The organism is Streptomyces sp. NPDC014882 (assembly GCF_043081325.1).
Classification (GTDB): Bacteria; Actinomycetota; Actinomycetes; order Streptomycetales; family Streptomycetaceae; genus Streptomyces.
The window spans coordinates 400,550-631,235 of record NZ_JBIBWL010000003.1; the positions used below are offsets into that span (position 1 = coordinate 400,550).

Here is a 230,686-nt window from a genome sequence, read left to right on the forward strand (position 1 = left end):
TTCGGCGCCCCGTGGAACGGCACCTACGACACCTGACGGCAGCCCCCGCCCGGCACGGCCGCGCAACTGTTCGGCCACCCGGCGGCGTCCTCCCCTGCGACACCGACGACACGGCGGGGGACCTTCATGGCTCTGTTCGGCAACGCCCACACCATCGACTCCGGCACGGCCCAGCAGGACTACGCGCGGCTGCTGGGCCAGGGGGAGCAGGTGCACGCCGCGTACCTGCTGATCCGCGACACCATCCTGTTCACCGACCGGCGGCTGCTGCTGGTCGACAAGCAGGGCATCACCGGGAAGAAGGTGGAGTACCACTCCGTCCCGTACCGCAGCATCACGCACTTCGCGGTGGAGACCGCCGGCACCTTCGACCTCGACGCCGAGCTGAAGATCTGGGTGTCGGGCACGGCGACGCCGATCCAGAAGACGTTCACCAAGGGCGTGGACATCTACGAGGTGCAGGCGATCCTGACGCAGTTCGTGGCGGGGTAGCCGGACCCGCCCGTCAGCGTGCCGAGGCGTACCCCACGAAGTCCGCCCAGGCGCCGGGGGAGAGCGCGAGACGGGGGCCGTCTATGTTCTTGGAGTCGCGGACGCGCACGGTGCCGGGGGCGGTGGCGATCTCGATGCAGTCGTTGCCGTCACCGCTGCTGCTGTAGCTGCTCTTGAACCAGACCAGCGCGGAAGCGTCGTGACCGGTGGAGGTGCTGATCATGTCTCTCCAAGCATCTGCTCGACGAGGGCCCGCGATGCGCGGGGCGTGAGAGCCTGCGCCCGGATCATGCCATAGCGCAGTTCGAGGATCCTGAGCTGCTTCGGCTCGGAGACCGGGCGCCCGCTGAACGCACCCTCGGAGCGCCCCACCGCCGTGCCGTCGGGAAACTTGAGCACCTCGATGAGCCCGCCCGTTCCGAAGTGGTCCTCGCATCCGGTCGGCATCACCTGAATCGAGACGTTCCGCAACTGCCCGAGCTCCAGAAGGCGTTCGAGTTGCCGCCGCCAGACCATTCTGCCCCCGACCGGGCGGCGCAGCGTCACCTCTTCCTGGACGAAACTCAGCGTCGGCGCCGGTGACCGCTCGAAGATCGAACGGCGGGCCAGCCGTGCGGCCACCATGCGCTCCGTCTCCTCGTCCGAGTAGGCGGGAAGCCACGCGTCGAAGAGCGCCCGCATGTGCTCCTCGGTCTGCAACAGGCCGTGGATGTTGTGATTGCTGTACAGCGCCACCTCGACCGCCTGCGCCTCCAGCTTCCCCAGCTCTCGAACCTTCTTCGGATACCGGACCTTCTTCACGTCCTCCCAGGCCGCCGCGAGGAGTCCGCCCGCGCCCAGCACCTCGTCGGCCTTGTCCAGGTACTCCTGCCGGGGGATCCGCTTGCCGCCCTCGACCTTGTAGACGAGGTCCTCCCCGTACCCGACCGCCACCGCGAAGTCGGCGGCACGCATCCCCACCGACTCCCTCCGCAGCCTCAACTGCCTCCCCACCGTGGCGAGTACGGCCACGCCCCACTCGTCGTCGGGGTCCACCTCCCACCCCGGCTCGTCCGCCTCGGTCCGGAGCCGTACCGCCTCGCCGTCCACCGACATACCGCACCCCTCTGTCGTACCGCCGTGCCGTGACGCCCTTACCCGTAGGCCTGTTTCCGACGGTCCGGACAACGGCCGACAACCCCCGGACAGTCACCCTACGTATCAGCGCTGTCACTGTTCACGGTAAGCGCGTGCGGCCACGCTCGGTCACGTGAACAGCGAAAAGTCCACCCAACTCCTCCCGCCCGCCGACCACTTCAGCGTGCTCCTGTCACCCACGCCCCGCGGCGCCCGCCTCGCCCGGCTGCTCGCCGCGGACTGGATGCGCGACCGGGACCTGCCCCACCGCGTCACCGAGGCCGCCGAACACCTCGTCGCCGAACTCGCCGCGAACGCGGCCGTCCACGCCCGGCTCCCCGGACGCGACTTCCGCCTCGTCCTGCTGGCCCGCGGCGCGGTCCTCCGCGTCGAGGTCACGGACACCCGCGGTGACGACCTCCCGCACCGCCGGCGGCCGGACCCCGACGCCGAGTCCGGACGCGGCCTGCTCCTCGTCGAGGCCCTCGCCGACCGCTGGGGCGTGCGGCTCGGACCGGTCCCCCGCAAGACCGTATGGGCAGAACTCGATCTACCGCCACTCTGACCAGCGGAAACGTCACCGGTACCGGAACCCGATCGCGTGGGTTCCGGTACCGTCGGCCGTCTTTTTCAAGGACCACCGGGGAGAAAGAAACCCCACCAAGCCCCACCCCTCCCGCCCACGGCGCAGGCTCACTCTCGCGAGTGAACATCACCAACTGGAGTGGATTTGGCACGGGTTGCCTGCCCTACGCTCAGCGCAGCACGGCACAGCCAGCGCAGCACACCAGCGCATCACCCCAGACACGCAAACGGCCCCCGCCGGGACTGGCATCCCACTGCGAGGGCCTGACCACCAAGGAAGCAAGCACCTTCCCGATGGATACCCAAAACCCTAGCGTGCCCCCGCACGCCCAGTCCCGTAACAGCGGGAAAAACCACCCCTACCGGCGCGCTCACGCCAAGGGGCACCCCGGCGGCGTCACCCACGACAACAGCCACCACAGCACCCGCTTCACGGTGATCGGCAACCACCTCGCCCAGCACCCGGACCTGTCGCTGCTGGCGATCGGACTGGCCTGCCACATCCAGTCCCTCCCGACCGGCGCCCCCATCGGCATCAAGACCCTGGCCGCCCGCTTCCCCGAGGGCCCGACCCGGATCGCCGCCGCCCTGCGCGAACTGGAGACCCACGGCTACCTGCGGCGCACCCGCGAACGCACCCCGGCCGGCCGCATCGTCACCCGCACGGTCTCCTGCAACCAGCCCGGCCGACGCGACGACCCGTCCGGAACGGGCGAGGCGACCGAGCCCGAGCCCAAGCCCCCGGCCCGCCGCGCGGCCGACGCCCCGCAGCGGGAACCCGCACGCCGCCGCGCCCTCCCCGCCGTACCGAAACCCTCGTACAGCTCCCCCGTCCTCCTGCGGACGGCCACCGACGTCCTCGCCGGCCTGCGCCGCGAGGACCCCCGCCTGCTGCTCTCCGCCACCGACGCCGAACACCTCGCCCCCGGCGTCGTCGCCTGGCTGGAACGCGACCTCACCCCCACCGCCGTGCGCAAGGCCCTGGCCCGCGACCTGCCCCTGGAACCCCTGATCCGGCCCGCCGCCTTCCTGGCCCACCGCCTGACGGACAAACTGCCACCCCTCCCGCCGTACCGCGCCCCCGAGCCACCACCGCCCGTCCGGCACCCCCTGCGCTTCTGCGACACCTGCGACCTCGGCTACCGGGGCCCCGACCCGCACCACTGCCGGGGCTGCCTGGCACTCCGGCAACCACCGCCCACGACCGTCTGACGAGTCGCCCGTCCCTCTGTCACCTCACCCCACGGGAATCCCCATGGTCAGCTCGCCCCACGAGGCGATGCACCGCATCTTCCAGCAGTACCCGGGCCTCTTCTCCGGGGTGTCCGAGGTGCTCGGCATCGACCTCCCCCGGCCCACCTCGGTCACCGTCCTGCCCAACGACCTCACCGAGACCAGCCCCGTCGAACGCCGCGTGGACACCCTCCTGCGGCTGGAGGCGGAGGACGCCGAGCCGCTGCTCCTCGCGGTCGAGGCCCAGGGCCGGAAGGACCAGGACAAGCCCGCAAGCTGGGCGTACTACGCCTCGTACCTGCTCACGAAGTACCGGCTGCAACCGATGCTGCTGGTCGTCTGCCAGGACCGCGCCACGGCGGAATGGGCCGCGCGCGAGGTCAGCTTCGGCCCTCGTCAGTGGCCCCTGCTGACACTGCGGCCGCTGGTCGCGGGACCGCACAACATGCCGGTGATCACCGACCCGGCCCAAGTCCGCAAGGACCTCGCCCTCGCCACGCTGGCCGCTATCACTCACGCCGCGCACCCGGATGCCGGGGCCATACTCAAATCGATGACGACCGTTCTGCGGGACACGCCGCAGAACATCGCCGCCCCGATCGTCGAACTCGTCGCACAAGGCCTGGGCAAGCAGCCGGCCGCACAACTGTGGAGGAAACTGGTGGCCGTGGACCTCTCTTTTTACAAGTCACCCCTCTCCGAGGAAATCCGGGACGAGGGACGGGCCGAGGGCGAGACGCGCCGTGCCGCCGAAGACGTCCTGGACATCCTCGACGTGCGCGGCATCGACGTCCCCGAGGCGGTCCGGGAGCGCGTCACCGGCTGCGGCGACCCCGAGATCCTGCGCCGCTGGCACCGGCGTGCGGTCACGGCCCCGACGGCCGAGGACATCTTCACGGAGGAGTAGGCCCAGCCCCCGCTCCCCCTCACCGGCGTCGGCCGCGGCTCGGTGACGCCGCCCGTACCGGACGGGCCGGTCCGTGCGGTGTTCTTCGGCGTTCCGGAGACTCACGCGGCCCACCGCGGGCATACTCCACGGGCAGCCGGCCGGGGGGCCGGTGCGTGGCGGGGACAGCGGGGGCTGACAGGGTGGATCTCACGTCCTGGGGAGACTGGGTACGCGTATGCCTGGGTGCGGCGGTGTCGTACCCGTTGCTCATGGCGGGCTGGTGGGCGGCCGCGCAAGCGGCCGCTTTCAGCGATCCGCACCGGCACACCGGCCGCCGCGTCGCCTTCGTGCCGCGCCGTGCCGTCCGGCCACGGACGGAGGCCCTGCGCCGTCGGCTGCGAACCGCGCTGGCCCTGCGCCGGCATCAGGGCGTGACGGGTTCCGTCCCGGCCGCCGAACTGCTGCGGCGCCTGGTGGAGGCGGACCGCTCGGCGCGCGTGCTGGCGGCCGGCCGCCGGGTGTGGTGCCTGGCCGTCCCGCTCACGCTGCTCGCGGGCGCCGTCCTGCTCGGGACGTGGCTCCTCGTGTTCGAGTACGTCATGGCGGGCCCCTTCGCCGAGATCGACGGCCCCTACGCCTACCTGGGCAAGCTCCTCGGCACGGACGGCTGGTACATCCCGAACGACGAGACCTGCTCCTCGTGGTCCGTGCTGAGCGGATGCGACCCGGACATGAGGCCGTGGTGGTACGGCGCGGAGTCGGGGCTGCTGTTCGGAATCGTGCCCGCGTCCCTCGCCGCCGCATGGCGGATACGCCGGGCGGCCGCGCGGAGCTTCGCCCTCTGGGCACGGCAGGAACCGCCTCTCCTCGCCTGCCTGGACGCGCTGACGGCCTGCCGCGACGCCCTGCGGCCGGCGCCACCGGAGGCGACCGTGCTCGACGAACGCATGTCCGCCCTCACCGACGCCCTGCGTGACTTCGCCCGGGACGGCCTTCCCCTCGCGCGGGAGCGGCGCGCCGAACTGGAGGCGCACACCGCGCGCGTGGCCGGGACACTGGAGGAGGCGACGGGGCGGTACCTGCGCGACGGCGACACGGCGCTGCCCGCCCTCATCGGTCTGCTGGCCACCCTCCAGGACCGGCTGCACGCCTCCCGGTGGTTCCTCCTGCTCGACCCCGCCCAGCTCACCCCCGCCCCCGGCCCGGGACCGGCTCCGGCCGCCGCCCCGGCGTCCGCGCCCTCCTCCGACGCGGGCCGCTGGCAGCGCTACATGTGGGTGGCCACCGCGATGCCCGCGGTACCGGCCCTGCTGGCCCTCGTCTTCACCGCCGTGACGATCGGCCAGGCCGACCAGAACCTCGGTCTCACCGAACGCAACCAGGTGGCGTCCACCTACAACGAGACCGTCGCCAACCTGGGCGACGAGTCCATCAACGTGAGGGTCAGCAGCATCTACGCGCTGCAGCGCATCATGCGGGAGTCGCGCGACGAACAGCCGGCGATCGTCAGCGTATTGAGCACCTACATCAGGGACCACGCGAAGATGCCCGGCACGGCGACGGCGGAACGCCTGCGCAAGAACGACAAGACACGCGCCCCCGACGACGTCCAGGCCGCCCTCGACGTACTGGGGGCACGCACGGAGGACCTGGAGGGCGAACCGAAGATCGACCTGCGCGATACCTTCCTGGTGGGCGCCACCTTCTACGGGACGTTCGACAACGCGGACCTGCGGGGCGCCGACCTCACCCGGGCCGACCTCCAGGGCGCCCGGTTCGAACTCGCCTGGTTCGACAACGCCCGTATGAACGACGCCTACCTGAGCAACGGGAACTTCGAGGACGCCGACTTCCTGGAGACGGACATGACCGGTGCCTGGCTGGACGGCGCGGTACTCCACGACGCGGATCTGACGCAGGCGAAACTCGTCGGCGTCCACGGCAACTACGAGGGCTCGTTCGCCCGGTTCACCGACGCCGACCTGACGGCCGCCGACCTGACGGCCGCGGACCTGAGAGGGGTGAACCTGGTGCACGCCGATCTCGGGCGGGGGATCGACCAGGGCCTCCCCGCCGCGACCGTCGACGGCACCGTCCTCATCGGCGCGGACCTGACCGACGCCCTGCTCGACGGTGTCGACACCGATGCCGCCGTCTGGGAGGAGACGGACCTGGCGGAGAAGGCGCCGGGCCAGGGCGGCTGACGCCACCGGGAGCACGGACGGACGGCAGGCGGCCCGCACGGACCCGTCGCGGGGGCCGCCCATGGGTGCGGCCCGCACGGGTACGCCCGTGCGGGCCGCATGGGTACGCCCGTGCGGGCCGCATGGGTACGCCCGTGCGGGCCGCATGGGTACGCCCGTGCGGGCCGCATGGGTACGCGAGGGCCGGGGGCTCGTGGTCTCCCGGCCCTCGCGTGTCTCGGGTGCCCTACTTGAGCACGCCCGCGCCCGTCGTCGTGGCCAGCGACGTCGGCAGGCCGGACGCGGAGGTCTCCAGGCCCGTCGTGAGGGTCGGGGTCCAGTTGACCGTGGTCTTCAGGTCCTTGGAGGACGCGGCGTTGTAGGCGGCGACGAGGTCGGTCACCGTGCCGTTGACCTGGTTGCCGGAACCCTTGACCGAGCCGGTGCCGTCACCGCTGAGGAGCTTGGCGGCCTTCGCGCCGGACGGGAGCTTCCAGTAGTTGTTCTCGGCGACGACCTGGGCCTTGGCGCGCGAGTTGATGCTGTACTGCGGCGCGTAGCCGTTGAGGGTCGTGACGTCGTAGTAGTTGTTGTAGATGTGGATCTGGCCGATGCGGGCCAGGGGGGCGCGCTGCATGATGCCCTTCCACACGTTGTGGTGGAGGGAGACGCGCAGCTTGCCCACGCTGTCGGTGTCGCTGCTGCCGATCAGCATCGTCTTGTCGTGGTTGGTGAACTGGTTGCGCGAGACGGTCACCAGGTCGGAGCCCTTGGTGATGTCGAGGGCGCCGTCGTGGATCTGGTACTCGCGGCCGAAGTACTTCGGGTTGGCGCTGTCGAAGTGCGGCGCGTCGGTGAACGTGTTGTGGTCCGCCCACACGTGGGTCGCCCCGCGCAGGGTGACCGAGTCGTAGTTGGAGTTCCAGTTGCCGTCGTCGCCGTCGGTCGGGTCCCACTGCGGGAAGCAGTCCTCGGTGGCGGCGAAGGTCAGGTTGCGGACGATGACGTTGTCCACGTTCTGCACCTGGAGCATCGCCCCGGTCAGACCCGCGTCCGTGCCGGGGACGCCCACGATCGTCGTGTTGGCCGGCACCTTGAAGGTGACGTTGAGCGCCTGCTTCTTCTGGGCGGCGGCGCGGGCGCTCTCCTGGGTGCCGGAGGGCAGCTTGGAGCGGCCGTAGGTGGCCGGGTCGTAGGCCTTGAGGTAGGACGACAGCGAGTAGCCGGTGCCGGCCGCGTAGTCGGCGCAGGTCAGCTTCTTGCCGGAGTCGTCGGTGTTGGCGTCGATGGTGCCGCTGACCTTGATGATCCGGGGCGTGGTGTCGCTCGCGGAACCGAGCGCCTTCACGAGCTGGGCGCGGGTGGAGACGGTGAAGGTGTGGGCGGCGTCGGCCTTCGCACCACCGGTGGTGCCCGTACCGGACGACGCCCAGCCGTCCTTGGCGGCCAGCGTCTGGTGGTACAGGTCGACGGTCCCGGCGTTGGCGTTCATCACGAAGGCGCCGGCGCCGACACCCGCGGCCACGACGGCGGCGGAGAGCACGAGGGCACGGCGCGAACGGAGAGACCGGCGGTGGGAGGGAGCGGCCACGGTGGATCCTTACGGGGGAGGAGCGGGGTTACGCCCTGTCAGTGGTCGCCGCCCGATGAAGAGTTGCCGTGCGGCGAGAAGTTTTTTCCCCGCCCCCGCCACGGCCCTGCTCCGCCTCCCCCTCCAGCCCCCTCCGCGCCTTGTGCAGCTGGTCCAGCCCCCGCCGTGCCGTCCGCGTCACCTCCGCGTACTCCGCCGCCGTACGGGCCTGCGCCAGCCGGGCCCGTGCCGCGCGGTGGCACTCCGCCGCCCTGGCCAGCGCCCGCGCCGTGTCCTCACCGGCTCCCGCCCAGGCCCGCGGGTCCGGCGGACCGAGGCCCGCGCCGAGGCGTACGAGCCACTGGTTGGCCTCCACCTCCGCGTCCAGCCCGGACGGGGGGCGCGGCCGCCGCGAGCGGCGCCGGGCGACCGTCCCGGCGACCGCGGCGGCCACGGCGGTCACACCGATGAGCAGCGACACCGACCACACGACCACGCACCCCATGACCGCGTCCCTCCCTCACCGCACCCGTCTGTGCCTCCCATGAGACGCCGCCGCGCTGTGGACGGGCCCCGGGGCTCCTGTGGGGCGCCGGTGAGGTCTTCCGCGAGAGGCAGGCCCCGCCGCCACGGGCCGCAGCCGTCAGTCACCGGGGAAGACGGAAGTGGCCCGGAACCGACGTCGGTTCCGGGCCACTCGTGTCACACCGGCTACTTCGGCTGCGGCTTGCGCACCGTCAGGTGCAGCTCACGCAGCCGGGCCTCCTCCAGCTCCGTCGGCGCGCCCATCATCAGGTCCTGGGCGTTGCCGTTGAGCGGGAAGGCGATCGTCTCGCGGATGTTCGGCTCGTCCGCGAGCAGCATGACGATGCGGTCGACACCGGGGGCGATGCCGCCGTGCGGCGGGGCGCCGAAGCGGAAGGCGCGCAGCATGCCGGCGAACTTCTCCTCGACGGTCTCCCGGTCGTAGCCGGCGATCTCGAAGGCCTTGAGCATGATCTCCGGCTCGTGGTTGCGGATCGCGCCGGAGGACAGCTCGACGCCGTTGCAGACGATGTCGTACTGCCAGCCCAGGATGTCCAGCGGGTCCTGGGTCTCCAGGGCCTCCAGGCCGCCCTGCGGCATCGAGAAGGGGTTGTGCGAGAAGTCGATCGCGCCGGTGTCCTCGTCCTTCTCGTACATCGGGAAGTCGACGATCCAGCAGAAGCGGAAGACGTCCTCCTCGAAGTGCCCGGCCCGCTTGGCGGCCTCGACCCGGACCGCTCCCATGATCTTGGAGACCTCGTCGAACTCGCCCGCCCCGAAGAACACGGCGTGCCCGGCGGCGAGGGAGAGCCGCTTGGTCAGCTCGGCCACGTTCTCCTCGGTGAGGAACTTCGCGATCGGGCCCGTCAGCGAGCCGTCCTCCGTCACGCGCACCCAGGCCAGGCCCTTGGCGCCCAGCGTGACGGCGTAGTCGCCGAGCTGGTCGAAGAACTTGCGGGGCTGCGCGGCGACGTCCGGCACCGGCAGGGCGCGCACGTGCTTGCCGGCGAAGGCCTTGAACTCGGAGCCCTCGAAGATGTCGGTGATGTCCACCAGCTCCAGCTGGGCCCGCAGGTCCGGCTTGTCCGAGCCGTACTTCAGCATCGCCTCGCGGAACGGGATGCGCGGGAACGGGGACGTCACGTGCCGGCCGTTGCCGAACTCCTCGAACAGCTCCGTCATGAGCTTCTCGATCGGCTGGAAGACGTCCTCCTGCTCGACGAAGGACATCTCCACGTCGAGCTGGTAGAACTCGCCCGGCGAACGGTCCGCGCGGGCGTCCTCGTCCCGGAAGCAGGGCGCGATCTGGAAGTACCGGTCGAAGCCGGAGATCATCAGCAGCTGCTTGAACTGCTGCGGCGCCTGCGGCAGCGCGTAGAACCTGCCCGGGTTCAGGCGGGAGGGGACGACGAAGTCACGGGCGCCCTCGGGCGAGGTCGCGGACAGGATCGGCGTCGCCATCTCGTTGAAGCCCAGCGCCGTCATCTTGTGGCGGATGGCCGAGATGACGGCCGTACGCAGCATGATGTTGCGGTGCATGCGCTCGCGGCGCAGGTCGAGGAAGCGGTACTCCAGGCGCCGCTCCTCGTTGACCCCGTCCTCGGCGTTGATCGTGAAGGGCAGCGGCTGGGCCGCGCCGAGCAGCTCGACCTCGCCGACCTCCACCTCGACCTCACCGGTGGGCAGGTCCGCGTTGACGTTCTCGGCGCCGCGGGAGACGACCTTGCCGTCGATGCGGACCGTCGACTCCTTGGTCAGCTTGTCGAGGGCCTCGTACGCGGGCGTGCCCGGTCGGGCGACGAGCTGCGTGATGCCGTAGTGATCGCGCAGATCGATGAAGAGGATGCCGCCCAGGTCGCGCCGATTGTGCAGCCAGCCGCTCAGCCGGACGTCGGTGCCGACGTCAGAGGCGCGGAGCTCGCCGCAGGTGTGGGACCTGTACCGATGCATCGTCGTTCATCCAGTCTTCGCGGATCGGGGGCGTGTTTCACGTGAAACAACCCCCAGGGTACCGGGCGCCCCATGATCGGCTCCCACTCTTACGAACCCGGCGATCAGTGGCATTCCTCGATCGCATGTTCTTAAAGTGGGGCAATGCGCACTGGCGAGCCGCTGCCCGCCGTGGGGGAGGTCCTGGTTTCCCTCGCGACCGGCGTGTGGCACTGGGACACCGCCACCGGGCTGGTCACGGTCGATGCCGAGGCGGCCCGGCTGCTCGGGCTGCCCGCCGAGGGCGCCGTCCTCACGGAGGCCCAGGCCAGGGCCCGGCTGCACCCCGTCGACTGGAACGAGATCACCGGCGTGGTCCAGCTGGCCGTCGCCGAGGGCACCCTCGCCGAGGTCCGCATCCGGATCATGGACGAACGCGGGCGGATCGTCCGCGTCGTCCGCAGCCGCTCCAAGCCCTCCTTCGACCCGGCCAAGAAGGCGTACGAGCTGATCGGCACCCTCCAGGAGGTCACCGAGCCCTCGCCGGGCACCCCGGCGGGCCGCAGCGCGGTCACCGGCGACTGGCGGCGCTCCCGCGAGGCGTTCCTGCTGGACGCGGGCCGGGCGCTGGCGGAGGCCCGGTCCACGGAAGAGGTGCTGCGGGTCGCGGCCGGTCTGTCGATGCCGGGCTTCTCGCCGGACGGGCTCGCCGTGTTCGGCGTGGAGGGCGACCGCCTGACGACCATCGGGTACCACGGGGAGGGGGAGGGCGGCGAGGCCCCCTTCACACAGATGTCCCTCCAGACGGACTACCCGGGGGCGGAGGTCGTCCGCACCGGCAAGGCCGTCTACCTCTCCTCACCCGAGCAGTACAGGGCCCGCTACCCCCTCACCTGGCCCCTCGCCGCGCAGTTCGGCCGCCGTTCCTGGGCGTACCTGCCGCTGACGGTGGCCGGGCGCACCATGGGCACCTGGATGGCCGCCTTCAGCTACCCCGTCGCGTTCACCCCCGACGAGCGGTCCGTGCTCACCACCGTGGCCCGCATGCTCGCCCAGGCCCTCACCCGGGCCGGGGCCGCCGAGACCCAGCGTGAGCTGGCGGAGGGGCTGCAGCGCTCCATGCTGCCCAGTCTCGGCCCCGAGATCCCCGGCATGACCCTCGCCGCCCGCTACATACCGACCGGCGGCGGCCTCCAGGTCGGCGGCGACTGGTACGACCTGATCCCGCTGCCCAGCAAACGGTTCGCGCTGGTCATCGGGGACGTGCAGGGCCACGACGTGCGGGCGGCGAGCCTCATGGGCCAGCTCCGCATCGCCCTGCGGGCCTACGCGGCCGAGGGCCACGGCCCCGACGCCGTCCTCTCCCGCGCCTCCCGCTTCCTCTACGGCCTCACCCGCGCCGGTGCCACCGACGCCGCCGGCGCCCCCTCCGACCTGCGCTTCGCGACCTGCCTCTACGTCGAGGTCGACCCCGTCACCGGCGTGCTGACCACCGCTCGCGCCGGGCACCTGGACCCGGCGATCCGGATGGCCGACGGCACCGTCATGGTCCGCGCCACGGCCGGCGGTCTGCCCCTCGGCATCGACCCGGACTCCGACTACCCCACCAGCCGTCTCGGCCTGGAGCCCGGCGAGGCGCTCATGCTGTGCACCGACGGTCTGCTGGAGACCGGCGGGCACGACCTCGACACCGGCTGGCGGCGCGTCCGGAAGACCCTGGAGACGCACCAGGGGGGCCTGGAGGAACTGGCGGACGCGTTGGTCCAGGCGGTGCACGGGCCGTCGTCGCACCACACCACCGGTCCGCTGGCCGACCGCCGCGAGGACGACATCGCCCTCCTGCTCGCGTGCCGCCGGGGCGGCACGGGCCACGGCGGGCCGAGCACCGCCGCACCGGCCCGCCCGGCCCTGCGGCGCTCCATGCTGACGATCGCCCAGGCCGAACCCGAGCGGATCGCCGAGGCCCGCGGGCAACTGCGCGAGCTGCTGCACGACTGGCCCAGCGACGACCAGGTCGACTCGGCCGTCCTCCTCGTCTCCGAGATGCTGACGAACGTCCTCGTGCACACCGACGACGACGCGCTGCTGGTGGCGGAGGTGGCCGGCGATCCCGGCGAACGCCGGATGCGGATCGAGGTCACCGACACCAGCGACTCCCTCCCCCACAAACGCCGGCCCGGTGAGCTGGCCTCGTCCGGCCGCGGCCTGGTCCTGACCGAGCTGCTCGCCGACGCGTGGGGGGTCTCCCCGCGCGGCGAGGGCAAGACCATCTGGTTCGAGCTCTACGAGCCGGGGGCGGGCGGCGCGGAGGGGGAGCCCGGCGACGACGGCGCAGCGGGATCCCCCGGCGAGGGCCCCGGGGAGCCGGGGGCGGCGTAACGCCGCCGCAGCTCGTACAGCACCCCGAAGGCCGCCGCCGTCAGCGGCACGGCGAGCAGCATACCGAGGATCCCCGCGACCGACGCCCCCGCGGTGATCGCGAGCATCACCACCGCCGGATGCATCTGCACGGTCCGGCTCTGGATCAGCGGCTGCAGCACGTGCCCCTCCAGCAGCTGCACGGCGAGCACCACCCCGAGCGCCCACAGCGCGATGACGAACCCCCGGTCGGCCAGCGCGACCAGCACGGCGACGGTCCCCGAGACGAACGCGCCGAGATAGGGGACGTACGCGCCGACGAAGACGAGCGCCCCCAGCCCGACCGCACCGGGCACGTCGAGGACGAGCAGCCCGACGGTGATGCACACGGCGTCGATGAACGCGATCAGCGAGGTCCCCCGCATGAACCCCTCGACGGCCTGGAAGGCCCGCCGCGCCATCGCCTCCAGGCCGTCCGCGGCACCCTCCGGAGCGGCGGCCCGCAGCGTGGCCACGACCCGGTCGGAGTCCCGCAGGAAGAAGAAGACGAGCAGCAGCGCCAGTACGGCCATGGCGAGGCTCTCGCCCACCACGCTCACCCCGCTGATCACCCCGGAGGCGGCCGTCCCGCCGAACTTCGTCGCCAGCTCCCGGGCGTTGGAGGCCATGTCGTCCAGCGAGGTCCCGGCCGCCCCGAAGTGCTCGGCGACCCCCTGCGCCGCGTCCTTCAGCGAGGCGACGATCTGGTCCCCGCTGTCCACGAGCGCGGCGACGACGATGTACACGGCCCCTCCCACCACCGCCAGGACCGCCAGGCACGTGACCCCCGCGGCCACCGACCGGTTGACCCCCGCCTTGACCAGCCGCCGGTGGAAAGGCCCCAGCAACGCCGTCCCCAGCAGGGCGAGCAGCACCGGCACGACCGCCGTGCGGAACTCCGCACACAGCCGGATCCCGACGTACGCGACCCCCGAGAGCAGCAGGATCACCACGCACCAGGCGGCGAGACGGCGGACGGGGGCGGGAAGCGACGACAGCACGCCTCCAGCGGACCACGCGCTCCGCGGGCTGTCCTGCGCGGACGACCCGAACGGGTGAACATGCCCATTTCGCACATCAGTCACACCTGCGTCTCCCTACCGTCCGAGACGGAGGTGGTGCTCGATGCACGAGCAGAACGACATGCCGTCCGACCGGACGGCGACACGGCGGCAGGACGCCATCGAGATCAACGACTTCGTGTTCGCGGCTACCGGCGCGCGGGTGCGGAGGCTGACGACGCCGGACGGGACACACTGGTTCCCGGCCGTCGACGTGTGCAGAAACCTGGGGTACTCCCATGTGGGTTCCGCTCTGCGAAACATCGCCGACAAGGCCAATTTCGCCAGTGCCGAGAGTGTGCTCCAGAAGCACACTCTCGACGTTCCCGCAGGTCGGGAGTGGCGTCGAGACATGAATCTCGTGAATCTCCCAGGGCTGATCCGGTTGGTCAACGGCTGCACCAAACCCGAGTCCCAGCCCTTCAAGGCCTGGGTCTGCGACGTCATCGCGACCATCCAGCGCGACGGCTCCTACTCCCTGGAACCGGCCGCCGTGCAGCCCGGCACTTCCGCCGGCGGCACGGCGTACGCCATGCCCCGGCAGGTCGCGGACGCGATCGTGCGGCTGGAGACGCGGAACATCCAGGCCGACGAGATGCTGGCGGCCGCCCAGGAGCAGCACACCGAACTCCTGCGGGAGATCAGTCGCAGTCAGCAGGCGATCGCCCGCAGCCAGACCGCGCTCGTGCGCAGTCAGGACCAGATCGCCGAGGCGCTCCAGGAGATCGCGCACGTCCTCAGGGGACGCCAGCCCGACCCGAAGCTGACGCCCCAGCAGCTCCTCGCCTCCTGGAAGGCCAGGAACCTGGTCTTCACCGAGGACATCCACGCGGTGGCGGCCTGCCTGGCGCCCGCGCTCGTCCGGGGCGAGGCCGATTACCGCATGGAGGAGATCGCCGCCCGCACGGGTCTGCCCGTCGCTCGTGTCCACGACTGCCTGCGCACGCTGCTCAAGCGCGGCTGCATGCGGCAGACGGGCTGCACCGCGGACGGGGCGCCCGTCTACGCGCTGCCGTAGAAGCCTCCCGACGACGAAGGGCCCGAAGTCGCAAAACGGAGTTGCGGCTTCGGGCCCTCTCGTACGTTAGCGGGTTCTTCAGGCCCGCGGGCCGCTCCCGGACATCCCGTGGACCGCCGGGACCGTACCCAGCCGTCCCTTCTGGAAGTCCTCGAACGCCTGCTGGAGTTCCTCACGGGTGTTCATGACGAAGGGGCCGTAGTGGGCCATCGGCTCGCGGATCGGCTGCCCGCCGAGGAGGACGACCTCCAGGTCCGGCGTGTTCGCGTCCTGCTTCTCGTCCGCGCGCACGGTCAGGGAGGAGCCGGCGCCGAAGACGGCCGTCTGGCCCAGGTGGACCGGGCGGCGCTCCGCGCCGACCGTGCCCCGGCCCGCCATGACGTAGGCGAGGCCGTTGAAGTCCTCGCGCCACGGCAGGGTGACCTCCGCGCCCGGCGCCAGCGTCGCGTGGACCATGGTGATCGGGGTGTGGGTGATGCCGGGCCCGGCGTGGCCGTCCAGCTCGCCGGCGATGACGCGCAGCAGGGCGCCGCCGTCGGGGGAGGTGAGCAGCTGGACGCTGCCGCCGCGGATGTCCTGGTAGCGCGGGGCCATCATCTTGTCCCTGGCCGGGAGGTTCACCCACAGCTGGAGGCCGTGGAAGAGGCCGCCGGACATCACCAGGGACTCCGGCGGGGCCTCGATGTGGAGGAGGCCGGACCCGGCCGTCATCCACTGGGTGTCGCCGTTGGTGATGGTGCCGCCGCCGCCCTGGCTGTCCTGGTGGTCGAAGATGCCGTCGATGATGTAGGTCACGGTCTCGAAGCCGCGGTGCGGGTGCCACGGGGTGCCCTTCGGCTCTCCCGGCGCGTACTCCACCTCACCCATCTGGTCCATCATGATGAACGGGTCGAGGTGGCGGTAGTTGATCCCCGCGAAGGCCCGGCGCACCGGGAAGCCCTCGCCCTCGAAACCGCCGGGCGCGGTGGTGACGGTGAGCACGGGACGTGCCACGGCGTCGGCCTGCGCGGTCACTCGGGGCAGGGTCAGCGGGTTCTCGACGGTCACTGCGGGCATGTCCGTACCTCCTTGGGCGGCGTACGTCTCACTTTAGTTGAGCGTTGAACTTTCTGCCACCCAGAACGACGAGGGCCCGGAGGACATTCCCTCCGGGCCCGAGCCATCCGGGTGGCCGCCGTCCGCCGCCGGGTCGCGGGCACGTCCGCACCCACGACCGGACGGGCGCGTCAGCCGTACATCCGGCGCATCGCGAAGTCGACCATCTGCTCGACGGCCTTCGCGTCGAAGACCATCCGGTGCTCGCCCTCCATGTCGAGGACGAAGCCGTAGCCGGTGGGCAGCAGGTCGAGCACCTCGGCACCGGTGATCACGAAGTACTTCGACTCCTTGCCCGCGTACCGGCGCAGCTCCTTGAGCGTGGTGAACATCGGGATCACCGGCTGCTGCGTGTTGTGCAGGGCCAGGAACCCGGGGTTGTCGCCGCGCGGGCAGTAGACCTTCGAGGTGGCGAAGACCTGCTGGAAGTCCTCGGCGGCCAACTGCCCGGTGGTGAAGGCCCGCACCGCGTCCGCGAGCGAGGGCGGGGACGGCTCGGGGTACAGAGGCGGCTGCTGACCGTATCCGCCGAGGCCGCCCGACTGCTGCGGCTGGGCGTACTGCTGCTGCGCGGCGCCACCGTCCATGGGCTGGCCGTATCCATACATGGGCGCAAGCGTACCGAGGGGGGACCCCGGCGTCCGTGGGTAGACCCTTCTCACACTTGGCCGAGTGGGGGTTGCGCCTTATTACCGACGGGTAGCATCATCGGAGCTACTTGTCGGTACGTGAACCAGCGCGAGGATCAAGTGCCTCGCCGATCCTTCTCTACGGAGCGCAGTCGCCATGGGGCACTACAAGTCGAATCTCCGCGACATCGAGTTCAACCTCTTCGAAGTACTCGGGCGCGACAAGCTGTACGGCACGGGCCCCTTCGACGAGATGGACACCGAGACCGCGAAAAGCATCCTCGAGGAGCTGACCCGCCTCTCGGAGAACGAGCTGGCCGAGTCCTTCGCGGACGCCGACCGCAACCCGCCGGTCTTCGACCCGGAGACCAACACCGCGCCGGTCCCCGCGTCCTTCAAGAAGAGCTACCAGGCCTTCATGGACTCCGAGTACTGGCGCCTCGGCCTGCCCGAGGAGATCGGCGGCACCACCGCGCCGCCGTCGCTGATCTGGGCGTACGCGGAGCTGATCCTCGGCGCCAACCCGGCCGTGTGGATGTACTCCTCCGGCCCGGCCTTCGCGGGCATCCTCTTCGACGAGGGCAACGAGACGCAGAAGCACATCGCGAAGTTCGCCGCGGAGAAGCAGTGGGGCTCCACCATGGTCCTCACCGAGCCCGACGCCGGCTCGGACGTGGGCGCCGGCCGCACCAAGGCCGTGCGGCAGGAGGACGGCTCCTGGCACATCGAGGGCGTGAAGCGCTTCATCACGTCCGGCGAGCACGACATGTCGGAGAACATCCTCCACTACGTGCTGGCCCGCCCCGAGGGCGCCGGCCCCGGCACCAAGGGCCTGTCCCTGTTCATGGTCCCGAAGTACCTGTTCGACTTCGAGACCGGCGAGCTGGGCGAGCGCAACGGCGTCTACGCCACCAACGTCGAGCACAAGATGGGCCTGAAGGCCTCCAACACCTGCGAGATGACCTTCGGCGACCGGCACCCCGCCAAGGGCTGGCTGATCGGCGACAAGCACGACGGCATCCGCCAGATGTTCCGCATCATCGAGTTCGCCCGCATGATGGTCGGCACGAAGGCCATCTCCACGCTGTCCACGGGCTACCTCAACGCGCTGGAGTACGCCAAGGAGCGCGTCCAGGGTCCCGACCTGGCGAACTTCATGGACAAGGCCGCGCCCAAGGTCACCATCACCCACCACCCCGACGTGCGCCGCTCGCTGATCACGCAGAAGGCGTACGCGGAGGGCATGCGCGCCCTCGTCCTCTACACGGCCTCCGTCCAGGACGCGATCGCCGTGAAGGAGGCGAACGGCGAGGACGCGAAGACCGAGCACGCGCTCAACGACCTGCTCCTGCCGATCGTCAAGGGCTACGGCTCCGAGAAGGGCTACGAGCAGCTCGCCCAGTCGCTCCAGACCTTCGGCGGCTCCGGGTTCCTCCAGGAGTACCCGATCGAGCAGTACATCCGCGACGCCAAGATCGACACCCTCTACGAGGGCACCACCGCGATCCAGGGCCAGGACTTCTTCTTCCGGAAGATCGTCCGCAACCAGGGCGCCGCGCTGAACTCCCTCGCCGAGGACATCAAGAAGTTCCTGGAGCTCGGCACGGGCGGCGAGCAGCTGGCGGGCGCCCGCGAGCACCTGGCCAAGGCCGCCGTCGAGCTGGAGGCCATCGTCGGCCTGATGCTGACCGACCTCGCGGCCACCGAGCAGGACGTCAAGAACATCTACAAGGTGGGCCTGAACACCACCCGCCTGCTGATGGCCTCCGGTGACGTCGTCGTCGGCTACCTGCTGCTCAAGGGCGCCGCGGTCGCCGTCGAGAAGCTGGAGACGGCCTCCGCCAAGGACGTGGCCTTCTACACGGGCAAGATCGCCGCGGCGAAGTTCTTCGCGGCCAACGTCCTGCCGGGCGTCACCCTGGCCCGCAAGATCGCCACCGGCGTCGAGCTGGACCTGATGGAGCTGGACGAGGCCGCCTTCTAGCCTCCGGCAGGCCCCGGCCGGCCCCGGCCGGCCCCGGCACGCGCGTGCCGGCACACGTCGGCGCGCATGGGCACGCGTACCGGTGCGCGTACCGGCACACGTCGGCACACGACCGGCACACGTCGGTACGCCCCCGGCGGCACCGTCCGGACCGGTCCCGCCCGCTTCGGCACGGTTGCCCGAACTCCACACCGTCCACACGAAGGCCCGCTCCCCATCACCGGGAGCGGGCTTTCGTACGTCGTTAAGGTGAACCCCATGAGCGAACCCTCCCGCTTCGACCGCGGCCACACCGACGACCTCATGTCCTTCCTGACGGCGAGCCCCACGCCGTACCACGCCGTGGCGACCGCCGCCGAACGGCTGGAGAAGGCAGGGTTCCGCCAGGTCGCCGAGACGGACGCCTGGGAAGGGACGAGCGGCGGGAAGTACGTGCTCCGCGGGGGCGCGATCGTGGCCTGGTACGTCCCCGAGGGCGCCGCGCCGCACACCCCCTTCCGGATCATCGGCGCGCACACCGACTCGCCCAACCTCCGCGTCAAGCCGCTGCCCGACACCGGTGCGCACGGCTGGCGCCAGGTCGCCGTGGAGATCTACGGCGGGCCGCTGCTCAACTCCTGGCTCGACCGCGACCTGGGCCTGGCCGGACGCCTCACCCTGCGCGACGGCTCGACCCACCTGGTCGACATCGGCCGGCCGCTGCTGCGGGTGCCGCAGCTCGCGATCCACCTCGACCGGGCGGTCAACACCGACGGCCTCAAGCTGGACAAGCAGCGGCACCTCCAGCCCGTCTGGGGCCTGGGCGGCGACGTGCGCGACGGCGACCTGATCGCCTTCCTGGAGGAGGAGTCCGGGCTGGCCGCGGGCGAGGTCACCGGCTGGGACCTGATGGTGCACTCCGTCGAACCGCCCGCCTACCTCGGCCGCGACGAGGAACTGCTGGCCGGCCCCCGGATGGACAACCTGCTGTCGGTGCACGCCGGTACGGCGGCCCTGGCGGCCGTCGCGACGAGCGGCGCGGACCTGCCGTACATCCCGGTGCTCGCCGCCTTCGACCACGAGGAGAACGGCTCGCAGTCGGACACCGGTGCGGACGGGCCGCTGCTGGGCACGGTGCTGGAGCGTTCGGCGTTCGCGCGCGGAGGCTCCTACGAGGACCGGGCGCGGGCCTTCGCGGGCACCGTCTGCCTGTCGTCGGACACCGGGCACGCGGTCCACCCCAACTACGCGGAGCGGCACGACCCGACGCACCACCCCCGCGTCAACGGCGGGCCGATCCTCAAGGTCAACGTCAACAACCGCTACGCCACGGACGGTTCGGGGCGGGCCGTCTTCGCCGCCGCCTGCGAGAAGGCGGGCGTGCCGTTCCAGTCGTTCGTCTCCAACAACTCCATGCCGTGCGGCACCACCATCGGACCCATCACCGCGGCCCGGCACGGCATCCGCACGGTCGACATCGGCGTGGCCATCCTGTCGATGCACAGCGCACGGGAGTTGAGCGGAGCGGACGACCCGTACCTGCTGGCCAACGCCCTGGTGGCGTTCCTGGAGGGCTAGCCCCAGGCCGGCAAGGAAGTGCTCCCGCATGGGAGTTGCCCGCCGGGGTACCCGGTTGCCGTGACCGGAACGACCGGTACACCGAGCAGGGAGGCGACATCATGGGCCTCGGCGGGTGCATCATCCTCATCGCCGTGGGAGCCATTCTCACATTCGCGACCGACTGGGACATGCAGGGCGTCAACGTCGACCTGGTGGGCGTCATCCTGATGATCGTCGGCCTGATCGGCGTGACGACCTTCAGCAGCATCGCCCGGCGTCGCCGCGTGATGGTCCCCCCGGCCTCGACGACCGTGGTCGAGACGGAACGACACCACCACCGCGACGGATACGGCGACGGGTACGGCGTGTGACCGCTCCCTGCGGGAACGGGCGTCCGTGACCGCGAGCACCGACGCAAGCCGGTCGGCGCCGCCCCCGGCGAGCGTCGCCGGAAGGTCCCGGTGCCGCCGGTGGACGCGGCGGGCGGGACGTTCGGCCGACGGGCCGTCGTCGCGGGACGCGGCCGCCGCGACGACGTGCGGGACCCCTTCGCGCACCGCGCGCCTGGTCCTCCACGGGATCTACGGGATCTACGGGATCCACGGGATCCACGGGATCCACGGGATCGACAAGAGGTGACCTGAGAGAGCGGCGCTCCGCCCCGTCCGCCCCGCTGCCCGCAGCGGGGCGTTTGCCGTGGGGCCCGGACGGCGGTACCGGCGAACGCGGTGGATCACGGGTGCCCCGGCTGCGGCACTCGGCCCGTCGGGCTAGTGAGGGCGTTCCGCGCCGCCCCGCGGGGAAGCCGTGAAGCCATGAGATTCCTCGTGCGCGACCGCATCCTCGGCTTCGGCGACGACTACTGGATCGAGGACGACCGGGGTGAAAAGGTCTTCCTCGTCGACGGCAAGGCGATCCGGCTGCGGGACACCTTCGAACTCAAGGACACCCAGGGGCGGGTCCTGATCGACATCCGCCAGAAGATGTTCGCGCTGCGCGACACGATGGTGATCGAGCGGGACGGCGAGCCCCTGGCCACCATCCGCCGCAAACGGCTGTCCCTGCTGGGCAACCACTACCGCGTCTCCCTCGCGGACGGCCGCACCGTGCTGGACGTCAGCGGCAGGATCCTCGACCGCGAGTTCGCCGTCGAGTACGACGGCGAACTGCTCGCCGTCATCTCCCGGCGCCGGCTCCACGTGCGCGAGACGTACGGCGTCGACGTCGTCCGGGACGACGCCGACCCGGCGCTGCTGATCGCGGTCGCGGTGTGCGTGATCCACCTGGCGGAGAAGGAACGCGAGGACTGAGAGCGGCGCGGGGCCGGCGCCTCAGCGGCCCGGAGAGGCAGCGGCGCGGGACCGGCGCGTCAGCGGCCCGGGAGAGGCAGAGGTGCGGGAGCGGCCCGGGAGCGGCAGCGGCCCGCACGCGGCAGCGGCCCGGGCGTGTCAGCCGCGCGGCGGCCGGAGTCCCAGGACCCGGTCCTTCAGGGCCGGGAACTGCTCCCTGGTCGCCGCGACCTTCGACGGGTCGAACTCCACGGTGAGGACCTCCTCGCCGGGCCCGGCCTCGGCCAGCACCTCGCCCCACGGATCGACCACGATCGAGTGACCGGCCTGCGGAACTCCGGCGTGCGTCCCGGCCGTTCCACACGCGAGCACGAACGCCTGGTTCTCCACCGCCCGCGCCTGGGCCAGCAGCGTCCAGTGCGCCCTGCGGCGCTCCGGCCAGCCCGCGGGGACGACCAGGGTCTCGGCGCCGGCGTCGACGAGACCGCGGAAGAGTTCGGGGAAACGGAGGTCGTAGCAGGTCGCCAGGCCCAGGGTCGTCCCGGGCAGGCGCACGGTCACCAGGTCCTGGCCCGCGCCCATCAGCACGGCCTCGCCCTTGTCGAAACCGAAGCGGTGGATCTTGCGGTAGGAGGCGACCGGCTCACCGGCGGGGGAGAGGACGAGCGAGGTGTTGTAGAGGGTGCCCCGCCCCGCGGCGGAGCCGCCGCCGGAGGGGGCCCGCTCGGGGATCGAGCCCGCGTGCAGCCACACGCCCGCGTCACGCGCCGCCTCGGCCATCGCCCCGTACGTCGGCCCGTCCAGCGGCTCGGCCCCGGCGGCGAACTCCTCGTAGGCGAAGGCGCCGGTCGTCCACAGCTCGGGCAGGACCACCAGGTCGGCGACACCGGCCTGATCCCGCACCAGGGCCGCGACCCGACTCCGCCGCGATTCGGCCGATTCACCCTCATCCACGGCAATCTGGATCAGAGAGGCGCGCACACTACCACCGTCCTGGCATTCGAGCCGTCCATACGGGCCTACGATCGTCACACGAAAGCACTGCCGGGGTGCCTCACAGCAGCGTAACTTAGCGTTTCGAGACACCGCCGAGAGCCGCCTCCCGCTGGCAACGCTGCCACAACCCGCCCGTGTACCGACCGCCGAGGGGTCCCGTTCCGTGAGTCTGCATCCCACCCTCCAGCCCTACGCCGACGCCTGGACCCACTCCATCGAAGCGATATCCGAGCTGGTGCAGCCGCTTGTCGAGGGTGAGTGGAACAGGCGGACGCCGTGCCCCGGCTGGTCGGTCCGCGACCTCGTCTCGCACGTCATCGGCCTGGACAGCGAGATGTACGGCGATCCGCGCCCCATCCACACGCTGCCGCGCGACCTGTTCCACGTCACGAACGACTTCCAGCGCTACATGGAGATGCAGGTCGACGTCCGCCGCCACCACACGGCGCCGGAGATGACCTCCGAGCTGGAACTCATGATCATCCGCCGCAACCGGCAGCTGCGGAACGAGACGCGCCAGCCGGACACCATGGTCCGCGGTCACCTCGGCACCGAGCTGACCCTCGAGGACTCGATGCGCAACCACGCGTTCGCCGTATGGGTGCACGAGCAGGACCTGCGGGCCGCCCTCGGCCACCCCGGCAACCTCGACTCCCCCGGCGCGCACATCGCCCGCGACGTGCTGCTCGACGCGCTGCCGGCCGTCGTCGCCGAGAAGGCCGACGCGCCGCGCAGCTCCGCGATCGTCTTCGACGTCCACGGGCCGGTCGAGTTCCTGCGCACGATCCGCGTCGACATCCAGGGCCGCGGCACCCTGGAGACGGCCCCCGCGCTCGGCCCGGCCGCCTCCTTCTCCCTCGACTGGGAGACGTACGTCCGGCTGGCCTGCGGCCGGGTCACCCCGGCGGCGGTGGCGGACCGGGTGAAGGCCGAGGGCGAACCGGAACTGACGGCGGCGATCCTGCGGAACTTCGCGGTGACCAGGTAGCCGCCGGGGCGGCCGCGACGGAACGGGCCCGCCGTGTGGATCACGGCGGGCCCGTCGCACAAAGGATGTACCGGCGTCAGCTGATCCTGGCGTAGCCGTAGTTGATGAGCTTCTTCACGTCGGTCGTGCGGCTCGCCGCGTCGGGAGCCGTGAGGACGGTGCCCACGACCGACTCGCCGTTGAGCGTGGCGGCGAAGATGAGGCAGTACTTGGCCTGGGTGCCGGAGCCGGTCTTGATGCCCAGCGTGCCGTTCCAGCCCAGCAGGGTGTTGGTGTTGGTCCACGGCGCCATGGTGCGGGTGGCGCCGGTCTTGGTGATCGTCTTCGCCGTGTAGGACTTGGTCTTCACGACCGCCTTGAACGTGGAGCTCTTCATCACGCTGCGGCCGAGCTTCGTCAGGTCGCGCGGCGTCGAGTAGTTGGAGCCGTTCGTGAGGCCGTCGAACGAGTCGAAGTGCGTGTTCGTCATGCCCAGGTTCTTCGCCGTGGTGTTCATCTTGGCGATGAAGTTCTTGGTGCGGGCCGCGACGGTCGTGCCGGTGCCGAACTTGTCGGCGAGGACCATCGCCGCGTCGCAGCCGGACGGCAGCATCATCCCGTACAGCAGCTGGCGGACGGTGACCTTGTCGCCGACGATCAGCCTGGCCGACGAGGGGTAGCCCTCGCGGACCATGTAGTCGCTGACCTCCTTCCTGACCGTGACCCGGGTGTCGAGGTTCAGGTTCGACTGCGAGAGCACGACCTTCGCGGTCATGACCTTCGTGGTGGAGGCGGTGAGCCTCTTGTAGTCGGCGGACTTGCTGTAGAGCGTCGCGCCGGTCGCGCTGTTCATCAGGTACGCGCCCTTGGCGGTGACGGTGGGCGTCGTGACGGCCTGCGCGGGCGCCGCGGTGAGGGCGCCGGTCGCGAGCACTGCGCCGGCCGTGACGGCGACGGCTGCGGCTCTGCGGCCACGGAACCCCTTGATGGCGGTTATCAACTGAAATACCCCGATTACGTCGAATGCCCCTGCGATGCGGCCGAGTTGGAGGGGAAAACAGGAGGGGCCGCATGTGTGTGACACGTAAGTAGCACAGATGGTTGTGCGTCCGCCGCGAGGAATTCCCGACCCGCCCCTCGTCCTTCAGCCCCCACCCCTCGCCCTCTCGCCCCGGGAGCCCTCGCCCCCTCACCCCCTCGCCCTCTCGCCCCCTCGCCCCCTCGCCCCCTCGCCCTCTCGCCCCCTCGCCCTCTCGCCCCGGGAGCCCTCACCCCCTCACCCCCTCGCCCCGGGCCGCGCGGACGCCGGACGGACGCCCGTTCCGCATGCTGGAACCGGCTCCCCCTTGCACCCCTGTTGTATCTATGCTGTCCGCATGTCTTCCGCCGCACCCGCGCCCGTCAAGCGGCCCCCCGCCGCCGAACGCGTCTACGCGCACGTCAAACAGAGTGTCCTGGACCGCCGTTACGAGGGCGGCGCCCTCCTCACCGAGGGCGAGCTGGCCGAGGCCGTCGGGGTGTCGCGGACACCGGTGCGCGAGGCACTGCTGCGCCTGGAGGCCGAGGGGCTGATCAAGCTCTACCCGAAGAAGGGCGCCCTGGTCCTGCCGGTCTCCGCCCAGGAGATCAAGGACGTCGTGGAGACCCGGCTGCTGGTCGAGGAGCACGCGGCGCGCAAGGCCGTCCCCGCCCCCGCCGGGCTGATCCGGCGGCTCGAGGAACTCCTGGCGCAGCAGAAGGCGCAGGCCGCCGCCGGCGACCTCGCCGGGGCCGCCGTCACCGACCGCTGTTTCCACGCCGAGATCGTCCGCAGCGGCGACAACGAGATCCTGTCCCGGCTCTACGACCAGCTGCGCGACCGCCAGTTGCGGATGGGCGTCGCCGTGATGCACTCCCACCCCGACCGGATCGCCAAGACCCTCGCCGAGCACGAGGAGATACTCCGGGCCCTGCGCTCCGGCGACGCGGAGGCGGCCGTGGAAATCGTCCACCGGCACGTCGACTGGTTCTCGCACCTGGCGCGGGGTGAGGTCCGATGAGCAACATCACCCTGCCGGGTGACCCTCCCCCGGAGGGGGCACCCCCGGGCGGACGGCGCGCGGCAGCCGTCTGGGGGATCGGCGTCTCCGTCTACTTCGTCGCCGTCATCTTCCGCACGTCCCTGGGGGTGGCCGGCCTCGACGCCGCCGACCGCTTCGACGTGAACGCCTCGGCCCTGTCGACCTTCTCGATCCTCCAGCTGCTGGTCTACGCCGGCATGCAGATACCCGTCGGACTGCTGGTCGACCGGCTCGGCACCAAGAAGGTGCTGGCCATCGGAGTCGTCCTGTTCACCGCCGGACAGCTCGGCTTCGCCTTCTCCCCCACCTACGGCACCGCCCTCGCCTCGCGCGCCCTGCTCGGCTGCGGCGACGCGATGACGTTCATCAGCGTGCTGCGGCTCGGCACCCGCTGGTTCCCGGCCCGGCGCGGCCCCCTCGTCGCGCAGCTCGCGGGCCTGGCCGGCATGGCGGGCAACCTCGTCTCCACCCTGCTCCTGGCCCGGCTGCTGCACGGCATCGGATGGACGGCCGCGTTCGCGGGCAGCGCGCTCGCCGGGGTCGTCGTCCTCGTCCTGCTCCTGCTGTTCCTGAAGGACCACCCCGAAGGCCACGAGCCCCAGCCGTTCCCGCACCGGGGCACCGCCTACGTACGGCGGCAGATCGCCGAGTCCTGGCGGGAGCCGGGGACGCGGCTGGGCCTGTGGGTGCACTTCACCACCCAGTTCCCGGCGATGGTGTTCCTGCTGCTGTGGGGCATGCCGTTCCTCGTCGAGGCGCAGGGCCTCAGCCGCGCCACCGCCGGCGAACTGCTGACCCTGGTCGTCCTGTCCAACATGGCCGTCGGACTCGTCTACGGCCAGGTCGTCGCCCGGCACCACGGGGCGCGGCTCCCCCTGGCGCTCGGCACGGTCGGGGCGACCGCGCTGCTGTGGGCGGCCACGCTGGCCTACCCCGGCGACCACGCGCCGATGTGGCTGCTCGTCGCGCTGTGCACGGTGCTGGGCGCCTGCGGACCGGCGTCGATGCTCGGCTTCGACTTCGCGCGGCCCGCGAACCCGCCGGAGCGGCAGGGCACCGCGTCCGGCATCACCAACATGGGCGGGTTCGTCGCCTCCATGTCGACCCTGCTCGCGATCGGCGTCCTGCTGGACGCGACCGGCGACGACTACCGGATCGCCTTCTCCTCGGTGTTCGCGCTCCAGGCGCTCGGGGTCAGCCAGATCCTGCGGCTGCGCTCCCGTGCGGCCCGCCGGGAACGGGAACGCCTGGTCGCCAGCCGCGTGTCGTCCGTCCACGTGCCCGCGTGACCTGACCCACCACCGGGCCCACCGCCCGCCGCCCGCCGTCCCTCACCCGAAGCCCGAGACCCGCCGCCCGCCGCCCGGGCTCCGCCGTCCGTCGTCCGAGGCCCACCACCCGTCGCCCGCCGCCGTCCTTCGTGAAATCCCCTTGTCCGCACGCCCGTCCGGGTTCTAGCGTCGGTGCCGACGACGTGTAGCTCAGCAGCAGAGCACCGGGCTCGGGACCCGGAGGGCGCGGGGGCGGAACCCGCCACGTCGGCTCCTCGGCGTGTAGCTCAGCAGCAGAGCACCGGGCTTCCCTCCCGGAGGGCACGGGGGCGGAACCCGTCACGCCGGCTTATGAACCACGACGCTGACCAGCAGCATCCCGCAGAGGCGAACCCGGGCCACGCGTACCGCCGACTGGCCGAGGCACTCGCGACCGCCCGGAACCACCAGGACCCCGAGACCCGCCGCCGCGCGCGGGAACGGGGCCGGCGCTGGCGCGACGTCCTGTCGGGCATGGCGGACGGACGGCTGACGATCGGCTCCCGCACCCCCGTCGCCGGGCTGCCCGCCTGGGTGACGCCCGAGGTCGTGCGCGGCGGCTTCGCCACCGGGAAGCCGGCCGCCGGCGGACCCCTGCTGGCCCATGAGGCCGAGGCCGCGCGCCGGGCGGGCGTCCCCGAGAACCGGCGGGACCTGTTCGCGTACTGGCTGTCCGAGGAAGGGCTCGGCCTGCTCCACGAGCTGCTCGACTCCGGACGGTACGAGGTGACCGTGCCCGAGGAGGCCGCCCTGCTCACCGTGGCGTGGCTGGCGCGGGCGGGGGAGACGGAGGCGGCGCTCGACCTCGTCGGGGAACTCGCCCCGTTCGCCGGCCTCCTGCGGTTCACGCCCAAGCCGTCCGGCCTCCCGGCGCCCGACCCCGGCGCAGTGCACCGCCGTACCGTCGGCGACGCCGTCGACGCACTCGCCCGGCGCACGCCCAGCCGGGCCGTGGAGACACAGCGCGAGGCGCTGACCGTCTGGCAGCCGTTCGGGGACGAACTGCTCGCGCTCTGGCTGGAGACGGCCGACGAGGACGGGCGCGTCCTGGCCCGCGCCCCCGGCGCCGACTGGCGCGGGCGCGGCGGCGAACTGCTGCGCCGCTACGCCGGCCTGGCCCTTCGGCACACGTACTGCACCAAGCACCTCGACCCCCGGCAGAACCTGGCGATCCTGCGGAACGCCCTGGAGGAGACCGTCGCCGGGCGGGAGCTGGACGCGCGCGGATCCGGGCTGCTGCGGCACGCCGTCACCTCCATGGTCCGGCGCCGCGGGCTGCCCGGCTCCGCACGGCTGACGGCGCTGCGCCGGGAACAGGCCGCCCAGGCGGCGCTCCCCTCGCACCACGCGCTCGCCCGGCTGGTGCTGCGGCGGCTGGCCGGACTGCCCCGCGAGACGGGAGCCGCGGAGATCGAGCCGCTCCTGCTCCCGGTGGGCGCGCGGGAGGCGCGGGAGACCGGACTGCCCGCGGGCGCCGCGATCCCGGCCGCCCTGCGGCGGCCGGTCGAGGCCGCGCTGAGCGCGCCCGTCGGCACGCTCGTGGAGCGCGGTCTCGTGCCGTCCGCGGAGGTGCTGGCCGAACTGGTCCCGCAGCTCGTCGCCGTCACCACCGCGCGGGCCTACCCGGACGAGTCCCTGCGCACGCTGGCCGCCGCCGGCCACCGGGCCTTCCGCGACCGCCGGTCGCTGCTGCTGCTCAACCTCGAACGGCAGGTGCGGGCGGAGGAACTGCCCTGGGTGAGGGCCGTGGCCGGGCAGCGCTCCGACCCCGGGACGGGCACGGAAACCGCGCTCACGCTGCGGCAGCTGGGCGAACTGGCCGTACAGGCCTTCCCGGCCACCGTCCTGCCCAACCCGCTGGTCCGCGAGCTGGCCGTGCTGGCCCGCCAGGCCGAACTGGGCGCTCCCCTGGTGGAGGAGCTGGCCGCGGACATCTTCATGGGCACCTTCACCCCGAAGTTCCTCGCCGCGGCCCGCGTCGCGGCGGAGCTCCTGGGCGGGGGCTCGCTGTACGAGCGCTACTACGCCGTCGACTACCGCGCGATCCGCGACATGGCGATCACCGAGGCCGCCGAGGCGCAGAACCGGCAGACCCGGCCCCGCACCTCCCCGGGGTTCGCGAAGCTGTGCGCCGAACGGGCCCGGCCGTCCTCGTCCGGCCGCGAGCACGGCTCCGGGCGCGGGTACGGGCACGGGTACGGGCACGGCTCCACGGCGGCGAACGGCACGGTGATCGAGCAGGCGCAGATCCTCACCACGCACAACCTCGCCACCCTGGTCCACCGGGTCGGCATCGCCCCCGCCACCGGCTGGGAGGACCTGGCCCGGCGCAGCTTCGGCACGGTGTGCCGGCTGACCGCCCGGATCCACGGCAACCCGCGCCCCCTGGCCACCATCAAGGACACCGCCTACGCCTGGCGCCAGATGGTGTTCCACCTGTCCCTGTGCACGGCGGCGGAGCGGGACCGCACCCTGTCCTGGCTGGCGGAGGAGGCCGAGCGCCGGCCGGGGCACGTCGCGGGCCGGCTGTACCCGGCGGTCACCGGGCTGTGCCAGGTCGCGGAGGGCGGCTCGGCGGATTCCGGAGCGGGCCGTCGGCTGCTGGGGTGGAGCACCACGGGGCACTGGATGCGGGAGGACCCCGGGGGCGCGGTGCGGAGGTGAGGGGAGGCCGGCCCCGCCGGTGCGGGGGGGACCGGCCCGCTCCCGATCCGCCGCCGCGTCCCCGCCGCCCTCGCCCCGCCTGCGGAGGAGGCCGCGTCCCCGGCACGCGGGTACGCGGCTCCTCCGGACGGGGTGTGCGCGGGTCAGCCCCAGGTGATCAGTCTCTTCGGCTGCTCCAGGACGGCCGCCACGTCGGCGAGCACCTTGGAGCCCAGTTCGCCGTCGACCAGGCGGTGGTCGAAGCTCAGCGCCAGCGTGGTGACCTGGCGCGGCTTCACCTTGCCCTTGTGGACCCACGGCTGGAGCTTGATCGAGCCCACCGCGAGGATCGCGGACTCGCCGGGGTTGAGGATCGGCGTACCGGTGTCGACGCCGAAGACGCCGACGTTGGTGATGGTCACCGTGCCGCCCTGCATGGCCGCGGGGGAGGTCCTGCCCTCGCGCGCCGTCGCCACCAGCTCGCCGAGCGCCTCGGCCAGCTCCGGCAGCGTCTTGTCGTGGGCGTCCTTGATGTTCGGCACGATCAGCCCGCGCGGGGTCGCGGCCGCGATGCCCAGGTTGACGTAGTGCTTGCGCACGATCTCCTGGTTGGCCTCGTCCCAGGACGCGTTGACGTCCGGGTTGCGCCTGATGGCGACCAGCAGGGCCTTGGCGATCAGCAGGAGCGGATTGACCCGCAGACCCCGCATCCCGTACTTGTCGGGGTCCCGCTTGAGTTCCTCGACGAGCTTCATCGTGCGCGTGACGTCGACCGTCACGAACTCGGTGACGTGCGGCGCCGTGAACGCCGAGCCCACCATCGCCGCCGCCGTCGCCTTGCGGACACCCTTGACCGGGACACGGGTCTCGCGTGCCGTGTCGTACGCGGCGACCGGAGCCGGGGCCTGCGCGGGGGCGGCGGCCGGCACCGGGGCGGCCGCCGGCACGGACTGCGGTGCCGTCGGCCCGGCCGGGGCCTGCGCGGGGGCCGCGGCGGCGTGGACGTCCTCGCGGGTGATGATGCCGTCCGGGCCGGACGGGACCACCGAGGCGAGGTCCACGCCCAGGTCCTTGGCCAGCTTGCGCACGGGCGGCTTGGCCAGCGGGCGGGACCGGTCGGCGGCCGGGGCGGCGGCGGGAGCGGGGGCGGCCGGGACGGGGGCGGCCGCGGGGGCCGTGCCGTGTCCGTTCAGTTCCGCCTGGACGGCCGTGGAGGCCGCCGCCGGCTCCTGCGCCGGGATCTCGGCGCTCTTGCGCGGGCGGCGCTTGGTGGAGGACGCGGCCACGCCGTAACCGACGAGGACCGGCTGGCGGCCGGACCCCTCGGTCTTCGGCTCCTCGGGCTGCCGCTCCACGGCGGGCGCGGGGGCGGGAGCGGGGGCGCCGGCCGGGGCCGACCCTCCCGACACGTCCACCGCGATGATCGACACGCCGACGTCGACCGTGGTGCCCTCGGGGAACCGCAGCTCCCGCACCACGCCGTCGTAGGGAATGGGCAGCTCGACGGCCGCCTTGGCCGTCTCGACCTCGCACACCACCTGGCCGTCGGTCACCGTGTCGCCGGGCTGGACGTACCACTTGAGGATCTCGGCCTCGGTGAGGCCCTCGCCCACGTCGGGCATCTTGAACTCGCGCACGGACGCTTCCGTCATCGTCGTCACGACCCTCTCCTCAGTACGCCAGGGCGCGGTCGACGGTGTCGAGTACCCGGTCCAGACCCGGCAGGTACTCCTCCTCCAGGCGCGCCGGCGGGTACGGGGCGTGGTAGCCGCCGACCCGGAGCACCGGGGCCTCCAGGTGGTAGAAACAGCGCTCCGTGATCCGGGCCGCGATCTCCGCGCCCGAGCCGAAGAACACCGGCGCCTCGTGGACGACGACCAGCCGGCGGGTCTTCTCCACCGAGGCCTGGATCGAGTCGAAGTCGAGCGGGGAGACCGACCGCAGGTCCAGGACCTCCAGGTTCTTGCCCTCCTCGGCGGCCGCGGCGGCGGCCTCCTGGCAGAGCTTGACCATCGGGCCGTAGGCGACCAGGGTCAGGTCGGTGCCCTCGCGGACGACCCGCGCCCCGTGCAGGGGGCCGGGGATCGCCTCGGGGTCGACCTCGCCCTTGTCCCAGTAGCGCCGCTTGGGCTCGAAGAAGATCACCGGGTCGTCGCTCTGGATGGCCTGCTGCATCATCCAGTAGGCGTCGCCGGCGTTCGACGGGGAGACCACCTTCAGGCCCGCCACGTGCGCGAAGAGCGACTCGGGGGACTCCGAGTGGTGCTCGACGGCGCCGATGCCGCCGCCGTAGGGGATGCGGATGACGACCGGCATCTTGACCTTGCCGAGCGCACGCGCGTGCATCTTCGCGAGCTGGGTGACGATCTGGTCGTAGGCCGGGAAGACGAAGCCGTCGAACTGGATCTCCACCACCGGGCGGTAGCCGCGCAGGGCCAGGCCGATCGCCGTGCCCACGATGCCCGACTCGGCCAGCGGGGTGTCGATGACGCGGGACTCGCCGAAGTCCTTCTGGAGGCCGTCCGTCACCCGGAACACGCCGCCGAGCTTGCCGACGTCCTCACCCATGACGAGGACCTTGGGGTCCGACTCCAGGGCCTTGCGCAGCGACTCGTTGATCGCCTTGGCCAGAGCCATCTTCTCCGCCATCTCAGTTACCCCCCTCGGGAGCGTCCGCGAACGACGCCTGGTAGGCGGCGAACTGGGCCCGCTCCTCGTCGACGAGCGCATGCCCGTCCGCGTACACGTTCTCGAAGATGGCGAAGTGGTCCGGGTCCGGCATGGAACGGACCGCTTCGCGCACTCGCCTGCCCAACGCCTCGCTCTCGGACTCGAGTTCCGCGAAGAATCCGTCGTCCGTGTGGTTTGAGGCCTCCAGGTACCGGCGCAGGCGCAGGATCGGGTCCTTCGCCTCCCAGGCCGCCCGCTCGTCGTCGTGGCGGTAGCGCGTCGGGTCGTCGGAGGTGGTGTGGGCGCCCATGCGGTACGTGTACGCCTCGACGAGGGTCGGCCCCTCGCCCCTGCGGGCCCGCTCCAGCGCCCACTTGGTGACCGCGAGGCAGCCGAGGACGTCGTTGCCGTCGACGCGGACGCCCGGGAAGCCGTAGCCCTGGGCGCGCTGGTAGAGCGGCACGCGGGTCTGTTTCTCGGTCGGCTCGGAGATCGCCCACTGGTTGTTCTGGCAGAAGAACACGACCGGCGCGTTGTAGACCGCGGAGAAGGTGAACGACTCGGCCACGTCGCCCTGGCTGGAGGCGCCGTCGCCGAAGTAGGCGATGACCGCCGAGTCCGCGCCGTCCTTGGCCACGCCCATCGCGTAGCCCGTGGCGTGCAGCGTCTGCGAGCCGATCACGATCGTGTACAGGTGGAAGTTGTTGCCGTTGGGGTCCCAGCCGCCGTTGTTGACGCCGCGGAACATGCCGAGCAGGTTCGCCGGGTCGACGCCGCGGCACCAGGCGACGCCGTGCTCGCGGTAGGTCGGGAAGACGTAGTCGTCGTCGCGCAGGGCCCGGCCGGAGCCGATCTGGGCGGCCTCCTGGCCGAGCAGCGAGGCCCACAGGCCCAGCTCGCCCTGGCGCTGGAGGGAGGTGGCCTCGGCGTCGAAGCGGCGGGTGAGCACCATGTCGCGGTAGAGACCGCGCAGTTCCTCGGGCGTCACGTCGGCGACGTACGGGTCGTACTCGGCGTTCTTGACGCGCTCGCCCTCGGGCGTCAGCAGCTGCACGAGCTGGGGCTCGGCGGTGCCCTTCCCGGCGGCGGCGCGGCTGGTGCGGGTGGCGCGCTTGGCGCCGGTGGCCTTGGCCGCCGTGCCGGTGGCCTCGGCCGCCGTCCCGGTGCCGGTGCCGGTGGCGCCGGCCTTGCCTCCGGCGCTGCGTCGCGGCTTGCGCGCGGCAGTGCTCTCCACGGTCACGTGTGCTCCTCCGTCGGTCCGGCCCCCGGGGTTGCCGGGTGACCAGTGCGGCTCACCTGTTCCTCGACCCGTGCACGGGGTGGGTGCCCTCGGCCGGAACAGGCGTGACAGGTGCCCCGGCGAGCGCCCTGCAAGCCTCACGTTACCCAGTGCGACACATTTCTGTGAAACCCCACTTGACCTGCGTTTTTGCTTGGATTTCCAAGTAAATCGGCAAAGTCCGGAAGGGGCCTGGTCACAGCCTTGCAGGAGGCCGGAGCAACGGCACGTTATCCCGCGCACCCAGGTCACGGGAAGAGTTTCCGCTCGGGAGTGGCTCCGCACCCACATTCAGATAAAAAGGAACATTTCTCCACCGTTCCCTCCGGATCCGCACTCCGGGAAGCCCGCCGCGCGCCCCCGCCGACCGCCGCCCCCGCCTGCGACGAGTGACCGACCGGCCGGCGGACGGCACCCGCCGGGACCACTTCGCCGCCGAGGCACGCCCCAAGCCGACCACCCGAGATCACTTGTGACGTTCGGTGACTGTCTGTGACAACGCCCAGCTCACAGCCTCGCCACGTGCCCTACCATCGGCGCGTGCCGCGCTCCTGTGTACCACCCCTGATGCCCCACGCGCCCCCTGTGGGCGCCCTGCTCCGGCGCTACGCCGCCGGTTCCGCGCTCGCCTGTGAGCCCGTCGACCAGGGGCTGCTGAACCGCGGCTACCGGCTGCGCACCACCCGCGGCCGCTACTTCCTCAAGCACCACTTCGATCCCGACACCGCGGACCCGGACTCGATCGCCCGCCAGCACCGGGCCACCCAGCGCCTCGCCGCCCTGGGGGTCCCGGTCGCGCCCCCGTTGCCCGGCCGCGACGGACGCACGGTCGCCGTCGTCGGCGGCCACGCCTACGCCCTGCACCCGTGGATCGACGGCCGGCACCGCCACGGCGCCCAGCTCACCCCCGGCGCGTGCGGGCGTCTGGGGGCGCTGCTGGGGACGGTCCACGCCAGCCTGGAACGCGTGATGCCGTCCCGGGCGCGAACCGGCGCCGCTCCCGCCGAGAGCCCCGCGCCCGCCGACACCTTCGCCCTGATCGACGGCCTCCTCGCGCGCGTGCGCCGGCACCGCCCCGCCGGCTCCTTCGACGAACTGGCCCGCCACCGGCTCCTGGAGCGCCGCACCCTGCTGGAACGGCACGCCGACCGGCGCCCCCCGCACGCCGGCCCGGCCGGCTGGGTGCACGGCGACTTCCACCCGTTCAACCTGCTCTACCGCGGGGAGGCCCCCGCCGCCATCGTCGACTGGGACCGGCTCGGCGTGCAGCCCCGTGCCGAGGAGGCCGTACGTGCCGCCGCGATCTTCTTCGTCCGGCCCGACGGCACCCTCGACCTGCCGAAGGCGCGGGCGTACGCGCGCGCGTACCGGCCCGCCGCCGGGGCCACGTCCCGCGAACTGGCGGCGGCCGTGCACCGGGTGTGGTGGGAGCGCCTGAACGACTTCTGGATGCTGCGCTGGCACTACGAGCGCGGCGACACCCGCGCCGACCCGCAGTTCCCGGCCGCCTCCGCCCTCGTGGTGTGGTGGACCCGGGAGTACGACGCGGTGTGCGACGCGTTCACGGACTGAGGGCCGCCGAGGGGAGTGCCCCGCAACGCGCACGCGCGCGTGAGGCCCCGTCAAAAAGGGCTCACGCGCGCGTGCGCGGCGTCGTGCGGCCGGTCAGCCGGCCTCGCCGGCACTGCCGCCGGTGGTGACGCCGGAGAGGGTGCCGCCCTGCGTCGTACCGCCGTCGGTGGTGCCACCGTCGGTGGTACCGCCGCCGGTGGTTCCCGGGTCGGCGGTGCCGCCGCCGGTGGTGCCGGGGTCGGCGGTGCCGCCGGTGGTGGTGCCGCCGGTGGTGCCGGGGTCGCTCGACACCGGATCCGACGGCTTGTCCGACGGCTGACTGCTGTAATCCGGGGACGGCTCGTACGACGGCGTGTACGACGGCGTCCAGTCGGACCCGGAGTTCGAACCGGTGCTGCCGCCTTCGGAGGTGTCCTGCGACGCCTCGTCGGACGGCTCCTCGCTCGGCGACGGGCTCGTCCGGTCGTCCGAGGCGGACGGGGTGGCGCTCGGCGACGTCGAGGTCCCGCTGCCGCCGCCGCTGCCGCCGCCCTTGGTGTTCAGCGCGAGCGCGACGCCCGCGGCGATGGCGATCACCGCGAGGACGGCGAGGATCCACAGCCTGCCGCGGCCGTTGCCCTGGTTGCCGTGTCCCTCGAACCCGCCGTCGTCGCCACTGCCGTAGCCGGCGGGCAGGATCGGCTGCGGGATCTGCGAGGTGTGGGAGCCGCCGGTGCCCTGCGGCAGCACGCTGGTGCTCGCGAAGCCCGCCGCGGCGGCACCCGCGCCGGTGGCCGCCCCGACCGGGCCGGTGTTCCAGGTGCCGGAGTGGGCACCCTGGTCGTACAGCATCTGGAGGCCGTACTGGACGAGGCCGCGCATCTCCTCCGCGGTCTGGAAGCGGTCGTCGGGGTCCTTGGCGAGGGAACGCATGACGAGGCCGTCGAGTTCCGGCGGGCACACGCCGTCCGAGGTCCGCGACGGCGGGACCGGGATGTCCTGCACGTGCTGGTAGACCACCGACAGCGGCGTCTCACCGGTGAAGGGCGGCCGCAGCGCGAGCAGTTCGTACAGCAGGCAGCCGGTGGCGTACAGGTCGGAGCGGTGGTCGACGGCCTTGCCGAGCGCCTGCTCCGGGGAGAGGTACTGCGGGGTGCCCATCACCATGCCGGTCTGCGTCATCGTCGTCGACGCCCCGTGCAGGGCGCGCGCGATACCGAAGTCCATCACCTTCACCGCGCCGTTGTCGGTGATGATCACGTTCGCCGGCTTGATGTCGCGGTGCACGATGCCGTGCTGGTGCGAGTAGGCGAGCGCCTCCAGCACCCCGGAGACGATGATCAGCGCCTGCTCGGGCCCCGGCGCCTCGGCGTTGAGGAGCAGGTCGCGGATCGTCCGCCCCTCGACCAGCTCCATCACGATGTACGGCACGCTCTGGCCGCCGACGACGTCCTCGCCGGAGTCGTACACGGCGACGATCGCGTGGTGGTTGAGACCGGCCACCGACTGGGCCTCGCGCGTGAAGCGAGCCTTGGACACCGGGTCCTCGGCGAGATCCGCGCGCAGCAGCTTGACCGCGACGGTACGGCCGAGACGCACGTCCTCGGCGGCGAACACCTCCGCCATGCCGCCCCGCCCGAGTCTGCCGGTCAGCCGGTAACGGCCGTCCCCGACAAGTCCGCCGTTACCCCACATCTCCGGCGCATCTGACATACCGCCGCCAGTCGCCTCGGGGTCGGACGGGCCCTGAGCGCGCTGCTGCTGTGCCATCAGTCCTCGCCGTCGTTTCTGCCCGCGGTGCGCGCGGTGTTGTCACGGTCTCCGTCGGCCACGCTACAGCCTCCGCGCAAGCCGCCGGTCCGGGATCAGCCCGGGTATCGGCCCCAGACGGATCGGCCATCAAACCCGCACTCCGCATCGGCGTGCAAATCCTGTGCACCGGGAGTACGGCACCTGTAACGCTTCCGCGACTCTTCTTGCGCGTACGGTCACGGAACGGGCACCGAGCTTGACGTGTCGGTGCCCTGGGGCAGACTTGGCCGGGAATAGCACTTTCGATCAATGGGCAAGCCACGGCGAGCGGCAGCGCTGAGGGCCTGACGGGGGACGCAGAGAATGAGCCAGGACGGCGCGCAGGGCCGGTACGCGGGGCGGGCGCTCGCCGGTGGCCGCTATCAGCTGCGCGACTTGCTCGGCGAGGGCGGCATGGCCTCGGTCCACCTCGCCTACGACTCGGTGCTCGACCGGCAGGTCGCGGTCAAGACGCTCCACACCGAACTCGGCCGCGAACAGGCCTTCCGCGAGCGCTTCCGCCGCGAGGCCCAGGCCGTGGCCAAGCTCACCCACACCAACATCGTCTCGGTCTTCGACACCGGCGAGGACGACGTCGACGGCCTGACCACGCCGTACATCGTCATGGAGTACGTCGAGGGCCGCCCGCTCGGCTCGGTGCTCGACGAGGACGTGCGGCGGCAGGGCGCGATGCCCGCCGACAAGGCCCTGAAGATCACCGCGGACGTGCTGGCCGCGCTGGAGATCAGCCACGAGATGGGCCTGGTCCACCGCGACATCAAGCCGGGCAACGTGATGATGACCAAGCGCGGCGTCGTCAAGGTCATGGACTTCGGCATCGCGCGCGCGATGCAGTCCGGCGTCACCTCGATGACGCAGACCGGCATGGTCGTCGGCACTCCGCAGTACCTCTCGCCCGAACAGGCCCTCGGCCGCGGCGTGGACGCCCGCTCCGACCTGTACTCGGTCGGCATCATGCTCTTCCAACTGGTCACCGGACGACTGCCGTTCGACGCCGACTCGCCGCTGGCGATCGCGTACGCGCACGTGCAGGAGGAGCCGGTGGCCCCGTCCGCCATCAACCGCGCGCTGCCGCCGGCCGTCGACGCCCTGGTCGCCCGCGCGCTGAAGAAGAACCCGAACGAACGCTTCCCCACCGCCGTCGCCATGCGCGACGAGTGCCTGCGCGTCGCGGCCTCCTTCCAGCCCGCGCCGCCGAGCATCGTGCCCGGCACCCCCTCGCAGAGCGGCTCGGGCGTCGGCTCCGCGGTGTTCCCGCCGGTCGGCCAGAGCCCCCAGACCCCGGTGGGCAACGTCCAGACGCCGTACCAGCCGGCCCCGACACCCAACCCATACGGAACTCCCCAGACGCCCGCTCCGTCGTACGGCTATCCGCAGCAGGGCTACCGGACGCCCGCTCCGGCCTACGGTCACCAGCAGGGTCCGCAGACCCCGTCCGGGTACCCCACGAACCAGCAGGCCCCGGGCGCGTCCGGAGGCGGCCGCAGGAACAACGCGGGAGCGCTCGTCGGGTCGGCGATCGTGGCCGTCGCGGCCGTCGGCGCCCTGATCGGCACCCTCGCCTCCGGCGGCGGCGGTGGCGACGACAAGGACGGCGAACCCGTCACCATCGCCTCCACCTCGACGACGAAGGACACCGGCTACCGGGGCCCGGACACGTCCAAGACGATCGACACGAGCGAGTGCACGGAGCCGCAGGAGTCGTACAACGACCCCGACAAGATCCGGGTCCCCAGCTTCAAGTTCAAGAACATCGATTCGGTCAAGGCCTGTTTCCAGGCCGCCGGTTGGTCGATCAAGACGAAGGACCAGGACGAGAACACCTACGGCGACGGCACGGTCATGGACCAGTTCCCCTCCGCCGGGACGGACGTCGACCCGGAGAACATGCCGGAGATCGAGCTGAGCGTCTCCACGGGCAACCCGCCGTCCTGACCCCGGACGACCGAGAAGGGCCCGGCGTCGGTCGCCGGGCCCTTCCTCGTCGGTACGGACGCGCATCGGTTCCCCGGGCGGGGCCCTACAGGTACGGGCCGCCCGAACGGCCGCCCGCCCGCGGGTCCTCGGGACCCTCCGGACCACTCACCCCCGGCGGCAGGGCACGGCGCATCTGCTCCAACTGGGCCCGCGCGGCCATCTGCTGGGCGAACAGCGTGGTCTGGATCCCGTGGAACAGACCCTCCAGCCAGCCCACCAACTGAGCCTGCGCGATCCGCAGTTCCGCGTCGCTCGGGGTCGACCCCTCCGTGAACGGCAGGGAGAGCCGCTCCAGTTCCTCGACCAGCTCCGGCGCCAGGCCGTCCTCCAGCTCCTTCACCGAGCTCGAGTGGATCTCCTTGAGACGGACGCGGCTGGCCTCGTCGAGGGGAGCCGCACGCACCTCCTCCAGCAGCTGCTTGATCATGCTGCCGATCCTCATGACCTTCGCCGGCTGCTCGACCTGCTCGGTCACGGGGATCTCACGGGAGTCGTCGTCCGCGTCGATGCCACCGAGAGCCATGCCGTCCTGGCCTACGACCAGGATCTTCTGGGCGTTCTCCGGCGACCGTTCGTTCCTCGGCATCTCCATGCCGTCATTCTCTCGCACCCCTACACCTCATCATCGGGGCGCCCCCCGTGAAGGGCGATCGCCCGCTTTCCCGTCCGGCGCAGTCCGGAATGCGGCCCTCAATCCGTCATGTGAGGCTTGTGCCCTCATTGTGTGACGACTGGACACCGGGAGGGGGTCACGGGTGTGACTCCATGGCGGCGGGGGCTGTGCGGGGTGGGAGTGGGGACGGGGCTGCTGGTGGCCGTGCTGCCGTACGGAGGTGTGCGGGCGGACGCGGCGGTACCGGCGTACGGCTCCGGGGCGGCGTACGCGAGCAGCATCGCGCACGGGAGCGGGCCGACGGCCGGGAGCACGCCGGCGGACGAGGGCCGGCCGGTCTCCGGCCGTGGCCCGACGCACGCTTCTGGGGAGACCCACGGCTCTGGCGAGACGCACGGCTCTGGGGAGACCCGCGGTCCTGGTCCGGCAAGCGGCGACGGTCCGGCGTACGAGACCGGTCCCGCGCACGGCCGTCCCGCCTCGACGCCCTCGCAGGGTGCCGGGCACGAGCGCGTCCCGCCGTCGCCCGGCCCGCCGTCACCCGTTCCCGCGGCGGTGTCCCCGACCGCGTCGCCGTCCGCCCCGGACTCGGCGTCGCCCGACGGCCGCCGGGCCGGAAGCCGGGCCGGGGAGGGCCGGGCGCGCCCCGGCCGCACCCGGGAGACGGCCGGGACGGATCCCGAGGCCGTCGACGAGGACACGGACGCCGCTACGGATGCCGGTATGGACGCCGGTGTGGACGCCGACATGGACGCCGGTGACGAGGAGGGCTTCGCCGAGGAGACGACCGCCCCGGACGGGACTCCGCCCGGGGCCCGGCTCGTCCCCTCCGCGTCGCCGCGGGCCGCGGGGCGGACCGAGGCCGCCGAGGAGCGGCCCGTCGGACGCATGCTGCGGATCCTGCCCCTCGGCAGCGGTCTGGTCCTCATCGGCATGGGCCTCGGCCTCGGCCTCCTCGGCCTGCGGCTGCGCCGCGGCTGAGGCCGGTGGCGCCGGTTCAGCCGGTGACCAGCAGGACCTTGCCGACGTGCCCGCTGTCCTCGACGACCCGGTGCGCCGCGGCCGCGTCGCTCATCGGGAGTTCGCGGTCCACGACGGGACGGACCTGGCCGGCGGCGAGCAGCGGCCAGACGTGCTCGCGCACGGCCGCGACGATCGCCGCCTTCTCGCCGAGGGGGCGGGCCCGCAACGAGGTCGCGCTGATCGCGGCGCGCTTGCCGAGGAGCGCGCCGATGTTCAGCTCGCCCTTGACGCCGCCCTGCATGCCGATGATCGCCAGCCGGCCGTTGACGGCGAGGCTCTGGACGTTGCGGTCCAGGTACTTGGCGCCCATGTTGTCGAGGATGACGTCGGCGCCGGCACCGTCGGTGGCCTTCCCGATCTCGGCGACGAAGTCCTGCTCGCGGTAGTTGATCAGGATGTCCGCGCCCAGCTCGGCGCACCGCTCCAGCTTCTGCGCGCTGCCCGCGGTGACGGCGACCGTGGCACCGACGGCCTTGGCGAGCTGGATCGCCATCGTGCCGATGCCACTGGAGCCGCCATGCACCAGCAGCGTCTCGCCGGGACGCAGGTGGGAGACCATGAAGACGTTCGACCAGACCGTGCAGGCCACCTCGGGCAGCGCCGCGGCCCGCACGAGGTCGACCCCCTCGGGCACCGGCAGCAGTTGCCCGGCCGGTACGGCGACCTTCTCCGCGTATCCGCCGCCCGCGAGCAGAGCGCACACCTCGTCGCCGACGGCCCAGCCCGAGACGCCCGGACCGAGCGCGGCGATCCGGCCGGAGCACTCCAGACCGGGGTAGGGAGAGGCCCCCGGCGGCGGGTTGTAGAAGCCCTGCCGCTGGAGGACGTCGGCACGGTTGACGGCACTGGCCGCCACCTCGACCAGCACCTCGCCCTCGCCGGGCACGGGGTCGGGGACCTCGTCCCACACCAGCGCCTCGGGACCACCAGGTTCAGGAATCGTGATCGCATGCATGAGGGCGACGCTACCCCGCGGTGACCGGTCGCGGCCGTCCCGCCCGCCGGGCCGGCCCGCGGCGAGAATCCGGTGCGCGACCGATGAGTTCGTGCGGCGGTGGAGGTCTCCCCTGCATCATCCCGTGCGCGGAAGGGACACCACCACCATGAGCCAGCACACCGCCGGCCCGGCGATCGAGACCGCGGGCCTGGTGAAGACGTTCGGCGGGACCAGGGCCGTGGACGGCGTGGACCTCGCCGTTCCCGCCGGCACCGTCTACGGCGTCCTCGGTCCCAACGGCGCGGGCAAGACCACCACCGTGAAGATGCTCGCCACCCTGCTGCGGCCCGACGGCGGCCAGGCCCACGTCTTCGGCCACGACGTCGTCCGCGAGGCCGACGCGGTGCGCGGCCTGGTCAGCCTCACCGGCCAGTACGCGTCCGTGGACGAGGACCTCACCGGCGCCGAGAACCTGGTGCTGCTGGCCCGGCTCCTCGGGCACGCCAAGAAGGCCGCGCGCGAGCGGTCCGCACAGCTGCTGGAGGCCTTCGGGCTCACCAACGCCGCCTCGAGGCAGGTCAAGCACTACTCGGGCGGCATGCGCCGCCGTATCGACATCGCCGCGTCCATCCTGAGCACGCCCGACCTGCTCTTCCTCGACGAGCCGACGACCGGGCTCGACCCGCGCAGCCGCAACCAGGTGTGGGACATCGTGCGGGCGGTGGTCGCACAGGGCACCACCGTGCTGCTGACCACGCAGTACCTGGACGAGGCCGACCAGCTGGCGTCCCGCATCGCCGTCATCGACCACGGCAGGGTGATCGCCGAAGGCACCAAGGGCGAGCTGAAGGCGTCCGTGGGCGCCGGGTCCGTCCACCTGAGGCTGCGGGACGCCGAGCAGCGTCAGCGGGCCGCCGAGGTGCTGAGCCGGGTGCTGGACGCGCGGGTGCAGCACGACCCCGACCCGGTGGCCCTGACGGCCCGGCTGGCCGCGACGGCCGGTGACACGGCCGCCGAGCAGGCCGCCCGGGCACTCGCCGAGCTGGCCAGGACCGGCGTCACCGTCGACAACTTCTCGCTGGGACAGCCCAGCCTGGACGAGGTCTTCCTCGCCCTCACCGGACACGACACCCAGGCGGACGACGCCGTCGGGAACGAGGTGGCCGCATGAGCACCGCGACGACCAGGACGACGAACGAGAGCCGGGACCTCGCGCCGGTCCGCGCCGACTCCCTCGCGGCGCTGCTGGTCACCAAGGAGCGCCCACCGCGGCCGAGCGCCTGGTCGGCCTCCCTCACCTTCGGCTGGCGGGCCGTCCTCAAGATCAAACACGTGCCGGAGCAGCTGTTCGACGTCACGGCGTTCCCGATCATGATGGTGCTGATGTACACGTACCTCTTCGGGGGCGCACTGGCCGGCTCGCCCGGGGAGTACATCCAGTTCCTGCTGCCCGGCATCCTCGTGATGTCGGTCGTGATGATCACCATGTACACGGGCGTGTCGGTGAACACGGACATCGAGAAGGGGGTCTTCGACCGGTTCCGCTCGCTGCCGATCTGGCGGCCCTCGACGATGGTCGGCTATCTCCTCGGCGACGCCCTGCGCTACGCCCTCGCGTCCGTGGTGATGCTCACCGTCGGCATGATCCTCGGCTACCGGGCGGACGGCGGGGTCCTCGGGGTCCTCACCGGCATCGCCCTGCTGATCGTCTTCTCCTTCGCCTTCTCGTGGATCTGGACCATGTTCGGGCTGCTGCTGCGCACCGAGAAGTCGGTGATGGGCGTCAGCATGATGGTGATCTTCCCGCTGACCTTCCTGTCCAACGTGTTCGTCGACCCGAGGACCATGCCGGGCTGGCTCCAGGCGTTCGTGAACAACAGCCCGGTCACCCACCTCGCGTCCGCGGTGCGCGGGCTGATGGCCGGCGACCGGCCGACCGCCGAGGTCGCCTGGTCCCTGGGCTGGGCGGGACTGTTCGTGCTGGTCTTCGGGCCCGTCACGATGCGCCTCTACAACCGCAAGTAACGGTTGCGTCTCCACGACCGCGCAGCGCGGTTGCGCGGTGCGGCCGTGCGTAGGGCGTGCAGCCCGGTCAGAAGCGCAGTGCCTTCGGCGCCTCCGGCGGCACCCGCACGATGGTGACGAGTCGGTCCGTCAACTCCAGCACTCCGAGGGCCGGATCGTCGTAGGCCAGCACCCGGTGGCCGCGCACGACGCTCACCACCAGGTCGTCCGTCTCACGCGGGGCGCGTCCCGCCTCGGCCTTGGTGACCGGCCGCTCGACGAGGTCGAGGCCGCTGCCCTGATGGATGAGGTCCTCCATCACCCGGCCCGCCGCGGGGCTGAGCACGGACAGGCCGAGCAGCCGTCCGGCCGCTCCCGCGCTGGTGATGACCTCGTCGGCGCCGGACTGCTTCAGCAGCGGCGCGTTCTCCTCCTCCCGCGCCGCGGCCACGATCTTCGCCCGCGGATTGAGCTGGCGGGCCGTCAGGATCACGAGCACGGCCGTGTCGTCGCGTTCCGTCGCGATGATGATCCGGCCCGCCCGCTGCACCTCCGCCCGCCGCAGGACGTCACTGCGGGTACCGTCACCGACCACACCCTCGTAACCTTCAGCCGTCGCCGCGTCGATCATCCTGGCACCGGGATCGATCACGACGACCTGCTCCTTCCGCAGCCCCGCCGCACAGGCGGTCCGGATCGCGGACCGGCCTTTCGTGCCGAAACCGACGACGACAGTGTGGTCGCGCAAGGGGGACCTCCGGGTTGCTGGGCGAAAGCTCGGTACGCAAACGGGTGTCGCGTCCTGACGGGTGCGACTCCGCCAGGAACCATGGTGCCCACCGATCGGATCACCACCACAGGGGGCCACGCGATGCGAGACCACGAACGACATCCAGCCGGGCCGGGACGGCTCTCTCTCTTCCGGTCCCTGTGGTACCGCTCACGCGCCGAGGCACGGGACGACGCCGAGGCGGGCCGCTCCATCACGATGCCGTTGCAGAGCTCCCTGCCTCCGCTCCAGCAGGTGCTGCGGCGTCTCGCCCTCGCCCTGCTGGTGCTGTTGGTCACCACACTGATCGTCTACCTCGACCGCGGTGGCTACAACGACAACTCCGACAGCTCCGTCGATTTCCTCGACGCCGCCTACTACGCCACCGTCACCCTCTCCACCACCGGCTACGGCGACATCACCCCCGTCAGCGACTCGGCCCGGCTCGTCAACATCCTCGTCATCACGCCGCTGCGTGTGCTGTTCCTGATCATCCTGGTCGGCACGACCCTCGAAGTCCTCACCGAGCGCACCCGTCAGCAGGTCCGCATCCACCGCTGGCGCAGCCGCACCCACCGGCACGTCGTGGTCGTCGGCTACGGCACCAAGGGCCGGCACGCGGTGGAGACGCTCGTCGGGCAGGGCATCCCCAAGGAGCAGATCGTCGTGGTGGACGTCCAGAGCAAGGCCGCGCACGCGGCCGGGGACGACGGGCTGGTGTCGGTGGTGGGGGACGCCACCCGTTCGGAGACGCTGCTCAAGGCCGAGGTCGCCCACGCCTCCCGGGTGATCGTCGCCCCGCAGCGCGACGACACCGCCGCCCTGGTCACGCTCACCGCCCGCCAGCTGAACAGACGCGCCACGATCGTCGTCGCCGCACGGGAGGACGAGAACGTGCCGTTGCTCAAGCAGAGCGGCGCGGACACCGTGGTCACCAGCTCCAGCTCCGCCGGCCGGTTGCTGGGCGTCTCCATGGTCAGCCCGACCGTGGCCAGAACGCTGGAGGACCTCATGACCCTCGGCAGCGGCCTGGATCTCATCGAGCGCCCCGTCACCAGGCAGGAGGCCGGCAAGTCACCACGCGCCTCCACGGACCTGGTGGTGGCGGTCGTCCGCGGCAAGGACCTGCTGGACTTCGCCGACCCCCGCCTCACGCAGCTTCAGGCGGGGGACCGGGTGATCACAGTGAGCCGGGCGAAGGTGGCCGAACAGACGTGAACCAGGCTGCGGGCTTCCGAGGGCACGCCCTTTCCTCGGGATGTTTCACGTGAAACACGCCGTGGGGGACCATCAGGGTGTTTCACGTGAAACAACCGGATGACTCACCCTCTTCGGATGTTTCACGTGAAACAGGCATCGATCCCGGCCACCGCCCACGGAAGATCGAGCAGTTCCGTCTCCTGGCCGGCCCGTGCGCCCCCGGGCGGTACGACGGCGAGCGCGTCGGCCGCCGCGATGCCCCGCAGCATCGCCGGGCCGTTGTAGTGCAGCGGCACGGCGTGATCGCCCCGTAGGACGACCGGGACAAGCCGGGTGTCCCGCGGGTGACCGTGCGCCACCTCCCGCAGGGGCAGCGTGTACGGCTCCGGGGCAGGGCGGCCGGCGAGGGTGCGCAGCAGGGGCTCGGCGAGCGTGAGGAGCCCGGAGACGGCCGCGAGGGGGTTGCCCGGCAGGCCGACGAGGTATCGGTCCTGCGTGATCCCGGCCAGCAGCATCGGATGCCCGGGACGCACCTCGACACCGTCGACCAGCAGTCCGGCGCCGATGCGGCGCAGGGTGGGGTGAACATGATCGACGGGCCCCGCGGCCGTCCCGCCGGTGGTGACGATCAGATCGGCCGTGGACGTGGTGAGGGCCTGATGCAGGGCTTCCGCATCGTCGCCGAGCCTGCGCAGCGCCACCACCTCGGCACCCATCGCCCGCAGCCACGGCGGAAGCATCGGTCCGAGCGCGTCCCGGATGAGCCCGTCGTGCGGGCGCCCCTCGGTGAGCAGTTCGTCACCGAGGACGAGCACCTCGACCCGGGGTCGGGGGACCACGGCGAGCGTGTCGTATCCGGCGGCCGCGGCGAGCCCGAGCACGGCCGGGGTCACCACCGCTCCGGCGGGCAGCAACTGCTCACCGCTGCGGCACTCCTGGCCGCGCGGACGGATGTCCTGCCCGTGCTGGAGATCGCGGTCGGGGTGCAGCCGGCCCTTCTCGTCGGTGCGGCCGTGCTCACTGCGCAGTACCGCGGTCGTGTCCGGGGGGATCCGGGCGCCGGTGGCGATCCGGACGGCCTCGCCGTCGACGAGGCGTGCGGGTCCGGCATCTCCGGCCAGCACACCCTGGTCGCGCACGGCCCAGGGGCCGGGCCCGGCGACCGCCCAGCCGTCCATCGCGGAGGTGTCGAAGGAGGGCAGGTCGGTGAGGGCGGCGAGGGGAGCGGCCAGGACGAGGCCGAGGGCGTCTTCCAGGACCACGGAGACGGGCGTGCGGCGGGCGGCGAGGGAACGGGCGGCACGACCGGCGCGGGCGCGGGCGTCGGCCCAGGAGGTGACGGCGGCCTTCCCGTGGCGTGCTTCGTGGGCGGGGGCGGTGCCGTCGTGCGCGCCGTGCCCCTGGCCGTGCGAGCCGCGCTCCCCGCCGTGCGGGACCGCCGGGTCGGGTGTGGCGCCGGCGGACGGACGGACGGGTCGGTTGCCGTGCTTCACGAGGGCGAGCGCCTCCTCGACGTCGAGATCCTCTTCGGCGTCCTCACCGTTTCGGATGCCGGGGGCGGTCATCCGGCGTCCGGGCGCGTGTCGGGCGTGGCGTCGGGGGCCACGTCGGGCTGTCCCGGGACGGCCCCGGCACCGGAAGCGACGCCGTCCGTCCCACCGGCCCCACCGGCACCGTCGGCCTCCCCTGCTTCGTCCGCCCAGCGGATCGCCAGGGCGGCGGCCTTGCGGGTCGCCTCGGCGACGGCCTCCGGGCCTCCCCCCGCCCGCCCGGCGACGTAGCCCACCAGGAAGGTGGTCAGGGGAGCCGCCGGCCGGGCCACTCCGTGGGCGGCGTCGCGGGCGAGGTCGAGGAGAGCGCCGGTGTCGACCTCGAGATCGATGCCGAGCTCGTTCTTGACTGCGGAAATCCATTCGTCCAACACGTGACCATGCTCCCTGATGCGTGCTCTGGCGGCGGCGATGTCGTCCCAGGTGTCGCAGTCGAAGGACGCGACGGGGTCGGGGACGCGGGTGAGGTCGAGACCGGCGGTCAGCCGGCGCAGGGGCAGCCCCGTGAGGCCGCCGTGCTCCTCGCCGAGCGCCGCGAGTTCACGGCGCAGGGCGGACGTGCGGTAGGCGGCGACGAGCGGCTGGTCACGGCCGTCGGCGTCGGTGAGCAGCGCGCCCTCGGCGCCCTCGGCGTTCAGGGCGGTCAGCAGCCGGCGGACGGTGTCCGCGGCGAGGAACGGCAGGTCTGCGGAGAGGACGACGACGAAGTCCGCGGTGGCGTGGCGCAGCCCGGCGCCGAGTGCCGCCACCGGTCCCGCGCCGGGCGGATCCTCGCGTGCCCAGCGCACGGGCCGGACGGTCGGCCGCCGGTCCGCGACGACGACCGTGGTCCCGGCGTCGGCGCAGGCGCCGAGCACCCGGTCGAGCAGGGCGCGCCCGCCCACCGGCACACCGGGCTTGTCGGCGCCGCCCAGCCGGCGGGCACCGCCGCCGGCGAGCACGACGGCATCGTGACCGACGCCGTCGTGGCCGGGGACGCCGCCGGCACCCTGTTCGAAAGGCGCGGCGGCGTCCTGGTCGGGGCGATCGCCGGAGGTGACCGCCCACGGCTCGTTCGGAGTCACCCCTCGAGTATGCGCGGCACCCCGATCACGCGGAACGGCGGAGTGCCCCCACGGTCACAGGGTGCGCAGCAGCACCGCCGGTTGTTCCACGCAGTCCGCCACGTGGCGGAGGAAGCCGCCCGCCGTGCCGCCGTCGCACACCCGGTGGTCGAAGGTGAGCGAGAGCTGGACGACCTGGCGCACGGCCAGTTCGCCCTCGTGCACCCAGGGCTTGGGGATGATGCGGCCGACGCCGAGCATGGCGGCCTCGGGGTGGTTGATGATCGGCGTGGAGCCGTCGACGCCGAAGACGCCGTAGTTGTTCAGCGTGAACGTGCCACCGGTCAGGTCGGCCGGTGTGAGGGTGCCGGTGCGGGCCGCCTCGGTGAGCCGGGCGAACTCCGCGCCGAGGCCCTCGGTGTCACGGGCGTGCGCGTCGCGCACGACGGGCACCACGAGACCACGGTCCGTCTGGGCGGCGAAGCCGAGGTGGACGTGGTCCAGTCGGACGACCTCGCGGGCTTCCTGGTCGACGGTGGAGTTGAGCTCCGGGAAGCGGGCCAGGGCCGCGGTGCAGATCCGGGCCAGCAGCGCCAGGAGGGAGATCTTCGGCCCCCCGGCCGCGTTCATCGCCGCGCGGGCACGCATCAGCTCGGTCGCGTCCGCGTCGACCCAGCAGGTCGCGTCGGGTATCTCGCGCCGGCTGCGGGAGAGCTTGTCGGCGACGGCCCCGCGGACGCCCTTGAGCGGGATGCGGGTGCCGGCCGTGGCGGGGGCAGGGACGGGGGCGGGGGCGATGACCGCCGTCCCGGGGGCCACGCGCGGGTGCGGATCGGGCGTCGCCGTGGCGGTCCGGCCCTGCGCGGCCGCGGCCCGCAGCGCGTACTCCACGTCGGCCCGCAGGATCAGGCCGTCGGGACCGGAGCCGGTCAGCTCCCTCAGGTCGATGCCGTTCTCACGGGCCAGCCTGCGCACGAGGGGAGAGATCACCGCCACGGGGCCGTCCACCGCCTCCGCGGTCCGCACTCCCCCGTTCGCCGAGGCCACCGCCGGCGCCGCGGGCACGGCGGGGGCGGACACGGGAGCGGGGGCCGGCCGGTCCGGCCGCACCCTGCGGCGACGCGCGGGCGCCTCGGAGGTGCCGTACCCCACGAGGACGTTGCCCGAGCCCTTGCCGTCCGCGGCGGCCGGTGTGTCCCGAGTGCCCTCGGTGACCGGCCCGTCCGGGGCGTCCGTCGAGCCGCCGGAGGCCGGTTCGCCCACGGCGACCGTGATCAGCGGGGCGCCGACGGGCAGTTCCGTCCCCTCCTCGCCGAAGCGGGCGGTGACCACACCGCCGTAGGGACAGGGCACCTCGACCATGGCCTTGGCCGTCTCGACCTCGACGACCGGCTGATCGACGGCGACGACGTCACCGACCTCGACCAGCCAGCGGACGATCTCCGCCTCGGTGAGTCCCTCCCCGAGGTCGGGGAGCTTGAACTCCAGCACCTGTGCCATCAGCTCTCGGCCTCCCACTGCAGACGCGCCACGGCGTCCAGGATGCGGTCGACGCCGGGCAGGTGGTGGCGCTCCAGCATCGGCGGCGGATAGGGGATGTCGAACCCGGCGACGCGCAGCACCGGCGCTTCCAGGTGGTGGAAGCAGCGCTCCGTGACGCGGGCCGCGATCTCCCCGCCCGGGCCTCCGAAGGAGCCCGATTCATGGACGACGACCGCTCGTCCGGTCCGCCGCACCGAGGCGGTGACCGTCTCGTCGTCGAACGGCACCAGGGAGCGCAGGTCGACGACTTCGAGGTCCCAGCCCTCGGCCCGGGCCGCCTCGGCGGCTTCGAGGCACACGGGCACCGACGGCCCGTACGTGATGAGTGTGGCGCTCCGGCCCGAGCGCCGCACCACCGCGCGGCCGATGGGTTCAACGGCCGGCGGCTCCTCCGGGTTCCAGGAGTCCTTCGACCAGTACAGGCGCTTGGGTTCGAGGACGACGACCGGATCGTCCGAGGCGATGGCGGCGCGCAGCAGGCCGTAGGCGTCGGCGACCGTGGCGGGCGTGACGACGTGCAGCCCGGGGGTGGCCATGTAGTAGGCCTCGGAGGAGTCGCTGTGGTGCTCGACTCCGCCGATGCCGCCGCCGTAGGGGACGCGGATCGTGACGGGCAGCGGCATGCGGCCGCGGGTCCGGTTGCGCATGCGGGCGACATGGCTGACGAGCTGCTCGAACGCCGGGTAGGCGAAGGCGTCGAACTGCATCTCCACGACCGGGCGCAGGCCGTACATGGCCATGCCGACCGCGGTGCCGAGGATGCCCGCCTCGGCCAGCGGGGTGTCCGTGCAGCGGTCCTCGCCGAACTCCGCGGCGAGTCCGTCGGTGACCCGGAAGACGCCGCCGAGGGTGCCCACGTCCTCACCGAGGACGTGCACGGACGGGTCGGCTGCCATCGCGTCGCGCAGGGCGCGCGTGAGGGCCTGCGCCATGGTGGCGGGCTTGACGGCGACGGTGGTCATCAGTGCGTTCCTCCCTGCTCCGCCTCGATCTCGGCCTGCAGCAGGGCGCGCTGTTCACGAAGTTGCGTGGTGGGCTCGGCGTACACATGGGCGAAGAGCTCCATGGGGTCGAGCGGGGCGTCCTGGTTCATGCGGGCGCGCAGGTCGGCGGCCATGGTCTCGGCGGCGTCCCGGGCCGCCTGCCTCGTCTCCTCGTCGAGCAGCCCGCGCGCGGTCAGCTCGTGCTCCAGCAGGTCGATCGGGTCGTGCCCGCGCCAGGTCTCGACCTCGGCGTCGCCGCGGTAGCGGGTCGCGTCGTCGGCGTTGGTGTGGGCGTCCACGCGGTAGGTGATCGCCTCGACGAGCGTGGGACCGCCGCCCGCGCGGGCGTGCCGTACGGCGTCGGTGAGCACCTCGTGCACGGCGGCCGCGTCGTTGCCGTCGACCAGCCGGCCGGGCATGCCGTACCCGACGGCCTTGTGGGCCAGCGAGGGCGCGGCGGTCTGCTTGGCGAGCGGGACGGAGATCGCGAATCCGTTGTTCTGGACGAGGAAGACGACCGGCGCCCGCCAGACGGCGGCGAAGTTCAGCGCCTCGTGGAAGTCGCCCTCGCTGGTGCCGCCGTCGCCGACCATGGCGAGCGCCACCACGTCGTCGCCCTTGAGGCGGGCGGCGTGGGCGAGGCCCACGGCGTGCGGGAGCTGGGTGGCGAGCGGGGTGCTCAGGGGGGCCACGCGGTGCTCGTAGGGGTCGTAGCCGGTGTGCCAGTCGCCGCGCAGCAGCGTGAGGGCCTCCACCGGGTCCACGCCGCGGGCGACGACCGCGAGGGTGTCGCGGTAGCTGGGGAAGAGCCAGTCCTGCTCCTGCAGGACGAGGGCGGCGGCGACCTCGCAGGCCTCCTGGCCGGTGCTGGAGGGGTAGACGGCGAGGCGGCCCTGCTTGGTCAGGGCGGTGGCCTGCACGTTGTACCGACGGCCGCGCACCAGCTGGGCGTGGAGCCGGCGCAGCAGCTCCGGGTCGGCCTGCGCGGCCGCCTCGGTGCCGAGGACGCGGTACGGCTCCGCGTCGGGCAGCAGCGGCGCGGGGTCGGTGCGGGGCTGCCAGGCGGGCGGCGGTGTCGGCCGGTATCCGCCCCGCTGCTCCATGACCGTCATGACGGCACCTCCTCGTGGGGGTGGCTACGGGGGACGGATCGGCTGTGACCCGTCTCACCTACCGATTGTTCGGTCGTCGGCACATTTTGGCTACAGGGCCCCTCAGGCTGTGGACAAACGGTTCTCCACAACCTGAGATGAACGCAGGACGTCCACGACGAAGAGGTGGGGGGACATGACAGCTGAACAAATGGCCGAGAGTCCGGACGGCGGCTCACCACCGCGCACGGAGACCACGGCCCCGCCGCGCACGGAGACCACGGCCGCGGCGCGCACGGAGGGCAAGGCCCCGGCCCGCCCGCTCGACGCCATCGATCAGGACATCCTCAAGATGCTCCAGGCGGACGGCCGTGCCTCGATACGCTCGGTCGCCGAGCGGGTCCACGTGTCGCGCGCCAACGCCTACGCCCGCATCAACCGGCTCGTCGAGGACGGCGTGATCCGCGGCTTCGGCGCGCGCGTGGACCATGAGCGCGCGGGCCACGGGACGTCCGCCTACGTCACGCTGAAGATCGTCCAGAACTCCTGGCGCACGGTCCGCGAGCAGCTCAGGCGGCTGCCCGGCGCCTCCCACATCGCCCTGGTGGGCGGCGACTTCGACGTCCTGCTGCTGGTGCACACGCCCGACAACAGGTCGCTGCGCGAACTGGTGCTCACCCGCCTCCAGGCGATCCCGGAGGTGCTCAGCACGCGCACGCTGCTGGTGTTCGAGGAGGAGGACCTGGAGCCGCAGGGATGACCTCAGGCCTGCCGCAGCCCTGAGAACACCAGCCGGGCGACCGCGTCGCCCACCTCGCGCTCACCCATGCCCCGCCCGTCCGGGCGGTACCACTCGACGATCGAGTTGATCATGCCGAAGACGAGCCTGGTGGCGAGCCGCACCTCCACGTCGCCGCGTACGTCCCCGTCGGCGGCGGCCGCCCTCAGCAGCGCGGCCACCCGGTGGTCGAAGTCGCGCCGCCGCTCCAGCGCCCACCGCTCGGTACCGGTGTTGCCGCGCACCCGCAGCAGCAGCGTCACGTACGGCAGTTCGGAGATGAGCACCTCGACCATGCGCCGCACGACGTACTCCAGGCGCTCCACGGCACGTCCCCCGCGCGCGTGCTCCTCGTCGAGGATCGCGAAGAGGCCGTCCAGCGCCCGGCTCACCGCCCGCCGCAGCAGTTCCTCCTTGCCGCTGACGTGGTGGTATATCGACGACTTGGAGATGCCGGCCGCCTTGGAGAGGTGCTCCATGGAGGTGCCGTCGTAGCCGCGCTCGATGAAGACCTGCACGGCGACCGAGAGCAGGGTCTCCGGCGTGTACGTGTCGCGCTTGGCCGTGGTCATGGGGTGCCCTCCCGCTTGTCGGCGGAGTGTCCGTGGCGGTAGAGCGCGAGAGAGGGCGCGTAGCGGCCGGAGGGCTCGCGCAGGTGCAGCTCCTCCAGGAGGTCGTGGGCCCAGACCCGGCCGAGCCTGCGGCTCCACTCGAAGGGGCCGAGCGGGTAGTTGACCCCCAGGCGCATCGCGGTGTCGACGTCCTCCTCGGTGGCGACGCCCTTGGCGACGGCGTCGTGCGCGAGGTCGACGATCCGCGCGACCGTACGGGCGACGATCATGCCGGGGACGTCGCCGATGACGCTGACGTCCTTGCCGAGCGCCTGGAAGAGGCCGATCGCCTCCGACAGCGTCCGCTGGGGGGTGTCCTGGGACGCGGACACGGCGACGCGGGTGGCCTTGCGGTAGTCCAGGGCGAGGTCGAAGTAGACGACGTCCCGGAACTCCACCGAGGTCTGGCCGTCGGCGAGGGCGAGCTGGCCGCCGCTCGGCAGCACCAGGCGGGTGCCGCCGTCCTCGTCCTCCTCGCGGACCTGGATGCCCGCCTCGCGGATCATCGCGAGCAGCTCCGAGGCGGGCCCCAGGTCGCCCTCGGCGACCACGTACGCGGGCGGCCGGCGCTTCTCCGCGGTGTGCGGCTCGGCCCGCTCGGCGCCGTCGCGGTGGTCGAACCAGCCCTGCCCGGTCTTGCGGCCCAGACGGCCGGACTCGACCAGGCGCCGCTGGGACAGCGAGGGGGTGAAGCGCACGTCCTGGAAGAAGGACTGCCACACGGAGTGCGTGACGGACTCGTTGACGTCCTGCCCGATCAGGTCGGTGAGTTCGAACGCCCCCATCCGGAAACCGCCGGACTCGCGCAGGACCGCGTCGATGGTGGCCGGGTCGGCGCCCTGGGCCTCGTGGACCGCGAAGGCCTCGGCGTAGAAGGGCCGGGCGATGCGGTTGACGATGAACCCCGGGGTGTCGGCGCAGGCGACGGGCGTCTTGCCCCAGGCGCGGGCGGTCTCGTACGCGCGCGTGGCCGACGAGACGTCGGTGGCGAACCCGGAGACGACCTCGACCAGCGGCAGCAGCGGCGCCGGGTTGAAGAAGTGCAGACCGACGAGGCGGCCCGGGTTGCGCAGGGCGCCCCCGATGGCCGTCACCGACAGGGAGGAGGTGTTCGTGGCGAGCAGGCAGTCCTCGCCGACCACGTCCTCCAGGGCGCGCATCAGGTCCTGCTTGACGTCCAGCCGCTCCAGGACGGCCTCCACGACCAGCGCGCAGTCCGCGAGTCCGGCGAGGCCGTCCACGGGGGTGAGGCGGGCGCGGGCGGCGTCCCGCTCGGCGGCGGTGAGGCGGTCCTTCTCGACGAGCCGGTCGAGACGGGCACCGATCGTGGCGGCCGCTTCTCCCGCGCGCCCGGCGACGGCGTCGTACAGCCGCACGGGGTGTCCCGCGGTCAGCGCGACCTGGGCGATGCCCTGGCCCATGGTGCCGCTGCCGACGACGGCCACGGGGCTGCTGAGGTCGAGTGCTGTCATGTGCGCGATCCTCCCGCACGGGGTTTTCCACAGATGCGGCGGACCCCCTTGTCCCGACCGATCGTTCGGTTACTCTAACCCTGACTGCCCGTTCCTGTCCCTGTTTCCGTCCAGGTCCAGAGCTCGACGAAGAGTTCTCCAGACGAGGAGTTGGTCCCGCATGGCCGCCGAACTCACCGCTCACGCCTTGATCGCCAAGCACCGGCCCACCCTCGACCAGGCCCTGGAAGCGATCCGCACCCGCGCGTACTGGTCCCCGCACCCCGAGCACCCCAAGGCCTACGGCGCCGACGGCAGCCTGGACGCGGCGGCGGGCAAGGCGGCCTTCGACGGCGTCCTGGGCACCCGCCTCGACCTCGGCCAGCCCGGCACCGACGGCTGGGTGGGCGGCGAGGTCTCGCCGTACGGCGTCGAGCTGGGCGTCGAGTACCCGCACGCGGACGTCGACGAGCTGCTGCCCGCCATGAAGGCCGGTCAGCGCGCCTGGCGCGACGCGGGCGCGGAGATGCGCGCTGTGGTCTGCCTGGAGATCCTCAAGCGCGTCAGCGACCGGACCCACGAGTTCGCGCACGCGGTCATGCACACCTCCGGCCAGGCCTTCATGATGGCGTTCCAGGCGGGCGGCCCGCACGCCCAGGACCGCGGCCTGGAGGCGGTCGCGTACGCGTACGTGGAGCAGGTCCGCACGCCCGACACGGCGGAGTGGACCAAGCCGCAGGGCAAGCGCGACCCCCTGGTGCTGACCAAGCAGTTCACCCCGGTGCCGCGCGGGATCGCCCTGGTCATCGGCTGCAACACCTTCCCGACGTGGAACGGCTATCCGGGCCTGTTCGCCTCCCTCGCCACCGGCAACGCGGTCCTGGTGAAGCCCCACCCGCGCGCGGTGCTGCCGCTCGCGCTGACCGTGGCCGTCGCGCGCGAGGTGCTCGCGGAGGCGGGCTTCGACCCGAACCTGGTGGCGCTCGCCGCCGAGCGGCCCGGCGAGGGCATCGCCAAGACCCTGGCCACCCGCCCCGAGATCAGGATCATCGACTACACCGGATCGACCTCCTTCGGCGACTGGCTGGAGGCCAACGCCCGCCAGGCGCAGGTCTACACCGAGAAGGCCGGCGTCAACACGGTGCTCGTCGAGTCGGCCGCCGACTACAAGGGCATGCTGTCCAACCTGGCGTTCTCGCTGTCCCTGTACAGCGGCCAGATGTGCACGACCCCGCAGAACCTGCTGATCCCCCGCGACGGCATCCGCACCGACGAGGGGCCCAAGACCTACGACGAGGTCGTCGCCGACCTGGCCCGCGCGGTCGACGGCCTCCTCGGCGACGACGCGCGCGCGAACGCCCTGCTCGGCGCGATCGTCAACCCGGACGTGAAGGCCCGCCTGGAGGCCGCGGCCGGTCTCGGCGAGGTCGCCCTGGCCTCCCGCGAGGTGAGCAACCCCGAGTTCCCGGACGCCGTCGTGCGCACGCCCGTGATCGTCAAGCTCGACGCGGCCAAGCCCGACGACGAGGCGGCCTGCATGAGCGAGTGCTTCGGACCGGTCTCCTTCGCCGTCGCGGTCGATTCGGCGGCGGACGCCGTGGAACTGCTGCGGCGCACGGTCCGCGAGAAGGGCGCGATGACGGTCGGCGCGTACACGACCGACGAGGAGGTGGAGCGGGCCGTCCAGGAGGTCTGCCTCGAGGAGGCGGCGCAGCTCTCGCTCAACCTCACCGGCGGGGTGTACGTCAACCAGACGGCCGCCTTCTCCGACTTCCACGGCTCGGGCGGCAACCCGGCGGCCAACGCCGCGCTCACCGACGGCGCGTTCGTGGCGAACCGCTTCCGCGTGGTCGAGGTCCGCCGGGAGGCCTGAGACCCCGCGCCGGGCCTACGCGCGCGCGGCGCCCCCGGCCGGCGCCGGGCCCACGCGCGCGGCGCCCCCGGTCGCACTCCAGTGGTAGAGCGTCATGGCCACACTGGTGGCGAGGTTGTAGCTGGAGACCTGGGGGCGCATCGGCAGGGCCAGCAGGTGGTCGGCCCGCGCGCGCAGCGCCCCGGACAGCCCGCTGCGCTCCGAGCCGAAGGCGAGGACGGCGTCGTCCGGGAGCCTCACGCCCCGGATGTCCTCCCCTTCCGGGTCGAGCGCGAACACCGGCCCGGGCGGCAGCTCGTCGGCGGTCAGCCGCTCCACGGCGGTCGCGAAGTGCAGCCCGGCGCCGCCGCGCACCACGGTCGGGTGCCAGGGGTCGAGCGTGCCGGTGGTGACCACCCCGGTCGCCCCGAACCCGGCGGCCAGCCGGATCACGGCACCCGCGTTGCCGAGGTTGCGCGGGTCGTCGAGGACCACGACGGGCGCGGGGCGGGGCGTGCGGGCCAGCGCCCGCAGATTGGCCTCGCGGGAGGGCCGTACCGCCAGGGCGGCCACGGCGGTGGGATGCGGCCGCGGCACCAGCGAGGCGTAGACCGCCTCCGGCACCTCCGTCAGGAGGGACTCCAGTGCCGCCCCGACGTCGGGGGCGAGGTCGTCGGCGAGGGCGAGCGCCGCCCTCCGGTCCACGGCGACCGCCACCGGCACGTCGGCCCCGAAGCGCACGGCGTGCTTCACGGCGTGGAAGCCGTCGAGCAGCACACAGCCGTCGGCGAGCCGGCGCCACCGGCCGAGCGGATCGGGATCGGTCATGCCGAGAAGCCTACGCGGCTGGGCTCGGCCTCCTCGGACTCGTGTGCCCCCCGCTGCCCGGGCACCGCGGCACGGCGCCGCGGCAGCAACGCCTCCCACACGCGCGCGGCCCAGCCGCCCAGTCTCCGCAGGAACGACGTCGGCAGGAAGACCGCGTCCGCCGCGATCATCGCCAGCGAGAAGAACGGCAGCCCGAGGAGCACCGCGATCGCGGTGTGCTCGGTGATCATGGCGACGAGCAGGACGTTCTTCACCCGCCGGTTGAACAGGGTGAACGGGAAGGCGACCTGCACGACGACCGTCCCGTACGTCACGAGCATCACCATGGTGCCGCTGGACGACAGCAGGTCGCCGAGCACCGGCCAGGGGGAGAAGTAGTCCAGGTGCAACGGGTAGTAGGCGGCGGTGCCGTCCTGCCAGCGCGAGCCCTGGATCTTGTACCAGCCGGCCGTCGCGTAGATCAGACAGGCCTCCGCCATGATCACCAGCAGGGCGCCGTTGTGCAGGACGTCGGTGATCACGTCGAGCAGGACCCGGGGTTCCGCGGACGTCGCGAGGCGTCCGACGGCCCACCGCACGCCCAGCGCGCCCCACACCGTCCACAGGATCACCGGCACGGTCCAGTCGCCGTCGAGCCGGCCGCCCGCGGTCGCCGCGACCAGCACCACGCCGGACACGCTCCACAGGGCGGGCCCGACCCGGTCGGTGACGCGCTCCCCACGCGCGCGTGCCCCGGCCGCGCGCCGCTCCCGCCGCGCGTCCAGCGACCAGACCCGGCCGCAGCGCAGGAAGACCAGGTACATCGACATCAGGTGCAGGACGTTGTCGCCGCCGTCGCCCACGAAGACGCTGCGGTTCTGCAGCGAGAGCACGCCCACCATGAACAGCACCGACATGGCGCGGGTGCGCCAGCCCAGCAGCAGCAACAGGCTCGACAGGACCGACAGCGCGTACACCGTCTCGAACCAGCCCCGGCCGTCCGACCACATCAGGGCCGTGAAGGCTCCGTTGTCGTCGATCAGCCGCCGGGCCAGCTCCCAGCTCCACGGGCCGTCGGGACCGTACAGCTCCGCACGGTGGGGAAACTCGCGCAGCAGGAACAACAGCCAGGTCAGACTGAACCCGATGCGGACCACCGCGCTCTGGTACGGCCCGAGCGCCGACCCGGTGACGCGCGCGATCACGGCGGACAGCGACAGGGAGAACCGGTTCACCGCGCGCCTCCCTCGGTGTCACCGGCGGCCAGTGGCCACCAGGGCAGCACCCGGTAGACCGGCTTCGACGAGACCTCGTCGGTGCTCCAGGAGGGCGCCGGCACGTTGGTGGTGCGGGAGCGGACCTGGACGCGTTCCACGGTGCCGCCCCGGCCGGCTGCCTCGCCGCGTTCCAGCCGCAGCACGACGATGTTGCGCAGGTAGGTCTCGGCGAGGGTGCTGCGCGGGCCCGCCGAGCGGTTGTCGGAGTCGTGCGAGCCGACGTAGAAGTCCCAGGCGCGGCGCAGCTCGTTCTGCTGGGTGTGGCTCGGCACCAGGTTGCCGTCGATGCCCCGGCCGTCCTGGGCGGACAGGTCGAACCAGCCGGTGGTGCGCGCCGTGCCGTCGGCGGTGCGGACGTCGGCACGGACCTGGACGGCGATGTTCTGCTGGAGCGGGTTGGGCGCGAAGAGCTTCCAGTTCTGCTCGAACTCCGGGTAGACGTATTCGTCGATCGCCCTGCCGTGCTTCTTGGTGACCGTGTTGGACGGCGCGACGTGGAGGAACACCATGCCGACGTGGACGCAGACGGCGACCGCGACGACGGCGAGCGCCAGGGCGGCGACGACCTGGTAGCGCGGGGAGAGGGCGGCGACGCCACCCCGCGGCACGGCCCCGGCCGGGGGCCCGTCCGGCACGGCCTTGGCCGGGGGCCCGTCCGGCACGGCCCCGGCCCGGACGCCGGACAGGCCCTCCCGTATGTGCTGCTCCTCCGCCGGCGCCTCCGGCCCCCGCGGCGCCTCGCCCTCCCGCGGGGGGCCGGCGCCTCCGTCGTACGCGTTCATTCCGCCCCGTTCCCCGGTTCCGGTCCGTCTTCCGCCTGCTCGCCGGGCCACGTCGGCCCGTTCGTACCCGCCGGCGCGTCCACGTCGGCCCGCTCTCGCGCACCGCGTGCGCGAGAGCGGCCGGACGGCCTTCGCCCGGCCGCCGCACAGTCGTCGCACGGAACGGTACTCAGCCCGGCCCGTCCCGCGCAGCCCTCCCCCCGAGCGGGGCCGGCCCGGTACGCCGCGAAGCCCCGCCGCCGGCGGGCCCGCCCGGGTTTTCCCGCCGGGAGGCCCGCAGGTCGTCCACAGCGGTTGACACCTTACGACGGCCGTCTCACCATGGAATCGCACGGACCGAACGATCGGTCGGGAGACGGCTCGCAGAGAGCCCGAGGTCGAGGGGGACCGCATGGCGACAGCAGCCGCGCACCAGACGGCCCGCACACAGCAGTACGGCGGCCGGGAAACCGCCGACGGCGAGCAGGACGCCCGGGAGCGCGCCTTCGACGCCATGGTGGCCGCCGACGAACGCGTCGAGCCACGCGACTGGATGCCCGAGGCCTACCGCGCGACACTGGTCCGCCAGATCGCCCAGCACGCCCACTCCGAGATCATCGGCATGCAGCCGGAAGCCAACTGGATCACGCGTGCGCCCTCGTTGCGCCGCAAGGCCATCCTCATGGCGAAGGTCCAGGACGAGGCGGGCCACGGCCTGTACCTCTACAGCGCCGCCGAAACGCTCGGCACGAGCCGCGAGGAGCTGCTGGACAAGCTGCACAGCGGCCGCCAGAAGTACTCCTCGATCTTCAACTACCCCACCCTGACCTGGGCCGACGTCGGCGCGATCGGCTGGCTGGTGGACGGCGCCGCGATCACCAACCAGGTCCCCCTGTGCCGCTGTTCCTACGGCCCGTACGCACGCGCGATGATCCGCGTCTGCAAGGAGGAGTCCTTCCACCAGCGCCAGGGGTACGAACTGCTGCTGGCCCTCAGCCACGGCACCCCCGAGCAGCACGCGATGGCCCAGGACGCGGTGGACCGCTGGTGGTGGCCCTCGCTGATGATGTTCGGTCCGCCCGACGACGAGTCCGCGCACTCCGCGCAGTCGATGGCCTGGAAGATCAAGCGGCACTCCAACGACGAACTGCGCCAGCGCTTCGTCGACATCTGCGTCCCGCAGGCCGAGTCCCTGGGCCTCACCCTCCCCGACCCGGACCTGAAGTGGAACGAGGAGCGCGGCCACCACGACTTCGGCCCGATCGACTGGACGGAGTTCAAGGAGGTCCTCAAGGGCAACGGCCCGTGCAACGAGCAGCGGCTCACCCAGCGCACCCGGGCGCACGAAGAGGGCGCCTGGGTCCGGGAGGCAGCCGCGGCCCACGCGGCCAAGAACCGCCGTGAGGACGACGAGATCCACGACAGCCGCGAGAACCACGACAGCCCTGGGACGGGAGCGAAGCAGGCATGACGAACACCGACTGGCCCCTGTGGGAGGTCTTCGTGCGCTCCCGCCGCGGCCTCTCCCACACCCACGCGGGCAGCCTGCACGCACCCGACGCGGAGTTCGCCCTGCGCAACGCCCGTGACCTGTACACCCGGCGCGGCGAGGGCGTCTCGCTCTGGGTCGTGCCGTCCGCCGCGATCACCGCCTCCTCACCGGACGAGAAGGACCCGTTCTTCGACCCGGCCGCCGACAAGGCGTACCGGCACCCGACGTTCTACGAGATCCCGGAGGGGGTGAAGCACCTGTGACCACGGCCGCGCGCACGAACACCGCCGCTCTCGCCCTCGGCGACGACGCCCTGGTGCTCTCCCACCGCCTGGGGGAGTGGATGGGCCACGCGCCCGTGCTGGAGGAGGAGGTCGCCCTCGCCAACATCGCCCTCGACCTGCTGGGCCAGGCGCGCATCCTGCTGTCGATGGCCGGCGACGAGGACGAACTGGCCTACCTCCGCGAGGAACGCGCCTTCCGCAACCTCCAGTTGGTGGAGCAGCCCAACGGCGACTTCGCCCACACCATCGCCCGGCAGCTGTACTTCTCCACCTACCAGCACCTGCTCCACGACCGGCTTGCCTCCGGAGGCGGGCCGTTCGCGGGGCTCGCGGCCAAGGCCGTCAAGGAGGTCGCCTACCACCGCGACCACGCCGAGCAGTGGACCCTGCGCCTCGGTGACGGCACCGAGGAGAGCCACGAGCGGATGCGCCGGGCCTGCGACGCCCTGTGGCGGTTCACCGGCGAGATGTTCCAGCCGGTGGACGGCGTCGACGTCGACCCGGCCGGCCTGGAGACCGTCTGGCTGGAGTCGGTCGGAGCCGTGCTGCGCCGGGCCGGACTGGAACCGCCCCGGGGACCGCGGACCGGGGCATGGCGCGCGGGCGCGGGCCGCCAGGGCCTGCACACCGAGTCCTTCGGACGGATGCTCGCCGAGATGCAGCACCTGCACCGCAGCCACCCGGGGGCGTCGTGGTGACCCTCACCCCGCTGGAGGCGGAACTCCTCGCGGTCGCCGGTTCGGTGCCCGACCCCGAGCTGCCCGTGCTCACCCTCCAGGAGCTGGGCGTCCTGCGCGCGGTCCACGTGCGCGACACGGACGCCGTCGAGGTCGAACTGACCCCGACCTACACCGGCTGCCCCGCCGTGGAGGCGATGTCCGCGGACATCGAGCGCGCGCTGCGCGACCACGGCGTCCGCGAGGTCACCGTGCGCACGGTGCTCGCCCCCGCCTGGTCGACGGACGACATCTCCGCCGAAGGCCGCCGCAAACTCCGGGAGTTCGGCATCGCGCCGCCACGCGACCGACACGCGGCCGGACCGGTCGGTGTCGCCCTCGGACCGACCCGCACCACCGAGCAGGAGCCGGTCCGCTGCCCCCACTGCGGCTCCGCCGACACCGAACTGCTCAGCCGCTTCTCCTCCACCGCCTGCAAGGCGCTGCGGCGCTGTCTGGCCTGCCGTGAACCCTTCGACCACTTCAAGGAGTTGTGATGGCCCGCTTCCACCCGCTCCCCGTGGCCGCGGTGGACCGGCTCACCGACGACTCCGTGGCCCTGACCTTCACCGTCCCCGCCGCGCTGCGCGAGGAGTACCGGCATGCGCCGGGCCAGCACCTCGCGCTGCGGCGCAGGACCGACGGGACCGAGATCCGGCGGACGTACTCGATCTGCTCGCCCGCACCGGAACCCGGCGGGGAGGGCCCCCGCATCCTGCGGGTGGGCGTGCGGCTGGTCGAGGGTGGTGCCTTCTCGACCTACGCGCTCAAGGAGATCGGCATCGGGGACGAACTGGAGGTGATGACACCGGCGGGCCGGTTCACCCTCGACCCCGCACCCGGTCTGTACGCGGCGATCGTGGGCGGCAGCGGCATCACCCCGGTGCTGTCGATCGTCTCCACCCTGCTGGCGCGCGAACCCGGGGCCCGGTTCTGCCTGATACGCAGCGACCGTACGGCGGCGTCGACGATGTTCCTGGAGGAGGTCGCCGACCTCAAGGACCGGTACCCGCAGCGGCTGCACCTGGTCACCGTGCTCTCCCGGGAGGAACAACAGGCGGGGTTGCCGTCCGGGCGGCTGGACCGGGAGCGGCTGACCGGGCTGCTGCCGGCGCTGCTGCCCGTGGCGAACGTGGCGGGCTGGTTCCTGTGCGGGCCGTTCGGCCTGGTGCAGGGCGCGGAGCAGGCCCTGCGAGAGCTCGGCGTCGCGCGCGCCCGCATCCACGAGGAGATCTTCCACGTGGACGTCACCGCCCCCGCGCCCACCACCCCCGCCCCGGCGCACAGCACGGTCACCGCCCGGCTCGACGGCCGCGGCGGCAGCTGGGCCGTGGCGGACGGCGAGTCGGTCCTGGAGACGGTGCTGCGCAACCGGCCCGACGCGCCCTACGCCTGCAAGGGCGGGGTGTGCGGAACCTGCCGGGCCTTCCTCGTCTCCGGCGAGGTGCGCATGGACCGCAACTTCGCGCTGGAACCGGAGGAGACCGAGGCCGGCTACGTACTGGCGTGCCAGTCGCATCCCCTGACCGAGGCGGTGGAGGTGGACTTCGACCGGTGAGCCGGGAGGGACACGGCGGCCTGCCGGCCGCCCGCGCCCCCGGCTGAACCCCCACCCGCTCACGGGCGGCACACGGGCCCGCGGGTCCGTGTGCCGCGTCCGGGACTACAGGACGAAGCCGGGCTGCCCGTCGTCGGTGACGACCGGGCGGCCCACGGCCGACCAGTACTGCATGCCGCCGTCCACGTTCACCGCGTCGACGCCCTGCTGCGCGAGGTACATGGTGACCTGGGCGGAACGGCTACCGGAGCGGCAGATCACATGGACCCGCCCGTCCTGCGGGGCCGCCTCGGTCAGCTCCCCGTAACGTGCGACGAACTCGCTGACGGGAATGTGCAGCGCCCCTTCTGCGTGGCCCGCCTGCCACTCGTCGTCCTCCCGGACGTCCAGCAGGAAGTCGCCGTCCTTGAGGTCCTCGACCCCGACCGTGGGCACACCAGCTCCGAAACTCATGGCCCCGACGCTACCGGACGCCCCGCACCCGCCGGAGGCCCCGCCGCAAGTCCGGTGGCGCCGCCGCCGGACGACAGGCCGGAACGCCGCGGAAGACGCCCTGGCCCGCCCGCCCCGGCCCGGCAGACCCTCAGCCCCGCCCGGCAGCCCCTCAACCCCTCAGCCCGTCAGCTCCGCCAGTTCGGCCTCCCGCTTCGCCACCTCGGCCAGAAGCTGCTCAGCGATCTCCTCCAGAAGCCGGTCGGGGTCGTCCGGCGCCATCCGCAGCATCGCGCCGATCGCGCCCTCCTCCAGCTCCCGGGCCACCAGCGCCAGCATCTCCTTGCGCTCGGCGAGCCACTCCAGCCGGGCGTACAGCTCCTCGCTGGGGCTGGGCCGCCGCTCCTCGGGGGCCGGGCCGGCCGCCCACTCCTCGGCCAGCTCCCGCAGTACGGCCTCGTCGCCCCGGGCGTAGGCCGCGTTGACCCTCGTGATGAACTCCTCACGCCGCGCCCGCTCCGCGTCCTCCTGCGCCAGGTCGGGATGGGCCTTGCGGGCCAGCTCCCGGTAGAGCTTGCGGGCCTCGTCACTGGGCCGCACCCGCTGCGGGGGCCGCACCGACTGGTCCGTGAGCATGGCCTCGGCCTCCGGGAACAGCCCGTTGCCGTCCATCCAGCCGTGGAACAGCTCCTCGACCCCGGGCATCGGCATGACCCGGGCCCGCGCCTCGTCCGCCTTGCGCCGGTCCTCCGGATCGCCGGTGCGGGCGGCCGTGGCCTCGGCGATCTGCGCCTCCAGCTCGTCGAGCCGGGTGTACATCGGACCGAGTTTCTGGTGGTGGAGCCGCGAGAAGTTCTCCACCTCGACGCGGAAGGTCTCCACCGCGATCTCGAACTCGATGAGCGCCTGCTCAGCGGCCCGCACGGCCTTCTCGAGCCGCTCCTCGGGCCGCGACTGCTCAGCTTCGGGGGTCGTCACCCGACCAGCGTAGGCCACCCCTGAGGAGGAGCCCGTCAGTGCCGGTGCTCGGGGCAGTCCGCCGCCACCCACTCCGCCTCCAGATCCCGGCAGACCACGAGGAGCGTGCCGGGGCGGCAGGCCAGTTCGTGGGCGCAGCCACCGGGATGCGGGAGGATCTCGTCGAGCACCACCGCGCCGAAGACGTCGAGCCCCACCGCGCCGGCATCGTCGAGAGCCCCGGCGTCGAGGACGTCGGCCCGGAAGCGGGAGACGCCCCGGTAACGGACGACGAGGTCCTCGTCGTGCTTCCAGCAGTTGTGCCCGAAGCGGATCTCCAGTTCCGCGTCCCCCGCCCGGCGGGTCTCCACCGGCCGGAGATCCTTCACGCACCGTCTGCCCGAGAAGTCGTAGTGGTCCGGATCGGTGGCGAACGCGCGCGCTCCGGGGGGCAGTTGTCCGCCCGGTGCCGGCAGCCGCTCCAGGTACGGCGTCGGATCGAGGACCCCGGTGAGGTCGCCGACCCGGCCGTCCAGCCCGACGTACTTCACCGGACGCCCCTCATGCCGCCTTCACCGGACGCCCCTCGCACGACCGCTCACACCCCCGTCTCCGCCGCGATCCTCCCCGTCCGCACCGCCGTCACCAGGTCCGCGTGATCCGCCTCCGTGCGGTCGGCGTAGGCCACGGCGAAGGCGGCCACCGCCTCGTCCAGTTCCTCGTTCTTGCCGCAGTAGCCGGCGACGAGCCGCGGGTCGGCGGTGTGCGAGTGGGCACGGGCCAGCAGGGCGCCGGTCATGCGGCCGTAGTCGTCGACCTCGTCGGCGGCGAGGGCGGTGGCGTCCACGCTGCCTTTGCGATTGCGGAACTGCCGGACCTGGTAGGGCCGGCCCTCGACCGTGGTCCAGCCCAGCAGGGAGTCGCTGACCACCTGCATGCGCTTCTGCCCGAGGACCACCCGCCGCCCCTCGTGCTCGACCGCCGGAGGCTCGAAACCCGCGCTCGCCAGATGCGGCACCAGCGCCGAGCGCCGCGCCTCCTTCACCTGGAGCACGAGCGGCTCGCCCCGGTGGTCCAGCAGCAGGACGACGTAGGACCGGGTGCCCACGCTGCCCGTGCCGACGATGCGGAAGGCCACGTCGTGCACCGCGTGCCGGGCCAGCAGGGGCAGCCGGTCCTCCGGCAGCGTGGTCACGTACTGCTCGAGGGACGCGGCCACCGCGGCGGCCTCCGCGTCGGGCACGCGCCGCAGCACCGGCGGCGCGTCGACGAAGCGGCGCCCGCCCTCCGGGGTCGGCTCGGTCGACTTCGCGGCGAACCGTCCGCTGGTGTTGGCCCGCGCCTTCTCCGAGACCCGCTCCAGCGTGCCCAGCAGGTCGTGGGCGTCGGCGTGCGAGACGAGTTCCTCGTCGGCGATGGCGTTCCAGGCGTCCAGCGCCGGAAGTCCGGCCAGCAGACGCATGGTGCGGCGGTAGGCGCCGACCGTGTCGTACGCCGCCCGGCGGCAGGTGTCCTCGTCGGCGCCGGCCTCCCGGCCCGCGAGCACCAGGGACACGGCCAGCCGCTTGAGGTCCCACTCCCAGGGGCCGTCGACCGTCTCGTCGAAGTCGTTCAGGTCGATGACCAGGCCGCCGCGGGCGTCGCCGTACAGCCCGAAGTTGGCCGCGTGCGCGTCACCGCAGATCTGCGCCGTGACGCGGGTCATCGGGGTGCGGGCCAGGTCATGGGCCATGAGGCCCGCCGAGCCTCGCAGGAACGCGAACGGCGTGGCAGCCATCCGCCCCACTCTTATCGGCGTGAGCTCGGGGAGGCGGCCCCGCCCGGACTCCTCGACCGCGGCCACCGCGTCGGGGCGGGAGGGGTCCAGGTCGAGCCCGGCGTGCGCCGCGCGCGGCACCCGGCGACGCAGCGCCTTGCCCTCCTCCTTCGGTGAACCCGGGGCGGGCCACCCGGCGAACCCCCGGGTCCTGGGGAACCGCGGCCCCTCAGCCCGGACCGCCCGCCCGCCCTCGTCCGCACCCGCGGTCCCGTCCGTACCCGCGCTCGCGTCCGCCCCGGCACCGACCTCTGTCACCACGACCGCCTCCCCACGCACCCGGACGAACATCAACTCCTGCAGACCGTACCGCCGCCGGCCGAAACCCGTCGGATCCTGTGGACAACCACCCCGAACCCACCCCGAAACCGCCGGACCCGCCCGGCCCCGTCCCGGACCCACCCGGCCCCGCTCCGGTCCCACCCCGTCCGTACGCGACGCCGCCCCCCTCACCCGCACCACGCGCCCCGCGCCCACCCCGTCCCGCGCCCGCTCGCCGGACCTCGCCCTCGCCCCCGCCCCCGCCCCCGCCCCCGCCCCGTGAGATACCTCACGCACGCACGCTGCGTCCACGCATCCGAACTCCCACGCCCCGAAAACGCGAAAGCCCCGCAGATCCGAAGATCTGCGGGGCTTTCAGCTGTGCGCGAGGGGGGAGTTGAACCCCCACGCCCTTGCGGGCACTGGAACCTGAATCCAGCGCGTCTGCCTATTCCGCCACCCGCGCATTGGGTGTGTCATCAGGGTGTTGGCCTTGCGGCCCGGCGCCTTCCGACATGCAGAACATTAGCACGGGGTCCAGGGTGCGTTCACATCCCTTCTTCCGGGGCAGAGGTCACCGCGGGAGGCCCGCGGCAACCTCCGTACGTCTCGGCGACGACCGGTTCACGTATCAACCTCGTACCTATGGCGCCCGTCTCCCCGGTGGGCGGGTCAGCTCCACAGTCAGGTGCGGGACACTGGTCCTCGGCCCCCTCTACGATCCTGGGCAGAAGAACGAGCGAAGGACGCGTGCAGGGCGTGTGCAGGGCACGCGGAGGAGGCAGCGGAAGAGTCCTGGAGGACGCCGCCGACACCGGTCGGCGGGGCCCGACAGGGGGAACCAGCCGATTCACCGGCGCGTGGATACGATCAGTAAGCAGTACCAGGTAGGCAGCAGGACACGGGACGCAAGTCACGACGGAGGAGGTGCCCCATGGGAGTCCTGAAGAAATTCGAGCAGCGTCTCGAGGGTCTGGTCAACGGCACCTTCGCCAAGGTGTTCAAGTCCGAGGTGCAGCCCGTGGAGATCGCGGGAGCGCTCCAGCGGGAGTGCGACAACAACGCGACCATCTGGAACCGCGACCGGACCGTCGTACCCAACGACTTCATCGTGGAGCTGAGCACGCCGGACCACGAGCGGCTCAGCCCCTACTCCGGCCAGCTCGGCGACGAACTGGCCGGCATGGTCCGCGACTACGCGAAGCAGCAGCGCTACACCTTCATGGGACCGATCAAGGTCAACCTGGAGAAGGCGGACGATCTCGACACCGGCCTGTACCGCGTGCGGAGCCGCACCCTCGCCTCCTCCACCAGCGGCCCGCAGGCGCCCGAGCGCGCGCCCGGCGGCCGCCCCGGCGGGTACGGCTACCCGCCCGCGGCCGGCGGGGCGGCGACCGCGCCCCCCATGCCCTCCGCTCCCCCGCCCGGTGCGCCCGGCGGGTACGGCTACCCGCCCGCGGCCGGCGGCCAGCGCCCGGCGGGCGGCGGACTCGCAGGTGCCCCGGCGCCCGGTTCTCGGACCCGCCACTGGATCGAGATCAACGGCACCCGCCACCAGATCTCCCGCGCGACGCTCGTGCTGGGCCGCAGCACCGAGGCCGACGTGCGGATCGACGACCCCGGCGTCTCCCGCCGGCACTGCGAGATCCGGACCGGAACGCCCTCGACGATCCAGGATCTCGGGTCCACCAACGGCATCGTGGTGGACGGGCAGCACACCACCCGCGCTACGCTCCGCGACGGCTCGCGGATCGTCGTGGGCAGCACCACCATCATTTACCGGCAAGCCGAAGGGTGAAGCGGGGGCAATGTCAGAGCTGACCCTCACGGTCATGCGGCTGGGTTTCCTGGCCGTACTGTGGCTGTTCGTGATCGTGGCCGTGCAGGTCATCCGCAGCGACCTGTTCGGTACGCGTGTCACCCAGCGCGGTGCGCGCCGGGAAGCGGCCCGACCGCAGCAGGCCCAGCGCCAGGCGCCTCCGCAGCAGCGCCAGCAACCCGCCGCCGGGGGCGGGCGCAGGGGGCGCAACGCCCCGTCGAAGCTGGTCGTGTCCGAGGGCACCCTCACCGGCACGACCGTCGCGCTCCAGGGCCAGACCATCACCCTGGGCCGCGCGCACGACAGCACCATCGTGCTGGACGACGACTACGCCTCCAGCCGCCATGCCAGGATCTACCCGGACCGCGACGGCCAGTGGATCGTCGAGGACCTGGGCTCCACCAACGGCACCTACCTCGACCGAACGCGGCTGACGACTCCCACACCGATCCCGCTGGGCGCGCCGATCCGTATCGGCAAGACCGTCATCGAGCTGCGGAAGTAGTGCTACATCATGAGTGAGCGCGAGCGGAGCGAGCACGCCAGGTCGGCCGGCACCCAGGGCCCCGGCGCGCTCCCGACCGGAGGGTGGGCAGTGTGGCTCGACACGACCGGCTGTACCCGGGGCCGACGGGCGAGGTGGGCATGAGTCTGTCGCTGCGCTTCGCCGCCGGATCGCACAAGGGCATGATCCGGGAGGGCAACGAGGACTCCGGTTACGCCGGTCCGCGCCTGCTCGCCATCGCCGACGGCATGGGCGGCGCCGCCGCCGGTGAGGTCGCCTCCTCCGAGGCCATCTCCACCATCGTCGCCCTCGACGACGACGTGCCCGGTTCCGACGTCCTGACCTCGCTCGGCACGGCCGTGCAGCGCGCCAACGACCAGCTGCGCTCGCTGGTCGAGGAGGACCCCCAGCTCGAGGGCATGGGCACCACCCTGACCGCCCTGCTGTGGACCGGCCAGCGCCTCGGGCTCGTGCACGTCGGCGACTCGCGCGCCTACCTGCTGCGGGACGGCGCACTGACCCAGATCACGCAGGACCACACCTGGGTGCAGCGCCTCGTCGACGAGGGCCGGATCACCGAGGAAGAGGCCACCACCCACCCGCAACGCTCCCTGCTGATGCGGGCGTTGGGCAGCGGTGAGCACGTGGAACCCGACCTGTCGATCCGCGAGGTCCGGGCCGGCGACCGCTACCTGATCTGCTCCGACGGCCTGTCCGGCGTCGTCTCGCACCAGACGCTCGAGGACACCCTCGCCAGCTACCAGGGCCCGCAGGAGACCGTGCAGGAGCTGATCCAGCTCGCGCTGCGCGGCGGCGGCCCCGACAACATCACCGTGATCGTCGCCGACGTGCTGGACCTGGACACCGGCGACACCCTCGCCGGGCAGCTGTCCGACACCCCGGTCGTGGTCGGCGCCGTCGCCGAGAACCAGAACCAGGCGAACGTCAACGGCATCATGCAGACCCCGGCCGGCCGCGCCGCCGGCCTCGGCCGACAGGGCCGCGGCCAGGGCGGCGGCGAGTTCGGCCCGCCCGGCTCCGGCGACGTCACCGGCTTCATCCCCACCGACGGCTTCGGCGACTACACCGACGACGACTTCGTCAAGCCCCGCAAGGGCCGCCGGTGGCTGAAGAGATCCCTGTACGGCGGTCTCGCCCTCGCCGTCATCGGCGGCGGGCTGTACGCGGGCTGGCGCTGGACCCAGACCCAGTACTACGTCGGCACCAAGGACGGGCACGTCGCGCTGTACCAGGGCATCAGCCAGGACCTGGCCTGGGTCTCGCTCTCGAAGGTCGAGAAGGACCACCCCGAGATCGAACTCAAGTACCTGCCGCAGTACCAGCAGAAGCTGGTCGAGGCGACGATCGCCGAGGGCAGCCGGTCCACCGCCCAGAAGAAGATCGACGAACTGGCCGTGCAGGCGTCCGCGTGCCGCAAGCAGGCGGAGGCGGCCACCGCGACCGCCGCGGCTCCCGGCAAGGCCGGCTCCACGGCAGACGAGGGAGGGACCGGCGGCACCGCGGGAACCACTCCCGTCTCCCTCACGTCCAAGGCATCGCCGAGCCCGAACCCGTCGGGATCGGCGCCGTCCCCGTCCGCGTCTCCGTCCACATCAGCGACCGCCACTCCCGGCCCCGGCCCCACCCTCTCGGAGGATGAGCAGAAGGTCGTCTCGCTGTGCGGTAAGCAGTAGGCAAGCCGTGAGAGGCCCCGTCACACGATGAGCAGCACAACCAACACGCCGACGCACCACACGTCCACGATCGGCTCGATCGGCACGCCGAGCCGACGCAACACCGAGCTGGCGCTCCTGGTGTTCGCCGTCCTCATCCCGGTGTTCGCCTACGCCAACGTGGGCCTCGCCCTCAACGAGCAGGTGCCGACCGGCCTGCTCAGCTACGGCCTGGGCCTCGGCCTGCTGGCCGGCGTCGCCCACGTGGTCGTCCGCAAGTTCGCGCCGTACGCAGACCCGTTGATGCTGCCGCTGGCGACGCTGCTCAACGGCCTCGGGCTCGTGGCGATCTGGCGGCTGGACCAGTCCAAGCTGCTGCAGTCCATCGATCAGGCCGGCAACGCCGCCCCTCGACAGCTGCTGTACACGGCGATGGGCATCGCCTTCTTCGTCGTGGTGCTGATCTTCCTCAAGGACCACCGCGTCCTCCAGCGCTACACCTACATCTCCATGATGGGCGCGCTGCTCCTGCTGCTGCTGCCGCTGGTGCCGGGCCTCGGCAAGAACATCTACGGCGCCAAGATCTGGATCCAGGTCGGCAGTTTCAGCATCCAGCCCGGCGAGTTCGCCAAGATCGTCCTGGCCGTGTTCTTCGCCGGCTACCTGATGGTCAAGCGCGACGCCCTGGCCCTCGCCAGCCGCCGCTTCATGGGCCTGTACCTGCCGCGCGGACGCGACCTCGGCCCGATCCTGGTGGTCTGGTTCATCTCGATCCTGATCCTGGTCTTCGAGACGGACCTCGGCACCTCGCTGCTGTTCTTCGGAATGTTCATCATCATGCTGTACGTGGCCACCGAGCGGACCAGCTGGATCGTCTTCGGTCTGCTGATGTCGGCGGGCGGCGCGGTCGGCGTGGCCAGCTTCGAGCCGCACGTCCAGCAGCGCGTCCAGGCCTGGCTCGACCCGATGAAGGAGTACACGCTCTCCCGGGCGGGCCAGGCCGGACACTCCGAGCAGGCGATGCAGGCACTGTGGGCGTTCGGCTCCGGCGGCACCCTCGGCACCGGCTGGGGCCAGGGCCACTCCGAGCTGATCCGGTTCGCCGCCAACTCCGACTTCATCCTCGCCACCTTCGGCGAGGAACTGGGCCTGGCCGGCCTCATGGCCCTCCTGCTGCTGTACGGCCTGATCGTGGAGCGCGGCGTGCGCACCGCCCTCGCCGCCCGCGACCCGTTCGGCAAGCTGCTCGCCATCGGCCTCTCCGGAGCCTTCGCCCTCCAGGTGTTCGTCGTCGCGGGCGGTGTGATGGGCCTCATCCCGCTGACCGGTATGACGATGCCGTTCCTGGCCTACGGCGGTTCCTCCGTCATCGCCAACTGGGCGCTGATCGGCATCCTGATCAGGATCAGCGACACCGCGCGCCGCCCGGCCCCGGCCCCCGCCTCCAATCCCGACGCCGAGATGACCCAGGTGGTCCGCCCGTCATGAACAAGCCCCTGCGCCGGATCGCGATCTTCTGCGGACTCCTGATCCTCACCCTGCTGCTGCGCGACAACTACCTCCAGTACGTCAAGGCCGACACCCTGGCCACCGACGACGACAACCGCCGCGTCAACATCGCCCGCTACGCCACCCCGCGCGGCGACATCATCGTCGGCGACAAGGCCATCACGGGCTCCGTCGAGACCACCAGCGGCGACTACAAGTACAAGCGCACCTGGACCAACGGCGCCATGTGGGCGCCGGTCACCGGCTACTCCTCGCAGGCCTTCGGCGCCAACCAGCTGGAGAGGCTCGAGGACGGCATCCTCACCGGCAACGACGACCGGCTCTTCTTCCGCAACACGCTCGACATGCTCACGGGCAAGAAGAAGGAGGGCGGCAGCGTCGTCACCACCCTCAACGCCGCCGCGCAGAAGGCCGCGTACGAGGGCCTGGGCAAGAAGAAGGGCGCCGTCGCCGCGATCGACCCGGCCACCGGCAAGATCCTCGCGCTGGTCTCGACGCCGTCGTACGACCCGTCGAAGTTCGCCGGGGCCTCCGACAAGGACGCCGAGGCGTGGAGCGCGGTCCAGAAGAAGAACAACCCCGACGACCCGATGCTGAACCGGGCGCTGCGCGAGACCTACCCGCCGGGCTCCACCTTCAAGGTCGTCACGGCGGCCGCGGCGCTGGAGAACGGCGTGGTCTCCGGCATCGACGACGCCACCAAGACGCCGGACCCGTACCAGCTGCCGGGCACCAAAACCGACCTCACCAACGAGCACGGTGAGTGCGAGAACGCCAACCTCCGGTACGCGCTCATGGTGTCCTGCAACACCGTCTTCGCGAAGCTGGCCGACACCGTCGGCAACGAGAAGATGATCGAGCAGGCGCAGAAGTTCGGCTACAACAACAAGGAGCTGGACACCCCGGTCCGCGCCTCCGAGAGCGTCTACCCCGAGGACAACGATCCGCAGAACGCCATGGACGGCATCGGCCAGGCCTCCAACCGCGCCACCCCGCTCCAGATGGCCATGGTCGCCTCGGCCGTCGCCAACGACGGCAAGCTGATGAAGCCGTACATGGTCGACCAGCTCAAGGCCGCCAACCTCGACACCATCGAGACGACCGAGCCGGAGGAGCTGTCCCAGGCGGTGTCCTCGGAGACCGCGCAGAAGCTCCAGCAGATGATGGAGACGGTCGTCAACAACCCGCAGGGCACCGGCGGGAAGGCGAAGATCGACGGCGTCACCGTCGGCGGCAAGACCGGTACCGCCCAGCACGGCCTGAACAACAGCGAGAAGCCGTACGCCTGGTTCATCTCCTACGCGAAGCTGAGCGACGGCAGCTCGCCGGTCGCCGTCGCGGTCGTCGTCGAGGACGGCGCCGCCAGCCGTGACGACATCAGCGGTGGCGGTCTCGCCGGCCCGATCGCGCGGGACGTGATGAAGGCCGTCATCGGCAACAAGAAGTGACCCCCATCACGTCGCCCGCGCATCGGTGCACGTGGTGATACCGGTCCGGTATCGGGTGACGGGCTTGGCCAGGTCACACAGCGCCGTCCGGGTACGGTATGCCCGGGCGGCAGCAGCCGACCGCACACGTGTGCCGGTCGGGACCGACGGAGAGGGCTGGTAGGTAGCTATGGAAGAGCCGCGTCGCCTCGGCGGCCGGTACGAGCTGGGCCACGTGCTCGGCCGTGGTGGCATGGCCGAGGTCTACCTCGCGCATGACATCCGCCTCGGCCGCACCGTGGCGGTGAAGACGCTGCGCGTGGACCTCGCGCGCGACCCTTCCTTCCAGGCCCGGTTCCGCCGGGAGGCCCAGTCGGCCGCCTCGCTCAACCACCCTGCGATCGTCGCGGTCTACGACACGGGCGAGGACTACATCGACGGGGTCTCGATCCCGTACATCGTCATGGAGTACGTCGACGGCTCCACGCTCCGCGAACTGCTCCACTCCGGCCGCAAGCTGCTGCCGGAGCGGACGCTGGAGATGACCATCGGCATCCTCCAGGCCCTGGAGTACTCGCACCGCGCCGGCATCGTGCACCGCGACATCAAGCCGGCGAACGTCATGCTGACGCGCAACGGCCAGGTCAAGGTCATGGACTTCGGCATCGCCCGCGCCATGGGCGACTCCGGCATGACGATGACGCAGACCTCGGCCGTGATCGGCACCGCCCAGTACCTCTCCCCGGAGCAGGCCAAGGGCGAGCAGGTCGACGCCCGTTCCGACCTGTACTCCACGGGCTGCCTGCTGTACGAACTGCTCACCGTGCGGCCGCCGTTCGTCGGCGACTCCCCGGTCGCGGTCGCCTACCAGCACGTCCGCGAGGAGCCCCAGCCGCCCAGCGTCTTCGACCCCGAGATCACGCCCGAGATGGACGCGATCGTGTTGAAGGCGCTCGTCAAGGACCCCGACTACCGCTACCAGTCCGCCGACGAGATGCGCGCCGACATCGAGGCCTGCCTCGACGGCCAGCCCGTCGCGGCCACGGCGGCCATGGGTTCGGTCGGCTACGGCGGCTACCCGAACGACCAGCCGACCACCGCGCTGCGCTCCGGGGACGGCGGCGCCACGTCGATGCTGCCCCCGATGAACCCGGACGACGGCGGTTTCGGCTACGACGACCGTCCCGACCGGCGCCGCCAGAAGAAGTCCAACACCTCGACGATCCTGCTGGTCGTCGCCGCCGTGCTGGTCCTCGTGGGCGCGATCCTGATCGGGAAATGGATCTTCAGCGGTGACGGCGCGGGCAACGACACGGTGCCCGTGCCCACCCTCATCGGGAAGACCCAGGCCGAGGCCACCCAGCAACTGACCAACAGCGACCTCAAGGTCGGGACCGTCACGCAGAAGCCCTGCGAGAACCAGGCCAAGGGCAACATCTGCGAGCAGAACCCCGCGCCCAAGACCGAGGTCGACAAGCAGTCCGCCGTCGACCTGGTGGTGTCCACGGGCGCGCCGAAGGTCGCCGTGCCCAGTGTCCTCGGCAAGAGCCTCGAGGACGCCAAGTCGATCCTCGAGGGCGACCAGTACCAGCTGGTCGTCGAGACCAAGAACGAGATCTCCACGGAGGAGCCCGGCACCGTCCTGGACCAGGACCCGAAGCTGGGTTCCGAGGTCGAGAAGGGCTCCAAGGTCACCCTCGTCATCGCCAAGGCGGAGGACAAGGCGACCGTCCCCGACGTCCTCAACCAGAGCTGTGACCAGGCCAAGGCCCAGATGCAGGCCAACAACCTGACCGGCAACTGCACCGAGGTCGAGACCCAGGACCCGAACCTGGTCGGCAAGGTCATCTCGACCACGCCGTCGGCCAATTCGAAGGCCACCAAGGGCTCCCAGGTCCAGATCCAGATCGGCAAGGCCCCCGAGAACCAGCAGACGCAGGTGCCGGGCAACCTCCAGGGCATGAAGCTGAAGGACGCCAAGAAGGCGCTCCAGGACGCGGGCCTGAACGTCGGCAACGTCACCGTCAACGACGACAACGCCACCGTCGTCAACTCCGACCCGGCCCCGGGCAGCACGGTGAACAAGGGCCAGACGGTCAACCTGATCACCATCGGCGGCGGGGGCAACGGAGGCAACGACGGAGGGGGCGGCTTCCTCGGCGGGATCTCCGGATAGCCGCCACGCCCCTCCAGCGCACGAAGGCCTCGGGCCCTGCCGGACGACCATTCGTCCGGCAGGGCCCGAGGCCTTCACCCGTACCCGACCGGACCGGCCGAGGAGGTCAGCGCAGCTCCTTCGGCCGCGTCCGCTGCGCGTCCACCTTCTCCACGCGGTCCAGTTCGCCCCACACCACGTACCGGTAGCGGCTCGTGTAGACGGGGGTGCAGGTGGTCAGGGTGATGTACTTGCCGGCCTTCTTCTTCCCGGACTCCTCCGGGACCGCGCCGAGGACCTCGACGTTGTACTTCGAGGTCTCGGGGAGGACGGCGTACACCTTGTAGACGTACCAGTCGTCCCTGGTCTCGAAGACGATCGGGTCGCCCACGTCGAGCTTGTCGATGTCGTGGAACTTGGCGCCGTGGCCGTCGCGGTGGGCGGCGAGGGTGAAGTTGCCGTCCTTGCCGCTGGTCGGGAGCGTGGCCTTGACGGGGTCGGTGTAGTAGCCGGCGACGCCGTCGTTGAGGATCTTCGACGTGGTGCCCTTCTCGACCAGGACCTCGCCGTCGCCCATGGCGGGCACGTGCAGGAAACCGATGCCCTCCTTGGTGTCGAGCGCGCCCGGACCGGCCTCCTGCGCCCAGGTGTCGCGGACCTTGTCGCCCTGACGGCCGGCCTTGCGGTCGGCGACCACGTTGGTCCACCACAGGGAGTAGACGACGAACAGGCCGAGCACCAGCCCGGCCGTGATGAGGAGTTCACCGAAGACGCCGACCGCCCGCGCGATCCGTCCGCCGCGCCGCGGGGGCGGGGCGGCGGCGCCCCGCGTGCCGCTGTGCTCTTCGTGCTCGGTGTCGCCGGTGGTCGCTGCCACGTTCACTCTGCCCCTACTCGACTGCACGCCTACTCGACGAGCGCATCCGGCTTGCCCTTGCTGCGCGGCCGTTCCTCGACCATCTTGCCCCAGACGATCAGCCGGTACTTGCTGGTGAACTCCGGCGTGCACGTCGTCAGCGTGATGTACCGGCCCGGCCCGGTGAATCCGGATTCCGGCGGTACGGGCTGCAGCACGCTCACGTTGCTCGGCGGGGTCACCGGGAGCAGCGACGCCATCTTGTAGACGTAGTACTCGTCCTGCGTCTCGACCACGATCGGGTCGCCGGGCTGGAGCCTGTTGATGTACCGGAACGGCTCGCCGTGCGTGTTGCGGTGGCCGGCGAGCCCGAAGTTGCCGGTCTTCGCGTCGGGCATGGCCGTCTTCAGCGGGTCCTCGCCGTAGTGCCCGACCATGCCCTTGTCGAGCACCTTCTTGTTGCTGATGCCCTCGGCGATCGGCACCACCACGTCCAGCTTCGGGATGTGCAGGATGGCGAAACCCTGCCCCGGCGAGAAGGCCCCGGGGTTGCGCCTGCCGCTCGCCCAGTCGTCCTGGAGGCTGCTGGCCTCCCGGTCCGCCTGCGCGTGCGCCCGGACGTTCGTCCACCACAGCTGGTAGGTGACGAAGAGGAGCATCAGCACGCCGGTGGTGATGAACACCTCACCCACCGCCCGGCTGGCGACGACGGCCGCGCTCGGCTTGCGCGCCCGCGCCTGCCGCCGGGCCTCCACCCGTGAGAGGGGCCGCGCCGCCGTTCCCGACGGACCCTCGGTGCCTCCAGCGCCACCAGGGCCGCCCTGGCTGTCGTGGTCACCGTGGACCCCGTGGCGCCCGTGGCGGCCCTTGGCTGCCTTCCTGCGGGCCGCACGGCCTCCCGCCGGGGTTCCCGTGACAGGAGGGGCCGTCGAGGCCCCAGGAGCGGACAGGGAAGCGCCGCCGAACACGGACGCGGGCGACTGCGGCATCCGCAGCGCCACCGTCTCCTCGTCGATGGGAGGCTCGTACGGCGTACCGCCGTACAGATCCTCGCGCTCGGGGCGCACTGCGGTCACGCCGTGGCCCTGCCCACCACCGGGGCGAGCCCCGCCGACCTCGCCACGGCACCCTGGTCGCCGCACTCCACCAGCCAGTTGGCCAGCATCAGGTGCCCGTGCTCGGTGAGCACCGACTCCGGGTGGAACTGCACTCCCTCGACGGGCAGTTCACGGTGCCGCAGCCCCATGACGATGCCGTCCCGGGTGCGGGCCGTGACCTCCAGCTCGGCCGGGACCGTCGCCGGCTCGGCCGCGAGCGAGTGGTAGCGGGTCGCCGTGAAGGGCGAGGGCAGACCGGCGAAGACGCCCTTGCCACCGTGTTCCACCAGCGAGGTCTTGCCGTGCAGCAGCTCCGGCGCCCGGCCCACCACCCCGCCGTACGCCACCTGCATCGACTGCATGCCCAGGCAGACGCCGAAGACGGGCACGCCGGTGTCCGCGCAATGGCGGACCATGTCCACGCAGACGCCGGCCCCCTCCGGGGTGCCGGGGCCCGGCGACAGCAGGACGCCGTCGAAGCCGTCCTGGGCGTGTGCCGTCGACACCTCGTCGTTGCGCAGGACCTCGCACTCGGCACCCAGCTGGTACAGGTACTGGACCAGGTTGAAGACGAAGCTGTCGTAGTTGTCGACGACGAGAATGCGCGCGCTCACTGGTTGTCCACCGTCACATCGTTGAAGGGAAGCAGCGGTTCGGCCCACGGGAAGACGTATTGGAAGAGGGCATACACCACGGCCAGAACCAGCACGATCGAGATCAGCGCCTTCACCAACGCGTTTCCCGGCAGATGCCGCCAGATCCAGCCGTACATGCCGTCCCTTCCGTCGCACCACGGCACCAGACTCACGCCGTACGTCACCAGACTAGCGGCGCGGGGCCCGCGCTCCGCCTGCCTCCACAGGCTGTGGGGAGTCCGGGCGCGCCCGGCCGGTCGGCCGGTGGCCGCGACCCGTGCCCGGCCCCCCGCGGGATCGCAGGTCGCCGGCGTCGGGCGGACGGCCGGGACGCGTCCACCCGGACATACGTGTCCCGGGGGCGATCCCCTCGATGTCCGGGGCACTGTTTCGCACGGCTTTTCGCACGGCTCCCCGTACGGGGTCCGTAGGGCGTTCGCACGGCGTTCGCCCGGCCCTCGCGAGCACGCGCACCGGCGGCTCGGAGGAGGCGGCCGGTCCGGCTACTCCACCGGCTCCGCGTGGTGCAGGTCGACCGTGCCCGAGTAGCCGGGCAGGGTCACCGTGCCGTCCTCGGTGACCTTCCAGCCGAGCCCGTAGACGTTGACGTACACCATGTAGTTCTGGATCGCCGGGGAGTCCGCGAGCGCCTGCTGGAGCTTCTCGGGGTCCCCGACCGCCTGGATCCTGTACGGCGGGGAGTAGACGCGGCCCTGGAGGATCAGGGTGTTGCCCACACAGCGCACCGCGCTGGTGGAGATCAGCCGCTGGTCCATGACCTTGATGCCCTCGGCGCCGCCCTGCCACAGGGCGTTCACCACGGCCTGGAGGTCCTGCTGGTGGATGACCAGGTAGTCGGGCTGGGGCTCCGGGTAGCCGGGGAGCTTGGCGGTGGCGTTCGGCGGGGCGTCGTCGAGCGTGACTGTGACCGCCCGGCCCTTGACCTTCCGGGTGCCCGCGGCGTCCTCGAGCCGGGCCAGTTTCTCGTCCTCGGCCAGGGTGCTGCCGTCGTCGGCCTCGGCCAGGGACTCGACCTCGTCGCGCAGGGCCGCGTTGGACTCGTCCAGCTCGCCGTTCTTGTGACTGCGCTCCTGGATGAGGTCGGACAGCTTCAGCAGCGAGGCGTCCGTACGGATGTCGGTGCCCTTGGCGGTGTCGAAGCTGGTGAAGAAGATGAGCCCCGCGAGGGCGAAGACGCCGGCGGTGAGCACACGGACCGGCCGCAGGCGCGGACGGCGGCCGGGAGCGGAGCCCGTTGAACCCGTCCCGGGGAAGTCGGCAGAATTGCTCAACGTACCCTTATCTCCTTCGGCGCCGTAGAAGCACTACGCTAACGGACGCCCGGGGGAGCGGTCAGTGTCCCCTTGTACGCCGCCCCGATCCCGACCCAGTACCCTGCGCGGCCACGCAGCGCATCGACAGGAGAGACCCTCGTGCCGAAGTCACGTATCCGCAAGAAGGCCGACTACACGCCGCCGCCCGCGAAGCAGGCGACCGCCCTCAAGCTCAACAGCCGTGCCTGGGTCGCGCCGGTGATGCTGGCCATGTTCCTCATCGGGCTCGCCTGGATCGTCGTGTTCTACGTGACCGACGGATCGCTGCCCCTCGACGCCCTGGGCAACTGGAACATCGTGGTCGGCTTCGGCTTCATCGCCGCCGGCTTCGGTGTCTCCACCCAGTGGAAGTAGCCCGCGGAGCTGCTCTGCCCAGGGATGTCCACCGAGTTATCCACAGCCCTTTTCCACAGTGGGGAAAAAGAATGACCATCTGTGGATAACTCTGCGGATGTTGACGCCGGTGCGATGAACGGCCAGTAACCGAAAATCTGTTCGCCCCCTGTCTGACCTGTGGAAAAGCCGGTCGACGACAGGGGGCGCAGTGGTTTCCGCACCGTGTGCACAAGATCGGGCACACGCTGTGGACAACGCGGGCCCGGGACGCGCTCAGGTGAGCTGGGCCGTCCTCAGGAGCGTGACGACCACGATCGCGGCCAGCACGAGGGTGCAGGTGCCGTACTGCACGAGGGAACGGCGATCGCGCGGGGCGTGGACCATGGCGAACCCGATGACCACGCCCGCCACCAGGCCGCCGATGTGGGCCTGCCAGGCGATGTTGCTCCACCCGAAGGTGAAGATCAGGTTGATCACCAACAGCGCGATGATCGGCCGCATGTCCTGACGCATGCGGCGCATCAGCACAGCGGTGGCACCGAAAAGCCCGAAGACGGCGCCGGAGGCACCGAGCGAACCGCTGCCCGGTGAGGCCAGCAGATAGGTCAGGGCGCTGCCCGCCAGTCCGGAGAGCAGATAGAGGGCCAGGTAGCGGACACGCCCCAAGGCCTCTTCCAACGGGCCGCCGAGCCACCACAGGCTCAGCATGTTGAAGGCGATGTGCCAGATGGCCTCGTGCGTGAACATCGAGGTGAGGAGCCGGTACCACTCCCCCTCGGAAACCCCCTGGGTGGCGCCGAACGGCGCTGGAGGCCACTGGCCGACGAGTACCAGGTCGCCCAGCAACGACGACCGCACCTGGACGGCGAGGAAGACCGCCAGGTTGATCCCGATCAGGATCTTCGTGAGCAGCCGCGGGTCGGCCGCGACGGTCCCGCCCGCCAGGGTGCGGGGCCGGTTCGCGTCCGGCGCGTGTCCCGTACCGGAGCCGTTGCGCACGCACTCCGGGCACTGGAAGCCGACGGAGGCGCTCACCATGCACTCGGGGCAGATCGGGCGCTCACAGCGGGTGCAGCGCACGCCGGTCTCGCGGCCCGCGTGCCGGTAGCAGACCGGCAGACCGCTCTGCGCGCCGTCCGGCGTGCTGCCTGGCGCCTGATCCATGGGCTCCCCCGATGTCGTCGTGAACAAGGCTGTGCCCCGACCGTCCATACGGACGAGCGGGGCAAATGGTTCCCACGCGGCGCCGGCGCCGACCGGCCCGGGGTCGCACGGCGCCGGACCGTGCCGTGCGGCGCCGGGCGCTCAAGCGTGGATCGGGGCTACCGCTTCTCGACGACGACCGACTCGATGACGACGTCCTTCAGCGGGCGGTCGGTGCGCGGGTTGGTCTGGATGCCCGCGATCGCGTCGACGACCTTCTGGCTCGCCGGGTCGGTGACCTCGCCGAAGATGCTGTGCTTGCGGGTCAGCCAGGCCGTCGGGGAGACGGTGATGAAGAACTGCGAGCCGTTGGTGCCCGGGCCGGCGTTGGCCATCGCCAGCAGATACGGCCGGTCGAAGCGCAGGTCCGGGTGGAACTCGTCCTCGAACTGGTAGCCGGGCCCACCGGTGCCGTTGCCCAGCGGGTCACCGCCCTGGATCATGAATCCGCTGATCACCCGGTGGAAGACCGTGCCGTCGTAGAGCCTGGCCGAGGACTTCTCGCCGGTGGCGGGGTGGGTCCACTCCCGGCCCCCGGTGGCGAGGTCGACGAAGTTCTTGACCGTCTTGGGCGCATGGTCCGGGAACAGCCGGACCACGATGTCGCCGTGGTTGGTCTTCAGGGTGGCGTGGAGCTGCTCGGCCACGGTCTGCCTTCCGTCGTCTTCGTGTGACCCGCCGATCCTCGCACGCCCGCGGCGGTCCGTCGCCCGGTGCCGCCCCGTGCGCGGGAACCGTCCACTTCCCGCACGGAAAAGCGCCGGACCCGCCCGGGTCGGGGGCAAGGCGGGCCGATCCGTGGCATTGTCGACGACATGTCCCCGTTGCCCCGTATTCGTCCGCTCGTGGATCTGACCAGGACAACTCGGGCGTCCGGCACCCGTATGCCCGTCCGCGCATGCCTCGAAGGCCCTCGGCAGGCATGATCCGTAAAAGGGTGGAAAGTCGAAATACCGTACGCCACCGAGGAGGAGGAACCCGTGACCCGCATCGACAGCGTGCGCGCCGCGACCGGTTCGGCGAAGGACAGCGTGCTGCACGCCGCGGAAGTGGTGGCGCCCTACGCCGACACGGCCAAGGAGAGGGCCGCGCTCTACGCGCACGAGGCCCGCGTACGGCTCGCGCCCAAGGTGTCGCAGGCCGCCGAACAGGCCCGCGTCCAGTACGACGCCCTAGTGGCGCCCCGCTTGGAGCAGGCGTTGGCGCATGTCCCGCCGAAGGTCGACCAGGCCGCCCATGAAGCGGCCTGCCGGACGCGCCTGGCCGCACGGCAGGCCGCCGACTACTCCCGGCCGAAGATCGAACAGGCGGTGGCCGCGGCCGGTCCCGTGAAGAGCGAGGCCGCCGCCCGCAGCGCCGCCGCGCTGGCCGCCCTGCGCGGTCAGGTGACTCCGAAGGACATCGAGAAGCTGGTGCGCAAGCATCGCCGCCGGGCCAAGGCGGGCAAGCTCGCCAGGGCACTGGCGGTGGCCGGTGTCGTGGCCGGAGGCGCCTTCGCCGTCTGGAAGTGGTGGGACAAGCAGGCCAACCCCGACTGGCTGGTCGAGCCCCCCGCCGCCACCGAGGTACCCGCCGCGGGCGGCCTGACGTCGGTCGACGGCAGCACCGACGCCTCGGCCCTCGACCCCGAGGTGCAGGCGAAGGAGGACGACGAGACATCGAACCGCGAGGACCGCGGCTGAGATCCGACTCCTCGGCGCCCGCCCCGTCCCCCTCGCGTTTCACGTGAAACGCCCCTCCGGCTCAGCCCGTTGAGGCCGGAGGGGGTCAGGTGGACATCCGCACGCGAAGAGCCCCTCCGACCGGTGGTCACCGGTCGGAGGGGCTCTTCGCGACGTGGGTGCCTCCCTGCTGGGACCGAATCCTTTCGGACAGCCGTTCCCCGCCACGCCCTCGGCACCTATCATCGCGGCGCGGCCCCCGGCGACACGTCGGCCCCGAGAGGAGCGGCCATGTCGGTGAGCGAAGCGCACCCGGGAGGATCCGGCGGCGCGGGTGGCGCCACGGCGGCACCGTGGGCGGAGTTCGGGCAGCAGTTGAAGCACCTCCGCCGGCGGAGGGGACTGACCCAGCGACAGCTCGGCCGGCGGGTCGGCTACCACCACAGTCTGATCAGCAGGTGGGAGAGCGGTACCCGCGAGCCCGCCCCCGGTGCGGTGGACGACCTGGAACGGATCCTCGAGGCGGACGGCGTGCTGTCACCCCTCGTCGCGCCGCCCGCGCCGCACCCGGAACGGGTACGGCAGGAACGCCTGGGCGTCGGCTTCTTCCCGCCCCTGCCGGGCGGCGCGTGGCAGGGGCCGGTCCCGGCGCCCCTGGGAGGCATCTGGCCGGACCTGCTGCCTCCGGGCGCGTGCCCGCTGCACGGGGAGGACAGCTGCGAGGTGCCGGCCTTCGGAGACCTGCCGGTGCTGCTGGGCCTGATGCGAGCGGCGTGCGGGGACGCCGCGCCGGACGCGGCGGAGCCCGGACTGGTCCACGCCCTGGTCGCTCTGCTGGGCGGGTGCGAACGGGTCGCCGTGCACACGACGTCGACCACGCTGCTCGGCATGGCCGAGCACGTGCTGGCCGGCCTCGCCGCCTGGGCCGGGGCGGTCGACGCGGCGGGACGGTCTCCCGCGGTCCAGCTCCGGCTCGCCGCTCGCTTCGCCCAGCTCGCCGGCCGGCTGCGGATGCACCGGGGGCAGGGCGCACTCGCGATGGCGTGGGTCGGTCACGGGCTGCGCTGGGCGGGGGCGGGCGGCGACCTCGGGGTGCGGACGACGCTGATGACCGATCTGTGCACGCTGGCCAGGCTCGACGGCGACGGCGCCTCCTCACTGTCGTACGCGCAGGCCATAGGCGCGCTCGACGGACGGCGCGGCTGGATCACGACGTTGTCGCACATGTACCAGGTCCGCGGTCATGCGGCGCTCGGTGACGGGGCGGAGAGCAGACGGCAGGTGGATCTGAGCCGCAGGGGTCTGGACCGGCTGGACGGGCGGGACCTCGAGGAAGCGCCCTGGCTGGCGGCCGGGCAGGGGCAGTTGCGGATGGAGGCCACGGTGGCCGGCGGGCTGCGGGACCTGGCAGCGGTCACGGGCGACCGGGCGACCGCCCGCAGCGCGGCCCGCTCCGCCGAACGGGCACTGGGGCAGATGCCGGACGGAATGCTGCCGACACGGCTGCTGCTGACCGTGCGACTCGCGGACTGCCGTGTCTGTGCGGGCGACCTGGACGCCGCACTGGAGCCGGCGGGGGCGGTGGTGGAGCAGGCGGCGTCGGCCGGGAGGCGGACGATCTCGCAGGAGCTGGAGGGGCTGCGGTCCCGGCTCTCCGCGACCTGGGGCGGGTTGCGCGAGGTGCGTGAGTTCGAGGAGCGGCTGAGGGCCGCCGCGGAAGTCCCACAGGTCTGAGCCGAGGCGCCGCCGGCCTGGAGCGTCGCGGCCTGAGCATCACGGGCCAGGAACATCGGGGCCTGAGCATCGCGAGCCAGGAACATCGAGGCCTGAAGCATCGCGGACCTGAAGCATCACGGACCTGAAGCATCGCGGACCTGAGTATCGCGGTCCTGGAAAACCGATGCCCGGAACGCCGCCGACCTGAGCATCGCGGGCCTGAGTCCGAGGCGTCGCGCGACCGGCCGTGTTCGTGGTCCGGAGCCCGTCCGGCAGGGCGGACCACGGCTGCCGGAGAACCGCCCCTCGGGGGTGTGCGGTTATCGGTCGCTGTTTGCCGCTCTTTGACAAGGGGCCGTCCGGCGGCCGAACTCCGTTGACCGCGCGGACGGGTGGTGTGAGTGTTCTGCCGCCCAGGCATGAACATGACCACCCACCGCTCCTCCCGAGGGCACGCTCCATGCCCTCCCCCTCTGCGTTCGGTGCCACCAAGTGGTGTTCACGGCCTGGGTGTTTCTCGGCGTCCGCCGCCGGAACCAGCACGCCTCCCCACCACACCCTCTGCAAGGAGCACCGGTGAACCGAAGACTTGCCGTGGCCGGCCTCTCCCTGGCCATGGCCCTGGGAACGGTGGCCCTGCCCACCGCGTCCGCCGCTCACGCGGCACCCCCCTCCCGGGCCGCCGCGAAACCGAAACCCACACCCGTCGACCGTGCGACAGCCGCCGCGGACAAGGCCACCGCCAGCGGGTTCGACGCCCTGGCCAAGGGGCCCGACGAACGCTACGACCGCCGCATGGTGACGCCCTGGCTCAAGGGGCTGTACTCGGTGGCGTACGAGCGGACCTACCGCGGCCTGCCCGTCGTCGGCGGCGACGCCGTCGTCCTCGCGGACGGCGAGGGCAGGGTCCGCGCCGCGCACAGCGCCTCCGACGTCAGGATCTCGGCCGGCACCCGGGCCGAGGTCGGCGCGGCCGCCGCGGCGCGGACCAGCCGGGCGAAGCTGGCGAAGGCCGACCGGACCGAGTCGCAGCGCCTCGTGATCAAGATCCAGGACGACACGGCGCGACTCGCCTGGGAGACCGTCGTCACCGGCTCCGCGGCCTCCGCCGACACCCACGAGAGCCGGCTCCACGTCTTCGTCGACGCCCGCACCGGCAAGGTCCTCGACGCGTACGACGACGTGCGCGAGGGCAACGGCACCAGCGAGTGGAACGGCCCCAGCCCGCTGTCGATCACCACCGGCCAGTCGGGCGGCGGCTACCAGCTCAGCGACCCCACCCGGCCCGGACTGAGCTGCTCCGACTACAGCACCGGCGCGGTGTTCAGCGGCCCGGACGACAACTGGGGCACCGGCAGCGCGAGCAGCAAGGAGACCGGCTGCGTCGACGCCCTGTACGGCGCGCAGAAGCAGTGGGACATGCTCGGTGCCTGGCTCGGCCGCAACGGCCACGACGGCAACGGCGGCAGCTGGCCGACCAGGGTCGGCCTGAACGACGTCAACGCCACCTGGAACGGAACCAGGGTCACCATCGGCCACAACCAGGCGAACAAGTGGATCGCCTCCATGGACGTCGTCGCCCACGAATACGGACACGGCATCGACCAGTACACACCGGGCGGCGCCAACAACGAGAACGGCCTCGGCGAGGCCACCGGCGACATCTTCGGCGCGCTGACCGAGGCCTACGCCAACCAGCCCGCGCCCTACGACACACCGGGCGACTACGAGGTCGGCGAGATGATCGACCTCGTCGGCAGCGGCCCGATCCGCTACATGTACGACCCGTCCAAGATCGGCGACCCCAACTGCTACTCGTCGTCGATCCCGACCACCGAGGTGCACGCCGCCGCCGGCCCGCTGAACCACTGGTTCTACCTGCTGGCCGAGGGCAGCAACCCCGGAGGCGGCAAGCCGGCCAGCCCCACCTGCAACAACACCACGCTCACCGGCGTCGGCGTCCAGAACGCCGGAAAGATCTTCTACGGCGGCATGCTGCTGAAGACCAGCGGCATGACCCACAAGCGGTACCGCACCGCGACCCTCACCGCGGCCAGGAACCTCGACGCGACCTGCGGCCTGTTCAACAGGACCAAGGCCGCCTGGGACGCGGTCAGCGTGCCCGCGCAGTCGGCCGACCCCACGTGCACCGGCACGCCGGTCTCCGACTACTCCCTGGCCGTCGGCCCCGCCTCGGCCACCGTGCAGCCGGGCGGCTCGGCCACGACGACCGTCTCCACGACCGTGACCAGCGGAAGCGGCCAGTCCGTCGCCCTGTCGGCGACCGGAGCGCCGGCCGGCGTCTCCGTCTCCTTCAGCCCCTCGTCGGTGACCTCGGGCGGCAGCGCCACCATGACGGTGTCCACCGCCTCCTCCACGGCACCGGGGACGTACACCCTCACCGTCCAGGGTGACGGCACCCAGGCCGACCACACCGCGCAGTACACCCTGACCGTCGGCGGGAGCACCCCCGGCACCGGGGCCCCCGACATCGACGTCGCCAAGGTCAAGGCGCACCTGACGGAGTTCCAGGCGATCGCGGACCGCAACGGCGGCACCCGCAGGGCCACCGGCGCCGGTTACACCCAGTCGCTCGCCTACGTGAAGGGCAAGCTCCAGGCGGCCGGCTACACCGTCACCGAGCAGGCCTGCACCTCCGGCTGCACGAGCGGCGCGGGCGCGAACCTGATCGCGGAATGGCCCAAGGGCGACGCGACCAAGGTCTACCTGTTCGGCGCCCACCTGGACAGCGTCTCCGCGGGCCCCGGCATCAACGACAACGGCTCCGGATCCGCGGCCCTGCTGGAGACCGCGCTGACGCTCGCGCAGCAGAACCCCACCATGCTCAACCGGGTCAGGTTCGGCTGGTGGACGGACGAGGAGCAGGGTCTCAACGGATCCGACTTCTACGCCAGGACCCTGACCGCCACCCAGAGGTCGCAGATCAAGGCGTACTACAACTTCGACATGATCGCCTCCACCAACGGCGGCTACTTCATCAACCACATCACCTCGGCCGCCGCCGCGCCGATGAAGGCGTACTGGGACTCCCTGAACCTGGCCCCCGAGGAGAACACCGAGGGCGCCGGCCGCAGTGACGACTACTCCTTCGAGCAGTACGGCATCGCGACCTCCGGCTACGCGATGGGCGCGAGCGCCACCAAGACCTCGGCGCAGGCCACCAAGTGGGGCGGCACGGCGGGACGTTCGTACGACCCGTGCTACCACTCGTCCTGCGACACCACCGCCAACGTCAACGACACCGGCCTCGACCGCGCGTCCGACGGCATCGCCTACACCCTGTGGAAGCAGGCGGTCGGCACCGGAACCCCCGTCGACGACTTCTCCCTCTCGGCCGCCCCCTCCTCGGGCACGGTGGACCCGGGCGCCTCCGCCACGGCCACCGTCGCCACCGGCACCACCGGCGGCTCGGCGCAGACGGTCCGGCTGTCCGCGGCGAACGCCCCCGCGGGCGTCACCGTGAGCTTCGCACCGTCGTCCGTCACCTCCGGCGGCAGCTCGACCATGACCGTCGCCACGACGGCGTCCACCGCACCCGGCGTGTACACGCTCACCATCACCGGCACCGGGTCATCGGCCACCCACACGACGACGTACACGCTGACCGTCAACGGTTCCGGCTCCTGCGACACCGGCCAGAAGATCGTCAACGGCGGGTTCGAGAACGGCACGTCGCCGTGGACGGGCGACACCGGCACCATCGGCGCCCAGAGCGGCCAGTCGGCGCGCACCGGCACCCGGTTCGCGTGGCTCGGCGGCTACGGCAGCAGCAGGACCGAGACGATCAACCAGTCGGTGACCGTCCCGAAGGGCTGCACCAAGGCCACGCTCACCTACCACCTGCACATCGACACCGACGAAGCCGGCTCCACGGCCTACGACGTGTTCCGCGTGCAGGTGAACGGCACCACGCTCGCCACCAGGTCCAACGCCGACGCCGCGAGCGGCTACCTCCAGCAGTCCGTCGACCTGAGCTCCTACGCCGGGCAGCAGGTCATGGTGACCTTCACGGCCTCCGAGGACTCGTCCCTGCAGACCAGCTTCGTCGTCGACGACGTGACGCTCCAGGGAAGCTGACCGCCCGGTCCGAGCGCGGGGCCCGATCCGGGGCGGACGACCGCCGTCGATCCGGGCCCGTGCGCGACACCGGCTCCCAGGACCTGCCCGAGGTCCTGGGAGCCGCCGCCGTGCCGGGAAGGGGCGCCGCCCGGCCGGCCGTGGTGCGCGCACAGACCCGCGGCGTACCCGCGAAAATGCCCTCCGTCCCGTGTTTCCACGGGGCGGAGGGCATGTCACGAGTGGAGCCTAGGGGAGTCGAACCCCTGACATCTGCCATGCAAAGACAGCGCTCTACCAACTGAGCTAAGGCCCCTCATGGGGAAGCGTCCGGCCGGAGGAGACGATCCCGGCGGGCGCCGACGACAAGAGTACCGGGTCACCCCCCGTATCTCGCAAAAAGATGGGGGTCCCCGGGGATGACCACTCTCCGTAAGATGCTCGGCGTGGTTCGCGACAGCGAACCGCGGTTTCTTGGGGAAGCGATGGGGAGACGCACATGGACGCCGCACAGCAGGAAGCCACCGCGAGAGCGCGGGAACTGCAGCGGAACTGGTACGGGGAGCCGCTGGGGGCGCTCTTCCGCAAGCTCATAGACGACCTCGGCCTCAACCAGGCTCGTCTCGCGGGGGTGCTGGGGCTGTCGGCGCCGATGCTGTCCCAGCTGATGAGCGGGCAGCGGGCGAAGATCGGCAACCCGGCGGTCGTACAGCGGGTGCAGCTGTTGCAGGAACTGGCCGCCCAGGTCGCGGACGGCAGCGTCAGCGCCGCCGAGGCGACCGAGCGCATGGACGAGATCAAGCGGTCGCAAGGGGGATCGGTGCTCAGCAACACCACGCAGACGACGAGCGGTTCGGGGGCGCCCACCGTCAAGCGGGTCGTCCGCGAGATCCAGTCGCTGCTGCGCTCGGTGGCCGCCGCCGGCGACATCATCGACGCGGCCGACACCCTCGCCCCGACCCACCCGGAACTGGCGGAGTTCCTCAGGGTCTACGGTGCCGGCCGCACCTCGGACGCCGTGGCGCACTACCAGTCCCACCAGAGCTGAGCACCGGGCCCGGTGACCGAAGGGGGTTCGGCGACCGGGCCGACGGCACAGCGGGGGACCGCGAGGGGCGCGGGAACGGCGTTCTTCGCCGGGGGAGGACGCGAGCCGGATCGTGACGGGCCACGGGGGTCGTACCGCTCGTCACCGGGGTAGCGAGGGGACAGCAGGGGAATCCCGACGGGGGAGGAGCGACGCACCACCATGGGTGAGGTCTTCGCCGCACGGTACGAACTCGCCGACCCGATCGGCCGCGGAGGGGTCGGCGCCGTCTGGCGCGCCTGGGACCATCGCCGCCGCCGTTACGTCGCCGCCAAGGTGCTCCAGCAGAGCGACGCCCACGCGCTGCTCCGCTTCGTCCGCGAGCAGGCGCTGCGCATCGACCATCCCCACGTCCTCGCCCCCGCCAGCTGGGCCGCGGACGACGACAAGGTCCTGTTCACCATGGACCTGGTCACCGGCGGTTCCCTGGTCCACCTCGTGGGCGACTACGGTCCGCTGCCTGCGCCCTTCGTCTGCACCCTCCTCGACCAGCTGCTGTCCGGGCTCTCCGCCGTCCACGCCGAGGGCGTCGTCCACCGTGACATCAAGCCCGCCAACATCCTGCTGGAGGCCACCGGGACGGCCCGCCCACGGCTGCGGCTGTCCGACTTCGGCATCGCGATGCGGCTGGGCGAGCCACGCCTGACCGAGACCAACCTCGTGGTGGGCACACCCGGTTACCTCGCCCCCGAGCAGATGATGGGCGCCGACCCCGACTTCCCCGCCGACCTCTTCGCCGTCGGCCTCGTCGCCCTGTACCTCCTCGAAGGCGCCAAGCCGGACGCCAAGGCCCTCCTCCAGTACTTCGCGGAGCACGGAACCCCGGGCGCGCCCAAGGGAGTCCCCGATCCGTTGTGGCAGGTCGTGGCCACGCTGCTGCAACCGGACCCCGAGGCCCGCTTCCGCACCGCGACGGGGGCGCGCAAGGCACTGGCCGCGGCCGCCGAACTGCTTCCCGAGCCCGGTCCGGACGACGAGCAGATCGAGATCTTCGACCAGCTCGGACCACTGCCGGAGGGCTTCGGGCCCCAGGGCCCCTCGAAACCGGCGCCGGGAGTCGCGGGAACCTCCTCGTCCCCCGGGCGGACGCCCGCACGGCGGGACGCCATGGGGTCCGCTCCCGGCGGACCGGGCCCGGATCCCCTGCCGGCGTGGCCGGGCACGGGTTCCGTCCCGTCCGGGACTCCGGCCCCACCCGCCGCACCGCTCCCCGGTCCCCCCGCCGCACCGCCGCCGATGCCGCCGCGGTGGCCGCCCGTGCCGCAGGCCGGACCGGGGCCGGCCGCGGGCGCCGTACCGCACGGGAGAGGCGCCGACGACGCCGTACCACCCCCGTCCGGCCCGTCCGGCCCGCCCGATTCGTCTGGTCTGCCCGGCGGACCGGGAGGGGGAGGCTTCCCGGCAGCGGACGCTCCCCCGCACGTCCTCGACGCCGGCGATCCACGTCAACGGCGTGACGCCTCCTCCACCGGCCCCGTCCACTCCCCGTCGGACACCGGCAGCTTCCCCCTGCCGCCGCCCCCATCCCCACCCCCGCACCCGGGCACGGGCACGGGCACGGGCTCCGGGCACGCCCCCCTGCGCGGCGCCCCGAGCGAGTCCACCTTCGTGCTGCCTCCGCGGCCCCCGTCCGCCCGGCGCGCCGACACCTCCACCGCTTCCTACACCGCTCAGGACCCACGGGTTCCGCCCCCCGCAGGCCCTGCTCCGGGACCGCGGGAGCCCGTCCGCCGCCGTGGTCACCGCCGCGTGAAGGCGACCCGGCGCCCCGGGCCGCCCGCCAGGGTCGCGCTGCCCCTCCTGCTGCTGGCCCTGGCCTGCTACGCCGTCGGGTTCTGGGCGCTGGCCCGGATCTGAGCGGAGGCGCGGCGCCTCGCCGTCACCGTCCACACCCCGAGCACCAGCAGCAGCGCGCTGCCCGTACCGATGCCGCCCACGGCGACCGCCGTCATCGCGCCGCCGGCCCCGGCACCGGCACCGCCTCGGCCGTCGGCCGAGGCGCCCTGCCCGCTCCGCGCGCCGGTCTCGAAGAGACCGCCCGGCACCGACCGGCCCTCGTAGCCCGGTCCGGCCTGTGCGGTCCCGCCGATCCGGACGCGCAGCTCCACGCCGTAGGGCCCCTCACCGAAGCGTTCGGCGACGTGTCCCGAGAGGTACACGGCGAGGTAGTGGAAACCCGCGAACCGCAGGCTCCGTGCCGGGTCCGTGGGGGCGTACCGGTTGACGTGGCGGACCGGCGGCAGCGGGGGCAGGGAAGCCGACTTCCGGGTGCCCCCGTAGCCGATGCTCGCGCCGGCGACCTCGGCGCGCACCGGGTTGTAGGCCGTCAGGTCGAGGGCGGGCACCACGAATCCGGAGCCCGTGCCCGCGCTCCCCAGGTCGACGGCGGCGTACAGCTGCTGCCCCCAGTCGACCGGCACCTTGTAGTAGAGGGTCTGTCCGGGGACGATCTCGTCCCGCCAGACACCCTGCCCCACGGCGGTCGCGCCGGAGAAGCCGCCGCCGCCCGGGCGGTCGACGGGGTCCGCGGCGAGGGGCGCGGGCGTGGCGGAGTCCCACACCTCGGGCACGCTCGTCGCACCGGCGCCGCCGGCCGACGGCGGCTCGGACACGGGCGCCAGTTCCAGCTCCCAGGGCTGCCCGGCCCCGGTGCCGGTCTCGGTGCGCTCGACCACGAGGAAGTAGGTGCCGGCCTCCTGACACAAACCCTTGCCCGCCAGGATCTCGCGCGCCCCCCAGGCGGTGACCGGGTGCGGGTCCCGGGACGCGCCCACGGTCACGGTGTCGAAGGAGCAGCTGCTGCCGTCGGCGTTCCGCACGGAGACCTTGACGCCGTCACCGCTGGCGAGCGCGGCGCCTGCGCGCGGGACGGCCGTGACGGAGACGTACGCGTTCGAGGCGTCGTCGAGCTCCAGCCGGTAGTAGGCCTTCCCGCTCCCCCCGAGGGCACTGCGGTACGTGGTGCCCGGCTCCAGGCGTACGGCGTCGGCGGTGCCGTCGGCGGCGGTGACGCCCCGGGCGTCCCGGTCGAAGGCGTAGGCGGGTACGTCCGCCGCACCCGCGGCCCGGGCCACGGTCCCCGGCAGTCCTGCCGAGGCCACGCAGAACGCCACCGCCACGGCCACGCCCCGCCCGACGGCCGACCGCACCACGGTCTCGCGCAGTGCGCTCGTCCACCCCGTACGCCGGCCCATCACACGCCCCCTCGACCTCGCCGGCAGCGGTCCTGTCCGGACCCGGCCCGGGGCCATCCTGCCCTGCCGGCCCGGCCCCCGCCCCCGCATCCCGCACGATCGTCCGAAACGGCTGCCCGCCGTCCCTAACCGGGACCGGCCTCCCCCGCAACACAAAACCCCGACCGCGCGGAGCGGTCGGGGCCTGATCAGTACTCGGTGTCGGTACTCACGAACCCGTGGGCACGGAGTCAGTCGCCTCCGTCCACAGATCCTGCTCGGCGCGATCCGCCTGGATCTGGCGGTACACGAGGAGCCCGCCGATGGCGGCCAGTGCGACCAGGAGAAGCTTCTTCACCGCGCGACCTCGTCTTTCCTTGACGTAGGGGACCTCTGGCGCCCGACTATACACACCGGCCGATATCGATCGGTGACCTGCGTCGGCCCTCCAACTCCCGCCCTCGACAGCCCTGTAGGCGGGGCCGGGGCGGAGGATCACGGCCCCGGGCCGGAGGGTGATCACCCCCGCACGGACGGTCACTTCGCCCGCCTTCGACGGGTTATCGACCCTCTTGCGCCCATCCGAGTGGTGTTCATCGGAACAACGCCACGCCACGAGCGTCGGTCCACCACTTCGGACCCCGCATACACATCATGAGGAAAGTACGCAAATCGCCCGACCCGAAAGTGAGGGGCCATGACCGACAACCGGGTCATGAAGCTGTGGACCGCCATCATCACCGCCTTCCTCGCGCTGTGCACGGCGCTCGGACTCGTCACCACCACCGCCACGACGGCGGTAGCGCAGAGCGAGCCGACGCGCAACAGCGGCGAAAGCAACAACACCGTACCCGCGAACGTGTCGACGACATCCCCCTGGGCAGCCTGGCCACGGGCACGGTCCCTGCCCCCCACGATGAAGCAGCGCATCCACGCCGAGGCCCACGGAAAGTCCCCCAACTGCCGGCAGCGCCCGCTCCCCGAGACCGAACCGGACGACCTCACGACGCTGACGGAACCGGACCACCTCACGCCCCCGTGCGACACCGGTACCGGCCTCGCCGCCGAGCACGCCGCACCCCTCCAGCGCTGACACCCCGGCACCACGTGCCGCACCCCACCACGCTCACGACGTAACGGCGAACTTGCGTACAGCCGCACGATGCAGGCCCGGCAGCTCCCCAGGAGCAACCGGGCCTTCGCCATGCCCACCCCGGCATGCCCCCACCCCCGGCACCCCACCCCCGGCACCCGGCACCCGGCACCCGGCACCCGGCACCGAACGCCGAGCCTCGACGATCAGTCACCCGGCCTCGTCCCCGCACCCGCAGCCGGCCCGCCCTGCCCTCGCCCGACACCCCGGCGCCTCAGCCCCGCACTTCACCGGCGCCCCGCCGCCTCAGCCCCGCACAGACACGTCGAAGGCCCCCGACCTGGCTGGTCGGGGGCCTTCGCACCGTTGGGGCCGACAGGATCTAGCCGACCTCGTACCGGCCGACCTCCAGGAAGTGGCGCAGCGCTTCCGGGGTGTTGTCGTCGAGGGCGGCGCCGGCCGCTGCGTGCAGGGCGTCGCTGATGCCGGGGTCGGCCAGAAGCCGGAAAACGGCGACCCGGTCGTCCTCGGCCTGGGCCAGGCGGTAGCCCGTCTCCAGCCAGGCGCGCATCTCCTCCACGGTGCCGCTGTCGAGGAGCGCGTTCGCCTCCCGGATCACGCGCCTGCCGCTGTCGGGGTCGGCGAGGGTGCGCGCTATCGCCACTCGCAGGTCGTCCGCACTCATCCCGTCGTAGGGCGAGCCGGCCGTCGCGACGGCGACCGCGGGGGCGACGGGGGCGGCCACGGACGGTGTGGCGAGTAACAGCGCCGGGGCAAGCGCGCCTGCGGCCACAGCGAGGATCACGCGAGTCGATCTCATGGGGTCAACCACCTTCGTCGTCTTCAAGGGGTGTGCGGTGCCGGGATCCTCCCAGGAGGGAATGGGCCGGCGCAGTGCCTTGACCAGGCAGCCTTCGCCGATCCCGCTTGCCGGTGGCTCGCATCACTGCGGCTGACCCGCCGTCCGAAGGACTGCCGTGTCCCGCCGCGTGTTCGCGGCACGAGCAGCCCGCTCCACCGCGACCCACCGCTCTCCCGAGCTCCCGTCCCGTCTGCCGTCGCCCCACGCACACCGGGGAGCGGACGTGGTCCCTGACGTCCAGGTGGAGCGTGCCCCTGTACGAACGCCCTGGACGCCGGGCTCCGCGACTGCTCGGCTCCGCCCGGGCCGATGGCAGACGGGACGGGATTCTCCCCCGCACACCGCGCTCGGACGGCGCCCTCGACGTCTCGGAGCCTGAGCGCCCCCGCCGGAGGCCTGCCTTTGCCCCGTAGCCGCTCTCCGCGGTGATCACCCCGGGGCGGCATGCTCACCGAGCTTCTGGAAGATCCACTGATCGGCTGATGTCAGCCGTGAATGTCGAAGACCCCCAGCCGGTACCGGCTGGGGGTCCTCTCGCTGGTGGGGCTAACAGGATTTGAACCTGTGGCCTCATCCTTATCAGGGATGCGCTCTAACCAACTGAGCTATAGCCCCGCCGCGCTTTGCGGTGTGTGTCCCGCGCGCTGACTCCTGAAGATTAGCGCACGACGCGGGCAGTCCCAAAATCGGTTGTCGCCGAAGGGGCCGCGGAGGTTTGGGGCGGCCGCCGCGGCCACGTCACTCGTCTTCGGCGAGCGTCAGCTCGACGCCGCCCACGAAGCCCGCGGACAGGTTGTAGATGAACGCGCCGAGGGTCGCGAGAGCCGTCGCGAGGACGACGTCGATGACCGCGATGATCGACGTGAACAGCAGCACGTTGGGCAGGGAGAGGAAGGACTGGAGGTCGAAGCCGTTCGACTCGTTGGAGCCGGTCGCCTCGGAGATCGTGCCGCCGACCGTCGAGAAGACGCCCATCGCGTCCATGACCATCCACAGCACGGCGGCCGCGATGATCGTGCAGATGCCCAGCGCGATCGAGAGCAGGAAGCTGACCTTCATCACCGACCACGGGTCGGCCTTCGCCACGCGCAGCCGGGCCTTGCGCACGCGGGGCGTGGTCCGGGCGCCGGTGCGCGGCCGGCGGACCGCGCCAGCCGGGGCCGGGGTCGCATAGGCCTGCGGCGGGTGGTAGGGCCCGGTGGTCTGCTGTCCCCGGCGTTCGCCGGGCAGCGGGGAGGCCTGCTGGGCCTCACCGGCCTGGCCCGCTCCAGCCGCGTGCTGCTGGGTCTGCGGGCCTCGGGTGTCCGTCACAGTTCCCCCCTGGGATCCATGCGTGTCGGGCGAGTGCGGGTCCTTCGCGGGCGACTTGATCGCCTGGAGGTTGGTCGTGTGCGGATCCGTCACCTGCGCGTCGGCCGCGCGCGCGTCCTTGTTCACCGCGGCGGAGCCACGGCCGCCGTCCGTTCCCGTACCGGCACCTCTGCCGGCCGACGTTCCGACCGAACCGGCGCCCGTGGCTCCGCTCACGATGACTCACTCCTCGTGCTACTCGGTCGAGGGCGCCTCACCCTCGTCCGTGCCGCTGGTCGCGGCGTCCTCGGCGGTGTCGTCCACGGCGATGTCGCCGTCGACCTCCTCCGCCTCGCGCCCCGCCTCGGCGTTACGTGCGATGCCGACCACGGCATCGCGCTTGCCCAGGTTGATCAGTTGGACGCCCATGGTGTCACGGCCCGTCTCCCTGACCTCGTTGACTCGCGTACGAATCACACCGCCGGACAGCGAGATGGCGAGGATCTCATCGGTCTCCTCGACGATCAGCGCGCCCACGAGGGAACCGCGGTCCTCGACGATCTTGGCAGCCTTGATGCCGAGGCCGCCGCGACCCTGGACGCGGTACTCGTCGACGTTGGTGCGCTTCGCGTACCCACCGTCTGTGGCAGTGAACACGAACGTACCGGGTCGAACAACATTCATCGAGAGCAGCTCGTCGCTCGCACGGAAACTCATGCCCTTGACGCCCGAGGTGGCGCGGCCCATCGGGCGCAGAGTGTCGTCCGAGGCGGTGAACCTGATCGACTGGGCCTTCTTGCTGATCAACAGCAGATCATCGTCGGCCGAGACGAGTTCGGCTCCGATCAGTTCGTCGTCGGATCCGTCCTCCCGCTCCCGCAGGTTGATCGCGATGACACCGCCGGAACGCGGCGAATCGTAATCCTTCAGAGGCGTCTTCTTGACCAGCCCGCCCTTGGTGGCCAGGACCAGGTACGGCGCCGCCTCGTAGTCGCGGATCGCCAGGATCTCGGCGATCGCCTCGTCCGGCTGGAAGGCCAGCAGGTTCGCCACGTGCTGTCCACGCGCGTCACGCCCGGCGTCGGGCAGCTCGTAGGCCTTCGCCCGGTAGACGCGGCCCTTGTTGGTGAAGAACAGCAGCCAGTGGTGCGTGGTGGAGACGAAGAAGTGGTCGACGATGTCGTCTTCCTTGAGCTTCGCGCCCCGTACGCCCTTGCCGCCGCGCTTCTGCGCCCGGTAGTCGTCGGTCTTGGTCCGCTTGACGTAACCACCGCGCGTGACGGTGACGACGATGTCCTCCTCGGCGATGAGGTCCTCGATGGACATGTCACCGTCGTAGGGGATCAGCTGGGTCTTGCGGTCGTCGCCGTACTTCTCGACGATCGCGGCCAGCTCGGCGCTGACGATGCCGCGCTGGCGGACCGGCGAGGAGAGGATCTCGTTGTACTCCGTGATCTTCGCCTGGAGCTCGTCGTGCTCCTGGACGATCTTCTGGCGCTCCAGGGCGGCCAGGCGGCGCAGCTGCATCTCGAGGATGGCGTTCGCCTGGATGTCGTCGATCTCCAGGAGGTCCCTCAGGCCCGTGCGCGCGATGTCGACGGTGTCGCTGCGCCGGATCAGCGCGATGACCTCGTCGATGGCGTCCAGGGCCTTCAGCAGGCCGCGCAGGATGTGCGCCCGCTCCTCCGCCTTGCGCAGCCGGAACTTCGTACGGCGGACGACGACCTCGATCTGGTGCGTCACCCAGTGGCGGATGAACGCGTCCAGGGAGAGGGTGCGCGGGACACCGTCGACCAGGGCCAGCATGTTGGCGCCGAAGTTGGTCTGCAGGTCCGTGTGCTTGTAGAGGTTGTTCAGGACGACCTTGGCGACCGCGTCCCGCTTGAGGACGATCACCAGGCGCTGGCCGGTGCGCGAGGACGTCTCGTCACGGACGTCCGCGATGCCGCCGATCTTGCCGTCCTTCACCAGGTCGGCGATCTTCTGCGCGAGGTTGTCCGGGTTCACCTGGTAGGGCAGCTCCGTGACCACCAGGCACTGGCGGTTCTGGATCTCCTCGACCTCGACGACCGCGCGCATGGTGATGGAGCCGCGGCCCGTGCGGTACGCCTCCTCGATGCCCTTGCGGCCCACCACGAGGGCGCCGGTCGGGAAGTCGGGACCCTTGATGCGCTCGATCAGCGCGTCCAGGAGCTCCTCGTGCGAGGCCTCCGGGTTCTCCAGGTACCACTGGGCGCCGGCCGCGACCTCGCGCAGGTTGTGCGCGGGGATGTTGGTCGCCATGCCGACCGCGATACCGGCCGAACCGTTGATCAGCAGGTTCGGGAAGCGGGCCGGCAGGACGGTCGGCTCCTGGGAGCGGCCGTCGTAGTTGTCCGTGAAGTCGACGGTCTCCTCGTCGATGTCCCGGACCATCTCCATCGACAGCGGCGCCATCTTGCACTCGGTGTAGCGCATGGCCGCCGCCGGGTCGTTGCCCGGCGAGCCGAAGTTGCCGTTGGAGTCCACGAGCGGCATGCGCATCGACCACGGCTGCGCGAGGCGGACCAGCGCGTCGTAGATCGAGGAGTCGCCGTGCGGGTGGTAGTTGCCCATGACGTCGCCGACGACGCGGGCGCACTTGTAGAAGCCGCGCTCGGGGCGGTAGCCGCCGTCGTACATGGCGTACAGCACGCGGCGGTGGACGGGCTTGAGGCCGTCCCGCACGTCCGGCAGCGCACGCGAGACGATGACGGACATCGCGTAGTCGAGGTAGGAGCGCTGCATCTCCGTCTCGAGCCCGACGGGCTCGACGCGCATGGCGATGTCGCCGCCCTCTTCAGGGGTGACGGGAGTGTTCTCGTCGGTCATTGCTGGTGTTGATCCTTCCTGGTCCGGTCAGCTGAGACCGACTCAGATGTCGAGGAAGCGGACGTCCTTGGCGTTGCGCTGGATGAAGGCGCGGCGCGCCTCGACGTCCTCGCCCATGAGGACCGAGAACAGGTCGTCGGCCTGGGCGGCGTCGTCGAGGGTGACCTGACCGAGGACGCGGTGCTCCTGGTCCATCGTCGTGACGCGCAGTTCCTCGGCGTTCATCTCGCCGAGGCCCTTGAAGCGCTGGATGGAGTCCTCGCGCACCCGCTTGCCGCGCTGGCGGCCCATCTCGATCAGCGCGTCCCGCTCACGGTCGGAGTACGCGTACTCCACGTCGTCCCGGCCCCACTTGATCTTGTAGAGCGGGGGACGGGAGAGGTACACGTGCCCGGCCTCGACCAGCGGCCGCATGAAGCGGAACAGGAAGGTCAGGAGCAGGGTGCTGATGTGCTGGCCGTCGACGTCGGCGTCCGCCATCAGGATGATCTTGTGATAGCGCAGCTTCTCGATGTCGAAGTCCTCGTGCACACCCGTGCCGAAGGCGGAGATCAGCGCCTGGATCTCCTGGTTCTGCAGGATCTTGTCGATCCTGGCCTTCTCGACGTTGAGGATCTTGCCGCGGATCGGGAGGATCGCCTGGTACTGCGGGTTGCGGCCGGACTTGGCCGAACCGCCGGCGGAGTCACCCTCGACGATGAAGATCTCGCACTTGGTGGGGTCGTTCGACTGGCAGTCGGAGAGCTTGCCCGGCAGCGACGCCGACTCCAGCAGGCCCTTGCGGCGGGTGAGGTCACGGGCCTTGCGGGCCGCCACGCGCGCGGTGGCCGCCTGGATGCCCTTGCGGATGATGTCCGCCGCCTCGACCGGGTTGCGGTCCAGCCAGTCGTTGAGGTGCTCGTAGACCGCCTTCTGGACGAAGGTCTTCGCCTCCGTGTTGCCCAGCTTGGTCTTGGTCTGGCCCTCGAACTGGGGCTCGCTGAGCTTCACCGAGATGATCGCGGTCAGACCCTCGCGGATGTCGTCGCCCGTGAGGTTGTCGTCCTTCTCGCGCAGCAGCTTCTTGTCGCGCGCGTACTTGTTGATCAGCGAGGTCAGCGCCGCACGGAAGCCCTCCTCGTGCGTACCGCCCTCGTGGGTGTGGATGATGTTGGCGAAGGAGTACACGCCCTCGCTGTAACCGCTGTTCCACTGCAACGCGACCTCGAGGGACAGGTTCTTGTCCCTGTCCTCCGCCTCGAGGTCGATGATGGTGGGGTGGACAGCCTCGCCCTTGCGGGAGTTGAGGTACTTCACGAAGTCGACGATGCCGCCCTCGTAGTGGTACGTGACGGACTTGACCTCTTCCTTGACGTCGGCACCCGCCTCGTCCGCACCGGTCACGGCCTTCGCCGACTCGCGCTCGTCAGTGAGTTTGATCGTCAAACCCTTGTTGAGGAACGCCATCTCCTGAAAGCGCCGCGACAGCGTCTCGAAGGAGTACTCGGTGGTCTCGAAGATGTCGCCGTCGGCCCAGAAGGTGACCGAGGTGCCGGTCTCCTCCGTGGCCTCGTGCCGGGCGAGCGGGGCCGTCGGGACGCCCATCTTGTAGTCCTGCGTCCAGCGGTGGCCGTCGGTCCGCACCTCGACGGAGACCTTGGACGACAGGGCGTTCACGACGGAGACACCGACACCGTGCAGACCGCCGGAGACCGCGTAGCCGCCGCCGCCGAACTTGCCGCCCGCGTGCAGCACGGTCAGCACGACCTCGACGGCGGGCTTCCCCTCGGAGGGGACGATCCCCACCGGGATGCCGCGGCCGTTGTCGACGACGCGTACGCCGCCGTCGGCCAGGATCGTCACGTCGATGGTGTCCGCGTGCCCGGCCAGCGCCTCGTCGACGGAGTTGTCGACGACCTCCTGCACCAGGTGGTGCAGACCGCGCTCACCGGTCGAGCCGATGTACATACCGGGTCGCTTGCGGACCGCGTCCAGGCCCTCGAGGACGGTGATGGCGCTGGCGTCATAGGAGGCCGTGACCTCGCTGGTCGAGGTCTCGGCCTCGCTGGTGACGCCGGCGTCGGTGGACGGGATGTTCTCGTTGGGGTTGCCGGAATCGGCCACGAAGCGCCCTTTCTGGCACAGCACGAGCCGGGCTCGTCGGCGGGTTGCCGGAGCGGCTGCGGCATGTTGCGTTGGTAAGCCTTGATCAGCGTTGCTCAGCGTCTCCCGGGCGGTCCCCACGTTCGGGGCGGGATTGGCTTCCAGTCTACCGGTAGCGCCGACAGTGATGGGGGTTTGCCGGTACCTGAGTCCGCATGTGCCGCCCTCAACCGGTCTCCACCGGGTCCCCATATACGGAGCGGGCCCCCAAGAGGCTCACAGAGGCACTCAGCGCTTCCGGGTGTCAACCCTTGGCTACCGGCGAGTCAGTTCCGTTCCCGGCGCCTCGTCCGCACCTCGCACGGCCTCTCCAGGAGCGGGTTCCACCCCGGTCCGGACCGCCCGGATCCGGGTCGGACCGGCCCGGACCGCCCGGGATCGGGTCCGGACCGCTCACGGATCTCGGGGAGCCGGAGAGCCCGCACACGAAGACGGCCGGGACGGTGCGACAGCACCGCCCCGGCCGGAGCACGTGACAGATGTCACCCGTAGGTGTCGCCGGGTCCCTTGCTGCCCGGGGCCCGCAGGGGCCCGTACCGACGGACGGGACCCGCCGGACCCTGCACCCTGATCTGCCGCACCCGGCCATGGCCGAGGTCCTCGTTGAGCCGGGCGACCAGCGTCGGGGCGAGCAGCCGCAGGTTCGTCGCCCAGGCCGTGGAGTCGCAGCGCACGAACAGCACCCGCTCGTCCTCGTCGTACCTCTCCGGCTCGCAGTGCTTGGCGACGTCCTCGCCGACGATCCGCGGCCAGCGCCCCATCACCCCGCCCACCGCGGCCGGCGCCTCCCAGCCGCGCTCGGTCAGGAGCCGGTTGATCGCCGCACCGAGCGCCATGGGGTCGCGGCCGTCCGCCCGCGCGCCGGAGCGCAGGCCGCCGCCGCGCCGCGCCTGCTTCTTCTGCTGCACCGCGTCCCCACGCGCGCGTGCCTGCTCGCGCGCCGCCCGCAGCGCCACGCGCGCCAGGTCGACCCCGGAGGGCTCGGGCGTCTTCTTCGGCTCCTGCGGCGTCATACGCGCTCCACGGTCCCCTGCGCCACCGCGTACCGCGCGCCCGCGAGGACATGCGGGACGTCGTCGTCGACGGCAGCCGTGACGAGCACCTGCTCGCCCGGCGCGACCAGCTCCGCCAGCCGCTCCCGCCGCCGGCTGTCCAGCTCGGCGAAGACGTCGTCGAGGATCAGCACCGGCTCGTTGCCCTCGGCCCGGAGCAGGTCGTAGGAGGCCAGCCGCAGGGCCAGCGCGTACGACCAGGACTCACCGTGGGAGGCGTACCCCTTGGCGGGCAGCCGACCGAGCTTGAGCAGGACGTCGTCCCGGTGCGGACCCGCCAGGGTCACGCCCCGTTCGATCTCCTGCTTGCGGACCTCGGCGAGCGCGCCCATCAGCTGCTCGTAGAGGTCCTCCCGCGTGTGCGCCTCACCCGGAGCCGACGCCTTGTACTCCAGCGCGACCGGGCCGCCCCCGGGTGCGAGCTGCTCGTACGCCTTGTCCGCGAGCGGCTGGACCGCGGCCACCAGATCGAGACGGGCGGCCAGCAGCTCGGCGCCCACGCGCGCGAGGTGCTGGTCCCACACGTCGAGCGTGGACAGGTCCATGGTCCGGCCGCCGTGCCGACGGGCCAGCGCGGCGGACTTCAGCAGGGTGTTGCGCTGCCGGAGCACCCGCTCGTAGTCGGAGCGCACCCCGGCCATCCGCGGGGAGCGCGCGGTGATCAGCTCGTCGAGGAACCGGCGCCGCTCACCGGGATCACCCTTCACCAGCGCCAGGTCCTCGGGCGCGAACAGCACGGTCCGTACGATCCCCAGCACGTCACGCGGTTTGACCTGCGAGGACCGGTTGATGCGGGCACGGTTGGCCTTGCCGGGGTTCAGCTCCAGCTCGACGAGCTGCTGCCGCTCACCCTGGCGGACCTGCGCCCGGACGACAGCGCGGTCGGCGCCCATGCGGACCAGGGGCGCGTCGGAGGCGACCCGGTGACTGCCCAGCGTGGCGAGATAGCCCACGGCCTCGACGAGGTTCGTCTTGCCCTGCCCGTTGGGTCCGACGAAAGCGGTGACACCCGGGTCGAGCGGGACTTCGACCCGGGCGTACGAGCGGAAGTCGGCCAGCGACAGATGCGTGACGTGCATGGTCGTTTCGCCGACCTCCCCGGCGTGATGGACCGCCGAAACGGTCCTGCTACGGGCCGTCGGAACGGCCCTGTGGACTACTTCTTCTCTACCGCGTGGCCGCCGAACTGGTTGCGCAGGGCGGCGATCATCTTCATCTGCGGCGAGTCCTCCTGGCGGGAGGCGAACCGCGCGAACAGCGAGGCCGTGATGGCCGGGAGCGGCACCGCGTTGTCGATGGCGGCCTCGACGGTCCAGCGGCCCTCGCCGGAGTCCTGGGCGTAGCCGCGCAGCTTGTCCAGGTGCTCGTCCTCGTCGAGGGCGTTCACCGCGAGGTCGAGCAGCCAGGACCGGATGACCGTGCCCTCCTGCCAGGAGCGGAAGACCTCGCGGACGTCGGTGACCGAGTCGACCTTCTCCAGCAGCTCCCAGCCCTCGGCGTAGGCCTGCATCATGGCGTACTCGATGCCGTTGTGGACCATCTTGGCGAAGTGCCCGGCGCCGACCTTGCCGGCGTGCACCGCGCCGAAGTCGCCCTCGGGCTTGAGCGCGTCGAGGACCGGCTGCACCTTGGCGACGTTCTCCGGGTCGCCGCCGTACATCAGCGCGTAGCCGTTCTCCAGGCCCCACACTCCGCCCGAGACGCCGCAGTCGACGAAGCCGATGCCCTTGGCCGCCAGTTCCGCGGCGTGCTTCTGGTCGTCCGTCCAGCGGGAGTTGCCGCCGTCGACGACGACGTCGCCCGGCTCCAGCAGCTCGCCCAGCTCGTCGACGGTCGACTGGGTGGCGGCACCGGCCGGGACCATCACCCAGACGACCCGCGGGCCCTCGAGCCTGTCCACAAGCTCGGAGAGGCTGTGGACATCGGCGAGGTCCGGGTTGCGGTCGTATCCGACGACGGTGTGGCCCGCGCGGCGGATCCGCTCGCGCATGTTGCCGCCCATCTTGCCGAGGCCGACGAGACCGAGCTCCATCAGTTGTTCCTTAGGTCGCTGTGTGGCGTGTGAGGCACCTTCGTACCCCTGTCCGAGCCTAGTCCCGGCCCGTCACGCACACCTGTGGGCACACGCGCTCAGACGTACCGCCCAGCAACGCGCTCACCTGCGGCTTCATCCACAGGCCGGGAAGACGTCCTCCACGGCCTGTGGACAGGTCCGGACGGCTCAGCCGCTGAGGCGAACCGGCATGATCAGGTACTTGTAGGCCTCGTCCGCCTCGGCGTCGACCGCCGGCCTGCCGCTGAGCAGCGCCGGCTTGGTGGACGTCGTGAAGGACAGCTGGGCCACCGGGGAGTCGATGGCGCTGAGGCCGTCCAGCAGGAAGGTCGGGTTGAAGGCGATCGAGATGTCGTCACCGTCGAGCTGGGCGTCGACCCTCTCCACAGCCTGTGCGTCGTCGCTGGAACCGGCCTCCAGGATGAGCACGCCCTGCTCGAAGCTGAGCCGCACCGGGGTGTTGCGCTCGGCGACCAGGGCCACGCGCTTGACGGCCTCCACGAAGGGGGCGGTCTCGATCACGGCGACGGAGTTGAACTCCGTCGGGAACAGGGTGCGGTACTTCGGGAGGTCGCCCTCCAGGAGCCGGGTCGTCGTACGGCGGCCGGCGCCCTCGAAGCCGATCAGGCCCTCGCCCGCGCCCGAGCCGGACAGGGCGATGGTCACGCTGTCGCCGCTCGTGAGCGCCTTGGCGGTGTCCAGAAGCGTCTTGGCGGGCACCAGGGCCACCGCGGACGCGTCCGGGTTCTCCGGCTTCCACAGGAACTCGCGGACCGCGAAGCGGTAGCGGTCGGTGGAGGCCAGCGTCACGGTGTCGCCCTCGATCTCGATGCGCACACCGGTGAGGACGGGCAGGGTGTCGTCGCGGCCGGCCGCGATGGCGACCTGGGCGGCGGCGGAGGCGAAGACCTCGCCGGGAACCGTGCCCGTGGCGTTCGGCATCTGGGGCAGCGACGGGTACTCCTCCACAGGCAGTGTGTGGAGCGTGAACCGCGAGGAGCCGCAGACCACCGTGGCCCGTACACCGTCTGTGGAAATCTCCACGGGGCGGTTGGGGAGCGCCCGGCAGATGTCCGCGAGCAGGCGGCCGGAGACGAGGACGGTGCCCTCCTCCTCCACCTCGGTCTCCACCGACACGCGCGCCGAGACCTCGTAGTCGAAGCTGGAGAGGCTGAGGGCTCCGTTCTCGGCCTTCAGCAGGAGGCCGGCGAGGACAGGCGCCGGCGGACGGGCCGGGAGGCTGCGCGCCGCCCAGGCAACTGCCTCCGCGAGTACGTCGCGTTCCACCCGGATCTTCACTCTTGCCGCCTCCTGCTGTTGCCGGCGCTTCTCGCTCTGCCTGGCCTTCGTCGTCTGTCTCGGTGTCGTCGGCCCCGATGGGGGGAAGGACCACCGGGGACCAGTCTGACGCACCGCACTGACAGTAGGTGCCCGTCGGGGTCAAGTCGTGACGAGGGGCAGCCGGGACCCGGACGACGAGTTGTGCACAGGACCCCCTTCGAACCGGATTTCTCGCTCTCTCTGGTTGGGAGTAGTAGTAGGGGCTGTGGATACCGTGGATAACCCTGTTTCCGCAGCTCAGAGGCGAGATTTTGTCCACTGGCCCTGGGGACGGAGGCGGTGGACAACCGGGGCCTTCTGTGGAGAACGGAAAGTTCTGCACACCCCGTGCACAGGGTGAGGCGACTTCTCCCCAGGACCGTCCCCAGCTTTACCCGCTTTTCCCACAGCCCGATCCGACGTCCTCGTGTGACGCCTTTCACTCGGACCGGTGAGAAGGTGCGTCGAGTTGCCGAACAGTGGACAGCCATGTGGAGAAACCGGTGATCGCTGGGGACAACCAACCAAACCCTGTGGGTTGCCCGTGGACAACTTCGTACACAGGTTGTGGACCGACTCACCATCCACAACCTGTGGAAAACTTCTGTCCACCAATCCACAGCCAGGTGACCTGCCTCGATTCTCTTTCACCTAGGCTGCCTGTGGACAGGATCTGGACAACTTGGCAGTCCCCAGGATGTGGACGGGAGAAAGTCACCGAATCTGTGGAGAGTGGCCGTAACCCGGCGAGTAATCGAACAGCGGATGACCGGACGCCGGCCCGCGACACGAAGAAGGGCGTCCCGGGAACAGCCCCCGGAACGCCCTCGACAGGTCCGTGCGGCCCCGTCAGCCCGCCTTGATGCGGTTCGTCAGCTCGGTCACCTGGTTGTAGATGGAGCGCCGCTCGGCCATCAGATTGCGGATCTTGCGGTCCGCGTGCATGACCGTCGTGTGGTCGCGGCCGCCGAACAGGGCGCCGATCTTCGGCAGCGAGAGGTCCGTCAGCTCGCGGCACAGGTACATGGCGATCTGCCGGGCCGTCACCAGCGCGCGGCCGCGGGAGGTGCCGCACAGGTCCTCGACTGTGAGCCCGAAGTAGTCGGCGGTCGCGCCCATGATGGCCGTCGAGGTGATCTCGGGCGCCGAGTCGTCGCCGCCGGGCATCAGGTCCTTCAGGACGATCTCGGTCAGGCCCAGGTCCACCGGCTGCCGGTTGAGCGACGCGAACGCCGTCACCCGGATCAGCGCGCCCTCCAGCTCGCGGATGTTGCGCGAGACGCGGGACGCGATGAACTCCAGCACCTCCGGCGGGGCGTTGAGCTGCTCCTGCACCGCCTTCTTGCGCAGGATCGCGATCCGCGTCTCCAGCTCGGGCGGCTGGACGTCCGTGATCAGACCCCACTCGAAACGGTTCCGCAGCCGGTCCTCCAGCGTCACCAGCTGCTTCGGCGGCCGGTCGGAGGACAGCACGATCTGCTTGTTGGCGTTGTGGAGCGTGTTGAAGGTGTGGAAGAACTCCTCCTGCGTCGACTCCTTGTCCGCCAGGAACTGGATGTCGTCGACGAGCAGGATGTCCATCTCGCGGTACCGCTTGCGGAAGCTGTCGCCCTTGCCGTCGCGGATGGAGTTGATGAACTCGTTGGTGAACTCCTCCGAGCTGACGTACCGCACCCGCGTGCCCGGATAGAGGCTGCGCGCGTAGTGCCCGATGGCGTGCAGCAGGTGCGTCTTGCCGAGTCCCGACTCCCCGTAGATGAACAGAGGGTTGTACGCCTTCGCGGGCGCCTCGGCGACGGCGACCGCGGCCGCGTGCGCGAAACGGTTCGAGGCACCGATGACGAACGTGTCGAAGAGGTACTTCGGGTTGAGCCGGGCGGTCGGCTCGCCGGGCCCGCTCGCCGGCGCGGGCTTCGCGCCCAGCGTGCCGGGCGTGCCGGGCTGGGCGTGACCGGCCGGACCGCGGTGCGGATGGCCGCCACCGGCCGGTGACTCCGGCATCTCCCGCCGGGCGGGGTCGCGCTGGTCGTACTCGGGGCGCACCTGCTGGTACTCGGAACGCTTCTGCTCGTAGGGCGAGCGATCGTAGGACGGCCGCTCCATGGCCTGCGGCCGGTAGTCCTGCGACGGCGGGCCGTAGGAGTCCTGGGCCGGGGAGGACGGGCCGTAGGCGTCCTGGGACGGCGGGCCGTACGCGTCCTGCCCTGAGGAGCCGCCGTAGGAGTTCTGGGACGGCGACGCGTAAGGGTCGCGCTCGGGGAAACCGAGGCGCTGCTGCTGCCAGCCGTACTCCTCCTGCCCCGGCCGGGGCCAGGCGCCGGGCTCGGGCCGCTGGTACTCCGAGGGGTAGGCCGGCCGCGCGGTGGGCAGCTGGTCCTGGCGGGCGCCCTGGTCGCCCCCGCCCTGGGACTGATCGGCGCGGTGCCGGCCGTAGCCCTGGTACGGGTTGTCGCGCGGGCCGTCGTACGGGCCCGGCTGCTCCTCGGGTTCGTCGTAGCGCGACGGCGTCGACGGGGCGGAGGGCTCCCCCGCGGAGTCGTCGACGGTGATCGCGATCCGGATCGGCCGGCCGCACTCGCGGCTCAGCGTCTCGCTGACGACCGGGGCGAGACGGCCCTCCAGCACGCCCTTGGCGAATTCGTTCGGTACGGCGAGCAGAGCGGTGTCCGCGACCAGGGCGAGGGGCTGGCAGCGCCTGATCCAGTGCTCGTCCTTCACCTCGACCCCCTGGCCGCGGCCCTCACCGAGGAGCTGATCCAGTACGCGTGGCCACACTGCGGCAAGATCGGCAGGTACGTCAGCCACAGGGCACGCTCTCTCGTGGGTCCCACGTTCGTGTGAGGGTGGGACGGTTGGTGATTCGCATCGGGTGGGAGCAGGGACAAAGGAACGAATCGGAGTTCAGCCACGGTAGTCAGGCCGACGGCTGCGGTTCAAGTTGTTGTCCCCAGCCTGTGGACAGTGTCCCCCGACCGGCGTCGGTTTGACCGGATGGCGTAGCCGCGCGTACCGTGACCAGGTCGAGTTGTCGATGGCTGCTGCCGCCTGCCTCCGATGGGCACAGATCACGTCAGGTGATCGGGAAGCGGTGCACTCGGGCGTTGACCGCGAGCTACCTCGTGGGCGCACGGTGACAGCCAGGACGGCACCCCGCCACCACCGATTGATTTCTGGAGCCCTCGAGTGAGCAAGCGCACCTTCCAGCCGAACAACCGTCGTCGCGCCAAGACCCACGGCTTCCGCCTGCGGATGCGCACCCGTGCCGGCCGCGCGATTCTCGCGAACCGCCGCAGCAAGGGTCGCGCCAACCTGTCCGCCTGAGCCTGATCAGGTCATGACGTCGTGCTGCCTACCGAGCATCGGCTGAGGCGGCGCGAGGACTTCGCGACCGCGGTACGACGGGGTCGTCGGGCAGGACGCCCGACCCTCGTCGTCCACCTTCGAAGCGGTGCAACGGACCCGCACGCGCCTGGGGAGAGCGCTCCCCCGACGCGTGCGGGTTTCGTCGTGAGCAAGGCCGTGGGCGGAGCAGTCGTGCGCAACACGGTGAAGCGCAGACTGCGCCATCTGATGCGCGACCGGGTCACCCTTCTTCCCCCCGGTAGCCTGGTAGTCGTACGGGCGCTGCCCGGTGCGGGTGAAGCCGACCACGCACAGCTGGCCCAAGACCTCGATGCCGCCCTTCAACGGCTACTAGGAGGGGGCGCGCGATGAAGTACCCGCTGCTGGCCTTGATCAAGCTCTACCAGTGGACGATCAGCCCGCTGCTCGGGCCGGTGTGCAAGTACTACCCGTCGTGCTCCCACTACGGCTACACGGCCATTGACCGACACGGTGCGATCAAGGGAACGGCCCTCACCGCCTGGCGCATCCTGCGATGCAATCCGTGGTCGCTCGGCGGCGTGGACCATGTCCCGCCGCGCAAGCGTCCGCGGTGGCACGAGATGCTGCGCAACACATGGCGCGCACGCAAGGGCGGGCCCTCCGCCGCCGAAACGGCCACCGGGGAGAATCCTTCTCCGAGCCCGGCCGCAGAGACCCCGTCCCATGCCCAAGGAGCATGATTAGTGGACACGATTGCCAGCCTCTTCAGTTTCATCACCACACCCGTCTCCTGGGTCATCGTCCAGTTCCACAAGGTGTACGGCGCCCTCTTCGGTGCTGACACCGGGTGGGCCTGGGGCCTGTCCATCGTGTCCCTGGTGATCCTCATCCGGATCTGCCTGATCCCGCTCTTCGTGAAGCAGATCAAGGCGACGCGGGCGATGCAGACTCTGCAGCCCGAGATGAAGAAGATCCAGGAGCGCTACAAGAACGACAAGCAGCGCCAGTCCGAAGAGATGATGAAGCTGTACAAGGAGACGGGCACCAACCCGCTCTCCTCGTGCCTTCCCATCCTGGCGCAGTCCCCGTTCTTCTTCGCGCTCTACCACGTGCTCAACGGCATCGCCAACGGTGACACCATCGGTGTGATCAACGAGAGCCTGCTGCAGAGCGCGCAGAAGGCGCACATCTTCGGCGCCCCGCTCGCCGCGAAGTTCACCGACAGTGCCGCGGACGTCACCGCGCTCGACGCCTCGCTGGCCAGCGTCCGCATCGTCACCGCGATCATGATCGTCATGATGTCGGCCTCACAGTTCTTCACGCAGCGCCAGCTGATGACGAAGAACGTCGACACCACGGTGAAGACGCCGTTCATGCAGCAGCAGAAGATGCTGATGTACGTCTTCCCCGTCATGTTCGCCGTCTTCGGCATCAACTTCCCGGTCGGTGTCCTCGTCTACTGGCTGACCACCAACGTGTGGACCATGGGCCAGCAGATGTACGTCATCCGCAACAACCCGACCCCCGGCTCCAAGGCCCAGGGTGCCTACCTGGAGCGCCTGTACAAGCAGGTCACGCACCACGGCAAGACGCGCAGCCGCGGCCAGAGGGCCATCGTCAAGGCGATCGTGGCCAAGGGCCGTGACCGCAACGACTACGAGCGCAAGTTCATCAACGGCCTGAACAAGGCGGGCTTCGCGGCCCAGCCCGACGGCACCGTCGCGAGGGGTGAGGCCCAGACCGCCACCCTCACCGAGGACGGCGAGGCCACGACGGCCACGGCCCGGCGTCAGCAGCCCAAGCGCCAGACCAAGGCCCAGCGCCAGTCCGGAACCACGAAGCCGGCCGGCGAGCCCACCTCGCTGACGAAGTCCGACGAGCCGCAGGACGCCAAGCCTGCCGGTGCCCCCAAGCCGAAGACCGGCTCCGGTGGCCGCAGCAGGGCCCAGTCCGGGCAGCGCAAGGGTGGCCCGCAGCGCCCCAAGTCCCCGTCCAAGAAGTAAGAAGGAGCTCATCCCGTGACGGAAGGCACCACCTCCGCCGCCGCCGAGGGTGCAGACACCCTGACCCGCCTGGAGCAGGAGGGTGAGATCGCGGCGGACTACCTCGAGGGTCTGCTGGACATCGCCGACCTCGACGGCGACATCGACATGGATGTCGAGGCCGACCGCGCTTCGGTGTCGATCATCAGTGACGCGGGCGGCCGAGACCTGTACAAGCTCGTCGGCCGGGACGGTGAGGTACTGGAGGCACTGCAGGAGCTGACGCGTCTTGCCGTGCACCGGGAGACCGGCGACCGCAGCCGACTGATGCTGGACATCGCCGGCTACCGGGCCAAGAAGCGCACAGAGCTCTCCGAGCTGGGCGCCAAGGCCGCGATCGACGCGAAGAACAGCGGTGAGCCGGTCAAGCTGGACCCGATGACGCCCTTCGAGCGCAAGGTCGTCCACGACGCGGTCAAGGCGGCCGGTCTGCGCAGCGAGTCCGAGGGCGAGGAGCCGCAGCGCTTCGTCGTCGTACTGCCCAACTGATTCAGTACGCACGTATCACCGGCCCCGTCTGTCGCGCAGGCGGGGCCGGTCTTTGTCAGCCTGGTGGTTCTGGTGGTCGGCGCGGAACGCGTCGATGCGGTACGGAAGGACGGTCCCCGTGACGGAGGCAGCGGAACTCCCCCCTGCGCCCGAGCAAGCACGCGAGGTATTCGGTGATCGCTTCGCGGATGCGGTCCGGTACGCCGAGCTCCTGGCAGAGGCAGGTGTACAACGCGGGCTCATCGGCCCGCGAGAAGTGCCCCGACTGTGGGAGAGGCACATCCTGAACTGTGCGGTGCTCTCCGAAGCCGTGCCCGAGGACGTGACGATCTGCGACGTCGGATCCGGTGCCGGCCTGCCCGGCATTCCCCTGGCCCTGGTTCGGGAGGATCTGAAGATCACCCTCCTGGAGCCGCTCCTGCGACGCACCAACTTCCTGACCGAGGTCGTCGAGCTTCTCGGCCTGGACCATGTGACCGTCGTGCGCGGCCGCGCCGAAGAGGTCATGGGCAAGCTGCCGCCGGTCCATGTCGTGACCGCCCGCGCTGTCGCCCCCTTGGATCGCCTGGCCGCCTGGGGCATTCCGCTGCTGCGCCCCTACGGGGAAATGCTCGCGCTGAAGGGAGACACCGCCGAGGAGGAGCTGAAGAGCGCCGCCACCGCGCTGAGCAAGCTCGGCGCGGTGAGCACGTCGATCCTCCACGTCGGCGAGGGAGTGGTCGATCCGCTCTCCACGGTCGTGCGGGTCGAGGTCGGGGAGAGCCCTGGGGGTGTGAGGTTCGCCGCGAAGCGGGCCAAGGCGGCCCGGACAGGCCGCACGCGTCGTCGTCGCTGATCCGGATCTCAGAACGGTCGTACTCCACACAAGCTGCCCAACCTACGCATGACGGAGTGTCGCGGCAGTTCGGTCACGGGCGCTGTGCATCGTGTTTCACGTGAAACCTCGCTCATTGCTGCACGGCATCATCAGTCGCGGACGCGTTGCGGCCGAACCTCGCGATCGGAAGCCTCTCGGCTCACTCGTCAGTGGGGCGGAGATGTCCACAGAGGTGGATTTCTCCACAGAAGACCAGGCCTCACTGGTTCGTGACCCCGAAGGCATGGGAGGCTCTGTGCACTGCGAGCCTGAAGTCGAGGAGAGTGAATCCTTGCGGTCCGACGCCAACATCGCGGGACCGATGACCGATCCGGTCCCCGGTCCCCGTACCGAGTCGTTGGGGGAAGATGTTTCACGTGAAACACCGCCTCCGATGGACGACACTCCGATCGGTCGTGCTGCCCAGCTGGCGGTAGAGGCTCTCGGCCGTGCAGGTGAAGGCCTGCCGCGGCCTGAGCAGACCCGCATCATCGTCGTAGCCAATCAGAAGGGCGGTGTGGGCAAGACGACGACGACCGTCAACCTTGCCGCATCGCTCGCCCTGCACGGTGGTCGTGTTCTGGTGATCGACCTCGACCCGCAGGGCAATGCCTCCACCGCGCTCGGGATCGACCATCACGCCGAAGTTCCGTCCATCTACGACGTGCTGGTCGAGAGCCGCCCCCTGGCGGAAGTGGTCCAGCCGGTCCCCGATGTCGAGGGCCTCTTCTGCGCTCCCGCCACGATCGATCTCGCTGGTGCGGAGATCGAACTTGTGTCGTTGGTGGCGCGCGAAAGCCGGCTCGAGCGAGCCATCCAGGCGTACGAGCAACCGCTGGATTACGTCCTCATCGACTGTCCACCCTCGCTCGGCCTCCTGACGGTCAATGCGCTGGTCGCCGGCCAGGAGGTTCTCATCCCGATCCAGTGCGAGTACTACGCACTGGAGGGACTGGGGCAGCTGCTGCGCAACGTCGATCTGGTGCGAGGCCATCTCAACCCCACCCTCCATGTGTCGACCATCCTGCTCACCATGTACGACGGCCGGACGCGCCTCGCGTCGCAGGTCGCCGAGGAGGTGCGCACCCACTTCGGCGACGAGGTGCTACGGACGAGCATTCCCCGCTCGGTCCGTATCTCCGAAGCGCCGAGCTACGGCCAGACGGTGCTGACCTACGATCCTGGATCGAGCGGTGCCCTGTCCTACCTTGAAGCAGCCCGAGAGATCGCGCTGAGGGGCGTCGGTGTCAGCTACGACGGCACGCACGCCCACATCGGCGCTCAGAACAACCCGACCATGGAGGGGATGCAGTGAGTGATCGACGGAGGGGGCTGGGCCGTGGTCTCGGCGCACTGATTCCTGCTGCCCCAACGGAGAGGACACCGGCGCAGACCGCGATGGGCGGTGGAGCCCCCACGACTTCCGCCGGTATTCCGGCCCTGGCGACCGATCGTGGAGTAGCCGCGGCGAAGGTGGCCACGCTGCCCCTTGTTCCACGTGAAACCGAGGAGTCCTCGGCGAACGGTGCGGAGGATGTTCCGGCACCGCCCCTGGGCGCCCATTTCGCGGAACTCCCGCTCGACTTCATCACCCCGAACCCGCGTCAGCCGCGCGAGGTCTTCGATGAGGATGCGCTTCAGGAACTGATCACCTCCATCAAGGAGGTCGGGCTCCTCCAGCCGGTCGTCGTACGGCAGACCGGGCCCTCACGCTACGAGCTGATCATGGGCGAGCGGCGCTGGCGGGCCTGCCGTGAGGCGGGCCTGGAGGCGATCCCGGCGATCGTCCGAGCAACGGACGACGAAAAGCTCCTTCTGGACGCGCTGCTGGAGAACCTCCACCGGGCTCAGCTGAACCCTCTGGAGGAGGCTGCCGCCTACGACCAGTTGCTGAAGGACTTCAACTGCACCCACGACCAGCTGGCGGACCGGATCGGACGCTCACGGCCTCAGGTCTCCAACACGCTGCGGCTGCTGAAGCTCTCTCCGGCGGTGCAGCGCCGGGTGGCGGCCGGTGTGCTCTCGGCCGGCCACGCGCGGGCTCTGCTCTCCGTCGATGACTCGGAGGAGCAGGACCGGCTGGCTCACCGCATCGTGGCGGAGGGACTGTCCGTGCGGGCGGTCGAAGAGATCGTGACCCTCATGGGATCGCGCTCCCAGACCCCGCAGCGTTCCAAGGGGCCCCGCGCCGGAGGTCGGGTGTCACCGGCGCTGTCCGACCTCGCCACTCGCCTCTCGGACCGCTTCGAGACGCGAGTCAAGGTCGACCTGGGGCAGAAGAAGGGCAAGATCACCGTCGAATTCGCCTCCATGGAGGACCTCGAGCGGATTCTCGACAGTCTGGCTCCCGGCGAAGGCCCCGTTCTTCAGAAGGGCCTCGTGGAGGGTGAGTCCGAGGAAGCGGACGACTGAACCTTTCCCCTGGCAGGGTCGCCCACACCCGCCGACTGCAAAGAGCGAGCCTCCTCCGTTGCGTACGGGAGCACGGCTCGCTCTTTGCTTTCACCCGGTGTCGAGAGAGTCGCCTCGTGGATACGATGCGAGAAGCTAGGGCATGGCCACCTGATGCTCTCTCCGTGCGGCAGATGGGGCCGCACGGAGGACGGACCAGGCCGGACTGATGAGCACGGCCGTGGGTATCGGTGCGGTCGGCGGGTTCGTCGGCGGCCCGCTCAGGCAACGCAGCGCTCTGACAGCCGCTCGCGGTGCCGCGGGCGAAGGAAGCGAGGGATCAGCCTTCATGGGGCGTCGGCTCGTACCGCTCACACTGGACAACCTTCAGGACCTTCCCCAGCGCTGCCGCTCATGTGTCTTCTGGGAGCTGGACCCCGTCAGCGGCGAGGCAGCCTTGAGGACGGGCACGACGGCGATGGAGAAAGAGGCCTGGATCTCCGCCGTACTGCTCGACTGGGGCTCCTGCGGCAGGGTCGTTTACGTCGATGACCTCCCGGTGGGCTACGTGCTCTACGCTCCGCCCGCGTACGTTCCCCGCTCGACGGCGTTTCCCACGAGCCCCGTCTCCCCCGACGCCGTACAGCTGATGACCGCGTTCATCGTGCCGGGCTACCAGGGGCAAGGACTCGGCCGGGTGATGGTGCAGACGGTTGCCAAGGATCTGCTGCGGCGGGGCTTCAAAGCGATCGAGGCGTTCGGTGACGCCCGCTGGAAGGATCCGGCCTGCCTTCTCCCGGCCGACCATCTGCTGGCGGTGGGCTTCAAGACGGTTCGGCCGCATCCTTCTCACCCACGGTTGCGGTTGGAACTGCGCACCACCCTCTCGTGGAAGGAAGACGTGGAGATGGCGCTCGACCGGCTCCTGGGTGCCGTGCAGAAAGAGCCGGCACTGCGACCGCTGTGATCAGCTCTCCGGACAAGCAAGTGGGCCGACCCTTTCGGATCGGCCCACTTGTGTTTCACGTGAAACATTCATCGCTTGCGCGATGTTCAGAACGTCACTCGGCGATGAAGTCCTCGAGGTCGCGGACGAGTGCGGCCTTGGGCTTGGCGCCGACGATGGTCTTGGCGACCTCACCGTTCTGATACACGTTCAGAGTCGGGATGGACATCACGCCGTACTTGGCGGCCGTACCCGGGTTCTCGTCGATGTTGAGCTTGACGACCTCGATCTTGTCGCCGTACTCGGCCGCGATCGCCTCGAGGGACGGGGCGATCTGGCGGCACGGGCCGCACCAGGCAGCCCAGAAGTCCACCAGGACGGGCTTCTCGCTCTTGAGGACGTCCTGCTCGAAGGAGTCGTCGGTTACGTGCTTGAGGTCGGCCACGGCGGGCTCCTTTAAGTGATGTGTGTGGTGGGGCGGGAGGTCAGACGGCGGTCTTCTCGGGCTCGGCCTGCTCCTCGTCCGCGAGGGCGGCGAGATAGCGCTCGGCGTCGAGGGCGGCGGAGCAGCCGGTGCCGGCCGCGGTGATCGCCTGACGGTAGGTGTGGTCGACGACGTCGCCCGCGCCGAAGACGCCCGTCACGTTCGTCCGAGTGGACGGGGCGGCGACCTTCAGGTAGCCCTCCTCGTCCAGGTCGAGCTGGCCCTTGAAGAGTTCGGTGCGCGGATCGTGGCCGATCGCGATGAAGAGGCCCGTCACCGGCAGGTCGGAGAGTTCACCGGTCTTGAGGTTGCGCAGCTTCAGGCCGGCCAGCTTCGGATCGCCCTGGATCTCGGCCACCTCGCTGTCCCAGACGAACGTGATCTTCGGGTCGGCGAAGGCACGCTCCTGCATCGCCTTGGAGGCGCGCAGGGTGTCACGGCGGTGGACGATCGTCACGGACTTGGCGAAGCGCGAGAGGAAGGTGGCCTCCTCCATGGCGGTGTCACCACCGCCGATCACGGCGATGTCCTGGTCCTTGAAGAAGAACCCGTCACACGTGGCGCACCACGAGACGCCGCGGCCGGAGAGGGCGTCCTCGTTGGGCAGGCCGAGCTTGCGGTGCTGAGAGCCGGTGGTGACGATGACGGCCTTGGCCCGGTGGATGGTGCCGGCCGTGTCGGTCACGGTCTTGATCTCACCGGTGAGGTCGACGGAGACGATGTCGTCGGGGATCAGCTCGGCACCGAAGCGCTCGGCTTGGGCGCGCATGTTGTCCATGAGCTCGGGGCCCATGATGCCGTCCTGGAAGCCGGGGAAGTTCTCCACCTCGGTGGTGTTCATCAGGGCGCCGCCCGCGGTGACGGCCCCCTCGAACACCAGCGGCTTCAGCGAAGCGCGGGCGGTGTAGAGCGCCGCCGTGTAGCCGGCGGGCCCGGAGCCGATGATGATCACGTTTCGGACGTCGCTCACGGCTTGATTCCTCGTCTCTGGTCTGTGTCGATCGACCGGGGGAGCTTTTGGGAACTCTCACCCCACCCAACGGATCCTAAGGGGCGTGCATTCCCGGTGTGTCCGGGCACACCAAGGGGTCGACACCGTACGGAATACCACGCTCGGCAGGGACGAGGCCGGGAGGCGTCAACGACGGGTGTAGGAGTCCTTCAGGAGGACCTTCGCCGTGCCGGACGACGGTCGGCCGACGCAGGTCGCGTCCATCAGGTACGCGGTGACCCGCGTGCTGTCGGAGCTGTCGGGGAGGACGACGAGGAGGGCCTCCCTTCCGCGGAACGTGCCCTCCTCGACGGCCAACGCCGCGTCCTTTCGGTCCATGCCCTTCTGGACACAGCCGGGCACCGTGGGCTGTTGGAGGACTCGGGGACCGCTGGTCTCGGGCTCGCCCTGCATGCCCAGCGTCTGTGGACTGGAAGCGGAGGAGACGGCGAGGAGATCGGCGACCTGCTGCTCCAGACCGCTCTCCGAAAAGGTGTCCGACACGGTGGTCCGTGAGTCGGGTGCCGAGGTGCTGGATTCCTCGTCGCCGGTCAGTGATGTCACCAGGGCCGACCCGAGGCCCAGCGTGGCTGCGGCGAAGACGGCTCCCAGGACAGCGATCCTCCGGCGCCCACTCCGACGGCGATTCTTCCGCCCGAGCCCGCCGGCAGAAGGACGAGCCCGCCCTGCGGGCCGCGACTGCGCCGCCGATGTTTCACGTGAAACATGCGGAGCGGTACCGCTCGACCCGGGAACGGTCGCCCCCGCCGGGCCCGGAGGGGACGGGGCCGTGGCGCTGAGCAATGCCTCGGCTGCGAGTGCGGCATCAATGCGTTGGGCGACATCATCCGGCATCCGTGCTGGTCCGGACAGCCTTCCCAGGGAGTCTCTGATCTCCTCCAGTGACGCGTGGACGTCCGCACAGAGCACGCAGGAGTCGAGATGCCGGCGCACCTCCGCGCTACGGGAAGGAGTGAGCAACCCTTCGGTGAGCTTGGAGATCTCCGCGACGTCCGGGTGTCCGGCCGTGTCCGTCGTCGATGTCACGTTCGCCCACCTCCGCCCTTCACAGCAGCTGAATCGCCGGTATCGGCGCCGTTCGGACCCCTCTCCCGGGGGTCCGCTGCCGGTGGGACGGATGTCCCCTCCGCCCGGTTCCGTCCCTGACTGCTTTCCCTCACCTCGTCGGAACGCGCCGGCCGCAGATGGGTGAGCAGCGGCAGCAGTCTCGCTCTGCCACGGGCGCAGCGGCTTTTCACCGTCCCTGTCGGCACGTCGAGGATGCGGGCGGCCTCTGCGACGGGGTAGCCCTGCATGTCGACCAGGACGAGTGCCGCACGCTGGTCGGGCGGCAGGGTGCCCAAGGCTTCGAGGAGCTGACGGTGCAGGTCGTTGCGTTCGACGGGAGCCGAGGCCGATTCGTGCGGCTCCAGCAACTGCTCAAGATGCTCGGTGTCGTCGACCGGGGAGGTCTTGCGGGAGGCCGCCTTGCGGACTCGATCCAGACAGGCGTTCACGGTGATCCGGTGCAGCCAGGTGGTGACGGCGGACTGACCGCGGAAGGTGTGGGCGGCCCGGTAGGCGGACACGAGCGCGTCCTGAACCGCGTCAGCGGCCTCCTCGCGGTCTCCCAGTGTCTTCAGGGCCACGGCCCACAGCCGGTCGCGGTGACGCAGCACGAGCTCACCGAAGGCGTCGGGATCGCCCTCCACGTGGCGGGCGAGGAGGTCCTGATCGCTGATTCCGTCGTAGTCGGCGCCTGCTGCCATCGGACCCCCTCCCTCTGGGCGACCTCACCCCGTGAACTTCACGTCCGTGATGGCCTGTTTGTAGCCGGAGCCGCTGAAGCCGTCGGTGGGGGCATAGGGTACGGCGGTGATCCAGAGCAGCACGTACTGGGTCTTCACCGCCTTCGACGCCTTCACCGTCAGGGAGGTACCGCTGGCGTCGGCGGTGCCGATCTCCTTCATCCCGCTGATGCCCGTGGACGGGGTCAGCGCGTCCGTGGCGTAGAGCTTCACGGTCGTGTGATCACCGGAGTACCGGAGGCCTATCGACGCCGCGGAGATCTCCTGGGCCGATCCGAGGTCGTAGACGATGCCCACACCGGGCTTGTACGGAGCGAGGCTGGGGCCTTCTGTGTAGCGCTTGGTCCGCCAGTAGGTGGAGCTGTCGCCGTCATAGGTGTTGGCGACGTCCTCCGCTGCCTGAGCGGAGCCGCTGGCGACGTACTCCTGTGAGCCCTGGATCCTGAGCTGCTGGACCGGCTTGGGCGCGGCGCTGTTGTTGTCGTCGGCGTCCGTGGTCTGCGTCTGGTTCGTGTCGTCGGTGTCGCCCTGGTCCATCAGGGCGTCTGCGAGCTGCCAGCTGCCGAGGCCGAGGGCCGCGATGAGCAGTGCGGAGACCGCCCACTTGAGTGCCTTGCCGGTACGGCTCTGCAGCGGGGGAGGCGGGGCCTGTACCGGCTGGGTGGTGCCCGGGTGCGCCGAGGGACGTCCGTAACTGCCCTGCTGGTAGGTCGTCTGCTGGTACTCGGGAGGTGCGGTGAAGGCGGGCTCCGGCGGGCGGATGCGGGGCATCTCACCGATGGCCTTGACCAGCTCCTCGGGAGTGGTGCAGGCGGACTCGTGCCGGGACGCGGTCGCCCCGTTGTTGACGAGCGCGCGCATCGTCAGCTCCGACAGGCCGCGGTGGACGCCGGCACGCACCTGGTCGGGAGGGATCAGTCCGATGTCCTTGGGCAGTCCGGACAGCCCGTAGGCGTCGTTCTCGTACGGCCAGCGCTGGGTGAGCGCCGCGTACAGCAGGGCGCCGATCGCCTCGGTGTCGGTGCGCTGGGGGGTGTCGGAGCTGATGCCGCGCAGCGCCGCGTTCACGGCGAGACCTCGGATGCGCCACTGGCCCGTGGAGGTGCGCAGCACGGCGTTGGGGTTCAACCGCAGGTGCGCGAGCCCTTCACGGTGGGCTGCCGCCATGGCAGAGGTGATCTGACTGACCATCTGGTAGGCGTCGTGCGGCTCCAGCGGCCCGGAGGCGAGGAGCGTGGTCAGTTCGGTGGCGTCGGGCAGCCATTCGTGGACGACGTAGACGAGGTCGTTCTCCTCTACGGCGTCCAGAACCTGGACGAAACGAGGGTCGCCGAGCAGGGCGGAGGACCGGGCCGCCGCCAGGACGGAACGGGCCCGTGGATGATCGGAGGGCAGTACATGGACGCCGACGGCACGGCGGAGTTTCTCGTCGACCGCACGCCAACTGCTGAAGCCGTCCAGACGGGTGACGCAGTCTTCGAGCCGGTAGCGTCTGGCGAGCTTGTGGCCGCTGTGCAGTTCTGGCGCCGAGGACTTTCCGGGACCCACTGCCCCGCCACTCCCCTGCGCCTGGTCGCTGTCCGTGTCCCGCTCCCGGTTCTTGGTCACACCGTCGGCCGTGGACTGGTCCGCCTGTGCGGTCAGCGGCTCGTCACCGCTGTTGTCTGCCACGTCGACGGCAGCCGTACTCGGTTCCGCCACCGTCGTTCCTGCCTCCCCATCCATGCGCGCCGTCCGACCCCGTGCGCGCCGTCCGACGCCGAACCCAATTGTGCCCACAGTCCGGCGCTATGCACGACACGCGGCGGCGGACGATGGTTGTGCGCCTACCCCTGGCTCAGCGCCCCAGGCGCCCGCGCACCATGCCGACGAGCGAGTTGAGCTCCTCGATCCGCATGCGGCGGGCGGCCACGAAGAAGACGCCGAGCAGGACGGCTCCACCCGCCAGCAGCGCGGCGAAGGAACCGAGGACGCCCTGGCCGAGAGTCCGGGCGATGCCGTAGCAGGCGGCGCCGCTGAGCAGGGCGGCCGGCACGGCGGCGATGCACAGCCGCGCGTACGTCCGCAGCACGCGAGCACCGTCCAGGTCCCCGCCGAGCCGCTTGCGCAGACGGTTCCAGGCGACGCCGACACCGATGGCGTAGGCCAGGCCGTAGGAGGCGGCCATGCCGACCACGGCCCAGCGGGCGGGGAGCAGGAAGTAGCAGGCGGCGGAGGCGGCTGCGTTGACGGCCGCCACGATCACCGTGTTGTAGAAGGGGGTCCGGGTGTCTTCGTACGCGTAGAAGGCACGCAGGACGACGTACTGGACGGAATAGGGGATCAGGCCGAGGCCGAAGGCCATCAGCATGAACCCCATGTTCGTGGCCTCGGTGATGCCCGAGGAGCCGAAGATCAGGGTGCACATCGGGACGCCGAGTGCGATGAACCCGAAGGCGATGGGCACGATCGCGACGGCCGTGGTGCGCAGGCCCTGGGAGATGTCGTCGCGGACGGCACCCGCGTCCTGCTCGGCCGCGGAGCGCGAGATACGGGGCAGCAGGGCGGCCATCAGGGACACGGTGATGATGGCCTGCGGCAGGCCCCAGATCAGCTGTGCGTTGGCGTAGGCGGCGAAACCAGTGCCCTTGACGCCCGAGTCGATGCCCGCGGCGGTGGACAGCTGGGTGACCACCAGCGCGCCCGCCTGGTTGGCGAGGACGAACAGGATCGTCCACTTGGCGAGCATGGCGGCCTTGCCGAGGCCGTGGCCCTTCCAGTCGAAGCGCAGCCGCATCCGGAAGCCGGTCTCGCGCAGGTAGGGAATCATCGCGAGGGCCTGGACGACCAGGCCGAGCAGGATGCCGATGCCGAGGAGGCGCTGGCCCTCCGGCGGGATGTTCGTGACGCTCATGTCGGAGTCCGCCGCGGTGCCGTACACCCACAGGAACATGCCGAGCGTCACGATGATGACGACGTTGTTCAGGACCGGGGTCCACATCATCGCGCCGAACTTCCCCCGGGCGTTGAGGATCTGTCCCATCACCACGTGGACGCCCATGAAGAAGATCGAGGGCAGGAAGTAGCGCGTGAAGGTGACGGCGACCTCGTTGGCCGCCGGGTTGTTCGCGACGGGGTTCGCCAGCATGCGGACCAGGAGCGGCGCGGCGAACATCGCGAGGGCGGTGAGCGCGGCCAGGGCCACCATCACGAGGGTCAGGAGACGGTTGGCGTACGCCTCGCCGCCGTCGTCGTCCTCCTTCATGGCACGCACGAGCTGCGGCACGAAGACGGAGTTGAGGCCACCGCCGACGGTCAGGATGTAGATCATCGTGGGCAGCTGGTAGGCGACCTGGAACGAGTCACCGAGGAAGCCGAGGCCCAGCGCGGAAACGATCATCGCCGACCGGATGAACCCGGTCAGACGCGAGACCATCGTGCCCGCCGCCATCACGGCACTCGACTTCAGCAGCCCCGTGGCCCGCCCGCTCTTCTTCGCGGGGGGCGCCGGGTCCGCCGCCGGGGTGGCGGTGAGGTTCATGGTCTGGTCGACGCCGGACGCCGGCCCCTCGGGCCCCGGAGCACGGACGGCCGTGGGTACCCGGTACTGCGCGGCGGGACCCGGGTCGCCCGGGGCGTGCGCCGGCCCCGGTACCGCGGGCGAGTCCATCGGGGAGCGGGTGCCGCCCTGCTGCTGGTCGCGGAAGAGGTGGGCGAAGGCGTCGGGTTCGTGGCGCTCCTCACCGGAATGCGTGACGAGGTCGTCCACACCCACGAACTGGGTCGTGCGCGGATCGTCGCCGTACGGCAGGTACTGCGTCGGACCCTCCGGCTCGGGCGCCGGGGTCTGGGCCCAGACACGGGGGTCGGGCGCGTACGGGGACTGCTGCGGCCGCCCGTAGAGCGGCTGCTGGGGGGAGTGGGCACCGGGCGCGGGTGGCGGCGGGGGGTGCGCGGCACGGTCGTAGAGTGCCTCGGCGACCGGGTCCTGCGCGGTGAGGTCCTGGGACCGGTAGGGGTCCTGGTCGTAGGCGTCCTGGAGGTACATGTCCGCGGGGTGCTGCGGCGGCACCTGGCCCTGCTCGGGCGGCGGGCCCTCGGGGTGGCCCGAGCTGCCCGCGGCCTGGCCGCGGTCACCGTCGTACGGCGCGTTCATGGTTACCCCACCTCATCGTTCCGGGCCGTCCGGCCACGACATCCTCAACGGTCCACTCTCTCACCCGTCCCGGAAGGGCCGGTGCTTTCCGCTGCGGTGTCCGGTGTCCCGTCACTCGGCTGCACCGGGCCGCCCGTGGCGGTTCGGGCGCCCGACTCCTCGCCGGGACGGCTCTCGGAATCCTGCGCGGTCTCGACGTCGTCGGCTGCCGGGTCCGTTCCGTCGGCGCCGTGGTCCTCGGCTCCCCGGGCCGCGGCGCGCTTGCGCTGGGTGTACATCCGGAAGCCGGCCAGCACCAGCAGCAGGACGCCGCCGCCGATGACGAGCATCACGGTGGCCGTGATCTCGGTGACCTTCACGTCGAAGGTGACCGGTGCGCCGTACGCCCTGCCGTCCTCGGTGTACAACTGCGCGACGACCGCCGCCTGGCCGTTGGCGTTGGCGGAGGTGGTGAACTTCACCGTCGTGCTGTGCCCGCCGGAGACCGCGATGGGCCGCTCGTCGTAGGCCTTGCCGTCGATCTCGAGACGGGTCGGATTGGTCGAGGTGAGCCGCAGCACCAGGTGGTCGACACCCTGGACGAGGTTGTTCTGCACGGTCACCGGGATGGTGGCGCTGCGCCCGGAGAGCTTCAGCTCCGACTTCTCGATCAGTTTGACCTGGCCGGCGAGCGTGGCGAGGTAGGCCTGGAGACCTTGGCGGAAGCTGCTCGCCGCGGTGGTCCGGCCCCGCCAGGAGGTGGCCATCTCACGGTTGACGGCCCGCCCGAAGGGAGTCACCACCCGGGACTCGTTGGTCAGGATCACCTTGAAGTTGTCGAGCCGGTCCTGTGTGGTCGCGATGTCCACGAAGGCCGACCGCGACAGCTCCCGCTTGGCGAGCGAGGTGGGGTACGCCGATCGCGGCGGCACCTTCGTCGTGGCACCCGGGTCGGGCTTGGCGGTGGCGGCCGCCGTGAGCTGCTGAGCCTGCGACCACGTTCCACCCTGCAGGGCGGTGACCGCTTCGGCCATCGCCTGGGCCTGGGCCGCGGTCGGCATGCGCTGAGGGGCCACGACGATGCTGCGCTGCTTGTCGGACTGGAGATTCAGCGCCAAGCTCTGCGCCAGGAACTCCTGCACGGCGAGCGCGGACGCGGAGGCCGTCGTCAGGTCTCCCTGGAACGCCTGTGACAGCCGGGCGTCCGCCACCACCGCGGTGGTGCCGCCGCCGATGGGACGGGCCGCGGAGGGCGTGTACGACAGGCCGCCGTTCTCCGTCAGGCTGTCACTGCGCGCGATCACCTTGTCGGCGCCCGCGGAGGTGGCGACCTTGACGATCGACGGGTCCACGGCACCCTCGACCGGCCAGGCGAAGTCGGTGCTGGGAGTCACGTGGAGGATGGTCTCCACCGTGCTGGCGGCGACGTCCGTGGCTGCCTTGAGCTGACTCAGGGAGCCGGTGACGCTGGTGCCGCTGTGTGCGAGGGAGGCCAGGTCGGGGTCGGCGTAGGGCAGGGCGACGACCTGCTTGCCCTGCACGGCCTCCTGCAGCTCGGCGAGCCACTGACTGGCGACGGCCTGGTGCTTGCCGGGCGTGGTGGTGTCGCCGGCGAGGACGTCGTACTGCTCGGTCATGGCGCTGACGGAGGCCAGCAGGTCCGGGTCGATCACCCAGGTGACATCGAGGGCCCTGCCCAGGCTCAGGAGCTGGTCGAGGCGGCCGCCGGGCGAGATCTCCGCGGCGAGATCCTCGTTGAGGAAGACCGGCGTCTGCTGTTCGTCGGACCCGGTCTCGGCTGTCATGTGGACGTTGGAGACCAGCGGCCACAGCATCGTCGTACGGGTCCTGCTGTCGGCCTGGTCGGGCTGCCACGGCAGGAACGTCCGCTGGATGCCGAGCATCCGTTCCCACGGCTTCGCGGACGTCTCACCCGAGAGGGAGACACTCAGGGGATACACACCGTCCGCCCCGAGGTCGAGCTCGTCCACGGGTACGGAGATGCTGAACTGCTGGGCGACCCCGGGAGCGAGCTTGGCGAACTCGGCGACGTACTTGTCGCCCACCTCGGATCCGGTGACGCTCGACAGGTCGTCGGGCCGCTTGGCGGTGCTGTCGATCGCCGAGCGGGTCGTCAGAGCGGACCCCAGGCGCAGGTCGACGTAGGCGTCCGTGACGGCCTGCTTGCCTTTGTTGGTCACCGTGCCGGACACGGTCAGTGTGTCGCCCTCGGTGGGAACGCTGGGGGTGAGTGAATCGACGGCGACGGCGACCGTACCGGTGTCGGAGGCCGCCTTGGCGGAGGTCTGTCCGGCGGCCGACGCCGCGGACGCGGGCAGCTGGAGCAGGCCGGCCAGCAGAGGCGCTCCCGCGAGCAGTGCTCCGGTGCGCCGCAGCCACCGGCGGGCAGGTGAGGGAGTCGTCCCCGGGAAGTCTGCCGCCTCGGCCACGCGCTCGTCCGTCCCTCGTCGTCGTCAGTGGTCGTCGGTATGTGCGTCCACGCATGGTAACGATGCCCGCTGAGGGTAAGTGCCGCGGTCCGCTCCACAAGATCAGCTGCGACCGGTCACGTGTCCTCTATCGGTATGTACGAGGAGAGACAGGTTTATGTGACACGGAAGAAGGCGATTGCGACGCTTTTGAGCGAGGTGGCTGTCCTCTTTATAGGGGCGCCCGTGTCGCGCCGGGCCACGTACCCTCTTCTGTTGTGCCGAACGCCAACGAAGACAACCTCAGTGCCCTGAGTCAGGTGCAGCATCGCGCGGTCAGTGAGCTGCTGCGGGTGGCTCCTGTCGCCGACGACCTCGCCCGCCGTTTCCGGGAAGCGGGGTTCTCACTCGCCCTGGTCGGAGGCTCTGTCAGGGACGCGCTGCTCGGCCGACTCGGCAACGATCTCGACTTCACGACGGACGCTCGCCCCGAGGACGTGCTGAAGATCGTCCGTCCCTGGGCGGACGCCGTGTGGGAGGTCGGGATCGCCTTCGGCACGGTGGGCGCGCAGAAGGACGCCCGCGTCGGAGATGTCGATCGAAGCTTCCAGATCGAAGTGACCACCTACCGGTCGGAGGCCTACGACCGCACGTCCCGCAAGCCCGAGGTGTCGTACGGCGACTCCATCGAGCAGGACCTGGTGCGGCGGGACTTCACGGTGAACGCGATGGCCGTGGCACTCCCGGAGAAGGAGTTCATCGACCCGCACGGCGGCCTCCGGGATCTCGCCGCGCGAGTGCTGCGCACCCCGGGCACGCCGGAAGAGTCCTTCTCGGACGATCCGCTGCGGATGATGCGCGCGGCCCGTTTCGCCGCCCAGCTCGACTTCGAGGTGGCCCCGGAGGTCATCACGGCGATGACCGAGATGGCCGGCCGGCTTGAGATCGTCTCGGCCGAGCGGGTGCGGGACGAGTTGAACAAGCTGATCCTTTCCACGTATCCCCGCAAGGGCCTGACTCTGCTGGTCGACACCGGGCTCGCCGAGTACGTGCTGCCGGAGTTGCCCGCCCTGCGGTTGGAGAGCGACGAACACCACCGTCACAAGGACGTCTACGAGCACACGCTGATCGTCCTGGAACAGGCGATCGCGCTGGAGGAGGAGGGCCCCGACCTCACCCTCCGTCTGGCAGCGCTGTTGCACGACATCGGCAAGCCGCGAACCCGCCGGTTCGAGAAGGACGGTCGGGTCTCCTTCCACCACCACGAGGTGGTCGGCGCGAAGATGACCAAGAAGCGCATGACCGCACTGAAGTACTCCAACGAACTGGTGAAGGACGTCTCGCGCCTGGTCGAACTGCACCTGCGCTTCCACGGCTACGGCACCGGTGAATGGACGGACTCCGCCGTCCGCCGGTACGTACGGGACGCCGGGCCGCTTCTCGAGCGTCTCCACAAGCTGACCCGATCCGACTGCACGACGCGCAACAAGCGCAGGGCGGCAGCGCTCTCGCGTGCGTACGACGGATTGGAGGAGCGCATCGACGAGCTGAAGGAACAGGAAGAGCTGGACGCGATCCGTCCGGACCTCGACGGCAACCAGATCATGGAGATCCTTGGTGTCGGCCCCAGCCCTGCCGTGGGCAAGGCCTACAAATACCTGCTCGAACTCCGTCTGGAGAACGGTCCGATGGAGTACGACGCAGCGGTGACGGCGCTCCAGGAGTGGTGGGCCAAGGAAGCCTGAGATGTGCGGCAGGGGCATGTTTCACGTGAAACACGCCCCTGCCCGGATGCACTGAGGGGCGGTGTTTCACGTGAAACACCGCCCCTCCTCCGTGACTGCCTTACTTCGAGTAGTCCTTCAGGCAGAGCAGGAAGTTACTGCCGTCACCGGTCTCGGTGTACGTGTACTGGAAGTCCTTGGCCTCCGTCGCGCACTTGGTCTCGGCGCTGACCTGAGAGAAGTCGCCCTTGACCTTGGCCAGCACCACGTACTGGGCCTTCGACGAGCTGCACTCGACGACCTCGAGATCGGGGTCGTTGTCGTTGGTGCTGCCGCGGTGCATGCAGTCGCCGATCGCCGCGGTGTTGGCATCGTCCCGGCTCGATATGAAGGCGGCGATGCCCGCGCCGATGACGACCAGGACGATCACGATGGTCTTGATCAGCTTGAAGCTGACCTTGCGGCTGGGCGGCGCCGGGGGGACCGCGCCGTAGGGGGCTGCAGGCTGCTGCGGGAAGCCGGGCTGCGGCGGGTACGGAGCCTGCCCCTGCGGCTGGCCGTAGGGCTGCTGGCCCTGCTGCGCGAACGGATTCTGGCCCTGGGGCGGCGGAGTCGTCACTGGGGGTCCCCCTAGAGAACATAGATGTGCGACGCGTGTGAGACGCGAGATAAGACGCACGTAAATTACCGGCCACCACTGACAACGCTGTACCCCAGGGGAGGTCTGTGGCATTGATGTGACACTTACTGGCGTTCAAATCTGGCCATAGCGACAGAAACAGATCCGTAGATAACGGCGACCGTGACCACCAGGACCGCGGAACGCCCGTCCGGCGGCAACATCAGGGCGGCCACTCCGGCAGCGCCCACGAACGCGACGTTGAACAGCACGTCGTAGAGGGAGAAGACGCGGCCGCGGAAGCCGTCTTCCACGGAGAACTGGACGATGGTGTCGGTGGCGATCTTCGCGCCCTGGGTGACGAGCCCCAGGACGAAGGCCGCGACGAACGCGGTGGCTTCGGCGAACGGAAGCATCAGCGCGAGTTCCAGCACGGCGGCCACGGCCGAGCAGACGACGATCCAGCGGCCCGGTCCCAGCTGCCCGGTGGCGGACGGTGTCACCACGGCCGCCACGAAGAAGCCCACGCCCGCGATGCCCACCGCCAGCCCCAGCAGGGCCAGGCCCTCCTCCGGGTCGGAGGACCAGGCGTAGCGGCAGAGCATCAGTGTCATGACGGTCAGGGCGCCGTAGCAGAACCGCATCAGCGTGATCGCGCCGAGCGCCCAGGCGGCCTGGCGGCGGTCCGGCTCGGCGAGGTGCCGCAGACCGGCCGTCAGACCGCGGGCCGTTCCGCGGAGGGTGGCCATGAGGCGGGGCGGGATCCCGTCCCGTTCGGGGCCCAGCAGATCGACCGCCAGGCGCAGGGACACCAGGGCGGCGCACAGGTACAGCGCTGAGCCCAGCAGGACGACGGCGGCGTCGGAGTCGGCGGCCAGCAGCCGGACCATGAAGGCGAGCCCTCCGCCGGCGGTCGCGGCGAGCGTGCCCGCCGTCGGTGAGAGGGAATTGGCGATGACCAGGCGCTCGGTGTCGACCACGCGCGGCAGCGCCGCCGACAGACCGGCGAGGACGAAGCGGTTGACCGCGGTGACGCAGAGAGCGGAGGCGTAGAAGAGCCAGTCGGGAACGCCGCTGACGATCAGGGCGGCCGTGACCGAGGACAGCAGGGCCCGTAGGAGGTTGCCGTAGAGGAACACCTGGCGGCGGCGCCAGCGGTCCAGCAGGACACCGGCGAAGGGGCCGACCAGGGAGTACGGGAGGAGCAACACGGCCATCGCGGAGGCGATCGCGGTGGCCGAGGTCTGTTTCTCCGGGGAGAAGACGACGTAGGCCGCGAGGGCGACCTGGTAGACGCCGTCAGCGCACTGGGAGAGGAGCCGCACTGCGAGCAGACGCCGGAAGTTCCCGAAACGCAGCAGGACGCGCAGATCGCGGACGACGGCCATGGGGGACAGCCTCACATACGGCGAAGCCCCCGGATCACATGACCCGGGGGCCCTCGTCAGCCCTGGCAGGAGCAAATTTCAGCGCTGCCGGACGCAGCGCGGTGTGCCGTACCGAGCCGACGCGCGGCCCCTGGAGGCGTCCGCGCGCCGTGCTCGCTCGAATCAGCGCTCGACTTCGCCGCGGATGAACTTCTCGACGTTCTCGTAGGCCTCGTCGTCGAAGTACTGGACCGGCGGGGACTTCATGAAGTAGCTCGACGCCGACAGGATCGGGCCGCCGATGCCGCGGTCCTTGGCGATCTTCGCGGCGCGCAGGGCGTCGATGATGACACCCGCGGAGTTCGGGGAGTCCCAGACCTCGAGCTTGTACTCCAGGTTCAGCGGGACGTCACCGAAGGCACGGCCCTCGAGACGGACGTACGCCCACTTGCGGTCGTCGAGCCAGGCCACGTAGTCCGAGGGACCGATGTGGACGTTCTTCTCGCCCATGTCGCGGTCGGGGATCTGCGAGGTGACGGCCTGCGTCTTCGAGATCTTCTTGGACTCGAGGCGGTCGCGCTCCAGCATGTTCTTGAAGTCCATGTTGCCGCCGACGTTGAGCTGCATGGTGCGCTCGAGCCGGACGCCGCGGTCCTCGAACAGCTTCGCCATCACACGGTGCGTGATGGTGGCGCCGACCTGGGACTTGATGTCGTCACCGACGATCGGCACGCCGGCCTCGGTGAACTTGTCCGCCCACTCCTTGGTGCCGGCGATGAAGACCGGGAGGGCGTTGACGAAGGCGACCTTGGCGTCGATGGCGCACTGGGCGTAGAACTTCGCCGCGTCCTCGGAACCGACGGGCAGGTAGCAGACGAGGACGTCGACCTGGCGGTCCCTGAGGATCTGGACGACGTCGACCGGCGCCTCGGCGGACTCCTCGATGGTCTCGCGGTAGTACTTACCGAGACCGTCTAGGGTGTGGCCGCGCTGGACCGTGACGCCCTTGTTCGGGACGTCGCAGATCTTGATGGTGTTGTTCTCGCTGGCACCGATGGCGTCCGAGAGGTCGAGGCCGACCTTCTTCGCGTCGACGTCGAAGGCGGCGACGAACTCGACGTCGCCGACGTGGTAGTCCCCGAACTGCACGTGCATCAGGCCCGGGACCTTGGACGCCGGGTCGGCGTCCTTGTAGTACTCGACGCCCTGCACCAGCGACGCCGCGCAGTTGCCCACGCCGACGATGGCTACGCGAACCGAACCCATTCCGGTTGCTCCCTGTGTGTACGAGTGAGGCCCTGAGTGGGCTCTCACGTGGCGGTTTCGCCGGGCGTATCCGTCCCGGGGGTCTCCCCGGGACGGGGCAGGCCGCCCGTCGATCCAGATGTGGTGTTCTGCTGAGCGGATCCCCCGGGACCGGACCCCTTCAGGTCCCGTCCGGCCCGCTCGCTCTCGATGAGCTCGTTCAGCCAGCGCACTTCGCGCTCCACGGACTCCATTCCGTGGCGCTGGAGCTCAAGCGTGTAGTCGTCGAGGCGCTCCCTGGTGCGCGCCAGGGAGGCGCGCATCTTCTCGAGGCGCTCCTCCAGGCGGCTGCGACGGCCCTCCAGGACGCGCATGCGCACATCGCGGGAGGTCTGGCCGAAGAAGGCGAAGCGAGCGGCGAAGGTCTCGTCCTCGTACGCGTCCGGGCCCGTCTGGGAGAGAAGTTCCTCGAAGTGCTCCTTACCTTCTGCCGTCAGCCGGTAGACGATCTTGGCGCGGCGTCCGGTGAGCGGAGCGGCCAGGGCATCCTCCGGGCTGTTTCCCGCTTCTTCGATCAACCAGCCGTTGGCGACGAGCGTCTTGAGGCAGGGGTAGAGGGTTCCGTAGCTGAAGGCACGGAACACGCCCAGTGAGGTGTTGAGACGTTTGCGCAGCTCATAGCCGTGCATCGGGGACTCGCGGAGCAGCCCGAGGACGGCGAACTCGAGGATTCCGGAACGCCGGCTCATCGTCGCCTCCTCTCTCCCGCGCCCCGTGGAGACGGGCCCGCTGACGGTCTTATGCCGTGCTGATGTATCGACTCGATACATCAGCACGATAGAACGGCCCCGCGACCGGGACAAGGGGGGCGAGAGTGAACGGGATCACATCACGGATTCATTGCGGGCAAGTTGCCTGGTTTGAGATGAACTTCGGAGCTGGACGGGTTTTGAGGGTGCGTAGTCTGTGCGCCATGCAAATCACCGGGACTCGCGAGACGTCGGGGGGCGTCGAGTTCCCCGGTGCGGTACGGGTGAATGCGCCAGCGACCCCATCCGTACTTCGGGGGGACAGGAAACCAGCCGCCGTTTCCAGGCGCGCACGGATGCGCCTGCCCGAGGAGTAGTCGTTCGATGAGCGAGCACCGTCGCAAACCGCCGCAGCCGCAGGAAGGCGGACGTGCCGCGACCCGACGCGGCCAGTCCGGCTCGTCCTCCGGCCGCCGTGCGGCACCGCGAGGCGCCACCGGGTCTCCTTCCGACTCGTACGGGTCGGGTTTCCACGGGCCGGGAGGCGAGGACCCGTCGTCCGGCGGCCGCGCCGACGCCCGGCGCGCGGGTGGCCGGCGCAGAGCCGCCGAGCCGACAGGAGGCCGCCGAGGCGGACCGTCCGGCCCTCCGAGCCGGGGTAGAGGGCGTTCGGCACCCGCCAAGAAACGCCTGATCGACTATCCGCGCGCCGACAAGTACGGCTGGCGGCGCTGGGTGCCGTCCTGGAAGCTCGTCACGGGCCTGTTCGTCGGCTTCATGGGCAGCCTGGTCGCCGTGGCGGGCGTCGGGTACGCCATGGTCGGCATCCCGAAGGTCGACGAGACGGCCACCGCGCAGAACAACGTCTACTACTGGAGCGACGGCACCCAGATGGTTGCCACCGGTGGTGAGACGAACCGCCAGATCATCGATCTCTCACAGATCCCCGAGGCGATGCGCTGGGCGGTGATCTCGCAGGAGAACAAGACGTTCTACGACGACAGCGGCATCGACCCCAAGGGCATCGCGCGCGCGGTGTTCAACATGGCGCGGGGCGGGCAGACCCAGGGTGGCTCCACCATCACCCAGCAGTACGTCAAGAACGCCATGCTGAACGACCAGTCCCAGACGATCTCCCGGAAGTTCAAGGAGATCTTCGTGTCGATAAAGGTCGGCGCGGAGCAGGACAAGGACGACATCATCGAGGGCTATCTGAACTCGGCGTACTACGGGCGCAACGCCTACGGCATCCAGGCCGCCGCCCGCGCGTACTTCGACAAGGACGCCATCAAGCTCAACGAGGGCGAGTGCGCCTTCCTCGCCGCCACGCTGAAGGGCGCCACTTACTACGACCCCGCCGGCGCCACCTCCATCGACGCGGCCGCGACGCCGGAGGCCAACCGCAGGCGGGCTCAGGCCCAGATGCAGGACACCCTCGACAAGATGGTCGAGTACGGCCACCTGGACGCCGCGAAGCGGGCCCAGTTCCCCACCCTGCCCAAACTGGAGAACCCGCGGTCCAACACCCAGCTGAGCGGTCAGACCGGCTACCTCGTCGACCTCGCCAACGGCTACGTGATCACCCACAGCAAGGAAACGGGGATCACCCAGGACAAGCTCCAGCAGGGTGGCTACTCGATCTACACGACCTTCGACAGGAAGAAGGTCGAGCAGCTGGAGAAGGCCGTCTCCGCGGTCCAGAAGGACAACATCAAGCCGAAGGAACGCCCCGACACGGACACCCACGTCCAGTTCGGCGGAGCCTCCGTGGACCCGGCCACCGGCGCCATCCGGGCGATCTACGGCGGCGAGGACGCGACCAAGCACTTCACCAACAACGCCGACCAGACCGGTTCCCAGGTGGGCTCCACGTTCAAGCCGTTCGTCCTCGCGGCAGCGATGACCTGGGGCGTCCGCGACAAGGACCTGGGTTCGTCGCAGGCCCAGGACGAGCGCACCATCGTCTCGCCCGAGAGCCTGTTCAGCGGCAAGAACAAGCTCAAGATCAAGAACTACGACGGGACGATCTGGAAGAACGAGAAGGGTGAGGAGTGGCTGCAGACCAACGACGGCCAGGCCTCCCACGGCAGCCCGCCCAACTACAAGATCGACCTGCGGGAGGCGATGCGCGAGTCGGTGAACTCCGCCTTCGTCCAGCTGGGCATGGACGTCGGCCTGGACAAGGTGAAGGAAGCCGCGGAGAGAGCCGGTATCAAGGAGAGCAGCCTCACCGGCGCCGACTTCCCGTCGTTCTCGATCGGAATCTCCGACCCGAGCGCGATCCGGATGGCCGGCTCCTACGCCACCTTCGCGGCCAGCGGCAAGCAGCGCGACCCCTACTCGGTCCAGAAGGTCACGAGCCAGGACGGCGTGATCTACACGCACAAGACCGAGACGAAGGAGGGGTTCACCTCCGAGGTCGCCGACAACGTCACGGACATCCTGAAGACCGTGGTCGAGAAGGGAACGGGTACCGCCGCGCAGTTGCCCGGCCGTGAAGTGGCCGGCAAGACCGGCACCACCGACGGCAACAAGTCGGCCTGGTTCGTCGGCTACACGCCGCAGCTGTCGACCGCGATCACCATGTTCCGGTACGACGACGACGAGACCAAGAAGAACCGCACGTTCCTGGAGATGTTCGGAACCGGTGGCCAGAAGAAGATCCACGGTGCCTCGTTCCCGGCGGAGATCTGGCACGACTACATGGCCGAGGCCATGAAGAACCTGCCGAAGAAGAGCTTCCCGGCACCCCGGCCCATCGGTGAGGTCCTCAACGAGGACCCGATCCCGTCGCCCAGCCCGTCGGTCACGGAGAGCGAAGAGGCGAGCCCCTCGCCGTCTCCGACCCCCTCGAAAACGCAACAGCCTGAGCCATCGCCCTCCCCGAGCGACACCTGCAACAACTTCTTCGGTTGCGACAACAACTCGGGTGGCGCGAACGGCGGGGGCAACACCGACGGCGGCACCGGCACGACGAGCCCCTCACCCTCACCCAGCGACACCGGGGACGTCACCAAAGGCAACAGCAACGGCGGCTTCTTCGGAGGATCGAGCGGATAGCCGGGCAATCGCCCCACCCATGCGTTTCACGTGAAACACGCGGATGTTTCACGTGAAACGAGGGCCGCCTCACCGGACCAGGTGAGGCGGCCCTCGGCGTTTTCCTGGGTCCGTACGGCAGGATGTGGGCCATGCCCAGTGCAGAATCGACGCCAGTGCGCGTGCGCGAGCCTGATCCGGTGCAGCCGACCATGAACGACGAGGTGGCCGCGGCCGGCAGTGAGCTGATCGGCGGCCCCTTGGGGCGGCGAGCCGTGACGGGGACGTCCTGGCTGTCGCCTGTACGGGTGGTCGCGCTCGCGGCCATCGGGATGTTCGTCCTCGGTCTGATCCAGAAGGCACCCTGTTACAACGGCGGCTGGTTTTTCGGCGCTGTCTCCCAGTACACGCACGCGTGCTACTCGGACATCCCGCACCTGTACCAGGGGCGTGGTTTCGCCGACGGACTCGTGCCGTACTTCGACAAGCTCCCCGGCGACATGCAGTACCTCGAATATCCGGTCCTCACCGGAGTGTTCATGGAGGTGGCCGCCTGGCTCACGCCGGGCAGCGGCAGTGCCCAGCACCAGGGCCAGTGGTACTGGATGGTCAACGCCGGGATGCTGATGGCGTGCGCGGCCGTCATCGCCGTCTGTGTGACCCGGACGCATGCCCGGCGTCCCTGGGACGGCCTGCTGGTGGCCCTGGCACCCGCGTTCGCGCTCACCGCCACCATCAACTGGGACCTCCTGGCGGTCGCTCTGACGGCCGCGGCCATGCTGATGTGGTCACGCGGACGAGCGCTGGCGTTCGGCGTCCTGCTGGGGCTCGCCACCGCCGCCAAGCTCTACCCCGTCTTCCTTCTGGGTCCGCTGTTCGTCCTGTGCTGGCGAGCGGGGAAGTGGCGGGACTTCGGCACGGCCCTGGGGGGCGCGGTCGTCGCCTGGCTGGTGGTGAACCTGCCGGTGATGCTCTTCGCCTTCGAAGGCTGGTCGAAGTTCTACACGTTCAGCCAGGAACGAGGAGTCGACTTCGGGTCGTTCTGGCTGATCCTGGCCCAGAACTCCAGCGACCCCCTCACCACCGACAGCGTCAACACGCTCGCCACGATTCTGGTCGTGGCGTGCGGACTGGGGATCGGGGCGCTGACGCTGACGGCTCCGCGGCGCCCCCGCTTCGCCCAGCTGGCCTTCCTGATCGTGGCGGCCTTCATCCTCACCAACAAGGTCTACTCGCCGCAGTACGTCCTGTGGCTCGTGCCGCTGGCCGTGCTGGCCCGCCCCAAGTGGCGGGACTTCCTGATCTGGCAGGCCTGCGAGGTGGCGTACTTCCTCGGCATCTGGCTGTACCTCGCCTACACCACCAGCGGAGACGCCCACAAGGGACTGCCGACCGACGGCTATCACTGGGCCATCGGTGTCCACCTGCTGGGAACGCTCTACCTGTGCGTGATGGTGGTGCGGGACATCCTGATGCCCGAGCGGGACGTGGTCCGCCAGGCCGGGGACGACGATCCCTCGGGCGGTGTGCTCGACGGCGCGGAGGACGTCTTCGTCCTGAGGACGACGGCGCGTCCCGCCCGGCACGCGGACCACTTCGAGGGGCCGCAGGTGGAATGGGGCAAGCGGGACACCGTCGACGGTTCGCCCTGAGCGAACGCACCGGAGGAGCCCGACGGACCACGTGAAAGGCCGTACACGGAAGTCCCGTGTACGGCCTTGCGTCGTTGCTGCGATCCTCAGCGGTCCACGATGCGGTCGAACTGCGTGGTGGTGTGACGCAGATGAGCCACCAGCTCGTCGCCGACCGTCGGCTCCGGCGCGTCCGACGGGACGAACAGGATGGACACCTGCATGTGCGGCGGCTCGGCGAACCATCGCTGCTTGCCGCCCCAGACGAACGGCGAGAGGTTCCGGTTCACCGTGGCCAGGCCGGCGCGTGCGACGCCCTTGGCGCGCGGCATGACGCCGTGCAGGGCCTTGGGGGCCTCCAGGCCCACCCCGTGCGACGTACCGCCCGCCACGACCACCAGGAAGCCGTCGGAGGCCGCCCTCTGCTGCCGGTAGCCGAACCGGTCTCCCTTGGCGACACGCGTGACGTCCAGGACGGCGCCGCGGTACTCGGTGGCCTCGTGGTCACCCAGCCACAGCCGTGTGCCGATGCGGGCACGGAAGCGGGTCTGTGGGAACTGCTGCTGCAGACGGCTGAGTTCGTCGGCCTTCAGGTGGCTCACGAACATCGTGTGCAGCGGCAGCCGGGCCGCGCGCAGCCGGTCCATCCAGCCGATGACCTCCTCGACGGCGTCCGAGCCGTCGGTGCGGTCCAGCGGCAGGTGGATGGCGAAGCCCTCCAGGCGGACGTTCTCTATGGCGGCGTGCAGTTGCGGCAGATCCTGCTCGCTGATGCCGTGCCGCTTCATCGAGGACATCACCTCGATCACCACGCGCGCGCCCACGAGGCCGTAGACACCGTCGATCGACGACACCGACCGCACGACCCGGTCCGGCAGCGGGACGGGCTCCTCACCGCGCCGGTACGGCGTCAACACCAGCAGGTCACCGCCGAAGAAGTCCTTGATGCGCGCGGCTTCGTAGGTCGTACCGACGGCGAGGATGTCCGAACCCAGCCGCGTGGCCTCCTCCGCCAGCCGCTCGTGCCCGAAGCCGTAGCCGTTGCCCTTGCAGACCGGGACGAGTCCCGGGAACTGCTCCTGCACGTGCTTGTGGTGCGCCCGCCAGCGCGCGGTGTCGACGTAGAGCGTGAGCGCCATGGCCGGACCTGGAACCTTTCTCGTGGCTGCGGTGTGTCAGAGGTGGGGAGCTGCCGGGGCGTACGACGCCATCGAAGCAGCTGACGGATGATCAGCGACGCGACATGTAGATGTCGAGCGCCTTGTGGAGCAGTTTGTTCAGCGGGAAGTCCCACTCGCCCAGGTACTCGGCGGCCTGCCCGCCCGTGCCGACCTTGAACTGGATCAGGCCGAACAGGTGGTCCGACTCGTCCAGCGAGTCGGAGATGCCGCGCAGGTCGTACACGGACGCGCCGAGCGCGTAGGCGTCGCGCAGCATCCGCCACTGCATCGCGTTCGAGGGACGGAACTCCCGGCCGATGTTGTCGGAGGCGCCGTAGGAGTACCAGACGTGTCCGCCGACGATCAGCATGGTCGCCGCCGAGAGGTTCACGCCGTTGTGCCGGGCGAAGTACAACCGCATGCGGTTGGGGTCCTCGGTGTTGAGGGCCGTCCACATGCGCTGGAAGTACGACAGCGGGCGTGGCCGGAAGTGGTCGCGCACCGCGGTGATCTCGTAGAGCCGCTGCCACTCCTCGAGGTCGTGGTAACCGCCCTGGACGACCTCGACGCCGGCCTTCTCGGCCTTCTTGATGTTGCGGCGCCAGAGCTGGTTGAAGTTCCTGTGGACCTCTTCGAGGGAACGGTTCGCCAGCGGCACCTGGTAGACGTAGCGCGGCTGGACGTCGCCGAAGCCGGCGCCGCCGTCCTCGCCCTGCTGCCAGCCCATGCGCCGCAGCTTGTCGGCCACCTCGAAGGCCCGCGGTTCGATGAAGTCGGCCTCGACGTCCCGCAGTCGCTTCACGTCGGGGTTCTGGATGCCCGCCTTGATGGAGGCGGCCTCCCAGCGTCGGATGATCACCGGCGGGCCCATCTTCACGGAGAAGGCGCCCTGGTGCTTGAGGTGCGCGAGCATCGGTTCCAGCCACTCGGTCAGATTCGGCGCGTACCAGTTGATGACCGGCCCTTCGGGCAGGTAGGCGAGGTAGCGCTTGATCTTGGGGAGCTGGCGGTAGAGGACGAGACCGGCACCGACGAGTTCACCGGTCCTGTCGTCGAACCAGCCGAGGCTCTCCGACCGCCACTCGGCCTTGACGTCTGCCCAGGCCGGAACCTGCATGTGGCTAGCCGCCGGCAGGCTCTGGATGTATGCCAGATGCTGCTCGCGGCTGATCGTCCTCAGGGTCAGGCTCATTCGGGGCGCTCCTCGGGCTGGTGTGTCCCCATGGGTACAGGGGCTCCGGCTCTCGCGCCGAAGCCTACTGCGCCTCGCGAGCGCCCCGACTGGGCGTACGGCTCCTTTGCCCCGGCCGGTGGACGGCCGGGGCGTTCCGCCGGGACACCGCCGTTGTCGTGCGGGGCCGGCGGCCGACGCCGGCGGGGGCGCCGGGCCGGTGGCGGTCAGGTCACCAGAGGCCACCGAAGAGGCCGCCGTGTGCCATACCGAGGAAGAAGCCGACGCCGGAGGCACCGAGCCCCAGGATCAGGCCGAAGCGCTCACGGGTGGTCTCGGAGACCCACTGCCCGTATGCGCCGGTGAAGATCCCCACCAGGCCGGCCCACGAGCTGAGCAGGTGGAGGCTGTGGAACATCGCCGTGATGAAGGCCACCGCGCCCAGGGCCAGGGTGACGGCCATGAGCGTGTCCTGAAGCGGATGGGGCCTGCCGTCGGTGGCGAGCAGAGAACCGGCGGTGTTGGGTCGCAATGCCTGTGCCATGAGGCACCTCCTGCGGAGAGCGGCGCACTGTAGCGCCATACACACCCGATGCGTACAGATTGACGGGCTCCGGGGCCGGATTTCAACCGGAAGCAGGTGTGCAGGTAGTCTGTACCGTCTGCACCGGTGTCTGCCCAGGCACAGCCAGGGACTCCGCCCAGCTCAGAGCGGGAACGTCGCGACGCGACCCCCGATTGTCAGTGGCGGCCGATACCGTTGCGTACGCATCACAACCCTCCTGCCACGGAACGACCGTGGCCGTTGAGTCCAAAGGAGGTGGGTTCCACATGCGTCACTACGAAGTGATGGTCATCCTCGACCCCGATCTCGAGGAGCGCGCTGTCTCCCCGCTGATCGAGAACTTCCTCTCCGTCGTCCGTGAGGGCAACGGAAAGGTGGAGAAGGTCGACACCTGGGGCCGTCGTCGTCTCTCGTACGAGATCAAGAAGAAGCCCGAGGGCATCTACTCGGTCATCGACCTGCAGGCCGAGCCTGCGGTCGTCAAGGAGCTCGACCGCCAGATGAACCTGAACGAGTCGGTCCTCCGGACCAAGGTCCTCCGCCCCGAGACCCACTGAGCTTCCCCGCTCACCTGGTCTCGGGATTTCGAGTAGCAGCACCAGCAGCCAGCAGCAGCAAACCCGCCGAGAGGTTCCCCCATGGCAGGCGAGACCGTCATCACGGTCATCGGCAATCTTGTCGATGACCCCGAGCTGCGCTTCACCCCCTCCGGTGCGGCGGTCGCGAAGTTCCGTGTCGCGTCCACTCCCCGCACGTTCGACCGTCAGACCAACGAGTGGAAGGACGGCGAGAGCCTGTTCCTGACCTGCTCGGTCTGGCGTCAGGCGGCGGAGAACGTCGCAGAGTCGCTCCAGCGGGGCATGCGCGTCCTCGTGCAGGGCCGGCTGAAGCAGCGGTCCTACGAGGACCGCGAGGGCGTCAAGCGCACGGTCTACGAACTGGACGTCGAGGAAGTCGGCCCCAGCCTGCGCAACGCCACGGCCAAGGTCACCAAGACCACCGGCCGCGGTGGCCAGGGTGGCGGCGGTGGCTTCGGCGGCGGTGGCGGCGGTGGCGGCGGTGGCGCCCAGGGCGGCGGCTGGGGCGGCGGCCCCGGCGGCGGTCAGCAGGGCGGCGGCGCTCCCGCCGACGACCCGTGGGCGACCAGCGCTCCCGCCGGTGGCAACCAGGGCGGCGGCGGTGGCGGCGGCTGGGGTGGAAACTCCGGCGGCGGTGCCGGTGGCGGCTACTCGGACGAGCCCCCCTTCTAGGCCTTCGGGCCCGGTTCTCCGGGCCGGTTCAGGTCGAGGGCGGGTCGTATCCCAACTTCTTGATCACACAGGAGAATCACCATGGCGAAGCCGCCTGTGCGCAAGCCGAAGAAGAAGGTCTGCGCTTTCTGCAAGGACAAGGTCACGTACGTGGACTACAAGGACACGAACATGCTGCGGAAGTTCATTTCCGACCGCGGCAAGATCCGTGCCCGCCGCGTGACCGGCAACTGCACGCAGCACCAGCGTGACGTCGCCACGGCCGTGAAGAACAGCCGTGAGATGGCGCTGCTGCCCTACACCGCCCAGGCGCGATAAGGGAAGGGTGACCGAAAAATGAAGATCATCCTCACCCACGAGGTCTCCGGCCTCGGTGCCGCAGGCGACGTCGTCGACGTCAAGGACGGCTACGCTCGCAACTACCTGATCCCGCGGAACTTCGCGATCCGCTGGACCAAGGGCGGCGAGAAGGACGTCGAGCAGATCCGTCGCGCTCGCAAGATCCACGAGATCCAGACCATCGAGCAGGCCAACGCCGTGAAGGCCCAGCTCGAGGGCGTCAAGGTCCGCCTGGCCGTCCGCTCCGGCGACGCCGGCCGTCTCTTCGGTTCCGTCACCCCGGCTGACATCGCCTCGGCGATCAAGGCTTCCGGTGGTCCCGAGGTCGACAAGCGCCGCATCGAGCTCGGCTCTCCGATCAAGACCCTGGGCGCCCACGAGACGTCCGTGCGTCTGCACCCCGAGGTGGCCGCCAAGGTCAGCCTCGAGGTCGTCGCGGCCTGATCGCTGTGCTCGGCTTGTAGAGCCGAGAAGGGGCCGCACCCTCCAGGGTGCGGCCCCTTCCGCGTACCTCGGTCGATCCGCAGGCATTGTGACGGGGACGTTTCACGTGAAACGCCGTTTTCGTGGGCAGCGGTCAGCGGGTTGCTCCGGTGACCAGCCAGCGCCCTGAGCGGGTGCGCAGCCAGAGGGTCAGCATCCGGACCGCCATCATCAGGGTCATGGCCCCCCACAGCGCGGTGAGGCCGCCCCCCAGGGTGGGAACCAGCAGCGCGACCGGAGCGAAGACCGCCAGGGTGAGAACCATTGCCCAGGCCAGGTAGGTGCCGTCGCCCGCGCCCATCAGTACACCGTCCAGAACGAAGACGACGGCACAGACCGGCTGGGACAGGGCCACCACCAGCAGGGCCGGCAACGCGACGTCCTTGACCTCCGGATCTCCGGTGAACAGGGGCAGGAACAACGGCCGGGCCAGGACCACGAGCAGGGCCAGTACGACACCCACGGCAAGACCCCACTCCACCATGCGGCGGCAGACGGCCCGGGCGCCATGGGGGTCGTCGGCACCGAGATAACGTCCGATGATCGCCTGTCCGGCGATGGCGATGGCGTCGAGGGCGAAAGCCAACAGGCTCCACAGTGACAGGACGATCTGATGGGCGGCGATGTCCGCGTCGCCGAGGCGGGCGGCCACAGCGGTCGCGATCATCAGCACGGCTCGCAAGGACAGGGTACGTACCAGCAGGGGTGCGCCCGCCCGAGCCGACGCCCGGATGCCAACGACGTCGGGGCGCAGGGTGGCGCCATGTCGGCGGGCTCCCCGGATCACCACGACGAGATAGGCCGCTGCCATGCCGCACTGGGCGATGACCGTGCCCCAGGCGGAGCCGGCGATGCCGAGACCCGCGCCGTAGACGAGACCGACGTTCAGAAGGGCGTTGGCCACGAAGCCCGCGACGGCGACGTAGAGAGGCGTCCTCGTGTCCTGGAGGCCGCGCAGAACGCCTGTCGCGGCGAGGACGACCAGCATGGCGGGGATGCCCAGCGCGGAGATGCGCAGATAGGTGATCGCGTACGGAGCGGCCGTCTCCGAGGCGCCGAACAGTTCCACGAGGGAGGGGGCGGAGGGAAGGACGAAGGCGATCACGGTCGCGCCGAGCAGCAGTGCCAGCCAGATCCCGTCCATACCCTGACGGATGGCCGCCGGGAGATCGCCGGCGCCCACGCGGCGGGCGACGGCCGCCGTGGTGGCGTAGGCGAGGAAGACGAAGATGCTGACGGCTGTGGTCAGCAGAGCGGAGGCCACGCCTAGGCCGGCGAGTTGCGCGGTGCCGAGATGGCCCACGATGGCGCTGTCGGCCAGGACGAAGAGGGGCTCGGCGACGAGCGCGCCGAAGGCCGGGACCGCCAGCGCGACGATCTCCCGATCGTGCTGTCGCCGGGTGACCTTGGGGATCGCAGGAGCCGGTGTCATGGCGCCCAATCTAATCGTCCACAGGTAAGAGATGCAATTGACCAATGACCCTTACTTGGTGACTCGCTGTGTGTGCTCACCTGCACCCTTCGCAACGAACGTGATCCGACTGGGGAAGTTTTTCTTCTGCACAGTCGGTGGATGGTAAAGGTGCTGGTCAGAGAGGTCGTATGGGGCGAGAAGAGGGCTTGTTCACAGGGCTGTCCACCGAGTCGTGCACAGGTTTTGAGCAGTTCTCCACAGCATCGGGGTCACTATCCACAAGGCCTGTGGATAACCAGATTGGCTGACGCCGTCGTCGGGCCTACCGTGGTCCGGCGCCCGCTCCGTCCCACGGCTGTGAAAGCCGCGCAAAACCGACACGCTCGAACCGGAGTTGGGCCTCTTAGTTGTCAGTGCCGTGCCGTAGAAATGTGAGGCGCGGCGAGGTCCGCTCCGCGGACGGGAGGAGGTGGCTCGGTTGAGCATTTCCGAGCCCTTGGACGATCCGTGGGCCGACAGCGGTCCCAGTGATCGTCTGCCCTCTTCCCGCCGACGTGACGGAGGCCGCGGACGCGACGAACAGCACGACCGGGGCCGGGACAGTGGCGAATGGGACGGCGGCGGGACCCCTTTCGAGCGGGTACCACCGCAGGACCTCGACGCCGAACAGTCCGTGCTCGGCGGCATGCTCCTGTCGAAGGACGCCATCGCCGACGTGGTCGAGATCCTCAAAGGCCACGACTTCTACAAACCGGCGCACGAGACGATCTACCAGGCCGTCCTCGACGTCTATGCCAAGGGCGAACCGGCCGACCCCATCACGATCGCCGCCGAGCTCACCAAGCGCGGCGAGATCAACAAGGTCGGCGGTGCCTCGTATCTGCACACGCTCGTGCAGACCGTGCCGACGGCGGCGAACGCCGAGTACTACGCGGAGATCGTGCACGAGCGCGCGGTCCTGCGCCGCCTGGTCGAAGCCGGCACCCGCATCACCCAGATGGGGTACGCGGGCGACGACGACGTCGACGAGATCGTCAACCGGGCCCAGGCCGAGATCTACGCCGTCACCGAGCAGCGCACCAGCGAGGACTACCTCCCGCTCGGCGACATCATGGAGGGCGCCCTCGACGAGATCGAGGCGATCGGCTCGCGCAGCGGCGAGATGACCGGTGTACCCACGGGCTTCACCGACCTCGACTCGCTCACCAACGGGCTGCACCCCGGCCAGATGATCGTCATCGCCGCCCGGCCCGCCATGGGCAAGTCCACACTCGCCCTCGACTTCGCCCGCGCGGCCTCGATCAAACACAACCTGCCCAGCGTCATCTTCTCCCTGGAAATGGGACGCAACGAGATCGCGATGCGCCTGCTGTCCGCCGAGGCCCGTGTCGCCCTGCACCACATGCGCTCCGGCACGATGACGGACGAGGACTGGACCCGTCTGGCCCGCCGGATGCCCGAGGTGTCGTCCGCGCCGCTCTACATCGACGACTCGCCGAATCTGTCGATGATGGAGATCCGCGCCAAGTGCCGACGGCTCAAGCAGCGCAACGACATCAAGCTCGTGATCATCGACTACCTCCAGCTGATGCAGGCTGGCGGCTCCAAACGCTCCGAGAGCCGTCAGCAGGAGGTCTCGGACATGTCCCGTAACCTCAAGCTCCTCGCCAAGGAGCTCGAGGTCCCGGTGATCGCGCTCTCCCAGCTCAACCGTGGTCCCGAGCAGCGCACGGACAAGAAGCCGATGGTGTCCGACCTCCGTGAGTCCGGCTCCATCGAGCAGGACGCCGACATGGTCATCCTGCTGCACCGCGAGGACGCGTACGAGAAGGAGTCGCCACGCGCGGGCGAGGCGGACATCATCGTGGGCAAGCACCGTAACGGCCCGACAGCCACGATCACTGTGGCCTTCCAAGGGCACTATTCGCGCTTCGTGGACATGGCGCAGACCTGATCGCGTGCTCTGGGCGAAATGGGCTCGACGCGGGCCGCGACGCCGGATGGACTGGGGTCATGACGACACCTCTGGAAGAGCTGCTTCCCGGCACCCGACGGGCGCTGCTGCACCGGATCGCCGTGGCCCAGTCCGAGGGCCGGGCGCCCTCGCTCGTCGCCGCGGTGATGCGGGACGGGCAGGCCGTGTGGCACGGGGCGCGGACCTCGGTCGACGGGCACGTTCCGGACGAAACGGTGCAGTACCGGATCGGCTCGATCACCAAGATCTTCACCGCCGTTCTCGTGCTGCGGCTGCGCGATGAAGGGGCGCTCGACCTCGAGGACCCGTTGGAGAAACACCTTCCGGGTTCGGGCACCGGGGAGGCAACCGTCGCCCAGCTCCTCGCGCACACGGGAGGCTTGGCGGCCGAGTCGCCCGGCCCGTGGTGGGAGCGGACTCCCGGCTCGTTGCGTCCCCGCCTCTCCGACGTCCTCGGTGATCAGGCCGCACTGCACCCGCCGGGGCGTCGTTTCCACTACTCCAACCCCGGCTACAGCGTCCTCGGCGCTCTCGTCGAAGAACTTCGCGGTGCTCCGTGGAACGAGGTGCTTCAGCGGGAAGTGCTCGAACCTCTGAATCTTGCGCGTACGAGTGTGCGGTCGATTGCTCCTCACGCGGGAGGCTGGGCGGTGCATCCCTGGGCTGACGTGATGCTTCCCGAACCCGCCGAGGATTTCGGCCGGATGGCCGCGGCCGGTCAACTCTGGTCCACGACCGGCGATCTGGCGCGGTTCGCCGCCTTCCTGGTCCGAGGGGACGACAGGGTGCTGGGTGCGGAGACTCTCAAGGAGATGCGGACGCCCGCGGCGCCGGCCGACGTCACCGACCTCGCGAGCGGTGGCACGTACGGGCTCGGTATGCGGATCGAGAACCTGGGCGGCCGGGTGCTCGTGGGGCACTCGGGGTCGGTGCCGGGGTTCCTGGCCGGTCTCACGGTCAGCGTGGCCGACGACGTCGCCGCCGTGGTCCTGGCCAACTGCACGTCGGGACCGATGGTGACTCAGGTGGCCGCCGACCTCGTACGCATCGTGGCCGAGGCCGAGCCGCGGATCCCCGAGCCCTGGCGGCCGTTGCGGGACCTCGATCGGTCCGTCCTGGAACTGGCGGGCCAGTGGTACTGGGGGACCAGCCCGTTCGCCCTACGGGTCACGGCTGACGGCCACGTCTCGCTCGGGCCGCTCTCCGGTGACGGGCGGCGCTCGCGATTCCGGGCGAACGGCGACGGAACGTGGTCGGGCCTGGAGGGCTACTTCGCCGGGGAGACTCTGCGGGCGGTGCGGCGCCCGGACGGCGCCGTGGACCATCTCGATCTCGGATCGTTCGTGTTCACCCGCCGACCGTACGACGATGAGGCCGACGTGCCCGGTGGTGTGGACGCGGAGGGATGGCGGGGGATCGGCTAGCGCTCGGCGGAAGGAGGCAAGGTGCCGCGTTTCACGTGAAACGCGGCACCTTGTCCTGGGGAGGCCCGGCGGCTGATCTCACCGCCCCTCAGAGTTGGAGCTTGAAGCCGAGGTGCGAAGCCTCGAAACCAAGCCGCTCGTAGAAGCGGTGGGCGTCGGTGCGCGTGCTGTCGGAAGTCAGCTGGACCAGTCGACAGTCCTCCCGCCGGGACTCCTCGATCGCCCACTCGATGAACCGGGTGCCGAGGCCGCCGCCGCGCTCGTCGGCGTGAACACGTACGCCCTCGATGATCGACCTGGTCGCCCCGCGCCGGGAGAGACCCGGCACGATCGTCAGTTGGAGGGTGCCCACGACGCGGCCCTCGCGCACGGCCACGACCAAGCGCTGGTTCGCATCGGCACTGATTCGCTCCAGCGCCCTCAGGTAAGGGGCGAGGTCGTCCGGTGCTTCACGCCGCGCTCCCAGAGGATCGTCCGCGAGCAAGCCGACGATCGCGGGAATGTCCTCGGCGACGGCGGCGCGTATTTCAAGATCTCCCATGACCGCACCCTATGCAGCGGCGGGTGCCTTCAGGGATTCCACGACCCGGACCAGTGGAGCCAGCTCCGGGTTCTTCGCCGCCTCGTCCAAGGCCTCGCGAAGGGCGGTGTCGTTGGTCGGGCGGGCCTGCTCCAACAGCTTCAGGCCTGGCTCGGTGACGTTCGTGTAGATGCCGCGGCGGTCGGTGGGACACAGGTATCGCTCGAGCAGGCCACGGTTCTCGAGGCGGGTGACCAGCCGGGTGGTGGCGCTCTGGCTGAGGACGACGGCGTCGGCCACCTGCTTCATCTGCAGGTGCCCCCCGTCGCCGTCGTGCTGGCGGCTGAGCACGTCGAGGAGGGAGTACTCGCGCACGCTCAGGTCGTGCCGGGCCTGGAGAGCGCGCTCGATGTGGGCCTCGATCCTGCCGTGCAGCAGGGAGAGGGCACACCAGCCCTGAGCGAGAGCGGTGAGTGCGGGGTCCGTCGCGGTCATGGGTGTTCTCCTCCGTCCCGGTACGGCTGGATCCCAGGATAGAGCAATGCCGCAATAGACCGCTGTTGCACATAGCCCGCGTCTGCAATTATTGTGAACGCTCGTAAGGCGTTTTTGCAATCTTCTGGAAGGTTCATCCCACCATGCCTCTGGCGCTCCTGGCCCTCGCGATCGGGGCCTTCGGCATCGGCACGACCGAGTTCGTGATCATGGGTCTGCTGCCCGAGGTCGCGGGCGACTTCGACGTCTCCATCCCCACGGCCGGCTTCCTGGTGACCGGTTACGCGCTCGGCGTCGTGCTCGGCGCCCCGCTGATGACCGTCCTCGGCACCAAGGTGTCCCGCAAACGGATGCTGATGCTGCTGATGGGCCTGTTCGTCGTCGGCAACCTCCTGTCGGCCGTCGCCCCGGCTTTCGCCGTCATGCTGATCGGCCGGATCGTCGCCTCCCTCGCCCACGGTGCGTTCTTCGGCATCGGCTCGGTCGTCGCGGCCGACTTGGTCGCCCCGGACAAGAAGGCCGGCGCCATCGCGATGATGTTCACGGGCCTCACCGTCGCCAACGTCGTCGGCGTTCCGTTGGGCACACTCGTCGGGCAGACCGTCGGCTGGCGCGTGACCTTCGGAATCGTTGCCCTTCTCGGCGTCCTCGGACTGGCGGGCATCGCCAAGCTGGTGCCCGAACTGCCCCGCGCGCAGGGGGTCCGCCTGCGACACGAACTGGCCGCGTTCAAGAACACGCAGGTCCTGCTCGCCATGGCGATGACCGTCCTGGGCTTCGGAGGGGTCTTCGCGGCCATCACCTACATCGCACCGATGATGACCCACGTGGCGGGCTTCGCCGAGGGTTCCGTCACCTGGCTGCTCGTCCTCTTCGGGCTCGGCATGGTCGGAGGCAACCTCGTCGGCGGCAGGTACGCCGACCGCGCTCTGATGCCGATGCTGTACGTCTCCCTCGGCAGCCTGGCGGTCGTCCTGGCCCTCTTCACCTTCACCGCGCACGACAAGGTCCTCGCGGCGGTCACGATCGTCCTGATCGGTGCCCTGGGCTTCGCCACGGTCCCACCGCTCCAGAAGCGCGTCCTCGACCAGGCGCACGGTGCTCCGACACTCGCCTCGGCGGTGAACATCGGTGCCTTCAACCTCGGCAACGCCCTCTCCGCCTGGCTCGGTGGCCTCGTCATCGCCGGTGGCCTCGGTTACACCGCGCCGAACTGGGTCGGCGCCGCCCTTGCCGCGACGGCTCTCGCTCTCGCTCTCGTCTCGGCCGCGCTGGAGCGCCGCGACAACACCGCCGGCGTCGTCGTCACCGGACGGACCCCGGCCGAACAGTCGGCAGCCGTCCACCACTGAGCCGTGACGGACGCCTGACCGGGGCTGTGGACGTCGGGCGGCCGGCTGCCGGAGCAGAACGACGGCCTCGCCACCGCGGCCCTGGAAGCGCGGGCCTGGCCTTTCCTCTTGATGACGTGTGGACCTGCGTCCTTCCGGAACGTGCGTGCACGCCGGGGTCCGAGACCTTTCGGACACCGGCCCCCGCGTCGCTGTCCGTCTCAGCCGGCCGCCACCGTGAGTGGAGCGAACCGCCGCCTCCAGTCGCCGGGCAGTTCACTGAAGCCGTAGGTCATGACGGTGTTGAAAGCGACCGACGACAGGCCTCGCTCCTTGACCCAGGCCAGCAGTTCCTCGTGCCGGACGTCGATGTCGATGCGCAGTGGTCGGTCGGAATGCTCGGCCAAGGACGCCAGGAGTGCTTTCGCCGTCCCGGTGTCGCGGGCGATCAGCGGTCCCACGACATGGGTGTCCATATTGGGCCAGGCGGCCGCGTAACCGATGATCCGGCCGCCGTCCTCGGCGACCCGCACCTGGTCGGCGAACGCGGGCAGCCGCGCGATCACGGGAGTGCGGTCGGCCCCGAACACTTCCTCGTCCAGGCGCAGGATCGTCGTGAGATCCTCCGCCGTGGCCGCTCGTGTCATGACGCCGGGCCTCGGACCGCCGGGTGTGAAGCGGCCGACCACCATCTCGGCACGGCCCGTGGCCTTGAATCCCAGCTCCTCGTACAGAGGGCGGCCGTTCGGCGTCGCATGCAGCGTCAGCGGCGTCGTGCCCATCACGGAGGTGATGTGCCGCATGAGTCGACGGCCGACGCCCTGCCGGGTATGCCGTTCCGCGACCAGCACCATGCCGACGGCACCGAAAGCCGGCTGGCCATGGGGGCCGTACTCGGTGACCACGCAGGCGCTGACGAGGCCCCCGTCCGGGTCGTCGATGCCGTAGCCCTTTCCAGCGGTGAGGAGGAAGCCCCACTTGTGTTCTTCACGGGGCCACCCCCTGTCCTCGGACAAGTCGGCACAGGCGATGAGGTCACGGTGCGTCAGACGACGAATGGGGAGAGCTGCGAGAGAAGGAGTCGGCACGCAGGTCAGGCTGTCCGACCGGAACCTCTGACGTCCACCTGTTTCCCCACAGTCGTATGTGCTTTTGGCCAACCAGCGGTCCTCAGCACGGCATGCGGACAGCCAGGCCTCGTTTCACGTGAAACATCTGGATCCTGGGCAGCCTGTCGGCGGTCCGGGAAGCCGACGGAAGCCGACCTGAAATCCAGAGCCTCATCCCAGGTCGGGTGCATGCATGGCACGGACACCCTCGATGTTGCCGTCGAGGTAGTGCCGCAGAGACAGCGGCACGAGGTGGACGGAGGCGATGCCGACCCGAGTGAACGGCACGTGGACGATCTCGTACTCTCCGACGGGTTCGTCGATCTCAGGACCGTGCCGCAGGGCGGGGTCCATGGACTCCAGGCGGCAGACGAAGAAGTGCTGCACCTTCACGCCGGTCGCACTGCCGTTCTCGCCGATGTGCTCGACGGTGTCGACGAAGCAGGGGACGACGTCGGTGATCTTGGCACCGAGTTCCTCGTACACCTCGCGATGCAGGGCGTCGACGACGGTCGTGTCCTCGGGCTCGACTCCGCCGCCGGGCGTGACCCAGTAAGGATCTAGGCCGGGCTTGCTGCGTTTGATCAGGATCAGGTCGTCGCCGTCCAGCAGAACGGCGCGCGCGGTGCGCTTGACCACAGGTCGGACGGTCATGAGGGGAATGTGGCCCCGCTGGTTCCACGTGAAACATCCCGCATCGTCGCCACGCGGACCCGGTCCCCGGTGGCGGGAAGAGTCGCTTCAGCACCAGTGGGCCGCCGCCCTCAGCAGCCTGTCGTGCGCCCGCGCGATGAGCGGCATCGCCAGCGTGCCGGTACGCACCACCAGGACGTAAGTCCGCAGCGGTGGCACCGGCGGACGGTGCAGCTCGACGACGTCTCCGCGGTCCAGGGCCGCCACGCACAGATAGCGGGGCAGCACCGCCAGACCCGCACCGGCGGTCACGCAGGCCAGGACGGCGCGCAGGTCGGGGACGATGACGGCACCGGCAGTCGCGGGCCGGGAGTCGAAGACGGACGCCCAGTAGCGGGAGACGAAGGGCAGCGACTCGTGGACCTCGACCACGGGCAGGCCTTCCAGGGCGGCTGTCTCCGCGCCGTACGGCTTCTCGGCGTGGATCGGGTCCACCCGGCCCGGCGCAGCGATCAGGACGTGCTCCTCGTCGCACAACGGGGTGGCGGTGAGCAGGGCTCCGCGCGGTCGGGCCGTGGTGATGGCGAGGTCGTGGTGACCGGCGGCCAGCCCGTCCAGAACTTCCTCGGCGGTTCCGAAGGAGGCGCGCAGGGCGAGCCCATGCCCACCCTCGCCGGTCAGCTCGGCAAGAGCGGGAAGGGCCCGTTCTGCGGTGAACTCGGGTGGCCCGGCGAGGTGCAGCGTCCGTACGGGGGAATCGTCGTCGAGGCCGCTCTCGGTGATCTCCACGAGGGCGTCGAGGTGCGGGGCGGCCTTGTGGGCGAGCTCGTCCCCGATGGTCGTCGGTGTCACACCGCGGGCCTGGCGCAGGAACAGGGGGCGGCCGAGCTGCCTCTCCAGGGTGCGGATCTGGGAGGTGACGGCCGGCTGTGACAGGCCCAGCAGGGCGGCGGCGCGGGTGAAGGAACCGGCCCGGTGCACGGTCACGAAGGTGCGCAGCAAGGCCAGATCCATAGTGAGCGCTTCCCTCCCCTGCCTTTCTCGCGGGCTGGCGACAGGGCACAACCATAAATAAGTCGATAGGTCTCTGTCGCTCCCGTGATTGGACACTGACACTGAGTCAACTAGCCTGTTTCGCACGGTTCTTAGCGTGTGGAACCGCTGACGGTCCGAGCCACGAGGGGGGAGGCTCGGACCGTCCCCCGTACGGCGCGGGACACCCGGCGGGCATCCGCGAGCCGGTCATCGCGCCGACTCCTCCAGCGCGCGCAGCACGTCTGCCACCAGATCCTCCGGGTCCTCGGCGCCGACCGACAGCCGGATGAAGCCTTCGGGCACCGCGTCCCCGCCCCAGCGCCCACGACGCTCGGCGGTGGAGCGCACCCCACCGAAGCTCGTCGCGTCGTCCACGAGCCGCAGCCTGTCGAGGAACCGCTCGGCACGCGCGCGCGTGGGCAGCGTGAAGGAGACGACGCAGCCGTAGCGCCGCATCTGCCGCGAGGCCACCTGGTGCGACGGATCGTCCGGCAGCCCCGGGTACCGCAGGCCGGTCACCTCGGGCCTTTCCCGTAGGACCTGGGCCACGGCCAGTGCGGTGGAGCTCTGCCGGTCCACCCGCATCTGCAGCGTGGCGATCGACCGGTGCGCGAGCCAGGCCTCCATGGGCCCCGGGATCGCCCCGACGATCTTGCGCCAGCGCCGCACGGCGGTCATCGGCCCGCCGGAGTGTCCGGTGACGTAGCCGAGCAGGACGTCGCCGTGACCGGTGAGCTGCTTGGTGCCGCTCGCCACCGAGAAGTCGGCCCCCAGTTCCAGCGGGCGCTGCCCGAGCGGCGTCGCCAGGGTGTTGTCGACGGCCACCAGGGCGCCACGCGCGTGTGCCGCCTCGGCGAGACGCCGGATGTCGCACACGTCCAGGCCCGGGTTCGACGGGGACTCGATCCACAGCAGCTTCGCCCCGTCGAGGGCGCCGAGCTGGGCGTCGCCACCGGTCGGCGCGGTGCGCACCTCGATGCCGTACGCCTCCAGCTGGGCGCGGACCAGGGAGAGCGCCTGATAGCCGTCGCCGGGCAGGACGACGGCGTCCCCGGCGCGCAACTGGGAGAAGAGCACGGACGAGATCGCCGCCATGCCGGAGGCGAACACGAGCGTTTCGAAGCCGTCCTGCCCCGGCGCCTCCAACTCGCCGACGGCACGCTCCAGGTGCGTCCAGGTCGGGTTCTCGTCACGGCCGTAGGTGTACGGCCCCGTGGGCTCGCCGGGCAGGTGGAAGTGCGCGGCGAACACCGGGCCCGGCAGGGTCGGTTCGTACTTGACCGGCTCCGGAAGACCCGCCCGCACCGCGCGCGTGCCCTCACCTGATCCTGCGGCGGCGCCTCCGGCCGTGAGGGAGTCACTCATGCCACTCGTCCTTCCACGTCCGCGCGAACCGCGGCGAGCAGGCCCGCGCTCGCCTCCTCCACCATCTGCAGACACTCCTCGAAGCCGTCCCGGCCCCCGTAGTAGGGATCGGGGACGTCCAAGTCGGTGGCGGCGGAGTCGTACGCGCGCAGCAGCCGGACCTTCCGGGCGTCCTCGTCGGTCGGGGCGAGGCGGCGCAGGGCCTCGAGGTGTCCGGCGTCCAGGGCGATCACGAGGTCCAGGCGGGCGAACCAGGACTGTTCGAACACGCGGGCCGTGTGCTCGACGGCGTATCCGTTCTCCTCCAGGACGGAGACGGTGCGCGGGTCGGCCGCCTCGCCCACGTGCCAGTCGCCCGTGCCGGCACTGTCGACCTCGACCAGGTCCTGGAGGCCGGCCCCGGCGACGTGCGCGCGGAAGACGGCCTCGGCCATCGGGGAGCGGCAGATGTTGCCGGTGCAGACGAAGCAGACGCGGTACCCCACGGTGCGCTCAGTCCTCGTCGGGCAGGACGACGTTGAGCGCCCAGGAGACGACGGAGATGATCAGACCGCCCAGGACCGCGGTCCAGAAACCCTCTACGTGGAAGCTGACGTCGAGCTGGTCGGCCAGCCACGAGGTAAGCAGCAGCATCAGAGCGTTCACGACCAGGGTGATCAGTCCGAGCGTGAGGATGAACAGGGGGAAGGTCAGCACCTTCACGACGGGCTTGACCAGGAAGTTGACCAGGCCGAACAGCAGCGCCACCACTATCAGGGTGCCGACCTTCTCGCCCGTGCCGGCACCGGTCAGCGTGATCTTGTCGAGCAGCCAGACGGCGACCGCCAGGGCGCCCGCGTTGGCGATCGTCTTGACTACGAAATTCTTCATGTGTCTGATCGTGGCAGAACTGATCGACCAAGAGGGCGGACGAGGGCGATGAAGGCATTCCGGTTGGATGAACTGGAGGCGGAGAGAGCCGCCAACGACGGCGCCTACCTGCAGTTTCTGCGCGAACGGAACATGTCGGTCGGCCTCTACGCACTCGATGCCGGGGCCCACGACCCGCAGGACCCCCACCACCAGGACGAGATCTACTTCGTCGTGAGCGGACGCGCCTCCCTGACGGTCGGTCTGGAGACCACCCAGGTCGCGCGCGGAAGCGTCGTGTACGTGCCGGCCGGAGTCGCCCACAAGTTCCATCACATCAGCGAGGACCTGCGAGTCCTGGTGGTGTTCTCGCCGCCGGAGGGCTGAGCGTCTCCACCCGGCAGCGGAGGTGCCGCCTCGGGGTTCCCTCAGGGATCGGTCAGGGGAGGACCGGGGGTGCGCGGCCCCCGCAGGCGCCCCTCGGGATCTAGCATCGACGGCAGGACATCGAAGGAGCCGGGCCGTCGGTGGTACCGGACACCGGACAGACGAGGACGAGGACGATGCGAGAGATCTTCGCGGGACTGCCGTGGTGGGTGAAGTGGGTGGCGGTGCCCGTCATCGCGTTGGTCGTGTTCGGCGGCCTGATAGCGAGCGTCGTCGGCTTCGTGATCGGCCTGCTCTTCAAGCTGCTGGTCTTCGTGGCGCTGGTCGGGGGACTGATCTACGTGGTCCGGAAGTTCACGGCGGGTTCCTCCTCGCGCGGCGACTGGTGAGCCGTGCGGAGAGAGGGCGCCGGTAACAGCGATCGCCGGTTCCCTCGGCCGGGGGAAGTTTTCCGGACGGCGGGACCGTCGGCGGTGGCGGGCCGTTAAAGTCCGGAACCCTTCGCGGGGCCACACCCCGCGAGCGGCGTTCCTCCCTCCCGTGTTTCCCGCACGGGCCGCCCTCTCGAACTTCGGGAGTGACCCTTGGCCACGGTTGACACCGCAGCATTCGCGGCACCTCACCCACCTCCCCTCCGCACCCGCTCCACCGCCCCCCTGCTCCAGAGGCCCGCGGGCAGAGGCGTCCCCGAACAACCGCAACCCGCGGCGACGCTCATCGGGTCCGTGCAGCGCGCCATGCGACTGCTGGAATCCGTGGCCCTGCATCACGAGGGGGCTCCGGCGAAACAACTCGCCCGCGAGACCGGCCTGGCGCTGCCCACGGCGTACCACCTGCTGCGCACCCTCGTGCACGAGGGCTATCTGCGGCGCGACAGGGGGATGTTCTTCCTCGGGGAGGCGGCCGAGAGACTGGGCGGCAGCGGAGCCGCGCAGAAACGTCGCAGCACCATGGCCACCACCCTCGCGCACTGGCGCGATTCGATCGGTGCTCCGGTGTACTACGCCCGCTACCAGGACGGCGAGATCGAGGTCATGTGCGTCTCCGACACCCCGGGCCATCCGGCGGTCGCGGAATGGGCCGACTTCCGTGAGACAGGACACGCGCACGCCATCGGGCAGTGTCTGCTGGCCCAGTTGGACGAGACGGCCCGCCGCGACCACCTGGACCGTCACCCCGTGCAGTCGATCACGCCGTACACCGTGCGGGACGATCACACCCTGTTGCGGCGGCTGGCCCGCATGCGGCGGATGGAGGCGGTCGTCGAGCGGCAGGAGTACGCGCTGGGCACGGTGTGTGCCGCGATCCCGATCACCGTGGGCACGACCGCCGCCACGGTGGCCATTTCCCTCCCCGCTCATCAGGCCGGCCGGCTGCCGACGGCGGTACAGCGGCTGCAGAGCGAAGCCGGACGGATGCTGGGGTCACTTGCTGTCTCTATCAGTATCTGAAAACTCACTCCTTGTGATCTATTGTGCACTTTCAGCAAGATGCCAGCAGTGTCAGGGGTTGATTCCCGGCCAGTCGACGGCAATGACGGGACAGGGCGATGCGCGAGTCCGTGCAGGCAGTAGAGGCAGAGGTCATGATGAGCTTTCTCGTCTCCGAGGAGCTCTCTTTCCGCATCCCGGTGGAACTGGGCTACGAGACCTGCGATCCGTACGCCGTACGGCTCACTTTTCATCTTCCCGGCGATGCTCCGGTGACCTGGGCGTTCGGGCGTGAGCTGCTCATCGACGGGGTGGGCAGACCGTGCGGTGAGGGAGACGTGAGGGTCTCGCCGGCCGACCGGGACCTTCTGGGCGACGTGCTGATCCGGCTTCAAGTGGGCGGTGACCAGGCGATCTTCCGTTCGTCAGCGGCCCCGCTCGTGGCCTTCCTCGATCGCACCGACAAGCTGGTGCCGTTGGGGCAGGAGGGCGCTTTCGCCGACTTCGACGCCCATCTCGACGAGGCCTTGGGCCGGATCCTGGCGGAGGAACAGAGCGCCGGGTGAGGTCTGGTGGGGATGGGTGGGGGCGCGCCGGTGCAGTAACGCTTCTGCTGGACCGGCTGAGAGGCGCCCTACAGCCGGTCCGCACCGATCGGTCCCGATCGGTCCGCCCCGATCGGCGAAGGGGCGCGCGCGAGGAGGGTGACGGCCCGGGTGTGCGAAGGACATCGCGTCCGGTGGCTCCTTCGCGCACCCCGGAGCGTCAGCGCTTGCGACGCCTGCCTCTGCCGCCCCGGAGGCCCTGCAGGGTCGTGCCCGCCGTACCCGCCGCACCGGCCGGTGGCATCTTCGGTGCGCCCGGCGCTCCCGGAGCTGCCGCGGTGAGCGCGCCCGTGCCCGACCGGTCCGCCGACACCACGAGCGCGGCAAGCGCCGTGGTCACCGGAACCGACGCGACCAGCCCGATCGAACCGACCAGCGTGCGCACGATCTCCTCGGCGACCAGCTCACTGTTGGCGACCGTGCCGACACTGCTCTGTGCGATGGAGAACAGCAGCAGCAGAGGCAGGGCGGCGCCGGCGTAGGCCAGGACGAGCGTGTTGACCACGGACGCGATGTGGTCGCGGCCGATCCGGATGCCCGCCCGGTACAGCCCTCGCCAGCCCATCGTGGGGTTGGCCTCGTGCAGTTCCCAGACCGCCGACGTCTGGGTGACCGTCACGTCGTCCAGGACGCCGAGCGATCCGATGATGATTCCGGCGAGGAGCAGGCCGCTCATGTCGATCGACGGGTACAGGCCGTGGATCAGACCGGTGTTGTCGTCCGTGTTGCCGGTGAGCGCCGCCCAGTCGACGAACCAGGAGCCGAGGACGCCGATCAGCAGCAGGGAGATGAGGGTGCCCAGAACCGCCACGGAAGTGCGGGCCGACAGACCGTGACACAGATAGAGAGCGATCAGCATGATGGCGCTCGCCCCCACGACCGCCACCGCGAGCGGGTTCGACCCTTGCAGGATCGCGGGCAGGACGAAGAAGTTCAGCACCATGAAGCTGATGGCCAGCGAGACCAGCGCCATGACACCCCGCAGCCGCCCGACGACCACGACGGCGACGGCGAAGATGAGGGCGAGCAGGGTCAGTGGAACGCGGCGGTCCACGTCGGTGACCGAGTACTGAAGGTCCTTCGGTGCGGAGGGCTCGTAGGCGACCACGACCTTCTGCCCCTCGTGCAGTTGCCGTGACTGGTCGGGCTGGACGATCTCGGTGAAAGTACGGCCCGCGTCCGCGCCGGTGTCCACGCGGATCGTGGCCTTCTTGCAGGTGCCGTTCTCCTGCTGGACCGCGGAGGAGCCTTCAGCGGTGGAGGTGTCGCCGGTGGGGGTGCCGCCCGAGGCGTTCGCCGACGAGCAGCTGATGTCCTCGACGTCGGAGACCGTCGCCCGCTGCGTCTGCCGGTCGAAGCCGACACCGGTGCGCTCGTGCGCCGGAGCACCGCCGGGCCACAGCACGACCAGGCCGGCGAGCACGGCCACGGCGAAGGGGATGAGGACGGCCGCGATGACCTTGCGCAGATGCTTGGAGACGGGAGCGGCCGGTCCATGACTGTGGCTGTGTCCGTGGCCGCCGCCCGGACCGGGGACATGGCCGCCGTGCCCGCCGCTGTGCCCGTCACCAGGGCCATGACCGTCATGGGAACCGCGCCCGTCACCTGGGGCGGTGCCGTGTCCAGGGCCCCCACCGGAGCCTTGCCCGCCGCCGGAGCCCTGCCCGCCACTGGAACTCCGCCCCCCGCCGGGGCCCTGTCCGCTCTCAGGACCGAAGCCGTATCCGCCGTCGGGACCGGCACCCGGAGCCGGACCGGCACCCGGACCCGGGCCGGCACCCGGACCCAGGCCGGCACCCGGACGAGGGCCCGGGCCGGAAGCGGAACCGCCACCGGGGTCGTACCCCTGCCCTCGCCCGGGGCGTCCGGCGGGAGGAGTGCCCGGACCGCGGGGCTGTTCGGGCGGCGGGAACGGAGGATGGGGTGTCGTGGTCACCGCCCGATCATCGCAAGAACGACCGAGGCCCACTGTTCACCGCGCCACAAAGGACGCTAGCGTGGAGGCACTTTTGCACACGCGGGAGCTCGGAGCACCGGGCTGAGAGGGCGCTGACCTTCGTCTTTGCGATGTTTCACGTGGAACGTCACCACCACCGAGTGATGTCTCACATGAATCGTCGGCAGACGGAAACCGCTGCGTCGACCGCTGAACCTGTTACCGGGTAATGCCGGCGTAGGGAGTAGGTCTCATGACCAACAAGGACACACGCACGCCTGCCTCCGCGCAGACCTCCGACGAGGTCTCCAGCGACCAAGAGGCCGGGAAGTCCGTCGGATGGCACAAGGCGTATGTCGAGGGTCCGCGCCCCGACCTGCGGGTGCCGGTCCGCCAGGTGCATCTCACGAACGGGAAGTCGGTCACGCTGTACGACACTTCCGGCCCGTACACCGATCCGCTCGTCGAGACGGATGTCCGCAGGGGGCTGCCGCCTCTGCGGGAGAACTGGGTCATCACCCGTGGCGACACGGAGGAGTACGCGGGCCGCCCCGTCCGTCCGGAGGACGACGGGATCAAACACACCTCGCCGCGTGGCGGACTGCGCAATCTCGACGCGGTCTTCCCCGGGCGTCCCCGCCTGCCGCGCCGCGGCCGGGCCGGGCAGGCGGTCACTCAACTCGCCTACGCGCGGCGGGGGGAGATCACGCCGGAGATGGAGTACGTGGCCGTCCGGGAGAATGTGGAGCCCGAGGTCGTCCGCGAGGAGATCGCGGCCGGACGTGCGGTGCTGCCCGCCAACGTCAACCACCCGGAGATCGAGCCGATGATCATCGGCAAACGGTTCCTGGTGAAGGTCAACGCGAACATCGGCAATTCGGCGGTGACCTCCTCCATCGAGGAGGAGGTCGAGAAGATGACCTGGGCCACCCGATGGGGCGCCGACACGGTCATGGACCTGTCCACCGGTCGTAATATCCACACCACCCGTGAGTGGGTGCTGCGCAACTCACCGGTCCCCATCGGCACGGTGCCGCTCTATCAGGCACTGGAGAAGGTCGACGGCCGGGCCGAGGAGCTGACCTGGGAGATCTACAAGGACACGGTGATCGAGCAGGCCGAGCAGGGCGTGGACTACATGACCGTCCACGCAGGCGTGCGCCTGCCGTACGTCCCGCTGACGGCGAACCGCAAGACCGGAATCGTCTCCCGCGGTGGCTCGATCATGGCCGCGTGGTGCCTGGCCCACCACAAGGAGTCGTTCCTCTACGAGAACTTCGAGGAACTCTGCGAGATCCTCGCGGCCTATGACGTCACGTACTCGCTGGGCGACGGGCTGCGGCCCGGCTCGATCGCGGACGCCAACGACGAGGCCCAGTTCGCGGAGTTGCGCACCCTCGGGGAACTCAACCGCATCGCGAAGCGCTTCCATGTTCAGACCATGATCGAAGGTCCGGGACACGTCCCGATGCACAAGATCAAGGAGAACATCGACCTTCAGCAGGAAATCTGCGATGAAGCTCCGTTCTATACGCTCGGCCCGCTGACGACGGATGTCGCCCCGGCGTACGACCACATCACCTCCGGCATCGGTGCCGCGATGATCGCCTGGTGGGGCACGGCGATGCTCTGCTACGTCACGCCCAAGGAACACCTGGGCCTGCCCAACCGCGACGACGTCAAGACCGGCGTCATCACCTACAAGATCGCCGCCCACGCCGCCGACCTCGCCAAGGGCCACCCCGGTGCGCAGGAATGGGACGACGCGCTGTCCGACGCCCGTTTCGAGTTCCGGTGGGAGGACCAGTTCAACCTGGCTCTCGACCCGGACACCGCCCGGGAGTTCCACGACGAGACACTGCCGGCCGAACCGGCGAAGACGGCCCACTTCTGCTCGATGTGCGGGCCGAAGTTCTGCTCGATGAAGATCTCCCAGGACATCCGCCGTGAGCACGGAGGCAGCCGGGAGGAGGTCGAGGAGGGCATGGCACAGAAGTCCAAGGAGTTCGCGGCCGCAGGCAATCGGGTGTACCTGCCCGTCGCGGACTGACGTGCGGTGACGGCGCCGCTGCCGTGCCGGTCGGGGGCACGGCAGCCGGGCCGTGGTGTTCGGGGCCGGAGGTGGCCTCGACGGTGGCCAGGACGCGGGCGACCGCCGGTTTCCGTCGGGGGAGGTGCTTCTGGGGTACGGCTCGGCAGACTGGTGCCATGACAGCGCAACCCATGAGCAAGGGCGCCAATCTGCCGGTCGACGTGCCGTCCGTACGCGTCGAGATCAGCTGGTCCGAACAGGCCGGCGGGCCGGACGTGGACGTGTCGGCCCTGCTGCTGACGGCCGCCGGCAAGGTGCGCGACGACGCGGACTTCGTCTTCTACAACCAGCCGCGGCACGCCTCCGGAGCCGTGCGGCACGCGGGGAAGCGGAGCGCCGGCGGCGTCACCACCGACGCGGTCGAGGTGGACCTGCGTTCGCTGGAGGGCGCCGTCACCCGTGTGGCACTGTGCGCGTCCGCCGACGGCGGCACCTTCGGGCAGGTGACCGGTCTGACGCTCAGGCTGTTCGACGCCGGGGGCCCGGTGGAGCTGGCGCGGTTCGAGATGCGAGGGGAGACCGAGACCGCGTTCATCGGCGGTGAGCTGTACCTGAGGGAGGGACGCTGGAAGTTCCGGGCGGTCGGCCAGGGGTACGCCTCCGGGCTCGCGGGCCTGGCCACCGACTTCGGGATCAGCGTCGATGAGGAGCCCGCCGCCACGGCGGCCGGTCCCGGGGCGTCGCCCGTAAGCACGCCACCCCCGCCTCCGTCGGCCGCGCCCCGGCCCGCTCCGGGCGTGCCCACGCCACCGCCTCCCGCTCCGGTCCCCTCCACCGCTGTGCCCGCGTCGCCTTCCGGGGGCACCCGGCTGACCAAAGGCGAGGAACACCTTCCCGTCGACATGCGCAAGCGGCTCTCCCTGCGCAAGCAGCAGGTGGCCGTCAGCCTGAGCAAGCGTGGTGCGGCCGGGGTCAGAGCGCGGGTCGTTCTGGTGCTCGACGCATCGGGGTCCATGTCGTTCCTGTACTCCGGCGGTGTGGTGGCGGACGTGGTCGAGCGCATGGCCGCGGTGGCGGCACAGCTCGACGACGACGGCGAGATGCAGGCCTGGACGTTCGCATCGAACCCGGCCCGGCTGCCGGACCTGCGCCTGGGGGAGCTTCCCGACTGGCTGCGGCTGCATGTGCGGGTGGGCGAGATCAGCCTGTTCCGGCGGAGCAAGAAGCCGCGGAAGGGGTTGCAACCGGGCCAGGTCGACATGCGCTCGGTCGGCATCCAGAACGAGGAACAGAAGGTCATCGCCCAGGTCAGGGATTTCGTCCGGGCGAACCCGGTGGCGGCCCCGACGCTGGTGCTGTTCTTCTCCGACGGAGGCGTATACCGCGACGCCGCGATCGAGAAGGAACTGCGCGCCGCAGTGGAGGAGCCGATCTTCTGGCAGTTCGTCGGACTCGGCCGTTCCCACTACGGCGTCCTCGAGCGGTTCGACACGCTGCCCGGCCGACGCGTGGACAACGTGGGCTTCTTCGCCGTCGACGACATCAGCACGGTCCCGGACCCCGAGCTCTACGACCGGCTCCTGTCCGAGTTCCCGCACTGGCTCACGGCCGCGGGGCAGGCGGGCATCCTCTGACCGGCAGGCCGGATGCCGCCCCTGCTCCGTGCGGCTTGCGCTCCCCGGGCCGGGGGCGCAAGCCGAGGGCCTATTCCGGCCGGTGCTCGGGGCCTCCGAAGTCCGGGCTGGTGTAGTCCGGGCTGCTGAAGCTCGGACGGGAGCCGCCCGACATCCCTTCGTCGGGGCTGCTGAAGCCCGGACGGCCGTAACCGATCTTCGGCAGACGGCCGGTGGGCGCCGGTGGGGCCGGCGCGGGGCCGAGTGCGGCGCGCGTGTCCGGATCGGCGAGGGCCTCGCGCAGGAAAGGCCGGATGCCGCGCTCCAGCAGGGCCTCCTGCCAGGCCTCCTTGGCGCGCTCCACCTCCTCGCTCAGTTCGCCGTACGGGCCGGCCCCCGGGGAGGGCCGGTTGCGCAGGGCGGTGAGCAGGAGGCCGACGGTCGCGACGAGGATCGCGGCCGCGGCCACCGCCCCGAACGTCCACCCGGTGGTGAGCATCGTCGTGGCGAAGGCCGGCTCGGGATCGAGCATCCGCAGGATGTAGCCGACGAGCAGGAAGATCACCGCCGCGGTGCCGGCGAGGACGGGGGTGAGGACGGCGGCGACGGCGACGGCGCCCGCTCCGGCGGCTTCGGCGGCCTGGGCCGCCTCCCCCACGGTGGTGGCGAATCCCATTCCGGTGACGCCCGGCTCACCGGAGCCGGACTCGTGCCCGGCCGAGGAGGGGCTGGACGGTGTCGGACGGCGCAGTTCCTCGCGGACCTTCACGTAGTGCTGGTACTCGGTCGCCGCGGCCGCCGTGATGAGCGCGGAGGCGTTGAGCGCCATGGTGCGCAGCTGTTCGGAGTTGAGCCGCTGTCCCGCGGCGGCCGGTTCCGGGTGGTGTGGTGCGGAGCGCAGCGCCTCGTCGAGGATCCGCTCGTACTCCTGGCGGTCCTCGCTGTGCAGGTGCTGCGGAACGCTGTTCATGTGCATCCCCCGATGCTCCGTAGGGCTTGGGGCTCGCATGCCAACGAGCCGTCGGGCAGAAACGGAGGGGAGCCTGCTACGGATGGACCGATGGTAGAGCGGCGACGGCCCGGGGTAACAGGGGGTTCGCCGAAATTGACCCCGGGCCCACGGCACCGCCGGGCGGGTCCGGCGCGGGCGGAGAGGGACCCGGGAACGGTCAGACGGACAGCGGCAGTTGCTGGACCAGCAGTTTTCCGGCCATCGTCACGCCACCGTCCATCGCGATGGCCAGCCCGTCGGCGTAGACGTGCGGCCCTTCGACCACGGGACGGGTCGATTCCTCGTCGTCCTCGGAGCCGACTTCGCCCAGCAGATACGGAATCGGGCTGTGGCCGTGAACGATGCGGGTGCCGCCGTACGTATCGAGGAGGGAGCGAACGGCGTCGGAGCCTCCCTCGTCGCGGAAGGAGAAGCGCTTGGTGAACTTGCGGAACAGATCCCACACCTCGTCCGCGTCGTTACGCGTGATCGTCTCGCGGACGGTGTCGTTGACCGCCTCGATCGAGTCGCCGTAGTCGAGGTAGGCGGTGGTGTCGGAGTGCACGAGCAGGTGACCGTCGACCTCCTCCATGGCGTCGAGGCGGGCCATCCACTGGAGGTGGTGGTCCTGGAGGCGGTCCATGTCGGACTTCTGGCCGCCGTTGAGCAGCCAGGCCGCCTGGAAGGTGGCGGTGCCCGCACCGGAGTTGACGGGGGTGTCGCCGAACCGCTTGGCCCCGAGCAGGAGCAGTTCGTGGTTGCCCATGAGGGCCTTGCAGTAGCCGCCGGCCGCGGCGGCCTCGGCGGACAGCCGCATCACGAGGTCGATCACCCCGATGCCGTCGGGGCCGCGGTCGGTGAAGTCGCCGAGGAACCACAGCCGGGCGGTGCCCGCGCACCAGTTGCCCGCCGTGTCGACCAGGCCCTTCTCCCGGAGGGCAGCGACCAGTTCCTCGAGGTAGCCGTGCACGTCGCCCACGACGAACAGCGGACCGGGGCCGGCCGCGGCCTGCGGGGCCTGGGCGACGGCCGGGTCGACGGTCACCTGAAGGGTGTCGCCCCGGTTGATGACGGGCAGGTCGCGCTGCGTGGGCGTGTAGCCCTCGGGAGGTTCGAGAGGGTCCTCCAGCGGCGGTACGGCGTTCCCGGGATGCGCGCTGTGGGCGTACGGACCGGTCTCGTGGACGTACGCGGGCACTCGGAAGTCGCGCACCGTCGCCGTACGCTCCACCTCGGGTCCCTGACCGGCCCCCTGAGTCATCAGACCCCTCCACCATCGCGCCGCATCTGCACCGCTTCGGACTGCATGGTCGCCACGGCCCGCGGTGCCGTGCGCCCATCATAGGAACGCGGATCGTGCCGTGTGATGACCCAGGGGTGGTGAATCGGAGCAAGGCTCCTGTTCGCCGCGGCTTTCGCCCCGATTGGGCCGGGCTTCGGCAGTACTCGCTCACCCGGTGCACACCGTGCTCACACCCCCGGCCCACCTGGCGCCGGCCTCGCCGCGCCGTCCGGGAACGTGTCGCGCGACGGAGCGGGACGGGGGCGCGGACCCGGGGCGTTCACCCGTCCGGCGGTTTCCGGGTGGTGCCGGTCGGCCTCACCCCGGCCGCCGTCGGCCGGTTTCCGGGCCCGACGGGCGGGGAGGCGGCCACCGTCGGAACAGGTCTTCTCGACGGGGTCGCCGCCGCGCCCCCTGCCCAGGAACGGAATCGGATCGTCCTGTCTGTCCCGGCTCTCCGCGCCCGCGCACCCGTACACCCCGCCGATCGCCCGCATGTTCCTACTTCTCGTCCGGGACCCGGGGCGGGCTGACCGTCGTGCGCGGCGAACGCCGCTGGGACGAGGTGCGCACGATCAGTTCCGTCGGCACCACCTGCTCGACCGGCCGGTCGGACTCGACGCCCTCGATCGCGTCGATGAGGAGCTGCACCACCGCGGTGCCGATGCGCCGGGGCTTCAGCGACAGCGTGGTGACGGGCGGTTCGGTGTTGGCGTAGACGGTGGACTCGCTGCAGCACACCAGCAGGAGGTCCTCCGGTACGCGCAGGCCGTAGCGGCGGGCGGCGGCGAGGAGATCGGTGCCGTTGGGGTCGAACAGGCCGTAGACGGCGTCGGGACGGTCGGGCCGGGCCAGCAGCCGGTCGGCGGCTACGGCGCCCGCGCACGGATCGTGGGCGGGGTAGGCCTCGTAGACCGGTTCCTGGCCGACGCGCTCGCACCAGTGCAGATACGCGCTGGTCGACAGGTTGGTGTAGGTGTCGGTGGTGGTACCGGTGAGGAGGCCGATGCGGCGGGCGCCGGCGGCGGCCAGGTGGTCGAGGATGTCGAGGACGGCCGCCTCGTGGTCGTTGTCCACCCACGCGGTGACCGGGAGCGGGCCGGCCGGACGCCCGTCGGAGACGACCGGTAACCCCTGCCGGACGAGTTCGCCGACCACCGGATCCTGGTCGGACGGGTCGATGACGACCGTGCCGTCCAGGGCGACGTTCGACCACACGTCGTGGCGCGAGGTCGCGGGGAGGATGACCAGGGCGTAGCCGCGGGCGAGCGCGGCGGAGGTGGCGGCTCGCGCCATCTCGGCGAAGTACGCGAACTCGGTGAAGGTGAAAGGTTCATCCCCGTAGGTGGTCACGGTCAGACCGATGAGGCCCGACTTGCCGGTACGGAGGGTTCTGGCCGCGGCCGAGGGGCGGTAGCCCAGTCGTTCGGCGACCTCGCGGACGTGGCGTCGGGTGGCGTCCGGGAGCCTGCCCTTGCCGTTGAGGGCATCGGAGACGGTCGTGATGGAGACTCCGGCGGCGGCGGCCACGTCCCTGATGCCCGCTCGGCCCGGCCGGTTGCCTCGGCGTGAGGTTTCCGCGCGGCTCACCTGGTGCTTCCCTGCTGCTGTCATGGCGAGCCGATAGTAGGGCTCATCCGGTGGGGTAGGGCGGACGCATATGCACGCGTCGACAGGCACGTTTCTGCATGGCTTTAATGGGTCAACTACCTTGTTTTCCAAGGTTGTTGACTCATTTCATGTCAGGACGTGGTGTGCAGGGAGGGATGAGCCTGCCAAGGCGTCGATGTCTCGAAGAGGTCTCAACTCACCTGCACGAGGGATGCGCGCCACGGCGCGAGCCACCGGCGCGTGGATATGCGTACGGTGCGCCCCCGGCGTGCACGTCTTCGTCCGCCTTCGTGCGGGGATGCCGTTGATGTGGAGGGCGCGTGGTGGTCCGGCACGGGTTTCGCCGGGAGAGGTCCGTCTCCAGCTGTACGCACGCGGGCCGAATCCTCATAAGGTGAGCAGTATTGAGCCGGCGGTGATCACGAGGAGGACTGCGGTGAGCGAGACAAGCCCCAAGCTGCGCGCCGAGCTGGAGGGGATCCCCACCTACAAGCCGGGCAAGCCGGCCGCGACGGGTGGCCCCGTGGCCTACAAGCTGTCCTCCAACGAGAACCCCTATCCGCCGCTGCCTGGCGTGCTGGAGCGCGTCACGGACCTCGCCGGGTCGTTCAACCGCTATCCGGACATGGCGTGCTCGGGCCTGGTGGAGGAGCTGTCCGAGCGCTTCGGCGTACCGGCCTCGCACATCGCCACGGGCACCGGTTCGGTCGGCGTCGCCCAGCAGCTGATCCAGTCGACGGCGGGGCCGGGCGACGAGGTCATCTACGCGTGGCGGTCCTTCGAGGCGTACCCGATCATCACGCAGATCAGCGGTGCGACCTCGGTGCAGGTACCGCTGACGGCCGGCGATGTGCACGACCTGGACGCGATGGCCGACGCCATCACCGAGCGGACCCGGCTGATCTTCGTCTGCAACCCCAACAACCCCACGGGGACCGTGGTACGGCGGGCCGAGCTGGAACGGTTCCTGGACCGGGTACCGGGTGATGTCCTGGTCGTGCTCGACGAGGCCTACCGGGAGTTCGTCCGCGACGCAGAGGTGCCGGACGGTGTCGTGCTGTACCGGGAGCGGCCGAACGTCTGTGTCCTGCGGACGTTCTCGAAGGCGTACGGGCTCGCCGGACTGCGGGTCGGTTTCGCGATCGCCCATGAGCCGGTGGCGGCAGCGCTGCGCAAGACGGCGGTGCCGTTCGGAGTGAGCCAGATCGCACAGGAAGCGGCGATCGCCTCGCTGCAGGCCGAGGACGAGTTGCTCGGCAGGGTCGGTTCCCTGGTCTGCGAGCGCAACCGGGTGGTCGAGGGGCTGCGTGCTCAGGGCTGGACGGTGCCGGAGACCCAGGCCAACTTCGTGTGGCTGAGGCTGGGGGAGCGTACGGCCGCCTTCGCGTCGGCGTGTGAGCAGGCGGGGGTGGTCATCCGGCCGTTCGTGGGCGAGGGCGTTCGGGTCACGGTCGGGGAGACCGAGGCCAACGACATCTTCCTCAAGGCGGCCGAGGTCTTCCGTGAGGATCACTTTTAGGCCTGACCGCTGAGGCGTGCGGAGGGGAGCGAGGAGTCACCTGAGGGTTTGAGGAAGACTCCGTCGCAGGTCACAGTGTTCGGCGTCCCGGTTTCACGTGAAACCGGGACGCCGTTTTTGCGCCAGGGGTCGAGTGGTCCACCTCGGGCGGGTCCGTCGGTCCTCGTGAGGGACCCCCCGCCCATCAAAGATCGAACGGGCATGCGGCATAATTGCTTGTGAATGTGAACGCGTTCACAAGCGTGTCCGGTTGCTCCGATGGCGTGTGTGGCACAAGGGGCAAATCGCCGCTCGCGCGGCTACGTAAGGAGACTGACGACGTGGACCTGGCTCTGGCGCCGGAGACGCTGGCGCGCTGGCAGTTCGGCATCACCACTGTCTACCACTTCCTTTTCGTCCCCCTGACGATTTCGCTCGCGGCGCTCACCGCCGGGTTGCAGACCGCCTGGGTGCGTACCGACAAGGAGAAGTACCTCAGGGCGACGAAGTTCTGGGGCAAGCTCTTTCTGATCAACATTGCGATGGGTGTCGTCACCGGCATCGTGCAGGAGTTCCAGTTCGGCATGAACTGGTCGGACTACTCGCGCTTCGTCGGTGACGTCTTCGGCGCCCCCCTGGCGTTCGAGGCCCTCATAGCCTTCTTCTTCGAGTCCACCTTCATCGGCCTGTGGATCTTCGGCTGGGACAGGCTGCCCAAGAAGATCCACCTGGCCTGCATCTGGATGGTCTCGATCGGCACGCTGCTGTCGGCGTACTTCATCCTCGCGGCCAACTCCTGGATGCAGCACCCCGTCGGTTACCGCATCAACGAGGCGAAGGGCCGCGCGGAGCTCACCGACTTCTGGCGCGTCCTGACGCAGAACACCGCTCTCAACCAGGTCTTCCACAGCTTCTCGGCGGCCTTCCTGACCGGTGGCGCCTTCATGGTGGGTATCGCCGCCTTCCACCTGATGCGCAAGAAGCACATCCCCGAGATGCGGACCTCCCTGCGGCTCGGCCTGGTCACCCTGGCGGTCGGCGGACTGCTCACCGCGGTCAGCGGCGACACCCTCGGCAAGGTCATGTACGAACAGCAGCCGATGAAGATGGCCGCGGCCGAGGCGCTGTGGGACGGCGAGGAGCCCGCACCCTTCTCCGTGTTCGCGTACGGGGACGTCGACGAGGGCCACAACAAGGTCGCTCTGGAGATCCCCGGCCTGCTGTCCTTCCTGGCCCACAGCGACTTCGAGTCGTACGTGCCGGGTATCAACGACACCAACGAAGCGCTCCAGCAGCAGTTCGGACCCGGTGACTACAAGCCCATCGTCCCGGTGGCCTACTGGGGCTTCCGCTGGATGATCGGCTTCGGCATGGCGTCGTTCTCCCTCGGCCTGGCCGGGCTGTGGCTCACCCGCAAGCGGTCCCTGCTGCCGGCCGCCTTGCGGACCGGGGAGGACGAGGTGCCGCATCTGGTCCTGCTGAAGGAGCCCCTCGGGCCGAAGCTCACCCGGCTCTACTGGCTCCTGGCGCTGTGGACCATGGCGTTCCCGCTGATCGCCAACTCCTGGGGCTGGATCTTCACCGAGATGGGCCGCCAGCCCTGGGTCGTGTACGGCGTGATGCAGACGCGGGACGCCGTCTCCCCCGGTGTCTCCCAGGCCGAGGTCCTCACTTCGATGATCACCTTCACCGTGCTCTACGCAGTCCTCGCCGTCGTCGAGGTCAAGCTGCTCGTGAAGTACGTGAAAGCCGGTCCGCCCGAGCTGACCGAGGCCGATCTCAACCCGCCCACGAAGATCGGCGGCGACCCCCGTGACGCCGACAAGCCGATGGCCTTCTCCTACTAGGCCGAGGGAGCTGCACAGTCATGGAACTGCACGACGTCTGGTTCGTCCTCATCGCCGTCCTGTGGATCGGCTACTTCTTCCTGGAGGGCTTCGACTTCGGGGTCGGCATCCTCACCAAACTGCTCGCCCGCGACCGCCCCGAGCGACGGGTGCTCATCAACACCGTCGGACCCGTCTGGGACGGTAACGAGGTGTGGCTCCTCACCGCGGGCGGCGCGACCTTCGCCGCCTTCCCCGAGTGGTACGCCACGCTCTTCTCCGGCTTCTACCTGCCGCTTCTGCTCATCCTGGTCTGTCTCATCGTGCGGGGCGTCGCCTTCGAGTACCGGGCCAAGCGTCCCGAGGAGAGGTGGCAGCGCAACTGGGAGCACGCCATCTTCTGGACCTCGCTCCTCCCCGCCTTCCTGTGGGGCGTGGCCTTCGGCAACATCGTGCGCGGCGTGAAGATCGACCAGGACTTCGAGTACGTCGGCGGTGTCGGAGACCTGCTCAACCCGTACGCGCTGCTCGGCGGTCTGGTGACCCTGACGCTGTTCACCTTCCACGGCGCGGTGTTCACGGCTCTCAAGACCGTCGGCGACATCCGGGAACGGGCGCGGCAGCTCGCGACCAAGGTCGGTCTGGCGACCGCCGTGTGCGCACTGGTCTTCCTGCTGTGGACACAGGTGGAGAGTGGTGACGGCAAGAGCCTCGTGGCCCTGGTGGTGGCCGTCGCCGCCCTGGTCGCAGCGCTCGTGGCGAACCAGGCCGGTCGGGAGGGCTGGTCGTTCGCCCTCTCCGGTCTCACCATCGTGGCCGCCGTCGCGATGCTCTTCCTGACGCTCTTCCCGAACGTCATGCCGTCCTCGCTCGACGCGGACTGGAGCCTCACGGTGACCAACGCCTCGTCGAGCCCGTACACCCTGAAGATCATGACCTGGTGCGCAGGGCTCGCCACGCCGGTCGTCCTGGTGTACCAGGGGTGGACCTACTGGGTCTTCCGCAAGCGGATCGGTACGCAGCACATCGCTGAGGCCGTGCACTGATACCGAGGTGAGGCATGTTTCACGTGAAACGCGCGTTCCGCGTGAAACATGCCTCGTGATGAAAAAGGTGTGTTCCACGTGAAACCGATCGACCCGCGTCTCCTTCGATACGCCCGCGCCACCCGCTTCTTCCTGATGGCGGTCGTCGGCCTGGGTGCTGTCGGAGCGGTGCTGGTGATCGCCCAGGCGATGCTCATCGCCGAGGTGGTGGTCGGCGCGTTCGAGCAGGGCCGACCGGTCGGTGACCTTCGCACGCCGTTGATGTGGTTGGTCGCGGTGGCGGCCGGCCGGGCGCTGGTCTCCTGGCTCACCGAGCTCTCCGCGCACCGTGCGAGCGCCGCGGTGAAGTCGGAGCTGCGGGGCCGGCTGCTGGAACGGGCGGCCCTGCTGGGTCCGGGGTGGCTGAGCGGTCAGCGCACCGGTTCGCTGGTCGCGCTCGCCACCCGGGGGGTGGACGCCCTCGACGACTACTTCTCGCGGTATCTGCCGCAGCTGGGTCTCGCGGTGGTCGTGCCGGTGGCGGTGCTGGCGCGGATCGTGACCGAGGACTGGGTCTCGGCCGCGATCATCGCCGGTACGTTGCCCTTGATTCCCGTCTTCATGGTGCTGATCGGCTGGGCCACGCAGTCGCGGATGGACCGCCAGTGGCGACTGCTGTCCCGGCTGTCCGGGCACTTCCTGGACGTCGTCGCGGGACTGCCCACGCTCAAGGTGTTCGGGCGGGCCAAGGCGCAGGCCGAGTCGATCCGTCGGATCACCGGCGAGTACCGGCAGGCGACCATGCGGACGCTCCGGATCGCCTTCCTCTCGTCGTTCGCGCTGGAGTTGCTGGCGACGCTCTCGGTGGCCCTCGTCGCCGTGACAATCGGCATGCGGCTCGTGCACGGCGAGATGGATCTGTACACCGGTCTGGTCATTCTGGTGCTCGCACCCGAGGCGTATCTCCCGCTGCGGCAGGTCGGGGCCCAGTTCCACGCGGCCGCCGAAGGGCTCGCCGCGGCGGAGGAGATCTTCGAGGTCCTGGAAACACCGATGCCGAGGTCAGGGAAGGACGCGGTGCCGTCGGGTGGCGTGGCCTTCGAGAACGTGACGGTCCGCTACCCCGGACGCTCCGCCGATGCCGTCTCGGACGCGTCCTTCACCGTCGCTCCCGGAGAGACGGTGGCACTCGTCGGGCCCAGCGGTGCGGGCAAGTCGACCCTGCTGAGCGCCCTTCTGGGCTTCGTCCGGCCGGCCGAGGGCCGGGTGAGCGTCGGGGGAGCCGATCTCGCGGACATCGACCTGGAGCAGTGGCGTTCCCGGATCGCCTGGGTGCCGCAGCACCCGCAGCTTTTCGCCGGGACGATCGCCGAGAACGTACGGCTGGCGCGTCCCGACGCCGATGACACCGCCGTACGCCGGGCGCTCGGGGACGCGGGTGCGCTGAGGTTCGTGGACGCGCTGCCGGACGGCGCCGGGACGGTGCTGGGCGAGGACGGGGCCGGGCTGTCCGCCGGCCAGCGCCAGCGGCTCGCGCTGGCACGGGCGTTTCTCGCGGACCGGCCCGTGCTGCTGCTGGACGAGCCCACGGCCGCGCTCGACGGGGAGACCGAGGCAGAGGTCGTGGCGGCCGTACGACGGCTGGCGGTCGGCCGGACGGTCCTGCTGGTGGTGCACCGCCCGGCGCTGCTCGCGGTGGCGGACCGGGTGGTGCGGCTCGAGACGACGGACACGGTGACACGAGGACCTGCGACGGCACCGCGTCAGGGCTCCCGAGCCGTCCTGGACGAAGCCGTGCCCGCCGTCCGGGCGCCGGAGCCGGTACGGGCCGACCCCACCGAGGGCGGGGTCCTTGCCCGGGTCCGGGGTATGGCGGGTGCCCGGCGCGGACGCCTCGGTCTCGCGCTGCTCCTCGGCAGTCTGGCCCTCGGCAGCGCCGTGGGCCTCATGGCCACCTCCGGCTGGCTCATCTCCCGTGCCTCGCAACAGCCGCCGGTCCTCTATCTGATGATGGCCGTGACCGCGACCAGGGCCTTCGGCATCGGACGGGCCGTGTTCCGGTACGCCGAGCGGCTGGTGTCGCACGACGCCGTCCTGCGGATGCTCGCCGACACCCGGGTCGCCGTCTACCGGCGGCTGGAGCGGCTCGCCCCCGCCGGGCTGCGCACCACCCGTCGCGGCGACCTGCTGACGCGCCTCGTCGCCGACGTGGACGCCCTCCAGGACTACTGGCTGCGCTGGCTGCTGCCCGCCGCGTCCGCGGTCGTCGTCTGCGCGGGGTCCGTCGCGTTCACGGCGTGGCTGCTGCCGGAGGCGGGGGCAGTACTCGCCGCGGGGCTGCTCGCGGCCGGGGTGGGCGTCCCGCTGGTCACCGGTGTCGTGGCACGCCGGGCCGAGCACCGGCTGGCCCCCGCGCGAGGTGCGCTCGCCGTCCGCGCGGCCGACCTGCTCACCGGCACCGCCGAACTGACCGTCGCGGGCGCTCTGCCGGCCCGTACGGCCGCGGTCCGGGCGGCGGACTCCGCGCTCACCCGGATCGCCTCGCACGCCGCGACCGCCACCGCGCTCGGCGGCGGGCTGACCGCGCTCGTCTCCGGTCTGACGGTGGCCGGCGCCGCCCTCGTGGGTGCGCAGGCCGTTGACGCGGGACGGCTGAGCGGAGTGACCATGGCCGTGGTCGTCCTGACCCCGCTCGCCGCCTTCGAGGCGGTCATGGGCCTGCCGCTCGCGGTCCAGTACCGCCAGCGGGTGCGCAGGAGCGCGGAGCGCGTGTACGAGGTCCTGGACCTTCCCGAGCCGGTGCGGGAACCGGAGCGGCCCCGCAGGGCGCCCGCTTCGCCGTTCCCGCTCGTCCTCGAAGGTCTGTCGGCCCGCCACGCGGGGCAGGAGCGGGACGCGCTCGCCGGCGTCGACCTCACGGTGGAGCAGGGCCGGAGGATCGCCGTCGTCGGGGCCTCCGGGTCCGGCAAGACGACACTCGCACAGGTGCTGCTGCGCTTCCTGGACCCCCGAGCGGGCTCGTACACACTCGGCGGGGTGGACGCGTGCGCCCTGGACGGGGACGACGTGCGGCGACTGGTCGGGTTGTGTGCACAGGACGCCCACCTCTTCGACAGTTCGGTCCGCGAGAACCTGCTGCTGGCGAAGAAGGACGCCACCGAGGACGACCTGCGGGACGCGCTGGCGCGAGCCCGGCTGCTGGAATGGGCGGACGAACTGCCCGACGGACTCGACACACTCGTCGGCGAGCACGGCGCCCGGCTCTCCGGCGGACAGCGCCAGCGGCTCGCCCTCGCCCGCGCGCTCCTCGCCGACTTCCCCGTCCTGGTGCTCGACGAGCCCGCCGAGCATCTCGACCTGCCGACCGCCGACGCGCTCACGGCGGACCTGCTGGCCGCCACCGAAGGCCGCACCATGCTCCTCATCACCCACCGGCTCGCCGGACTCGACGCGGTGGACGAGGTGGTCGTCCTGGACGGGGGACGGATCGTGCAACGCGGCGCGTACGCGGAACTGGCCCTGGTGGAGGGACCGCTGCGCGAGATGGTCGAGCGTGAGGAGGCGGCTGAGCTGCTGGTGGGGTGAACCCCGCCCCTTCCCGCGGTCGGCGCGGCGGCCGCGCCGCCGTCTCGAGCGAGCGCCCGGCACGGCCCGCACTCGGCCATTCGGAGGCGCCGGTCCCCCAGGCGCATGACCAGAACAGGACCTGAGGCGGTCCGCCGGGACAGGATCGCTGACATGTGCTCATCTCCCCGTCGTCCGCTGCTGGTTCCGGCCCTGTTGTGCGCGGTCCTGACGCTGGTGGCGTTGCCCACGACCGCCGACGGCGAACCGGGCGGTGACGGCTCCGGCGGACCCGGCTCCCGACTCAGCGCACAGGTGGCGCGGCTGTACGAGGAGGCGGCCGTGGCCACCCAGCAGTACCAGGAGGGACGCGTCGAGGCCGGGAAGCAGCGGGCGAAAGCCCAGCGGCTGGAGCAACTCCTCGACCGCGAGCGGCAGGAGATCACCGTGCTGCGTGAGGACCTTGGCCGGATCGCGCGCGCCCAGTACCGCGGCAGCGGAGGACTGCCTGTCGCCGCGCAGCTCGTCCTGTCGAGCAGCCCCGACGCGCTGATGCGGGGTCAGCACGTCCTCTCGCGGACGAATCTGGTGGTGGACAACGCGATCGGCAAGAGCCGGCGGGCCGAGACCCGGCTGGCCGCCGACGAGGCGAGGGCGACGCGGGCACGACAGGCGCTGGAGCGGCACAACGCCGAACTCGCCGCGCTGAAGACGGGCATCGAGCAGAAGCTGGAACAGGCGCGGTGGCAGTTGCAGGGGCAGGCGGACGTCTCGGTCGCCGCCGGTGCCTGCCGTGGCGCCGAGCGGTTCGACCGGCCACCGGCCCATGACCGGCGGGAGTGGGTGGTGCCGGTCGACGGCTACATCCTGTCCGCGAGTTTCGGCAGTGGCGGCGCCCGCTGGGCCAGCCGGCACACCGGTCAGGACTTCGCGGTGCCGATCGGGACGCCGGTGAAGGCGGCCGGCGCGGGCCGTGTGGTGCGGGTGTCGTGCGGCGGGGCCTTCGGCATGGAGATCGTGCTCCAGCACCAGGGCGGCTACTACACGCAGTACGCCCACCTGGCATCGGTGGCCGTCGACCAGGGCGAGAGCGTGTCGGCCGGACAGTGGATCGGGCAGTCGGGCACCAGCGGCAACTCCTCCGGCCCGCATCTGCATTTCGAAGTGCGGGTCACTCCGGACATGGGGTCGGCCGTCGACCCGGTGCCGTGGCTGGCGGCACGCGGGGCACCCGTGAGGTAGTCCCGCAGCGCCTGGTTCAGCCGGAAGCCTGGAGCCGTTCTGCGATCAGGCGCTCGATGACGACGGCTACCCCGTCGTCGTTGTTGGCCACCGTCCTTCCGGAGGCTGCCGCGACCACATCCGGGTGCGCGTTGCCCATGGCGTACGAACGGCCCGCCCAGGTGAGCATTTCGACGTCGTTCGGCATGTCCCCGAACGCGACGACCTCCTCGTGCGAGATGCCCCGCTCCGCGCAGCACAGGGCGAGCGTGCTGGCCTTGGAGACAGCGGGGCCGCTGATCTCCAGCAGTGCGCTGGGGCTGGAGCGGGTGACGTTGGCGCGGTCGCCGATGGCCAGCCGGGCCAGCGTCAGGAAGGCGTCGGGGTCGAGTGTGGGATGGAACGCCAGGATCTTCAGGACCGGCTCACCCGCTCCCGGGGCGTCCGGTGCCAGCAGCTGCTCGGCGGGCGCGAGAGAGTCGGGGACCTCCAGGTGCATCCGGGGATACTCCGGCTCCTGGTAGAAGCCGTACGTCTGCTCGATCGCGTACATGGTCCCGGGCGCCGCCTCGCGCAGCAGCCGTACGGCGTCCAGTGCGTTCTCGCGGGCCAGCTCGCGCACCTTCACGAACCGGTGAGTGCCGGGACCGCCGTGCAGATCGACCACGGCGGCGCCGTTTCCGCAGATCGCCAGGCCGTGTCCGTGGACGTGGTCGCTGACGACGTCCATCCAGCGGGCGGGGCGGCCGGTGACGAAGAAGACCTCGATGCCCGCCTCCTCGGCGGCGGCGAGGGCCTCGACGGTGCGTGGGGACACCGACTTGTCGTCGCGCAGCAGGGTCCCGTCGAGGTCGGTGGCGATCAGCCGCGGCGGGGTGGTGGCGGCCGGGGTCTCGGGCTCTCGCGTTGCTGAGGTCACCCGGTCATTCTCCCGTATCGATGCGCACGACCGTGCGAGAGCCCGCACATATGAGTCACGACGGTCGACACCGCAGGTCGGCGGGGGTGACCGGTAGCGAGGTCAGCGCAGCTGCGCCGGGGCCTCCATGACGATCCGCTCGAAGACCTTCTGGTCCGCGGCGAAGTCGGACTCCGGGATGGGCCAGTGGATGACGATCTCCGTGAAACCGAGCGCCAGGTGGCGGCCCGCGAAGTCCACGAAGGCGTCCAGGGACTCCAGCGGCCGACCCCGGTCCGGAGTGAACCCGGTGAGCAGGATCTTGTCCAGGGTGGTCACGTCCCGGCCGAGCGCCACGCAGGCGTCCGTGAGCTTCTCGACCTGGCCGCGGATGGCCGCGACCGACTGCTCGGGGGTGCCGTTCTCGTACAGCCTGGGGTCGCCGGTGGTCACCCAGGCCTGGCCGTGACGTGCGGCGAGCCTCAGTCCACGCGGACCGGTCGCGGCGACGGCGAAGGGCAGCCGGGGGCGCTGCACGCAGCCGGGGATGTTGCGCGCCTCGTGCGCCGAGTAGAAGTTGCCCTCGTAGGACACCGAGTCCTCGGTGAGCAGCCGGTCCAGGAGGGGCACGAACTCGCCGAAGCGGTCGGCCCGCTCGCGGGGCGTCCACGGTTCCTGTCCGAGGGCGGTGGCGTCGAAGCCCGTGCCGCCCGCGCCGATCCCGAGGGTGACGCGGCCGCCGGAGATGTCGTCCAGCGAGATCAGGTCCTTGGCGAGGGTCACCGGATGCCGGAAGTTCGGCGAGGTCACCAGGGTGCCCAGACGCATTCGCTCGGTGGCGGACGCGGCGGCGGTCAGTGTCGGGATCGCGCCGAACCAGGGGCCGTCCCGAAAACTGCGCCAGGACAGGTGGTCGTAGGTGTACCCGGTGTGGAAGCCGAGTTGCTCGGCGCGCGTCCAGGCCGAGCGGCCGCCCTCGTGCCAGCGTCGGTGCGGGAGGATCACGGTGCTCAGTCGCAGACTCATGTCGTCGAGCGTATGCGGCCGCCGGCGTTTCACGTGAAACCGGCACCGTGCGTGCCGGACGAGCCATGCGGTGAGTCCCCGGACGGCCAGGTGCACAGATCGCGCGGAAGTGGCGGGACCGGGAACGAGAGAAGCTCAGTGCGGGCCGGGAAACCGCAGGTAACGCGGTGGTACGGCTTTCGCCAGCCAGACGCCGTTCGCACTCACGTGAAAGACGTGGCCGTCGCGGTGCATGGCTGCCGCGTCCACGGCGAGCACCACCGGCCGCCCCCGGCGCGCGCCCACCCGGGTCGCGGTCTCGCGGTCGGCGGAGAGGTGCACGTCGTGCCGGTTCATGGGACGCAGTCCCTCGGCCCGGATCGCCTCCAGGTGCCGGGCCACGGTGCCGTGGTAGAGGTACGGCGGCGGGGCCGCCGTCGGGAGGGCGAGGTCCACGTCGACGCTGTGGCCCTGGCTGGCGCGGATGCGTGTGCCCTCGACCGCGAAACGCTTCTTGTCGTTCGTGGCGACGACGTGATCCAGCTCGTCGCGCGTGAAGGGGAAGCCGTGGGCCGCGGCTGCCGCGACGAGCGTCTCGATCTCGACCCAGCCGGCCTCGTCGAGGGTGAGGCCGATGCGCTCGGGCTGGTGGCGCAGGTGCTTCGCGAGGTACTTCGACACCTTCACGGTGCGTCTTTCGTCCATCCGGTCAGCATGACGGGAGAGACGGGGATCACGCATGGAGTTTTGTACCCGATGTTTGATCCACAGCAACGGCAGTTATCCACAAGCGACTTGGCGAATCTGTGGACAACCGCCGTGCCGGTGACGGCGTTCCGTCGCCATCGTTTGATGTCAAAGGATTTGGTGCGACGGGCTCGAAGGGGAGAGCTCCCGAAGGGCTTCGCGACCCTCCCCGCGACCGGTCGGCACGTCCCTCAGAGCCGGGGCTCCACCCGCGCGAGTCGCCTCGACAGCGCCGGAGCGAACCGGGACAGGACGTGGAGAACCCTCGCCTCCGGTGTCACCGGCACCACTGCCTCGTTGCGGACCACCGCACGCAGAATCGCGTCGGCGACCTTCTCCGGAGGGTAGTTGCGCAGCGCGTACAAGCGCGTCGAGCGCTTCTGCCGACGCCTCTCCTCCTCCGTGTCGACACCGACGAACGTCGCCGTCGCGGTGATGCCGGTGTTGACCAGGCCGGGACAGACCGCCGTCACCCCGATGTCCTGTCGGGCGAGCTCGGCACGCAGGCATGCGCTCAGCATCAGCACCGCGGCTTTGGCCGTGCTGTAGGCGGGAAGCGAGCCGGACGGCTGGAAAGCCGCCGCGGAAGCGGTGTTGACGATGTGGCCACCCTGACCGCGTTCCGCCATCTGCCCGCCGAACAGGCGGCAACCGTGGATGACCCCCCACAGGTTGACGTCCAGGACGCGGCGCCAGTCCTCCGCAGTGGTGTCGAGGAACGAACCCGACAGCCCCACGCCCGCATTGTTCACCAGGACGTCCACCACACCGTGTTCGGCGAGCACCTTCGCCGCCAGCTTCTCCATGGCCTGTTCGTCGGAGACGTCCGCCGTCTCCGCCCAGGCACCCGCGGCCCCCAGGAGACGGGCCGTCTCCGCGGTGTGGAGGGCGCTTTCGGTGTCGCGGTCGACCGCCACCACCCGAGCGCCCGCCCCGGCGAACGCGAGCGCCGTCGCCCGTCCGATGCCGCTTCCCGCACCGGTGACCAGCACCAGCTGCCCACCGAACCGCTCGGCGTACGGCCCGTCCGTCCTCGGCCGTGGTTCTGCCTTCCGCGTGTTCCCGCCGCTCTCCGTCGAGTTCACGAACTCCGCGATCCAGGAGGCCAGCTGATCGGGGCGGGTGCGCGGCACCCAGTGCTTCGCCGGGAGCGTCCGGCGCGTCAGCCGGGGAACCCACAGCTCCAGCTCGTCGTACAGCCGCTCGGACAGGAAGGCGTCCCCCAGGGGCGTGATGAGCTGCACGGGCGCGTGCGCGTGGGCGTCCGGGCGCGGACGGCGCAGCCGGGGGCGGACGTTGTCGCGGTACAGCCAGGCACCGTGGGCGGCGTCGGAGGGCAGCGACGGCGTGGGGTACTCGCCGGCGGGGACCTTCTCCAGCCGCCGAAGGATGCCCGGCCAGCGCTTGCCGAGAGGGCCGCGCCAGGCGAGTTCGGGCAGCACGGGGGTGTGGAGCAGATACACGTACCAGGACTTCGCGCCCTGGCCCAGGAGCTGGCCGACGCGGCGCGGAGTGGGCCGGGTGAGACGCTTGTTGATCCAGTGACCGAAGTGGTCGAGGGAGGGGCCGGACATCGACGTGAAGGACGCGATCCTGCCCTTGGTGCGCTCGACCGTGACGAACTCCCAGGACTGCACCGAGCCCCAGTCGTGCCCGACCAGATGCACCGGCCGGTCCGGGCTGACCGCGTCCGCCACCGCCAGGAAGTCGTCCGTCAGCTTCTCCAGGGTGAACCCGCCCCGCAGTGGCCGCGGCGCGCTGGACCGGCCGTGGCCCCGGACGTCGTAGAGGACGACGTGGAAGCGGTCGGCCAGCAGGGGCGCGACCTCGGACCACACCTCCTTGCTGTCCGGATAGCCGTGCACCAGGACGACCGTCGGTCGCCCCGGATCCCCCAGTTCGGCCACGCACAGCTCGATCCCACCGGTTCGTACCCGGCGCTCGCGCGCGCCCTCCAGCATCGTCACTCCGCCTCCGCCTCCGCCGGACGCCGCAGCCGCGGCAGACCGCTCCGGTTCCCGATCCACTTCCGTCAGCTTGTCCCGGAGCGGCCCCACGCGCAGCTCCTCGCCCTGCGTCCGCGCGGCCTCGCGCTCCGTGGCTCCGGCCCTGGACGCCTCCGCCCCGAGCCGCCTCCGTCCGGGCGCGCCCGTCTCGCCGCGCCGGTCCGGCCGGCTGCGGTACGCGTCCGTAACGTGACCCCGCCGAATCTGACACTTGTTAGAGAGAGCGTCAACAGGGTCGACGGGACGCCTGGTTCCCGCGTGGTCTAGATCCCAGGATGGGGAACCCCTACGGGCCCGTACGTCTCGAGTCTGAGACGAGGACAGCTCCACGGTCTGACGACCGGCGTGGTCCACGTCACTATCGTCGAGGACGTGACTGTGATCGCGACCGAAAGCCTGAGCAAGCGGTTCCCCCGGGTGACCGCTCTTGACCGGCTCTCCGTGGACGTCGGGCCCGGTGTGACCGGACTCGTCGGTGCCAACGGGGCCGGCAAGTCCACACTGATCAAGATCCTGCTGGGTCTGTCCCCCGCCTCCGAGGGCCGCGCCGAAGTGCTCGGACTCGACGTCGCGACCGAGGGCGCCGCCATCCGGGAGCGCGTCGGCTACATGCCGGAGCACGACTGCCTGCCGCCCGACGTCTCGGCCACCGAGTTCGTCGTGCACATGGCCCGCATGTCCGGCCTGCCGCCGACCGCCGCGCGCGAGCGCACCGCCGACACCCTGCGCCACGTCGGGCTGTACGAGGAGCGCTACCGTCCCATCGGCGGCTACTCCACGGGCATGAAACAGCGCGTGAAACTCGCCCAGGCGCTGGTCCACGACCCGCAGCTGGTTTTCCTCGACGAGCCGACCAACGGCCTCGACCCGGTCGGCCGCGACGAGATGCTCGGCCTCATCCGCCGCATCCACACCGACTTCGGCATCTCGGTCCTGGTCACCTCCCACCTCCTGGGCGAACTCGAACGCACCTGCGACCACGTCGTCGTCGTCGACGGCGGCAAGCTCCTGCGCTCCAGCTCCACCACCGACTTCACCCAGACCACCACCACCCTCGCCATCGAGGTCACCGACACCGACGAGCACCCGGACGGCACCCGCGCGGTCCGCCAGGAGCTGCACGCGCGCGGGGTCGACGTCCTGGACGCCGAGAGCGGACTGCCCGGTGCGGGACACGTCCTGCTGCTCACCGCACAGGGCGAGGACACCTACGACGTCGTACGGGACGTGGTCGCCGACCTCGGCCTCGGCCTGGTGCGCATGGAACAGCGCCGGCACCACATCTCCGAGGTCTTCCACGACAGTGACGAGCAGCGGAAGGAGGCCGTCGGCCATGGCAGTTGAGCACCCGGTGACCACCCCCTCGGGCGACCAGACCCGCATCCACAACATCGGCTACCGCAGTTACGACGGCCCCCGCCTGGGCCGCGCCTACGCCCGCCGTTCCCTCTACTCGCAGTCCCTGCGCGGCGCCTACGGCCTCGGCCGCTCGGTGAAGTCCAAGGTGCTGCCGATGCTGCTGTTCGTGGTGATGTGCGTGCCCGCGGCCATCATGGTCGCCGTCGCCGTCGCCACGAAGGCCAAGGAACTCCCGCTGGACTACACCCGCTACGCGATCGTCATGCAGGCCGTCATCAGCCTCTACGTCGCCTCGCAGGCCCCCCAGTCCGTCTCGCGCGACCTGCGCTTCAAGACCGTGCCGCTGTACTTCTCCCGGCCGATCGAGACCGCCGACTACGTCCGCGCCAAGTTCGCGGCGCTCGCCTCGGCCCTGTTCGTCCTCACCGCCGCACCCCTGCTGGTGCTCTACGCGGGCGCCCTGCTGGCCAAGCTCGACTTCGCCGACCAGACCGAGGGATTCGCCCAGGGACTCGTCTCCGTGGCACTGTTCTCCCTGCTCCTCGCCGGCCTGGGACTGGTCATCGCGGCGGTCACCCCGCGCCGCGGCTTCGGCATCGCGGCCGTCATCGCCGTCCTGACCATCTCCTACGGCGCCGTCTCCACGCTCCAGGCCATCGCCGACGCCCAGGGCAGCACGGGCGCCATCCCCTGGATCGGCCTGTTCTCGCCGGTCACCCTCATCGACGGCGTGCAGTCGGCGTTCCTCGGCGCCGCTTCCGCCGCTCCGGGCGGGATCGGCCCCTCCTCCGCGGAGGGCGCGGTGTACGTCGTCGTCTGCCTGGGCCTGATCGCCGCGTGCTACGGACTCCTGATGCGCCGCTACAAGAAGGTGGGACTGTGACCACGCTCTCCCTCGACCACGTCTCCCGCTGGTTCGGCAACGTGGTCGCCGTCAACGACATCACCATGACCGTCGGCCCCGGGGTCACCGGCCTGCTCGGTCCCAACGGCGCCGGAAAGTCCACCCTCATCAACATGATGGGCGGCTTCCTCGCCCCCTCCACCGGCACCGTCACCCTCGACGGCCGGCAGGTCTGGCGCAACGAGGACATCTACCGGCACATCGGCATCGTCCCCGAGCGGGAGGCGATGTACGACTTCCTCACCGGCCGCGAGTTCGTCGTCGCCAACGCCGAGCTGCACGGCCTCGGTGCCAAGGCCGCCCAGAAGGCCCTGGCCACGGTCGAGATGGAGTACGCGCAGGACCGCAAGATCGAGACGTACTCCAAGGGCATGCGCCAGCGCGTGAAGATGGCCAGTGCCCTCGTCCACGAGCCCTCGCTGCTCCTGCTGGACGAGCCCTTCAACGGCATGGACCCGCGCCAGCGCATGCAGCTCATGGACCTGCTGCGGCGCATGGGCGACGAGGGCCGCACCGTGCTGTTCTCCTCGCACATCCTCGAAGAGGTCGAGCAGCTGGCCTGGCACATCGAGGTCGTCGTCGCCGGACGCCACGCGGCCAGCGGCGACTTCCGCAAGATCCGCCGGCTGATGACCGACCGCCCGCACCGCTACCTCGTGCGTTCCAGCGACGACCGCGCGCTCGCGGCCGCGCTGATCGCCGACCCGTCGACCTCCGGCATCGAGGTCGACCTCGCCGAGGGGGCGTTGCGCATCCAGGCCGTCGACTTCGGCCGCTTCACCTCGCTGCTGCCGCGCGTCGCCAGGGACCACGGCATCAGGCTGCTCACGGTCTCGCCGTCCGACGAGTCCCTCGAGTCCGTGTTCTCGTACCTGGTCGCGGCGTAGGAGGCCGAAGATGTACGACCCCACAGTCGCCCGACTCACGTACCGGGCCCTGCTCGGCCGACGCCGGGCCCTCATCCTGGGCGCGCTGCCCCTGTTGCTGATCGCGATCTCGGTGGTGGTGCGCGGCCTCGCCGGCGCCGACGACCAGACCGCGTCCGACCTGCTCGGCGGGCTCGCGCTCGCCACCATGGTGCCGATCATCGGCGTCATCGCCGGCACGGGCGCGATCGGGCCCGAGATCGACGACGGTTCCGTGGTGTACCTCCTGTCCAAGCCGCTGAAGCGGCCGACGATCATCTTCACCAAGCTCATCGTGGCCATCGCGGTGACGATGGTGTTCTCGGCGCTGCCCACCCTGATCGCCGGGTTCGTCCTCAACGGCAACGGACAGCAGATCGCCGTCGCCTACACGGTCGCCGCACTGGTGTCCTCCATCGCCTACGCGGCGCTGTTCCTGCTGCTGGGCACGGTGTCCCGGCACGCGGTGGTCTTCGGCCTCGTCTACGCCCTGGTGTGGGAGGCGCTGTTCGGTTCGCTGGTGCCGGGCGCGCGCACGCTCAGCGTCCAGCAGTGGTCGCTGGCCGTCGCCGACAAGGTCGCCGGCGGTGACCTGATCACCTCGGACGTCGGACTGACCACGGCGACCGTCCTGCTGGTGGCGGTGACGGTGCTGGCCACCTGGTACGCGGGACAGAAGCTGCGGGCGCTGACACTGGCGGGGGAGGAGTAGGCGGCGCGTCCCCGCCAGGCCCTTCGAGGGACGCTGACGGGGGTCCGATCTCCGCCCGGGCACACCGGGCGGACGGACAGAGGCCGTGAGGACGGCGGGAGGCCGGGACGGTGGACGGGGCGGCGCGGTTCGGCGGTCGTGAACGCGGGGCCGACCGCGGGCGGTCGGGGGTCGGCACGCCAGACCGGGCTGCGGACCGGTCCTCGGAGCGGCCCTCGTCGGACCGGCACCCTCGGGACCGGGCCGCGGACCGGTTCGGGGACCGGTCCGGGTACCCGGCTGCGGGGCAGGAGCCGGACGGCGGCTGGGGCGATGTCGTTCTCGACGAGGACTTCGTACGGGCCGCCGAGACCTCCGAGCCGTCCGCCCGTGCCCGGATGCCCGCCGCGCGCCGGAGCGCGCAGGCGCCCGAGCCCCGACCGTGGCGCTCGGCCGAGCCGCCGGCAGGGTGGCTCTTCAGCAAGCCACGTCGGTGCCGGTGACGCCGCGGGGAGAGCGGCGTCCAGCCGATCCGGTCCGTCCGGACACCGGACCCGGCGAATCCCGCTATTCGTGCATTTGTTTTATTCAGTGGCGTCCCTCTCGGCCCGCGGGCAGGATGGTTGTCGTCCGCAGCGCCGGTGAGCACGGCGCCACATGCTGGGAGAGGAGCAGGGCGATGTCCATGCACGGCAGTACGTCCGGCTCCCGACAGGGCAGCCGAGGGCGGTCTCCGGAGTAGTCACCTCTCCAGGGAGTCCGCCCCGCACGGGGAACTGCCCGGGGCGGCCGCTTCGAGCACGCGATGTCGCTCTCGCGTGGGCCGCCCACCCGGAGGATTGGCCGAGTGGTAAGGCACCGGCTTGCTAAGCCGTGGTCGGGGGGAACCCCGCGCACGTTCGATCCGTGCATCCTCCGCAGGACGTCGTCCCTTCGACCGGGCCGAGGGCTTCGGCCGGGGTACGTCGAGAAGCCCGGCGGGTTGCCTCCCCGCAGCCCGCAGCCCCGTCGGGCTGCGACCGCCGCCGCTGCCGGGCAGGTGGCCCGGTCGGGCGCGGGCAGGGGGTGGCTGGTCGCGCAGTTCGCCGCGCCCCTGATCGCCTGCGGCGATCCCCCTCGCAGCCCTCGTGTGACGGAGCCTTGCCGTCAGCCCGTCAGCCCGTCAGCCCGTCAGCCCGTCAGCCCGTCAGCCCGTCAGCCCGTCAGCCCGTCAGGCCTGCCGCCCGGCCGTGTGCTTCGCCGTGCCTACGCCAGGAGCTTTTCCAGCACCACCGCGATGCCGTCCTCCTCGTTGGAGGTGGTCACTTCGTCGGCCACCGCTTTCAGCTCCTGGTGGGCGTTGGCCATGGCCACGCTCCTGGCGGACCAGGCGAACATGGGGATGTCGTTGGGCATGTCGCCGAAGGCGATCGTGTCGGCGGCCTTCAGGCCCAGGCGGCGGGCCGCCAGGGAGAGACCGGTGGCCTTGGACAGGCCGAGGGGGAGCAGTTCCACGATTCCCGCGCCGGCCATCGCCACCGAGACGAAGCCGCCCGCGGTCTGACGGGCCGCCTCGGCCAGCTCGTCGTCCGACAGCTCGGGGTGCTGTATGTAGATCTTGTTCAGCGGGGCCGCCCAGAGGTCCGACGCGTCGGTGAACGGCGTCGAGGGGAGCGTCTCGGTGACCGCGTAACCGGGGCCGACGAGCACCTCGCCGTCCAGCCCGTCCCGGCTCGCCGCCAGGTACAGCGGGCCCACCTCGGCCTCGATCTTGGCCAGTGCCACCCCGGCCAGCTGCCGGTCCAGGGTCACCGAGGTCAGCAGGCGGTGCGCGCCGGCGTCGTAGACCTGGGCGCCCTGACCGCAGACCGCGAGGCCGTCGTAGCCGAGGTCGTCGAGGATGTGCCGGGTCCACGGGACGCCGCGGCCGGTCACCACGATGTGGGACGCGCCCGCCGCGGTGGCCGCGGCGAGGGCGTCACGGGTGCGGAGGGAGACCGACTCGTCGGAGCGCAGCAGCGTCCCGTCGAGGTCGGTCGCGATCAGCCGGTACGGGAACCCCGGGGCGGCCTCGCTCACTTGGCCACCGGCTCCAGGACTTCCCGGCCGCCCAGGTAGGGCCGCAGCACCTCGGGCACGCGCACGGAGCCGTCGGCCTGCTGGTGGTTCTCCAGGATCGCCACGATGGTGCGCGGGACGGCGCACAGAGTGCCGTTGAGCGTGGCCAGCGGGCGGACCTGCTTCCCCTCGCGGACGCGGATCGACAGGCGGCGGGACTGGAACTCGGTGCAGTCCGACGTCGAGGTCAGTTCGCGGTACTTGCCCTGCGTCGGGATCCAGGCCTCGCAGTCGAACTTGCGGGCGGCCGAGGAACCGAGGTCACCGGAGGCGACGTCGATCACGCGGAACGGCAGCTCCAGCGAGCTCAGCCACTGCTTCTCCCACGCCAGCAGGCGCTGGTGCTCGGCCTGCGAGTCCTCCGGAGCGACGTAGGAGAACATCTCCACCTTGTCGAACTGGTGGACGCGGAAGATGCCCTTGGTGTCCTTGCCGTGCGAGCCGGCCTCGCGGCGGAAGCACGGGGAGAAGCCGGCGTACCGCAACGGCAGCCGCTCGGCGTCGATGATCTCGTCCATGTGGTACGCGGCGAGGGCGACCTCGGAGGTGCCGACCAGGTAGAGATCGTCCTGGTCGAGGTGGTAGACGTCCTGGGCTGCCTGGCCGAGGAAGCCGGTGCCCGCCATGGACTGCGGGCGGACCAGGGCCGGGGTCAGCATCGGCGTGAAGCCGGCCGCCGTGGCCTGGGCGATCGCCGCGTTGACCAGGGCCAGCTCCAGCAGTGCGCCGACGCCGGTGAGGAAGTAGAACCGCGAACCGGAGACCTTGGCGCCGCGCTCGACGTCGATGGCGCCCAGCAGCCGGCCGAGCTCCAGGTGGTCCTTGGGCTCGAAGCCCTCGGCGCCGAAGTCGCGGATCGTGCCGTGCGTCTCCAGCTCGACGAAGTCCTCCTCGCCGCCCACGGGCACCTCGGGGTGCACGAGGTTGCTGAGCCGGAGGACGAGCTCCTGGGTCTCGGTGTCGGCGGCGTCGCGCTCGGCGTCGGCGGCCTTGACGTCCGCGGCGAGCTGGCTCGCCTTCTTCAGGAGCTCGGCCTTCTCGTCCGGAGCGGCCTTGGGGATGAGCTTGCCGAGCGCCTTCTGCTCGGCTCGCAGCTCGTCGAAGCGGACGCCGGACGACCTGCGCCGCTCGTCGGCAGACAGGAGAGCGTCGACGAGCGCGACGTCCTCTCCACGGGCGCGCTGGGACGCGCGCACACGGTCGGGGTCCTCACGGAGCAGGCGAAGGTCAATCACGTGGTCAAGGCTACCGGTGTGGGGTGACGGCTCACGACTCACTATTGCGGAACACGCCTCACGGTCCGCTATGAGGCAAATGCCCTGGGAGTTCCCGTGTGCGGGCCGGACGGGACGGCGTCGCGGCGCCGTGGTCGGGCGTGGACTCGACTTCCCTCTGCGGAGCGGTACTTGAAGGCGGTTGTCCACAGGGGTGCATGCTCTCGAAAAGTTATCCACAGGCTGTGCGAAAGATCTGTGGATATCGGAATCGATCATTCCGGTAAGTGTTCGGCGGGGTGAATTCCTTGGCCAAACCCCTTCCGCGCTCACTTTCAGGTGGAAAAGGGTCACTCCAAAGGGTTGATCGAAGGAAATGGATGGACGAAGAGAGGCGCGGCGCGCGGAGTGCCGACCGGGAGGCCCTAGGGGTATTTGTCGACTGAACGGTGCTTCGGTGTCGACTTGTCCCCAGGTCGAGATGAGGCCCTGTGGATAACCTCTGTGGATAACGAAGATATGCAGGTAGGACCGGCCCGACGCGGTTCAGAACCGGCCGTCCTGGCAGCGCGTGACCCATTCCGCCGCCGCCATGAACTCGCCCTCCGAGGTCCCCGGCAGTGGTGCCCGCACCTGCGCCGCGGTCACGTCCGCACGCGGGTACGAGCCGAGGAAGCGGACGTCTCGGCAGATGCGCTTCAGCCCCATGAGCGCCTCCGCCATCCTGCGCTCGGAGATGTGACCGGCCGCGTCGATGCAGAAGCAGTAGTTGCCGATCCCGGCGCCGGTCGGCCGCGACTGGAGCACCATGAGGTTGATGCCACGGGTGGCGAACTCGCCCAGCAGGTCGCGCAGCCCGCCCGGATGGTCGTCGCGCTGCCACAGCACGACGGACGTCTTGTCGGCGCCGGTCGGCGCGGCGGGCCGGGCCGGCCGGCCCACCAGCACGAAACGCGTCTGCGCGTTCTCCGCGTCGTGGATCTCCGTCTCCAGCGCCTCGAGGCCGTACCGGGCGGCCGCGAACTCACCCGCGAAGGCGGCGTCGTAACGGCCCTCGCGCACCAGGCGCGCGGCGTCCGCGTTCGAGGCCGCCGACTCCCACACGGCGTCGGGAAGGTTGGCCTTGAGCCAGTTGCGCACCTGCGGCTGCGCGGCCGGGTGGGCCGAGACCGTCTTGATCTCGGACAGCTTCGTGCCCGGCTTGACCAGCAGCGCGAAGGTGATCGACAGCAGGACCTCGCGGTAGATCATCAACGGCGTGCCCGCGACCAGTTCGTCGAGGGTCGTGGTGATGCCGCCCTCGACCGAGTTCTCGATCGGCACGAACGCCGCCTCGGTCTCGCCGGTCCGGACCGCGTCGAGGGCGGACTGCACGGACACGTACGGAATCAGCTGCCGGGTGGCCGCCTCCGGAAGCGTGCGCAGGGCGACCTCCGTGAAGGTGCCCTCGGGGCCGAGATACGCATAGCTCGCTGGCATGGCCTCACCCTAATGGGCCTTGCGGGGCGAGGAGCCGGCGTCTCACGGGTGCCCCTCACGCGAGTGAACCGGCGTGACCCGTCTCCGGTGTGCCTCACCCCTCCAGCAGCCGCTGCCCCACGTACTCGCCCTCCGGCGCTCCGCCCGGCACCGCGAACAGGCCGCTCGACTCGTGCCGGATGTACGTGGACAGCGCGTCCCCGCGGTCCAGCTTGCGCTGCACGGTGACGAATCCGCGCAACGGATCGGCCTGCCAGCAGACGAACAGCAGGCCCGCGTCCGGCACCCCGTCGGCGTCGATGCCGTCGTGGTACGAGAACGGTCGGCGCAGCATCGCCGCGCCCCCGTTCTGGTCGGGGCGGGTGATCCGGGCGTGGGCGTTGACCGGGACTACCAGATCGCCGTTGGCGTCCGTCTTCTCCAGGTCCATCTCGGTCGTCTCGGTCCCGCCGGACAGCGGCGCCCCGTCGGATTTGCGGCGCCCGATGACCTGTTCCTGCGCCGTGACCGACAACTGCTCCCAGTCGTCGAGGAGCATGCGGATCCGGCGTACGACGGCGTAGGAGCCGTTGGCCATCCATGCCGGGTCGTTCGACCCCGACTCCGGCACGAAGATCCGCCGGTCGAAGTCGGCGTCCGCCGGCTTCGGATTGCGGGTGCCGTCCATCTGTCCCATCAGGTTCCTGGCCGTCATGGGGTGGGCGGTCGCACCCGGTGTGCGGTTGAAGCCGTTCATCTGCCAGCGGACCTTCGCCGCCCTGCCCGCGTCCTTCTGGATCGCGCGCAGGGCGTGGAAGGCCACCAGGGCGTCGTTCGCGCCGATCTGCACCCACAGGTCGCCGTTGCTGCGGGCCTTGTCGAGCCGGTCGGAGGAGAAGTCGGGCAGGGGGTCCAGGGCGACCGGCCGCTGCTTCTCCAGGCCGGTGCGTGCGAAGAAGCTGTGGCCGAAGCCGAAGGTGATCGTCAGCGACGACGGTCCCGCGTCCCGCGCGATGTCCGTGTCGTCCTGCGCCGCGGCTTCGCCGGCCATCAGTCGCCGGGCCGTCTCCGACCAGCGGCGCAGTAGTGCCGCGGCTTCCTTGCGGCCCGCGCCCGCCGCGAGGTCGAAGGCGACGAGATGACCGCGGGCCTGGAGTCCCTGGGTGATGCCGGGCTGATGTTTCACGTGGAACATCGCCTGACCGGACCCGATCGAGGACAGCGGGGTGGCTTGCGCCGGTGCCGCGACGTAACCGGCCGCTCCGCCCGCGGCGCCGACCACGAGCCCGGTGGCCCCGGCGGTGCCGAGCAGCTTGCGCCGGGTCAGGCCCGCCCGGGGTGCGTCGGGGGGCAGGGGCTTCTCGGGGGCCTTCGGAAGGGTCTGGTCAGACATGGGTCGTTCAGCCGATCTGCGCGTTCTTGGAGACGGTCGCCTGGTCGATGTCGGAGGTCCGTACGGTCACGGCGATCTGCCATTCGCCGGCCATGGGGATCTGGACCGCGTTCGCCGACCAGTGGCCGGTGGTGATGTGGTCGGGGGTGACGGGCAGCGGCCCGATCTTCTTGCTCTCGAGGGTGAAGGCGACCTTCACCTCGGGCACGTCGAAGGCGCGCCCGTTGGGCCGGGTCACATAGACGTGCATCTCGTTGGCGCCGGTCCGCGCGGGGTCGATGTCGACGCTGACGACGCCCTTGCCGTCGGTACCGCCGGTGTCGAAGGACATGTCGAGGGTCACGGCTCCCGAGGTGTCCGACGAGGCAGCCGGGGCCGCAGTGGCCGCCTTGGCGTCCTGTTCCGTACGGCCGGGTTCGGTGGAGGTCAGCAGTGTGGTGACGGCGAGCAGGACGACGGCGACGCCCGTCTCGGCGAGTACCGAACGGCGCAGGCCGAGCCGGTGGGGGTCGGCGTCACGCAGCCGCTTCTGCCGTGTCGCGTCCACGGCGGCCCGCTGCCGCGCGAGCTGGACGGCCCGCGCGGCAGCGGCAGACCCGGACCCGGACGCCTTTCCGGCATCCGTATGGGCCACGGCCCCTGCGGCCCCGGTTCCCGCCGTCTCCGCAGACATCGTCCCCGTGGCTGTCGCCTCTGCTGCCGCCGCCTCTGCTGCTGTCGCCTCCGCGGCCGCCGCCCCCGCGGTGGCCGCCTCCGCAGTGGCCGCTCCGGCCCCCGCCGTCTCCCCCAGCCGGTTGGTCCACCGCCGCGAGATCCAGGCGACGCCGACGAGCAGTGCCACCAGCCCGATCTTGAGGAGCAGGAGCTGCCCGTAGCGGGTCTCGGTGAAGGCGGACCAGGAACCGAGCTGGCGCCACGACTGGTAGACACCGGTCACGACGAGGGTGACGACACTGCCGAAGGCGACCCGGGAGAACCGGCGGACGGCCGACGCCTCCACCGGGGCGTCGCTCCGGTACAGCGCCACCAGGAGCGCGCACAGCCCGCCGAGCCAGGCGGCGACGGCCAGCAGGTGGACGACGTCCACCGGCATCGCGATGCCCGGCTGGAGTCCGGTGGAAGCGTGCTCGGCCATCGCCCAGCTCGCCGCGAGCCCGGCCGCCACGACGGTTCCGCCGATGGCGAGTCCGAAGGTCAGGTCCCGCTTCTCCGCACCCTCCCGCTTGTCGTACGCGCCGAAGAGCACGGCGATGAACAGTGCGGCCGCGGCGAGCAGCAGCAGCCGGGAGACGAGCGCGGCGCCCGGCTTGGTCTGCAGGACCTGCCCGAGCAGTTCGAGGTCGAAGACGTCGCCGACCTTGCCGGAGCCGGTGTAGGAGCCGCGCAGGAGCAACAGGAAGAGTGTGGCGGAGGTGAGCGCGAGCCAGCCGGAGACGACGAGCCGCTGGACGGCCCGCACACCCGCACCGCCCGGCCAGCAGCCCAGGACGAAGGCGGCCCCGCCGGCCAGGACGATGAATCCGGCGTACGACAGGTACCGGCCGAAGCCGTACAGCCTGCCGACGGCTCCTCCGCCGGCCTCCCGCGCGGTCGCCGGGACACTGGTCGCGGAGGGGGCGCCGATGGAGAAGGTGTAGGCGCCGGCGACGGGATGGCTGTCCGCGGACACCACCTGGTAGGTCACCGTGTACGTGCCGTCGGGCAGCCCCGAGTGCAGGGGCACGGCGTAGGTGGTGCCGCCGACGGCGGACGGCTCGCCGGTGTCGACGCGCCCGCCTTTCGGGTCGAGCACGCGCACGGAGTCGGCACCCGTGGAGACCTGCTCGGAGAAGGTCAGCGAGACCCGGGCGGGCGCCTTCTCGACCACCGCCCCCTGCGCGGGGTCGCTGCCGGTCAGCGCGGCGTGCGCGAAGGCCTGCCCGGCGCCGGCGAGGAGTGCGCCGGTGACGGTCAGGAACAGCAGCACCAGCGTCCGGATCCTGGGGGCGATGGTCGTGGGCAAGGCGGTCCCTCCCTCAGCTTCCGGTGTCCGGGGTGTAGGTGGCGGCTTCCACCGGCATCTCGACCTCGACTGTTCCGGAATCGGCGAAGTGCAGTTCCACGGTCACCTTCTCGCCCTGCAGCGGCTTCCGCTTCAGCTTTTCGAACATCAGGTGGTTCCCGCCGCTGGCCAGCCGGAGCCGGCCGCCCGCCGGCACCTCCAGGGAGTCGACCTCCCGCATGGCTCCGCCGACGGTCTCGTGGACGGTCACGCTGCCGGCGGCATCGCTGGTGACGGAGGTCAGCTCGTCCTTCGTGCCGCCCTCGTTGGTGATGGTCAGGAAGCCGGCGGCCATGGAGGCGGAGACCGGTTGCGGCATGTAGGCGGCGCTGACGGACAGCTCGGCCGCCGAGCCGGCGGAGTCGGAGCCACAGCCCGCGAGGACCAGGGCGGCGGTCAGGGCGCAGGGCAGTGCCGCGACGCGGACGGCGGGCCGCTTCACGGGTTCTGCCCCTTGACGATCCTGGGCAGGTCCTTGATGTAGTCGTCGACCTTGGCGTCCTCGCCGTAGAGGACGTACCCGCCGTCGCTCTTCGGGGAGAAGGCGATGACCTGGGTGCCGTGGGTGGAGACGACCTTGCCGTTCTTGTCCTTGTGCGGCGGCTCGATGGAGATGCCGAGGGAGCGCGCGGCGGTCCGGATGGTGGCGAAGTCGCCGGTCAGGCCGACCACCTGGGAGTCGATGCCCTTGAGCCAGGCGGCGAGCGCGGCCGGGGTGTCGCGGTCCGGGTCGGTGGTGACGAACACGACGCGCAGGGCGTCCTGGTCCGCCTTGGGCAACTGCTTCTTCGCGACGGCGATGTTGTTCATCGTCAGCGGGCAGACGTCCGGGCAGTGGGTGTAGCCGAAGTACACCAGTGTCGGGCGGCCGGCGGTCTCCTCGCGGAGGTCGTAGGGCTTGCCCTGGGTGTCGGTCAGGACCAGGTCCGGCTTGGTGAAGGGCTGGTCGAGCACGGTCGCGGCCTGCTGCGAGGAGTCCTCGGAGACGACCGCGGCGGGGCCGGCACCGCTGTCGTCACCGCCGCAGGCGGAGAGGGTGAGGGTGGCCGCGGCGAGCAGTGCGGCCGCGGCGAACGTCTTCTTGCGCATGGAGAGATGTCCCAGTGGTGTGAACTCCGGTGCGCGCCGGGGGCGTGGAGGCCCCCGACGCGCACCGCGGACGAGCGGGCCTCAGGAGGCGTCGGCGGCCCGGCGACGGGCGGCGAACACGCCGTAGGCCCCACCGGCGACCCCGACGACGATGCCGGCGACGCCCAGGACCCGGGCGGTGGTGTCGGTGCCGTCGGAGGAGCCGGCGGCCTCGGTGGTGGCGGCCGGCTCGGCGTCACCGGACTTGCCGGACGACTCCTCGGCGGACGAACCGTGGGCGTGGCCGTCCTCGGCGGCGGACAGGGCGAGCACCGGTGCCGGGTTCGCCGGCTCCTCGGCGCCTTCCTCCGGCACCTCGATCCAGCGCACGACCTCCTTGTTGGAGTACGTCTGGATCGCCTTGAAGACGAGCTGGTCGGCGTCCTCGGGCAGGGCGCCGATGGAGACCGGGAACTGCTGGATGAAGCCGGGCTCGACGCCCTTGCCGTCGGCGGTCCAGGTCACCTTGGAGACGGCCTCGGAGATCTGCCGCCCGTGCACCTCCAGCGGCTTGGCGAGCTTGCTCTTGGTGATCGTGATCTTCCAGCCGTCGATCTTCTGCGGCATCACCGAGGAGAGGGGCGCGTCGGCCGGGAAGTTGACCTCCAACGCGGTGGTCGAGGCGTTGTCGCGCTCGTTGGGGACGCGGAAGTTCACGACGGCGTAGCCGCCCTTCGCGGCCGTGCCCTCCGGCTGCACGCTGACGTGCGCGAAGGCGGGCGAGGACAGGACGAGAACGGCGGAACCGGCCACGGCGACGGCGGCGGCGGCGGCGAGGCGAGAAACCCTCAGGACAGGCTTCATGACAGGGAGCACTCCACTTCGAGTGAGGTACGACGGGGGAAACGGTGAGGTCCGACCGCGCGGGGGTCGGGCGTGGGCACGCGAAGGCGTGCGCACGCGCGCGTGCCGCACGACGGCGGCCGCCCCTCCCCGTGAAGTGGAGTGCCGGTCGTGTCGTGTCAGGCCGCGAGGACGAGAACGGCGGCGGGTGGACCGCGCCTGACCACCGTGTGCTGGAGCGCCTCGACGGGCGGCCTGGGGGAGGGGAGCAGCGCGGTGCGCGGAACGCGCGGACCGGCCTCCGGCAGGGCGGGCAGTCCGGCGAGCAGGGCGCGCACCAGGGCGAGCGCACCGCGCAGGGACCGCACGGACGCGGCTTCGGCGACGCCGTGCGCGGACAGGTCCATGAGCCGCAGCAGGGCCGAGTCGCCGCGCCGCAGCAGCCATCCGGCGGCGACGGCCGCGAGGACGTGGGCGAGCAGCATCGGCAGGGACGGCAGCAGCGCCATCGACGAGCCCGTGGTGTCGGCCACGGCGTCCGCCGGATGGTGCACGGACCCCATACCGGCCCCGGTACCCGTGCCGTCGCCGCCCGGCTGGAGCCGGGCCTCGACGAGGATCCTCTGGGCCTGCGCCGGGCTCAGCGCTGCGGCGGTGGCCCCGCACACGAGCCGTGCGGCCCGCTCGATCAGCGCGGCGTCGGAGGCGGTGGTGGTCGTCGTGGTCGACGCGACGGCCGTCGACGCGTGCTGGCCGAGGCCGAACAGGGTGTGCAGGGCGGTCTGTCCGACGGCGAGCAGCGCCGCGATGCCCGGCAACGACCGCTCGCGCCCGGCGAGCGGCACCACGACCGCGAGGACTCCCAGGAATCCGGCGCCCAGCGTCCACAGCGGGACGGCGGCGCAGGAGGCGAGCGTGTGCCCCGCCCCGGCCAGCACGACGCAGACCGCGGCGAACACCGCGGCCCGCAGCAGCCGGAGAGAGCCTCCGGAGCGCGCCGTGCGCTGGTGGGGGTCGGTCATGGCGGGCTCATCATCGCACTGGCCCCGCGGCTGCCGTACGCCAGGCCCCCGGGTCCGCGGGATTCCCCCGCACCCGAAGACCACCTCCTGGTGCGACAGGTGCGCGTGATTCCTCCAATGCGCTCATACACCGTTCTTCGCGGACCACACATCCCCCGTATGGGCGGCGTCACGCGGAAATCGTGCTTACTCAGGGTGCAGGGCGGCAATACGTATCGGTATGTCGAGCCGCGGCCTGGAGGCTGGAGCATGAGCATCTGGTGGTCACTCCATCTGCGGCGCGAGGCCGCGAGCGTGCCGCTGGCCCGGCGTCTGCTGCTCGGCGCGATGGAGACGGCGGGTGTCGACCCCGACGTCTCGTACGATCTCTCCGTCGCCCTGAGCGAGGCCTGCGCCAACGCCGTCGAGCACGGGGGGCGGAGCGCGGCGCACGGCGGCTGTTCGGAGGCCTACCGGGTCACCGCCTACCTCGACGGAGAGAAGTGCCGCATCGAGGTCGCCGACTCGGGCCCCGGCTTCACGGCCGGACGTCCCGCCCCCGGTCCCGTCCCCGTGCACACGGATGCCGAGGCGGGCCGCGGCCTGTACCTCATCCGGGAACTCGCCGACCACGTCCACATCGGCAACGAGTCGGGTCTCGGCGGGGCCGTGGTCAGCTTCGACAAGATCCTCAAGTGGCGCGAGGACGCGCCGCTCATGGCCGTCTGATCCCGGCCGTCTGATCCCGGCCGTCCGAGCACCGCGGTCCGAGTAATGCCGTCCTACGTCCCGTCTGCACGGCACTGACCGTGCTCGCCGCCGACCTCCACGCGCGCGTGGAGCCCGCGCGGCAGCGCCGGCCCGCCGGCGGGCGCCCTGTTCGTGGACACCTTGCCGCTCCCGCCCCGCAGCCCCGGCTGACCGGGGCCGGCCGGACGGCACCGGGTCCCCCGGCGGCTCCCTCCCGCCCGGTGGCAGCTCGCCGGGGCGCCGGTCCTGCCGTGCGCGGGGCCGTCGGGGGTGGTTCGTCCGTCGGCGGATGCTCCGCCGGTCACGTCGGGGAGGGCCCGCCGACCGGTGCCGAGCGGGCGGTGTGCGGTTCCCCGGTGTCCCCCTCCCGCCCGGTGTCCCCCTCCCGCCCGGTGTCCCCCTCCCGCCCGGCGTCCCCCTTCCGCCCGGCGGCGGCCCGCCGGGCCGCCGGGCCCATGGCGTACGAGGCCGTCAGGGTCAGACCGGCGAGCAGCAGCCAGCCCGGTGGGCCCCACTCCACGAGGAGGGCGGTCAGGAGGAGCGGGCCGAGGGTGCGGGCGACGGTGACGCCCGTGCCGAACAGCCCCTGGTACTCGCCCACGCGGCCGGCCGGGGCCAGATCGAAGGAGAGCTGCCAGGAGCCCGCCGACTGCCCCATCTCGGCCGCCGCCTGGAGCATCGCCCCCACCACCAGGACGCCCGCCGCCACCCGTGCGGAGGTCCCGGCGGACAGCGCGAACACGGCGCAGGCGGCGCACATCACCCAGCCCGCCCGCCGCAGGACGTGCGTGGCGCCGGCCAGACCGGTGACGCCCCGCGCCACCCGCACCTGGAACACCGTCACCGCGGCGGTGTTGAGCACGAACAGCGCGGACACCAGCCAGGCCGGCGCCCCGGTCCGCTCGGTGATCCACAGCGGCAGGACCAGGCTGAGCAGCGGCAGTCGCAGCAGCAGCACGGTGTTCAGCAGCGCGACGACCGCGTACGGCCGGTCGCGCAGCGCGCCGAGACCGCCGCGCGGGCGGGCCCGGACGGACGCGACGCGCGGCAGGGCGAGGAGCAGCAGCGCGCACACCAGGAAGCTCGCCGCGTCGACCGCGAACACCGCGAGGTACGCCGCCCGCGTCCCGGCGTGCAGGGCGAGCCCGCCGAGTCCGGCGCCCACCGCCAGCCCCGCGTTGAGCGTCGACTGGAGCCGGGCCAGCAGGCCCGTCCGCTCCCCGGCGGGCACCAGCCCCGCCAGCAGCGCCTGCCGCGCCGCCGCCAGCCCCGACTGGGCGGCCGCGTACGCGCAGGCCACCAGCACGAACGGGACGAAGCCGCGCACGAGCGTGAAGGACGCCACCGCCGCCCCGGTCGCCAGCGCCAGCAGCACCGCCGTGCCGCGCGGACCGCGCCGGTCGGCCAGCCTGCCCAGCGGAAGTCCGGCCAGCGAACCGGCCGCCCAGCCGATGGTCAGTCCCAGCCCCACGCGCGCGGGAGCGAGACCGACGACCTGGGTGAAGTAGAGCGCCGACGTCGTGTAGTAGGCGCCGTCCCCGACGGAGTTGCTCAACTGGGCCAGGGCGAGCAGCCGCTGCGGCGGCGTCTTGGTCATGCTCACGAAGCTAGGGACCCGGTGGGCCCGTCGACAGCACCAATCCGGTACCGGCTCATTGGTCCACCAGGCCGGTGCCGGAGTGCCGTTCAGGCCCCTTCCAGCACCTTCACCAGCACGTCCAGCGCCTCCGGATAGGCCCCCTCCCGCGGTGTCCCGTACCCCACCACCAGTCCCTGCGGCCGCCCCCCGGCGTCCTCGCGCGCGTGCCAGTGGTCGCCGAGCAGGCCGACCGCGAGGCCCTCGGCCTCCGCCCGTCCCCGTACCTCCGCCTCGTCGCGGACCTCGACCAGCGCGTGCAGGCCGGCCGCGATCCCGCGCACGCTCCTGTGTGCTCCCAGCCGGTCGAGGAGCAGGTCCCTGCGGCGCCGGTAGCGCAGCCGGCACGCGCGCACGTGACGGTCGTAGACGTGGCCGGAGATCAGTTCGGCGAGGGCCAGCTGGCCGATGGTCTCGGTGTGGTGGTCGCTGTGCAGCTTGGCGTCGGCGACGGTGTCGACGAGGTGCGGCGGCAGCACCATCCAGCCCAGCCGCAGCGCCGGCCCGAGGGTCTTCGAGGCGGTGCCGAGGTAGGCCACCCGCTCCGGTGCCATTCCCTGGAGGGCGCCGACGGGCTGCCGGTCGTAGCGGAACTCGCCGTCGTAGTCGTCCTCGACGATCAGCGCGCCGCGCGCGCGTGCCCAGTCCGTCAGGGCCCGCCGCCGCTCCGGATGCAGTGTCACACCGGTCGGGTACTGGTGCGCGGGCGTGACGACCACCGCCCCGAGGTCGCCCAGCTCCCGTGTGCGCACCCCCCGCTCGTCGACCGGCACCGGCACCACGTGCCCGCCGTTGCGCCGTACGACCTCCCGGTGGAACGGCAGCCCGGGGTCCTCCATGCCCACCGGGGCACCCTCCAGCGCGCGCGTGAGCAGCGCGAGCCCCTGTACGTACCCGGAAGTGATCACGATCCGTTCCGGCGGCGCGATCACCCCGCGCGCCCGTCCCAGGTACCCCGACAGCGCCGTCCGCAGCTCTGCCCGGCCGCGCGGATCGCCGTAGTCGTAGGCCGGGGAGGGGGCCGTGGCGATCGCCCGGCGCAGGGCGCGCAGCCAGGCTGCCGCCGGGAAGGCGCCGACGTCGGGGCTGCCGGGCCGCAGGTCGAAGCGGGGCTCACGCGCGCGCGGGTCGGCGGCCGGCGGGTCGGCGGCGGCGGAGGGCAGCGCGGCGACCCGGGTGCCCGAGCCCTGGCGTGCGGTCAGGTAGCCCTCGGCGACGAGCTGGTCGTACGCGGCCTTGACGGTGTTGCGCGAGATGCCGGCCTCGGCCGCGAGCCGCCGGGTGGCCGGCAGCCGGGTGCCCGGGGCGAGCCGCCCGCCCCGCACGGCGTCCCGCAGCGCCCGTTCCAGCCCGGCCCGCCGCCCCTCGCCGCCGTCGGTCTCCAGGTGCAGGTCGACACCGGACCCCGGCCAGGAGTCGTCCACGAAGCCCTCCCCCAGGTGCGTGCACGTGCGTGTGAGGCGGACACGGCGACGGCCGGGCACCGCGCCGGTGCCCGGCCGTCGGCCCGCTGTCAGCCCTTGAGCGCGGCCATCCACGCCTCGACCTCGGCGGACCGCCGCGGCAGGCCGTCGGACAGGTTGCGGTTCCCGTCCCGGGTGACCAGGATGTCGTCCTCGATCCGGACGCCGATGCCGCGGTACTCCTCGGGCACGGTCAGGTCGTCGGCCTGGAAGTACAGCCCGGGCTCGACCGTCAGCACCATGCCCGGCTCCAGCGTCCCGTCGACGTACGACTCCACGCGCGCGGCGGCGCAGTCGTGGACGTCCATGCCGAGCATGTGACCGGTGCCGTGCAGCGTCCAGCGGCGCTGCAGGCCCAGCTCCAGCACCCGCTCCACGGGCCCCTCGACCAGACCCCACTCGACGAGCCGCTCGGCCAGCACGCGCTGCGCGGCGTCGTGGAAGTCGCGGTACTTGCCGCCGGGCCGCACGGCCGCGATGCCGGCCTCCTGGGCGTCGTACACGGCGTCGTAGATCTTCCTCTGGATCTCGCTGAAGCGGCCGTTGACCGGCAGCGTCCGCGTGACGTCGGCGGTGTAGTACGTGTGCGTCTCCACGCCCGCGTCCAGCAGGAGCAGGTCGCCGGAGCGCACGGGCCCGTCGTTGCGCACCCAGTGCAGCGTGCAGGCGTGCGGGCCGGCGGCGGCGATGGTGCCGTAGCCGATGTCGTTGCCCTCCACGCGCGCGCGGAGGAAGAACGTGCCCTCGATGTAGCGCTCGCTCGTCGCCTCGGCCTTGTCGAGGACCCTCACGACGTCCTCGAAGCCGCGGACCGTCGAGTCGACGGCCTTCTGCAGCTCGCCGATCTCGAACTCGTCCTTGACCAGGCGGGCCTCGGAGAGGAAGACGCGCAGTTCCTCGTCGCGCTCGGCGGTGACCTTGTCGGTCAGCGCGGCCTCGATGCCGGCGTCGTGGCCGCGCACGACCCGCACCGGGCCGGTGGCCTCGCGCAGCAGGGCGGGCAGCTCGCGCACGTCGGCGGCGGGGATGCCGTACAGCTTCTCGGCCTCGGAGAGGGAGTGCCGGCGGCCGACCCACAGCTCGCCCTGGCCGGAGAGCCAGAACTCGCCGTTCTCACGGTCGGAGCGGGGCAGGAGGTAGATCGTCTCGGTGTGGCCCTCGCCCCGGGGCTCCAGGACCAGTACGCCGTCCTCGGTCTGGTTGCCGGTGAGGTAGGCGTACTCGACCGAGGCGCGGAAGGCGTACTCCGTGTCGTTCGAGCGGGTCTTCAGGTTGCCGGCGGGGATCACCAGGCGCTCGCCCGGGAAGCGCGCGGAGAGCGCGGCGCGGCGGGCGGCGGTCTCGGCGGCCTGGGCGATCGGCTCCAGGTCACGCAGCTCCGTGTCGGCCCAGCCGGACTTCATGTTCTCGGCCAGCTCGTCGGACACGCCCGGGTACAGGCCGTTCTTGCGCACCTTGATCGGCTCTTCTTCAGCGGTCTCCGGGGTCTCCGGGAGCTCTTCCGCCACGGTCATCCTCCTCGATACGGCACTGGACCCCCTCCATCGTACGGTCGTACGGAAGGGGGCCCAGGGGCGAATGACCTCTTACCGTTCCGGCGACGGGACGGGCCGGACGCCCCGCTCCCGTCCTCACTCGAAGCGCGCCGCGAGCAGGACGACGTCCTCCGCGCCGTCGGCCGTGTCCAGCCCCTCGGGCAGCACCGTCCGCAGCACGTGGTCGGCGACCGCGCCCGGGTCGTGGCGGATCGGCCGCGGGACCCCGGCCGCGGCCGCGTGCAGCCGGGCGAAGGCACGGTCGACGGGGTCGCCGGTACGGTGCAGCAGGCCGTCGGTGTAGAGCAGCACCGTCTCCCCGGCCTCGGCCTCCAGCTCCACGCTCGGCGCCTCCCAGCAGGCCAGCATGCCCAGCGGCGCGGACACGGACGTCTCGACGAACTCGGTGCGCCGCGCGCCCACCAGCAGCGGCGGGCAGTGCCCGGCGCCGGCCAGGGTGATCCTGCGCAGCGCGGGCTCGCAGTAGGCGAACAGCGCGGTGGCCGACCGCGCGGGCTCGGTCAGCCGCAGCAGCAGCTCCAGGTCGGACAGGACGGCGACGGGGTCCTCGCCCTCCATCACGGCGTACGCCCGCAGGGAGGCGCGCAGCCGGCCCATCGCGGCCACCGCGCTCGGCCCGGAGCCGGAGACGGAGCCGACGGCCAGGCCCAGTGCCGCGTCGGGCAGCGGCAGCGCGTCGTACCAGTCGCCGCCGCCCCGCGGACCGGTGCGGTGCCGGGCGGCGAGCTGGACGCCGGCCACCCGCGGCAGCCGGGAGGGCAGCAGCTCCTCCGTCATCGTCGTCATGCACGCGCGCGTGCGCTCGAGTTCGAGGAGGCGTGCGAGGTGCTCGGCGGCGTGGCGCACGTACAGCCCGACCAGGTGGCGCCGGCGTTCGGCCGGCTCGGCGGGCTCGTCGTAGAGCCAGACGGCCGCGCCCAGCCGGTCGGCGCCCTCCCCCGCGGTCAGGGGCAGGGCGTAGCTGGCGGCGTAGCCGAGGCGTGCGGCCACCTCGCGGTGCCGGGGGTCGAGGCCGTCCTCGGAGAGCAGGTCGGGCTGGGCGATCCCGCCCTCGCCGCCGGGCAGACCGTCGAGGATGCGGCCGTACGACAGGGAACTGCGCGGCACGGTCTCGATGTGGCCGAGGTCGGCGCGGCCGAGGCCGAGGCCGATCGTGGTGTCGGGGCCGAGGCCGTCGGCGGGTTCCAGGACGACGAGCCCGCGCCGGGCGCCCACCAGGGCGGATCCGGCCCGCAGCACCTCCTGGAGGGCGTCGGGCAGCGTGGCCGTACGGGCCAGGCGTTCGGTGAGTTCGTGGAGTGTCGTGAGGTCGGAGACCCAGCCGGCCAGCCGGTCCTGGAGGAGCGCTCCCGCAGCCGGCGGAACCGGTGGGGCGGCTGGTGCGGGTGCGACAGTGTGGGCGGGCGAGGGAACCGTTGAATCGATTCCGGCCACTTTCGAGGGGTGGGGGGCGTTCATGGCGTCCGGCTCTCGGACCGGTGCGTATTGCTCAGAAGCATCGCAAACCCCCATGTCGTTCTGCGCCGCCGGCGGTGCCTCCACATGTACACGCACTCGTGAGGGGATGTCCAGCATTGTCCTGCTGGGATCGCTGGTGTCCGCGGGGTCGGAGGGTTCGTCGGTCACGCTTCGTCCGGCTCCCTTGCGTAATGGCGAAGTTGGCTGAAAACTGCATCAGGCAACGGGTGTCTGCGGTCGACTGGGTTTGCTCCGCGGAGCGTCACAGCGGTCGTGATGGGTACGTACTCGGTGAGGACCAGGGGTCGTCGGGAGCCACTCGGAACCCGGTGACCCGCCCCGGCGTCCTAGCCACCGACGACCGTGCCCCATCCTCCCGTGGTGGAGGCGGAGAGAAATACGCGGACGGCAAAACGCCAGACTTCGCCACCCCACGCCAGGCCCATGATCGAGATGGGCGCAGTAGGGGACGGAGTGGCCGCGCAAGCACGGCCAGTGCATGACCCCTCAGGGGTTTCCCTTGTCTCGGACAGGGGTGTGATGCGCCAACAGGTACGCACAGTGAAGAGATCGACACATGGCGTGATGTGACCCACGGTGTTGCCAGCGGTGCAACGGAAAGGAACGAGCGCTCATGCGCGAGATCCTCGGAAGGCGACGCAGGCTCCTGTCCCGGCGCGGCGGCGGGAGGCCTGAACTGATCGACGCGGCCCTCACCTTCGCGACGGAATGGCAGTGGCCCGTCCTCCCGGGCGTGACGGCGGACCCGCGGGGGACCTCCCGGTGCGGCTGCCCCGACCCGGAATGCTCGGTGCCCGGCGCCCATCCCTTCGACCCCGGCCTTCTGACGGCCACCACCGACGCGCGCATGATCCGCTGGTGGTGGGCCAACCGCCCGACGGCGCCGATCGTCCTGGCCACCGGCGGGAAGGCGCCCTGCGCGGTCAGCCTGCCCGCCCTCGCGGCCTCCCGCGCGCTCGTCGCGCTCGACCGGCAGGGCATGCGCCTCGGTCCGGTGGTCGCCTCGGACACCCGCTGGTCGATCCTCGTACGGCCTTACTCCATGGAGCAGTTGGGCGAGCTGCTGTACGCCAAGGACTTCGTCCCCGGCTCGCTGCGCTTCCACGGCGAGGGCGGCTACCTCGCCCTGCCCCCCTCGCGGACGGGCCTGGGGGACGTCCGCTGGGAGCGCGCGCCGCTGTCCGGTTCGGCCTCGCCCTGGGTGCCCGACGTGGAGGCCGTCGTGGACGCCGTCGTCGACGCCCTCACCCGTACGGGTGTGAGCGCGCCCGAGTTGTGAGGATGTCGGGCGCCCACCGGACGGGATGCCCGCCTTCGCTCGTTATCTTCCGCACCATGCAGCGACATTCCGGGGGACCGCCCCCGGGCCCCCGATGGCTCCGTCCGCTCGGCCTCGGGGGCGCCGTGGTGTGCGTGATCGCCCTGCCCCTGGCGATGGCGTCCGCGGGGCCGACGGGTGACGGACCCCGTCCGGCGGAGCGGCGGGCCGCGGCCCCCGGTGCGGACGACCACCGCGTCGGCCGGCGGCCGGCCGGCCCCGGTGCGGACGCCGGGGCGCTCCCCGCCGAACCCTCCCGCACGCCCCTGCTGCTCGGCCTCGGGACGGCCGCCGCGGCCCGCTGCGGTCCCGAGGTCACCTCCCCCGAGGGCGTCGAGGCGCAGACCTGCGTGCTCGCCCGGGGCGGGGACACCTGGGCGCGCACCTACTACCGCAACACCACCGGCAGCGCCCTGGAGGCCGCCCTGAGCTTCCTGGGGCCCGGCGGGCGCACGGTGCAGACGCGGTGCGCGCTGGGTGCCGACGACGAGCCGGGCACCTGTGAGACACCCCGTGGACGAAGCCGGGGCGGGCCCGCGGAGTACACCGCGGTGGCGGAGTTCGCGCGGGTCGCCGGTGCGGGGCCGCTGCTGTTGCGTTCCGGCAGCAACTCCGGTGGGGGCGAAAGCAGTTGAGGGACCATGCCGGGCGGGCCCGGCGCTGAGCGCCGTGCCAGGTGGCGGGGCCGGGAGGGGCCGGGCATGGAAAGACCCGGTTGCTGGCGACGGGGGATGCACCAGCAACCGGGCTGTTGGAACGGTAACAAGAGATCGGCTCCAGGCAAATTCGATCTCATGTTTTCATCGGCTTTCCGGACACCGGCAGATCGGCGCTTATGGCGTCGACTCGCCTTGCGTGAAAGGGAGTTGTGAGCGGAGTCACGCCACTGGTCCGGTCCGGCGCGCCGGACCGGCCGACGCGCCGCACCGCAACGTGTCCGGGCGTCAGCTCAGCGTCACCTGCCGGTTGGTCAGGCCTCCGCGCGCGCGGCGCTCGTCGGTCGTCAGGGGGGCGTCCGAGGCCAGCGCGGTGGCGAGCCGCTCGGCGAACTCGGTGGCCGGCTTCTCCACGTCCGCGGCCGAGACCCCGCTCGGCAGGTCCCAGACGGGCACGGTCAGGCCGTGCGCCCGGAAGGAGCCCACCAGCCGGGTGCCCTCGCCCAGGCTCGACCGACCCGCCGCGTGCAGTCGCGCGAGCGCGTCCAGAAGCTGCTCCTCCGGATGCGGCATGACCCAGCGCAGGTGGTTCTTCTCCGGGGTCTCGCACCAGTACGCGGCGTCGACGCCGGTCAGCTTCACGGTCGGGATCGCCGCCGCGTTGGCCCGCTCCAGGGAGGCGGCCACCTCCGGCGCGGCGTTCTCCGGGTCCGGGACCCAGAACTCGAACCCGCTGTGCACAACTGGCTCGAAGACGCCTTCCGGGTCGAGCAGATCCTGCATCCGCGGACCGTCGGCCGGCGCGCGCCTGGCCTGCACGGGCGTGCCCGGTTCCGCGGCCAGCGCCCGCAGGAGGGTGTCGGCGAGGTCACGGCTGATGTCGCCGGAGGGGGTGTCGTTCTGCAGTCCGAGGAGGACCGAGCCGTCGTCGCGGCGCAGGGCCGGCCAGGCCATCGGCAGCACCGTGGCGAGCGTGACCGAGGGGACGCCCTCGGGCAGGCCGTCCTTCAGGGGCAGTTCGACCGTGGCGGCCGGGACCAGTTCGCGCAGCGCCACCCAGTCGCCCTCGCCCGGCAGGCCCTCGAAGGGGCGCTGGACCAGCTCGGTCACGGCGTGGGCGGCGGCCCGGCCGTGGCAGGCCTTGTAGCGGCGGCCGCTGCCGCAGGGGCAGGGCTCCCGCGCGCCGACGACCGGGATCTCTCCCTCGGTGAGCTGCGGCCGCGTGGCCTTCGTCTGAGGTCGCTTCTTGGCCATCTGGGTGTCTCCCGGGTACGGCTCGTCTGGTACTGGCGCGAGCCTAGCCGTTCGCACCGGCGGCCACCGGACCCTGTGGACGACGACCGGACCTGTGGACGGCCGGCGGCGCCCCTCCGCTGTCCGCCTCGCCCGAGGGCCTGACCGGCGGGCCGTGCCGGAGACGCGGAGGCCGACACGCCCTCCCCCGAGGGGATCGCCCCCGGAGACGTTCTCGTCGGCTTCCGACTCCCCACGCTCGACTGCGCTCGCGCGGGGGCACCCCTCATCGCGCCGGCGCCCTCCGCCGCCTCGCAGCCGAACGCACCGGCCACCGCTCCCCCGGGCCCCGAGGCACGCCGCTCTCCTCCGACTCGACCCGCCGGACAATCCCTAGTCGAGGTCGTCGAAGGCGTCCGCGAAGTCCAGGCCCGGTATCGAGGCCACCGGTGGCGCCCCGATCCGGGAGGCGAAGTCGTCCCGGCGGCAGCCCGCGTCGGGGTCGTACACGTCCGCGTGGACGACGACCCACACCGTGACCTCGCCGCGGGCGTCGTCCCGGACGCCCCAGTCGTCGGCCAGCGCCGTGATGATGTTGAGTCCGCGCCCGCCGTGGGCCGTGACGGAGGGGGTCGCCGGGGCCGGGCGGGTCGGCCCGCCGCCGTCGGTCACCTCGACGACCAGCCGGCCGGCGGGGTCCACCCGCCATGCGGCCCGCACGTCGCCGTCCCCGGCCAGGGCGTCGCCCAGCGGACGGCCGTGTTTGCACGCGTTGCTCAGAAGTTCGGAAAGGATCAGTACGGCATCGTCGATGACCGCCTCCGAGACCCCGCCCGTACGCAGCTGATCGCGCATGCGGTGTCTCGCCTCACCCACGCCCGCAGGGCCATGGGGTACGGCCATGCTCGACGACGTGGGCACCTCTTGTGCCACCACCAACGCCACCCCCGAGACCTCCTTCGCCCCACGCCACGGTGTGGATGCCCCCTTGGCCTGTACCGGAAACCGGCCAATCCCCGTCCCGTGACGCACTCGCAACGGTCGAACACGAAGCGAATGCGCCGGAGCACTCCTGGTGAGCAGAAGGTCGTCGTGTGGCTGGATTTCTTCAGTATGGCTGAGAAGTGAGGATGGTTCAGGCGGTGCTCGTGGTCAAGGGGCGCGGACGGGGCCGGTGGGGCTTCCGGGACTTTCTGTTTCTTCCTACGGGAGCGGCGCGGGTGCCGTCCGGGGGAACGGAGCGCTCGGCGGCCCGGTCAGCGGCCCGGTCAGCGGCCCAGTCGGTCCAGCACGCCGCGCGGACGGTTCGTGATGATGGCGTCGACGCCCAGCCGGACGCAGAGGTCCACGTCCTCCGGTTCGTTCACCGTCCACACGTGCACCTGGTGGCCGGCCCGCTTCAGCCGCTCCACGTAGGCGGGATGACCGCGCACGATCCGCATCGAGGGTCCCGCGATCCGCACGCCCGCCGGCAGTCTGCCGTCACGCAGCCGGGGCGAGACGAACTGCATCAGGTACACCGTGGGCAGCGTCGGCGAAGCGGCACGCACGCGATGCAGCGAACGCGCCGAGAAGCTCATCACCCGCACCGGGGAGGCGTCGGCCGTGGCGGGGGCGTCCAGGCCGAACCGCTTCAGGAGCACCAGCAGCCGCTCCTCCACCTGCCCCGCCCAGCGCGTCGGGTGTTTGGTCTCGACGGCCAGCTCCACCCGGCGGCCCGCGTCGGCGACCAGTTCCAGCAGCCGTTCCAGGGTGAGGACGGAAGTGGCGTCCCGGTCCTCCGGCCGCACCTCCCAGTCGGGCTCCTCGTCGCGCGTGTTCCAGGCCTCCCGCGCCGCCCGCGTCTTCCAGGAGCCGAAGTCCAGGGCCGCCAGGTCCGCGAGCTCCAGCTGGGAGACCGCGCCGCGGCCGTTGGACGTACGGTTGACGCGGCGGTCGTGGACGCAGACGAGGTGGCCGTCCGCGGTCAGCCGCACGTCGCACTCGAGGGCGTCCGCGCCGTCCTCGATCGCCTTGCGGTACGCGGCCAGGGTGTGTTCGGGGGCGTCCTCGGAGGCCCCGCGGTGGGCGACGACCTGGATGCCTTGCTGCTGCCGTGCGTGGGTCACCGCGTCATGGTGCCACCGGTGCGGGGTACGCGTCCGGCGGGCGGGATCGAGGACGTCGGCGGGCGACCGTCTGAGAACCCTGTGAGAACCCGATGAGATGTTCCAATGATGTGCTGTTTATGCAGCAACATGCACCATATAAAGAATGGTCGCGGACCCACAGGCACCGCTTATGGTGCTCTGACGGCCCGTGGGAAAAGCTGACATCTGCACAAGCACATGCACAGCTGCAGCGCGCCGGGTCGACGACAAGCGTGAGCGAGCGTGACCGAGTGCGACCGAGAAAAACAGCCGTGGACCGAGGAGAAGAGCTGTGAGCACCGAGAACGAGGGCACCAACGAGGGCACCCCGGTTCCCCCGGCCCCGTCCGCACCTCCCGTGCCGGTGGAGTCTCCCACGGCCTCCCTCCAGCAGGCCGCCCCCGACACCGGCGCGCCCACCACCCCGCTGCCGACGACGCCCCCGCCGGCCGCGCCCCACGCCCCGCGGGGCGGCGCCCCCGAGGGCGACTGGCCGCCGCCCACCGCCCCCGGCTCGGCCGCCCCGGCGGACGCCGCCTGGCCGCCCCCGCAGCCGCCCGCCCCGGCCTACGCCGACGACGGCTTCGGCGCGCACTCGACACATCCCGGCGGCCCCGGAGACCCCGGCGGTCCCGGAGCCGGCCCCGCCGTATGGGGCGCCGCCCACCAGCCGCCCGCCCCGCCCAAGGCCCGCCGCGGCCGCGGCGGACTCGCCGCCGCCGTCCTGGTCGCCGCCCTCGTCGCGGGCGGTCTCGGCGGCGGCCTCGGCTACACCCTCGCCAAGAACGACGACACCGGATCGACCACCGTCTCCGCCTCCGACAGCGGCGGCTCCGTCAAGCGCGACCCGGGCACCGTCGCCGGCGTCGCCGCCAAGGCCCTGCCCTCCACGGTCACCATCCAGGCGGAGTCCAGCGACGGCGAGGGCGGCACCGGAACTGGCTTCGTCTTCGACACCCAGGGCCACATCGTCACCAACAACCACGTCGTCGCCGACGCGGTCGACGGCGGCAAGGTGACCGCCACCTTCCCGAGCGGAAAGAAGTACGACGCCGAGGTCGTCGGCCACGCCCAGGGCTACGACGTGGCGGTCATCAAGCTGAAGAACGCCCCCTCCGACCTCAAGCCGCTCACCCTCGGCGACTCCGACAAGGTCGCCGTCGGCGACTCGACGATCGCCATCGGCGCGCCCTTCGGCCTGTCCAACACGGTCACGACCGGCATCATCAGCGCGAAGAACCGCCCCGTGGCCTCCTCCGACGGCACCGGCAGCTCCTCCTCCTACATGAGCGCCCTCCAGACGGACGCCTCCATCAACCCGGGCAACTCCGGCGGCCCCCTGCTCGACGCCCAGGGCAACGTGATCGGCATCAACTCCGCGATCCAGTCCACCGGCAGCGGCGGCCTGGGCGGCACCACCCAGTCCGGCTCGATCGGCCTCGGCTTCGCCATCCCGATCAACCAGGCCAAGTACGTCGCCCAGGAACTCATCAAGGACGGGCAGCCGGTGTACGCCAAGATCGGCGCCTCCGTCTCCCTGGAGGAGTCCACGGGCGGCGCGAAGATCACCGACCAGGGCGCGGGCGGCGCCGCCGCCGTCGAGGCGGGCGGTCCCGCGGCCAAGGCCGGCCTCAAGCCCGGCGACGTGATCACCAAGCTCGACGACAGGGTGATCGACAGCGGCCCGACCCTCATCGGTGAGATCTGGACCCACAAGCCGGGCGACAAGGTCACGATCACCTACGAGCGCGACGGCAAGACCCGCACCGTCGACCTCGTCCTCGGCTCCCGCAAGGGCGACAGCTGAGCACCGGCGTCCCCACGGGGCGCCACACGCCCACGGCCACCCGTTACTCTTGTCCCCGCGTCGTCCGGCCGAGGCCGACGCGGGGAGGCGTGCCCGAGCGGCCTAAGGGAACGGTCTTGAAAACCGTCGTGGCAGCGATGTCACCGTGAGTTCGAATCTCACCGCCTCCGCTCCGAGAGCAGAGAAAACGGCCTCTGACCTGGTGAAACGGTCAGGGGTTGTTTGCGTGCCCGCTCCCTGTGACCGCCCGGTGCCCCGTGGTCTCCCGCTCGATCGGGCACGGGCGGGGCACGGCGAGGCGGCCTGCGGGCCCAGGGCTTCGGCTCAGACCGCGGACCAGGGCGCCGCGGGCGGGAGCGGCTGTCGGGCACGCCGGCCGGCCACGTAGCCTCCGACACCGGCCAGGGTCAGCACGATCCCGAGGCCCCCCAGTGCCGCCGACACCGCCGGCACGGTGGAGTCCTCCAGCACTCGTCCCCGTACTCCAGAGGCGGCGACACTGCCCGACTGCTCGCCGAGGTGGAAACGCGAGTCGTTGGAGTTGTCCCGATGGTCGCCCAGCAGGAACAGGCGTCCCTCAGGCACCGTCACGTCGTACGGATCGACCATCAGGTTCTCTTCGCCGTCCGTCACGTACGGCTCGTCGACCGGCTTCCCGTTCACCGAGACCCGGTTCCCCTCACCCGCCACGTGATCGTCCCCCATCCCGATCACCCGCCCCAGCACTGGTCCGAGCCGAGTGTGTTCGGGCGCCTCGACGAGCAGCACATCGCCCCGGCGTATTTCGCCCGCGTCGATCCGCTCGATGAACAGCCGATCGCCCTGGCGGTACGTGGGTCTCATCGAGTCGCCCATGACCCTGACCATCCCGTAGTTCGCGAGGGTGTACACGGTGGTCCCCACCAGGAGGGTCGACCCGAGTGGTACCAACACCCGGGCCGCACCTCTCCACCTGCCGACTGCTCTTCGCTGCTGCATGATCAACCTCTTCGTGAACTGCCCGACGGCTGTGCGGGCCGACAGAGACTACGAGGCATCGGGGCGGGAACGCAGCCGGCTCCTCCCCGAGCCGGCTGCCCGCGGTCGGCGCCTCTCCCCGGACCGCCACCCGCCCAGGCACGCCACCCGAGTGGCCCGCGTGCGCGGTTCAGCGGGTGTGACGACGCTCCTGGAGCACATGGGGGCACGTGGGGGAGGGTGACGGGGACGACGGCTTCGCGGAGGGGTCCCCACGAGCCCGGCCGGCGGCGGAGTCAGAAGCGGCCGTGATCGCCGAAAGGCCTTGAGGGCCGTCGTGGCAGCGATGCCACCGGGAGTTCGGATCTCACCGTCTCCGCTGGTCGCGGAAGGGCCGGCCCGAAGGGTGTCCCTCCGTGAGGGGCGCCCTTCTCACGTGCCGTCCGCCGTGTCGGGGGCCGGCCATGTGGTCGCCGGGCTCCGAGGGCGTGCCGGGCCGGCGCTCGTGGACGGCCGTGGTGGGGAGGCGGGCGGGCCGCCGGGGGTCACGTGCGGGCGCCGGCGGCCGGGTCGTGCAGGCAGAGCGCGATGTTCCGGACCGCGGCGGTGAGTTCCTCGATCACCCTGGCCGCCTGCTCGGCGTTGTGGAAGGCCGGACGCCCGGCCAGGGACACCAGTTTCTCCGCCGCCTGGAGGGCCTGCCCGGCCTCCTCGGCGGGAGAGGAGGGGGCGGGGACGGTCGCCTCGGCCGCGGGGGGCTGGTGCGGCGCGGCGGGCCGGCCCGCCGCGATCGGGTCCGCCGCGGGGGCGTCGGAGACCGAGCGCACGCCGGAGAGCGAGCGCGCACCGGAGAGCGGGCGCGCACCGGAGAGCGCGGGTGCGCCGGGGAACGGGGTCGCACCGGGGGCCGCGGGTACGCCGGGGGCCGCGGACGTCGGTTCGGAGGCGGTCGGTGCCGGCGGGGCGGCCGGCATCGCGCCGGTCCGTGCTTCTCCCCGGTACCGGTCGAACGGCACGTGGAAGACGCCGGAGTCACCGGTCACGGAGACGCATTCCTCCTCCACCGGCCGGGACGGTGCGACCGGCCCGGGGTGCGTGCTGCGGGAGATCCGCTCGGCGTGCGGGCCCAGGTCGGGCGCGTTGCGGGTCCGGGGCAGCACGAACTGCTCGAAGCCGGGGAACGCCGGCGTGGTGGAGTGCGCGGCGGGACGCGGGTTGTACTCGGTCTGCCACTGCATGCGGTAGCAGTCGACCTGGTCGGCGCAGGCGGCACGGGCGTGGAAGACCGCCGTGTCCTCCCCCAGGGGCGGGTACCAGAGGTTCGGTCCCGGGAAGCGGACGGTCCGCACCCGCGGCCTGATCGGCTCGGCGCACCCCATGCAGCAGCCCTCCGGCACCATGAGCGGAATGCCGCCGTTCTGCTCCGGCCAGCGGGGTCCGCCCTCCCAGCGGTACTCCCCGTGCCGGCAGGGCGGCAGCTCGCCGCAGGCGCGGCAGACGGCGTAGTGCTCCGGGAGGACCTCCCAGTCGTGGCTGGCGGGGGCGCACCAGTGCTTCGGCGTGGACCGGGGCAGGTTCTCGTTGCGCAGGACGAGGACCACCGGGCGCTTGTAGAACTCGGCCCGCTCGGGAGCGGGTTTGCCCGCCTGGTTGTTGGCCCGGCGCAGTTCGTTGGCGTGCCACCACAATTCCACGTGGTCGCGCCACGCCTTCTCGTAGATGTCCGGCCACCGGTCGCCGGTGTAGCTGTCGATCTCCAGGATCCGCCACGCCTGCCGGTCCAGTACCACGATGGAGCCGGCCCGCAGCCGCATGTGCGTTCCGTTGTCACCCTCGTCAGGCCAGTCGTGCCGACCGATGCGGGTGGGCTGGTCTGGGTGCCATCTGCGAGCCTGCATGTCATGCTCCTCGGCACGAAACTTCATAGTTTCAACTGGGGCAGTTGATGACATTCTGAACAATCTGGACGTTTAACCCGGGGTAGACACGCGCACACTGTTGACCGAAGACGGCCGGAAACGCTTTCCGCGACACCGATTCCTTTGGAAACACCCTTGGATGCGGGCTTTTTCGGCCCTCGGGCGGCATCGGACCCCGGCATTCGGGCGAGCACGGAACAGTGGTCCCGTACCCCGCCGCCCCGCCTCGACGCCCACCGTACGGGTGATGACGCTTCGGTGGACGGCCCTCCGTACGTGTGTATTGCACCGTGTCGCCGTCACCGCGCGCCCTCGTGGTCCGGTGAGGGGCGGTCACGGGCGGCGGGATCGGCCGGGCGCTCGGCCCTCGGAGGACGTGGTGCCGCGCGGACGGCGACCGGGCCGCGAGCCCGCCCCCTGTGGACCGGCCGGGCCGGGCGCTCGGGGCCCGTACGGAGCCGGTGCCCATTCCGTGAGGCGTCGTGGGGCCGGAAGGCGGCGTGGGCCGGAAGGGGTGCCGCCCTCCCAGGCGGCACCCCTTCCGTGTTCCCCCGTCACAGTGGCTCGTGGGGGCCGGCGGACCGGCGAGGGGTGTCGGGGTGCGGCGGGGGCCGGAGGCGGGCCATGCGGGCCGCCGAGGCCAGGGTCGAGCGGGCCTCCCGGAGTGGGAGGCCGGCGCGGACGGCCGCGTCGACGAGGGCTTCGCCGAGGTCCTCGCCGATGCCGTCCTCGTAGGCGCGGCAAGCCGCCCAGTACAGGCGGGTGTTGCGTTGTCCCCGGTGGGCCGCGAGGACGAACTGGACGAGTCCGTGGCCGTGTGCCCCGTCGGCAGCCGGGGGCGTCCGGTGGGGGAGACGGGGCGGGGGGAGGAGCAGGCGCAGGAGGGCGCGGGGGCAGGGGGCGGGGACGAGGTGCCCGGTGCCGGGGGCGACGGCGTACACGCCGCGGTCGGTGCGGGAACCGGGGCCCACGAGGTAGCCGCCGGCGCCGCGGATGTCGATGCCGGGGGCGAGGCGGCCGGCCGAGTTGGGGACGACGACGTCCGCGGGGCCGGTGAGCCAGAGGTGGCGGCCGCCGGAGGGGGTGAGGACGACGACCGTGGGCGGGATGGTGAAGAGGTGGCGCAGGGCGAGTTCGCGCAGGGCGGCGGTGGAGTCGGTGCCGGACTTGGTGTCGAGGTCGACGCCGATCAGGTGGTGCGGGGGGAGTCCGCAGGCGATGCCGTAGCCGGTGGACCAGGGGGCGGCGGCGAACAGTTCGCGGATGCGCGCGGGGTCGGTGCTGGCGTCGTACACGCCGTGGCCGGGGCGGCCGCATTCGCCGTGGCAGGGCGGGGCTGCGGGGTCGTCGCGGTGGGGGGAACGCAACGCGGGGAGCTTGGTCCGGGACAGGGGGATGACGGCCAGGCCGCGTTCGGCGGCCGACAGGGCGTGGGCGAGGGCCAGGGTGCCGGCCTGCCGGGGGTACCGGTCCGTGATGGCCATGGCTCTATTTTCGTACGTGAGTTCGAAAAAAGGAAGGGGGAGGGCCTTCGCCGCGATGGTCCGGCGGGCCCGCCGGAGGTGGAGGCGGCGGTCCCGCACGGTCGCCGTACGGCACCGCGGAGGCCGTGCGGCGACCGTACGGGACCGTGCGGCACGTCCGTGAAGAGGGCCGGAAGCCGCCCGTGCCACGGTCGCGGCGGGGCGGGGCGCCGGTCTCGGGGTCGGCGTCGGCGGCAGGGGACGCGCTGAGGCCGGGCTGGGGCCGGGCCCGGGGCCGGGCCCCGGGCCGAGGTGTGCCGGTGTCGTCGGCGTGCGGCCCCCAGGGGGGATCCCGCAGGAGCGGGCGTCGTCTCGTCCACCTTCAGGAGGTGGGGCCGGCACCACCCCTACAACCTGAGGGGGACCCGCCTTCGGCACCTGCGGCCGATCCGCGGGAGGCGGGGGCGAACCTAGCGTGGAGCCCATGACCACACCCGTCTGCACCCGCGCTTCGAACGGCAAGACGCGGCCTTCCCCGTACCCGTCCTTCACGTCGTACGTCAGCGCCCGTCAGCCGGTGCTGCTGCGCACCGCGCGGTCGCTGACCGCGAACCCGTGCGACGCCGAGGACCTGCTGCAGACCGCGCTCGCCAAGACCTACGTCGCGTGGGAGCGGATCGAGGACCACCGGGCGCTCGACGGCTACGTCCGCCGGGCCCTGCTGAACACGCGCACCTCGCAGTGGCGCAAGCGCAAGGTCGACGAGTTCGCCTGCGAGGAGCTGCCGGAGCCGCCGCCCGGCGACGAGGACCCGGCCGAGCGGCAGGCGCTGCACGACGCGATGTGGCGGGCGATCATGAAACTCCCGGCCCGGCAGCGGGCGATGGTCGTCCTCAGGTACTACGAGGACCTCAGCGAGGCGCAGACGGCGGAGGTGCTCGGCGTCTCGGTGGGCACGGTGAAATCGGCGGTCTCGCGGGCGCTCGGCAAGCTCCGGGAGGACCCCGAGCTGGTCGTCGTCCGCTAGCGCGCCGACAGCGCGGTACGGCGTGGGCGGCAACGTGACCTGATCGAGCCTTGCCCCCTAGTGACATACCGCTTGGTATGTGCGCAGAATCAGCGCAACCGTTACCACCGCGTAGGCAATGTCGCCGCACCTGGGAGGACGCCGTGCTGAGCACCATGCAGGACGTACCGCTGCTGATCTCAAGGATCCTGACCCACGGGTCGACGATCCACGGCTCGTCGCAGGTGATCACCTGGACCGGTGAGGGCGAACCGCAGCGGCGCACCTACGCCGAGATCGGCGCCCGGGCCGCCCAGCTGGCGCACGCCCTGCGCGAGGACCTCGGCGTCACCGGCGACGAGAGGGTCGCCACCCTGGCCTGGAACAACGCCGAGCACGTCGAGGCCTACTTCGCGATCCCCTCCATGGGCGCGGTGCTGCACACCCTCAACCTGCGCCTGCCCGCGGAGCAGTTGGCGTGGATCGTGAACCACGCGGCCGACAGGGTCGTCATCGTCAACGGCTCGCTGCTGCCGCTGCTGGCCCCGCTGCTCCCGCACCTGAAGACGGTCGAGCACGTGGTCGTGACCGGTCCCGGCGACCGCTCGCTCCTCGCGGACGCCACCGCCCGGGTGCACGAGTACGAGGACCTGATCGCCGGGAAGCCGGCCGTCTACGACTGGCCCGAGCTGGACGAGCGGCAGGCCGCCGCCATGTGTTACACCTCCGGCACGACCGGCGACCCCAAGGGCGTGGTCTACAGCCACCGTTCGATCTACCTGCACTCCATGCAGGTCAACATGGCCCAGTCGATGGGACTGACCGACCAGGACACCTCCCTGGTGGTCGTCCCCCAGTTCCACGTCAACGCCTGGGGCCTCCCGCACGCCACCTTCATGACCGGCGTCAACATGCTGATGCCGGACCGCTTCCTCCAGCCCGCGCCCCTCGCCGAGATGATCGAGAGCGAGAAGCCGACCCACGCCGCCGCGGTGCCCACCATCTGGCAGGGACTGCTGGCCGAGCTGACCGCCAGGCCGCGGGACGTCTCCTCCCTCACCCAGGTCACCATCGGCGGTTCGGCCTGCCCGCCCTCCCTCATGGAGGCCTTCGACCGGCTCGGCATGCGGGTCTGCCACGCCTGGGGCATGACGGAGACCTCCCCGTTGGGCACCATCGCCCGCCCGCCGGCCGCCGCGGTCGGCACGGACGCGGAGTTCGGGTACCGCCTGACCCAGGGCCGTTTCCCGGCCGGGGTCGAGGCCCGCCTCACCGGGCCCGGCGGCGAGCGGCTCCCCTGGGACGGGGAGTCCGCGGGCGAGCTGGAGGTCCGCGGTCCGTGGATCGCCGGCGCCTACTACAACGGGCCCGACGCCGAACCCCTGCGGCCCGCCGACAAGTTCAGCGAGGACGGCTGGCTGAAGACGGGGGACGTCGGCACCATCTCCGCCGACGGCTTCCTCACCCTCACCGACCGTGCCAAGGACGTCATCAAGTCCGGCGGCGAGTGGATCTCCTCGGTGGACCTGGAGAACGCGCTGATGGCCCACCCGGCCGTCGCCGAGGCGGCCGTGGTCGCCGTCCCCGACGACAAGTGGGGCGAGCGCCCGCTGGCCACGGTCGTCCTCAAGGAGGGCGCCACCGCCGACTTCGAGTCCCTGCGCGCCTTCCTCGCCGAAGAGGGCGGCGTCGCCAGGTGGCAGCTCCCGGAGCGCTGGACGATCGTCGAGGCGGTCCCGAAGACGAGCGTGGGCAAGTTCGACAAGAAGGTGCTGCGCAGGCGGTACGCGGCGGGCGACCTGGACGTCACGCGGCTCTGACCCGGCTTGGGCATCACCCGGCTCTGACCCGGCCTGGAGGCCGCCAGGCTCCGATACGGCCTGGAGGCCGCTCGGCTCCGGCGCGGCCTGGACGTCACCGGGATCCGACGCACCCCGTCCGCCCGGCAGGGCACCTCGCGGCCCCTGCCGGGCGGACGGCTGTGCGCGGAGGGCCGACCGGTGCCGACCGGCGCCGGTCGGTGCTGGCCGGGGACGTCTCCGCCGGCGGGGTTCCGTCCGGCGACGGCGTCCTGACGACCCGTCGTTCCGTCGCCGCGGTGCCCGAGGGCTACGCCCGCTTCACCGCCGTGGTCCCCCAGCCGGCCGTCAGCCACAGGCCCGCGATCGCGACCACGCCGGTCCAGCCGAAGTGGGCGAAGGCGAGGCCCGCCAGGGCCGAGGCGGTGGCTCCGCCGGCGAAGCCCGCCACGACGTAGGCGCTGTTGGCGGTGGCCGGGGCGCCGGTGGTGGTGAGGGCGAGGGTCTGGTTGGCGACGTGGGAGGCGACGAGGGCCGTGTGGATCACGACCGCGGCCACGAACAGCGCGGCCATCACCCGGCCGCCCAGCCAGAACAGCGGCACGGACACGGCGGCCAGCAGGTAGGCGGCGCGGACGACCTTCGCGGCGCCGAAGCGGTCGACCAGGCCGCCGGCCAGCGGGGCGACGACGCTGGCGGCGAGGCCGAAGAGGCCGAACAGGCCGGCGGTCGCGGTGGAGAGGCCGTACGAGCCGCCCGTCAGCAGCAGGGCCAGTGAGGTCCACAGCGCGCTCCAGGCGCCGTACATGCCGGCCTGCCGCACGCACGCCCGCCACAGGTCGGGCGACCGGCGCACCAGGCCGGGCATGGCGCGCAGCCCGGCGAAGAGGCCGCCTTCACGGGGGCGACGGCGTTCGGAGGGCAGGGCGGCCGCGGTGAGCAGGCCGAGGACCGCGGTGAGGCCGGCGGCGCCGACGAACACCGGGCGCCAGCCGAAGGCCTGCCCGGCGAGTCCGCCGAGGACGCGGGCGGCGACGATGCCGGTGAAGAGACCGGCGATGACGGCGGCGACGTGCCGGGCCCGGTGGCGGGCGGGGGCGCGTTCGGCGACCAGCGGCACCAGGAGCTGCGGCACGACGGTGGCGGCCGAGGCGACGAACACGGCGGCGGCGAGCGCGGCCGTGCCGGCCGCCGCGGCGCCGGCGACCAGCGCCGCCGTGGTGACCAGCGAGAGGGCCGCGACGAGCGGGCGGCGGTTCACGCGGTCGCCGAGCGGCGCGAAGAAGAGGAGGCCGGCGGCGTAGCCGAACTGGGCGACCGACGCGATCCAGGCCACGGCCGAGGGCGCGGAGCCGAAGTCGTGGGCGATCAGGGGGAGGAGCGGGGCGGCCACGTAGATGTTGGCGGCGGTGACGGCGGTGCACAGGGCGACGAGGGGGAGGAACAGGCGCTGGGCGGGCCGGGCCCGCTCGGCGGGCCAGGCGTGCTGCTGCTGTTGCTGCCCGGCGGTGGCTGTGGACGGCATGGTGGACGCGCTCCTTCGAGCCGACTCCAATAACCAACCAGTTGGTTGGAACGATGGGGGAACAGTCTCGGCCGCGCGTCCATTCCCTGTCAACCAACCAGTTGGTTACCCGCGCGCTACCCTGACCCCATGGCAACGACCAGGACCCCCCGCGACCCCGAGGCCACCAGGGCGCGGATCTTCGAAGCGGCGGTCGCCGAGTTCGCCCGGTACGGCATCGCGGGCGCCCGCGTCGACCGCATCGCCGCCGAGGCCAAGGCCAACAAGCAGCTGATCTACGCCTACTTCGGCAACAAGGCGGAGCTGTTCACGCAGGTCCTCGGCCGCCGCATGGTCGACCTCGCCGCCGCCGTCCCCGTCGACCCCGACGACGTCGAGGGCTGGATGGACCGGCTCATGGACTACCACGCCGCCCACCCCGAACTCCTGCGGCTCCTGTACTGGGAGGGCATCGAGTACGGCACCGCCGAACTCCCCGACGAGGCCGAGCGGCAGGAGCACTACGCCCGCAAGGTCGCCGCCCTGCGGGACGGCCAGGACCGCGGGGTCGTCGACGACGCGATCCCCGCCCCCGATCTGCTGTTCCTGCTGGTCGCGCTCGCCAACTGGGCCACCGTCGTCCCCCAGATGCGCCGCATCCTGGTCGGCGGGGACGACTCCGACCGGGACCGCCTGCGCGCCTCCGTGAAGGAGGCGGCCCGCAGACTGGTCGCCCGTCCGTGACGGAGGGCCGGCCGTGTCGGGGACCCGCTCGTGAGAAGGACCGGCCCGTGACGGGACCCGGTGGTGACGGGGCCCGCCCGTGAGGAGGGCCGGTCGTGTCGGAGGGCCTGCTCCTGACGGGACCCGCCCGTCAGGAGGGCCTGCCATGAGGGAGGACCGTCCGCGAGGAGGGCCCGCCCGTCACGGAGGGCCCGCCCGTCACGGAGGGCCCGGCCGTGACGGAGGCGTGATCCCTCAGTTGGTGCCGATCCGCGCCAGCAGGTCGACGATCCGGACCTGCACCTCCTCGCTGGTGGAGCGTTCCGCGAGGAAGAGGACGGTCTCGCCGGAGGCCAGCCGGGGCAGGTCCGCCTGGTCGACGGTGGCCGTGTAGACGACCAGCGGCGTGCGGTTGAGCTGCCGGTTCGCCTGCAGCCAGTCGACGATCCCGGCCTGCCCCCGGTGCACCTGCATCAGGTCCATCACGACCAGGTTCGGCCGCAGCTGCCCGGCGAGCGCGACCGCGTCCGCGTCGCCGGCCGCCCGCGCGACCTGCATCCCGCGCCGCTCCAGCGTCGCGGTCAGCGCCAGAGCGATCTCCGCGTGCTCCTCGATCAGCAGCACCCGCGGCGGATGCTGCTCACTGTCCCGCGGCGCGAGCGCCTTCAGCAGCACGGCGGGATCGGCGCCGTACGCCGCCTCGCGCGTCGCCTGCCCGAGTCCGGCCGTGACCAGCACCGGTACCTCCGCGGCCACCGCCGCCTGACGCAGCGACTGCAGCGCGGTCCGGGTGATCGGACCGGTCAGCGGGTCGACGAACAGCGCGGCCGGGAACGCGGCGATCTGGGCGTCGACCTCCTCGCGCGAGTGCACGATGACCGGCCGGTAGCCGCGGTCGCTGAGCGCCTGCTGCGTACTGGCGTCCGGGGCCGGCCACACCAGCAGCCGACGCGGGTTGTCCAGCGGCTCCGGAGGCAGCTCGTCGTCCATCGGCTGCGGCCGCGGCGGATCGGCCACCTCGACGGCCCCGCCCGGCCCGTCCAGCGGCTCCGGCCCCTCGGCGGCGTTCTTGTCCGGCGCCCCTATGGCGTACGACCGCCCGGCCCCCTCGGTCCCGGGCGCCAGCCGCACCTGACCGGCCAGGGACTGCCCGGCCGCGGGCTGCCCGGGAAGCGGTTGCCCGGGAAGCGGCTGGCCCGCGAGCGAGGGATGCGCGACGGGCGCGCCCGGAGCCACCGGTGCCTGCGGCACGGCGGCCTGCTCGGCCGCCGGGTGCGGACGGGCCGTCTGCTCCTGCGCCGCCGCCGCGTCGGGCCGCGTGCCCAGCTTGCGGCGCCGCCCGGAGCCGTTCGGGTGGTGCGGTGCGGGGGTGGCGGAGGTGGGGTGGGGGGCCGCGGGCTGGGCGGCCTGCGGGGGCTGCGCGGCCTGCTGCAACCGCTGGACCGGCTGGGCCTGCGGTGCTTGCTGCGCCTGCTGCACCTGCGCGGCCTGCCGGGTGAAGGGCACGCCCTGGCCCAGTGTCCGCACGCTGAACGCGCGGCCCTGGGTGGAGTCGGGGTCGACGGGCGGGACCGGCGCGGCCTCGGCGGGCAGGGGCTGGGCCACCCGCGGCTGCGCGGCGGTGGCCTCGGGCGGCAGCGGGGTGCCCGAACCGGGGGTCGGCGTCACTGGGACGGCCGCTTCGGCGGGGAGCGGCCCGACGGGCGGGACCTGCGCGGGCGCGCCCGCCTGCCCCGGCACGGTCGGTACGGCCTGGGGAGCCGGACTGCCCGGAGCTGCCGGAGCTGCCGGAGCGGGCTGACCGGTCGGACCGGCCTGACCGGGGATGACGGGCTGCCCGGTGGCCGGCCCACCGGGCAGCGGCTGCGCGGGCACCGGCACCGCCTGCCCGGGGAGCACCTGACCGGGCACCGGCACCGCCTGACCGGGCACCGTCTGACCGGGGAGCGGCTGAGCCGGAAGCGGCAGTTCCGCGGCGACCTGGACGGGCGTGGACGGTGCGGGCGCGGAGCCCTGCACCTGAGACGTCTGCCCCTGCGGAACTTGAACCTGCGGAGCTTGAACCTGCGGAGCTTGAACCTGCGGCGCCTGCACCCGAGGCGCCTGCGCCTGTGCCGGAACCGCGGCGGTCGCGACGCCCTCGGCCCCGGTCCCCTCCTCCGTCACCGGCCGGCCGCCCGCCCGCCGCCGGCGGCCCGTGGGCGCGGTGGTGGGGTGGGGCTGCGGCGGGGTGTGGTCGTCGGCCTGGCCGTGCGGGACGGCGTCGTGCCGGCCGTGGTCGATCGGCGAGTCGCCGGACGCGGCCTGGGCGGGGACCTGGGCCTGCCCGGGAAGGGGCAGCGGAACGGGCCCGGCAGCCGGTACGGCGTCCTGCGCCGGGACGGGAGCGACCGGCACCGGCCCCTGCTGCCCCGGAACCTGCCCCGCTTCCGGCGCCTCCGCGCCGGCCGCACCCTCGGCCGGACGGTCCGCCTCCGCGGGCGGCAGGGCGAACACCGTGCGGGGCCCCGCCTCCTGCGCGGCGGCGCGTTCGTTCGCGGCGGTCAGGGCGCGTCGGCGGCGGCCCGTCGGCTGTCCGGCGCCCTCCGCGGGCACCAGGGCGCCCGCGAGCGCGGGCAGGGCGGGCGGCAGGGCCGCCTGCGGTTCGTCGCCGTCGTGCGGGGCCCGCCGTCCGCCCGGCGCCGGTACGCCCTGCGGCGGGACGGTGCCGCCGAGCCCCGTGCCCGAGGCGGCGGTGCCCGCCGCGTGCTCGGCGGCCGTAACCACGGCGCCCTCGCTCACCCCGGCGCCCTCGCCGGACCGCGCGTGCCGTCGACCGGTCCCGCCGGAGGCGTCGGCCTCCTCGACGGGGACCGGGGCCGGCGTCTCCCCGGCCACCGGCCCGCGCCGGCGGCGCCGGCCGGTCGGTACCGCGGACTCGCCCTCGGCGCCGACGGGCGCCGCGCCCGCGACCTCGCTCTCCAGGAAGGCGTCCACGGAGGACCGCCGGGCCCGCCGCCGCCCCGCGCCGGCGTTCTGCCCGTCGGCCGTGTCGGACGTGTCGCCCGCGGCGGCACCGTCGGCCGTCTCCGCGGCCCGGTCCGGCGGACCGGCCGGCAGCGCGACGGCGGACCCGACGACGGGAGCGGCGACGGCGCCCGCCCCACCGCCCAGCGGGACCTCGAGGACGTACGCGCTGCCGCTCATGCCCGGCACCTCGTGCGTCTGGAGCACGCCGCCGTGCGCCCGCACGATCCCGCGCACGATCGGCTCGTGCACCGGGTCGCCGCCCGCGTAGGGGCCGCGCACCTCGATGCGGACCACCTCGCCGCGCTGGGCGGCGGCCACGACGACCGTGTTGTCCATGTAACCGCCCGCCGAGACGGGGGCGTTGCCGGTGGCGTCGACGCCCGCGACGTCGGCGACGAGGTGGGCGAGCGCGGTCGCGAGGAGCCGCGCGTCGACCTCGGCCTCGATGGGCGGCGCGTGCACGGCGAACTGGACCCGCCCGGGCCCGACCAGTTCGACGGCCCCGTCGACACCGGCGGCGACGACGGCGTCGAGCATCACCTTCGTACGGGTGATGGCCTCGCCGCCGGTGTCCAGGCGCTGGTAGCCGAGGACGTTGTCGATGAGGGTGGTGATGCGGGCGTACCCGGCCGACAGGTGGTGCAGGACCTGGTTGGCCTCGGGCCACAGCTGCCCGGCGTCGTCGGCGGCGAGCGCCGACAGTTCGCGGCGCAGCTCGTCCAGGGGGCCGCGCAGCGACCGGCCGAGCAGGGTCAGCAGCTGGTCGTGGCGGGCGGCGAGGGCCTCGTACCGGTCCTTCTCCCGCTCGCCGAGCGCGGCGTAGCGCTCCTCACCGGCGGCCAGCTCCTCCTGGTGCCGTTCCTGCAGCTCCTCCACCTCGGTGACGTGCCGCTGGCGCAGCGCGGTGAGGTCGGAGGCGTGCTCCTCGGAGAGCCGCTCCAGCTCGTCCCGGTGCCGCTTCTCGACGGCGTCCTTCTCCTCGGCGAGGGAGTCGTAGGGCCGCCGGTCGGTGAAGGTCATCACGGCGCCCACGAGCTGGTCGCCGTCGCGGACGGGCGCGGTCGTCAGGTCGACCGAGACCTTGTCCCCGCTCTTGGCCCACAGCACCTGCCCGCGCACCCGGTGCTTGCGCCCGGAGCGCAGGGTGTCGGCGAGCGGCGACTCGTCGTAGGGGAAGGGGGAGCCGTCGGCGCGGGAGTGCAGCACGAGCGTGTGCAGCTCCTTGCCGCCGAGGTCGCTCGCCCGGTAGCCGAGGGTCTGGGCGGCGGCCGGGTTGACCAGCACGATCCGTCCGTCGGTGTCGGTGCCGACGACACCCTCGGACGCGGCCCGCAGGATCATCTCGGTCTGCCGCTGCGACCGGGCCAGCTCGGCCTCGGTGTCGACGGTGCCCGACAGGTCGCGCACCACGAGCATCAGCAGCTCGTCGTTGGCGTAGCCGTGGCTGTCGTAGGCCTGCTGGCCGTTCTCGAGGTTGGCGCTGGTGACCTCGACGGGGAACTCGGTGCCGTCGGTGCGCCGGGCGGTCATCCGCGTGGGCTTGGTCCGGCCGCGCGGGTCCATGTGGTCCGGGCGCCGCATCGAGCCGGGGATGAGCTTGGAGTCGAACTCCGGCAGGAGATCGAGCAGTCCCCGCCCCACGAGGGCGGTACCCGGTGTCTCGAACGCCTCCAGCGCGATGGTGTTCGCGTTGACGACGGTCCCGTTGGCGTTGACCAGGACCAACGCGTCGGGCAGTGCGTCGAGTATGGCTGCGAGGCGAGCAGCGCCTCGGGATGGCCTGCTGCTCACGAGTCGCTTCCTCCCTGTTACCGCACCTTGCCGACCGCCCGGGCCATCTTGCCAACCCTCCCGCAGCGTGTCACGCGAGCGAGTCTAAGGGCTGGGGCCGTGCTCGGGGCGCCGGATGAGAGGCAGCTCGCACGACGAAGTGCCTCAGAACGTGCGACCGCCCGCCCCGCCTTCGCGGGACCTTCGCGTGACGTCCACGCGACGGGTGCTTCCGCCACGGGAAACCTGTGCGGCTCCGGTGGGGTGCGGGGACGGGGGCGGGAGGTGCCGGACCCGGCGCTCCGGAGGGCGTCCTCGGCGGGTGTCCCCGGGCGCCGTCCCCCGGCCGCCGTCCCTCGGGCGGCGGCGGAACGGAACCCGGTCGACCGCTCCGGCGCCCGTCAGGGGCGGGAGGGCGTCCGCCCCGCCCCGGGCAGCAGCGGCACGAACCGGTCCCAGCGCTCGATCTGGCACCCGTTGCCGCGCTCGAACACGGTGTCGACGGGTCGTCCGGCCCACCGGCCGGTGACGTGAGCGGTGGCCGGACCGCCGTACCGCATGGTGCACACGCTGCCCTCCGGCACGGGCGCGAAGGGATCCCTGCCCCACCGGGTGTTGCGGTCCACGGCGGCGCAGGCCCCCGGCACGTCCGGGTGCGTCCCCCGGTCCGGGCGGCACCGCACCGTGAAGGTCCCGTCGGCGCCCCCGCCCGCGCCCCGGACCGTCACGGTGAGGTGATCGCCGGAGGCGGGCCGGTCCTCGTCGCGGACGGGCGGCGGCGCGAGGCGCGGCGGTACGAGGTGCGGCGGGGGGAAGTGCGGACGGACCGGACCGGGCCCGGCGTGGGCGGTGACGGAACCCGCGCCGAGGGAGCCGGCGACGGCGGAGGCGGCGGAGAGGGTGAGAGCGAGCCGCCGCAGCGGGGTGACCTGGACCATGACCTGCCTAACGCCCCACCCCCGGCGACGTTCCGCCCGGCGAATGCCTTTGCCCTGCGGGCCGCCCGCCTAGTACCGTGGACGCCGATTGGTGACACGACGCTCGACTGTGTCATCATCTGCACGCGCCACTCGCAGACACGCGAGCGGCTGTGTGGAGGCGTCGCCTAGTCCGGTCTATGGCGCCGCACTGCTAATGCGGTTTGGGACTTCAATCCCATCGAGGGTTCAAATCCCTCCGCCTCCGCTCCACTTCGAAGCCCCGGTCCTCCGCGACCGGGGCTTCGTCGTTCCCGGGCTCCTGTTCCGCACCCCCCGGATCGGGTCTTCTCGCAGGTCACAAGGGGTAGGGGAATCGGATTTCACATGGCGGCGGCAGTCATGTAATGTTCTTCCTGTCGCCGGGAACGAGCCGCAAGGGCCGGGAGCGGAGACGGAAAACAAAAGAAGAACAAGCACTCGTAGCTTAACGGATAGAGCATCTGACTACGGATCAGAAGGTTGCAGGTTCGAATCCTGCCGAGTGCACACAGATCGAAGGCCCCGCCGGTCCGTCCGGTGGGGCCTTCGACGTCGACCGGTGACATCGACGCCCAGGGTGCTCCTCCCGGATCTTCGTCCGCCGCCCCACGGCGTGACCGGCGGAAGCCCCCGGGAGACGGAAGAGGCGTTCGAGCGCTGCCGGGCGGCCGCGTGCAGGCGCATACTGGGGGCAATGACAAAGCCTGCTGCATCGAAGCGCCATCTGCCCACCAGCCCCTTCAAGGCTCCGGTCGCGCCGCCGCCCAAGCACTTCGCCGTGGGTGACCAGGTCACGCACGACGTGCACGGCCTCGGCCGGGTGATCGGTATCGAGGAGGGAATCGCGGTCCTCGTCGATTTCGGCTCGGCGCAACACCGGATCCTCACCCCGTACCCCAAGCTGACCAAGCTGTAGAACCCGCGGTGCCCGCCCACGGCACTCCGGCTTCCTCACGGACCTGTAACGAATGGGAGTCCTCTCATCGACTCGACCTCGCTGTTCTCCGCTCCGGAAGGAGCGCCGCGCAGTTCCCTCGCGACCTCGCCGCCCCCGGCGGCGAACCCCTTCCAGGCACCGGACTTCGGAGACTTCACGGAGTCCGCGGAGCCCGCGGAGAACGACCACTTCCCGCTCGAAGACGTGCCGGAGTTCGTCCCCGACCGGCGTCCGGCTCGGCGCAGGTCCGCCTAGCTGCCACCCGGGGCCGTCCGGCCCGCGGTCCTGCCCGGGCCCCGGGGCCCGGCCCGGCCTCCGCCCCGGTACTCGCCCCGCCCCGGCCCGGTCCCACGAGCCGCGCGGGTCTTCGACGAGGGCGGCCGGGGCCGCGGTGCGGCTCGTCGGCGTCGCCTGAGCCGGCCGGGCGGGACTCGCCCGGCCGTGACGTGCGTGGTCGTGACCTACGGGGCCCTGACGTGCGTGGTCGTGACGTGCGTGGCCGTGACCTACGGGGCCGTGACGTGCGTGGCCGGTCGGGACGCGGGCCCACCGCCCCGCCGGTGCCCCCGCGCGACTTCGGCCCGGTCACCCGGTCGGAGGCCCGCGGCGTGCGGGTCCGCGCGAACGCCCCGGACCGCGGCACCGGAAACCCCTCTCCGAGCCGACCGCCGACTGCCGGCCGCGCCGTGATCACTCCGGCGGGCCGGCGGGCCTGAGCCCGATCCGGCCGCCCTCCCGCAGGCCGTGTCCCCCGGTGCGGATCCGGTGTCCCGGGGGCGCCGCACCCGTACGCACCGGCACACCTGGTTCCGGAGGCTGCCTCAGCAGGCGCCGTCCGTCTTGAGCAGGTGTTCCTCCGCCCAGCGGCCCAGTTCCTGGAGGGCGGGGCCCAAGGCGGTCCCGGCGTCGGTCAGGCGGTACGAGACGCGCAGCGGGGGGCCCTCGTCGACCTCGCGCACCACGAGGCCGGCGGCGCCCAGTTCGGTCAGGCGGTCGGACAGCATGCGTTCGCTGATGCCGGGGATGCCGCGGCGCAGATCGGCGAAGTGGACCGGACCCTGCATCAGCGCGGCCACGATCATGCCCGTCCAGCGCTTGCCGAGCAGCCCGAAGACGCTGGTGATGCCGTCGCCGACCCGGCTGCACGCCCCCGGCTCGTGATCCGTCCTCGTTGTTTCCGCCATGCCCTCAGGGTACCGCTCTGCCGTTCGGGGGTGAAAAAAAGTAAGTAGCTGTGCTATTAGTTGTCGCGTAGTTATTGATAGCTACCTACGGAAACGTACCCCCACCCTGGAGTGCCCCATGGCCACGCTGCTGCACCTGGACTCGTCGCTGCTCCCCGCCTCCGCCTCCGCGTCCCGCGCGGTGACGGACGCCTTCCGCAAGTCGTGGGAGGAGCAGCACCCGCAGGGCACCGTGAACTACCGCGACCTCTCCGCGGAACCCGTCCCGCACCTGGACGCCCTCGCCGCCTCGGCCGGCTTCGCCGACCCGGCCACCCACACCCCGGAGCAGGCCGCGGCGTTCGCCGAGCGGCTGAAGCTGGTGGAGGAGCTGGAGGAGGCGGACGCCGTGCTGATCGGCGCCCCGATGTACAACTTCACCATCCCCTCGACCCTCAAGGCCTGGCTCGACCAGGTCCTCCTGATGGGCCGCACGGCCGGGCCCGACTCGACCCTCAAGGGCCTCCCGATCACCGTCGTCGCCAGCCGGGGCGGCTCCTACGCGCCGGGCACCCCGCGCGAGGGCTTCGAGTACGTGCAGAACTACCTCGAGGCCGTCCTGGTCGAGATGGTCGGCGCCGAGGTCGACTTCATCGTGCCCGAGCTGACCATGGCCGCCGTCAACCCGGCGATGGCGGACCTGGTCCCCCTCGCGGAGGCGTCCCGTGAGCGCGCGCTGGCCGACGCCGCCGAGAAGGCCAGGCGGCTCGTCGCCCGCGTCGCCGCCTGACGTCCTCCGCCCGGACCGGTTCGCGCGACGGCGGACGGCGGACGGCGGACCGGCCGTTCGGCCCCGGCCCGCGGGGAAGTCGCCGAGACTGGGCGCATGGAGTTCTTCTGTCATCACCGCGACCGGCCCGGCTCCCTCGCACTGCGCACCGAGCTGCTGGAGGAGCACTGGTCCTACATGGACCGGTACGAGACGGAGATGATCGCCCGGGGGCCCACCTTCGACGGGGACGTGCTCAGCGGCAGCGTGCACATCCTCGACCTGCCGGACCCGGCCGCCGCGCGGGCGTTCGCGTTCGACGAGCCGGGCTACCAGGCCGGCGCCTATCGGGACGTGCTGCTGCGGCGGTGGCGCAACCTGCTGGGGCGCACGATGTGGGACTTCCCCGGCGGCCGGGACGGGGGCGAGCGGTACCTGGTCCTCGGGCTCGGCGCGGGCGAGGCCGCCGACCTCGACGTACCGGACGACCGCGACGAGCTGATCGCGTACGGGCCGCTGCTGTCCGACGCCGGCGGCGCCTGGCTCGGTACGGCGGTGCTGCTCCGCGCCCCGGACCCGGACGCGGCGCGCGCCGTGCTGAGCGCGGACCGGTACGCCGGCATCGAGGTCCACGCGTGGGAGTTCGGGGGACGGCGCTCCTGATCCCGCTCGCGTCCGGGCCTCGTCGGCCTCGTCGGCCTCGTCGGCCTCGTCGGCCCGTCGGCCGGACCGGCGGAACCGGCTCCGCCGTGGTCGTCCCCGGGCTGCCGGCCGGTCCGGCCTCCCGGCGGGTGGCCGCGGGGCGTTGTCAGTGGGGGCGCCTACCGTGGTGGGTGATGGCACAGGCATGGAAGTGCGCGGGGCTGCGCTGGTCGGGGACGGGGCCCGAGCTGCTGTGGGACGGGGGGCGCCGCAGCCCGCTGTCGTGGGGGAAGCGGGTGGCCTTCGGGGTCGCGGAGGGGGGTGTGCGGACGTGCGCGGGTGCCCGGGGGCACCCGTGCCCGGTGCGGGCGGTGGTGCCGGCGCGCGGCACGGGGGCGCGCTGCGAGGAGTGCGGGCGGCTGGACCGGGCGCACTCCGTCGCCGCGGACGGCGTCGCCGACGACCCGCGGCCCTACCGCGTGTACCTGGCCTGGTTCGGGCCCGGCCTGGTCAAGGTCGGGATCACCGCGGCCGGTCGGGGGCCGGCACGGCTGCTGGAGCAGGGTGCCGTCTCCTTCAGCTGGCTCGGCACCGGCCCCCTGATGGCCGCCCGGCGCACGGAGGAACTGCTGCGGGCCGCGCTGCGCGTCCCGGACCGGGTCCCGTACGCCGAGAAGCGGGCCGTCCGCGCCGAGTTGCCCCGCGAGGAGGGGGAACGGGCGCTGGAGATCCGCGAGTTGCACGCCAGGGCGGCCGGACTGGAGGGATGGCCCGAGTCGTTGGCACGGGAGCCCTTCCGGGCCGTCGACCACATGGGGGTCTTCGGCCTCGCGGGGGCGCCGGCGGCCGTCGGCGCGGTGAGCGAGCTGGTCGCCGGGGGCGCGGTGAGCGGGGAACTGGTCGCCGCCGCCGGCCCGGATCTGCATCTGGCGACGGCGGCGGGGGTCGTCGTGCTGGACACCCGGCTGCTGCGGGGCTGGGAACTCGTCCCGGCCGGGGGGACGGCCGGGACGAGCATGCCGGTGCGGGAGTTCGGAAAGCCGACGGCATCCCTCCAGGACGAGCTGTTCTGAGGACCGGGCCGCCCGCGGCGGCCCGGTGACAGCCCCGCGAACCGGTCTTCGCCCCCACCCCGGTTTTGCCGAACCGGCAAGTCCCCTCGCGCCGTTGTGGCGCGTCCCCGCAGGATGCCGGTGACGGGGCCCCGCCCGGACGGACTCCACCGGACGGGGGCGGCCCCGCGGCCGGACGGCCCGGCGCCTTCCGGGCCCGGACTTCTGGAGCTCTCATGCCGCAGCAGACCTCGGACGTCGTCCACCGGACCGTTCCCTCCCCCGCGGGCCGGATCCATCTCGTGGAGCAGGGCACCGGCCCGCTGGTGCTCCTCGTGCACGGATTCCCCGAGTCCTGGTACTCCTGGCGCCACCAGCTGCCCGCCCTCGCGGCCGCCGGGTACCGTGCGGCCGCCCTCGACGTCAGGGGGTACGGCCGCTCCTCCCGGCCCGCCGCCCCGGAGGCGTACCGCATGCGGGAACTGGTCGAGGACAACGCCGCCGTGGTGCGCGCCCTCGGCGAGGAGCGCGCGGTGGTCGTCGGCCACGACTGGGGCTCGTCCGTCGCCGCCCACTCCGCGCTGCTGCGCCCGGACGTCTTCCGCGCGGTCGGCCTGCTCGGCGTCCCCTACACGCCCCGCGGCGGACCACGGCCCGGCGAGGTCTTCGCGCGGATGGCGGGCGCGCAGGAGGAGTTCTACGTCTCCTACTTCCAGGAGCCCGGCAGGGCCGAGGCCGAGATCGAGCCCGACGTGCGCGGCTGGCTCGCCGGCTTCTACGCGGCCCTGTCCGCCGACACCATGCCCGCCCCCGACGCGCCGAGCCCGTACTTCGTGCCCCGCGGCGGCCGGATGCGCGACCGCTTCCCCGCCGGCCGGCTGCCCGGCTGGCTCACCGAGGAGGAACTCGACTTCTACGCCGCGGAGTTCGAGCGGACCGGGCTGAGCGGGGCACTGGCCCGCTACCGGAACATGGACCGGGACTGGGAGGACCTCGCCGACCACGACGGCGCCCCCGTCACCCAGCCCTCCCTGTTCGTCGCCGGCCGCCTGGACGCCTCCACCACCTGGCTCGCCGACGCGATCGACGCCCACGCCACCACCCTGCCCGGCCTGGTCTCCTCCCACCTGCTCGACGGCTGCGGCCACTGGATCCAGCAGGAGCGGCCCGAGGACCTCAACCGCATCCTCGTCGAGTGGCTCGCCGCCCTCCCGCACTGAGCCCCGGGCGGCCCCGTACCCGGCGGGGCCCTCAGAGAACTCCCAGGAACTTCCAGGAACTCCCGGGAACCCGCAGGGGGTCCGCCGCACGGAGCCGGGCGCTCCACCGGACCGTCCCGGCCGCCCCACCGGGGCGAACGCGGAGGAGGGGCCGGCCGGCCCGCGTCCCCCACCGCGCCTCCCTGAGAGGTTCCTGTGGGTTTCTCAGGGAAATCACAGACGGCGGAAAGCGCGTTCTCAGAGGACCCCGACAGGGTGTCCCGCATGACCACGACCTCGCCCCAGGGGCGCACCGAACTGCTGAGGCCGGACGGGAGCCCCGTCCGCGTGCTGGTGGTGGACGACGAGCTGTCGATCACCGAACTGCTGTCCATGGCCCTGCGCTACGAGGGATGGCAGATCCGGAGCGCCGGTGACGGCACGGGCGCCCTCCAGACCGCCCGCGAGTTCCGGCCCGACGCCGTCGTCCTGGACATGATGCTGCCCGACATGGACGGGCTGACCGTCCTCGGCCGGCTGCGCCGCGAGCTGCCCGACGTCCCCGTCCTGTTCCTCACCGCCAAGGACGCCGTGGAGGACCGGATCGCCGGCCTCACCGCCGGCGGCGACGACTACGTCACCAAGCCGTTCTCCCTGGAGGAGGTCGTGGCCCGGCTGCGCGGCCTCATCCGCCGCTCCGGCGCCGCCGACCGCCGTTCCGAGTCGGTGCTCGTCGTCGGCGACCTCGCCCTGGACGAGGACAGCCACGAGGTCTCGCGGGGCGGCGACGACATCCACCTCACCGCCACCGAGTTCGAGCTGCTGCGCTTCCTGATGCGCAACCCGCGGCGGGTGCTCAGCAAGGCCCAGATACTGGACCGCGTGTGGTCGTACGACTTCGGCGGCCAGGCCAACGTGGTCGAGCTGTACATCTCCTACCTGCGGCGCAAGATCGACGCGGGGCGCGAGCCGATGATCCACACGCGGCGCGGCGCCGGTTACCTGATCAAGCCCGCCGCGTCATGAGCGGGCGCCGACGGCCGCACGCGCGGAGGCGGTTCGGCAGGCCCCGCAAGCCCCGCACCCTGCGGACCCGGCTCGTCGTGGCGTCGGTGGTGCTGATCGCGGTGGTCTGCGCGGTGATCGGCACGGTGACGACCCTGGCCCTGCGCTCGCACCTGTACGAGCAGCTGGGCGATCAGGTCGCCGAGGCCGGCAAGCGGCTGTCGGGACCGCCGTTCGGCCGGGACGGCGACAAGACGACCCTGGCGGAGGACCGCGTCGACGGCTTCGTCACCAACGGTCCGACGCAGGAGCGGACCGTGGCCGCGGAGGTCGCCGCCGACGGCACGGTCTCCAGGGCCGTCGTCGCCGAGCGGGTCTCCGACGACATCCGCCAGCGGATGAACGCCACCACGCTGAGCGCGTCCCAGCGGGCCGCCCTCGAGGGCGTGCCCCTGGCCGGCACCCACACCGTGACCCTCCCGGGCCTCGGCGACTACCTCGTGACGTACGTGCACGGAGACGACGGCTCCGGCTACTACGTCGCCCTGCCCACCGCCGCCGTCGACAGCACCGTCAACACGCTGATCCTCGTGGAGGTCAGTGTCACCGCCGCCGGCCTCGGCGCCGCCGTCATCGCCGGCTACGTGCTCGTCGGGCTGGCCACCCGCCCCCTGCGCAAGGTCGCCGCCACCGCCACCCGGGTCTCCGAACTCCCCCTGCACACCGGCGAGGTCAACCTCTCCGAGCGGGTCCCCGAGTCCGAGACCGACCCGCACACCGAGGTCGGCCAGGTCGGCGCCGCGCTCAACCGGATGCTGAATCACGTCCACGGCGCCCTGCACGCCCGCCAGGAGAGCGAGACGCGGGTCCGCCAGTTCGTCGCGGACGCCAGCCACGAACTCAGGACCCCCCTGGCCTCCATCAGGGGGTACGCCGAACTGACCCGCCGCGGGCGCGAACGGGTCGGGCCCGACACCCGGCACGCGCTGGGCCGGATCGAGTCCGAGGCCGGCCGGATGACCTTCCTCGTGGAGGACCTGCTGCTGCTCGCCCGCCTCGACGCGGGCCGCCCGCTCCGGTTCGAGCAGACCGACCTGGTCCCCCTCGTCATCGACACCGTCAGCGACGCCCGCGCCGCCGGGCCCGACCACGTGTGGCGCCTCGAACTCCCCGAGGAACCCGCCCCGGTCTCCGCCGACCCGGCGCGTTTGCAACAGGTCCTCGTCAACCTGCT

General features: G+C 71.4%; 191 protein-coding genes, 9 tRNA genes, 2 pseudogenes and 1 riboswitch (2 of these 203 cut by a window edge). Of the genes and pseudogenes, 96 read left to right on the forward strand and 106 right to left on the reverse strand.

Annotation, left to right across the window (positions count from 1 at the left end; genetic code table 11):
• Positions 1–36 (forward strand): annotated as a pseudogene (locus ACF09K_RS09765) (hypothetical protein) (it extends 452 nt beyond the left edge of the window).
• Positions 37–126: 90 nt separating this feature from the next.
• On the forward strand, positions 127–492 hold the full coding sequence (locus ACF09K_RS09770; protein ID WP_392242038.1) for a PH domain-containing protein: 366 nt from the start codon (positions 127–129) through the stop codon (positions 490–492).
• Positions 493–505: 13 nt separating this feature from the next.
• Here ACF09K_RS09770 and ACF09K_RS09775 read toward each other — a convergent pair whose 3' ends face one another.
• Both ACF09K_RS09775 and ACF09K_RS09780 read right to left on the reverse strand, forming a co-directional pair.
• Positions 506–715: a DUF397 domain-containing protein gene (locus tag ACF09K_RS09775; RefSeq protein WP_392242040.1), complete on the reverse strand. Its 210-nt coding sequence runs from the start codon at positions 713–715 to the stop codon at positions 506–508.
• Complete coding sequence (locus ACF09K_RS09780; RefSeq protein WP_392242041.1) at positions 712–1,587, reverse strand: helix-turn-helix domain-containing protein; 876 nt, start codon at positions 1,585–1,587, stop codon at positions 712–714. The genes ACF09K_RS09775 and ACF09K_RS09780 overlap by 4 nt, the downstream gene beginning before the upstream one ends.
• Before the next feature lie 154 nt (positions 1,588–1,741).
• Between ACF09K_RS09780 and ACF09K_RS09785 the strand changes: the two genes are divergently transcribed.
• The 4 genes from ACF09K_RS09785 (at position 1,742) to ACF09K_RS09800 (ending at position 6,519) form a co-directional block, all read left to right on the forward strand.
• The gene (locus tag ACF09K_RS09785) at positions 1,742–2,173 is read left to right on the forward strand and encodes an ATP-binding protein (RefSeq protein ID WP_392242042.1); all 432 of its coding nucleotides are present in this window, start codon (positions 1,742–1,744) and stop codon (positions 2,171–2,173) included.
• Positions 2,174–2,487: 314 nt separating this feature from the next.
• Complete coding sequence (locus ACF09K_RS09790; RefSeq protein WP_392242044.1) at positions 2,488–3,405, forward strand: helix-turn-helix domain-containing protein; 918 nt, start codon at positions 2,488–2,490, stop codon at positions 3,403–3,405.
• A gap of 43 nt (positions 3,406–3,448) precedes the next feature.
• Entirely contained in the window at positions 3,449–4,333 is an 885-nt protein-coding gene (locus tag ACF09K_RS09795) for a hypothetical protein (RefSeq protein WP_392242046.1), read from the forward strand.
• A 233-nt stretch (positions 4,334–4,566) separates the two neighbouring features.
• Positions 4,567–6,519: a pentapeptide repeat-containing protein gene (locus tag ACF09K_RS09800; RefSeq protein ID WP_392242048.1), complete on the forward strand. Its 1,953-nt coding sequence runs from the start codon at positions 4,567–4,569 to the stop codon at positions 6,517–6,519.
• A gap of 226 nt (positions 6,520–6,745) precedes the next feature.
• On the opposite strand, the gene ACF09K_RS09805 is transcribed toward ACF09K_RS09800, so the two are convergent.
• From ACF09K_RS09805 to aspS, 3 genes are all read right to left on the reverse strand, one after another.
• Entirely contained in the window at positions 6,746–8,089 is a 1,344-nt protein-coding gene (locus tag ACF09K_RS09805) for a polysaccharide lyase family 1 protein (RefSeq protein ID WP_392242050.1), read from the reverse strand.
• Positions 8,090–8,117: 28 nt separating this feature from the next.
• Positions 8,118–8,573 (reverse strand): hypothetical protein, encoded by a 456-nt coding sequence (locus tag ACF09K_RS09810; RefSeq protein ID WP_392242051.1) that lies wholly within the window; start codon positions 8,571–8,573, stop codon positions 8,118–8,120.
• A 206-nt stretch (positions 8,574–8,779) separates the two neighbouring features.
• Positions 8,780–10,543 (reverse strand): aspartate--tRNA ligase, encoded by a 1,764-nt coding sequence (gene aspS, locus ACF09K_RS09815; protein WP_392242053.1) that lies wholly within the window; start codon positions 10,541–10,543, stop codon positions 8,780–8,782.
• A 144-nt stretch (positions 10,544–10,687) separates the two neighbouring features.
• On the opposite strand from aspS, the gene ACF09K_RS09820 reads away from it, so the two are divergent.
• The gene (locus tag ACF09K_RS09820; protein WP_392242054.1) at positions 10,688–12,901 is read left to right on the forward strand and encodes a SpoIIE family protein phosphatase; all 2,214 of its coding nucleotides are present in this window, start codon (positions 10,688–10,690) and stop codon (positions 12,899–12,901) included.
• On the opposite strand, the gene ACF09K_RS09825 is transcribed toward ACF09K_RS09820, so the two are convergent.
• A complete protein-coding gene (locus ACF09K_RS09825; protein WP_392242433.1) occupies positions 12,805–13,917 on the reverse strand; it encodes an AI-2E family transporter in 1,113 nt (370 codons plus the stop codon). The two genes, ACF09K_RS09820 and ACF09K_RS09825, sit on opposite strands and share 97 nt — an antisense overlap.
• 127 nt (positions 13,918–14,044) lie before the next feature.
• Here ACF09K_RS09825 and ACF09K_RS09830 point away from each other — a divergent pair, with 127 nt between their 5' ends.
• Positions 14,045–14,998 carry a Bro-N domain-containing protein gene (locus tag ACF09K_RS09830; protein WP_392242056.1) on the forward strand — a complete coding sequence of 318 codons (954 nt, stop codon included), beginning with the start codon at positions 14,045–14,047 and terminating at the stop codon, positions 14,996–14,998.
• A gap of 78 nt (positions 14,999–15,076) precedes the next feature.
• Here ACF09K_RS09830 and ACF09K_RS09835 read toward each other — a convergent pair whose 3' ends face one another.
• Positions 15,077–16,054, reverse strand: coding sequence for a pirin family protein (locus tag ACF09K_RS09835; RefSeq protein ID WP_392242058.1), 978 nt, complete (start codon positions 16,052–16,054; stop codon positions 15,077–15,079).
• A 170-nt stretch (positions 16,055–16,224) separates the two neighbouring features.
• Positions 16,225–16,701 carry an SseB family protein gene (locus ACF09K_RS09840; RefSeq protein WP_392242060.1) on the reverse strand — a complete coding sequence of 159 codons (477 nt, stop codon included), beginning with the start codon at positions 16,699–16,701 and terminating at the stop codon, positions 16,225–16,227.
• Between the two features lie 178 nt (positions 16,702–16,879).
• Here ACF09K_RS09840 and ACF09K_RS09845 point away from each other — a divergent pair, with 178 nt between their 5' ends.
• The 4 genes from ACF09K_RS09845 to ACF09K_RS09860 all read left to right on the forward strand — a co-directional run bounded on the left by ACF09K_RS09845 (position 16,880) and on the right by ACF09K_RS09860 (position 21,555).
• Complete coding sequence (locus ACF09K_RS09845; RefSeq protein ID WP_392242061.1) at positions 16,880–18,706, forward strand: acyl-CoA dehydrogenase; 1,827 nt, start codon at positions 16,880–16,882, stop codon at positions 18,704–18,706.
• Between the two features lie 258 nt (positions 18,707–18,964).
• A complete protein-coding gene (locus ACF09K_RS09850) occupies positions 18,965–20,263 on the forward strand; it encodes a M18 family aminopeptidase (protein WP_392242063.1) in 1,299 nt (432 codons plus the stop codon).
• A 101-nt stretch (positions 20,264–20,364) separates the two neighbouring features.
• Positions 20,365–20,616 (forward strand): DUF6458 family protein, encoded by a 252-nt coding sequence (locus ACF09K_RS09855; protein WP_366062451.1) that lies wholly within the window; start codon positions 20,365–20,367, stop codon positions 20,614–20,616.
• 444 nt (positions 20,617–21,060) lie between these two features.
• The gene (locus tag ACF09K_RS09860) at positions 21,061–21,555 is read left to right on the forward strand and encodes an LURP-one-related/scramblase family protein (protein ID WP_392242064.1); all 495 of its coding nucleotides are present in this window, start codon (positions 21,061–21,063) and stop codon (positions 21,553–21,555) included.
• 138 nt (positions 21,556–21,693) lie between these two features.
• Here ACF09K_RS09860 and ACF09K_RS09865 read toward each other — a convergent pair whose 3' ends face one another.
• Entirely contained in the window at positions 21,694–22,515 is an 822-nt protein-coding gene (locus tag ACF09K_RS09865; RefSeq protein WP_392242066.1) for a carbon-nitrogen family hydrolase, read from the reverse strand.
• 178 nt (positions 22,516–22,693) lie between these two features.
• Here ACF09K_RS09865 and ACF09K_RS09870 point away from each other — a divergent pair, with 178 nt between their 5' ends.
• Complete coding sequence (locus tag ACF09K_RS09870) at positions 22,694–23,518, forward strand: maleylpyruvate isomerase family mycothiol-dependent enzyme (protein WP_392242068.1); 825 nt, start codon at positions 22,694–22,696, stop codon at positions 23,516–23,518.
• A 76-nt stretch (positions 23,519–23,594) separates the two neighbouring features.
• Here the strand turns inward: ACF09K_RS09870 and ACF09K_RS09875 are convergent, their stop codons facing one another.
• Complete coding sequence (locus ACF09K_RS09875) at positions 23,595–24,497, reverse strand: D-alanyl-D-alanine carboxypeptidase family protein (RefSeq protein WP_392242069.1); 903 nt, start codon at positions 24,495–24,497, stop codon at positions 23,595–23,597.
• 376 nt (positions 24,498–24,873) lie between these two features.
• On the opposite strand from ACF09K_RS09875, the gene ACF09K_RS09880 reads away from it, so the two are divergent.
• The 5 genes from ACF09K_RS09880 (at position 24,874) to ACF09K_RS09900 (ending at position 29,531) form a co-directional block, all read left to right on the forward strand.
• Entirely contained in the window at positions 24,874–25,536 is a 663-nt protein-coding gene (locus ACF09K_RS09880; RefSeq protein WP_392242071.1) for a GntR family transcriptional regulator, read from the forward strand.
• Positions 25,533–26,846, forward strand: a complete 1,314-nt coding sequence (locus tag ACF09K_RS09885; RefSeq protein WP_392242073.1) for a nitrate/nitrite transporter — start codon at positions 25,533–25,535, stop codon at positions 26,844–26,846. The genes ACF09K_RS09880 and ACF09K_RS09885 overlap by 4 nt, the downstream gene beginning before the upstream one ends.
• Before the next feature lie 181 nt (positions 26,847–27,027).
• Positions 27,028–27,099, forward strand: a tRNA-Pro gene (locus ACF09K_RS09890).
• A gap of 5 nt (positions 27,100–27,104) precedes the next feature.
• A tRNA-Gly gene (locus ACF09K_RS09895) sits at positions 27,105–27,176 on the forward strand.
• A 3-nt stretch (positions 27,177–27,179) separates the two neighbouring features.
• Positions 27,180–29,531 (forward strand): hypothetical protein, encoded by a 2,352-nt coding sequence (locus ACF09K_RS09900; protein ID WP_392242075.1) that lies wholly within the window; start codon positions 27,180–27,182, stop codon positions 29,529–29,531.
• 143 nt (positions 29,532–29,674) lie between these two features.
• Here the strand turns inward: ACF09K_RS09900 and ACF09K_RS09905 are convergent, their stop codons facing one another.
• Genes ACF09K_RS09905 through pdhA (ACF09K_RS09915) form a run of 3 tightly spaced genes read right to left on the reverse strand, consistent with a single transcriptional unit; the run spans position 29,675 to position 33,420 of the window.
• On the reverse strand, positions 29,675–31,171 hold the full coding sequence (locus ACF09K_RS09905; RefSeq protein WP_392242077.1) for a dihydrolipoamide acetyltransferase family protein: 1,497 nt from the start codon (positions 31,169–31,171) through the stop codon (positions 29,675–29,677).
• A 10-nt stretch (positions 31,172–31,181) separates the two neighbouring features.
• On the reverse strand, positions 31,182–32,159 hold the full coding sequence (locus ACF09K_RS09910; protein WP_392242078.1) for an alpha-ketoacid dehydrogenase subunit beta: 978 nt from the start codon (positions 32,157–32,159) through the stop codon (positions 31,182–31,184).
• 1 nt (position 32,160) lies between these two features.
• Entirely contained in the window at positions 32,161–33,420 is a 1,260-nt protein-coding gene (gene pdhA / locus ACF09K_RS09915; RefSeq protein WP_392242080.1) for a pyruvate dehydrogenase (acetyl-transferring) E1 component subunit alpha, read from the reverse strand.
• Positions 33,421–34,026: 606 nt separating this feature from the next.
• On the opposite strand from pdhA (ACF09K_RS09915), the gene ACF09K_RS09920 reads away from it, so the two are divergent.
• Positions 34,027–35,031, forward strand: a complete 1,005-nt coding sequence (locus ACF09K_RS09920) for a phosphotransferase (protein ID WP_392242435.1) — start codon at positions 34,027–34,029, stop codon at positions 35,029–35,031.
• 93 nt (positions 35,032–35,124) lie between these two features.
• Here the strand turns inward: ACF09K_RS09920 and ACF09K_RS09925 are convergent, their stop codons facing one another.
• A complete protein-coding gene (locus ACF09K_RS09925) occupies positions 35,125–36,780 on the reverse strand; it encodes a protein kinase (protein WP_392242082.1) in 1,656 nt (551 codons plus the stop codon).
• Between the two features lie 345 nt (positions 36,781–37,125).
• Here ACF09K_RS09925 and ACF09K_RS09930 point away from each other — a divergent pair, with 345 nt between their 5' ends.
• Complete coding sequence (locus tag ACF09K_RS09930; RefSeq protein WP_392242083.1) at positions 37,126–38,757, forward strand: protein kinase; 1,632 nt, start codon at positions 37,126–37,128, stop codon at positions 38,755–38,757.
• Positions 38,758–38,842: 85 nt separating this feature from the next.
• On the opposite strand, the gene ACF09K_RS09935 is transcribed toward ACF09K_RS09930, so the two are convergent.
• Positions 38,843–39,391, reverse strand: a complete 549-nt coding sequence (locus ACF09K_RS09935; protein ID WP_392242085.1) for a bacterial proteasome activator family protein — start codon at positions 39,389–39,391, stop codon at positions 38,843–38,845.
• 744 nt (positions 39,392–40,135) lie between these two features.
• On the opposite strand from ACF09K_RS09935, the gene ACF09K_RS09940 reads away from it, so the two are divergent.
• On the forward strand, positions 40,136–40,393 hold the full coding sequence (locus tag ACF09K_RS09940; protein ID WP_392242087.1) for a hypothetical protein: 258 nt from the start codon (positions 40,136–40,138) through the stop codon (positions 40,391–40,393).
• A gap of 16 nt (positions 40,394–40,409) precedes the next feature.
• Here the strand turns inward: ACF09K_RS09940 and ACF09K_RS09945 are convergent, their stop codons facing one another.
• Positions 40,410–41,390: an NAD(P)H-quinone oxidoreductase gene (locus tag ACF09K_RS09945; protein WP_392242089.1), complete on the reverse strand. Its 981-nt coding sequence runs from the start codon at positions 41,388–41,390 to the stop codon at positions 40,410–40,412.
• 148 nt (positions 41,391–41,538) lie between these two features.
• Between ACF09K_RS09945 and ACF09K_RS09950 the strand changes: the two genes are divergently transcribed.
• Together ACF09K_RS09950 and ACF09K_RS09955 are read left to right on the forward strand one after the other, a co-directional pair.
• Positions 41,539–42,543, forward strand: coding sequence for an ATP-binding cassette domain-containing protein (locus tag ACF09K_RS09950; protein ID WP_392242091.1), 1,005 nt, complete (start codon positions 41,539–41,541; stop codon positions 42,541–42,543).
• Positions 42,540–43,397, forward strand: coding sequence for an ABC transporter permease (locus tag ACF09K_RS09955; RefSeq protein ID WP_392242093.1), 858 nt, complete (start codon positions 42,540–42,542; stop codon positions 43,395–43,397). The genes ACF09K_RS09950 and ACF09K_RS09955 overlap by 4 nt, the downstream gene beginning before the upstream one ends.
• Before the next feature lie 67 nt (positions 43,398–43,464).
• Here the strand turns inward: ACF09K_RS09955 and ACF09K_RS09960 are convergent.
• Positions 43,465–44,133, reverse strand: a pseudogene (locus tag ACF09K_RS09960) (potassium channel family protein); the annotation flags it as partial.
• A gap of 114 nt (positions 44,134–44,247) precedes the next feature.
• Between ACF09K_RS09960 and ACF09K_RS09965 the strand changes: the two are divergent.
• A complete protein-coding gene (locus ACF09K_RS09965; protein ID WP_392242095.1) occupies positions 44,248–45,363 on the forward strand; it encodes a potassium channel family protein in 1,116 nt (371 codons plus the stop codon).
• 122 nt (positions 45,364–45,485) lie between these two features.
• Here ACF09K_RS09965 and ACF09K_RS09970 read toward each other — a convergent pair whose 3' ends face one another.
• The 5 genes from ACF09K_RS09970 to pdhA (ACF09K_RS09990) form a co-directional block, all read right to left on the reverse strand.
• Positions 45,486–46,910 (reverse strand): molybdopterin molybdotransferase MoeA, encoded by a 1,425-nt coding sequence (locus ACF09K_RS09970; protein ID WP_392242097.1) that lies wholly within the window; start codon positions 46,908–46,910, stop codon positions 45,486–45,488.
• Positions 46,907–47,836: an NTP transferase domain-containing protein gene (locus ACF09K_RS09975; protein WP_392242437.1), complete on the reverse strand. Its 930-nt coding sequence runs from the start codon at positions 47,834–47,836 to the stop codon at positions 46,907–46,909. Before ACF09K_RS09975 ends, ACF09K_RS09970 begins: the two co-directional genes overlap by 4 nt.
• Positions 47,837–48,013: 177 nt before the next feature.
• Positions 48,014–49,438, reverse strand: a complete 1,425-nt coding sequence (locus tag ACF09K_RS09980; protein ID WP_392242099.1) for a dihydrolipoamide acetyltransferase family protein — start codon at positions 49,436–49,438, stop codon at positions 48,014–48,016.
• Positions 49,438–50,442: an alpha-ketoacid dehydrogenase subunit beta gene (locus ACF09K_RS09985; RefSeq protein ID WP_392242101.1), complete on the reverse strand. Its 1,005-nt coding sequence runs from the start codon at positions 50,440–50,442 to the stop codon at positions 49,438–49,440. The genes ACF09K_RS09980 and ACF09K_RS09985 overlap by 1 nt, the downstream gene beginning before the upstream one ends.
• Positions 50,442–51,575 carry a pyruvate dehydrogenase (acetyl-transferring) E1 component subunit alpha gene (pdhA, locus tag ACF09K_RS09990; protein WP_392242103.1) on the reverse strand — a complete coding sequence of 378 codons (1,134 nt, stop codon included), beginning with the start codon at positions 51,573–51,575 and terminating at the stop codon, positions 50,442–50,444. The genes ACF09K_RS09985 and pdhA (ACF09K_RS09990) overlap by 1 nt, the downstream gene beginning before the upstream one ends.
• 175 nt (positions 51,576–51,750) lie before the next feature.
• On the opposite strand from pdhA (ACF09K_RS09990), the gene ACF09K_RS09995 reads away from it, so the two are divergent.
• Entirely contained in the window at positions 51,751–52,314 is a 564-nt protein-coding gene (locus ACF09K_RS09995; RefSeq protein WP_392242105.1) for an Lrp/AsnC family transcriptional regulator, read from the forward strand.
• A gap of 2 nt (positions 52,315–52,316) precedes the next feature.
• On the opposite strand, the gene ACF09K_RS10000 is transcribed toward ACF09K_RS09995, so the two are convergent.
• Together ACF09K_RS10000 and ACF09K_RS10005 are read right to left on the reverse strand one after the other, a co-directional pair.
• Positions 52,317–52,904 carry a TetR/AcrR family transcriptional regulator gene (locus tag ACF09K_RS10000; protein ID WP_392242107.1) on the reverse strand — a complete coding sequence of 196 codons (588 nt, stop codon included), beginning with the start codon at positions 52,902–52,904 and terminating at the stop codon, positions 52,317–52,319.
• Positions 52,901–54,415 carry a 3-hydroxyacyl-CoA dehydrogenase gene (locus tag ACF09K_RS10005; protein ID WP_392242109.1) on the reverse strand — a complete coding sequence of 505 codons (1,515 nt, stop codon included), beginning with the start codon at positions 54,413–54,415 and terminating at the stop codon, positions 52,901–52,903. The genes ACF09K_RS10000 and ACF09K_RS10005 overlap by 4 nt, the downstream gene beginning before the upstream one ends.
• Positions 54,416–54,575: 160 nt before the next feature.
• Between ACF09K_RS10005 and paaN the strand changes: the two genes are divergently transcribed.
• Entirely contained in the window at positions 54,576–56,267 is a 1,692-nt protein-coding gene (gene paaN / locus ACF09K_RS10010; protein ID WP_392242111.1) for a phenylacetic acid degradation protein PaaN, read from the forward strand.
• Positions 56,268–56,282: 15 nt separating this feature from the next.
• Here paaN and ACF09K_RS10015 read toward each other — a convergent pair whose 3' ends face one another.
• The 3 genes from ACF09K_RS10015 to ACF09K_RS10025 are packed head-to-tail and all read right to left on the reverse strand — an operon-like array spanning position 56,283 to position 59,112.
• Positions 56,283–57,074, reverse strand: coding sequence for a TrmH family RNA methyltransferase (locus ACF09K_RS10015; RefSeq protein ID WP_392242115.1), 792 nt, complete (start codon positions 57,072–57,074; stop codon positions 56,283–56,285).
• Positions 57,071–58,288 carry an HTTM domain-containing protein gene (locus ACF09K_RS10020; protein ID WP_392242117.1) on the reverse strand — a complete coding sequence of 406 codons (1,218 nt, stop codon included), beginning with the start codon at positions 58,286–58,288 and terminating at the stop codon, positions 57,071–57,073. The genes ACF09K_RS10015 and ACF09K_RS10020 overlap by 4 nt, the downstream gene beginning before the upstream one ends.
• Complete coding sequence (locus ACF09K_RS10025; RefSeq protein WP_392242119.1) at positions 58,285–59,112, reverse strand: DUF5819 family protein; 828 nt, start codon at positions 59,110–59,112, stop codon at positions 58,285–58,287. The genes ACF09K_RS10020 and ACF09K_RS10025 overlap by 4 nt, the downstream gene beginning before the upstream one ends.
• Positions 59,113–59,503: 391 nt before the next feature.
• On the opposite strand from ACF09K_RS10025, the gene paaA reads away from it, so the two are divergent.
• From paaA to ACF09K_RS10050, 5 genes are read left to right on the forward strand one after another with little or no spacing between them, the layout of a single operon-like run.
• Positions 59,504–60,562 carry a 1,2-phenylacetyl-CoA epoxidase subunit PaaA gene (gene paaA / locus ACF09K_RS10030; protein ID WP_392242121.1) on the forward strand — a complete coding sequence of 353 codons (1,059 nt, stop codon included), beginning with the start codon at positions 59,504–59,506 and terminating at the stop codon, positions 60,560–60,562.
• Positions 60,559–60,846, forward strand: a complete 288-nt coding sequence (gene paaB, locus ACF09K_RS10035; protein WP_363087670.1) for a 1,2-phenylacetyl-CoA epoxidase subunit PaaB — start codon at positions 60,559–60,561, stop codon at positions 60,844–60,846. The genes paaA and paaB overlap by 4 nt, the downstream gene beginning before the upstream one ends.
• Positions 60,843–61,565, forward strand: coding sequence for a 1,2-phenylacetyl-CoA epoxidase subunit PaaC (gene paaC / locus ACF09K_RS10040; protein WP_392242124.1), 723 nt, complete (start codon positions 60,843–60,845; stop codon positions 61,563–61,565). The genes paaB and paaC overlap by 4 nt, the downstream gene beginning before the upstream one ends.
• Positions 61,559–62,080 carry a 1,2-phenylacetyl-CoA epoxidase subunit PaaD gene (gene paaD, locus ACF09K_RS10045; RefSeq protein ID WP_392242126.1) on the forward strand — a complete coding sequence of 174 codons (522 nt, stop codon included), beginning with the start codon at positions 61,559–61,561 and terminating at the stop codon, positions 62,078–62,080. Before paaC ends, paaD begins: the two co-directional genes overlap by 7 nt.
• A complete protein-coding gene (locus tag ACF09K_RS10050; RefSeq protein ID WP_392242128.1) occupies positions 62,080–63,141 on the forward strand; it encodes a 2Fe-2S iron-sulfur cluster-binding protein in 1,062 nt (353 codons plus the stop codon). Before paaD ends, ACF09K_RS10050 begins: the two co-directional genes overlap by 1 nt.
• A 105-nt stretch (positions 63,142–63,246) precedes the next feature.
• Here ACF09K_RS10050 and ACF09K_RS10055 read toward each other — a convergent pair whose 3' ends face one another.
• The 5 genes from ACF09K_RS10055 to ACF09K_RS10075 all read right to left on the reverse strand — a co-directional run bounded on the left by ACF09K_RS10055 (position 63,247) and on the right by ACF09K_RS10075 (position 67,073).
• Complete coding sequence (locus tag ACF09K_RS10055; RefSeq protein WP_392242438.1) at positions 63,247–63,576, reverse strand: rhodanese-like domain-containing protein; 330 nt, start codon at positions 63,574–63,576, stop codon at positions 63,247–63,249.
• Positions 63,577–63,753: 177 nt separating this feature from the next.
• On the reverse strand, positions 63,754–64,551 hold the full coding sequence (locus ACF09K_RS10060) for a J domain-containing protein (protein ID WP_392242130.1): 798 nt from the start codon (positions 64,549–64,551) through the stop codon (positions 63,754–63,756).
• 35 nt (positions 64,552–64,586) lie between these two features.
• Entirely contained in the window at positions 64,587–65,081 is a 495-nt protein-coding gene (locus ACF09K_RS10065) for a hypothetical protein (protein ID WP_392242132.1), read from the reverse strand.
• A gap of 47 nt (positions 65,082–65,128) precedes the next feature.
• A complete protein-coding gene (locus ACF09K_RS10070) occupies positions 65,129–66,637 on the reverse strand; it encodes a DUF2252 domain-containing protein (protein ID WP_392242134.1) in 1,509 nt (502 codons plus the stop codon).
• 352 nt (positions 66,638–66,989) lie between these two features.
• Positions 66,990–67,073 (reverse strand) — tRNA-Leu (locus ACF09K_RS10075).
• Positions 67,074–67,541: 468 nt separating this feature from the next.
• On the opposite strand from ACF09K_RS10075, the gene ACF09K_RS10080 reads away from it, so the two are divergent.
• From ACF09K_RS10080 to pknB, 6 genes are all read left to right on the forward strand, one after another.
• Positions 67,542–68,405, forward strand: coding sequence for an FhaA domain-containing protein (locus ACF09K_RS10080; RefSeq protein ID WP_392242136.1), 864 nt, complete (start codon positions 67,542–67,544; stop codon positions 68,403–68,405).
• A 10-nt stretch (positions 68,406–68,415) separates the two neighbouring features.
• Positions 68,416–68,931, forward strand: a complete 516-nt coding sequence (locus ACF09K_RS10085) for an FHA domain-containing protein (protein ID WP_392242138.1) — start codon at positions 68,416–68,418, stop codon at positions 68,929–68,931.
• 92 nt (positions 68,932–69,023) lie between these two features.
• The gene (locus tag ACF09K_RS10090; RefSeq protein ID WP_392242140.1) at positions 69,024–70,625 is read left to right on the forward strand and encodes a Stp1/IreP family PP2C-type Ser/Thr phosphatase; all 1,602 of its coding nucleotides are present in this window, start codon (positions 69,024–69,026) and stop codon (positions 70,623–70,625) included.
• Positions 70,626–70,652: 27 nt separating this feature from the next.
• A complete protein-coding gene (locus ACF09K_RS10095; protein ID WP_392242142.1) occupies positions 70,653–72,092 on the forward strand; it encodes an FtsW/RodA/SpoVE family cell cycle protein in 1,440 nt (479 codons plus the stop codon).
• Positions 72,089–73,561, forward strand: a complete 1,473-nt coding sequence (locus ACF09K_RS10100; RefSeq protein WP_392242144.1) for a peptidoglycan D,D-transpeptidase FtsI family protein — start codon at positions 72,089–72,091, stop codon at positions 73,559–73,561. The genes ACF09K_RS10095 and ACF09K_RS10100 overlap by 4 nt, the downstream gene beginning before the upstream one ends.
• Before the next feature lie 169 nt (positions 73,562–73,730).
• Entirely contained in the window at positions 73,731–75,716 is a 1,986-nt protein-coding gene (gene pknB / locus ACF09K_RS10105) for a Stk1 family PASTA domain-containing Ser/Thr kinase (RefSeq protein WP_392242146.1), read from the forward strand.
• A 106-nt stretch (positions 75,717–75,822) separates the two neighbouring features.
• On the opposite strand, the gene ACF09K_RS10110 is transcribed toward pknB, so the two are convergent.
• The 5 genes from ACF09K_RS10110 to ACF09K_RS10130 all read right to left on the reverse strand — a co-directional run bounded on the left by ACF09K_RS10110 (position 75,823) and on the right by ACF09K_RS10130 (position 79,575).
• Positions 75,823–76,572 (reverse strand): class E sortase, encoded by a 750-nt coding sequence (locus tag ACF09K_RS10110; protein ID WP_392242148.1) that lies wholly within the window; start codon positions 76,570–76,572, stop codon positions 75,823–75,825.
• A gap of 29 nt (positions 76,573–76,601) precedes the next feature.
• Positions 76,602–77,705: a class E sortase gene (locus ACF09K_RS10115; protein WP_392242440.1), complete on the reverse strand. Its 1,104-nt coding sequence runs from the start codon at positions 77,703–77,705 to the stop codon at positions 76,602–76,604.
• Positions 77,624–78,262, reverse strand: coding sequence for an aminodeoxychorismate/anthranilate synthase component II (locus ACF09K_RS10120; protein ID WP_392242150.1), 639 nt, complete (start codon positions 78,260–78,262; stop codon positions 77,624–77,626). The genes ACF09K_RS10115 and ACF09K_RS10120 overlap by 82 nt, the downstream gene beginning before the upstream one ends.
• Complete coding sequence (locus tag ACF09K_RS10125) at positions 78,259–78,456, reverse strand: hypothetical protein (RefSeq protein ID WP_366058307.1); 198 nt, start codon at positions 78,454–78,456, stop codon at positions 78,259–78,261. Before ACF09K_RS10125 ends, ACF09K_RS10120 begins: the two co-directional genes overlap by 4 nt.
• 330 nt (positions 78,457–78,786) lie before the next feature.
• Positions 78,787–79,575: a DUF881 domain-containing protein gene (locus tag ACF09K_RS10130; protein WP_392242152.1), complete on the reverse strand. Its 789-nt coding sequence runs from the start codon at positions 79,573–79,575 to the stop codon at positions 78,787–78,789.
• Positions 79,576–79,716: 141 nt separating this feature from the next.
• On the opposite strand from ACF09K_RS10130, the gene crgA reads away from it, so the two are divergent.
• Positions 79,717–79,971 (forward strand): cell division protein CrgA, encoded by a 255-nt coding sequence (gene crgA / locus ACF09K_RS10135; RefSeq protein WP_392242153.1) that lies wholly within the window; start codon positions 79,717–79,719, stop codon positions 79,969–79,971.
• A 255-nt stretch (positions 79,972–80,226) separates the two neighbouring features.
• Here crgA and ACF09K_RS10140 read toward each other — a convergent pair whose 3' ends face one another.
• Positions 80,227–81,117 (reverse strand): rhomboid family intramembrane serine protease, encoded by an 891-nt coding sequence (locus ACF09K_RS10140; RefSeq protein WP_392242155.1) that lies wholly within the window; start codon positions 81,115–81,117, stop codon positions 80,227–80,229.
• A gap of 158 nt (positions 81,118–81,275) precedes the next feature.
• Positions 81,276–81,803, reverse strand: coding sequence for a peptidylprolyl isomerase (locus ACF09K_RS10145; RefSeq protein WP_392242157.1), 528 nt, complete (start codon positions 81,801–81,803; stop codon positions 81,276–81,278).
• A 333-nt stretch (positions 81,804–82,136) separates the two neighbouring features.
• Between ACF09K_RS10145 and ACF09K_RS10150 the strand changes: the two genes are divergently transcribed.
• The 3 genes from ACF09K_RS10150 to ACF09K_RS10160 all read left to right on the forward strand — a co-directional run bounded on the left by ACF09K_RS10150 (position 82,137) and on the right by ACF09K_RS10160 (position 88,631).
• Positions 82,137–82,838 (forward strand): DUF5324 family protein, encoded by a 702-nt coding sequence (locus ACF09K_RS10150; protein ID WP_392242158.1) that lies wholly within the window; start codon positions 82,137–82,139, stop codon positions 82,836–82,838.
• A 270-nt stretch (positions 82,839–83,108) separates the two neighbouring features.
• Entirely contained in the window at positions 83,109–84,551 is a 1,443-nt protein-coding gene (locus ACF09K_RS10155) for a helix-turn-helix domain-containing protein (RefSeq protein WP_392242159.1), read from the forward strand.
• 597 nt (positions 84,552–85,148) lie between these two features.
• Complete coding sequence (locus ACF09K_RS10160; protein WP_392242442.1) at positions 85,149–88,631, forward strand: M28 family peptidase; 3,483 nt, start codon at positions 85,149–85,151, stop codon at positions 88,629–88,631.
• A gap of 222 nt (positions 88,632–88,853) precedes the next feature.
• On the opposite strand, the gene ACF09K_RS10165 is transcribed toward ACF09K_RS10160, so the two are convergent.
• Positions 88,854–88,926 (reverse strand) — tRNA-Ala (locus tag ACF09K_RS10165).
• Positions 88,927–89,109: 183 nt separating this feature from the next.
• Here ACF09K_RS10165 and ACF09K_RS10170 point away from each other — a divergent pair.
• Positions 89,110–89,658, forward strand: coding sequence for a helix-turn-helix domain-containing protein (locus ACF09K_RS10170; protein ID WP_392242161.1), 549 nt, complete (start codon positions 89,110–89,112; stop codon positions 89,656–89,658).
• A 201-nt stretch (positions 89,659–89,859) separates the two neighbouring features.
• Entirely contained in the window at positions 89,860–91,554 is a 1,695-nt protein-coding gene (locus ACF09K_RS10175) for a serine/threonine-protein kinase (protein WP_392242163.1), read from the forward strand.
• On the opposite strand, the gene ACF09K_RS10180 is transcribed toward ACF09K_RS10175, so the two are convergent.
• Together ACF09K_RS10180 and ACF09K_RS10185 are read right to left on the reverse strand one after the other, a co-directional pair.
• Positions 91,518–92,891 carry a hypothetical protein gene (locus ACF09K_RS10180; RefSeq protein ID WP_392242165.1) on the reverse strand — a complete coding sequence of 458 codons (1,374 nt, stop codon included), beginning with the start codon at positions 92,889–92,891 and terminating at the stop codon, positions 91,518–91,520. The genes ACF09K_RS10175 and ACF09K_RS10180 overlap by 37 nt on opposite strands.
• A 208-nt stretch (positions 92,892–93,099) precedes the next feature.
• Entirely contained in the window at positions 93,100–93,228 is a 129-nt protein-coding gene (locus ACF09K_RS10185; protein WP_003999697.1) for a DLW-39 family protein, read from the reverse strand.
• Between the two features lie 339 nt (positions 93,229–93,567).
• Here ACF09K_RS10185 and ACF09K_RS10190 point away from each other — a divergent pair, with 339 nt between their 5' ends.
• Positions 93,568–93,963, forward strand: a complete 396-nt coding sequence (locus ACF09K_RS10190; RefSeq protein ID WP_392242166.1) for a DUF6344 domain-containing protein — start codon at positions 93,568–93,570, stop codon at positions 93,961–93,963.
• A 382-nt stretch (positions 93,964–94,345) separates the two neighbouring features.
• On the opposite strand, the gene ACF09K_RS10195 is transcribed toward ACF09K_RS10190, so the two are convergent.
• The 10 genes from ACF09K_RS10195 to dnaA all read right to left on the reverse strand — a co-directional run bounded on the left by ACF09K_RS10195 (position 94,346) and on the right by dnaA (position 108,337).
• Positions 94,346–94,783: an ALF repeat-containing protein gene (locus ACF09K_RS10195; RefSeq protein WP_392242167.1), complete on the reverse strand. Its 438-nt coding sequence runs from the start codon at positions 94,781–94,783 to the stop codon at positions 94,346–94,348.
• A gap of 580 nt (positions 94,784–95,363) precedes the next feature.
• Positions 95,364–95,440, reverse strand: a tRNA-Ile gene (locus ACF09K_RS10200).
• 123 nt (positions 95,441–95,563) lie between these two features.
• A complete protein-coding gene (locus ACF09K_RS10205; protein WP_392242168.1) occupies positions 95,564–96,352 on the reverse strand; it encodes a DUF3566 domain-containing protein in 789 nt (262 codons plus the stop codon).
• 18 nt (positions 96,353–96,370) lie between these two features.
• Positions 96,371–98,965, reverse strand: coding sequence for a DNA gyrase subunit A (gyrA, locus tag ACF09K_RS10210; RefSeq protein WP_392242169.1), 2,595 nt, complete (start codon positions 98,963–98,965; stop codon positions 96,371–96,373).
• A 42-nt stretch (positions 98,966–99,007) separates the two neighbouring features.
• On the reverse strand, positions 99,008–101,068 hold the full coding sequence (gyrB, locus tag ACF09K_RS10215; RefSeq protein ID WP_392242170.1) for a DNA topoisomerase (ATP-hydrolyzing) subunit B: 2,061 nt from the start codon (positions 101,066–101,068) through the stop codon (positions 99,008–99,010).
• Between the two features lie 521 nt (positions 101,069–101,589).
• Positions 101,590–102,120, reverse strand: a complete 531-nt coding sequence (locus ACF09K_RS10220; protein WP_392242171.1) for a DUF721 domain-containing protein — start codon at positions 102,118–102,120, stop codon at positions 101,590–101,592.
• Positions 102,117–103,238, reverse strand: coding sequence for a DNA replication/repair protein RecF (gene recF / locus ACF09K_RS10225; protein ID WP_392242172.1), 1,122 nt, complete (start codon positions 103,236–103,238; stop codon positions 102,117–102,119). Before recF ends, ACF09K_RS10220 begins: the two co-directional genes overlap by 4 nt.
• Positions 103,239–103,315: 77 nt before the next feature.
• Positions 103,316–104,191 (reverse strand): phosphogluconate dehydrogenase (NAD(+)-dependent, decarboxylating), encoded by an 876-nt coding sequence (gene gnd, locus ACF09K_RS10230; RefSeq protein ID WP_392242174.1) that lies wholly within the window; start codon positions 104,189–104,191, stop codon positions 103,316–103,318.
• A 189-nt stretch (positions 104,192–104,380) separates the two neighbouring features.
• Positions 104,381–105,511: a DNA polymerase III subunit beta gene (dnaN, locus tag ACF09K_RS10235; protein ID WP_392242175.1), complete on the reverse strand. Its 1,131-nt coding sequence runs from the start codon at positions 105,509–105,511 to the stop codon at positions 104,381–104,383.
• Positions 105,512–106,381: 870 nt separating this feature from the next.
• A complete protein-coding gene (gene dnaA / locus ACF09K_RS10240; protein ID WP_392242176.1) occupies positions 106,382–108,337 on the reverse strand; it encodes a chromosomal replication initiator protein DnaA in 1,956 nt (651 codons plus the stop codon).
• Positions 108,338–108,715: 378 nt separating this feature from the next.
• Here dnaA and rpmH point away from each other — a divergent pair, with 378 nt between their 5' ends.
• From rpmH to ACF09K_RS10285, 9 genes are all read left to right on the forward strand, one after another.
• Entirely contained in the window at positions 108,716–108,853 is a 138-nt protein-coding gene (gene rpmH, locus ACF09K_RS10245) for a 50S ribosomal protein L34 (RefSeq protein ID WP_018846094.1), read from the forward strand.
• A gap of 21 nt (positions 108,854–108,874) precedes the next feature.
• A complete protein-coding gene (gene rnpA, locus ACF09K_RS10250) occupies positions 108,875–109,246 on the forward strand; it encodes a ribonuclease P protein component (RefSeq protein ID WP_392242177.1) in 372 nt (123 codons plus the stop codon).
• Positions 109,243–109,596 (forward strand): membrane protein insertion efficiency factor YidD, encoded by a 354-nt coding sequence (yidD, locus tag ACF09K_RS10255; RefSeq protein WP_392242178.1) that lies wholly within the window; start codon positions 109,243–109,245, stop codon positions 109,594–109,596. Before rnpA ends, yidD begins: the two co-directional genes overlap by 4 nt.
• 3 nt (positions 109,597–109,599) lie before the next feature.
• On the forward strand, positions 109,600–110,859 hold the full coding sequence (gene yidC / locus ACF09K_RS10260; RefSeq protein ID WP_392242180.1) for a membrane protein insertase YidC: 1,260 nt from the start codon (positions 109,600–109,602) through the stop codon (positions 110,857–110,859).
• A gap of 15 nt (positions 110,860–110,874) precedes the next feature.
• Positions 110,875–111,387, forward strand: coding sequence for a protein jag (locus ACF09K_RS10265; RefSeq protein WP_392242181.1), 513 nt, complete (start codon positions 110,875–110,877; stop codon positions 111,385–111,387).
• 118 nt (positions 111,388–111,505) lie between these two features.
• Positions 111,506–112,222, forward strand: a complete 717-nt coding sequence (gene rsmG / locus ACF09K_RS10270; protein ID WP_366058279.1) for a 16S rRNA (guanine(527)-N(7))-methyltransferase RsmG — start codon at positions 111,506–111,508, stop codon at positions 112,220–112,222.
• A gap of 265 nt (positions 112,223–112,487) precedes the next feature.
• A complete protein-coding gene (locus ACF09K_RS10275; protein ID WP_392242444.1) occupies positions 112,488–113,558 on the forward strand; it encodes an AAA family ATPase in 1,071 nt (356 codons plus the stop codon).
• Positions 113,555–114,655, forward strand: a complete 1,101-nt coding sequence (locus tag ACF09K_RS10280) for a ParB/RepB/Spo0J family partition protein (RefSeq protein WP_392242183.1) — start codon at positions 113,555–113,557, stop codon at positions 114,653–114,655. Before ACF09K_RS10275 ends, ACF09K_RS10280 begins: the two co-directional genes overlap by 4 nt.
• Positions 114,656–114,983: 328 nt before the next feature.
• Positions 114,984–115,601, forward strand: a complete 618-nt coding sequence (locus ACF09K_RS10285; RefSeq protein WP_392242446.1) for a GNAT family N-acetyltransferase — start codon at positions 114,984–114,986, stop codon at positions 115,599–115,601.
• A 94-nt stretch (positions 115,602–115,695) separates the two neighbouring features.
• On the opposite strand, the gene trxA is transcribed toward ACF09K_RS10285, so the two are convergent.
• The 7 genes from trxA to ACF09K_RS10320 all read right to left on the reverse strand — a co-directional run bounded on the left by trxA (position 115,696) and on the right by ACF09K_RS10320 (position 125,427).
• On the reverse strand, positions 115,696–116,025 hold the full coding sequence (gene trxA / locus ACF09K_RS10290) for a thioredoxin (protein ID WP_073491213.1): 330 nt from the start codon (positions 116,023–116,025) through the stop codon (positions 115,696–115,698).
• Positions 116,026–116,065: 40 nt separating this feature from the next.
• Positions 116,066–117,034 (reverse strand): thioredoxin-disulfide reductase, encoded by a 969-nt coding sequence (gene trxB, locus ACF09K_RS10295; RefSeq protein ID WP_392242184.1) that lies wholly within the window; start codon positions 117,032–117,034, stop codon positions 116,066–116,068.
• A 168-nt stretch (positions 117,035–117,202) separates the two neighbouring features.
• On the reverse strand, positions 117,203–117,619 hold the full coding sequence (locus tag ACF09K_RS10300; RefSeq protein WP_392242185.1) for a hypothetical protein: 417 nt from the start codon (positions 117,617–117,619) through the stop codon (positions 117,203–117,205).
• Between the two features lie 479 nt (positions 117,620–118,098).
• Positions 118,099–118,824, reverse strand: a complete 726-nt coding sequence (gene sigM / locus ACF09K_RS10305; RefSeq protein WP_392242186.1) for an RNA polymerase sigma factor SigM — start codon at positions 118,822–118,824, stop codon at positions 118,099–118,101.
• 24 nt (positions 118,825–118,848) lie between these two features.
• Entirely contained in the window at positions 118,849–120,564 is a 1,716-nt protein-coding gene (locus ACF09K_RS10310; RefSeq protein WP_392242187.1) for a protein kinase family protein, read from the reverse strand.
• Positions 120,565–120,700: 136 nt separating this feature from the next.
• Complete coding sequence (gene murJ, locus ACF09K_RS10315) at positions 120,701–122,998, reverse strand: murein biosynthesis integral membrane protein MurJ (RefSeq protein WP_392242189.1); 2,298 nt, start codon at positions 122,996–122,998, stop codon at positions 120,701–120,703.
• 44 nt (positions 122,999–123,042) lie between these two features.
• Positions 123,043–125,427: a DUF6049 family protein gene (locus tag ACF09K_RS10320; protein WP_392242190.1), complete on the reverse strand. Its 2,385-nt coding sequence runs from the start codon at positions 125,425–125,427 to the stop codon at positions 123,043–123,045.
• Between the two features lie 257 nt (positions 125,428–125,684).
• Between ACF09K_RS10320 and ACF09K_RS10325 the strand changes: the two genes are divergently transcribed.
• On the forward strand, positions 125,685–127,151 hold the full coding sequence (locus ACF09K_RS10325) for a CCA tRNA nucleotidyltransferase (protein ID WP_392242192.1): 1,467 nt from the start codon (positions 125,685–125,687) through the stop codon (positions 127,149–127,151).
• A gap of 100 nt (positions 127,152–127,251) precedes the next feature.
• Here ACF09K_RS10325 and ACF09K_RS10330 read toward each other — a convergent pair whose 3' ends face one another.
• From ACF09K_RS10330 to ACF09K_RS10345, 4 genes are all read right to left on the reverse strand, one after another.
• Entirely contained in the window at positions 127,252–127,749 is a 498-nt protein-coding gene (locus tag ACF09K_RS10330; protein WP_392242193.1) for a hypothetical protein, read from the reverse strand.
• Positions 127,750–127,874: 125 nt separating this feature from the next.
• Positions 127,875–129,137, reverse strand: a complete 1,263-nt coding sequence (locus ACF09K_RS10335; protein WP_392242194.1) for an MFS transporter — start codon at positions 129,135–129,137, stop codon at positions 127,875–127,877.
• A 162-nt stretch (positions 129,138–129,299) separates the two neighbouring features.
• Complete coding sequence (locus ACF09K_RS10340; protein WP_392242196.1) at positions 129,300–130,382, reverse strand: inositol-3-phosphate synthase; 1,083 nt, start codon at positions 130,380–130,382, stop codon at positions 129,300–129,302.
• 44 nt (positions 130,383–130,426) lie between these two features.
• Positions 130,427–131,110: a helix-turn-helix transcriptional regulator gene (locus ACF09K_RS10345; protein ID WP_392242198.1), complete on the reverse strand. Its 684-nt coding sequence runs from the start codon at positions 131,108–131,110 to the stop codon at positions 130,427–130,429.
• A 384-nt stretch (positions 131,111–131,494) separates the two neighbouring features.
• Here ACF09K_RS10345 and ACF09K_RS10350 point away from each other — a divergent pair, with 384 nt between their 5' ends.
• On the forward strand, positions 131,495–134,170 hold the full coding sequence (locus ACF09K_RS10350) for a transglycosylase domain-containing protein (protein WP_392242200.1): 2,676 nt from the start codon (positions 131,495–131,497) through the stop codon (positions 134,168–134,170).
• A gap of 131 nt (positions 134,171–134,301) precedes the next feature.
• Complete coding sequence (locus ACF09K_RS10355) at positions 134,302–135,801, forward strand: glycosyltransferase family 87 protein (RefSeq protein ID WP_392242201.1); 1,500 nt, start codon at positions 134,302–134,304, stop codon at positions 135,799–135,801.
• Positions 135,802–135,887: 86 nt separating this feature from the next.
• Here ACF09K_RS10355 and ACF09K_RS10360 read toward each other — a convergent pair whose 3' ends face one another.
• The 3 genes from ACF09K_RS10360 to ACF09K_RS10370 form a co-directional block, all read right to left on the reverse strand.
• Positions 135,888–136,919 (reverse strand): alanine racemase, encoded by a 1,032-nt coding sequence (locus ACF09K_RS10360; protein ID WP_363092319.1) that lies wholly within the window; start codon positions 136,917–136,919, stop codon positions 135,888–135,890.
• A gap of 91 nt (positions 136,920–137,010) precedes the next feature.
• Complete coding sequence (gene femX / locus ACF09K_RS10365; RefSeq protein WP_392242202.1) at positions 137,011–138,132, reverse strand: peptidoglycan bridge formation glycyltransferase FemX; 1,122 nt, start codon at positions 138,130–138,132, stop codon at positions 137,011–137,013.
• A gap of 211 nt (positions 138,133–138,343) precedes the next feature.
• Positions 138,344–138,655, reverse strand: coding sequence for a hypothetical protein (locus ACF09K_RS10370; protein WP_392242203.1), 312 nt, complete (start codon positions 138,653–138,655; stop codon positions 138,344–138,346).
• Positions 138,656–138,942: 287 nt separating this feature from the next.
• On the opposite strand from ACF09K_RS10370, the gene rpsF reads away from it, so the two are divergent.
• The 4 genes from rpsF to rplI all read left to right on the forward strand — a co-directional run bounded on the left by rpsF (position 138,943) and on the right by rplI (position 140,709).
• On the forward strand, positions 138,943–139,233 hold the full coding sequence (rpsF, locus tag ACF09K_RS10375) for a 30S ribosomal protein S6 (protein ID WP_006604399.1): 291 nt from the start codon (positions 138,943–138,945) through the stop codon (positions 139,231–139,233).
• An 81-nt stretch (positions 139,234–139,314) separates the two neighbouring features.
• Positions 139,315–139,926, forward strand: a complete 612-nt coding sequence (locus ACF09K_RS10380) for a single-stranded DNA-binding protein (protein ID WP_392242205.1) — start codon at positions 139,315–139,317, stop codon at positions 139,924–139,926.
• An 81-nt stretch (positions 139,927–140,007) separates the two neighbouring features.
• A complete protein-coding gene (gene rpsR, locus ACF09K_RS10385) occupies positions 140,008–140,244 on the forward strand; it encodes a 30S ribosomal protein S18 (RefSeq protein WP_020130672.1) in 237 nt (78 codons plus the stop codon).
• A gap of 18 nt (positions 140,245–140,262) precedes the next feature.
• Positions 140,263–140,709 (forward strand): 50S ribosomal protein L9, encoded by a 447-nt coding sequence (gene rplI / locus ACF09K_RS10390; RefSeq protein ID WP_363092325.1) that lies wholly within the window; start codon positions 140,263–140,265, stop codon positions 140,707–140,709.
• A 133-nt stretch (positions 140,710–140,842) separates the two neighbouring features.
• On the opposite strand, the gene ACF09K_RS10395 is transcribed toward rplI, so the two are convergent.
• Positions 140,843–142,180, reverse strand: a complete 1,338-nt coding sequence (locus ACF09K_RS10395) for an MATE family efflux transporter (protein WP_392242207.1) — start codon at positions 142,178–142,180, stop codon at positions 140,843–140,845.
• 460 nt (positions 142,181–142,640) lie between these two features.
• On the opposite strand from ACF09K_RS10395, the gene dnaB reads away from it, so the two are divergent.
• Together dnaB and ACF09K_RS10405 are read left to right on the forward strand one after the other, a co-directional pair.
• Positions 142,641–144,116, forward strand: a complete 1,476-nt coding sequence (gene dnaB / locus ACF09K_RS10400; protein WP_392242209.1) for a replicative DNA helicase — start codon at positions 142,641–142,643, stop codon at positions 144,114–144,116.
• 59 nt (positions 144,117–144,175) lie between these two features.
• Entirely contained in the window at positions 144,176–145,561 is a 1,386-nt protein-coding gene (locus ACF09K_RS10405) for a serine hydrolase domain-containing protein (RefSeq protein ID WP_392242211.1), read from the forward strand.
• A gap of 88 nt (positions 145,562–145,649) precedes the next feature.
• Here ACF09K_RS10405 and ACF09K_RS10410 read toward each other — a convergent pair whose 3' ends face one another.
• Positions 145,650–146,102 carry a GNAT family N-acetyltransferase gene (locus tag ACF09K_RS10410; RefSeq protein ID WP_392242212.1) on the reverse strand — a complete coding sequence of 151 codons (453 nt, stop codon included), beginning with the start codon at positions 146,100–146,102 and terminating at the stop codon, positions 145,650–145,652.
• 9 nt (positions 146,103–146,111) lie between these two features.
• Positions 146,112–146,576 (reverse strand): MarR family winged helix-turn-helix transcriptional regulator, encoded by a 465-nt coding sequence (locus tag ACF09K_RS10415; RefSeq protein ID WP_392242213.1) that lies wholly within the window; start codon positions 146,574–146,576, stop codon positions 146,112–146,114.
• A 143-nt stretch (positions 146,577–146,719) separates the two neighbouring features.
• Between ACF09K_RS10415 and ACF09K_RS10420 the strand changes: the two genes are divergently transcribed.
• A complete protein-coding gene (locus ACF09K_RS10420; RefSeq protein ID WP_392242215.1) occupies positions 146,720–147,928 on the forward strand; it encodes an MFS transporter in 1,209 nt (402 codons plus the stop codon).
• A 200-nt stretch (positions 147,929–148,128) separates the two neighbouring features.
• Here ACF09K_RS10420 and ACF09K_RS10425 read toward each other — a convergent pair whose 3' ends face one another.
• The 6 genes from ACF09K_RS10425 to ACF09K_RS10450 all read right to left on the reverse strand — a co-directional run bounded on the left by ACF09K_RS10425 (position 148,129) and on the right by ACF09K_RS10450 (position 152,919).
• Positions 148,129–148,995, reverse strand: a complete 867-nt coding sequence (locus ACF09K_RS10425) for a GNAT family N-acetyltransferase (RefSeq protein ID WP_392242448.1) — start codon at positions 148,993–148,995, stop codon at positions 148,129–148,131.
• A 192-nt stretch (positions 148,996–149,187) separates the two neighbouring features.
• Positions 149,188–149,670, reverse strand: coding sequence for an NUDIX domain-containing protein (locus ACF09K_RS10430; protein ID WP_392242216.1), 483 nt, complete (start codon positions 149,668–149,670; stop codon positions 149,188–149,190).
• 87 nt (positions 149,671–149,757) lie between these two features.
• The gene (locus ACF09K_RS10435) at positions 149,758–150,663 is read right to left on the reverse strand and encodes a LysR family transcriptional regulator (protein WP_392242217.1); all 906 of its coding nucleotides are present in this window, start codon (positions 150,661–150,663) and stop codon (positions 149,758–149,760) included.
• A gap of 228 nt (positions 150,664–150,891) precedes the next feature.
• Positions 150,892–152,049 (reverse strand): cystathionine gamma-lyase, encoded by a 1,158-nt coding sequence (locus ACF09K_RS10440; protein ID WP_392242218.1) that lies wholly within the window; start codon positions 152,047–152,049, stop codon positions 150,892–150,894.
• The gene (locus ACF09K_RS10445; RefSeq protein ID WP_392242219.1) at positions 152,046–152,534 is read right to left on the reverse strand and encodes a low molecular weight protein-tyrosine-phosphatase; all 489 of its coding nucleotides are present in this window, start codon (positions 152,532–152,534) and stop codon (positions 152,046–152,048) included. Before ACF09K_RS10445 ends, ACF09K_RS10440 begins: the two co-directional genes overlap by 4 nt.
• A gap of 7 nt (positions 152,535–152,541) precedes the next feature.
• Positions 152,542–152,919 (reverse strand): phage holin family protein, encoded by a 378-nt coding sequence (locus ACF09K_RS10450; RefSeq protein ID WP_392242220.1) that lies wholly within the window; start codon positions 152,917–152,919, stop codon positions 152,542–152,544.
• A 48-nt stretch (positions 152,920–152,967) separates the two neighbouring features.
• Here ACF09K_RS10450 and ACF09K_RS10455 point away from each other — a divergent pair, with 48 nt between their 5' ends.
• The 4 genes from ACF09K_RS10455 to ACF09K_RS10470 all read left to right on the forward strand — a co-directional run bounded on the left by ACF09K_RS10455 (position 152,968) and on the right by ACF09K_RS10470 (position 155,281).
• Positions 152,968–153,285: a cupin domain-containing protein gene (locus tag ACF09K_RS10455; protein ID WP_392242221.1), complete on the forward strand. Its 318-nt coding sequence runs from the start codon at positions 152,968–152,970 to the stop codon at positions 153,283–153,285.
• 176 nt (positions 153,286–153,461) lie between these two features.
• Positions 153,462–153,674, forward strand: coding sequence for a DUF5326 family protein (locus ACF09K_RS10460; RefSeq protein WP_366058244.1), 213 nt, complete (start codon positions 153,462–153,464; stop codon positions 153,672–153,674).
• A gap of 348 nt (positions 153,675–154,022) precedes the next feature.
• Positions 154,023–154,736, forward strand: coding sequence for an IclR family transcriptional regulator (locus tag ACF09K_RS10465; RefSeq protein ID WP_392242449.1), 714 nt, complete (start codon positions 154,023–154,025; stop codon positions 154,734–154,736).
• Between the two features lie 98 nt (positions 154,737–154,834).
• The gene (locus ACF09K_RS10470; RefSeq protein ID WP_392242222.1) at positions 154,835–155,281 is read left to right on the forward strand and encodes an SsgA family sporulation/cell division regulator; all 447 of its coding nucleotides are present in this window, start codon (positions 154,835–154,837) and stop codon (positions 155,279–155,281) included.
• Positions 155,282–155,480: 199 nt separating this feature from the next.
• Here the strand turns inward: ACF09K_RS10470 and ACF09K_RS10475 are convergent, their stop codons facing one another.
• Complete coding sequence (locus ACF09K_RS10475) at positions 155,481–157,256, reverse strand: YibE/F family protein (RefSeq protein ID WP_392242224.1); 1,776 nt, start codon at positions 157,254–157,256, stop codon at positions 155,481–155,483.
• A gap of 71 nt (positions 157,257–157,327) precedes the next feature.
• Positions 157,328–157,517, forward strand: a riboswitch (TPP riboswitch).
• Here ACF09K_RS10475 and thiC point away from each other — a divergent pair.
• Together thiC and ACF09K_RS10485 are read left to right on the forward strand one after the other, a co-directional pair.
• The gene (gene thiC / locus ACF09K_RS10480) at positions 157,510–159,306 is read left to right on the forward strand and encodes a phosphomethylpyrimidine synthase ThiC (RefSeq protein WP_392242225.1); all 1,797 of its coding nucleotides are present in this window, start codon (positions 157,510–157,512) and stop codon (positions 159,304–159,306) included. It overlaps the preceding riboswitch by 8 nt.
• Before the next feature lie 158 nt (positions 159,307–159,464).
• Positions 159,465–160,922: a VWA domain-containing protein gene (locus ACF09K_RS10485; protein ID WP_392242227.1), complete on the forward strand. Its 1,458-nt coding sequence runs from the start codon at positions 159,465–159,467 to the stop codon at positions 160,920–160,922.
• 70 nt (positions 160,923–160,992) lie between these two features.
• Here ACF09K_RS10485 and ACF09K_RS10490 read toward each other — a convergent pair whose 3' ends face one another.
• The 3 genes from ACF09K_RS10490 to ACF09K_RS10500 all read right to left on the reverse strand — a co-directional run bounded on the left by ACF09K_RS10490 (position 160,993) and on the right by ACF09K_RS10500 (position 164,788).
• Positions 160,993–161,877, reverse strand: a complete 885-nt coding sequence (locus ACF09K_RS10490) for a hypothetical protein (RefSeq protein ID WP_392242228.1) — start codon at positions 161,875–161,877, stop codon at positions 160,993–160,995.
• A gap of 193 nt (positions 161,878–162,070) precedes the next feature.
• Positions 162,071–163,153, reverse strand: coding sequence for a metallophosphoesterase (locus ACF09K_RS10495; protein WP_392242230.1), 1,083 nt, complete (start codon positions 163,151–163,153; stop codon positions 162,071–162,073).
• Between the two features lie 522 nt (positions 163,154–163,675).
• Entirely contained in the window at positions 163,676–164,788 is a 1,113-nt protein-coding gene (locus ACF09K_RS10500) for a LacI family DNA-binding transcriptional regulator (RefSeq protein ID WP_392242231.1), read from the reverse strand.
• A gap of 433 nt (positions 164,789–165,221) precedes the next feature.
• Between ACF09K_RS10500 and hisC the strand changes: the two genes are divergently transcribed.
• The 5 genes from hisC to ACF09K_RS10525 all read left to right on the forward strand — a co-directional run bounded on the left by hisC (position 165,222) and on the right by ACF09K_RS10525 (position 173,940).
• The gene (gene hisC, locus ACF09K_RS10505) at positions 165,222–166,304 is read left to right on the forward strand and encodes a histidinol-phosphate transaminase (RefSeq protein WP_392242233.1); all 1,083 of its coding nucleotides are present in this window, start codon (positions 165,222–165,224) and stop codon (positions 166,302–166,304) included.
• Between the two features lie 320 nt (positions 166,305–166,624).
• Complete coding sequence (locus ACF09K_RS10510; RefSeq protein ID WP_392242234.1) at positions 166,625–168,130, forward strand: cytochrome ubiquinol oxidase subunit I; 1,506 nt, start codon at positions 166,625–166,627, stop codon at positions 168,128–168,130.
• A 20-nt stretch (positions 168,131–168,150) separates the two neighbouring features.
• Entirely contained in the window at positions 168,151–169,155 is a 1,005-nt protein-coding gene (gene cydB / locus ACF09K_RS10515; RefSeq protein WP_392242236.1) for a cytochrome d ubiquinol oxidase subunit II, read from the forward strand.
• 78 nt (positions 169,156–169,233) lie between these two features.
• Positions 169,234–172,719, forward strand: coding sequence for a thiol reductant ABC exporter subunit CydD (gene cydD / locus ACF09K_RS10520; RefSeq protein ID WP_392242238.1), 3,486 nt, complete (start codon positions 169,234–169,236; stop codon positions 172,717–172,719).
• Between the two features lie 153 nt (positions 172,720–172,872).
• A complete protein-coding gene (locus ACF09K_RS10525) occupies positions 172,873–173,940 on the forward strand; it encodes a peptidoglycan DD-metalloendopeptidase family protein (RefSeq protein WP_392242239.1) in 1,068 nt (355 codons plus the stop codon).
• Positions 173,941–173,956: 16 nt separating this feature from the next.
• Here the strand turns inward: ACF09K_RS10525 and ACF09K_RS10530 are convergent, their stop codons facing one another.
• From ACF09K_RS10530 to ACF09K_RS10545, 4 genes are all read right to left on the reverse strand, one after another.
• Positions 173,957–174,838 carry an HAD-IIB family hydrolase gene (locus tag ACF09K_RS10530; protein ID WP_392242241.1) on the reverse strand — a complete coding sequence of 294 codons (882 nt, stop codon included), beginning with the start codon at positions 174,836–174,838 and terminating at the stop codon, positions 173,957–173,959.
• A 102-nt stretch (positions 174,839–174,940) separates the two neighbouring features.
• Positions 174,941–175,843, reverse strand: coding sequence for an LLM class flavin-dependent oxidoreductase (locus ACF09K_RS10535; RefSeq protein ID WP_392242243.1), 903 nt, complete (start codon positions 175,841–175,843; stop codon positions 174,941–174,943).
• 135 nt (positions 175,844–175,978) lie between these two features.
• Positions 175,979–176,527: an RNA 2'-phosphotransferase gene (locus ACF09K_RS10540; protein ID WP_392242245.1), complete on the reverse strand. Its 549-nt coding sequence runs from the start codon at positions 176,525–176,527 to the stop codon at positions 175,979–175,981.
• A 233-nt stretch (positions 176,528–176,760) separates the two neighbouring features.
• Positions 176,761–178,530, reverse strand: a complete 1,770-nt coding sequence (locus ACF09K_RS10545; RefSeq protein WP_392242451.1) for an SDR family oxidoreductase — start codon at positions 178,528–178,530, stop codon at positions 176,761–176,763.
• A gap of 423 nt (positions 178,531–178,953) precedes the next feature.
• Between ACF09K_RS10545 and ACF09K_RS10550 the strand changes: the two genes are divergently transcribed.
• The 5 genes from ACF09K_RS10550 (at position 178,954) to ACF09K_RS10570 (ending at position 183,352) form a co-directional block, all read left to right on the forward strand.
• A complete protein-coding gene (locus ACF09K_RS10550; RefSeq protein ID WP_392242453.1) occupies positions 178,954–179,919 on the forward strand; it encodes an ABC transporter ATP-binding protein in 966 nt (321 codons plus the stop codon).
• On the forward strand, positions 179,909–180,817 hold the full coding sequence (locus ACF09K_RS10555) for an ABC transporter permease (RefSeq protein WP_392242247.1): 909 nt from the start codon (positions 179,909–179,911) through the stop codon (positions 180,815–180,817). Before ACF09K_RS10550 ends, ACF09K_RS10555 begins: the two co-directional genes overlap by 11 nt.
• Positions 180,814–181,725, forward strand: a complete 912-nt coding sequence (locus ACF09K_RS10560) for an ABC transporter ATP-binding protein (RefSeq protein ID WP_392242249.1) — start codon at positions 180,814–180,816, stop codon at positions 181,723–181,725. The genes ACF09K_RS10555 and ACF09K_RS10560 overlap by 4 nt, the downstream gene beginning before the upstream one ends.
• 10 nt (positions 181,726–181,735) lie before the next feature.
• A complete protein-coding gene (locus ACF09K_RS10565; RefSeq protein WP_392242251.1) occupies positions 181,736–182,455 on the forward strand; it encodes an ABC transporter permease subunit in 720 nt (239 codons plus the stop codon).
• 812 nt (positions 182,456–183,267) lie between these two features.
• A tRNA-Ser gene (locus tag ACF09K_RS10570) sits at positions 183,268–183,352 on the forward strand.
• A 327-nt stretch (positions 183,353–183,679) separates the two neighbouring features.
• On the opposite strand, the gene ACF09K_RS10575 is transcribed toward ACF09K_RS10570, so the two are convergent.
• From ACF09K_RS10575 to ACF09K_RS10615, 9 genes are all read right to left on the reverse strand, one after another.
• Positions 183,680–184,492 (reverse strand): HAD family hydrolase, encoded by an 813-nt coding sequence (locus tag ACF09K_RS10575; RefSeq protein ID WP_392242252.1) that lies wholly within the window; start codon positions 184,490–184,492, stop codon positions 183,680–183,682.
• Positions 184,489–185,766: a serine--tRNA ligase gene (serS, locus tag ACF09K_RS10580; protein WP_392242254.1), complete on the reverse strand. Its 1,278-nt coding sequence runs from the start codon at positions 185,764–185,766 to the stop codon at positions 184,489–184,491. Before serS ends, ACF09K_RS10575 begins: the two co-directional genes overlap by 4 nt.
• Positions 185,767–186,291: 525 nt before the next feature.
• Complete coding sequence (gene pheA / locus ACF09K_RS10585; protein WP_392242255.1) at positions 186,292–187,224, reverse strand: prephenate dehydratase; 933 nt, start codon at positions 187,222–187,224, stop codon at positions 186,292–186,294.
• Between the two features lie 94 nt (positions 187,225–187,318).
• Positions 187,319–188,596, reverse strand: a complete 1,278-nt coding sequence (gene efeB, locus ACF09K_RS10590; RefSeq protein ID WP_392242257.1) for an iron uptake transporter deferrochelatase/peroxidase subunit — start codon at positions 188,594–188,596, stop codon at positions 187,319–187,321.
• Positions 188,597–188,603: 7 nt separating this feature from the next.
• On the reverse strand, positions 188,604–190,598 hold the full coding sequence (locus tag ACF09K_RS10595; protein ID WP_392242259.1) for a copper resistance CopC/CopD family protein: 1,995 nt from the start codon (positions 190,596–190,598) through the stop codon (positions 188,604–188,606).
• Between the two features lie 13 nt (positions 190,599–190,611).
• Complete coding sequence (locus ACF09K_RS10600) at positions 190,612–191,079, reverse strand: copper chaperone PCu(A)C (protein ID WP_392242261.1); 468 nt, start codon at positions 191,077–191,079, stop codon at positions 190,612–190,614.
• On the reverse strand, positions 191,076–191,726 hold the full coding sequence (locus ACF09K_RS10605; RefSeq protein WP_392242262.1) for an SCO family protein: 651 nt from the start codon (positions 191,724–191,726) through the stop codon (positions 191,076–191,078). Before ACF09K_RS10605 ends, ACF09K_RS10600 begins: the two co-directional genes overlap by 4 nt.
• A gap of 81 nt (positions 191,727–191,807) precedes the next feature.
• Positions 191,808–192,557 carry a YcnI family protein gene (locus tag ACF09K_RS10610; protein WP_392242455.1) on the reverse strand — a complete coding sequence of 250 codons (750 nt, stop codon included), beginning with the start codon at positions 192,555–192,557 and terminating at the stop codon, positions 191,808–191,810.
• A 170-nt stretch (positions 192,558–192,727) separates the two neighbouring features.
• A complete protein-coding gene (locus ACF09K_RS10615; protein ID WP_392242264.1) occupies positions 192,728–193,570 on the reverse strand; it encodes a hypothetical protein in 843 nt (280 codons plus the stop codon).
• A gap of 249 nt (positions 193,571–193,819) precedes the next feature.
• Between ACF09K_RS10615 and ACF09K_RS10620 the strand changes: the two genes are divergently transcribed.
• The gene (locus ACF09K_RS10620) at positions 193,820–194,278 is read left to right on the forward strand and encodes an ATP-binding protein (protein ID WP_392242266.1); all 459 of its coding nucleotides are present in this window, start codon (positions 193,820–193,822) and stop codon (positions 194,276–194,278) included.
• 322 nt (positions 194,279–194,600) lie between these two features.
• Here the strand turns inward: ACF09K_RS10620 and ACF09K_RS10625 are convergent, their stop codons facing one another.
• The 4 genes from ACF09K_RS10625 to ACF09K_RS10640 form a co-directional block, all read right to left on the reverse strand.
• Positions 194,601–195,896 (reverse strand): MFS transporter, encoded by a 1,296-nt coding sequence (locus ACF09K_RS10625; RefSeq protein ID WP_392242268.1) that lies wholly within the window; start codon positions 195,894–195,896, stop codon positions 194,601–194,603.
• 89 nt (positions 195,897–195,985) lie between these two features.
• Positions 195,986–197,359, reverse strand: coding sequence for a PLP-dependent aminotransferase family protein (locus tag ACF09K_RS10630; RefSeq protein ID WP_392242270.1), 1,374 nt, complete (start codon positions 197,357–197,359; stop codon positions 195,986–195,988).
• A gap of 89 nt (positions 197,360–197,448) precedes the next feature.
• Positions 197,449–198,912, reverse strand: coding sequence for an aminopeptidase P family protein (locus tag ACF09K_RS10635; protein WP_392242272.1), 1,464 nt, complete (start codon positions 198,910–198,912; stop codon positions 197,449–197,451).
• Positions 198,913–199,029: 117 nt separating this feature from the next.
• Positions 199,030–200,529: a PP2C family protein-serine/threonine phosphatase gene (locus ACF09K_RS10640; protein WP_392242457.1), complete on the reverse strand. Its 1,500-nt coding sequence runs from the start codon at positions 200,527–200,529 to the stop codon at positions 199,030–199,032.
• Positions 200,530–201,046: 517 nt separating this feature from the next.
• Between ACF09K_RS10640 and ACF09K_RS10645 the strand changes: the two genes are divergently transcribed.
• Positions 201,047–201,712, forward strand: coding sequence for a bifunctional DNA primase/polymerase (locus ACF09K_RS10645; RefSeq protein ID WP_392242273.1), 666 nt, complete (start codon positions 201,047–201,049; stop codon positions 201,710–201,712).
• Between the two features lie 56 nt (positions 201,713–201,768).
• Positions 201,769–202,386, forward strand: coding sequence for a hypothetical protein (locus tag ACF09K_RS10650; RefSeq protein ID WP_392242275.1), 618 nt, complete (start codon positions 201,769–201,771; stop codon positions 202,384–202,386).
• Positions 202,387–202,695: 309 nt separating this feature from the next.
• Here the strand turns inward: ACF09K_RS10650 and ACF09K_RS10655 are convergent, their stop codons facing one another.
• The 3 genes from ACF09K_RS10655 to ACF09K_RS10665 all read right to left on the reverse strand — a co-directional run bounded on the left by ACF09K_RS10655 (position 202,696) and on the right by ACF09K_RS10665 (position 205,748).
• Positions 202,696–203,661 (reverse strand): DUF5926 family protein, encoded by a 966-nt coding sequence (locus ACF09K_RS10655; RefSeq protein WP_392242277.1) that lies wholly within the window; start codon positions 203,659–203,661, stop codon positions 202,696–202,698.
• A 372-nt stretch (positions 203,662–204,033) separates the two neighbouring features.
• A complete protein-coding gene (locus tag ACF09K_RS10660; RefSeq protein WP_392242459.1) occupies positions 204,034–204,672 on the reverse strand; it encodes an ATP-binding protein in 639 nt (212 codons plus the stop codon).
• A 236-nt stretch (positions 204,673–204,908) separates the two neighbouring features.
• Positions 204,909–205,748 (reverse strand): glycerophosphodiester phosphodiesterase, encoded by an 840-nt coding sequence (locus tag ACF09K_RS10665; protein ID WP_392242279.1) that lies wholly within the window; start codon positions 205,746–205,748, stop codon positions 204,909–204,911.
• A gap of 313 nt (positions 205,749–206,061) precedes the next feature.
• On the opposite strand from ACF09K_RS10665, the gene ACF09K_RS10670 reads away from it, so the two are divergent.
• Positions 206,062–207,576 carry a S1C family serine protease gene (locus ACF09K_RS10670; protein WP_392242280.1) on the forward strand — a complete coding sequence of 505 codons (1,515 nt, stop codon included), beginning with the start codon at positions 206,062–206,064 and terminating at the stop codon, positions 207,574–207,576.
• A gap of 83 nt (positions 207,577–207,659) precedes the next feature.
• Positions 207,660–207,746 (forward strand) — tRNA-Ser (locus ACF09K_RS10675).
• Positions 207,747–207,900: 154 nt separating this feature from the next.
• Here ACF09K_RS10675 and lepB read toward each other — a convergent pair.
• The 3 genes from lepB to ACF09K_RS10690 form a co-directional block, all read right to left on the reverse strand.
• Positions 207,901–208,509 carry a signal peptidase I gene (lepB, locus tag ACF09K_RS10680; protein ID WP_392242281.1) on the reverse strand — a complete coding sequence of 203 codons (609 nt, stop codon included), beginning with the start codon at positions 208,507–208,509 and terminating at the stop codon, positions 207,901–207,903.
• Positions 208,510–209,078: 569 nt separating this feature from the next.
• The gene (locus ACF09K_RS10685) at positions 209,079–210,431 is read right to left on the reverse strand and encodes a hypothetical protein (RefSeq protein WP_392242283.1); all 1,353 of its coding nucleotides are present in this window, start codon (positions 210,429–210,431) and stop codon (positions 209,079–209,081) included.
• A 575-nt stretch (positions 210,432–211,006) separates the two neighbouring features.
• A complete protein-coding gene (locus ACF09K_RS10690) occupies positions 211,007–211,936 on the reverse strand; it encodes a bifunctional DNA primase/polymerase (protein ID WP_392242285.1) in 930 nt (309 codons plus the stop codon).
• A gap of 463 nt (positions 211,937–212,399) precedes the next feature.
• Here ACF09K_RS10690 and ACF09K_RS10695 point away from each other — a divergent pair, with 463 nt between their 5' ends.
• Together ACF09K_RS10695 and ACF09K_RS10700 are read left to right on the forward strand one after the other, a co-directional pair.
• On the forward strand, positions 212,400–212,942 hold the full coding sequence (locus tag ACF09K_RS10695; RefSeq protein WP_392242287.1) for a SigE family RNA polymerase sigma factor: 543 nt from the start codon (positions 212,400–212,402) through the stop codon (positions 212,940–212,942).
• Positions 212,943–213,085: 143 nt separating this feature from the next.
• Entirely contained in the window at positions 213,086–214,741 is a 1,656-nt protein-coding gene (locus ACF09K_RS10700; RefSeq protein ID WP_392242289.1) for a long-chain fatty acid--CoA ligase, read from the forward strand.
• Between the two features lie 289 nt (positions 214,742–215,030).
• Here the strand turns inward: ACF09K_RS10700 and ACF09K_RS10705 are convergent, their stop codons facing one another.
• On the reverse strand, positions 215,031–216,245 hold the full coding sequence (locus ACF09K_RS10705; protein WP_392242290.1) for an MFS transporter: 1,215 nt from the start codon (positions 216,243–216,245) through the stop codon (positions 215,031–215,033).
• 129 nt (positions 216,246–216,374) lie between these two features.
• On the opposite strand from ACF09K_RS10705, the gene ACF09K_RS10710 reads away from it, so the two are divergent.
• The gene (locus ACF09K_RS10710; RefSeq protein WP_392242291.1) at positions 216,375–216,968 is read left to right on the forward strand and encodes a TetR family transcriptional regulator; all 594 of its coding nucleotides are present in this window, start codon (positions 216,375–216,377) and stop codon (positions 216,966–216,968) included.
• 234 nt (positions 216,969–217,202) lie between these two features.
• Here the strand turns inward: ACF09K_RS10710 and ACF09K_RS10715 are convergent, their stop codons facing one another.
• Positions 217,203–221,747 (reverse strand): PAS domain-containing protein, encoded by a 4,545-nt coding sequence (locus ACF09K_RS10715; protein WP_392242293.1) that lies wholly within the window; start codon positions 221,745–221,747, stop codon positions 217,203–217,205.
• Positions 221,748–222,127: 380 nt separating this feature from the next.
• On the reverse strand, positions 222,128–222,664 hold the full coding sequence (locus tag ACF09K_RS10720) for an SSI family serine proteinase inhibitor (RefSeq protein ID WP_392242295.1): 537 nt from the start codon (positions 222,662–222,664) through the stop codon (positions 222,128–222,130).
• Positions 222,665–222,820: 156 nt separating this feature from the next.
• Here ACF09K_RS10720 and ACF09K_RS10725 point away from each other — a divergent pair.
• From ACF09K_RS10725 to ACF09K_RS10735, 3 genes are all read left to right on the forward strand, one after another.
• A tRNA-Ser gene (locus ACF09K_RS10725) sits at positions 222,821–222,911 on the forward strand.
• A 208-nt stretch (positions 222,912–223,119) separates the two neighbouring features.
• Positions 223,120–223,192, forward strand: a tRNA-Arg gene (locus tag ACF09K_RS10730).
• 187 nt (positions 223,193–223,379) lie between these two features.
• Positions 223,380–223,601: a hypothetical protein gene (locus tag ACF09K_RS10735; RefSeq protein ID WP_392242297.1), complete on the forward strand. Its 222-nt coding sequence runs from the start codon at positions 223,380–223,382 to the stop codon at positions 223,599–223,601.
• A gap of 842 nt (positions 223,602–224,443) precedes the next feature.
• Here ACF09K_RS10735 and ACF09K_RS10740 read toward each other — a convergent pair.
• Positions 224,444–224,806 carry a winged helix-turn-helix transcriptional regulator gene (locus ACF09K_RS10740; protein WP_392242299.1) on the reverse strand — a complete coding sequence of 121 codons (363 nt, stop codon included), beginning with the start codon at positions 224,804–224,806 and terminating at the stop codon, positions 224,444–224,446.
• Between the two features lie 118 nt (positions 224,807–224,924).
• On the opposite strand from ACF09K_RS10740, the gene ACF09K_RS10745 reads away from it, so the two are divergent.
• The 6 genes from ACF09K_RS10745 to ACF09K_RS10770 form a co-directional block, all read left to right on the forward strand.
• Positions 224,925–225,575 (forward strand): FMN-dependent NADH-azoreductase, encoded by a 651-nt coding sequence (locus tag ACF09K_RS10745; protein ID WP_392242300.1) that lies wholly within the window; start codon positions 224,925–224,927, stop codon positions 225,573–225,575.
• Positions 225,576–225,671: 96 nt separating this feature from the next.
• Positions 225,672–226,217 (forward strand): YciI family protein, encoded by a 546-nt coding sequence (locus ACF09K_RS10750; RefSeq protein WP_392242302.1) that lies wholly within the window; start codon positions 225,672–225,674, stop codon positions 226,215–226,217.
• 173 nt (positions 226,218–226,390) lie between these two features.
• Positions 226,391–227,269: a DUF2797 domain-containing protein gene (locus tag ACF09K_RS10755; RefSeq protein WP_392242304.1), complete on the forward strand. Its 879-nt coding sequence runs from the start codon at positions 226,391–226,393 to the stop codon at positions 227,267–227,269.
• Between the two features lie 215 nt (positions 227,270–227,484).
• The gene (locus tag ACF09K_RS10760; protein ID WP_392242305.1) at positions 227,485–228,468 is read left to right on the forward strand and encodes an alpha/beta fold hydrolase; all 984 of its coding nucleotides are present in this window, start codon (positions 227,485–227,487) and stop codon (positions 228,466–228,468) included.
• 264 nt (positions 228,469–228,732) lie between these two features.
• Entirely contained in the window at positions 228,733–229,473 is a 741-nt protein-coding gene (locus ACF09K_RS10765; protein WP_392242306.1) for a response regulator transcription factor, read from the forward strand.
• Positions 229,470–230,686, forward strand: partial view of an ATP-binding protein gene (locus ACF09K_RS10770; RefSeq protein ID WP_392242307.1) — the 5' portion only. It continues 388 nt past the right edge of the window; 1,217 of the gene's 1,605 nt are visible here — the first part of the coding sequence; it begins with the start codon at positions 229,470–229,472; its stop codon lies off the right edge, out of view. Before ACF09K_RS10765 ends, ACF09K_RS10770 begins: the two co-directional genes overlap by 4 nt.

Coding starts and splice junctions, on each gene's coding strand:
- yidD (WP_392242178.1), top strand. CDS start 109,243: ATGAAGTACCCGCTGCTGGCCTTGATCAAGCTCTACCAGTGGACGATC.
- ACF09K_RS10465 (WP_392242449.1), top strand. CDS start 154,023: ATGCGACTGCTGGAATCCGTGGCCCTGCATCACGAGGGGGCTCCGGCG.
- paaB (WP_363087670.1), top strand. CDS start 60,559: ATGACGAACACCGACTGGCCCCTGTGGGAGGTCTTCGTGCGCTCCCGC.
- ACF09K_RS09855 (WP_366062451.1), top strand. CDS start 20,365: ATGGGCCTCGGCGGGTGCATCATCCTCATCGCCGTGGGAGCCATTCTC.
- ACF09K_RS10605 (WP_392242262.1), bottom strand. CDS start 191,726: ATGCGCAAGAAGACGTTCGCCGCGGCCGCACTGCTCGCCGCGGCCACC.
- rpsF (WP_006604399.1), top strand. CDS start 138,943: ATGCGTCACTACGAAGTGATGGTCATCCTCGACCCCGATCTCGAGGAG.
- ACF09K_RS09795 (WP_392242046.1), top strand. CDS start 3,449: ATGGTCAGCTCGCCCCACGAGGCGATGCACCGCATCTTCCAGCAGTAC.
- ACF09K_RS09835 (WP_392242058.1), bottom strand. CDS start 16,054: ATGCCCGCAGTGACCGTCGAGAACCCGCTGACCCTGCCCCGAGTGACC.
- ACF09K_RS10495 (WP_392242230.1), bottom strand. CDS start 163,153: ATGACTCAGGGGGCCGGTCAGGGACCCGAGGTGGAGCGTACGGCGACG.
- ACF09K_RS10735 (WP_392242297.1), top strand. CDS start 223,380: ATGACAAAGCCTGCTGCATCGAAGCGCCATCTGCCCACCAGCCCCTTC.
- ACF09K_RS10460 (WP_366058244.1), top strand. CDS start 153,462: ATGCGAGAGATCTTCGCGGGACTGCCGTGGTGGGTGAAGTGGGTGGCG.
- ACF09K_RS10080 (WP_392242136.1), top strand. CDS start 67,542: ATGGGAGTCCTGAAGAAATTCGAGCAGCGTCTCGAGGGTCTGGTCAAC.
- efeB (WP_392242257.1), bottom strand. CDS start 188,596: ATGTCTGACCAGACCCTTCCGAAGGCCCCCGAGAAGCCCCTGCCCCCC.
- pheA (WP_392242255.1), bottom strand. CDS start 187,224: ATGCCAGCGAGCTATGCGTATCTCGGCCCCGAGGGCACCTTCACGGAG.
- femX (WP_392242202.1), bottom strand. CDS start 138,132: ATGAGCCTGACCCTGAGGACGATCAGCCGCGAGCAGCATCTGGCATAC.
- ACF09K_RS10195 (WP_392242167.1), bottom strand. CDS start 94,783: ATGAGATCGACTCGCGTGATCCTCGCTGTGGCCGCAGGCGCGCTTGCC.
- ACF09K_RS09950 (WP_392242091.1), top strand. CDS start 41,539: ATGAGCCAGCACACCGCCGGCCCGGCGATCGAGACCGCGGGCCTGGTG.
- ACF09K_RS10695 (WP_392242287.1), top strand. CDS start 212,400: ATGACCACACCCGTCTGCACCCGCGCTTCGAACGGCAAGACGCGGCCT.
- ACF09K_RS10275 (WP_392242444.1), top strand. CDS start 112,488: ATGGGAGGCTCTGTGCACTGCGAGCCTGAAGTCGAGGAGAGTGAATCC.
- gnd (WP_392242174.1), bottom strand. CDS start 104,191: ATGGAGCTCGGTCTCGTCGGCCTCGGCAAGATGGGCGGCAACATGCGC.
- ACF09K_RS10410 (WP_392242212.1), bottom strand. CDS start 146,102: ATGGGAGATCTTGAAATACGCGCCGCCGTCGCCGAGGACATTCCCGCG.
- ACF09K_RS10720 (WP_392242295.1), bottom strand. CDS start 222,664: ATGGTCCAGGTCACCCCGCTGCGGCGGCTCGCTCTCACCCTCTCCGCC.
- pknB (WP_392242146.1), top strand. CDS start 73,731: ATGGAAGAGCCGCGTCGCCTCGGCGGCCGGTACGAGCTGGGCCACGTG.
- ACF09K_RS10760 (WP_392242305.1), top strand. CDS start 227,485: ATGCCGCAGCAGACCTCGGACGTCGTCCACCGGACCGTTCCCTCCCCC.
- ACF09K_RS10485 (WP_392242227.1), top strand. CDS start 159,465: ATGACAGCGCAACCCATGAGCAAGGGCGCCAATCTGCCGGTCGACGTG.
- ACF09K_RS10345 (WP_392242198.1), bottom strand. CDS start 131,110: ATGAGCCGGCGTTCCGGAATCCTCGAGTTCGCCGTCCTCGGGCTGCTC.
- ACF09K_RS10050 (WP_392242128.1), top strand. CDS start 62,080: ATGGCCCGCTTCCACCCGCTCCCCGTGGCCGCGGTGGACCGGCTCACC.
- ACF09K_RS10370 (WP_392242203.1), bottom strand. CDS start 138,655: ATGGCACAGGCATTGCGACCCAACACCGCCGGTTCTCTGCTCGCCACC.
- ACF09K_RS09860 (WP_392242064.1), top strand. CDS start 21,061: ATGAGATTCCTCGTGCGCGACCGCATCCTCGGCTTCGGCGACGACTAC.
- ACF09K_RS09820 (WP_392242054.1), top strand. CDS start 10,688: ATGCGCACTGGCGAGCCGCTGCCCGCCGTGGGGGAGGTCCTGGTTTCC.
- ACF09K_RS10100 (WP_392242144.1), top strand. CDS start 72,089: ATGAACAAGCCCCTGCGCCGGATCGCGATCTTCTGCGGACTCCTGATC.
- ACF09K_RS09900 (WP_392242075.1), top strand. CDS start 27,180: ATGAACCACGACGCTGACCAGCAGCATCCCGCAGAGGCGAACCCGGGC.
- rplI (WP_363092325.1), top strand. CDS start 140,263: ATGAAGATCATCCTCACCCACGAGGTCTCCGGCCTCGGTGCCGCAGGC.
- ACF09K_RS09775 (WP_392242040.1), bottom strand. CDS start 715: ATGATCAGCACCTCCACCGGTCACGACGCTTCCGCGCTGGTCTGGTTC.
- ACF09K_RS10745 (WP_392242300.1), top strand. CDS start 224,925: ATGGCCACGCTGCTGCACCTGGACTCGTCGCTGCTCCCCGCCTCCGCC.
- ACF09K_RS10405 (WP_392242211.1), top strand. CDS start 144,176: ATGACGACACCTCTGGAAGAGCTGCTTCCCGGCACCCGACGGGCGCTG.
- ACF09K_RS10755 (WP_392242304.1), top strand. CDS start 226,391: ATGGCACAGGCATGGAAGTGCGCGGGGCTGCGCTGGTCGGGGACGGGG.
- ACF09K_RS10350 (WP_392242200.1), top strand. CDS start 131,495: ATGAGCGAGCACCGTCGCAAACCGCCGCAGCCGCAGGAAGGCGGACGT.
- ACF09K_RS10170 (WP_392242161.1), top strand. CDS start 89,110: ATGGACGCCGCACAGCAGGAAGCCACCGCGAGAGCGCGGGAACTGCAG.
- ACF09K_RS09940 (WP_392242087.1), top strand. CDS start 40,136: ATGGACGCCGGTGTGGACGCCGACATGGACGCCGGTGACGAGGAGGGC.
- ACF09K_RS10690 (WP_392242285.1), bottom strand. CDS start 211,936: ATGGCCATCACGGACCGGTACCCCCGGCAGGCCGGCACCCTGGCCCTC.
- ACF09K_RS09910 (WP_392242078.1), bottom strand. CDS start 32,159: ATGGCGGAGAAGATGGCTCTGGCCAAGGCGATCAACGAGTCGCTGCGC.
- sigM (WP_392242186.1), bottom strand. CDS start 118,824: ATGGCAGCAGGCGCCGACTACGACGGAATCAGCGATCAGGACCTCCTC.
- ACF09K_RS10470 (WP_392242222.1), top strand. CDS start 154,835: ATGCGCGAGTCCGTGCAGGCAGTAGAGGCAGAGGTCATGATGAGCTTT.
- ACF09K_RS10500 (WP_392242231.1), bottom strand. CDS start 164,788: ATGACAGCAGCAGGGAAGCACCAGGTGAGCCGCGCGGAAACCTCACGC.
- ACF09K_RS10655 (WP_392242277.1), bottom strand. CDS start 203,661: ATGGCCAAGAAGCGACCTCAGACGAAGGCCACGCGGCCGCAGCTCACC.
- ACF09K_RS10015 (WP_392242115.1), bottom strand. CDS start 57,074: ATGACCGATCCCGATCCGCTCGGCCGGTGGCGCCGGCTCGCCGACGGC.
- ACF09K_RS09935 (WP_392242085.1), bottom strand. CDS start 39,391: ATGGAGATGCCGAGGAACGAACGGTCGCCGGAGAACGCCCAGAAGATC.
- ACF09K_RS09770 (WP_392242038.1), top strand. CDS start 127: ATGGCTCTGTTCGGCAACGCCCACACCATCGACTCCGGCACGGCCCAG.
- recF (WP_392242172.1), bottom strand. CDS start 103,238: ATGCACGTCACGCATCTGTCGCTGGCCGACTTCCGCTCGTACGCCCGG.
- ACF09K_RS10650 (WP_392242275.1), top strand. CDS start 201,769: ATGCAGCGACATTCCGGGGGACCGCCCCCGGGCCCCCGATGGCTCCGT.
- ACF09K_RS09965 (WP_392242095.1), top strand. CDS start 44,248: ATGCGAGACCACGAACGACATCCAGCCGGGCCGGGACGGCTCTCTCTC.
- ACF09K_RS09985 (WP_392242101.1), bottom strand. CDS start 50,442: ATGACCACCGTCGCCGTCAAGCCCGCCACCATGGCGCAGGCCCTCACG.
- ACF09K_RS10615 (WP_392242264.1), bottom strand. CDS start 193,570: ATGACCGACCCCCACCAGCGCACGGCGCGCTCCGGAGGCTCTCTCCGG.
- ACF09K_RS09980 (WP_392242099.1), bottom strand. CDS start 49,438: ATGGCACAGGTGCTGGAGTTCAAGCTCCCCGACCTCGGGGAGGGACTC.
- ACF09K_RS10005 (WP_392242109.1), bottom strand. CDS start 54,415: ATGACAGCACTCGACCTCAGCAGCCCCGTGGCCGTCGTCGGCAGCGGC.
- ACF09K_RS09880 (WP_392242071.1), top strand. CDS start 24,874: ATGTCTTCCGCCGCACCCGCGCCCGTCAAGCGGCCCCCCGCCGCCGAA.
- ACF09K_RS10535 (WP_392242243.1), bottom strand. CDS start 175,843: ATGAGTCTGCGACTGAGCACCGTGATCCTCCCGCACCGACGCTGGCAC.
- ACF09K_RS10155 (WP_392242159.1), top strand. CDS start 83,109: ATGTCGGTGAGCGAAGCGCACCCGGGAGGATCCGGCGGCGCGGGTGGC.
- paaN (WP_392242111.1), top strand. CDS start 54,576: ATGGCCGCCGAACTCACCGCTCACGCCTTGATCGCCAAGCACCGGCCC.
- ACF09K_RS09845 (WP_392242061.1), top strand. CDS start 16,880: ATGGGGCACTACAAGTCGAATCTCCGCGACATCGAGTTCAACCTCTTC.
- ACF09K_RS10140 (WP_392242155.1), bottom strand. CDS start 81,117: ATGGATCAGGCGCCAGGCAGCACGCCGGACGGCGCGCAGAGCGGTCTG.
- rpsR (WP_020130672.1), top strand. CDS start 140,008: ATGGCGAAGCCGCCTGTGCGCAAGCCGAAGAAGAAGGTCTGCGCTTTC.
- ACF09K_RS10740 (WP_392242299.1), bottom strand. CDS start 224,806: ATGGCGGAAACAACGAGGACGGATCACGAGCCGGGGGCGTGCAGCCGG.
- ACF09K_RS10540 (WP_392242245.1), bottom strand. CDS start 176,527: ATGGACGAAAGACGCACCGTGAAGGTGTCGAAGTACCTCGCGAAGCAC.
- ACF09K_RS10335 (WP_392242194.1), bottom strand. CDS start 129,137: ATGGCCGTCGTCCGCGATCTGCGCGTCCTGCTGCGTTTCGGGAACTTC.
- ACF09K_RS10180 (WP_392242165.1), bottom strand. CDS start 92,891: ATGGGCCGGCGTACGGGGTGGACGAGCGCACTGCGCGAGACCGTGGTG.
- ACF09K_RS09830 (WP_392242056.1), top strand. CDS start 14,045: ATGCACGAGCAGAACGACATGCCGTCCGACCGGACGGCGACACGGCGG.
- ACF09K_RS10440 (WP_392242218.1), bottom strand. CDS start 152,049: ATGAGTGACTCCCTCACGGCCGGAGGCGCCGCCGCAGGATCAGGTGAG.
- ACF09K_RS10635 (WP_392242272.1), bottom strand. CDS start 198,912: ATGACCGTGGCGGAAGAGCTCCCGGAGACCCCGGAGACCGCTGAAGAA.
- ACF09K_RS09885 (WP_392242073.1), top strand. CDS start 25,533: ATGAGCAACATCACCCTGCCGGGTGACCCTCCCCCGGAGGGGGCACCC.
- ACF09K_RS10555 (WP_392242247.1), top strand. CDS start 179,909: ATGGCAGTTGAGCACCCGGTGACCACCCCCTCGGGCGACCAGACCCGC.
- ACF09K_RS10430 (WP_392242216.1), bottom strand. CDS start 149,670: ATGACCGTCCGACCTGTGGTCAAGCGCACCGCGCGCGCCGTTCTGCTG.
- ACF09K_RS10455 (WP_392242221.1), top strand. CDS start 152,968: ATGAAGGCATTCCGGTTGGATGAACTGGAGGCGGAGAGAGCCGCCAAC.
- ACF09K_RS10450 (WP_392242220.1), bottom strand. CDS start 152,919: ATGAAGAATTTCGTAGTCAAGACGATCGCCAACGCGGGCGCCCTGGCG.
- ACF09K_RS10285 (WP_392242446.1), top strand. CDS start 114,984: ATGGGGCGTCGGCTCGTACCGCTCACACTGGACAACCTTCAGGACCTT.
- ACF09K_RS09955 (WP_392242093.1), top strand. CDS start 42,540: ATGAGCACCGCGACGACCAGGACGACGAACGAGAGCCGGGACCTCGCG.
- ACF09K_RS10645 (WP_392242273.1), top strand. CDS start 201,047: ATGCGCGAGATCCTCGGAAGGCGACGCAGGCTCCTGTCCCGGCGCGGC.
- ACF09K_RS09780 (WP_392242041.1), bottom strand. CDS start 1,587: ATGTCGGTGGACGGCGAGGCGGTACGGCTCCGGACCGAGGCGGACGAG.
- ACF09K_RS10545 (WP_392242451.1), bottom strand. CDS start 178,530: ATGCTGGAGGGCGCGCGCGAGCGCCGGGTACGAACCGGTGGGATCGAG.
- ACF09K_RS10160 (WP_392242442.1), top strand. CDS start 85,149: ATGGCCCTGGGAACGGTGGCCCTGCCCACCGCGTCCGCCGCTCACGCG.
- ACF09K_RS09920 (WP_392242435.1), top strand. CDS start 34,027: ATGCCCCACGCGCCCCCTGTGGGCGCCCTGCTCCGGCGCTACGCCGCC.
- ACF09K_RS09925 (WP_392242082.1), bottom strand. CDS start 36,780: ATGGCACAGCAGCAGCGCGCTCAGGGCCCGTCCGACCCCGAGGCGACT.
- ACF09K_RS10640 (WP_392242457.1), bottom strand. CDS start 200,529: ATGCTGGACATCCCCTCACGAGTGCGTGTACATGTGGAGGCACCGCCG.
- ACF09K_RS10750 (WP_392242302.1), top strand. CDS start 225,672: ATGGAGTTCTTCTGTCATCACCGCGACCGGCCCGGCTCCCTCGCACTG.
- ACF09K_RS10625 (WP_392242268.1), bottom strand. CDS start 195,896: ATGACCAAGACGCCGCCGCAGCGGCTGCTCGCCCTGGCCCAGTTGAGC.
- ACF09K_RS10765 (WP_392242306.1), top strand. CDS start 228,733: ATGACCACGACCTCGCCCCAGGGGCGCACCGAACTGCTGAGGCCGGAC.
- cydB (WP_392242236.1), top strand. CDS start 168,151: ATGGAACTGCACGACGTCTGGTTCGTCCTCATCGCCGTCCTGTGGATC.
- gyrA (WP_392242169.1), bottom strand. CDS start 98,965: ATGACCGACGAGAACACTCCCGTCACCCCTGAAGAGGGCGGCGACATC.
- ACF09K_RS10175 (WP_392242163.1), top strand. CDS start 89,860: ATGGGTGAGGTCTTCGCCGCACGGTACGAACTCGCCGACCCGATCGGC.
- ACF09K_RS09930 (WP_392242083.1), top strand. CDS start 37,126: ATGAGCCAGGACGGCGCGCAGGGCCGGTACGCGGGGCGGGCGCTCGCC.
- ACF09K_RS10025 (WP_392242119.1), bottom strand. CDS start 59,112: ATGAACGCGTACGACGGAGGCGCCGGCCCCCCGCGGGAGGGCGAGGCG.
- ACF09K_RS10095 (WP_392242142.1), top strand. CDS start 70,653: ATGAGCAGCACAACCAACACGCCGACGCACCACACGTCCACGATCGGC.
- ACF09K_RS09810 (WP_392242051.1), bottom strand. CDS start 8,573: ATGGGGTGCGTGGTCGTGTGGTCGGTGTCGCTGCTCATCGGTGTGACC.
- ACF09K_RS10415 (WP_392242213.1), bottom strand. CDS start 146,576: ATGACCGCGACGGACCCCGCACTCACCGCTCTCGCTCAGGGCTGGTGT.
- ACF09K_RS10395 (WP_392242207.1), bottom strand. CDS start 142,180: ATGACACCGGCTCCTGCGATCCCCAAGGTCACCCGGCGACAGCACGAT.
- ACF09K_RS10710 (WP_392242291.1), top strand. CDS start 216,375: ATGGCAACGACCAGGACCCCCCGCGACCCCGAGGCCACCAGGGCGCGG.
- ACF09K_RS10490 (WP_392242228.1), bottom strand. CDS start 161,877: ATGCACATGAACAGCGTTCCGCAGCACCTGCACAGCGAGGACCGCCAG.
- ACF09K_RS09790 (WP_392242044.1), top strand. CDS start 2,488: ATGGATACCCAAAACCCTAGCGTGCCCCCGCACGCCCAGTCCCGTAAC.
- ACF09K_RS10380 (WP_392242205.1), top strand. CDS start 139,315: ATGGCAGGCGAGACCGTCATCACGGTCATCGGCAATCTTGTCGATGAC.
- ACF09K_RS10070 (WP_392242134.1), bottom strand. CDS start 66,637: ATGTTCGTCCGGGTGCGTGGGGAGGCGGTCGTGGTGACAGAGGTCGGT.
- ACF09K_RS10355 (WP_392242201.1), top strand. CDS start 134,302: ATGCCCAGTGCAGAATCGACGCCAGTGCGCGTGCGCGAGCCTGATCCG.
- ACF09K_RS09945 (WP_392242089.1), bottom strand. CDS start 41,390: ATGCATGCGATCACGATTCCTGAACCTGGTGGTCCCGAGGCGCTGGTG.
- ACF09K_RS09850 (WP_392242063.1), top strand. CDS start 18,965: ATGAGCGAACCCTCCCGCTTCGACCGCGGCCACACCGACGACCTCATG.
- ACF09K_RS10685 (WP_392242283.1), bottom strand. CDS start 210,431: ATGCAGGCTCGCAGATGGCACCCAGACCAGCCCACCCGCATCGGTCGG.
- aspS (WP_392242053.1), bottom strand. CDS start 10,543: ATGCATCGGTACAGGTCCCACACCTGCGGCGAGCTCCGCGCCTCTGAC.
- ACF09K_RS10340 (WP_392242196.1), bottom strand. CDS start 130,382: ATGGGTTCGGTTCGCGTAGCCATCGTCGGCGTGGGCAACTGCGCGGCG.
- ACF09K_RS10620 (WP_392242266.1), top strand. CDS start 193,820: ATGAGCATCTGGTGGTCACTCCATCTGCGGCGCGAGGCCGCGAGCGTG.
- ACF09K_RS09995 (WP_392242105.1), top strand. CDS start 51,751: ATGACAGCTGAACAAATGGCCGAGAGTCCGGACGGCGGCTCACCACCG.
- ACF09K_RS10000 (WP_392242107.1), bottom strand. CDS start 52,904: ATGACCACGGCCAAGCGCGACACGTACACGCCGGAGACCCTGCTCTCG.
- paaA (WP_392242121.1), top strand. CDS start 59,504: ATGGCGACAGCAGCCGCGCACCAGACGGCCCGCACACAGCAGTACGGC.
- thiC (WP_392242225.1), top strand. CDS start 157,510: ATGACCAACAAGGACACACGCACGCCTGCCTCCGCGCAGACCTCCGAC.
- pdhA (WP_392242103.1), bottom strand. CDS start 51,575: ATGACGGTCATGGAGCAGCGGGGCGGATACCGGCCGACACCGCCGCCC.
- ACF09K_RS10360 (WP_363092319.1), bottom strand. CDS start 136,919: ATGGCGCTCACGCTCTACGTCGACACCGCGCGCTGGCGGGCGCACCAC.
- ACF09K_RS10190 (WP_392242166.1), top strand. CDS start 93,568: ATGACCGACAACCGGGTCATGAAGCTGTGGACCGCCATCATCACCGCC.
- ACF09K_RS10705 (WP_392242290.1), bottom strand. CDS start 216,245: ATGCCGTCCACAGCCACCGCCGGGCAGCAACAGCAGCAGCACGCCTGG.
- ACF09K_RS10085 (WP_392242138.1), top strand. CDS start 68,416: ATGTCAGAGCTGACCCTCACGGTCATGCGGCTGGGTTTCCTGGCCGTA.
- murJ (WP_392242189.1), bottom strand. CDS start 122,998: ATGAACGCGCCGTACGACGGTGACCGCGGCCAGGCCGCGGGCAGCTCG.
- ACF09K_RS09840 (WP_392242060.1), bottom strand. CDS start 16,701: ATGTATGGATACGGCCAGCCCATGGACGGTGGCGCCGCGCAGCAGCAG.
- ACF09K_RS10435 (WP_392242217.1), bottom strand. CDS start 150,663: ATGGATCTGGCCTTGCTGCGCACCTTCGTGACCGTGCACCGGGCCGGT.
- ACF09K_RS09970 (WP_392242097.1), bottom strand. CDS start 46,910: ATGACCGCCCCCGGCATCCGAAACGGTGAGGACGCCGAAGAGGATCTC.
- ACF09K_RS10525 (WP_392242239.1), top strand. CDS start 172,873: ATGTGCTCATCTCCCCGTCGTCCGCTGCTGGTTCCGGCCCTGTTGTGC.
- ACF09K_RS10420 (WP_392242215.1), top strand. CDS start 146,720: ATGCCTCTGGCGCTCCTGGCCCTCGCGATCGGGGCCTTCGGCATCGGC.
- ACF09K_RS10565 (WP_392242251.1), top strand. CDS start 181,736: ATGTACGACCCCACAGTCGCCCGACTCACGTACCGGGCCCTGCTCGGC.
- ACF09K_RS10220 (WP_392242171.1), bottom strand. CDS start 102,120: ATGACGCCGCAGGAGCCGAAGAAGACGCCCGAGCCCTCCGGGGTCGAC.